Consider the following 230,686-nt stretch of genomic DNA (forward strand, 5'->3'; position numbering starts at 1 on the left):
ACGACGAGCATTTCGGCACGGTCACGGGCCCGGCTTGGCCCCCGTGGAGCGCTTCCCTCGAACGGATGACGGCGACCCGCCGGATGGACGGCGGCCTGCGCTACGGCCGGGGCCGCGCTCCCGCCCCGCCGGCCGGCTTGGGGCGGACGGTGCCGGGGAGGCAGGTCACGGCCGGGTTGTAGGTCTCGTAGCGGCCCTTGGGGTTCGCCTTCCAGAGCCACAGGTGCAGGGCGTAGTGGATCGGCTGGCCCGGGAAGTTGCCGGCGCGCGGACCCGTGAACCGGGTGCCGAAGAGGCTGGGGCGGTCGTCGTCGGTGGCCGCGTTCTGGTCCCGGTCGTAGACCAGCCACTGGACCCCGACGAGGCGCTTGCCGCCGCGGCCGTCGTCCTCGTAGAACAGCGCGGCGGGCTTGGCCGGGTCGACGGAGTTGTCGTAGGCGTGGTTGAAGTGCGGGTAGCCGAGCGAGCCCGAGCCCGCCCGGTCCGTGACGCAGTACTTGTCCGGGACGTAGCCGGCCTTCACCGCGTTGGCGTGGAGCTGGTAGGCGGCGGTCGCCCGGTAGACGACGGCGCGCTGGGTGGCGGCCGCCCGGTCCGAGGCGGTGGCCGCGGACGCGGCGGTGGGGACGGCGACGGCCGACAGCGCGAGCGCGGCGGCTGCCGTGAGGACCGGGGCGGTACGTCGGGCCATGTGCGGACTCCTCGGGAGGGCGGGCTGCGGCACCAGCCCTTCCCCGGCGGGGAGGCGTCCGACACCCGGCCCGGCCGTCCGGCGGACGCCCGGTCGCCCGGTCGGCCGGGGCGACTCACTCGAACGGGCAGGGGACCGTTTCGCGCCGCGCCCCCGCAGGGAACCGGTGGGTCCGAGAACCCGAGTGTCACGGAGGGCGTGGAAGATGACGCAGGAGAACGCGGCACCGCACGACGGCGGCACGCTGGACGAGATCGTGTCGGCCGTGTCCCGGGGCGCGCCGGAGTACCGCACGTGCCCGCACCCCGCCTACGCCGTCCTGCGCGAGCAGGACCCGGTGTGCCTGCTGAAGCCGGCGCACGGGATCGACACCTACCTCATCACCCGGTACGACGACGCCCGCGACGCCCTGTCGGACCCGCGCTTCAGCAAGGACATGCGGGGCGCGCTGGACACGTACCACGCGGTGTACGGCAGCTTCTTCGACGCCCTCGACGACAACGTGCTCAACTCGGACCCGCCCCGGCACACCCGGCTGCGCCGCACCCTGCGCGGCGCGTTCACCCCCCGGCGGGTGGAGGAGATGCGGGCCGGGATCACAGCGATCGCCGAGCGCCTGCTGCGCGAGTGCCGGGCGCGCAACGAGGTCGACCTGATGTCGTCCTTCGCGTTCCCGCTGCCCATCGCCGTCCTGTGCGAGCTGATGGGCATCGCGGAGGAGGAGCGTCCGGAGATCCTGGAGCACTTCTCCGTCGTCACGCGCGCCCGCTTCGACCCCCGGCTGAAGGCGGAGCTGCTGGCCGCCGAGGAGTGGCTGCGGGAGCGGCTGGGGCAGCTCGTCGCGCAGACCCGCGCGCACCCGTCGGACTCCTTCCTGGGCGACCTGATCCGGGCGGAGGACGCGCTGGACGACACGGAACTCGTCTCGTCCATGTGGGTCATCTTCTTCGCCGGGCACAAGACCACCGCGTTCCAGATCGGGAACACCGTCCTGCACCTGCTGCTGCGGCCCGACCAGTTGGACAAGCTCCGGCGCGACCCCGCGCTGGTGCCGCGGGCGGTCGAGGAGATCGTGCGGTTCGAGGGATCGGTGGAGACGTCGACCTTCCGGTACGCGGCCGAGGACGTGCGGCTGCGGGGCACCCTGATCCCGAAGGGCTCCCTGGTGCAGATCGCCCTCTCCTCGGCCAACCGCGATCCGGAGAAGTTCGACGCCCCCGACGTCCTGGACGTGACGCGCGAGGGCATCCAGGGCACGCACCTGGGCTTCGGCCACGGGACGCACTACTGCCTGGGGGCCCCGCTGGCCCGGCTGGAGCTGGAGATCGCGCTCTCCTGCCTGCTGCGGGAGTTCCCGGAGATGCGGCTCGCCGATCCCCGGACGAGCCGCGAGGCCTGGCTCAAGGGCCCGGTGGCCGCGTTCCGGGGGCTCCAGCAGCTCCCCCTCGTCCTGGATCCGTCCACCGGCCCGACCGGGGACGCCGGGGCCGCGGACGACACCCCGGAGCCGCCGGCCGCGACGGCGCTCTCCCCGGCCGCGCTGCGGCCCGCGCCGTCCCCGGCCCCCGCGGCCCCCCGCACGTAACCCACCACCGACGGACGGCGACCGGCATGCAGGACTCTGCGAGCACCTCCGAACTCCCCCACCCGGACGGCCCGGTGGGCGCTCCGCCGGCCGCCGTCGCGGACACCGGCGACCGCGCGCGCCTGGAGCCGGGCGCCCTCGCTCCGGGCCCGGGCGCGGTGCCCGGGTCCCCGGCGAAGATCGACATGCACCACCACTACTGCGCCCCGGAATGGCGCGAGTGGGCCGTGCGCCACGGCCTGGTCAAGGCGGAGCACCTGCCGCCCTGGTCCCGGCTCGACACGGCGGCGTCGCTGCGGTTCATGGACGCGGCCGGCATCACGACGGCCGTCCTCAAGCCCATGCTTCCGGCGCGCTACCAGTCGTCGGCGCAGCTGCGCGAGGCCATCGCCATCACGCTCCGCTCGATGATCGAGGTCGCCGGCGCGCACCCCGGCCGGTTCGCGTTCTACGTCCCGCTCTTCCTGGACGACCACGACGCCTCGTCCTGGGCCATCCGTCGCGGGATCGGACAGCTCGGTGCGGTCGGGGTGAACGTGACGGCCAATTACGGGGGCGTGTATCTCGGGGATCCGGCCTACGACCGGTTGTTCGCGGAGCTGAACGACTGTTCCGCCGTGGTGGACACCCATCCGCACAACCTGCCGGGCGGCCCTCCGGGAGCGGCGACGGTCCCGGGCGTGCCGAACTTCATGTGCGACTTCCTGCTGGACACCACCCGCGCGGCCGTCAACATGATCGCCAGGAGGACCCTGGACCGCTTCCCGGACCTCTCGGTGATCCTGCCGCACGCCGGCGGCTTCCTGCCGTACATCGCGACGCGGATGCGGGCCCTGGGACGGTTCTGCGACCCGCCGGTCGACCCCGGCGCGGTCGCCGACCACCTCCGGCGCTTCTACTACGACACGGCCGGCCCCATGGCGCCCGCGGCGACCCTGCTGGCCCACGTGCCCGCCGACCACGTCCTGTTCGGCACGGACTGGCCGGCGGCCCCCGCCGACACGGTCACGGAGCTGGCCCTCCCCGAGCTGGAGGCGGACCCGTCGTTCACTCCCGAGCAGGTGCGGGGCGTCTACCACGACAACGCGCTGCGCCTGATCCCGCAGTTGGCGACGGTCTGACGGCGGGGCTCCGAGCGGCGCTCAGGCTCCCGCGGCGGGGGCTTCGAGCGCCGCCTTGAGGTTGCGCAGGGTGATGCGGATGTTCCTGCGCTGGAAGTCGGCGAAGGTGTGGCCCCGCGTGGCGACCCGGTCGAAGGCGTTGGCCGCGGCGTCGGGCCACGCCCGCCGGTCGTCGGTCCACGTCTCCGTCACCCGGGTGCCGCCCTCGGCCGGCTCGAACCGGTACTCCCAGGTGGCGATGGGGCCGCGCAGCAGCGGCCGCTTGAGTCCGATCGCGTGGACCCGGAACCGGAAGAGCCGGCCCTCGTCGGCCGCGGTGACGGTGCAGCGGGTGGTCCAGCGGAAGGGGCCGCGCTTGTTGTGGCCGTCGAAGGCCATGCCGACGTGGGCCGCTCCCCCGTCACCGGCAACGGTGGCGCCCAGGTTCTCCGGGCTCCAGGCGCCCATGCGCGCCGGGTCGGAGACCTGCTGGTAGACGGTCTCCGGGGGGAGGGCGACGAGGACGCTGTCGGACACGCTGAACGTACGGGACATGACACTCCGATCTTCGGGGCCGACGCTATCGTCTGACCGTCGCACCGGCCATACCGGCCGGTTCCCCGTGTTCCGCTCCCCATGCTCCGGTTCCCGCGCCCCCGGGCCGGCGGGGTCCTCGCTTGACGGGTGCGCGCCGTGGCCGGTAGGAGATGCTGTCACCGCACGGATCCGGACAACGGGGGACCACATGAAGCCGCTCGAAACGGGCGATCCCACTTCGGTCGGCGGGGGCCGCTACCGGCTGGTGGGGCGGCTCGGCCAGGGGGGCATGGGCGTGGTCTACCTGGGGCGCTCCCCGTCCGGCCGCGCGGTGGCCGTCAAGGTCGTGCGCCCCGAACTGAGCACGGAGCCCGGTTTCCGGCGGCGGTTCGCCGACGAGGTCGCGGCCGCGCGGCGGGTCGGCGGCTTCCACACGGCGCCGGTCGTCGACGCCGACCCGGAGGGCGAACCGGCCTGGCTGGTCACCGCCTTCGTGCCGGGCCCCACCCTCCGGACGGTGCTGGCCCGGGTCGGTTCGCTGCCCGTGGACACGCTGACCGTGCTGGCGGCCGGTCTCGCCGAGGCGCTGGAGGCGATCCACCGGGCCGGGATCATGCACCGCGACCTGAAGCCGGCGAACATCATCGTCGCGGAGGACGGGCCCCGGGTCATCGACTTCGGCATCGCGCGCGCCCTGGACGGTACGGCCCTCACCCAGACCGGCCTGCAGATCGGCACCCCGGGGTTCCTGGCGCCGGAGCAGCTCACCGGCGGCGCGGTGACCCCCGCGGTGGACATGTTCGCGCTGGGCGTGGTGCTCGCCCAGGCGGCGGGCGGCGCGCCCTTCGGCGACGGCCCGTCGGCGGCCCGGCACTACCGGGCCGTGCACGAGGAACCGGACCTGGAGGGCGTGCCCGACGAGCTGTGCGGGGCCGTCGCCGCGTGCCTGGCCAAGGACCCGGGCGACCGGCCCACCCCGACCGCCTTCCTCGGCGGGCTCACCGTGCGCCACCCGGCCGGCGACCACTGGCTGCCGGAGGCGGCCACCCTGCTGCTCCCCGACCCGCAGACCCCGCGGGCCCCGCGGGCTGCGGCCGGGGTCGAGGAGGGGGCCGGTGGTGAGGGGGGTGGCGGCGGCCGGCAGGGCGCCGGCGGGACGGCCCCGGACCCGGCGGACCCGGCCGACCCGGCAGCGCCAGATCGCGGGACGGGGCCGGAGGGGGTCGCCGGATCGGGCAGGGGGCCCGGCGCTGGGCCCGGCCCCGGCGCGACCGCGGCCCCGGCGGCCGCGGCCCCCGCTGCCGTGGGCCCGTACCCCGTCGAGCCGCCGGGCCGGGGCGCGGTGTCGGCGCCGGGTGCCGGGCGGGCGCGGCGCGGGCGTACGGCGGTGGGCGCGGGGGTGCTCGTGGGACTGCTGGCGGCGGGCGGACTGGCGGCGTGGCAGCCCTGGCACGGCACCACGGACGACGGGGCCGCGCCCGGCGCGGACGGTCCGCCCGCCACCGCCACCGCCACGGGGCCGGCTCCCTTCCCGACCGCTCCCCTGCTGGTCCGGCTGGACACGGCCCCGGGCTGGCCGGGCACCTGCCACGGGGTGATCGCCGGGCGCGACGCCGCCACGGACGCGCCCCGGCAGCTCGTGGCGGGAGACGCCTGCGACGTCCTCCCGCAGTGGTCCCCCGACCACGCGTCCTTCGCCTTCACCCGCACCACCGCCACGGGCACGGCCGTCTGGACCGCGAAGGCCGACGGTTCGCAGCCCCGGCGCATCGCCGCCATCGCGGGCGGCCGGGTGTCCTGGTCGCCGGACGGCACGCGGCTCGCCGTGCTGCGCCTGAAGGACGGCGTACAGCAGCTGTTCGCGGTGGCCGTCGCCGACGGCGCCGCCCGGCAGCTCACGACCGGCACCGGCCCGGTCGAGGACCCGGCGTGGTCGCCGGACGGCCGCCACGTCGCCGTCTCCCTGCAGACCGCACCGGACGACTGGCAGATCCACCTGGTCGACCCGGACGCACCGGGCGGCGCACCGCGGCAGGTGACCCGGCTCCCCCACCCGGCGCTCGACGCCGTGTGGTCCCCCGACGGCACGACCTTCGCGTACACGGCGGGCACGTACGGGGCGGGCACCCAGGGCGACATCCGCCTCGTCGGCGCGGACGGCGCCGGCGACCGGGCCTTGGTGGCCACCGACGCCCACGAGATGGATCCGGCCTGGTCACCCGACGGGAAATGGGTGGCGTTCGTCCGCGGACCGTACGAGAAGCCGGCCGTCTGGGCCGTCCGCGCCGACGCGACCGGCGAGCGGCTGCTCACCACCGCGAGCACGTCCGAGGCCCATCCGGCCTGGCGCTGACGGTCCCGGCCCGCAGGGCGCGGGCCGGGCGGTTGCGGACCGATACGAAGATCGGCACTTACCAGGCCACTGCCGTGTTACAGATCGCATGTGCGAGGTCTGGTGCCGGATTCCGTTGGATGATTCACTGGAACCCGACAGGCCGATCCGGCCGGTTTCCGTGTCCGAAACCAGTCGTCCCCTCGGGTCGACCCCTGGTTCACTGGGTGCGGACACCCGCCCCTGGACCGCTTGGCGGCTCTCGCGGGTCGCAGCGGGCGCGGTGAAGGAAGCCCCTGTCCGTCGATCGCGGTGTTCGACGGACAGGGGCTCCGTCACGTCCGCCCCACGACGCGACCGGCCGCCCCCGGGCCCGCCCCCTGCCCGCGGCCTCGCCGCACTGGCCGACCCGACCCGACGCGCCGCCGCCTGCTGGACCTGCCCGCCGCCGACGGCGAGGCCAGCGCGACGGCCCGCCGGATGGCCGCGCCGGCCATCGACCGGGACCGGCGGCTGGCGCGCGTCACCCGCGTGGCCGAGGCGGCGGAACGCGACGACCGCCGGGGCACGATACCGGCGTAGCGGCGCGCCGTCCGGGGAGCGTCAGGCCGGTTGCGGGACGAAGGGCAGCAGCTCGTCGGCCCCGGGCTGGACGATGCCGTAGGTGCTCTCCGGGACCTCGTGCCAGGCACCCGGCAGGTCTCCGAGCGGCTCGGAGACGACGAGCCGCGTCTCCTCGGACACGTCCCGCAGGAAGGCCTTGTCGGGGTGGAGGCGGCGCAGCGAATCCACCCGGCTGCTGTAGAACAGCGACCGGGACGCACCGCTGCTGGAGTAGCGGAAGGCCCACACCCGTACGCCGTCGGTGACGGCGACGGTCATCTGCATCGGGAACTCCACGCCGTGCTCGCGGCCGACCCGTTCCACCACGCCCACCATCCGCGCCACGGCGGCCGGCGGGTCGTCGTCGAGTCCGTAGGTGAGCGCCAGGTAGAACATGACCTCGGAGTCCGTGGTCCCCCCGATGTCGGGGAACAGCACCGGGTCGACGAGCAGGCACAGTTCGCGGCGCATCTCGTGGAATCCGGCGATGGCGCCGTTGTGCATCCACATCCAGCGGCCGTGCCGGAAGGGGTGGCAGTTCGACTGCTGCACCGCGGTGCCCGTCGACGCCCGGATGTGGGCGAAGAACAGTCCGGAGCGGACGTGGTCGGCGATCTCGTGCAGGTTGCGGTTGTTCCAGGCCGGGCCGACGTCGCACATGATCGCGGGCGTCGGGGTCTCCCGGCCGTCCTCGGTGTACCAGCCGACGCCGAAACCGTCGCCGTTCGTGGTCTCCACGCCCATCCTGGAGTGCAGGCTCTGATCGATGAGCGAGTGCTGAGGCTTGTACAGCACGGTGTCGAGCAGCAACGGGGTTCCCGAGTACGCGAGCCACCTGCACATGGGCGATCACCTGTGTTCCGCACGTTCCACGTCCCCCGCGGCCCCCGGCCCTCACATTCTCGCGTCCCGGGCGGGTGATCGCCACGCGGGGCGGGCGATCACCCGCGGGCCCGCGGCCGTCAGTCCCCGGCCGCCTCCTCGGCGGCCCGGACCCGGGCGGCGAACTCCTCCTCGGGCACGCGCTCCAGGGTCCCGCCGTGCCGTCGTGCCACTTCGTCGCCCGGCCCCGGCCCGGCCTCCTCCAGGTCCACGACGAGCAGCGCGGCCCCCTCGTCGATGCGGCTGCTCAGCATGATCAGGCCGGCGCCGCCCTCCAGCAGTTCCCGGTTCTCCACGGCGCCGCCCAGGGCCGCTCCGGCCGCCGACCCGAAGAGCACGCCGAGGGGGCCGCCCAGCAGGCCGATCAGGCCGCCGACGAGCCCGCCGCCCGCCGCCCGCTTACCGGCGCCCCGGACGTGGCTCTCCGGTACGTCGAGCAGCCCCTCGGCGGAGCGTTCCAGGATCGCCGCCTGCCGCAGACCCGGCAGGTCCAGGGCCTCCCGGTAGGCGGCGCGGGCGGGCCCGGGCCCGGTGAAGGTGATCAGCAGCACCTGGTGGCTGTCCGCCATGTCGACCGTCCTCGTTCGCTCCGCTTCGGCCGCGCACGCCACACCCGCGCCCGCGCGCCCCACCCCCACAGTGGAACCGCAGCCGCCCGGGCGCGCAAACCCGGGCGCCCGTGAATTCCGGGACTGTTCACCCGGGCGTGGCCCGCACCTCCCCCGACCGGGCGGCCGGGCCGGTCGAATGGATCCGACCAAGAGGTCTGGACCACTCCAGTCGCGCCAATCCCCTGTCCGATTCCCTCCGTTGACCCGTCCGCGTGCAAGTGGTCTATACCTTTGGCATTAGGGTGGGTCATCTGAAACGGGCGCATACACAGCCCAGGGGGGCTTTATGACCTTTCATCACCTTCCCCAACCTCCGACCGACGAAGAGCTCTACTGGTACTTCGGCCCGCAGCGCCGCTGGGTCCTGGTCAGCAGTTCGCTCGCCTTCGTGTTCACCGCGGCGACCATGTTCACCTTCGCGCTGCGGACCCCGGCCCTGTGGGCCTTCCTCGCCGTCCTCGGCCTCAACGTCGCGGCCCTCGTCCTGTCCTCCCTCAACAGCCTGCGCCAGCGGCGCCTGACCCGGCAGTCGCACGAGGTCCTCGTGCGCGCCTGGCGGCCCGCGGCACTGCCGCACGTCGACCTCTACCTGCCGACGTGCGGCGAACCGCAGACCATCCTGGCCAACGCCTACCGGGCGGTCGCGGCCGTCGACTGGCCCGGCGCGCTGACCGTCTGGGTGCTGGACGACGCCGACTCGCCCGAGGTCGCGGCCCTGGCCGCCTCGTACGGGTACGAGTACGTCGTACGCCCCGACCGCGGGCACCTGAAGAAGGCCGGCAACCTCAACCACGCCCTCACCCTGAGCAGCGGCGAGTTCATCGCGATCCTGGACGCCGACTTCGCACCCCGCCCGGACTTCCTGCGCCACCTCGTCCCGTACCTCGCCGACCCCGCCGTCGGGATCGTGCAGAGCCCGCAGTGCTTCGACACCGACGAGACCATGGGATGGGTCCAGCGGGCCGCCGGCTCCGCCCAGGAGTGGTTCTTCCGCTGGATCCAGCCGTCCAGGGACGCGAGCGACGCCGCCATCTGCTGCGGCAGCAACGCCGTCTACCGGCGCCGCGCCATCGACCTGGCCGGCGGCTTCGCCCGGCTCGACCACAGCGAGGACCTCTACACCGGGCTGGCCCTGCACGAGAAGGGCTTCCGCACCCAGTACGTGCCGGTGCTGGTCGCCAAGGGCACCTCGCCCGACGAGCTCACCTCCTTCGTCAACCAGCAGTACCGCTGGGCGATGGGCAACCTGCACCTGCTCGGCACCCCCGTCCTGCGGCGGATGCGCGCACCGTGGCGGATGCGGCTGTGCTTCTACGAGGGCGTCGTCGGCTACCTGACGACGGCGGTGAACACCTTCGCGGCGCCGCTGCCGCCGCTGGTGATGATGTTCTGGTACCCGGACCACATCCGGCCCTGGCACGTGCTGCCGCTGCTCGCCCCGCTGTGGCTCTGGCACGTCCTGCTGCCGCGCATCAGCCGGACCCGCTGGCGGGTGGAGGTGATCCGGGCGAACGTCCTGACCAGCGTGGCCGCCGCGACCGCGTTCCTGCACACGCTGCGGGGCCGCAGCGCCGCCTGGGTGCCCACCGGCGCACACGGCCGCACGGCACGCGGCGGAATGGCCCGCCGGGTGGTGGCCGTCTCGCTGGTCTGGCTCGTCCTGTCCAACGGCGCCGCCGCCGCGGGCCTGGCCCTGGCCGTGGCCCGCAACGGCTGGGAGCCCAACTGGGGTCTGCTGCTCTACCTCCTGGTGCAGTGCCAGATCAACCTGCCGCTCATCCGCGACCTGGCGGCCGAGCTGCGCCCCCGCGCGTCCGCCCGGCCGGTACGCGCCCGCCTGCTCGCCTCCCTGCGCACCCGTACCAGCGTGCTCCCCCGGCGCTGGCCCGAAACCCTCGCCGCCTCCGCGGTCCTCCTGCTCACCGGCCTGCTGGCATCCGGGTGGGTCGACCCGATGCTCCCCTGGCTGAGTTGAAAGGCGTCACCACCATGCCCTTCCCCCTCTCCCCCGGCCTGCGCCGGCGCCGGGAACGCCCCACCGGGCCCCCCGGACCCCCGCCGCCCGGGGCCGCCCCGGGCGGCGGGTCCCCGGACGCCGAATCCGGACCCAGCCCGCACCGCTCCGCCTTCCGGCCCGACATCGAGGGCCTGCGCGCGGTCGCCGTCCTCGCGGTCCTCGCCTTCCACGCCGGGGTCCCCGGTACGGCGGGCGGTTTCGTCGGCGTGGACGTCTTCTTCGTCATCTCCGGCTACCTGATCACCGGCCTCCTGGTCCGGGAGGCGATCACCACCGGCCGGATCCGGCTCGGGAACTTCTTCTCCCGGCGGGCCCGGCGGCTGCTGCCCTCCGCCGCCGTGGTGCTCGGCGCGGTGGCCGTGGCGGGAGCCTGGCTGACCGTCCCGCTGCGCCGCACCGACCTGGAGCGCGACGTGGTGGCCTCGGCCCTGTCCGTCGCGAACTGGCGGTTCGTCTCGCAGCGGACCGACTACCTGGCCGCCGGGCACGACCAGAGCCCGCTGCTGCACTTCTGGTCCCTGGCCGTGGAGGAGCAGTTCTACCTGTTCTGGGCCCCGCTGCTGGCCGTGGTCGTGCTCCTCGCGGCCGGGGCGGCGCGCCGCGGGCGGGCCGTGCGCGCCGTCGTGGCGCTGCCGACCGCGGCCCTGGTGCTCGCGTCGTTCGCCCTGTCCCTGTACTGGACGGACCGCTCCGTCTCGCTCGCCTACCTCGGAACCCCCTCGCGCGTCTGGCAGTTCGGCGTCGGCGCGCTGCTCGCCCTGCTGCCCTGGCACCTGATGCGCGGCCCGCGCCCGCTGCGGCTGGTGTGCGGCTGGGCCGGGGCCGCGGCGATCGGCTGGTGCGTCGTCTCGTACGACGCCTCGACCCCCTACCCCGGCTACGCGGCCCTGGTGCCGACCGTGGCCACCGCGGCCGTCATCCTCGCCGCGATACCCGGCCGCGGGGAGCACGACGCACTCGGTGCCCACGCCGTCGGGCGGCTGCTGGCCGGGCGGGCGCCCCGGGCGGTCGGGCGGCTCTCGTACAACCTGTACCTGTGGCACTGGCCCGTGCTCGTCCTCGCCGAGGCCCGGTTCGGGACGCTGGGCTGGCCCGCGCGGGCCGGACTGACGCTGGCGGCCGCCGCACCCGCCCTGGCCACCCTGCGCTGGGTCGAGCAGCCGCTGCGCCGCAGCCGCACCGTCTCCGAACTCCCGCGGCGCGGGCTCTCGGTGGGGGTCACGGCCGTCGTGCTGCCGGTGGTCCTCGCCCTGGTGGTGGGGACCACCACCCTGCACCTGCTGGGCCCGGCGGCCCCGCCCGACCCGCGGGGGCTGCCCCCGGGCGCCGTGTCCGGGCCGACGCTGCTGGCCCGGACCGCCGGTGCGGCGCCGGCGGACGGCCCGGTGGTGCCGAGTCCCGCCCAGGCGCGCGCCGACTTCCCGCCGGACGCGGGCTGCCAGGTGGCCCCCGCCGAGACCCGCAGCCCGGACTGCCTGTTCGGGGCGGTGGACAGCCCGGACCGGATCGTGCTCCTCGGCGACTCGCACGCCGGGCAGTGGTTCTCCCCGATGCTGGCCCTGGCCGCGCAACGGGGCTGGGCGCTCCAGGAGTTGGTGAAGCAGGGCTGCCCGCTGCCCCAGCTGTCGGTGGACAGCCCGCAGCTCGGCCGCGCCTACCGCGAATGCGACACCTGGCGGGCCGACGCCCTGGAGCGGCTGCGGACGCAGCAGCCCAGACCCCGCCTGATCGTGCTCTCCTCGCTCAACCGCTACACCGCCGACCAGGCCCTCCTGGCCGAAGCCTGGGAGAAGACCCTGCGGCCGCTGCGGGAGCTGGGGGTACCGATCGTCTACATCGAGGACACTCCCGTGCCCGGGACGGACGTCCCCGCCTGCGTCTCCGGCCACCTCGACTCCCCCGCCGCCTGCGCGTTCGCCCGCGAGGGCGCCCGGCAGCCCGATCCGCTGGCCGCCCGGATCACGGCCGGCGCGCTGCCCGGCGTACGGAGCGTGGGCGTCAACGAGGTCCTGTGCCCGGGCACCGGACCCACCTGCCCGGCCGTGCTGGACCGGATCCTGCTCTACCGGGACGACGCCCACCTGACCAACGTGGCCGCCGTCGTGCTGACCGGGCGGCTGGAGCGGCTCCTCACGGAGTCCGGCGCGCTGCCCGCGACGGCCGCGTCCGCGCCGGCCGGTGCGGACGGGTGGACGCCCCTGCTGCGGGACGACTTCGACGGGCCGGCCGGCAGTCCGCCCTCGGCCGACCGGTGGATCCACGACGTCGGCACCTGCTACCCGGGATGCCCGGCGCCGCGGTGGGGCACGGGCGAGATCGAGACCATGACCGACTCGACCGACAACGTGCGGCTCGACGGGAAGGGCGCGCTGGAGATCGTCCCCACGGTGAAGGACGGTGCCTGGAGCTCGGGCCGCATCGAGACGCGGCGCTCCGACTTCGCGGCCCCACCCGGCGGGACCCTGCGCATCGAGGCCTCGATCGCGCTGCCGGACGTGACCGGGGCGAAGGCGGCCGGGTACTGGCCGGCGTTCTGGACGCTGGGCGCGCCGCTGCGCGACGGGTACACCGGCTGGCCGGGCGTCGGGGAGATCGACGTGATGGAGTCGGTCAACGGGCGCGACACCGTGTTCGGCTCCCTGCACTGCGGCGTCGCGGAGGGCGGCCCGTGCCGGGAGCCGGCGGGCCTGACCTCGGGGCCTCAGCCGTGCGCGGGCTGCCGTACCGGCTTCCACACCTACGCCGTCGAGGTCGACCGCTCGCCCGGCGCGGAGGAGGTGCGCTGGTACCTGGACGGCCGCGCGTACCACCGGGTGACGGCCGCCGGGATGGACGGCGGCACCTGGCAGCGCGCGATCGACCACGGGCTGTTCCTGATCCTCAACGTCGCCGTCGGGGGCAAGCTCCCGCTCGCCGACGGGGCGACCGCGGGCCCCGGCACCGAACCGGGGCACCCGATGCGGGTCGACCACGTCGCGGTATCGGTCCGCGGGCGCACCGGCGGCGGGGCGGCGGGGACGGGCTGACGCGGGTACGGAACGCAGGGGCGGGCGCGCAGGGGCGCGGCCGCCCCTGCGCGCGCCTGCCCGGCTTCCGACAGCCGTCGGTCGGTCGGTCGGGGCAGAGCGTAAGTCACATGACGGACGGCGCGGGCGGCAGGCGGTCGGAGACTGGGGGCGGGACCGGGCCGTCGGCCGCCCGTTCCGCTCCGTCGCGACGTTCCCGAGGCGGAGCGTCCTGCTGACCGCACCTGAGGAGTCACGGTGTCCGTCGTCCTTTCCACCGCGCCGCTGCCGGCGTCCGCCCGGGCGGACTACTGGCACAGCCTGGTCTCCGACACGTTCATACCGCTGGACGTCGCCCTGCACGGGGGCGCGCCTTCGGTGGGGACGATCGTGAGCGACCGGCTCGGTCCCCTCCAGGTCTCGGTGGTCGAGGCGGGCCCGCAGACGGTCGCCCGCGACCAGCGCCTGATCTCCCGGGGCGGCGCGGAGTACATCACGGTCACCCTCCAGCACCGGGGGACCGCGCGGCTCACCCAGGACGGCCGCCAGGCCCTGGTCCGGCCCGGGACCTTCACCTGCTCGGACGCCGGGCGGCCCTACCGCCGGGAGCAGCCGGACCCGTTCCGGTTCACCGCGTTCCGGGTGCCGAAGGCCGGGCTGGGGGTGTCGGACTCCGACCTGGGGGCGGTCACCGGGACCGTCTTCAGCAGCGAGGCGGGGACGGCGGGCCTGGTCGCCGGGTACCTGCTGCGGCTGTCGGAGCGGGCGGCGGACCTGGACCCGTACACGGGACGGCAGCTCGCCCTGACCGCGGGGGACCTGCTGGCCGTCCTGGTCCGCGAACGGCAGGGCCGGCTGGACCCGCACGCGTCGGAGGCGGCCCGCGGCATGCTGGCGCGCGTGAAGGAGTACGCACTGAGGCAGTTGGGCGATCCGGAGCTCTCGCCGCAGGGCATCGCGGCCGCGAACCACGTGTCGGTCCGCTACCTGCACAAGCTGTTCCAGTCCGAGGGGACCACGGTGGGCCGGTGGATCCGGCGCGAGCGCCTGGAGCGGTGCCGGCGCGACCTGGCCCGGCCCTCGCGGTCGGCTCCGGCCGTGGCGGCCGTCGCGCAGCGCTGGGGCTTCGTCAACCCCTCGCACTTCAGCCGGGCCTTCCGCGCCGCCTACGGCATGTCGCCCCGGGAGTGGCAGGCGGGCACGCACGGCGTGTGACGGGGCCGCCCGCGCCCCACGGGCCGGGTGGGGGCGGGCGGCGGGTGCGTCGTTCAGAGGCCGAACTGCGCGCGGCGCGCCTCGGGCACCAGGTCCGCGTACTCGGGGTGCTTGCCGATCCAGCCCCGGATGAACGGGCAGTACGGCAGCACGGCCAGCCCGCGCGCCCGGGCGTCGTCGAGCGCGCCGCGGGCGAGCAGCCCGCCGAGGCCCTGGCCGGCGAAGCGGGGTTCGGTCTCGGTGTGGATGAAGGCGATCTCGCCCTCCGAGAGGAAGTACTCGGCGAATCCCGCCGTCTCGGCGCCGTCCTGGCCGGCGAGGACCTCGTACCGGGACTTCTCCGGGCGGTCCGTCACGTGGGGTTCCATGGTTCCTCCTGTGGTGCGGTGGTCGTGCGGTGGTGTCAGTAGATGATCCACCGCGCGGTGCGGCGGCACCGTCGGCCACCCCCCTCGCCGGAGGACCCCCGACCGCACGGCCGGCCCGACCGTGCCGGCCGCGTCCGCGCGCCGTGTCACGGGATCGCGGTACCGGGGTTTTCCGGCGTCGGCGGGGGCGGCGTCAAGAGGCGTATTCGTGGGACTTTCGGGTGCTCAGGGCGGTCGCGGACAGTGGCGTGACGTCGTCGTCGATCGACGGATCCGACTGAGGAGACTGACCACCGCATGGCCATTCACGACCGCGGGCCGCTGCCCCTGACCCCGCCGCAGAACGGCGTCTGGTTCGCGCAGCAGCTCGACCCCACGCGCCTCGACTACACCATCGGCGAGTACCTGGAGATCCGCGGGACGGTGGAGCCCGGCCTCCTCGCGGAGGCGGTCCGCCGGACGGTCGCGGAGACCGGGTCGCTCTGCGTGCGCTTCGCCGAGGAGGACGGCGTGGTGCGCCAGGTGCCCGCCGGCCCGCCGCCGTCGCGGATGGACACGGTCGACGTCACCGGCTGCCCCGACCCGGACGGCGAGTCCGAGCGGCTGATGCGCGCCGAGCTCGCCCGGCCGATGGACCTGGCGACGGGCGACATCGCCCGGCACCTGCTGGTGCGGACCGGGCCGCGGACCTACCGGTGGATGCAGGCCTACCACCACGTGGTCGCCGACGGGGTCACCGGTTCGATGCTGGCGCGCCGGACGGCGGAGGTCTACTCCGCGCTGGCGGCCGGCGCCCCGGTCCCGACCGCGGACCTCGCGCCGTGGGAGCGGATCGTGGCCGAGGAGGAGGAGTACGCGCGCTCCGGACGGCTCGCGGAGGACCGGGAGTTCTGGCGGGCGAAGCTGGCCGGCGCCCCCGGGCCGGCCTCCTTCACCGGCAGCGAGCCGGCCAGGCCCTCGGGCACGGCGGTGCGGGTGAGCGGGGAGCTGGACCCCGCCGACGCCCGCACCCTGCGCGAGGCCGCCCGCCGGTACGGGACCCGCTGGTCGGCGCTGGTGATGGCCGCGGCCGCGGCCCACCTGCACCGGGCCGGCGGCGGCGACGACGTCGTCCTCGGGCTGCCCGTCACCGGCCGCACCACGGCGGACGCCCGCCGGACGCGCGGCATGTTCTCCAAGGTCCTGCCGCTGCGCCTGACCGTGACCGACGGCATGCCGGTCGGCGAGCTGGTGCGGCGGACCTCGGCCGGCATCAAGGAGGCGCTGCGCCACCAGCGCTACCGGATCGAGGAGCTGCGGGGCGGTGCGGGCGCCGAGGGCGGCGCGTCCGGGGCCGCGGGTGCGGCTTCCGGTCCCGGACTGTGGGCGGCCTCCGTCAACCTCATGTCCTTCGACTACGAGCTGTCCTTCGCCGGCGCCCCCGCCTCCGCGCACAACCTCTCGGTGGGCCCGGTGGAGCACGTCTCGCTCAACGTCTACGACCGGGGCGGGGACAGCCCGCTGACCGTCCAGGCCGAGGGCGACGCGGCCGACACCGGCCGCGACGAACTCGACGCCCTGCGGGTGCGCTTCACCCGCTTCCTGGTCGCGCTCGCCGCCGCCGACGCCGACGCGACGGTCGGGTCGCTGCCCTTCCTGACCGACGGGGACCGGGCCCGCCTCGCCGTCTTCGGCGACGGCGGCGCCGCTCCCGTCCCGGCCTCCGACCGCCTCCCGCTGCACGCGCTCTTCGAGCGGGCCGCGGCCCGCACCCCCGACGCCGTCGCCGTGGTGTGCGCGGGCGAGGAGGTCTCCTACCGCCAACTGGACTCCTGGGCGCAGGACATCGCGGACCGGCTGGGACCGGACGTGCCGCCCGGCACCCCGGTCGGCGTCTGCGTGGAGCGCTCCCCCGCGATGGTCGCGGCGCTGCTCGGCGTCCTGAAGGCCGGCGGCTGCTACGTGCCGCTCGACCCCGCGCTGCCGCGGGAGCGGATCGCGTACGTCGTGGCCGACGCGGGCCTGCGCACGGTCGTCGCCCAGCCGGGCACCCGCGAGCGGCTCCCCGGGGAACTGCCGTCCGTGGTGCACGCGGGCGCCCGGTCCGCCGGCGGGCCGGGCGGACGGGGCGTGCGCGTGCCGGCGGACAGCGCCGCGTACCTGCTGTACACCTCGGGCAGCACGGGCGCCCCCAAGGGCGTGGCCGTGCCGCACGCCGCCGCCGCGGACTTCGTGCGCGGGCACCTCGCGCTGGCCGGCGTGGCGCCCGCGCCGGCGCCCGGTGCGGACGGCGACGCGGACCGCTCTCCCGAACGGTTCCTCGGCTTCGCCTCGCTCTCCTTCGACGTGTCCGTCCTGGACGTGTTCGGCGCGCTGCTGAGCGGGTCCGCCCTGGTGCTGGCCACGGACGCGGAGCGGGTCGACGTCGACCGGCTCCAGGCACTGCTGGCCGGGCACGCGGTGAGCGTCGCCGACCTGCCGCCCGCCCTCCTGCCGCTGCTCGACCCGGCCGCCCTGCCCGCCCTGCGCTTCCTCTCCACGGGCGGCGAGGCCCCCTCCGGCGACGCCGTGGACCGCTGGGCGGTGGACGGCCGCGAGGTCTGGAACGCGTACGGGCCGACCGAGGCCGCCGTCTCCGTCACGATGCACCGCGTCGCTCCGCCGTCGCACGGCCGGATCCCGCCGATCGGGCGGCCGATGGCCAACCACCGGGCCTACGTGGTGGACCGCGGGCTGCGGCTGCTGCCGCCCGGCGCCACCGGCGAACTGTGCGTGGCGGGCGAGGGGCTGGCCCACGGGTACGCGGGGCGGGCCGCCCTGACGGCGGACGCCTTCGTGCCCGACCCTTTCTCCGGTGTTCCGGGGGCGCGGATGTACCGGACGGGCGACCTCGTGCGCTGGTCACAGGGCGGGGAACTGGAGTTCCTGGGCCGCGTCGACCGGCAGGTGAAGATCAACGGGCATCGGATCGAGCTGGGCGAGATCGAGGCGGCCCTGGGCCGGCAGCCCTCGGTGGGCCAGGCCGCGGTCGTGGTCCACGAGGCCCCGGGCGGCACCCGGCGGCTGGTCGCCTTCGTCGCGCCCCCGTCCGGCGGCCCGGCGCCCGAAGGCGGGCCGCTGAAGGACGCGTTGGCGCTCACGCTGCCCCGCTACATGGTCCCGCACACCTTCGTCGCGCTGGACCGGCTGCCGCTCACCGCGAGCGGCAAGGTGGACCGGGCCCGGCTGGACGTGCCGGAGCCCGCGGTCCGCGCGGACCGTCCGCGGCGCGCGTACACGGCCGTGGAGACGGAACTCGCCGCACTGTTCTCCGAGGCGCTCGGACTCACCGCCGCCCCGGACGACAACTTCTTCGAGCTCGGCGGCGACAGCATCACCGCGCTCGGCCTGACCAGCCGGGCCCGCGCCCACGGCTTCTCCTTCACCCTGCGCGACGTGTTCGCGCACAAGACCGCGGCCGCCCTCGCCGCGGCCGTGGGCGGACCGCGCCGCGGGGCGGACGCCGCGGACACCGGTCCGGCCGTCGAGGACCACGGCACCTTCCCGGCCACGCCCGTCATGCGCTGGCTGCTGGACGGGCCGGGGCCCGTGGGCCGGTTCAGCCAGTCCATGGTGCTGACGCTGCCCGAGGGCGCGGACGACGGCGCCCTGGTACGGGTCCTGCGGAGCGTCGTCGACCGGCACGCCGCGCTGCGGCTCACCGTGGCCGCCGGGCCCGAGGGCCCGCTGTGCACGTTCGGCGCGCCCGGATCGGTGGACGTGTCGCGCCTGTACGGGACGGCCGTGGTGGCCGCCGCGGGCGACCCGGGCCACGCGGCCGACGTGGACCGCGCGGTGCGCCGGGCGGAGGCCGCGCTCGACCCTTCGGCCGGGGTGGTGCTGCGGGCGGTGCGCCTGCGGACCGGCGACGGCCCGGGCCTGCTGCTGCTCTGCGTGCACCACCTGGCGGTCGACGGGGTGTCCTGGCGCGTCCTCACCGCCGACCTCGCCGCCGCGTGGGACGCCCTCGCGGCGGGCCGCCCGGCCCCGGCGGCCGGTGTGCCGGTCCCGTTCCGTGCCTGGGCGCAGCACCTGGAGGTCCAGGCCCGATCCCCCGAGGTGCTCGCCGAACTCCCCTTCTGGCAGGCGGTGCTGGACCCCGGCTCCGACTCCGACGACACGGGCGGCCCCGACGGCGCCGGGCGTCGCGGTCCTGCCCCGGCCGCCCCGGCCCCCGCCGCGTCCTGGGACCGGGTGCCCGATCCCGTCCGGGACACCGCGGGCACCACCCGCACCCTGACGCTCGATCTCCCGGCCGAGGTCGCGGGACCGCTGCTGGCCCGGGTGCCCGCCGCCCTGCGCACCGGGCCGACCGAGGTGCTCCTCGCCGGCCTGGCCCTGGCCGCGCACCGGGTGGGCGCGAGCGGCCCCGGCGCCGCGCCCGGGTCGCTGCTGGTCGACCTGGAGGGCCACGGCCGCGCCGACCGCACCGGCCGGTACGACCTCGCGGGCACCGTCGGCTGGTTCACGACCCAGTACCCGGTCCGCTTCGACCTGCGCGGGCTCGACCTCGCGGCGGCGGACGGCGGCGGTGACGCGCTGGCCGGGCTGGTCGGCCGGGTCCACGACGCGCTGGCCGCCGTGCCCGACCACGGCACCGGCTTCGGCCTGCTGAGCCGGCTCAACCCCGGGACCGCCGCCGTCCTGGCCACGCTGCCGCGGCCCCGTATCCTGTTCAACTACCTCGGCCGCTTCGCCGGGGCCGACGGATCGCCGTGGAGCCCGGCCCCCACAACGGGCGGGCTGCGCGCCGGCGCCGACCCTGCGATGCCCGTGGAGCACTGCCTCCAGATCGACGCGATGGCCGTGGACGGCTCCGACGGCCCCTCCCTCACCGCCGTCGTGGCCTGGCCGCAGGCGCTGCTGGACGACGCGGAGGCGGCCGCCCTGGTCGAGGCGTGGGGCGCGGCGCTGCGGCTGCTGGCCGGATGGACGGGGCCCGCGCGGGCGCTCCGGCTCACCCCCCGCGACCTGCCGCTGGTCCGGCTCGCGCAGCCGGACGTGGACGCCCTGGCGGTCCGCTACCCCGGTCTCGCCGACGTCCTGCCGCTCTCCCCGCTCCAGGAGGGGCTGTTCTTCCACGCCGCCTTCGACACCGGCGCGATGGACGCCTACACCGGCCAGATCGTGCTGACCCTGGACGGCGCCGTGGACGCCGACCGGATGCGCGCCGCGTGCGCCCTGCTGCTGCGGCGCCACACCGCCCTGCGCTCCGCCTTCACCGACCGCGGCCTCGACCGGCCGGTGCAGGTGGTCGTCGCGGACGCCGCCGCGCCGTGGGAGGCCGTGGACCTGGGCGGGCTGCGGACCGGGGAGCGGGAGGCCGCGTGGCGGCGGCTCCTCGCGGCCGACCGCGAGCGCCGCTTCGACCTGGAGCGGCCGCCGCTGGTCCGCTTCACCCTGGTCGGTCTCGGCGCCGGCCGGCACCGGCTGGTGATGACCAACCACCACATCCTGTGGGACGGCTGGTCCTCGGCCGTCCTGCTGCGGGAGCTGCTCACCGGCTACGCCGGCCTCGCCGGCCCCGAGCCCGCGGCTCCGGTCGCGGAAGGGGTCCCGTACCGCTCCCACCTGGACTGGCTGGCCCGCCGGGACCACGCCGCCGCCGAAGCGGCGTGGAGCGGCGCGCTCGCCGGGCTGGCGGAGCCGACCCTGTTGGGCGCGGCCGACCCGAACCGGATCGACGCGCTGCCCGAACGGCTCTCCGTGGAGCTGTCGGCGGAGCTGACCGCCCGGCTCGCGACCCGGGCCCGTACGGCCGGCATCACCCTCAACAGCGTGGTCCAGGGCGTCTGGGCGGTGCTGCTCGGCCGGGTGACCGGGCGCGCGGACGTGGTGTTCGGCGGGACCGTCTCCGGGCGGACCGCCGACGTCGCCGGCATCGAGGAGATGGTGGGGCTGCTCATCAACACGCTTCCGGTGCGCTTCCGCGTCCGCGAGGACGAAGCGCTGCTGGCCGCGCTCGCCCGCTTCCAGGACGAGCAGGCCGACCTGATGGACCACCAGCACACCGGGCTGGCCGCGATCCAGCGGGCGGCCGGTCTGGGCACGCTCTTCGACACCACGGTCGTCGTCGAGAACTATCCGCTGGACCTGGAGTCCATGCGGGAGCTGGCCGGCGGTCCGCGGCTGACCGGCGTGGAGGGCTCGGACGCCACCCACTACACCGCCAACCTCGTCGTGCTGCCCGGGGAGCGGCTGCGGCTCCACCTGGACCACCGCACCGATGCCCTCGACGCGCGGACGGCGCGCAGCCTCGGCGACGCGCTGGAGCGGCTGCTGACGGCCGTGGCCGACGCCCCGGACACGGCCGTCGGCGAGCTGGACCTGCTCTCCGCCGACCAGCACCGGCTGCTCGGCGCGTGGAACGACACGGCCGCGGCGGTGCCCGACACCACGCTGGTGGAGCTTTTCGAGCAGCAGGTCGCGCGGACGCCGGGCGCGCCCGCCACGGTCTTCCGCGGCGAGCGGCTCTCGTACGCCGAACTCGACGCCCGCGCCGAGCGGCTGGCCCGGGCGCTGCGGGTGCGCGGCGCCGGTCCGGAGCGGATCGTGGCGGTCGCACTGCACCGGTCTACCGAGATGGTGGTGGCGCTGCTGGCCGTGCTGAAGTCGGGCGCCGCCTACCTGCCGGTGGACCCCTCGCTGCCGGCGGAGCGGATCGCGTACCTGCTGTCCGACGCGGAGCCCGTGCTGCTGCTCGCCACCGGCGACGTCGCGGACGCGCTGCCGGCCGCGGCGGGGCTGCCCCGCCTCGACCCGGGCGCGCTCCACGAGGCGGACGGGGTGGACGACGGGCCCGTCCCCGCTCCGCGGCCGCTGCCCTCGCACCCCGCGTACGTGATCTACACCTCGGGGTCCACGGGGCGGCCCAAGGCCGTCGTGGTGGAGCACGCGGCCATCGTCAACCGGCTGCTGTGGATGCAGGACCGCTACCGGCTGGGCGCCGACGACCGGGTGCTGCAGAAGACGCCGTTCGGCTTCGACGTGTCGGTGTGGGAGTTCTTCTGGCCGCTGCTGGCCGGTGCGGTGCTGGTGGTCGCCGAGCCCGGCGGCCACAAGGACCCCGCCTACCTCACCCGGGTGATCCGGGAGGAGGAGGTGACCACCGTGCACTTCGTGCCGTCGATGCTCGCGGCGTTCGCGGAGGACCCGGACGCGGGCCGCTGCCGGTCGCTGCGCCGGGTCGTGTGCAGCGGCGAGGCGCTGCCGGAGGAGCTGAAGAACCGGTTCCTCGACGTGCTCGACGTCCCGCTGCACAACCTGTACGGGCCCACGGAGGCGGCCGTCGACGTCACCCACTGGGACTGCCGCCGCGAGGACGCCGGCCCGGTGCCGATCGGCCGTCCGATCTGGAACACCTCGCTGTACGTGCTCGACCCCCGGGGGCGCCGCGTCCCCGTGGGCGTGGCGGGCGAGCTGTTCCTGGCGGGCGCCGGCCTGGCCCGCGGCTACCTGCGCCGCCCCGCGCTGACCGCGGAGCGGTTCCCGCTGGACCCGTTCGGGCCGCCGGGCTCGCGCATGTACCGCACGGGCGACCTGGCCCGGTTCCGGGCCGACGGCTCGGTGGAGTACCTGGGCCGCACCGACGACCAGGTCAAGATCCACGGCTTCCGCATCGAGCTCGGCGAGATCGAGACGGCGCTCGGCCGGCTGCCGGGCGCCGGACGGGCCGCGGTCGTCGTCCGCGAGGACGTGCCGGGCGAGCGCAGGCTCGTCGGGTACGTCGTCCCGGAGCCCGGCGCCGTGCCGGACCCGGAGGCGATGCGGGCCGAACTGGCCCGCTCGCTCCCGGAGTACATGGTGCCGGTGCTCGTGGTCGTGGACGGGCTGCCCGTGACGGCCAACGGCAAGCTCGACCGCAGGGCCCTGCCGGCTCCCGCGGCGGCCCCCGGTGGCGCGAGCGGGTACGAACCGCCCGCCGGGGAGACCGAGGAGCTGGTGGCCATGGTCTGGGCGGCCGTCCTGGACGCGCCGCGGATCGGCCGGCACGACGACTTCTTCGCCCTGGGCGGCCACTCGCTGAGCGCCACCCGGGTCGCGGCCCGGCTCCGGCAGTCCCTCGGCCTGGACCTGCCCCTGCACACCCTCTTCGAACAGCGCACCGTCGCCGCGCTCGCGGCGGCCGTCGAGACGGCGCTCCTGGCCGAACTCGACGCGGTGTCGCAGGAGTTCGTCGAACTCCCCGAGCCCGCCGCACCCCCCTCGTCCTGCGCGTCCGCCGACGCCGTTCCTTCACTCGTACTTCAGGGAGAGACCTCGTGACCACCCAGGAGAGCCTGCCGGCCGGCGTCGACAGCCGGCTGGCCGCCGCCCGCGAGCTGCTGCGCCGCAAGGTGCGCGCCGCGCTCGACGCCTCGCCGGCCACCGGCCCCGAGGCCGGTCCCGACGCCGTTCCGGGCGCCCCCGGCCACGCCCCCGACGCCGCCCCCGTCGCCTCGTTCGCCCAGGAGCGGATGTGGCTGGTCGACCGGATGGCGGACGGCACCCCCGGCTACGCCATCCCCGAGCTCGTCCGCCTGCGCGGCCCCGTCCGGCCGGAGCCGCTGCGCCGGAGCCTGACCGCCGTCGTGGCGCGCCACGCGCCGCTGCGCACCGTCTTCGAGGAGCGGGACGGCGTCCCGCACCCGGTGGTGCTGCCCGCGCCGCAGGCCGTACCGCTGCCGCTGCTCGACCTGGGCGCCGGACCGCTGGCCGATCTGGAGGAGCGGGCCCTCGGGCTGGCCCGCGAGGAGGTCCGCCGGCCCTTCGACCTGTCGACCGGGCCGCTGCTGCGCGCCCTGCTGATCCGGCTCGGCGCCGAGGACCACCTGCTGGTGCTGGTCGTCCACCACATCGCCACCGACGGCTGGTCGATGGGCCTGCTGTGGCAGGAGCTGTCCGAGGGCTACGCGGCCCTGTCGCAGGGCCGCGCCCCGCTGTCCGTACCGCTGCCCGTCGACTACCAGACGTACGCCCGCACCCAGCGCGAGCGCTTCGACAGCGGTGCCATGGACGGGCAGCTGCGCTGGTGGGAGCAGCGCCTGAGCGGCCTGGAGCCGCTGGAGCTGCCCGCGGACCGGCCCCGGCCCACCCGCCGCAGCGGCGACGGCGCGAGCCTGGAGTTCACCCTCGACGCGCCGCTCACCGCCCGCCTGCGCGCCGTCGCCGAGCGGAGCGGCGCCACCCTCTTCATGACGCTCCTCGCCGGATTCCAGGCCACCCTGGCCCGCTACAGCGGCCGGACGGACATCGCGGTCGGCACACCGGTGGCCGGCCGTGACCGGGTGGAGCTGGAGTCCCTGGTCGGCTTCTTCGTCAACACGGTGGTGCTGCGCGCCGACCTGTCCGGCGACATCGGCTTCGAGGAACTGCTCGGCCGGGTCCGCCGCGGGGCCGTGGACGCGTACGACCACCAGGAGGTGCCCTTCGACCGGCTGGTCGAGCACCTGCGCCCGGAGCGGGTCGGCGACCGCAACCCGCTCGTGCAGGTGACGTTCGCGTCGGCGCAGGACGAGACGGCCGGACTGCGGCTGCCGGGGCTGAGCGCGCAGAGCGTCCGCACCGACTTCGGAGGCTCCCTCTTCGAGCTGAGCGTCTTCGTCGCCGAGGGCGCCGAGACCTGCTCCGGTTCCCTGGTCTTCGACACCGACCTCTTCGACCGCGCCACGGCCGAACTGCTCCTCGCCCACTACCTGGAGCTGCTGGCGTCCGCCGCCCGGGAGCCCGCCCGCCCGCTGGCCGAGCTGCTGCCCTCGGCCGCGACGGCCGCCCGGCTGGCCGGCGAGGGGCACGGGGCCGAGCGCCCCGACCTCGCCCCGGCCACCCTGGTGGAGCTGTTCGCCGAACAGGTCCGCCGCACGCCCGGCGCCGACGCCGTGGTGTGCGGTGCGCAGCGCCTCACCTTCGCCGAACTCGACGCCCGCTCGGGCCTGCTGGCGGCGCGGCTGACGGCCGCCGACGTGGGACCCGAGTCCGCGGTCGCCCTGCTGATGGAGCGCTCCGTCCACCTGCCGGTCGCGATCCTGGCCGTGCTGAAGGCCGGCGGCCTCTACGTGCCGCTCGGCGAGGGCTTCCCCGTCGCCCGCCTGCACTGGATGCTGGAGCACACCGGCGCGCGGCTGCTGCTCACCGATCCGGCGACGGCCGGCCACCCGGCGGTCACCGGCTCTCCGGTCGCGGTGCTCGACGCGACGGCCCCGCTGGCCGGGGTGCCCGCCGAGGCGGCGCCCTGCGACCCGGACCAGCTGGCGTACGTGATGTACACCTCCGGCTCGACCGGCGAGCCCAAGGGCATCGGCGTCACCCACGCCAACGTCGCCGCGCTCGCCCGGGACTCCTCCTTCGACGCGCACCGCCGGGTGCTGGCGCACTCGCCGCTGTCCTTCGACGCCTCGACGTACGAGCTGTGGGCGCCGCTGCTGTCCGGCGGCCTGGTGGTCATGGCGCCGCCCGGCCGGGTGGACACCGCGGCCCTCGGCCGGCTGGTGGAGGAGCACGGGGTGACCTCGCTGTTCCTCACCGCCGCCCTGTTCAACCTGGTGGTCGAGGAGAGCCCCGGGCTCCTGGCCCGGCTGCGGGAGGTGTGGACGGGCGGCGAGGCCGCCTCCCCGCACGCCTTCGGACGCGCGCTGGCGCAGGCCCCCGACACCGTCCTGGTCAACGCGTACGGTCCGACCGAGACCACCACCTTCGCCGTGCGGCACCGGCTGGACGCGCGGGCGGGCGCCGCCGTGGACGGCCGGGTGCCGATCGGGACCGGCCTGGACGACACCCGCCTGTACGTGCTGGACGAGCGCGGGCGCCCGGTGCCGGAAGGCGCCGTCGGAGAGCTGTGCATCGGCGGCACCGGCGTGGCCCGGGGCTACCTCGGCCGCCCCGGACTGACGGCGCGGCAGTTCACCGCGGACCCGTACGGCGCGCCGGGCGCGCGCATGTACCGGACCGGCGACCTGGCCCGCCGGCGGCCCGACGGCACCGTCGACTACCTCGGCCGCGCCGACCAGCAGGTCAAGATCCGCGGCCACCGGATCGAGCCGGGCGAGATCGAGGCGGAGCTGGCCCGCTGCCCGCAGGTGGGGCAGGCCGCCGTACTGGTCCGCGAGGACACCCCGGGCGAGCAGCGCCTGGTCGCCTACGTGGTCCCGGTGGCGGGCACCGCCGTCGAGGCCGGAGAGCTGCACCGCGCGCTCGCGGCCCGGCTCCCGGCGTACATGCTGCCCTCGGCGTTCGTGCCGCTGGCCGCGCTGCCGGTGACCCCGAACGGCAAGCTGGACCGGCGGGCCCTGCCCGCCCCGCCCGAGGAGGGCGTGGTCCGGGCCGAGTTCGCGGCCCCGGCGACCGCGACGGAGGAGCTGGCGGCGGCCGTCTGGGCCGAGGTGCTGGGCACCGGGCGGATCGGCCGCCACGACGACTTCTTCGCGCTGGGCGGGCACTCGCTGCGCGCCACCCGCGCCGTGTCGCGGCTCGGCGCCCGCCTGGGGACGGGGGTGCCGCTGCGGCTGCTGTTCGAACACCCGACGCTGGACGGGTTCGCGGCGGCGCTGGACGCGCTGGGCGGGGACGGCCCGGCCGCGACCGGTCCGGCCGCGGACGCGATCGGCGCCCGGCCGGCCGGGGAGCCGGCGCCGCTGTCCTTCGCGCAGCAGCGGCTGTGGTTCCTGGACCAGCTCCAGCCGGGCAGGCCCGACTACAACATCCCGGTGGCCGCCCGGATCCGGGGCCCGCTCGACGCCGACGCGCTGGCGGCGGCGCTGTCCGAGGTCGTGGCCCGGCACGAGGTGCTGCGCTCGCGGATCACGGAGGGCCCGCTCGGGCCCGTACAGACGGTGGAGCCGCCGGAGGTCTTCGCCGCGCTCCGCACCGACCTGGGCGACCTGCCCCGCGAGGAGGCCCGGTCGCGGGCGCTGGGCCTGGCCCACGCGGACGCCGCCGCCCCCTTCGACCTGGGCTCCGCGCCGCTGCTGCGGGCCCGGGTGGTGCGGGTCCGCGACGACGAGCACCTGCTCGTCCTGGTGCTGCACCACACGGTCGGCGACGGATGGTCGATGCCGGTGCTGTGGCGCGAGCTGTCCGGGGCCTACCGGGCGCTGCGCCGCGGTGAGCGCCCGGTGCTGCCCGCCCTGCCGGTGCAGTACGGCGACTTCGCGCACTGGCAGCAGAAGCGGCTGGCGGACGGCGGGGCCGACGCGGGCATCGCGCACTGGCGTCGGGCGCTGGCCGGGCTGCCCGCGCTGGAACTGCCCACCGACCGGCCCCGGCCGCAGGTGCGCGGCGGCGCCGGCGACGCGTTCGTCTTCGAGGTCCCGGGCGAGCTCGCGCAGAAGCTCGGCGGGCTGGCCCGTGAGCGCGGCGCGACGCTGTTCATGGTCCTGCTGGCCGGTTTCCAGGCCCTGCTGGCCCGCTACACGGGGCAGCACGACATCGCGGTCGGCTCGCCCATCGCGGGCCGCGACCGCACCGAACTGGAGCCGCTCGTCGGCTTCTTCGTCAACACCCTGGTGCTGCGCACGGACCTGTCCGGCGATCCCGCCTTCGAGGAGCTGCTGGGCCGGGTGCGCCGGACGGCGCTCGCCGCGTACGAGCACCAGGACGTGCCCTTCGACCGGCTGGTGGAGGAGCTGCGGCCGGAGCGCGACCTCGGCCGCAACCCGCTCTTCGACGTGCTCTTCCAGCTCCACCCCGAGCAGCTCGGGTCGCTGCCGCTGGAGGGCGTGGAGGTCGAGAGCCTCGACACCTCGAACGGCACGGCCAAGTTCGACCTCAGCCTGGCGATGACGGAGCACCCGGGCGGTCTGACGGGTACGGTGCAGTACGCCACCGACCTGTTCGACCGGGCCACGGTCGAACGGTTCGGCGCCCACTACCTGCGGCTGCTGGCCGGGGCCGCCGAGACCCCGGACGCGCCGCTGTCGCGGCTGGACGTGCTCTCCCCGCGGGAGCACGCCGCGCTGCTCGGCGAGGACACCGCGGCGCCGGCTCCGCCGCGCCCGGCCCGCACCCTGCACGCGCTGGTGGAGGAGCAGGCCCGGCTGCGGCCCGACGCCCCCGCGGTGACCTGCGGGGGCCGCACCACCAGCTACGCGGAGCTCGACGCGGCCGCGAACCGGCTGGCCCACCGGCTGCGGCAGCTGGGGACCGGCCCGGAGACGGCCGTGGCCGTACTGGCCGGGCGCGATCTGCGGATGGTCGTCTGCGTGCTGGCCGTGCTCAAGGCCGGGGGCGCGTACGTGCCCGTCGACCCCGGGCACCCGGCCGAGCGGGTCCGCACCCTCCTCGCGGACAGCGGCGCCCGGCTGGCGCTGACGGCGGGGCTGCCCGGCGGTCTGCCGGTCGGGCTGACGGGCTCCGTACCGGTCCTGGACCTGGACGCCGAGCGGGAGGCGGTCGCGGCCCTGCCCGCGACGGCCCCGCCCGCGCTCGCCGGACCGGCGCACCTCGCCTACCTGCTGTACACCTCCGGCTCCACCGGCCGGCCCAAGGGCGTGGCGGTCTCGCACGCGGCGGTCACCGGCTACCTGGCGGCGCTGGCCTCGTCCTTCGGACTGGGCCCGCAGGACGCCGTGCTCGCCCGCACCGCGCTGACCTTCGACCCGTCGGTGCGCGACCTGTTCGCCCCGCTGACCACGGGCGGCCGGATCGTGCTGGCCACGCAGGACGAGGCCGGGGACCCGGACGCGCTGGCCCGGCTGCTGCACGACGAGGGCGTGACGGCGCTGCTGTCGATCGTCCCGTCGATGCTGGAGCCGCTGGTCGCCGCGGCCGCCGAACCGGCACCGGCGCTGCGGCTGGTGATGACGACCGGCGAGGCGCTGACCGCCGGCCTCGCCCGCGACGCGCACGGCCTGGGCCTGCCCGGGCGGCTGCGGCTGGTCAACCAGTACGGTCCGACCGAGTGCACCAACACCACCACCTTCCACGTGGTGACCGGCGCCGACATCGAGGCGGGCCGCATCCCGATCGGACGGCCGCTGCCCGGCGCCCGGGTCCTGGTGCTCGGCGAGCACCTCGAACCCCTGCCCCGGGGCGCCGTCGGCGAACTGTTCATCGCCGGACGCGGCGTCGCCCGCGGCTACCTCGGCGATCCCGCGCGCACCGCCGAGGCCTACCCGCCGGACCCGTACGGGCCGCCCGGCGCCCGCATGTACCGCACGGGCGACCTGGCGCGGCTGCGCGCGGACGGGGTGCTGGAGTTCCACGGCCGCCGCGACAACCAGGTCAAGGTCCGGGGCCACCGGATCGAGCTGGGCGAGGTCGAGGCCGCCCTGCTGCGCCACCCCGACGTCGGCCGGGCCGTCGCGGCCGCGCACGGGGAGGGCGCCGACCGGGCGCTCGCCGCGTACGTGGTGTGGCGGGAGGGGGCCGGGGACGCGGCCGCCGTACTGGACTCCGTACGGGCCTGCCTCCCGGCCGCGATGGTGCCCTCGGCACTCGTGGTGCTGGACGCGCTGCCGCTGACCCCGAACGGGAAGACCGACCGCAGGGCGCTGCCCGCATCGGGCCCCGGCGCGACGGGCGGGCACCGTCCGCACGTCGCCCCGCGCACCGCCCTGGAGCGCACGGTAGCCGAGGTCTGGGAGGAGGTGCTCGGCGAGGGCCCGATCGGGAGCGGCGACCACTTCTTCGAACGCGGCGGGCACTCGCTGCGCGCCACCCGGGTGATCTCCCGGCTGCGCGCCCTGCTGGGCCTGGACATCCCGATGCAGCTGCTGTTCCGCCACCCGGTGGCGGGCGACCTGGCCCGGGCGCTGGCCTCGCTGGGAGCGGCGACGGGCTCGGACATCCCGGCGCTGCCCGCGGGCCCCGGCCCGCTGTCCTTCGGGCAGCAGCGGCTGTGGCTGCTGGACCGGCTCCAGCCGGGGCGGCCCGACTACAACATGCCCGGCGCCGTCCGGCTGAGCGGCGCGCTCGACACCGCGGCCGCGCTCGGGGCGCTGGAGGACGTCGTCGCCCGGCACGAGGTGCTGCGTTCGCGGATCGAGGAGGGCGCGGACGGGTCGCAGGCGGCGCGCGTGGTTCCGCTGCCGGCCGGCTCGTTCGCCCCCGTCTTCACCGATCTGTCGGAGCTGGGCGCGGCGGCCGGGGACCGGGCGCTGGAGCTGGCGGCGCGGGACGCCGCCCTGCCCTTCGACCTGGCCGCGGCGGGGCCGCTGCGGGCCCGCCTGGTGCGGGTCGCGGCGCGGGAGCACCTGCTCGTGATCGTCGCCCACCACATCGCCTTCGACGGCTGGTCGGTGGGCGTGTTCTGGCGGGAGTTCTTCGCGGCCTACCGCGCCCGTACCCTCGCCGATGCCCGACCCCTGCCCGAACCGACCGTCTCCTACCGGGAGTTCGCCGCCTGGCAGCGCGAACGGCTCGACGGGGACGCGCTGGCCGGCACGCTCGGCTACTGGCGCGAGCGGCTCGGCGGGCTCACCCCGCTGGACCTGCCCACCGACCGGCCGCGGCCTCCCGTGCCCTCCGGGCGCGGCGAGCAGCTGCCGTTCGTCCTGCCCGCCGAGCTGCTGACCGGGCTGCGCGAGCTGGGCCGGCGGCACGACGCGACGCTGTTCATGGTGCTGCTGGCGGGATTCCAGGCGCTGCTGGCCCGCTGGTCGGGCAGCGACGACGTGGCGGTGGGCTCGCCCATCGCGGGCCGCGACCGCGCCGAACTGGAGCCGCTCATCGGCTTCTTCGTCAACAGCCTGGTGCTGCGCACCGACCTGTCCGGGAACCCGGGCTTCGGCGAGCTGCTGGGCCGGGCCCGCGAGACGGCCCTGGGGGCGTACGCCCACCAGGAGGTGCCCTTCGAGCGGCTGGTGGAGGAGGTGCAGCCGGACCGCGACCTGAGCCGCAACCCGCTGTTCCAGGTGATGCTGGTCCTCGACGAGGAGGCCGCGCCGCCGCCCGCGCTGCCCGGACTGGACGCCGCACCGCTCTCACTGGCCAGCGGCGCCTCGAAGTTCGACCTCTCGCTGTACTTCGTCGAGGAGGACGGGGGCCTGCACGGCGAGGCCGTGTTCGCCACCGATCTGTTCGACCGGGAGACCGTCGGGAGGATGACCTCGGCGCTGGTGGAGCTGCTCGCGGCGGCGGTGGCCGACCCCTCGCTGCCCCTCGGCTCGCTGCCGCTGATGGACGCGGCCGAGGAGCGCCGGGTGCTGGGCGCGGGGACCGGGGTGGCCGAACCGGCCGCGGACCGGCCGCTGCACGAGCTCGTCGGCGAGCGGGCCGCCCGTGCGCCGCTGGCCGTCGCGGTCGACGACGGGGCGCGCGGCCTGACGTACGCGGGGCTGTGGGACGTCTCGGGCCGGCTGGCCCGCGAACTGGCGGCCCTGGGGGTCGGCTCGGACACGGCGGTGGCGGTCTGCGCGGAGCGCTCGGTGCTGCTGCCGGCGGCGCTGCTGGGCGTGCTGCGCTCGGGCGGCCTGTACGTGCCCGTCGACCCCGGCTACCCGGCCGACCGGATCGCGTACATGCTCGCGGACAGCGGGGCCCGGGTCCTGGTCGTGTCGGGCGGGGCCGCTGTACCGCGGGCGCCGGAGGGCGTCGCGGTGGTGGACCTCGACGCGCTGGAGCGGGACGGCGGTCCGGCCGGGACCGGGACCGGTGCCGGTTTCGGGGCGGTGCGGCCGGATCCGGAGCACCTGGCGTACGCGCTGTACACCTCGGGCTCGACGGGCCGCCCCAAGGGGGTCACCGTGCCGCACCGGGCCCTGGCCAACTTCACCCGGGACATGGTGCGCCGGCTGGAGCTGACGGCCGGCGACACCGTCGCGGCCGTCACCACGGCCTCGTTCGACATCGCCGTACTGGAGTTGCTGGTCCCGCTCACCTGCGGGTCGACGGTACGGGTCGTCGACCGGGACACCGCCCGGGACGGCACCCTGCTCGCGAAGGAGCTGGACGCGGCGGCCGTGACGGTCGTCCAGGCCACCCCGGCCACCTGGCACCAGCTGATGGAGAGTGGCTGGCAGGCCCCGCACGTGCGCGCCCTGTGCGGCGGCGAGGCGCTGCCGTCCGCCCTGGCGGAGCGGCTGCGGACGGCGCTGGGCACGGTCTGGAACGTGTACGGGCCGACCGAGACCACCGTGTGGTCGACCGCGCACCGGCTGTCCGGACCGGCCGGGGAGCGGCCGGTGCCCATCGGCTCGGCGCTCGCCAACACCCGGCTGCACGTCCTGGACCCGGCCCTGCGGCCGGTGCCGGTCGGCGTGTTCGGCGAGCTGTTCATCGGCGGGGACGGGGTGGCCCGCGGCTACCACGGCCGGCCGGGGCTGACCGCCGACCGGTTCGTGCCCGACCCGTACGCGGTCGGCGGGCGGCTGTACCGCACCGGCGACCTGGTGCGGCGGCTCGCGGACGGCACCCTGGAGTACCGGGGCCGCGCCGACGGCCAGGTGAAGGTGCGCGGCCACCGCATGGAGCTCGGTGAGATCGAGGCCGCGCTGGCCCGCCACCCGCGGGTGCGGGAGGCGGCGGTCACCGTGCACGGCGCGGGCGTCGACGCCGTCCTGGCCGGCTACGTGACCTGGCGCGACGAGGAGGGCGACCTGCGGGCGCTCGGCGACCACCTGCGCCAGGACCTGCCGGAGCACATGGTCCCGGCGGTGCTCACCGCGCTGGAGCGGCTGCCGCTCACCCCCAACGGCAAGCTGGACCGCAAGGCGCTGCCCGCCCCCTCGGCGGACGCGGCGCGCGGCGACGGCTCGGCCCGGGTGGCGCCGCGCGACACGACCGAGCTGCGGATGGCCCGGCTGTGGGAGCGGACGCTCGGGACGGCCCCGATCGGGGTGCGCGACGACTTCTTCGCGCTCGGCGGGCATTCGCTCAAGGCCTTCGCGCTGATGGCGGCCGTGCGGCGGGAGTTCGGGGTGGAGCTGCCGCTGAACATGGTGTTCCGCCGGCGCACCGTGGAGCTGCTGTGCGAGGCGCTGCCGGAGGCCGGGGCGGCGGCCGCCAGGCTGCTGGTCCCGCTCGCGGACGGCGACCCGCACCGGGCCCCGCTGGTCCTGGTGCACCCGCGCGGCGGCGACGTCGTCTGCTACCGGGACCTGGTGCGCGAGCTCGGCGCGGCGCCCGGCGGCGACCGGCCGGTCCTCGGTCTGGAATCCGTCGGCTACAACACCTCCGACACCCCTCTGGAAGAGGTGCCGGCGATGGCCGAGCGCTACCTGGCCGCCCTGCGCGAGGAGCAGCCGCACGGCCCCTACCTGCTGGCGGGCTGGTCGTTCGGCGGGACGGTCGCCTACGAGATGGCCGCCCGGCTGGAGGCCGCCGGCGAGGAGGTCGCGTTCCTCGGGCTGATCGACGCGGCGGCGCCGGGAGCGGCACCCCGCGCGGCGGCCGGGCCCGGCGATCCGGACCTGCTGCGGTACGGCATCGCCGCCGGGCTCGACGCGGACTCGGCGCGCGAACTCGACGAGGAGGAGCTGCTGGAGGTCCTGGTCCGGCGCGGCCGCGAGGACGGCACCCTCCCGCGCCGCTCCCCCACGGAGGCCCTGCGCCGGCTGCTGCGGGTCGCCGAGGCCAACGGCGCGGCGTCCGCCGCGTACCGGACCGACGCCGTGCTCGGCGTGGACCTGCACCTGTTCACGGTCGCCGAGCGGCACCCCGAACTCGCGACCCCGCTGGTGGACCCGGAGCCGTGGCGGCCGCGCACGACGGGCGCCGTCGTGCGGGCCGTGGTCCCGGGCAACCACCACGACCTGGTGGAACCGCCGCACTGCGGCGCCCTGGCGGCGCTGCTCGCGGCGGCCCTGCCCTCCTGAGGACCGGCCGCGGGGCCCTCCGCGGCCCTTCACCCCTTCCCTGCGCACCTTCCACCGTTCCACCCATCGAGGAGAAACCCGTGCACGAGACGTCCCCGCAGCAGTTCCTGGTCGTGGCCAACGAAGAGGAGCAGTACTCCCTCTGGGAGGCCGGCCGGCCGGTCCCGCTCGGCTGGCACGAGCAGGGCGTGCGCGGCACCAGGGAGGAGTGCCTGGAGCACATCGAGCGGGTGTGGACCGACATGCGCCCGCGCAGCCTGCGCGTGAGCACGGCCGGCTGACCCGACGATCCGCGCGCACCGCCGCCGCCCGGCGGCCCGCACCCCGCGGGCCGCCGGGCGGCGGGCCCGGTGCCGGAAGGAACAAGGAACCCCGCATGACGACCTCGTACCCCGCGGCCGCGGCCCCGACGGCCCCGGACGCAGCGCACCCGGCCGCGTCCACCACCGCGTCCACCACCGCGCGCGGCGCCGCCCCGGCGCCGGCGCGCCGCCTCACCCCGCTGGCCGCCCTGGTGGCGGTCTCCGGGATCTCCTCCCTCGGCATGGCGATGACCCTGGTCGCCGTGCCCTGGTTCGTCCTGCAGAGCACGGGCAGCGGCACCAGCACGGGGCTCGTCGCCGCAGCCGAGGTGGTGGGGCTGCTGTGCTCCGCCGTGCTCGCGGGCCCGGTGGTCGACCGGCTGCCCGTCCGCACCGCGAGCGTCGCGGCCGACCTGCTGACGGCGCTGGCCATCAGCCTGATCCCGCTGCTGCACGCCCGGGACGCCCTGCCGCTGCCCGTCCTGATCGCCCTGGTCTTCCTGGTGGGCGCCGCCCGCGGGCCGGCCGACACCTCGAAGCAGTTGCTGCTGACGGACGCCATGGCCCGCGCCGGGGTGAGCGCGGAACGGGCCACCGGCTGCGTCGAGGGCGCCCGCCGGATCGGTCTGATGGCCGGTGCGCCGCTGGCGGGCCTGCTCATCGCGACCGTGGGCCCGGTGCGCACGCTGTGCGCGGACATGGCGGCCATGCTGCTGTGCGCGGCGCTGGTGGCCGTCCTCGTGCCGGCGGCCGCTCGCCGTCCGCTCCCGGCCGCCGACGGCGGTGGGGCGGGCTCGTACGGGGCGCAACTGCGCGTCGGGCTGGGCCGGTTGCGGCGCGACCGGCTGCTGGGGGCGATGACGGCGGTACTGCTGCTGACCAATGCCCTGGACGGCGCCCTGAACGGGGTGCTCTACCCGGCGTACGGGACCCGGGTGCTCGGCAGCAGCGCCCTGTTCGGCGCGATGGTGACGGCCGTGGGGACCGGGGCGCTGCTCGGTGCGGCGCTGTACGGGTGGGCGGGCCACCGGATGCCGCGCCGCGCGGTGTTCGTCGGCGCCTTCGTGCTCGTCGGGGCGGTGCGGTGCGCGGCGCTGGCCGCCGAGCCCCGGCTGCCGGTGCTGCTGGCCGTGCTGGCCCTGTCCGGGATCGGGTCGGGGATCGTGGGGCCGCTGATGATGTCGGTGGCCTACGAGCGGGTGCCCGGGGACGTGCGGGGCCGGGTGTTCGGGCTGCTCCTCGCGTGCGCCCTGGCCGCGACCCCGCTGGGGATGCTGGGCGCGGGCGTGGTGCTGGACGCCTGGGGCCTGGTCGCGGCGCTGCTGGGCACCGGGGCGGTGTACCTCGCGGTGACGCTGGTCCCGCTGGTGTTCCCGGTCTGGCGGGAGCTGGACGTCCGGGCGGCGCCGGAGGCGGATGCGGAGCGGGAAGCGCCGGGGAAACGAGAGGAATGCGAGGTTCCGGGGCCTTCGACCGCCCGCGAAGGGGCTCCCGCCGGAGCGCCCTGAAGCCGAACAACGCTCGAACTAAACACGCTTGTCCCGATTTGCCGCCCCTCACCTTAGCGCCCGGCAGCTTGATGAACACCGCGACGTGGGCTCGGGGGTCCCGGCTCACGGCAAGGTTGCACCTGTACCGACCAACCGGCGCGAACCGCCCACGAAGCGGTGCGCGTCCGCACCAGACCACCTGCACCCGGGGGAACCCATGTTCAAGCGTTACGTCATCGCCCTGTCCGTCGCGGGCGCCGCCCTGCTGCTGCCGGCCGCCGGCGCCGCCCAGGCCGCCGACACCAGCACCACGGTCGCGGCCGAGGGCGACGGCGCGCCCGCCGACCCGGCGGCGCAGCCGGTCCGGACCCCCTCCGGCATCCACGTCGTCATCGGCGCCACCGGGGGCACCACCCGGCTGAGCGACCCGACCGACAGCTCCTGGGGCGGCTGACACCGCCGGTCCGCGACGGACCGGCGAGGGGGGAACACACGAAGGAGGGGGAGGGAGGCCCGCGACCACGGGCCTCCCTCCCCCTCCTTTCACGTACCGCGGGGACCGCGCACCGTACGGGCCCGCCGCGCGGCGCACGGCCGTACGCCGGTCAGACGGCCCGGCTGCGCAGGGTGATGACGGCGTACCGGGCCCGGGGCGTGCACTCGGCCCGGCGCGACCAGCGCGCCGGGACGTACAGCACCTCGCCCGGCAGCAGCCGGCACTGGAAGGACGCGGGCAGCCCGTCCTCGCCGGGCCCGGCGAGCCGCCAGGTGCCGGCGCCGGCGATCTGGTGGATCAGCAGGTGCTCGCGGCCCCCGGTCTCCCCCGTCCCGGCCGGCCCCGCCGGGTCGCTTTCGGCCGCGGCCGCGGCGGACCGCTCCAACCGCTCCAACCGCTCCAACCGCACGGACAGGCCGGTCAGCGCCGCCAGTCCGCCGGTGAACCGGGCCAGTTGGGCGGGACGCACCCCGCCCTCGCCACCCGCACCGCTGCCGCCGGCGCTGCCGTCACCGGCGCCGTCACGGCCGCCGTCGCCGTCCGCGCGGAAGGCCGGATTGTCGTACTCGGGCCACAGCACGCCGGGCGCCCGGTCCAGGTGGACCGACAGGAACAGGGCGAGCTCCCGCAGGTGGGGGGCCGCCCGGTCGCGTCCTTCGTCCGGCATGTCCATTCGGTGTCCTCATCGCTTGCGCCGACCGGCTGCGCGCCGCGCCGGGCGCGCCGGGCTGCGGCACGTTCGCGGCGGCGGCCCCACAGCTCTCATTCGGTGCAGCATGCGGCACGCCGGGGCGCCGCCGACAGACACGAGAACGCGTGACACGGCCCCCGGCCGCCGGTCCCCGCGGGCCCGGGACCGTACGGGCAGCGGCGGTGGACCGGCCGGGCAGCGGTCCGGTGCGGACGGGAGGGCGGCGGGTGCCCGGAAGGGCGCCCGGCCTACTCCGGCTCCACCGGGCCGGCCGCGGCGTCCAGGTCCAGCAGGCCGCGCGCGGCGGCGGCGACCCCCGCCTGGAAGCGGCTCCCGGCGCCCAGCTCCTGCATGATGTCCGCGATGTGGCGGCGGGCCGTGCGCAGCGACATGCCCAGCCGCCGGCCGATGGCCTCGTCCTTCAGTCCGGCCGCGAGCAGCCGGATGATCGTCTCGTGGATCTCCCGGGCCACCTCTTCGAGCCCCTGGCCCGCGGCGGCCGAGAAGGGCGACGCCAGGTCCCAGGTCTGGTCGAAGATGTCGCACAGGTAGGCCACGGTGGACGGTTCGCGGATGACCACGGCGCCCCAGCTGCCGTCGGTCACCGGTATGAACGCCAGCTCCCGGTCGAAGGCGATGAGCCGGCCGAAGAGCTCGTGCGCGGTGCGGTACTGCGCGCCCAGGGCCGAGGCCGCCGAGACGTAGGCCTGGCTCGGGCCGTTGAACCGGGCGGTGTGGTGGTACAGCGTGCGGATGGCGATGCCCCGTTTGAGCATCTCCTCGTCCCGCCGCAGCGCCTCCTCCATCGCCTCGGGCACCCGGCTGCCGCCCCCCGGCTGCGAGCTGAGCATCTCGGTCCGGCACGCGAGCGAGGCCCGGTTGAGCGCCCCGCGCACCTCCTCCAGGCTCTCCAGGACCTCCAGCGACTCCCCCGCCGAGCGGCGCCCCAGATAGTGCGGGAGGAAGCGCCCGAGGTCCTCGCGGATGCCGCTGATCGCCCGTTGCTGCTCGCGGATCTGCACCTCCAGCGGCGCGACGAGCTGCTCGGCGGCCGTGTCCGGGGCCACCGCGAAGGCCACCGACGGATCCCCCGGACTGACGTGCAGCAGGCGCGAGGCGCGCAGCCGTGCCACGCTGCGCCGGATCGCGTCCGGGTCGCGCCCCGTACCGGCGGCGACGGCGACCACGTCCACCGTCCGGTGTTCGAGCACCCAGCCGTAGACCTCGATGTCCACGTCGACATCGTCCGGATCAGACACCACATCAGAAGTTAGCATTGGCCCACTTTGCCCTTTTCGCCCCCGGTCGCTTTACTGCCAGGCACTTTGGTGAGGTGCCCGCCCCCTGGCGCCAGGATATGCAGGACGAAAGTCTGGACCGGACGAACGACGGCGGCTCACCGGCCTCTTCCGGACCCGGACGGCCGAAATGGCGCGATCCCGCTCCGCGGGACCGCGCCACCGGCCGGGCGGGGGCCGACCGCCCCGCCGCACCGTCTTCCCCTCCCACCCCACCCGGACCACGGAGTGCCTCATGCTCGACAGCACGCTCACCGCGCCCGCCGCCGACCTGCCCGCCCTGACCCCCCGCGAGCAGGAGGTCCTCGCCTACCTCGCGCAGGGGGACACGTACCGGATGATCGCCCGGCGGATGGGCCTGAGCCCGCACACCGTCGACACCTATCTGCGCCGACTGCGCAGCAAGACGGGCGCGGTCAACCGCACCCAGCTCACCCACCTCGCCTTCCGGCTCGGCTACTGAGCCGGCACCGGCCCGGTGTCCTCCTCGAACGTGCGCATCCGGCGCAGCGGGGAGCAGAGCAGGACCAGCGGCGCCGCCGAGAGCGCCGCCGCGCACAGCCACAGCGCGTTCCGTACGCCGAACAGTTCACCGAGGAGACCGGCCAGCAGACCGCTGAGCGGCAGGACGCCCCACACCAGGAAGCGCATGGTGGCGGTCATCCGGCCGAGCAGGTGCGGCGGGCAGACCGTCTGCCGGTAGGTGACCTGGCAGATGTTGTAGACGGTCACACCGGCCGACTGGACCAGGGATCCGAGGACGAACAGGCCGATGCGCCAGTCGTCGTCGGCCAGCGGCAGCAGCAGCCCGAACGGCATGGCCACCAGCAGCGACAGCCAGGTGAGCCGGGCGGAGCCGACGGCCCGCGTCAGCCGGTCCGCGGCCGTGGCGGCGAGCACCGAGCCGATGGTGGCCGTCGTGAGGACCCAGCCGACGGCCGCGGGCGGCAGTCCCACCGTGCGGGTGAGGAAGAGGACCTCCAGGGCCATCACGGCGCTCAGGAAGAGGTTGACGGCGGCCGTGTTCAGGGCGATGAGCCGCAGGATGCGGTGGCCCAGGACGTAGCCGAGCCCTTCGCGGATGTCGCGCAGCAGGTGCCGGGGCGCGGCGGGCGCCGGCTTCTCCTCGCGGGCCCGGATGCTGCCGAGCAGCACCACGGAGGCCAGCGAGGTGACGGCCTGGCCGGCCAGGGTGCCGGCGGCGCCGAGCAGTTGCACGAGGAAGCCTGCGATGCCCGGACCCGCGAACTCCGCTCCCGAACGGACCGTCTCCAGCTTGGAGTTGCCGGCGATCAGGGTGTCGCGGCCGACGAGGGTCGGCAGGTAGCTCTGGTCGGCCACGTCCCCGAAGAGCCGGGCGCAGCCGAGGAGCAGGGCGACCGCGTACAGCAGCGGCATGGAGTGCAGGTCCAGCAGGTAGGCGACGGGCAGGGCGGTCAGCAGGACGGTCCGCGCCAGGTCGGCGGCCATCATCACCCGGCGGCGGCGCATCCGGTCGACCCAGGCGCCCGCGGGCAGCCCCAGCAGCAGGAAGGCCGCGTGTTCCGCGGCGGCCAGCAGGCCGGTCTGGAGGGGCGAGGCCTGCAGGGTGAGGACGGCCATCAGCGGCAGGGCGACGTAGGTGATGCTGCTGCCGAGCTCGTTGCAGATGTGCGAGGACATGAAGAGGCGGAAGTCCCGGCGCTGCCGCCGCTCCCGTGCGTCCCCGCCCTCGCCGGACGGGGCACCGGCGGAGGCGGCATCGGTCGCGGTCGCCGTCGCCGTCGCGGGATCGGTCGCGGGCACCGGCTCCGTCGCGGCGGGTCCGGGCGCGGGCTGGGGGGCGGATGCGTCGGTGGGGACGGACACGGGGGCGTTCCTCGGCTGGGCGCGGACGGTGTCCGCGGGCTGCTGGTTCATCGGGGGGCGAGGGCGGTCAGGGCCCGGGGGTCGAGCTTGCCGCCGGGGGTCCGCGGCAGCCGGTCCACCAGCGTCACACGGGCCGGTACGAGGTAGCCGGGCACGGTGGCCAGAAGATGACGCCGCAGTCCGTCAGGTGTGAGGTCGCTGCCGGGCAGGACGGCCGCCCACGCGGCCACCTGCGGCCCGTCGGGCGCCGTGACGGCGCGGGCGGCCACGTCGAGCACGTCGGGGTGGGCCGCCACGGCCGCCTCGACCTCCTTCAGCTCGACCCGGTGGCCGCGGATCTTGACCTGGTCGTCGGCGCGGCCGAGGAAGACCAGCGGCCCGCCGGGGGCGCGCCTGACGCGGTCGCCCGTGCGGTACATCCGCTCCCCCGGCCCGGCGGCGAACGGGTCCGCGACGAACCGCTCCGAGGTCAGCGCGGGCCGGCCGTGGTAGCCCCGGGCCAGGCAGGCGCCGGCCAGGTACAGCTCGCCGGCCGCGCCGGGGGCCGCCTCGCGCAGCTCCTCGTCCAGGACGTACGCGCGTACGCCGGGCAGCGGTTCGCCCAGCGGGATCACCTCGTCCCCCGTGAAGCCGGCCAGCTCCGCGGGGCCGGGCTCGTAGGCGGTGGCGGTGATCGTGGACTCGGTGAGGCCGTAGCAGCTGATCACCGGTGGCCCGCCCGCCGCCGACCAGCGCACCAGGTCGGCGGTGCGGCCGGCGTCGCTGCCGATGACCACGAGGCGCAGGGCCGCCGGCAGCGGCCGGGGGGCGCGCTCCACGTCCTTGGCCCACTGCGACCAGTAGGGGGTGGGGAGGTTGACGACGCTGACGCCGTGCGCGTCGAGGAAGGGCTCCAGCTCGGCGGGCGAGACCACGTTGTCCGTGACGAAGACGGCGGCGCCGCCCGTGCACCAGGTGGGCAGTGCCTCTTCCAGCGACACGTCGAAGGCGGGGGCGGCGAACTGCAGGACCCGGTCCGCCGCGCTCAGCCCGTACCGCTCGGCGAGGGTGGCGGCCTGCGCGGCGAGGCCCGCGTGGCCGACGGCGACCGGCTTGGGCAGGCCGGTGGAGCCCGAGGTGAAGAGCACGTACGCGAGGGAGCCGGGGGCGGTGTCCGCCGGGCCGACCGGCTCCAGCGGCGCGCGGCCCGCGTCGGCGCTCCCGGTCGAGGCCCAGAACAGCTCGCGCCCGGTGCGGCGCTGCAGGGCCGCGGCCGTGTGCGCGTCGGGGGTGACGGCGTGCCGGGTGCCGGCCGTCCGCAGCAGGGTGCGCAGCCGTTCGTCGGGGGCGTCGAGGTCGGCCAGCAGCGGGGCCGCGCCGGCGTACCAGATGCCCAGCAGGCCCACCGCCCAGTGCACTCCGCGCCGTACCCCGAGCAGGACGGTGTCCTCGGGTCCGGCTCCGGCGGCGCGCAGCTCGGCGGCGACGGCCCGGGCCCGGCGGTCGAACTGGCGGTACGTCAGCTCGCCCTCGGGACCGCGGACCGCGGTGGCCTCGGGGGTGAGGCCGGCCTGGCGCGCGATGCGCCGGGGCACGGGGGTCTCGGTGCGGGTCATGGCGATGTCTCCTGGGAGGTGCGGGCGGGCTCGGCGCGGGCGGCGGGCGGGGACGCCGTGCCCGCGGGTGCGGTGCGCGGGCGGACCGGCGCCGCGTCAGACCTGGTCACGGGCGCGGGGACGCAGGGCCGGGCGGGCGGGAGCGGCAACGGTGGCGGCCGCGGTGGCCAGGCGGGCGGCGATGCCGGCCGGGGTGGGCGTCTCGAACAGGTCGCGGATGGTGAGGCGTGCGCCGAGTTCGGTGCCGATGCGGCCGGTGAGCCGGGTGGCCAGCAGGGAGTGGCCGCCGTGCGCGAAGAAGTCGTCGTCCATGCCCGCCTCCGCGATGCCGAGGACGGCGGCGAAGATCGCGCAGACGGCATTCTCGGCGGGGGTGTCGGGGAGCCGGCCGGCGGGCCGGTGGACGGCGGCCGGGTCGGGCAGCGCCTTGCGGTCCAGCTTGCCGTTGACGGTGAGCGGGAAGGCGGGCAGGTGCAGGAAGAGCGACGGGACCATGTAGTTGGGCAGGTTCCGGCCGAGCTCCGCGCGCACCGCGTCGGCGGTGGGCGTGCCGGTGTAGTAGCAGACGAGCCGCTGCTGGCCGGCGTGGTCGCGGTCGACGGCGACGACGGCCTCGCCGACGCCGGGCACGGCGCGCAGCGCGGTCTCCACCTCGCCCAGTTCGATGCGGTTGCCGCGGATCTTGACCTGGTGGTCCTGGCGGCCGAGGAAGTCGAGCTGGCCGTCGGCCCGCATCCGGGCGAGGTCGCCGGTGCGGTACATGCGGCTGCCCGGTTCGGCGGCGAACGGGTCGGGGACGTAGCGCTCGCTGGTGCGGCGGGGGTCGCGCAGGTAGCCGGGACCCACGCCCGTGCCGCCGATGAAGAGTTCGCCGGGGACGCCGGGCGGGACGGGCGCGAGGGCCGCGTCGAGGAGGTAGAGGCTGTTGTTGCGCAGCGGGCGGCCCACGGGCAGCCGACCGTGCTCCAGCTGGGCGTGCACGTCGGGGCCGATGAAGGCGTGGGTGTTGTCGTCGGAGCATTCGGTGAGGCCGTAGGCGTTGACCAGGGCGGCCCCGGGGTGGCGCGCGTACCAGCGGGTGCACAGTTCGGGGGGCAGCACCTCGCCGTTGACGATGAACCAGCGCAGGGCGGGCAGTTCCGGCGGGCGGACCCCGGTGTCCCACAGGTCCACGGCGGCGCGTACGAACGACGGCACGGTCTCCAGGACGGTGATGCCCCGGCGGGCGGCGTCGGCGAAGAGGGCGGAGGGGTCGCGGGCGGTGTCGCGGGACACGAGGTGGACCCGGCCGCCGGTGATGAGCGGGGCGAGCATCTGCCAGACGGAGATGTCGAAGGTGAGCGGGGCGTTCATGACGACGCGGTCGTCCTCGGTGAGGCCGAGGTCCTCGACCTTGCCGAGCAGGTGGTTGTTCATGCCGCGTCGGTGGACCATGGCGCCCTTGGGCTTGCCGGTGGAGCCGGAGGTGAAGCAGACGTAGGCGAGCGCGTCGCGCCCGCCGGCCGGTGCCGGCCGCCGACCGGGCGCGGCGGCCGTGTCGTCGAGGACGAGGACGGGCAGCCCACCGGGGACGGCGGCGGCGATCTCCTCGGCGCGGGCGCGCTGTTCGGGGGCGGCCAGCAGCCGGGCCGCGCCTCCGGTGGCGAGGAGATCGGCGGTGCGGGTGACGGGGCCCTCGGGGTCGAGCGGGACGTAGGCCGCGCCGGCGGCGAGGATGCCGAGGAAGGCGACGGGGACGCGGGCGGTGGGCTCGCTGAGCACGGCGACCAGGTCGCCCGGGCGCACCCCGTCGGCCAGCAGCGTCAGGGCGAGGGCGTCGGCGCGGGCGGTCAGCTCCGCGTAGCTCAGCTCCCGGCCGGTGTCGTCGGTGGCGGCGACGGCGCCGGGCCGGCGCTCCGCCTGCCGCCGTACCCGTTCGACGGCCTCCGCGTACTCCTCGTCGCGTGCGGTGTCGTTCCACTCGACCAGGACCCGGTGGCGTTCGGCGGCCGAGAGCAGGTCCACGGAGCCGGCCGGACGGGTCGGGTCGTCCGCGACGGCCGCCAGGAGCCGGGCCAGCCGGTCCAGCAGGGCCCGGGTGGACTCCCGGTCGAAGACGTCGGGCCGGTAGTCGATCTGGAGGCGCAGCCGGGTGCCCGGGATGGCGGTGAGCGAGAGGGGGTAGTGGGCGGCGTCGTGCGGGTCGACGCCGGTGACCTCCAGGCCGCCGGCGCCGAGGGCGGCCAGCCCGGCGGCGTCGACGGGGTAGTTCTGGAAGGCGACGCAGGAGTCGAAGAGCTCGCCGGCGCCCGCCAGCCGCTGGATCTCGACGAGGCCGAGGTGGTGGTGGTCGATCAGCCGCGCCTGCTCCTCCTGGAGCCGCTCGAAGAGCGCGACGAGCGGCTCGGCCGGGTCGATGCGGACCCGGACCGGCACGGTGTTGATGCACAGGCCCACGATGTCGGCGACGCCCGCCAGTTCGGGATCGCGGCCGCTGACGATGGTGCCGAAGACGACGTCCTCCGAGCGGATCTGCTGGCCGAGCAGGAGCGCCCACGCGCCCTGGAGCAGGGTGCCGGGGGTGATCCGGTGGCTGCGCGCGAGGGCGGTGAGGCGGTCGGTGAGGTCCTCGGGGAGGTACGTCTCGACGCGGTCGGGCAGCACCGAGCCGGGCGGCGGGGAGACGGGCGCGGTGCGGGTGCCGCCGGCCAGGCCCTCCAGCGCGCCGGTCCAGGCGTCGCGGGCGGCGGCCGTGTCGCGGGTGTGCAGCCGGTCCAGGAAGGAGGCGTAGGGCGTGACCGGGCCGAGGCCGGCGGCGGAGCCGTCGGCGTGGTGCAGGGCGAGCAGTTCGCGGACCAGGACCGGCCAGGACCAGCCGTCCATCAGGATGTGGTGGTACGTCAGCAGCAGGCGGTGGTCGAGCGGGCCGGTGCGGATCAGGGTGAAGCGCAGCAGCGGGGGCCGGGCGAGGTCGAAGCGGGTGGCCCGGTCCTCGGCGAGCAGGGCGTCGACGGCGGGGCCGCGGTCGGCCTCGGGCAGCCCGGACAGGTCCCGTTCCCGCCAGGGGGCGCGCACGCCGCGCTGGACGACCTGGGCGGGTTCGCCGGTGGCGCGGCGCAGGAAGCCGGCGCGGAGGTTGGCGTGCCGCTCCAGGACGGTGTCGGCGGCGGCGCGCAGCCGGGCCGGGTCGAGGGGGCCGGCCAGGTCCAGGAGCAGTTGGGCCACGTAGACGTCGCGCTCGTCCTCGTCGAACAGGGCGTGGAAGAGGATGCCGTCCTGGAGGGGGGAGAGCGGCAGGACGTCCTCGACGCGGGAACGGGCGGCGGGTGCGGGTGCGGCTGCGGCTGCGGGTGCGGGCGCGGGCGCGGCTGCGGGTGCGGGTGCGGCTGCGGGTGCGGGTGCCGGCTCGGTCTCGGCTGCGGGCGCGGGCGTGGGGTGGTTCACGGTGGTGTGTTCCTTCTGTGGTCAGGCGGACTGGGTGCGCCGGGCCCGGCGGACGATCGGCGGTTCCTCGGCGGCGGCGCAGCCGGGGAGGGCGGCGGCGAGGGCGGCGACGGTCGGGCCGGTGAAGAACTGGCGGATGCCCACGGCGGCGCCGAACCGCGACCGGACCTCCGCGAGGAGCTGGGTGGCGAGCAGGGAGTGCCCGCCGAGGTCGAAGAAGCTGTCGTGGACGCCGATGCCCTCCTGGCCGAGGACCCGCTCCCAGATCGCGCACAGGGCGCGCTCGTCGTCGGTCCGCGGCCCCTGGCGGTCCGGACCGGCGCCGGCGGCCGGGCCCGGTGCGGGCAGCGCGGCCAGGTCGGCCTTGCCGTTGGCGGTCACGGGCAGGGCGTCGAGCACGGTGATCGTCGCGGGCACCAGGTAGGCGGGCAGTTCGGCGCTCAGGTGGGCGCGCAGCGCGTGCGGGTCGGGTGCGGGGGCGCCCTCGGCGGGCACGGCGTAGCCGGCCAGGGCCGGTCCGGCCGCGGTGTCCACGACGGTGACGGCGGCCTGGCCCACCGCGGGGTGCGCGGTCAGGGCGTGTTCGATCTCGCCCGGTTCGATGCGCATGCCGCGGATCTTGACCTGCCGGTCGGCGCGGCCGAGGTACTCGACCTGGCCGGCTCCGTTCCAGCGGGCCAGGTCGCCGGTGCGGTACATCCGCGCGCCCGGGGGCCCGTACGGGCAGGCGACGAAGCGTTCGGCGGTCAGCGCGGCCCGGTCGAGGTAGCCCCGGGCGAGGCCGGCCCCGGCGATGTAGAGCTCGCCGGTGACACCGGGCGGGACGAGGCCGAGGCGGGCGTCGAGGACGTGCAGCCGGGTTCCGTCGAGCGGGCGGCCGATCGGCACCTGTCCCTCCGGCGCCTCCTGCCCCGGGCCGACGGCGAAGGTGGCCGCGAAGGTGGTGGTCTCGGTGGGTCCGTAGGCGTTGGTGACGGTGGTGTCCGGGCAGGCCTCGCGGACTCGGCGGACCATCGCGGGCGAGGCGGCCTCGCCGCCGGTCATCACCTCGCGCAGGGAGCCCAGTTCGGGCAGGCACCGGTCGGCGAGGACGTTGAACAGGGTCGCGGTGAGGAAGGTGCCGGTGACCCGCTGCGCGGCCATCAGGCGGCCCAGTTCGTCCACGTCGAGGTCGCCGGGGGGTGCGACGACGACGAGGCCGCCGTTCAGCAGCGGCACCCACAGCTCGTAGGTGGAGGCGTCGAAGGCGTGCGGGGAGCGGAACAGCACGCGCTCGTGCGCGCCGCCCCGCCAGCGCCGGTCCGTGGCGAGGGCGACGACCTCGCGGTGCGAGACGGCCACGCCCTTGGGGGTGCCGGTCGAGCCCGAGGTGTACATCAGGTACGCGAGGGCGTCGGGGTGGCCGGCCGCCGGATCGCCGGCCGCGGCAGCGTCGTCGGGACCGGCACCGGCACCGGCACCGGGGTCGGCACCGGCGCCGTCGTCGGGCCGCAGTACGTGCCGGGGCCCGGCCGGGACCGGTGCGTGCTCCGGGGCGTCGGTGATCAGGACGGCCGCACCCGCTCCGGCGAGCACGGACTCGGTGCGGGCCCGCGGGGCGCGGGCGTCGAGCGGGAGGTAGGCCGCACCGGCCTTCAGCACGCCCAGGCAGGCGGCGATCAGACCGGCGGAGCGGTCCATCAGCACGGCGACGGCCTCGCCGGGCCGGACCCCCAGCGCACGCAGCCGGTCGGCGATCCGGTCGGCCCGATGGTCGAGGGCGGCGTACGTGGTCTCCTCGGTGCCGCGGCGGACCGCGGGCCGGTCCGGGTGGGCGGCGGCCCGCTCCTCGAAGGCCCGGTGGACGGTGCGGGCGTCGGGGGCGGCGGGGGCGCCCTGCCAGTGCTCCAGCAGGTCGGCCCGCTCCCCCGGCAGCAGCACGTCCAGGGTGGCGATGGGCGCGTGCGGGTCGCCGACGACCGCGTCGATCAGGTGGACGAGCCGGTCCAGGAGGCGCCGGGCGGTCGGACCGTCGAACAGGTCGCTCGCGTACTCCAGCCCCAGGGCCAGCCCCCGCGGCTCCCCGGTCGCCGGGTCGTGCAGCTCCTCGACCTCCAGGGTGAGGTCGAACTTGGCGGTGTCGGTGCGCACCGCCTCCACCTCGGTCTCCAGGCCCGCGAAGGACGGCGGGCGCTCCTCGGTGCGCTGCGCGGAGACGGCGACCTGGAAGAGCGGGTGGCGGGCGGGCGAGCGGGCCGGATTGAGTCGTTCGACGAGGGATTCGAAGGGCAGTTCCTGATGGGCGTAGGTCTCCAGGGCGGCGGACCGCACCCGGTCGAGCACCTCGGCGAAGGAGGGGTCGGCGGAGGTGTCGGCGCGCACGACCAGGGTGTTGACGAAGAGGCCCACGAGGTCGGCCAGCGCGTCGTCGTCGCGGCCGTCGACGGGACAGCCCAGCGGCAGGTCCGTGCCGGCGCCGAGCCGGGTCAGGAGGGCGGCGAAGGCGGCCTGGACCGCCATGAACGGCGTGGCCCGCCGGGACCGGGCGAGCGCCGCCAGGCCGGCGTGCGCCTCGGCGCCCGTACGGGTCTCCACCAGGGCGCCGCGGTGTCCGGCCACCGCGGGGCGCGGGCGGTCGGTGGGCAGCGCCAGTTCCTCGGGCAGGCCGTCGAGGACGTCCGCCCAGTGGGTGAGCAGCCGGGCGTGCAGGGAGGCGGCGTCGTCCGCCGCGCCCAGGACCTCCCGCTGCCACAGCGCGTAGTCCGGGTACTGGACGGGCAGTTCGGGCCAGTCGGGGTCCTGCCCGCCGCATCGGGCGGTGTAGGCGGCGGCCAGGTCGCGGACGAGGATGTTCAGGGAGAGGCCGTCGCCGGCGATGTGGTGCAGGACCAGCAGCAGGTAGTGGTCCTCCTCCCCGTGGGTGAACAGCTCGGCGCGCAGCGGCGGTTCGGTGGAGATGTCGAGGGGCCGGGCGGCGCTGCGCGCGGCCAGGGCGGCGCGCTCGTCGGCCGGGCAGGCGGTGCGGGTCAGCCGCGGGGCGCCGGCGGCCGGGTCCAGGACGTGCTGGCGGGGGCGGCCGGCGTCGTCGGGGAAGACGGTGCGCAGGGCCTCGTGGCGGGTGGTGACGTCCGCGAGGGCGGCGTCCAGCGCGGCGGCGTCGAGCGGGCCGCGCAGCCGCAGTCCGGCGGGGATGTGGTAGAGCGCGCCGTCGGCGCCGTCGCGGGCGTGGAACCACAGCCGCTGCTGGGCGTGGGACAGAGGGATCACAGCAGGGCTCCGAGCTGGGATTCGAAGGAGTCGAGGTCGGCCTGGCTGACCTGGGCGAGGGGGACGTCGGAGGGGGTCAGGCCGCCGGCGTCCGGTCGTTCGGCGTACGCGGCGACGGCGCGCAGCATCGTGAACCACGCCCGCGCGAGCTCCCGTACGCGCTCGGCCGGGTAGGCGTTGCCCGCCCAGGTCCAGGTGGCGCTGAGGGTGAGCCCGTCCGGGCCCTCGTGGGCGGCCGCGTTGACCTCGACGGCGTGCGCCATGGGCAGGCCGTCGTCGGCGTCGTCGAGGGCGAAGGCGTGTCCGGGGGCGGCGTCCCAGTCGGCGCGGCCGCCCATGGGGAAGCGGCCGAGGTAGTTGAAGCCGATCTCGGGGATCCCGCGTCCGGCGAGGTCCGGTCCGGTACGGGAGTTGAGGTGGCGCAGCTGGCCGAAGCCGATGCCCTTGTCCGGTACGGCCCGCAGCTCCTCCTTGACCAGCCGCAGGGCTGCGCCCAGGGCCGGTCCGCCGGCGCGGGCGTCGTCGAGGTCGGGGCGGCCGAGGGCGAGGCGGACGGGGAAGACGGTGGTGAACCAGCCGACGGTGCGGGAGAGGTCGAGGCCGTCGGCGACGTCCTCCCGCCCGTGGCCCTCGACGTCGACGAGGACGGCGCCGTCCTCGTCAGGGCCGGCCGCCGCGTCGGCGTCCGCGCGCCGCCAGTCGAGCACCGCCAGTGCCAGGGCGGTCAGCAGGACGTCGTTGACGGAGCCGTTGACCAGGCCGGGCGCGGTGGTGAGCAGCGGCCCGGAGACCTCCGGCCCGAGGGTGAGGGTGTGGGTGTGCTCCGCGCTCTCCGGGTCCAGGCCGCCCGGCGCCCGGACCCCCGCCAGGGGGTGCGGGTCCGGGCGCAGCGCGGCGGCCCACCGCCCCGCCTCGGCCGTCCTGCGGCCGGAGGTGGCGTCGGCGCGCAGCAGGTCCGCCCAGTGCGCGAAGGGGGTGCGCACCGGGGCGGGTGCGGGATCGCGGCCCTCGGCGAGGGCCGCGTGGACGGACCGGAGGTCGTCCTGGAGGATGCGCCACGAGACGCCGTCCACGACGAGGTGGTGGACGACGAGGGCCAGGCGGCCCTGGCGTGCGGGGCCGCGGTCCAGGAGGACGGCGCGCAGCATGTGGCCGTCCCGGGGCGAGAGCAGCCGGCGGGCCGCCCGCATCCGCTCCCGGGTCAGGGCGGGCAGCGCCTCCTGCGCGGTGTCGCGGGCGTCGACGTGTTCCAGCAGGTCGGCCGCGGCCACCGAGCCGGCGGGCGGGACGACGGGCTCGGCCCCGGCCGCGCCGGTCCCGTCCGTCGCGCCGATCCCGGCGGGCAGGCGCAGGCGCAGCATGTCGTGGGTGTCGAGCAGGGCCTGGACGGCGCGTTCGGCGGCCGCGGCGCCGAAGCCGGGCGGGGTGAGCAGGACCAGGGACTGGTTGTAGGTGTCGACGGGGCCGCCCAGCTCGCCGAGCCACCGCATGATCGGGGTGGGGGCCAGCGGGCCGAGGGCGCGCGGGGGCGCCGTGGGGCGGGCGTCGTCCCGGGCCCGGTCGTGGGCGCGGGCGGCGGCGGCCAGGGCGGTGACGCTCTCGGAGCGCAGCACGTCCCGGGTGCTGACGGCCAGGCCGGCCGCGCGGGCGCGGCTGACGACCTGGATGGCCTGGATGCTGTCGCCGCCCAGCCCGGTGAAGCTGTGCCCGGGCTCGACGCCGACGCCGAGGACCTCGGCGAAGAGGGTGCGCAGGGTCTGGACGTGGTCAGTCACGGGGCGTCGTCCCGGCCAGGGCGGCCACCAGGGAGGCGGGGCGCATGTCGGTCCAGACGCGCTCGACGTGGTCCAGGCAGGCCTGGCGGCCGTCGGGGCCGTGCACCACGGTCCAGCCGGCGGGGACGGCGTTGGCTGCGGGCCACAGGGAGTGCTGGAGTTCGTCGTTGCGGACCACGACGTAGGCGGCGTTGTCGTTCTCGAAGGGGTTGCTCATGGCAGGTCACCTCACGGGTCGGGGTGCGGCCGTACGGGTCGTACGGCGCGGTGGTGGTTCCGGCGGAGCCGGACGGGTCGGTGTGGTGCTCGGTGGGGCGGCGGGCCCGGTTCAGGGGCGCGGGCCGGCCGTGATGTCGAGGTGGAGCAGGGCCCGGGCCTCGTCGAGCGCGGCGTGCACGCCCTCGGGCAGCGGGTGCCGGGCGATGACGTGCCCGAGCCGGTCGGAGGCGCTGCGCGGCCGCCGTACGGCGGTGCCCGGCGCGGCGGTGACCAGGACCGACTGGACGCCGTCGACGGCGGCGGCGGCCTCGGCGCCGCGGGCTGCGGCGAGGGTGCCGTCGGTGTCGGCGAGGAGGAACTGGATGCCCGCGTGCCCGGCGGCCTCGGCCTTGAGCCTCGGTGCGCGGCCGAGGGAGGCGCGCAGTTGCTCCTGGAGCAGGTCGAGTCCGGTGGCCAGCCTGATCAGTTCGGGGATCATGCCGCCGGCCGGACGGGGGTTGATCTCGATGAGCGCGGGGCCGTCCGCGGTCAGCTTGACCTCGGTGTGGGTGGCGCCGAGCCGGACGCCTGCCGCGTCCAGGGCCGCGGTCACCGTCTCGGTGATCCGCTGGGCGGTGGCCGGCGGCAGTGGGGCCGGGAACAGGTGGCGGTGCTCGACGAAGTGGGGGGTCGCGGTGACGGACTTGGCGGTGATGCCGACGCACTCGGCGCGCCCGTCCCAGCTGAACATCTCCACGCTGTACTCGGGTGCGTCGAGGTACTCCTCGACCAGGACCGTCCGGGCGGTCGGCATGCCCCGCACGTTGGTGCCGATCGCCAGGACGCGCTGCGCGTGGGCGCGGACCTGGGCCTCGTCGGTGCAGAGCAGCACGTTGGTGGAGCCGGAGTCGTCGGCCGGCTTGACCACGCAGGGCAGCCCGGTGCGGGCGACGGCCGCGGCGACGTCGCCCGGTGCGCGGACCAGGGCGTAGCGGGGCTGGCGGACGCCGGCCGCGTGCAGGGCCTCCCGCAGGGCGGACTTGTCGCGGCAGACGGCCATCGCCCCGGGCGGGTTGCCGGGCAGGCCCAGCCACTGGGCGAGCAGCGCGGCGGACGGTACGTAGAAGTCGCTGGTGGTGGTCACCCCGGCGATCTCCTCGCGGCGGAAGCGCTCCTGGACGGCGGCGCGCAGGGCGGCGGCGGAGTTGGTGTCGCAGCGGACCACCTCGGCTCCGGTGGCCTCCAGCCCGCGGTAGCGCCCGGGGTCGCCGGTGAGCAGCACCGGTACGGTGCCCAGTTCGCGGGCCCGCTCCAGTGCGAGCATGCCGGTGCCGGTGGTGTTGGACTCGACGAACAGGAGGTGGCGGCGGAGGTCGGCGGGGGCGCTGTAGGCGAGCCGGGACCAGGTGCGGGCGGTCTCGCCGGGGTCGAGGGCGGCCGGCGCGGTCGCGGTGGGGACCTCGCGCAGAGCGTGGGCCTCCCAGTGCGCGTCGTTGTAGACGGTGTCGGCGTACCGGTCGCCGCGGTCGGGCAGGATGCCGACGATGCGGGTGCCGGGCTCGGCGCGCTCGGCGAGGCCGGTGAGGACGCGGTAGACGGAGCCGGAGGTGTTCCCACCGAAGATCTGCTGCTCGCGGGCGAGGTCCCAGGTCGCGGCGAAGGCCTCGTGGTCGTTGAGCCAGTGCACCTCGTCGACGAGGGTCCGGTCGAGGTTCTTGGGCAGCAGGCTGTTGCCGAGGCCGCTCTGCAGCCGCTGCGGCACGTCGGGCTGGCCGAAGAGGGCGCTGCCCACGCAGTCCACGCCGACGACGTGCAGCCCGGGCAGGGTCTCGCGCAGTGCGCGGGCGGTGCCGCACAGCGAGCCTCCGCTGCCCACGGCGCCGACGAGGGTGTCGAACCGGGCGAGGTCGGCCAGGAGTTCACCGGCGAGCGTGCGGTAGGCGCCGGGGTTGTCCGGGTTGGTGTACTGCTGCGGCCAGAAGGCTCCGGGCAGTTCCTCCAGCAGTTCCGCGAGGCGTTCCAGGCGAGCGCTCTGCCAGCCGTGGCTGGTCATCGCCTCGACCACGTGCACCCGGCAGCCCAGGGCGCGGAGCTTGGCGAGGGTGACGGGGTCGATCCGCGGGTCGGTGACGATGTGGACCTCGTGGCCGAGGGAGCGGCCGACGAGGGCGACGCCCAGCGCCATGGTCCCGGAGGAGCTCTCGATGACGGGGGCGCCGGGGCGCAGGGTGCCCAGCCGCCGGGCTTCCAGCAGGATGTTGCGGGCGACCCGGTCCTTCATCGCGAAGAGGTTCTGCAGCTCCAGCTTGGCGTAGACCTCCACGCCGCGGGCCTCGCCCAGGCGGAGCCGGACCAGCGGGGTGGCCCCGATCGCGTCCGTCACGGTGTCGAACAGCATGGTCAGATCTCCAGCTCGATGGGGTGGACGGGCGCGGTCTGCGGGCTCCAGCTGTCGCCCGCGCCCAGGGAGCGGTGTACGGACACCTCGCCGCCGAGGGCGGCGCAGCCGGCCCGGACGTGCTCGGTCTTGCCGGCCAGCGCCGGGTCGTGGGCCTCCAGGAGGACGCCGAGCATGGTGCCGCTGTGGGCGAGGACCAGGCCGAGGCCGTCGACCTCGCGGCACAGGGCGCGCAGTTCGGCGAATCCGGCGCGCCTGCGGCGGAGGGCGTTCATCTCGGCGCTGCGGGTGGCGACCGCGCCGACCTCCTGGAGGTCTCCGCGGGCCACGGCGGCGGTCAGCCGGTCCAGGAGGAGGGCGTACTCGGCGCGGGCGGCCGCGTCGATGCTGCGGGCCCCGCGGTTGTGCGCGACGGTGTCGACCTGGCCGCCCTCGTCGTGGGCGACGACGGCGAGCGGGGGCAGGACGCCGAGGCGGCGGCCGAGGCGCACCTCGCGGTGGTGGAAGGCGACGATCTCGTCGTACATCACCCCGTCGGCCGGTTCGATGCCGCGCAGGAAGGTCTCCGTCTCGGCCGGGGTGAACTCGCGCCCGTAGGCCGCTCCCACCGCCCGTACGGTGGCCACGAGGTCGGCGGAGGAGCTGGCGAGGCCCTTGCCCTCGGGGAGGTCGCCGGCCACGTCCAGCAGGCCGCCGTCCGTCGCTCCGAGCGCGGCCAGGACGGCTTCGGCGACGCGGCGGGACTTGCCCTTGTGCGCGGGCCGCACCTGGACGCCCGGGCGGCCCGGGCGGGGGTGGTAGACGACGGTCGCCCAGCGGGCGAGGGGGAAGGTGACGAGGAAGTCGCCCTGCGGGTGCGGCAGGGCGCCCTGGAGCAGCTCGCCGAAGGTCCCGAAGGCGCTGCCCGCGGCCGGCCCCGGCACGGGGACGGGCGCGGTCGCGGGTCCGGGGACCGGGACGGGGCCCGTCGCGGCCGCCGGGTCAGTGCGTCCGCTGTACGTGGGTGCGGGCACCATCGCCGTCCTCCTCGCCGTGGGTCGTGGGGTCCGCGGGGTACAGGGCCCGGTCGTTGTCCTCGGCGCCGGCACGGATCGCCGCGGCGCGCCCTTCCCAGTCGGCGCCGATCCGCGCGAGGGCCTCCCGCTGGTCGTGCAGGGCCGTACGGACGGCGGCGGGGCGGGCGGAGCCGGCGGAGACCATGCGCTCCAGGCCGCGGTCGACGTCGAAGGCCTCGGCGAGCAGCCGGGCGGGCTCGGCGAGGGTGATGCCGTGTCCGGCGGCGGCCTCGGCGAGCAGGGCGGGTTCGCCCGGTGCGGGGGCGGCGCCGGCGGCCGCGGCGAGCACCACGTACTTCCCGGCGACGACCTGGGCGGTGCGCCACGGCACGCCCTCGGTGAGGGTGAGGGCGTTGGCGAGGCTGAAGCCGCCGAGGAACTCACGGGCGCAGACGGCGCGCATGCGGTCGGCGCGGAAGGTCAGCCGGCGCAGCACCTCGGTGAGGAGGCGGACGGTCCCGTGGGCGGAGTCGAAGGCGTTCAGCAGGTGGGTGCCGGCCTCCTTGGACACCTCGACGAGGTTGCAGAAGGGGGTGTTGCGCTGCCCGAGCAGGACGTCGAAGTGGAAGGCGGTCAGGTGGGCGGTGCGGCCGCGGATGCGTTCCAGTACGGGGTAGTTCTTCTTCTGCGGCATGGCGGAGGAGATGCCGGACAGCTCGTCGGGGAGTTCGATGAAGCCGTACTCGCTGCCGCCCCAGGTGAGCAGGTCGGTGGTGAAGCGGCTCAGGGCGGTGCCCAGCAGGCTCAGTTCCGCGGTGAGTTCGGCGCTCCAGCGGCGGGAGGCCACGGCGGTCAGGGCGTTGGGCTGGGGCCGGGCGAAGCCGAGCAGCCGGGCCATCCGGTCACGGTCCCAGGGCAGTTCCTGTCCGGCCATGGCGCCGGCGCCGAGCGGGCAGGCGTCGATGCCGTCGTAGGTGCGCAGCAGGCGGTCGTGGGTGTGGAGCAGGTGCTCGGAGAGGGCGCTGAGGTAGAAGCCGGGGGTGATGACCTGGGCGGCCTGGAAGTGGGTGTAGCCCGGCATGGGCAGGTCGCAGGTCTCCTCGGCCAGCCGGTGGACGACGGTGCCGAGTTCGAGGAGGGCGGTGGCGAAGCGGGCGAGCTGGTCGCGGCCGTACATGACCTGCGCACAGGCCTGGAGGTCGTTGCGGCTGCGGTCGGCGTGCCAGCGCACGACGGGCCGGTCCAGGCCGGCCTCGACGTGCCGTTCGAGGGCGAAGGCGATGTCCGACATGTTGGCGTCGGGCCGGGCGCTGAGGGTGTCGGGGCCGACGGAGTCCAGTCGGGCGGCGATCCGGTGGGCCTCCTCGGGGGTGATCAGGTCCATGCGGACGTACTCGGCCGCGAGGGTCTTCTCGATGGCGACGTAGTGGCGCAGCAGGTACCGGGATTCGAACCGGAACTGCGGGGCGAGCACTTCGTCGTGCAGGAGTCGGCCGGGGCCGCCGCTGATGCGGCCGCTCAGCTCGGGGGCCGGCTCCGGGATGTCGCTCGTCACGTGGTGTTTCCGTTCCTGTTCGGGTGCGGGGCGCGGGGGGCGCGTCGGGCCCAGGGCTCGGCGACGCGGGGGCGCGCGCAGGAGTGGTGCGTACGGTGGGCGGGGCCCGGGGGCGGGGTGCCCCCGGGCGTCACGGGCCGGACGGCGCCGCGGTCAGCGGTGGTCCGCCCCGGCCCCGGAGAGGGACGCGCGCAGGACGGCGGCGACCTCGGCGACGTGCGGCGGGCGCATCAGCCCGTAGTGGTCGGTCGGGGCGTCGTGGCGGGTGAGTCCGGCCGGGGAGCGCTCGGCCCACCGGTCGGCGGCGCGCTCCTCGGCGCCGGTGACGCTCTGGACGAACACGGCCGGGCAGGGTGCGGCGGCGGGCCGGTGGCGGGCGGCGGCCAGGATGCCGGTGCGGAAGACCGCGTAGTGGCGGGCCAGGTCCCGCGGGTCCAGCCCGGGGGCGAACCCGTCGCGTTCCACCCGCTCGGCGAGCACGGCGAGCCGGGCCCCGGTGTCCCCGGCCGCCCGCAGCGCGTCGCGCAGGGCGGCCGCGGCCTCCTGCGGCGGGTCGAAGCCGGCGGAGCGGGCCAGGTCCTCGTGGAACCACTCCAGCAGCTCGGCCTCGTCCGCCGGGACGCGGTCGGGCGCGGGGTGGGCGGTGTCCAGGAGCGTGAGGGAGGCCACCTCCTCGCCGGCGGCGTGCAGTTGGACGGCCATCTCGTGGGCGAGGAGCCCGCCGAAGGACCAGCCGGCGAGGTGGTAGGGGCCGTGCGGGCGGTGGCGGCGCAGGGTCGCCAGGTGGGCGGCGGCCAGCTCGGCGACGGTGCCGGGCCCGGCGGCGGCGGCGTCCACCTGTCCGGGTGCGTCGGGTGCGTCGGGTGCGTCGGACCCGTCGGGGGCGCTCAGTCCGGGCGCCGTCAGGCCGTACACGGGCCGGTCGGTGCCCAGTTCGGCGGCGAGCGCACGGTAGCAGAAGACGTTCCCGCCGATCGGGTGGACGAGGAACAGCGGGTCGAGGGCGCCCTCGGGCTGGATGCGGACCAGCGGGTCAGGTGCGGCCGCGCCGTGGCGGGCGCGCAGCACGGCGGCCTGCCGGGCGACGGTCGGGTGCTCCATGACGGCCGAGACCGCGAGGCGCTCGCCGAAGGCCTGGTTGACGCGGCCGATCAGGCGCAGCGCGTCGATGGAGTGGCCGCCGGAGTCGAAGAAGTCGTCGTGGACGCCGACCGGTCCCGCGCCCAGCAGCTGCTCCCAGATGCCGGCGAGACGGGCTTCGAGCGCGTCGCGGGGCGGTGCCGGTTCGGCCGCGCCGCGGCGTTCGGCGGGGTCCGGATCGGGCAGGGCGGCCCGGTCCAGCTTGCCGTTGGCGGTCAGCGGGAGGTCGGCCAGCCGCACCCAGGCGGAGGGCACCATGTACTCGGGCAGCCGTTCCCGGGCGTGGCGGGCCAGTTCGGCCGGTTCCGGGGCGGCGCCGGCGGCCGTGTCGGGGACCACGTAGCCGACGAGCCGTGCGCCGCGGGGCAGGACCGCGCAGTCGCGCACGGCGGGGTGTTCGGCGAGGACCGCCTCGATCTCGCCCGGTTCGACGCGGAAGCCGCGGATCTTGAGCTGGTGGTCGGTGCGGCCCGCGTACTCCAGGGCCCCGTCGGGGCGGTGCCGGGCGAGGTCGCCCGTGCGGTAGAGGCGGCGGGTGGCGCCGTCGGGGCCGGTGTGCCCGACGAACCGTTCGGCCGTGAGGTCGGGGCGCCCGTGGTAGCCGTCGGCGAGTCCGACGCCTTCGAGGTACAGCTCGCCGGTGACGCCGAGGGGCACCTCGGCCAGCCGGCGGTCCAGCACGTGGGTGCGCATGTTGGCGATGGGGCGGCCGATGGGCACGGTGTCGCCGGCGTCCGGCAGGCACTGCCAGTACGTGACGTCGACGGCGGCCTCGGTGGGCCCGTACAGGTTGTGCAGTTCGACGCCGGGCAGCCGCTCGAAGAACCGGCGCTGCACCTCGTACGGCAGGGCCTCGCCGCTGCACACCACCCGGGTCAGGCCGCTCGCGGCGGCGGTCGCGGCGGGGTCGTCGAGGAACACGCTGAGCATCGACGGGACGAAGTGGACGGTGGTGGCGCCCTCCTCGCGGATCAGGTCGCCGAGGTAGCCGGGGTCGCGCTGGCCGCCGGGCCGGGCCAGGACCAGGGTGGCGCCGGTCAGCAGCGGCCAGAACAGCTCCCACACCGAGACGTCGAAGGTGTACGGCGTCTTGTGCAGCACCCGCTCCCCCGGCGTCAGCCCGTACTCCTCCTGCATCCACAGCAGCCGGTTGGCGATGGCGCGGTGGGACACCACGACACCCTTGGGCTTGCCGGTGGACCCGGAGGTGAAGATCATGTACGCCGGGTCGGCGGGGCCTGGGCCTGGGCCTGGGCCTGGGCCCGGGCCCGTGGCCGGGGCGGGGGCGGCGGGCGTCTCGTCCGGCCGGACGACGGTGACGTCCGAGCCGGCCAGCCGGCGCGCCCAGGCCCCGTCGGCGACGACCAGGCCGATGCCGGCCTCGGCGAGCAGGGACCGCACGCGCGGCGCGGGGTGCTCCGGGTCCAGCGGCACGTAGGCGGCGCCGGACTTCAGTACGGCCAGCAGGACGGCGGGCAGGGTGAGGGAGCGTTCCAGCAGCAGGCCGACGAAGGTGCCCGGCCCTGCCCCCCGCTCCCGCAGGGCGGCGCCGATCCGCTCCGCGGCGGCGTCGAGCTCGCGGTAGGTGAGCTCCGCGCCCTCGAAGCGGACGGCGGGCGCGTCCGGGGTCCGGTCGCGCTGCTCGTCGACGAGGGCGGTCAGGACGTGCGGCCGGGGGTAGGCAGCGGCGGTGTCGTTCCAGTCCGCGTACCGGCGGTGTTCGGCCTCGGAAAGGAGGTCGGCGGCGCCGCAGTCGCGGTCCGGGGCCTCGGCGAGGTCCCGCAGGGCGGCCGTGTAGGAGGCGTGTGCGGCGCCGATCTGGTCCGCGGTGAACTGCGCGGCGTCGTAGCGCAGGCCGAGTTCGAGGAGGGAGCCGTCGGGGGTGCGGGAGAACTCGGCGCCGAAGGCGAAGTCGGTACCGGCCTCGCCGGTCTCCTCCAGGACGGTGAAGGCCCCCTCGGCGGCGCCGTCGTGCTCGACGTGGAAGTGGGTGTAGTTGAAGAACGTCTCGAAGAGCGGGCTGCCGCCGGAGAGCCGCTGGATCTCGGCGAGCGGGAAGCGGCGGTGGGCGTGGACCTCCGCCTCCAGGGCGGCGGCGCGGGCCACGAGCGCGCGCCAGCTCAGCCCGGCGGTGTCGACGCGGAAGGGCAGGGTGTTGAGGAAGGCGCCGACGACCCGGTCCCCGTCGGTCTCCTCGGTGCGTCCGTTGTGGACCACACCGGTGGTGACCTCGTCGGCGCCGGCGAGCAGGGCGGTGACCCGCAGGTGGGCGGCGAGCAGGACCGTGCGCAGGGAGGTGCCGCAGGCGGCGGCCAGCGCGGTCAGCCGTGCGTGCAGGTCCTCCGGGAGCGGGGCGAGGTGCCAGGACATCAGGGCCGGGCCGCCGGCCGGCGCGGGCCGGGGCAGCCGGGTGGCGGGGGCGCCGGCGGTCTGACCGGCCCAGAAGGCCCGCTGGTCGGGGTCGGCCAGGGCGGCGCGTTCGAGGGCGACGAAGGAGGCGAACCGGGAGCGGGGGCCCGCCTCCGGTGACGGCCCGTCGGCGGGGGTGGGGGCGGCGAGCGCCTCGGTGTAGCAGGCGGCGAGTTCGGTGAGCAGGGAGCGTTCGCTCCAGCCGTCCAGGACGGCGTGGTGCTCGGCGACGAACAGCTGGAGGCGGGTGCCGGAGAGCCGCTGGACGTGGAAGCGGAGCAGCGGGGCGCGGTCCCAGGCGAACGGGCGGTCGCGCTCGGCGGCGTAGCGGGCGGCGACGGCGGTGCGCTGCGCGTCGGGGTCGAGTCCGCCGAGGTCCTCGAAGGTGATCTCCGGGCGGGCGTCGCGGTGGACGAGCTGGAGGGGTTCGCCGAACCCGTGGGGGTCGAAGGAGGTGCGGAGCATCTCGTGCCGGGCGGCGAGGACGGCGACGGTGGTGCGCCAGGCGTCCTCGGACCAGGGCGCCTCGACCAGGTAGGAGGCCACGTTGTGGTAGACGCGGCCGCCGGCCGACGGGAGGTCGCTGTGGTAGAGCATGCCGGCCTGGAGCCGGGTCATCGGGTAGGCGTCGTCCAGGCCGCCGGGCAGGGCGGCCCGGTCCTCGGCGGTGAGCAGGGCGAACGGCTCGTACGGGGCCGGCGGTGCGGCCCGGTCGAGGGGGGTGGCGGCGGGGGCCAGCGCGCGGGCCGTCTGGAGCCGCATGAGGTCGGCGACGGAGAGGGCGAGGCCGCGTTCCCGGGCCCGGGCCAGTACCTGGAGGGAGCGGATGGAGTCGCCGCCGAGTGCGAAGTAGTTGTCGAGGGCGCCGACCCGGTCGTGCCCGAGCACCTGGGCGAAGACCTCGGTGAGGGCGGTCTCGACGGGACCGCGGGGTGCCTCGTAGCCGGCCGTGGGGGTGCGGGCGGCGGAGCCGGGGGCGGGCAGCCGGCGGCGGTCGGTCTTGCCGTTGGCGGTGAGCGGGAAGGCGGGGAGGGTGACGAACGCGCCGGGGATCATGTAGCCGGGCAGTCGGCGCGCGAGGTGGGTGCGCATCTCCTCCACGGTGGGCCCGGCGCCGTCCGCCGCGCCCGGCACGGCCAGGTAGCCGACGAGGACGTCGGCGCCGGACGGGTCGGGGGCGACGAGCGCGACCGCCGCGTCGACGAGGGGATGCGCGGCGAGGGCGGCCTCGACCTCGCCCAGTTCGATGCGGAACCCGCGGAGCTTGACCTGGTGGTCGATGCGGCCGAGGTACTCCAGGTCGCCGTCGGGCAGGGCCCGGGCCAGGTCCCCGGTGCGGTAGAGCCGCTCGCCTGCCGGGAGGCCGGCGGGGGCGTCGGCGGGCGCTCCGGGGGCGTCGGCGCCGATGCCGGACGGGAAGCGCTCGGCGGTGAGTTCGGGGCGGCGCAGGTAGCCGCGGGCCAGACCGGCGCCGGCGACGTACAGCTCGCCCACGGCGCCGCGCGGGACGGTGCGGCCGCGCGCGTCGAGCAGGTGCAGCCGCAGGTCGGGAATGGGGGCGCCGATGACGCTGCCCCGGCCCTCGGCGGCGTCGCGGGCGGTGAGCGGCCGGTAGGTGACGTGCACGGTGGTCTCGGTGATGCCGTACATGTTGACCAGGCGGGGCGCGGTGTCACCGTGCCGGGCGAACCAGCCGGCGAGGGCTGCCACGTCCAGGGCCTCGCCGCCGAAGACGACGTGCCGCAGGCTCGGTCCGGCTCCGGCGGGGCCGGCCGTGCGGTGGTGTTCCTCGTCGGCCCGGGAGAGCTGGTAGAAGGCGGACGGCGTCTGGTTGAGGACGGTGACCCGCTCGGTGCGCAGCAGCCGGTGGAACTCCTCGGGCGAGCGGCTGGTGGCGTACGGGACGACGACGAGCCGGCCGCCGTGGGCGAGCGCGCCCCACAGCTCCCAGACGGAGAAGTCGAAGGCGATGGAGTGGAAGAGGGTCCACACGTCGCCGGGCCCGAAGCCGAACCAGTGGTCGGTGGCGGAGAAGAGCCGGGTGATGTTGGCGTGGGGCACGAGGGTGCCCTTGGGCAGGCCGGTGGAGCCGGAGGTGTAGATGACGTACGCCAGGTGGTCCGGGGTCACGCCGGAGTCGGGGGCGGTGTCGGGCTCGGCGGCGAGGAGCGCGGCGTCGGCCGACAGGTCGACGGAGCGCAGGCCGGGGGCGTCCCACAGGGCGCGGGTGTCCGTGGTGCCGACGACGTGGTGCAGCCGGGCGTCGCCGATGATGTGGCGCAGCCGTTCGGCGGGGTTGTCGGGGTCGAGCGGCAGGTAGGCGCCGCCGGCCTTGAGGATGCCGAGGAGGCCGACGACGAGGTCGGCGGAGCGGGGCAGGCAGAGGCCGACGAGCGTGTCGCGACCGACGCCCAGGGCGCGCAGCCGGTGGGCGAGCCGGTTGGCCCGGGCGTCGAGTTCGCGGTAGGTGAGGGTGGTGCCCTCGTGGACCAGGGCGACGGCGTCGGGGGTGCGGGCGGCGTGTGCGGCGAAGGCCTCGTGGACGCAGCCGGCCGCCGGCCCGGGGCCCTGCTGCCGGGAGGCGCGGTCGGGGAGCGGTGAGCCGGTGCCGCGCCGCTCGTCGGGGGCGAGCATGGGCAGTCGGCTGAGCGGCAGTTCGGGGTCGGCGGTGGCGGCGGCCAGCAGCCGGGTGTAGTGGCGGCCGAACCGCTCGATGGTGGCGGCCTCGAACAGGTCGGCGCGGTATTCCAGTCGGCAGCTCAGGCCGCCGCCGGCGCGCACCACGTCGAAGGTGAGGTCGAACTTGGCGGTGCCTGCGGGCCCGTCGAGCAGCCGGGCGCGCGGGCCGGGCAGGCCGGCGGTCATGCCGTCCTCGTCGTGCATCCCGAACATGGCGTGGAAGAGGGTCGCGTCGGCGCCGGTGCGCCCGGGGGTGAGGTGCTCGACGACCTGTTCGTAGGGGAGGTCCTGGTGGTCCTGGGCGTCCAGGACGGTGTCGCGCACCCGCTCCAGGTGGGTCCGGAAGTCCGGGTCGTCGGAGAGGTCGGCGCGGATGACCAGGGTGTTGACGAACAGGCCGACGGTGTCCTGGAACTCCTTGCGGTTGCGGTTGGCCACCGGGGTGCCGACGAGGACGTCGTCGGTGCCCGTGTACCGGCCCAGGACGCTCTGGAAGGCCGCCAGCAGCACCGTGTAGGGGGTGCTGCGGGTGGCGCGGCCGAGCCGTTCGACGCGGTCGGCCACGTCGGCGGGCAGGTCGAAGGCGTGCAGCCCCGCGGCGGCGCGGGCCGGCCCGTCGGCCGGCCTGCGGTCGCGGGGCAGCGGGGCGTCGGGCAGTTCCCCGCCGAGCCGGCGCGCCCAGTGGTCGAGCTGGCGGCGGGCGGCGGGGCCTTCGAGCCATTCCTCCTGCCAGTCGGAGAAGTCCGCGTACTGGTACTCCGGGGCCTCCTGGGACACCGGGCGCGCGGAGCCCTCCCGGGGCGCGGCGCCGGTGCGCTGGGCGTACTCGGCGAGCAGTTCGCGCACGAGGACGCCCACCGACCAGCCGTCGGCGACGATGTGGTGCATGGCCAGGGCGAGGACGGCGCCGCCGGGGGTGTGCAGCAGGGCGGCCCGGAAGAGGGGGCCGTGCTCCAGGTCGAAGGGGCGGTGGTGCTCGGCGGCGGTCCACTCCTCGACGTCCGCGTCCCCGTGGGCCGTCGCGACGGACCAGGTGAGCGCGGCCGCCGTGTCGACGTGCTGCCACAGCTCGCCGCCGCGCAGGACGAAGCGGGTGCGCAGCGCCTCGTGCCGGTCCAGCAGGCCCTGGGCACAGGTGCGGAGCGCGTCGGCGTCCACCGGGCCTTCGAGGGCGTAGAAGACGGGCATGTGGTAGGTGGGCCGGCCCTCCTCCATCTGCTGGAGGAAGTACATCCGCTGCTGGGCTCGCGATGCGCGGAACGCGCTGAACGACGACTCGGCAGGGCGGTCGATCGGATCGTGACTGGCCAAGACAACTCCCTCGGCGCCGCACCGGTACCCGGCGCGCGGCGCATGCTCCCGCTTGCTTGCACGTCCAGCGTATGAACGGCGCGGATCGGGTTGAAGTCACCTGTTCCAGGTCCCGGATTCACGTGACACGGGGGCGCGAGGGGGGCGGTGCAGCGCCGTCGGCCCGCGCCGGTGGCGCCCCGGGCCCGGGTGCCGGGGCCCGGGCCGGGGCACGCGGGTCGGGGTCAGGCGGGTCAGGGGGACGCGGGGAGGGCGGGCAGTGTGGCGAGCCAGTCGGTCAGCAGGCGGTTGGTCTCGTCGGGCCGTTCCTGCTGGATCCAGTGGCCGCAGCCGTCGAGGAGGTGCGCGGCGGACAGGCCGGGCAGGGTGGTCGGGTACGCCTCGATCGCGTCGGCCAGCCAGGTCGTGGAGGCGTCGCGGGCCCCGCCCGCGAACAGCGAGGGCTGGCGGAGCGGGGCGCCGGCGTGGCCCGCGAGGTCCACCCAGTCGCGGTCCATGTTCCGGTAGCGGTTGAGGGCGCCGGTCAGGCCGGTGCGTTCGAACTCACCGGCGTAGAAGTCGAGGTCGTCCTCGCCGAGCCAGGCGGGCAGCCGGCCGGCCGGGAACCGGTCGCGCATGGTCCCGCCGGGGGCGACGAAGTGCGGGTCGGGGGAGCCCGGTTCGGCCATGGTGTCGCCGGACAGGGCCGCGTAGAGGCCGGCCAGCCAGCCGCGGACGTCGGGCTCGATCTCCGCCTCGGCCCGTCCGGGCCGCTGGAAGTAGGAGACGTACAGCTCCTCCGGGCCGCCCATCCCCGCGAAGACCTCGCTGGGCCGCGGGCCGCCCGGCGGGGTGTAGGGCACGCTCAGCAGGCCCACCGCGCGGAACACCTCGGGCCGCAGCAGGGCGGAGGCGGCGGCGATGTTGGCGCCCCAGTCGTGTCCGACGACCACGGCGGTCCGCTCGCCGAGGGCCTCCACGACGGCGGCGTTGTCGGCGACGTGGTCGAGCATCCGGTAGGCGTCCGGCTCGGCGGGCCGGGACGAACGCCCGTAGCCCCGGACGTCGATGGCCGCCGCCCGGAACCCGGCGGCGGCCAGCGCGGGCAGTTGGTGGCGCCAGGAGTACCAGGACTCGGGGAACCCGTGCACGAGCAGCACGAGGGGCCCTTCGCCCTGCTCCACCAGGTGGATGCGGCCCGCGGGCGAGGGGACCGTGCGGTGGAGGGCGGCGGGGGGGTGCTGCGGCATGGGTACTCCCGGTGGCGGTCGTGGGCGGGCCGACGGTCGTGGCGGCCCGGGCCCGTGGGGCCGCCCCGGCCGGGGCGGCCCGCCCAGCCTGCCGCGCCCGCGCCCCCTCCCGCGAGCCGTGTTGCCACTCCGGCAAACCGGTGCGGGGGACGGGACGGGCCGGGGGTGCCCGGCCGGGCCGGGCCAAGTCGATCCGGTGCGGGCCCCGTTGGGCCGCCGTCCGGTACGACCGAGGTCGCAGCCGTCGTGCGACTTCGGGGGGACGCCACGGGACGGGCGCCGACCCGACGATGGCCGGGTGAATCCGATGGACGTCGTACCTCCGTTGTCTCCCGTGGAAGTCCTCCTGGTGGCGAGCACCGTCACCCTGGCCCTGGCGCGGTGGTCGCCGCCCCGGTTGCGGCGGCCGGCGGCGCCGGCGGCGGCCGGCGCCGTCGTGGTGTCGGCGGTGGCGCTCTGGGTGACCGGGGCGCGCTGGCAGATGCTGCCGGTGCTGGTGGCGGCCGCCGCCGTGCTCCCCTGGGTCGTGGTGCCGCTGGTACGGGGGCGCGGCGGCCGGCCGACGCGCCGGGTCCGCCGACGGTACGCCCTCCCGGGGACCGTGGCCTGCCTCGCCCTGATCGCGGCGGGCCCGCTGGCGGTCTGGGCCCTGCCGACACCGGTGTTCCCCGCGCCTACGGGCGACTTCGCGGTGGGTACCGAGGTGGTGCAGCTGACCGACCCGGAGCGGCAGGAGCCCGCCACGGCCGACCCCGGGGACCGGCGGACCGTCGTGGCCCAGTTCTGGTACCCCGCGCGGCGGGACCCGGCCGGGCCCGCTCCCGCCCGCTACCTCGGGCGCACCGAGCGGGAGGCCCGTACGGTCGCCGACGGCCTCGCGGACTACGCGGGCGTGCCCGGCCTGCTGCTCGACGGGCTGCCCCGGGCCCGCTCGCACGCGGTGCCCGGCCTGCCGGTGGCCGGCGGGCGGGAGCGGTTCCCGGTGGTGCTGTTCTCCCCCGGGCTGGGCGGCGTGCGCACCCAGAACACGGCCTGGGCGGAGGAACTGGCCAGCCGGGGCTACGTCGTCGTGGGGCTCGACCACCCCTACGACTCGGCGGCGGTGGTGCTCGACGACGGCCGTACGGTCCGCACCCGGGTCTCCGCCTCGGGCGACGCGGTCGAGGACGAGCGGCGGGCGGCCGAGTGGACGGCGACCCGGGCGGCGGACCTCCGCTCCGTGCTCACCGCGCTGGGCCGCATCGACACCGGCGGCTTCCCCGGACCGCTCGCGCAACGGCTCGCCGGACGGCTCGACACCGGCCGGGTCGCGGCCACCGGGCACTCGCTGGGCGGGGCCGCGGCCCTGCTGGCGGCACGCCTGGACACCCGCTTCTCGGCCGTGATCGACCTGGACGGCTACCCGCACGGGCCGGAGCCGGCCCCCTACCCGCAGCCGCTGCTCGCGCTCACCCAGGCCATCGGCCCGGACACCGACCCGGACTACATCCCCCGGCTGACCCGGGTCCTCGAACTCGGCGCGTCGCGGAACTACCGGCTGACCGTCCCCGGCGCGGCGCACCTGACCTTCACCGACGCGCCGCTCTACCTGCCCCCGCTGGCCTCGCTCACCGGGACCGGGGGCCGCACGGAGGGGCCGCGGCTGACCGCCGCCGCCAGCGTCGCCTTCCTCGACCACGTCCTGCGCGGCGCACCGCGGGACCCGGCCGCCGCCCTGGCCTCGTACGGCGAGCTCACCGTGTACGGGGGTGCGGGCCGCTGACGGACGGGAACGCGCCGGAGGCCGGCGCCCGCGAACGGTGCCGGCACTCCGGCGGGTCCGCCCGCGCCCCCGGGCCGGGGGCGCGGGCGGACCCGTCAGGCGGCCTCCCCGACGAGCTCTTCCAGGACGTCCTCCATGGTGACGAAGCCGACGACGGCGCCGTGCGGCCCGGTGACGGCGGCGAGGTGCGTGCCGGCGGTCCGCATGGCGGTCATGGTGTCGTCCAGCGGGGCGTCGCGGTCGACCTCGGTGACGGTGTGCAGCGCGGCGCGCGGGAAGGGGGCGTCGCGGTCGGCCGCCCCGAGGGCGTCCTTGATGTGCAGGAAGCCCAGGATCTCGCCCGCGTCCCCCGTCACGACCAGGCGGGAGAAGCCGTGCTCGGCCGCGGTGCGCTCCAGGCCCCGCGGGGTGACGTGGTGGCCGACGCCGACGAACGCGGCGCGCGGGATCATGATCTCGCCGACCGCCCGGGTGCCGAGCTCCAGGGCGTCCTGGAGGCGCTCGCTGTCCTCGGGGTCGAGCAGCCCCGCGTCGCGGGAGTCCTTGACCAGGCGGGCGAGTTCGTCGTCGGTGAAGACCGCCGCGACCTCGTCCTTCGGCTCGACCTTCAGCAGCCGCAGCAGCGTGTTGGCGAAGGCGTTGATGCCGAACACGAACGGGCGGAGCGCGCGGGTGACGGCGACCAGCGGCGGGCCGAGGAGCAGCGCGGTCGGCGCGGGTGCGGCGAGCGCGATGTTCTTGGGGACCATCTCGCCGATCAGCATGTGCAGGTAGGTCGCCGCGGCCAGCGCGATGACGAACGCGATCGGGTGGATCAGCGCCTCGGGGACGCCGATGGCCGCGAAGGGGGGTTCCAGGAGGTGGGCGATGGCCGGTTCGGCCACGGCGCCCAGGACCAGCGAGGAGACGGTGATGCCGAGCTGGGCCGTGGCCATCATGGCGGAGAGGTGCTGGAGGCCCCACAGGGTGGCCTTGGCCCGCCGGTTGCCCTTGAGGGCGGCCGGTTCGATCTGGCTGCGGCGGACCGAGATCAGCGCGAACTCGGCGCCGACGAAGAAGGCGTTCGTGATCAGGGTGAGGGCACCGATCAGCAACTGGACGGCGGTCATCGGTTCTGCTCCGTGTCGGCGTCCTCGCCGGGGGCGGGCGCGGTGATCGAGATCCGGTCGGCGCGGTGGTGCTCTATGTCGAGCACGGCCAGCTCCCAGCCGTCCACGACCACGTGGTCGCCCTCGACGGGGATGCGCTCCAGGGCGGCGGCGATGAGGCCGGCGAGGGTCTCGTAGGGACCCTCGGGGGCGTCGAAGCCGATCTCCGCCAGCTCGTCGACGCGGACGCCGCCGTACGCCTCCCAGACGCGGCGGCCGTCCTCTTCCGGGCCTTCGATGAGGTCGGGGACCTCGGCCGGGTCGTGCTCGTCGCGTACCTCGCCGACGACCTCCTCGACGATGTCCTCGACCGTGGCGACGCCGGCGGTGCCGCCGTACTCGTCGATGATCACGGCCATGGTGCGGGCCTTGCGCAGGCGCCCGAGCAGGGTGTCGACGGGCAGCGAGTGCGGGACCAGCAGCGGGGCGGTCATGAGGTCGGTGACCGCGGTCAGGGGCCGCTTGTCCTCGTCGAGGGCCAGGACGTCGCGGATGTGGACGGTGCCGACGACCTCGTCGAGGGTGTCGCGGTAGACGGGGAACCGGGACAGCCCGGTGGCCAGCGTCAGGTTCGCCGCGTCCGCGGCGGTGGCGTGCGCCTCCAGCGCCCTGACGTCGACGCGCGGGGTCATGACGTTCTCCGCGGTCAGCTCTGCCAGGTGCAGGGTCTTGACGAACAGCTCGGCGGAGTCGGCCTCGATCGCGCCCTCGCGGGCGGAGTGCCGGGCCAGCGCGACGAGCTCCTCGGGGGTGCGGGCGGAGGCCAGCTCCTCGGCGGGCTCCAGTCCGAACCGGCGGACGAGGCGGTTGGCGGTGTTGTTGAGGTGGCGGATCAGCGGGGCGAAGGCGGCGGTGAAGCCGCGCTGCGGGCCGGCGACGACCTTGGCCACGGCCAGCGGCCGGGAGATCGCCCAGTTCTTCGGGACGAGCTCGCCGACGACCATGAGCACCACGGTGGACAGTGCCACGCCCAGCAGGGTCGCGGTGGTGGGCACGGCCCCGGCGGGCAGGCCGAGGGCCTCCAGCGGGCCGCGCAGCAGCGCGGACACGGACGGCTCGGCGAGCATGCCGATGACCAGCGAGGTCACCGTGATGCCCAACTGGGCCCCGGAGAGCTGGAAGGTGAGGCGCTTGGCGGCCTTCAGGGCGCTTTCGGCGCCCCGCTCACCGGCGGCGGCGGCCCGTTCGAGGGTGCTCCGCTCCACCGTGGTGAGGGAGAACTCGGCGGCGACGAACACCGCGCACGCCAGGGTGAGGGCGAGGGCGAGGAGGAGCAGCAGGATCTCGGTCACCGTGCCACCCCCGCTCCCGGCTCAAGGATCTTCGGGTAGGGCGTGGCACGGCGTGGACTGGGAGGTTCACCCATTGCGGGTCTGCTGCTCCGTTCGTGTCGGGTGGACCGCGGTGGGGGGTCCGGAGGGCTGGTGGTTACGGACAGTATCCGCGATCCGATGGTCAAGGGCAAGTAAATCCCGCCCGGGGGGCCGTCGGGCGGTGTCGCCCGGATGCCCGGAAACGGCCCCCGCACACGCTCCGGGGCGGGGCCGCGCGGCCCCGCCCGTGCCGTCGCCCCGATCACGGGGCGGGGCGCTCGCCCGGACGGAGGGTCCGGCGGACGGCGTCGCGGAGCCAGCGGTGGGCCCGGTCGGCCGCGTGCCGGGGGTGCCAGGCCATGCCGACGGTCACGGACGGCAGCGTCAGGGGGATGTCGAGGAGGTGCAGTCCGAGGGCGAGGGCGTCGCCGGTGAGGGGTGAGGGCGCGTCGCCGGGCAGTGCGGCGGGTACGAGGCAGACGGTGTCGCTGCGGGCGGCGAGGGTCATGGCGGCCAGGTGGCCGGGTAGGACGATGCCGACCCGGCGCCGCAGGCCGTGCCCGGCCAGGGCGGTGTCGAGGGGGCCGGTGAACCGGCCGCGGCGGCTGACCGCGACGTGGGGGGCGGCGGCGAGCCGGGCCGGGGTCAGGGGGCCTTCGGTCAGCGGGTGACCGGGCCGCACGGCCGCCATCATGCGCAGGCGGACCAGTTCCTCGACCCGGGTCTCGGGGTCCACGTGGTCGATGGCCCCGACCTCCAGGTCGATCCGGCCGTCGCGCAGCGCGGGGCCGGCCTCCAGCTCCTCGGCCCGCAGCCGGAAGGAGACCCCCGGTGCCTCGCGCTCGGCCAGGCGCAGCAGCCCGGGGGCCAGGGCCGCGCCGACCAGGTCGGCGGCCTGGAGGGTGAAGGTGCCGCGCAGGGCGGCCGGGTCGACACCGGCATCGGGGCCGAGCAGGGCTCCGAGGCGCTGCACCACCGCCGCGGCCTCCTCCCGCAGGGCCAGTGCGCGGGGGGTGGGGACCATGGCCTGCCCGGCCCGGACCAGCAGCGGATCCTGCAGGGTGCGGCGCAACCGGGCGAGCGTGCGGCTCATCGCGGCGGGCGAGGTGTGGAGGCGGGCGGCGGCGCGGGTGACGCTGTTCTCGGCCAGCAGGGCGTCCAGTGCGATGGCGAGGTTGGCGTCGAGGGCCGCATCCGGGCTGTTCACCGGCATCATTCCGTTCCAGTCAAGTATTGCGTGCCGAAGTTCCCATTGTGGCAACACCGCGGCGCTCCACAGGATGGGGGACGTACCGACCGGCACGACCAGCGAGGTTTTCATGATCGTCATTACCGCCCCCACCGGGAACATCGGCCGTCCCCTGCTCGACCGGCTCCTGGAGTCCGCCCCCGAGACGGGCGAGGAACTGCGCGTGATCGTGCGCGACCCGGCCCGGCTGGCCGACGCGGTGCGCGAACGCGTCGAGGTGATCACCGGCTCGCACGGGGACCCCGAGGTCGTCGACCGGGCCTTCACGGGTGCGGACGCCGTGTTCTGGCTCGTCCCCCCGGACTCCGCCCGCACCCCGCAGGACGCCTACAGCGGCTTCAGCGGGCCCGCCCTGCGGGCGTTCGCCGCCCACGGCGTCGGCCATGTGGTCGGCGTCTCCGCGCTCGGCCGCGGCACCCCCCTCGCCGACCGGGCGGGCCTCGTCACCGCCACCCTCGTCCTGGACGACCTGATCGCCGAGACCGGCGTCGCCTACCGTGCGCTGGCCAATCCGTCCTTCTTCGAGAACCTCCTGGAGGAGGCCGGCTCGATCCGCGACCGGGGCGTCTTCACCGACACCGTCGCGGCCGACCGCAGGGCCCCGCTCGTCGCCACCGCCGACATCGCGGCCGTGGCCGCCGGCCTGCTGCTGGACCGCTCGTGGACCGGCGCCGGCAGCGTCCCGGTCCTCGGACCGCAGGACCTCTCCCCCGACGACCTGGCCCGCATCATGACCGAACAGTTCGGCCGCCCCGTCCGCTACGAACGCCGGCCGCTCGACGAGATGCGCACCGCGCTCGTCGGCCACGGTCTCGACGAGGCGTTCGTCCAGGGCGTCGTCGACATGAAGCGGGCCAAGGACCAGGGCCTGGACGCCGGCGTCGTCCGCACCCCGGACACCGCCTCCCCCACCGGCTTCGCCCAGTGGTGCGCCCGGACCCTCAAGCCCGCCGTCCTCTCCTGAATCCCACCACCCGCCACCTTGGAGGCACCCCGATGCCCGCTGCGGAAACCGCACCCCCGGTCACGGCGTTCATGCTCGTCAAGACCACGCCCGAATGGCTCGCCCTGACCGTCCGGGAGCGCGTCGACGCCTTCACCACCCGGGTCCTGCCCGCGATCGAGGCCAGGACCACCGGCGTCCGGTCGCGCTTCTACGACACCGAGTTCTACTCCGCACGCGTCACCGACGTCTGGGTGTGGGAGGCCGACGACCACCACGCCTACCAGCTCCTCGTCGACGCGCTGCGCGAAACCCCCTTCTGGGACCGCTACTTCGAGGTCGTCGAGCTGCTCGTCGGCACCGAGAACGGCTACGCCCGCACCTACGGCCTCGAACCCGTCGCCACCATCACCACCTGACACCTGGTAACTTCTACAATGCTGTAGAAGTAACTGACGGTCCGGTCCGGGCGCACTCCCGTACCGGACCGGCTCCGACCGAACGGATGGCTCATGGCCCTGTGGGACCGCATCAAGGAGTCCGCGTCCACGATGCAGACGCAGCTCAACGCCAAGAAGAACGACCTCAAGAGCGGCGCCTTCCGGGACGCGAGCATGGCCATGTGCGCACTGGTCGCCGCCGCCGACGGCACCGTCGACCCCAGTGAGCGGCAGCGGGTGGCGCAGCTGATCGCCACCAACGAGGTGCTGCGGAACTTCGACGCCGACGACCTGCGGCGGCGCTTCGACGAGAACCTGGACAAGCTCGTCGCCGACTTCGCCTTCGGCAAGGTCAGTGTGATGCAGGAGGTGGCCAAGGCGAAGAAGAAGCCGGCGGAGGCCCGTGCGGTCGTCCAGATCGGCATCGTCATCGGCGGGGCGGACGGCGACTTCGACAAGACCGAGCAGGCCGTGGTCCGAGAGGCCTGCTACACCCTCGGCCTCCCCCCGCACGAGTTCGACCTCTGACCCCTCCCGCACGGACGGCCCGGCCCGCCCCCGGCGCGGTGTCCGTTCACGCGGGGAGGGTTGCCGCGTGGAGGATGGCGATGAGCGTGACCGCGGCGTTCGCCGAGGACAGGGCGGAGGCCGCGGCCCCGCACGCCGCCGCCCACAGGGCCAGCCACACCGCGGTGAACGCGGGCGGCCAGGCCCGGGCGGCGGGTGCGGGGGCCAGCAGGGCGGCGACCCGCCGCGGGACCGGGCCCGCGGCGAAGTGCGCGAGCGTCGCCACCGGCGCGCCCCGGGACCGCAGGGCGGACTTGCCCACCGCGACGGCCACCGTGCGCCGGCTGCCCGTCCGCGCCGCGGCCTCCTCGTCGGCCCACCGCTCCACCGTGAACGTGACCGCGGTCCGCAGCGGGCGCAGGAACGGGTTGGCGCGCGCCGCGAGCTGCACGGCCAGCAGGAAGCGGTGGTGACGGCCGGCCAGATGGGCGCGCTCGTGGGCGAACAGGGCCCGCCGCTCCCCCGCCGTCAGGCCCGCCAGCATCCCGGAGCTGACCACGATCCGGCCCGGCCGGCCCGGCAGCGCGTACGCGTACGGTTCGGCGTCCGGCAGCACCGCGACCGGCCCGGTCCGCAGACCCGCGAGCGCCCGCCCGGCCCGTCGCCGCACCCGCAGGTGGCGCCACAGGGCTCCGGCGCAGGACGTCAGCACGGTCAGCAGCGCCGGGATCGCGGCCACGCCGGCCACCTCGTCGTACGGCACCGCGGCCCGCACCTCGGGGTCGGACCAGCCGTCGGGCAGCGGGTTTCCGGGCAGTTGGGCGGTGCCCACCACCATCAGCAGGGCCAGGCACAGCGTGCTGCACACGGCCAGCACGGCGGCGACCGCGGCCAGCAGCCGGGTGGCGGTGCGCGGGTGGAGGCGGTGTTCGGCGAGCCGGGCGACCGGCCACGCGGTGAGCGGCAGGAACAGCGGCAGGAAGACGAAGACACCCATGGCGTCAGTCCTCGCCCTCTCCCGGCGCGCCCCGTCCCCCCGGCTCGCCCGACGCCTTCGCCAGGAGTTCCCGCAGCAGGAGTTCGTCGCTCGGGGACAGGGCGGTCACGAAGCTGGTCAGCACCGCCTGCCGGTCCGCGCCGCCGTCGAGGACCTTGCGCATCCGCAGCGCCGCCAGCCCCGCCTCGTCGGCGACCGCCGTCCACCGGAACGACCGGCCGGAGCGCTCGCGGACGACGGCGCCCTTGACCTGGAGCCGGGTCAGGATGGTCATGACCGTCGTGTAGGCGATGCCGCCGCCGATCCGCTCCTGGACCCGGCCCGCCGTGACCGGCCCGGTCTCCTCGCCCAGCGCGGCCAGGACCCGGGCCTCCAGCTCGCCCTGCCCGCGCCGGCGCGGCGGCTGCCGCGTGCCGTCGCCGTCCTGGTGCTCCACGGCCGTCCACCTCCTGTCCGAAACCCGTCCATCCTAACGACCGCCCGCGGCTTACCGGCCGGTGCCCCGCCGCGCCGTCAGCCCTGGCCGGCCCCCAGCCGACGGACGACCTCCTCCGACAGGCGGCGCTGGAGTTCGGCGAGCTGCTCGGGGGTGTAGGCCTTGAGGTCGCCCACCTGGCCCGGCGAACCGGGTGCCTCCTCCTTCGGTTTCTGCTTCTCCTGCTCCCTGCGCTGCAGTTCCTGTTCCTCGACCGAGCCCGGGGCCGCGTACGCGCACCGGATGAGCGAGCCGTCGGCGGCCTTCAGGCAGGTGGCCTCGCGGCCGCCGATCTGGCCGCGGCCCTCCACCCGGTAGCGGATGTTCTGCTCGCTGCCGACCGTGGCCGTCCAGGTGCTGCCGCCCGTGGGGACGACCTCGAAGACCCGGTCGTCGTTGTAGCAGCAGACGTCCCGGTACTCGGCCTTGATCAGGGCGACGAGGGCCTTCGGCGAGGACCACGTCGGGCTGAGCCGGTGCACGGTCATCGGGGCGAGGTCGCCGCCCTGGTGGCGGGTCGGCAGGGTGGACACGGCCACCACCGAGCTCGCCTCGCCCTGCGGGGTGAGCGGGGTGACGTACGCGCTGCCGCCGGCCGCGTCGCGGTAGCGGAGGGTGAACTCCGACTCGTTGCCCGCGTTGGCGCCGTCCTCGGACTCGTCCCAGCCGCTGCGCTCGAACCACCAGTCGGCGAAGCTGCCGACCGCGGCCGTCGCCTCCCGCTGCCGGGACGCGAGGCTCAGCGGATAGGACGGCCCGGGCACCGCGGTGGTGTCGGTGGTGAGCGTGAGCCTGCCGGTCCGCCCGTCGTAGAGCGCCAGCCCGGCCGGCCGCTCGGTGACCACCAGCCACCCCGTCTGGCGTTTGAGCGGGACCACCACGGTCGGGGTGCCGCCCGAGCAGGTCACGTAGACGTCGTCCGCGTCGAAGCGGACCCAGCGCCGTCGGTCGGCGATCTTGCGGCCGAGGTTGTGCGTGAACCAGCCGCCGACGCGCGCGTCCGCGACGTCCACGTCGAAGGCGCAGCTCTCCTGGCTGCGGCTGCTGCCGCCGAGCGGCACGTCCTGTACGAGCCCGACCTCGTATCCGGACAGCCAGCCGCGCCGTTCGACGAGGGTCGCGAACCGGTCCGAGTCCGGCAGGTAGGTGATGTCGGATATCTCGCCGGTGACGTCACCGAGGTGCGGGGCGGCCTGCGCCTTGCCGACCACGTAGGGCGCGCGGGCCGTCAGCTCCGGGACCGGGGTGGAGACGATCTGCACGTTCTCCATGTAGGCCCGGTCCTGGAGGTAGGCGCCGTACACCAGCCACCAGACCGTGATCCCCACGCCGAGGGCGGCGCCCAGGCAGCCGAGCACCACGGCCGCGTTCTCGCCGCTCCCGCCGCCCGACCTCCTGCGCACCAGCCACACCACCAGCCACACGAGGCCGACGAACGCCGCGACCAGCAGCGGCGCCGCCAGCCAGGAGAGCAGCTTGCGCAGCTCCCAGACCGCGATCGTGGTCACGTACGAGGCGTACCAGACGGCCAGCCCCGCCAGGATGATCGGTATGCCCCACCGCAGTGCCCGTCCCATCAGCGTCCCCCCGACGTCGTTTCCCCCGATTCTGCCCGCCGCACCGGGGTGTGTCAGCGGCTCGGCCGCTCCCGTCGCCGGGACACGCGTCCGGCCGTCCACCGGAGGGGCGGACGGCCGGGACGGGTGCGCGGCGGTCGGTGCCGGGCGCGCGCGGTTCGGGGGTGTGCCGGGTGCTCAGACGATGCCCTCGGCGATCTCCGCCTGCTCCCGGGCGTTGCCGTACGCGGACGGCGTGCCGTACGAGCGCCGGGCGACGTACCACCACACGCTGGCCAGCAGCAGCACCACGGCCAGGGCGATGACCGCGTAGTTCATCGAGTCGATGGTGACCGGGGACTTCTGCGGCAGGCAGAACAGCACGGTGACGGCGGCCACCCAGACGACCGCGATCCAGCCGATCGGCTTGCTCCAGCGGCCCAGGCTCCACGGCCCGGGCTCGAACCGGTTGCCGGCGCGCAGCCGCAGGTAGATCGGGATGGCGTAGGCGGGCGTGATGCCGATGACGTTGATGGCCGTGACGGCGCCGTAGGCGGTGGCGGAGTAGAGCGAGGGCAGGGCGAGCACGCCCGCGACGACGACCGAGAGCCACACGGCGGGAACCGGGGTCTGGGTGCGGCTGCTGACCTTGCGCCACACGGCGGATCCGGGGAGCGCGTTGTCGCGGCTGAACGCGAAGACCATGCGGCTCGCGGCGGCGACCTCGGCGTTGCCGCAGAACAGCTGCGCGACGATCACGACGAGGAGCAGGGCGGTGGCGCCGCCGGAACCCAGGGCGTCGAGGAAGATCTGGGCGGGCGGAACGCCGGTGGCGCTGCCCTGGACGGCCGCGTAGTCCTGGATGGCGAAGGTGAGGCCGGCGAGGAGGGCGAATCCGGCGATCCAGGAGACCCAGATGGCCCGGACGATGCCCTTGGCGGCGGAGACGGAGGCGTTCGACGTCTCCTCCGAGAGGTGCGCGGAGGCGTCGTACCCGGAGAAGGTGTACTGGGCGAGCAGCAGGCCGACGGCGGCCACGTAGAACGGGTTGGCCCAGCCGGTGTCGTTGACGAACTCGGTGAAGACGAACGAGGCCGACTGGTGGTGGTCCGGGATGAAGGCCAGGGCGCCGACGATGACCGCGACGCCGGCGAGGTGCCACCACACGCTGATGGAGTTGAGCACGCTGACGAGGCGGACGCCGAAGAGGTTGAGCGTGGCGTGCAGCAGCAGGATCGCGAGGAAGATCAGGAAGGTGGAGCCGGGGGTGGGGACGAAGCCGAACTGGAGGTTCAGGAAGGCCCCGGTGAACAGCGCGGCGCCGTAGTCGATCCCGGCGATGGCGCCGAGCAGGCCGAGCAGGTTGAGCCAGCCGGTGTACCAGCCCCAGCGGCGTCCGCCGAGCCGGTCGGCCATGTAGTAGAGCGCGCCCGAGGTGGGGTAGGCGCTGGTCACCTCGGCGAGGGCGAGGCCCACGCACAGGACGAAGAGGCCGACGCCGACCCAGCCCCACAGCATCACGGCGGGGCCGCCGGTGCCCAGCCCGAAGCCGTACAGGGTCATGCAGCCGGAGAGCACGGAGATGACGGAGAAGCTGATGGCGAAGTTGCCGAACCCGCCCATCCGGCGGGCGAGGACGGGCTGGTAGCCGAGTTCTCTGAGCCGCTCCTCCTCGTCCTGCGGGGGTGGGGCCTTGCGGTCCTGGCGAGCGGCCCAGGCGGTTCGGGACATGGTGGTACCTCCGGGGGTGGTGGAGCACGGGGACGGTGGGGCGGTCGGCCGCGCGGCGGGGGCGGGCCGGTCCGGGCGGCGGTCGGGCCGGCGGGCCGGTGCCGGCCGCGGGGGTCCGGCGGGGTCAGTCCCGGCCGGCCAGGCTGCGGGACCTGGCCTGCAGGAACACTTCCTCGGCGAGCGCCTGGTCGGCCGGATCGCGGGTCCGGTAGGCCCAGGGCAGGGTGGTCCAGTACCGGCCGATCGCGTCGAAGACCCGGGCCGCCTCGCCGAACTGGAGGGCTCCCCAGAGGGAATGGGCGAGGTGGTTCACGTCGAGCGGTGAGGCGTAGCGCGGTTCGGTGTGCCGGAACCAGGAGTCGAGGGCGCGGGCGGCGTCCCGGACCGCGTCCTCGGCGACCCAGTGCAGGTCCAGGGCGCGGTCCTGGCCGCGTTCGCGGCGGTAGCGCTCGACGCGCACGTAGAGCGGCAGGACGTGGACGGGCGAGCCGGGCGGCGCGCCGCCGGCCGCCCAGTGGACGAAGTTGGCGGCCTCGGAGAGCGGCCCGGACGGTCCCGCGTACACGAACTGGAGCATCCGGTGGTACGCCTCGCGGTTGTACGGGTCCCGCTTGTCGGCCTCGGCGAGGATGCCCCAGGGGCCGAAGGGCAGCATCGGGCCCGGCGGCGGGAGCCGGTGCTCGTCCATCTGGCGGCCCTCGTCGAGGAGGGCCAGGGCGAGCAGGCAGACCCAGGGGACCGGGTCGGCGGGGCTGAGGGCGGCGGTGTCCCGGCAGGCCTCCCAGGCCTGCTGCCACAGCTCGCGCGTGCGCGCGTGCCCGGCGCGGTGCGCGCGGACGGCCCGTTCGACGGTGACCCGGGTGTGCATGACGGTGGCGGCGACGCTGCGCGGCTCCTCGCTGCGCCAGGCCTGGACCACGTCGGAGCCGGCCGCGACCGCGGCGAGCACCTGGGTGCGCTGGGTCCACAGCCCCCAGCCGTCGGTGCGCCCGAGCAGCTGCGCCATCGACACCCAGCGGCCGGTGCGCAGGTCCTGCACGGCGGTGCGCAGCTCGTTGTCGTGACCGGCGGGGTGGTAGACGGGCCGGAAGTCGCCGCCCGCCATCACCTCGTCCCGGTCGGCGGGCAGCCCGGGCGGGCGCGTCGTGCGGTGGTCGTGGTCATGATTCCTCGGTATCGCGTGGAGAGTGGATCCGTCCGGCGTTCGGCTGCCGCGCCGCCTTTGCCGTACCGGCACCGGGATACGCGAACCGTGTGGGAACTGTTCGATGGATACCGGCCGTTGACCTACGGTCGATACCCCTTGCCGATCACTTCCCGTTGATCGGCGATCACTATAGAGCGAGTGGAAGCATCTGCATCCAGTTTCTTGTTCGAGCGCAAACATCAAGCCATGGCCACGATATGACATGGCATCAGTAAAGTGACCCCGACGCCTGAAGGATCTTGACGTGCGAGGTCCCCCTGGTGAAGGCTTCCGGGCGACGATCGACGATGCCGACACCAGGGACGGAGCGGTGATGACGGGCCCGGTGCTCGCTGTCGACCAGGGGACGTCGGGGACCAAGGCGCTCGTGGTGTGCCCCGTGCGCGGGGTCATCGGCTCCGGATACGCGCCCGTCCGCCCCCGCCACCTGCCGGGCGGCCGGGTGGAGGTCGACCCCGGCGAGCTGCTGGATTCGGTCGTCGGCGCCGGACGCGCCGCCCTCGCGGCGGCCGGCGAGCCGGTGGTGGCGGTGGGGCTCGCCAACCAGGGCGAGACCGTGCTCGCCTGGGACCCGGTGAGCGGGGAGCCGCTGACCGACGCGATCGTGTGGCAGGACCGGCGCGCCGCCGACCTCTGCGACGAACTCGCCCCGCTCGCGGAGGCGTTGCTGCGCACCACCGGGCTGCCCCTCGACCCGTATTTCGCCGCGCCCAAGATGGCCTGGATACGCCGCCACCTGACCCGGCGCGGTGTGGTGACGACCAGCGACGCCTGGCTGGTGCACCGCCTCACCGGTGCGTTCGTCACCGACGCGGCGACCGCGGGCCGCACCCAGCTGCTCGATCTCGACACCGTGGCCTGGTCGGCGGCGGCGCTCGACGCCTTCGGCCTCGCGGGAGAGCGGCTGCCGGAGATCGTCGACGCGGACACCCGCGTGGGCACGACCGGCGCCTTCGGGCCCGAACTGCCGCTGACGGGCCTCCTCGTCGACCAGCAGGCCGCGCTGCTCGCCCAGCGCGTCACCGAGCCCGGCACCGCCAAGTGCACCTACGGAACCGGTGCGTTCCTCCTCGCCCAGAGCGGACCGCTGCCCCGGCGCAGCGCGTCCGGGCTGGTCGGCTGCGTGGCCTGGCGGCTCGCCGGCCGGACCAGCTACTGCCTGGACGGACAGGTGTACGCGGCCGCGGCCGCCGTGCGCTGGCTCACCGACCTCGGCGTGATCTCGGGCCCCGGCGACCTCGACACCGTGGGCGGCGGCGCGGCCGACGCCGGCGGCGTCACCTTCGTGCCCGCCCTCGCCGGCCTCGCCGCCCCCTGGTGGCGCGGCGACCTGCGGGGCTCGGTCACCGGCCTGGGCCTCGACACCACGGCCGGCCACCTGGTGCGCGCCCTGTGCGACGGGATCGCCGCGCAGGTGGCGGAGCTCGCGGACGCGGTCGCCGCCGACCTCGGCACGCCCCTGGCCGCCCTGCGCGTGGACGGCGGACTGACCCGCTCGGCGGTGCTCATGCAGACCCAGGCCGACCTGCTGGGCATCCCGGTCGAGGTGTCGGCGCTGCCGGACGCCACCGCGCTGGGCGTCGGCGCGGTGGCCCGGCTCGGCCTCGATCCCTCGCTCACCGTCGACGAGGCCGTCCCGCGATGGCGGCCGTCCGCCGTCTACGAGCCCCGGATCGACGCGGGGCGGGCCGCGGAGCGCCGGGCGCGGTTCCGTACGGCGGTCGCGGCCCTGCTCGGCGACGGCCCGGCGTGAGCCTCACCACCGCCGGCGCGCTGCCGGGCGGCACCTATGACGTGACGGTCGTCGGCGCCGGGGTGGTCGGCTCGGCCGTCGCCCGCGAACTGGCCCGGCTCCCCCTGCGGATCGCCCTGGTCGACGCCGCCGACGACGTGGGCGACGGCACCTCCAAGGCCAACACCGCCATCCTGCACACCGGTTTCGACGCGGTGCCCGGCTCCCTGGAGGCCCGGCTGGTGCGCGACGGGCAGCGGATGCTCGCCGCGTACGCCGCCGAGAGCGGCATCCCCGTGGAGCCCCTCGGGGCGCTCCTGGTCGCCTGGGACGAGGAGCAGCGCGCCGCGCTGCCGGGTCTCGCCGACAAGGCCGTGCGCAACGGCTACCGCGCGGCGCGCCTCGCGCCGGCCGAGGAGGTGCGGGCCCGCGAGCCGGAGCTCGGGCCCGGGGTGCTGGGAGCGCTCGACGTACCGGGCGAGTCCGTCATCTGCCCCTGGACGACCACCCTCGCGTACGCGACCCAGGCCGTCCGGGCCGGCGTCGACCTCCACCTGAACTGCCCCGTCACCGGCGTCGCCCCGGGCGATCCGCACACCGTCGCCACCGGCCGGGGCGTGCTGCGCACCCGGTACCTGGTCAACGCGGCCGGCCTGTACGCCGACCGGATCGACCGGCTCCTGGGCCACGCGGAATTCACGGTGACGCCCCGGCGCGGCCAGCTGATCGTCTTCGACGAACTCGCCCGCGGCCTGGTGCGCCACATCCTGCTGCCGGTGCCGGGGGCCCTCGGCAAGGGCGTGCTGGTGTCGCCGACGGTGTACGGGAAGGTGGTGCTCGGTCCGACCGCCGAGGACCTCGACGACAAGACCGCCACCGGCTCGACCGCCGAAGGGATCGCGCTGCTCCGCGAGAAGGGCCGGCGCATCCTGCCGGCGCTGCTGGACGAGGAGGTCACCGCCGTGTACGCCGGGCTGCGGGCCGCCACCGAGCACGAGGACTACGCGATCCGGTCGCATCCCGCCCGGCGGTACGTCGCCGTGGGCGGCATCCGCTCGACGGGCCTGACCGCCTCGATGGCCATCGCCGCCCACGTGGTGGAGCTGCTCGCGGAGGGCGGGCTGCCGACGGCCGGCGCGCGCGACCTGGAGCCGGTGCGGATGCCGAACCTGGGCGAGGCCTTCCCCCGGCCGTACCGCGACGCCGCGATGATCGCCTCCGACCCCGAGTACGGCCGGATCGTCTGCCACTGCGAGCGGGTCACCCGCGGCGAGATCCGCGACGCCCTGGCCGGGACGGTCCCGCCCGGTTCGCCCGACGGCCTGCGGCGGCGCACCCGCGCGCGGGCCGGCCGCTGCCAGGGCTTCCACTGCGGGGCCGCCGTCCGCGCCCTGTTCGAGGAGGCCCGCCGGTGAACCGCGCGGTCGACGTGCTCGTCGTCGGGGCGGGCCCGGCCGGACTGGCCCTGGCCGCCGGTCTCGCGGCGGCGGGCGCGGGCCGGGTGGAGGTGCTGGAACGCGACGAGCACGCGGGCGGGATCCCCCGCCAGTGCCACCACGGCGGCTTCGGCCGGGCCGGGGCGCTCGGCGACCCGGGCGCCCTCGCGGACCTCCTCGGGCTCGGGGCGTACGGCGCGACCGCCCGCCTGCGGCGGCAGGCGGAGCGGGGCCGCCCGGATTCGGCCCTCGGGCTCCGAGGGCCCGCGTACGCGCGGCGGGCCGTCGCGGCCGCGGTGGCCGCCGGGGCCGTCGTGCGCACCGGGGTCTGCGCCACCGGCTGGGCCGGACCGCTGTCCCTGGAGACCACCGGCCCGGCGGGCCCGGAGCGGATCACGGCCCGGGTCGTCGTCCTGGCCACCGGCGCCCGGGAGCGCCCCCGCAGCGCCCGGCTGGTCCCCGGCTCCCGGCCGGCCGGAGTGCTGACCACCGGCGAGCTCCAGCAGTCGGTGCACCTGTACGGGCAGTCCGTCGGCCGCCGGGCCGTGGTGGTGGGCGCCGAGCCGGTGGCCCGGCACGCGGTGCGCACCCTGCGCCGGTCGGGGGCGGAGGTGGTGGCGATGCTCACCGGGCACCGGCGCGCGACCGCCCTGCCGGGCGTACCGCTGCTCACGGCGACGACGGTGGCCGAACTGCGCGGCCGGGGCCGCCTGTCGGGCGTGGCCGTCCGCCACGAGGACGGCCGCTCGGGTCTCCTCGCCTGTGACACCGTGGTGTTCACGGGCGACTGGATCCCCGACCACGAGCTGGCCCGGCGCGGCGGCATCGCCCTGGACGCCGGCACCCGCGGCCCCTCCGTGGACGGTGCGTTCCGTACGGCGACCCCGGGCGTGTTCGCCGTGGGGAACGCGCTGCGCGGCGTCGAACGCGCCGCCACCGCGGCGGCGGAGGGCGCGGCCGCCACGGGCCCGGTACTGGCCCGCCTGGCCGGTGCGCCCTGGCCGGAGCCCGGTGCGCGGCTGGACGTCCGGGCGCCGTTGGCGTGGGTGACGCCGAACCGGATCGTGGAGCCGGCCGTCCGGCCGCTGCTGCTGCGCTCCGGAGAACCGCTCGACCACCCGGTGGTGACGGCCTCCCAGGACGGCCGGCCGCTGTGGCGCCGGCGGTTCCCCGGACCGGTGTCGCCGTCACGGTCGCTGCGGCTGTCCCCCGGCTGGACCGCCCGGGTCGACCCGTCCGGCGGTCCGGTCGTGCTGTCCCTCGGCTGAGCACGGGACGGACGGTCCGTCGGCCGGCTCCGTCGGCCGGCCGACCGTGCGCATCCGGCCGTAGGCGTAGACGCATCCCGCGAGGGCCAGGTCGGACAGCAGCATGAAGCCGATCGCGTACGAGCCCTCGGCGCTGTAGACGGCGCCCATCACCAGCGGGGGTACGAACCCGCCCAGGCCGCCGACCGCGCCCACGATGCCGGTCACCGTGCCGACCTGACGTTGCGGGGTCACCTGGGCCACCAGGGCGAAGACGCTGCCGCCCGCCGCCCCGAGGCCCGCCGCCATGGTCAGGAAGCAGACGGTGCCCAGCGGCGCCAACGGCGGGTCGAAGGCCTGGACGACCGCGAACACGGCCACCGCCCCCAGCGCCCAGGCCGTCACCCGCGCGGGGTGGACCCGGTCGGAGAGCCAGCCGCCGACGGGCCGGAAGACCACGGTGACCAGGGCGAAGCCGGCCGCCCGGGTGCCGGCGTCGGTGGGGGTGAGCTCGTACCAGGTCTTCAGGTACGTCGGCAGGTACACGCCGAAGGCCACCACCCCGCCGAAGCCCACCGCGTACAGGGCCGACAGCTCCCAGGTGGTGCGCAGCCGCCCGGCTCCGGCCAGGCGGGTGGCGAGCGGGGCCGCGGGGGCCGTCCGGCCGGGCGGGTCGGTGATCAGGAGCGCGGCCAGGACGGCGTAGCAGGCGAGGGCCGCGGCGACGACGAGGAACGGGAGGTTCTCGCCGTGCGCGGCGATCCGGGGGGTGAAGTAGCCGGAGAGCGCGACGCCTCCGGTGCCCATGCCGAACACCCCGATGGCCGCGCCCCGGCGGTCGGGCGGGAACCACCCGTTGACGAGCGGCACGCCGATCGCGAAGGTGGTGCCGCCCAGCCCGAGGAGGAAGCCGGCGCCGAGGAGGGCGGGGTAGGAGTCGCGGGCCGGGATCAGCAGCAGCACGGGCAGGATGGTGAGCGCGGCGACGAGCGGGAACATCCGCCGGGCCCCGTACCGGTCCGTCAGGGCGCCCACGGGCACCCGCCCCAGGGAGCCGACGATCACCGGCACGGCCACCAGCAGGGACTGCTGGACGGCGGTCAGGCCGAGCCGGTCCTGGTAGTCCGCTCCGAGCGGGGCGATGAGGTCCCAGGCCCAGAAGGTCAGCGTGAAGCCGATCGTGGCCATGACCAGGTTCCGGTACACGCGCTCTCCTCCGTGCGGCGCGCGCCGGGCGGCACGGATGCCGCCCGGGACATCCACGACATCCGCGGCATCCAGTGAGGAACCGTATCCAGTCCGGTCCGCGGACCGGTTCATCCGCCGCGCGTCAGGAGGAATTCGCCCCTCCCGGCGCCTCGCCCCGCCCCACGGGTCAGCCGTCGGTGGTCAGGCCGCCCTCCACCGGGTCGAAGTAGTCGCGCGCCGACATCTCGGCCCCGTCCTCGGTCCGCACCCGGGTCAGCGCCAGACCGCGTCCGGGCGCCCCGCTCGCGTCCGGGCCGGCCACGATGACCAGCCCGTCCGGCACGGACCGCACCACGCGGCCGGGCGCCCCGCCGTACGGGTGCTCGGTGGCGGAGGCGGACAGGACCTCCAGCCGGCGCCCGCCGTGGTGCGTGTAGGCGCGGCCCTCGGCGCCGGAGCGGGTCCGGACGAACCGCTCGATCGCCTCGGCCGGCCGGTTCCAGTCGATGCGCAGCGCCTCGACGTTGCGGACGGCGCCCGTACGGCTGCCCGCCGCGGCGGCGGCCGGGGCCGGCAGGCCGGGGTCCTCGTGCACGGTGTGGGAGGGGCTCGCGTCGAAGTGCCGGTGCACGCGGCGCAGCAGGGAGCCGAGTTGGGCGCGTTCGGGAACGGTCAGCGGGGCGAGGAACTCCTCGTCCGCGGAGGCGATGTCCGCGTTGAGCGCGCCCAGCGCGGAGCGGCCCTCCCCGGTGAGTCCCACGACGACCCGGCGGCGGTCCACGGTGTCGCGCGCGCAGTCCACGTACCCGGCCCGGGACAGGTCGTTCACGATCTTGACGAGATCGCTGGCGTTCATGTCGAGCCGTGTCGCCAGGGTGCCCTTGGCCTGCGGCCCGAGGTCGGAGAGGAGCGCGAGCACGGTCAGGTGCCACAGGCGCAGTCCGTGGTCGGTCAGCTTGGCCGTGAGCCTGCGCCGGGCCGCCTTGCCGATCATGTAGACGAGGTAGGCGTTCAGGTCGAGCACGCTGGGCGGGGTCGCGCTCACCGGCTCTCCCTGCGCCCCCGGCCCCGGACCGGTGTCCGCGGCGGCGCCGGTCCCGGCGCGGCCGGCGCCCGGTCCGCCGGTCCGTACCGGTGCGCCCGCGGTGGCGTCCGGGCCGGCGCTCCCGGGTACCCGTGGTGCGCCGAGCGTCACGTCGGCGTTGGCCAGGGCGCTCAGCACGAGCGCCCAGTCGGCCTGTGTGTTCCCCACGCCGATGATGACGAACGGGGACCGCGCGGGGTCCCCGTTCGTCCCCGCGGCGGCCGATTGCTCCATCAGCTCTCCCTCATTCCCCGTCATTCCCCCTCCGTTCCGACACGGAGCGCGACCGGCGGAAAGACACCGCCGCCGCACGGATCGGATGATCCGCGCGGCGGCGATGGCCCGGCCGGCGCCCCGGGGCCTCGGCGGGGCGCCGGCCGACCGGTCGGCCCGTGGCGACTGGTCGTGCAGCCCGTCAGGGACGGCCGGTCAGGTATCCGCCCATCGAGGTGAAGTACTCCGTGGCGGGCAGCTCGCGCCCGTCCTCGGTGCGGACCCGCGTGACGGCGAGTCCGTGGTTGCGCCCGGTGCGGGCGTCGGCTCCGGCGACGATGACCACGCCGTCGCCCTCGCGGTAGAAGATGCGGCCGGGCGTGCCGCCGTACGTGGCGTCGGACACGACCGCGGCCACGATCTCCAGGCGCTTGCCCCGGTGGTGGGTGAAGGCGCTCGGGTAGGGGGCGGACTGGGCCCGGACCAGACGCGCGAGGTCCTCGGCGGGCCAGGTCCAGTCGATCCGGATGTCCTCTTCGGCGCGCTTGTGGAAGAAGCTCGCCTGCGAGCGGTCCTGCGGGGTGAAGTCGGTGCGGCCGGAGGCGATGAGGTCGAGCGCGCCGACGGTCACCGGGGCGATCAGGTCGACCGTCTTGTGGAAGAGGTCGGTCGCGGTGTCGGCCGGGCCGACCGGTACCGCCCGCTGGACCACGATGTCACCGGCGTCGAGCTCGTCGTCCATCAGGTGCGCGGTGACGCCCACTTCGGGCTCGTTGTTGATGAGCGCCCAGATGAGGGGGGAGAACCCGGCGTACTTCGGCAGCAGGGAGTCGTGCACGTTGAGCGTGCCGTGCCGGGGGAGGTTGAAGATGTGCGGCGGGATCCAGGTGCGCCAGTTGTTGGCGACGATGATGTCCGGGTCCGCTTCCTTGAGGCGCGCGAGCAGTTCCTCGTCGTCCGGGCGGTTGCGGATCACCACGGGCACGTCGTGCTCGGCGGCGAGGTCGGCGACCGAGTCGCTCCAGATCTTCTCGTAGGCGTGTTCGCTCTTGGGGTGCGTGACGACCAGCACCACGTCGTGCTCGGAGTCCAGAAGCGCCTGCAGGGTGCGATGTCCCCAGGTCTGATATCCGAACATGACGACCCGCATACGGTTCCTCCTGAGAACAATGATGGACTTGCATCAGTAAAGCAAGGCTTGCCTAACTACGCAACGTACCCTCACGAGCAGCGGGTTGAACAGGAAATTTCCCGGAAGGTACCCGCCACCCCATCGACAGATCCATATAGATCAGGTTAGCCTCACCTAAGTTCAACCTGGCAGTCGCACGTCGGCATGCCTTGCTTCCGCTTCCCCCTGACATCGGGCAAGCGGCCGCCCCCCGATGGGAGTGACATGTCACAGGCTCTTTCTGACGATGCGCCATTGATCCACGATCTGATTGGAATCGGCTTCGGGCCGTCCAACGTGGCCATGGCCATCGCACTGAGCGAGCACAACGCAGGCGTCGGCAGGGAAGGGGCGGTCACCGCCCACTTCTTCGAGCAGCAGCCCCGCTTCGGCTGGCACCGCGGCATGCTGATCGACGACGCCACGATGCAGGTGTCCTTCCTCAAGGACCTCGTCACCCTGCGCAACCCGACGAGCGAGTTCAGCTTCCTCTGCTACCTGCAGAGCCGGGGCCGTCTCATCGACTTCGTCAACCACAAGAACCTCTTCCCGCTCCGCGTGGAGTTCCACGACTACTTCGAGTGGGCGGCCGCCAAGGTCGACGACATGGTCTCGTACGGCCACGAGGTCGTCGCCGTACGGCCCGTCGAGGTCGACGGCGTCATCCAGTACGTGGACGTGGTCTCGCGCTCCGGCACGGAGCAGGTGGTCCACCGGGCCCGCAACCTGGTCATCGGCACCGGCCTGCGGCCCCAGATGCCCGAGGGCGTCGAGCGCACGGACCGGATCTGGCACACCTCCGACCTGCTGACGCGGGTGGACTCCCTGAAGGACTCCGCCCCGACCCGGTTCGTCGTGGTCGGCGCCGGGCAGAGCGCCGCGGAGAACGTGGCCTTCCTGCACCGCACCTTCCCCGAGGCCGAGGTCTGCGCGGTCTTCTCCCGGTACGGCTACAGCCCGGCCGACGACAGCGCGTTCGCCAACCGGATCTTCGACCCGGAGGCCGTGGACGAGTACTTCACCGCCCCGGAGGACGTCAAGCGCAAGCTGATCGACTACCACGGCAACACCAACTACTCCGTGGTGGACATCGACCTCATCGACGACCTCTACCGCCAGCAGTACCAGGAGAAGGTGCTGGGCACGGAGCGGCTGCGCTTCCTGAAGGTCTCCCGGCTCACCGACGTGGTCGAGACCCCCAACAAGGTGCTCACCACCGTCGAGTCCCTGGTGACGGGCGAGCGGACCCCCCTCGACGCCGACGTGCTGATCTACGCCACCGGGTACCGGACGGCCGACGGCCTGGGCCTCCTCGGCGACGTGGCGGGCCACTGCCTGCTCGACGAGCACGGCCGCGTCCGGGTCGAGCGGGACTACCGCCTCACCACCGACCCCGCCCTCCGGTGCGGGATATACCTCCAGGGCGGCACCGAGCACACCCACGGCATCACCTCGTCCCTGCTGTCGAACACGGCGGTCCGGGTCGGGGACATCCTGCAGTCGGTCCTCGACCGCGGCCCGCAGCCGGCCGCCGCCGCTGCCGCCGCGTCGAGCAGCCGCGCCACCGACGGGATCGGCTCCACCCGCTGACCCCCACAGCGTCCCCACGGCCCGGCGCGCGCACCGCGCGCCGGGCCGTGGGGACGAGCACCGCCACGTCAACAGCAGTACCCGTGAAAGGAACCACCGTGCCCTTCGGTACCCGTCCCGCCCCGTCGAGATTCGGCCGCCTCCTCCCCCGCGTGGCCGTCGCCGCGGCGGCCGCTCTCGCCCTGACCGCCTGTGGCGGCGGCGACAGCGACACCGGCAAGGCCGCCCCCGCCGAGGGCGGCGAGAGCGGAGCCGCGGCCGGCGCCTTCCCCGTGACCGTCGAGCACAAGTACGGCAGCACCACCATCGACGCGGCGCCCAAGAAGGTCGTCACCCTCGGCCTGTCCGACCAGGACGCCGTGCTGGCCCTCGGCATCAAGCCGGTCGGCTCGGTGGACTGGTTCAAGGAGCAGCCCTACGGCAAGTGGTCCTGGTCCAAGGACCTGTGGGGCTCCACTCCCCCGCAGGTCGTCGGCGAGCGCGACGAGTACAACATGGAGAAGATCGCGGCGCTCAAGCCCGACCTGATCATCGCCCAGTACTCGGGCATGAAGAAGGAGCAGTACGACACCCTGTCCAAGATCGCCAAGGTGGTGGCGCAGCCCAAGGGCTCCGAGGACTACCAGGCGACCTGGCAGGTGATGACGAAGCAGATCGGCAAGGCGCTCGGCAAGGACGCCGAGACCGACAAGCTGATCGCCGGCATCGACGCCCGCTTCAAGGCCGTCCGGGACAAGCACCCGGAGTGGAAGGACAAGACGGTCACCGTCGGCGAGCCCTACGAGCCCGGCAAGTTCTCCGCCTTCTCCCCGAAGGACCCCAAGGTCATCTTCCTGAGCGAGATGGGCTTCACCACCTCCGAGGCCTACCGCACGGCCCTCGGCAAGGAGAACGTCGCCGACCTGAGCTCCGAGCGCCTCGACGTGATGGAGGCCGACCGCACGGTCTGGCTGGGCACCGCCGACACGGAGGCCGCCATGAAGGCCGACCCGCTCTACCAGAAGACCAAGGTCCACCAGGAGAAGCGGGACCTCTTCCTGCCCTACGAGACCCCGGACATCGGCGCCGCGCTCTCCTTCAACACGGTCCTGAGCATCCCGTACGCCATCGACCAGGTGGTCCCGAAGCTCGAGGCCATCAAGTAACCCCAGTCGGTACCGCACGTGAACCAGGGAAAGGCTGATCGAACGATGTCTGACGCCGCCGAGCCGGACGACAACCCGGCACACACCCCCACCCTCCCCGTCACCGGGGGGCAACTGGGGATCTGGCTGGCCCAGCGGATCGAACCCGACAGCTCGGCCTACAACGTCACCTTCACCCTGGAGCTGCGCGGGGACGTCGACCTCGACCGCCTGGCCGCCTCCGTGCGGCAGGTGGCCGAGGAGGCCGACTGCCTGCACGTGCGGTTCACCGCCGGGCCCGACGGACAGCCCCGGCAGCACGCCCACCGGTTCCCGGTGGACGTCCCCACCGTCGACCTGCGGGCCGCGGACGACGCCGAGTTCGCGGCCTGGGACTGGATGGAGGCCGACCGCGGGCGGACCCCCGACCTCGCGGCCGGCCCGCTCTTCCACCACGCCCTGATCCGCCTCGCCGACGACCGCGTCCTGTGGTACCAGCGCTACCACCACCTCGTCGTCGACGGGGTCAGCGTCGGCCTGCTCTCGCGGCGCGCCGGCGAGATCTACGGCGCCGGCCGGCCCTCCGGCGAGATCGACTGGACGCTCGGAGGTCTCGCCGGCGCCGAGGCCCGCTACCGCGGCTCCGCCGCGTACGAGGCGGACCGCGCGTACTGGCTGGAGCGGCTCGCCGACCGGCCCGAGCCGGTCCGCCTCTTCGAGCGCCGCCCCTCCGTGATAGCCCGGCGGGTGCGCTGCACCGACGAGTTCTCCGCGCAGGACACCGCCCTGCTGCACGCCGCCGCCGAGCGGGCCGGCGTACGGACCTCCCGGCTGGTCGTCGCGGCCGTCGCCGCCTACCTCCACCGCACCACCGGAGCCCGGGACCTGGTCCTCGGGCTGCCCGTCACCACCCGGCTGGACCCGCAGGCCGCCGAGGTCCCGGGCATGGTGTCCAACATCCTCCCGCTGCGCCTGTCGGTCCGCCCCGGCATGACCGGTGGCGAACTGCTGGATGAGGTGCGCGTCCGCATCTCCGAGGCGGTGCGCCACAGCCGCTACCGGGCCGAGGACCTGGCCAAGGACCTCGGGCTCGTCGAGGGCGTGGCCGAACTCGTCGGCCCGACCGTCAACGTGCTCCCGGGCACCGGCTGGCTGCGCTTCGGCGACCACCCGGGCGACCTGCGCCCGCAGTGGATGGGTCCCGTCAGCGACCTGGCCGTCACCGTAGGCGAGTCGCAGCGCGGCGCCGTCCGCTTCCACTTCGACGCCGACGCGGACGTGACCGGCGACGAGGAGCTCGGCGCGCACGCCCGGCGCTTCCGGCTGGTCCTGGACGCCCTCGCGACGGCGCCGGAGCTGCCCCTCGGCCGGATCGAGGTCGTCACGGCCGCCGAGCGCGAGCTGCTGCTCGACACGCTGGGCGTCTCCCCCTCCGACACCCGCGAGGTGTCCTGGCCGGCCGCCTTCGAGGAGCGGGCCGCGCTCTTCCCGGACCGCACCGCCCTCGTCTGCGAGGACCGCACCCTGACCTACGGGGAGCTGAACGCGGCCGCCAACCGGCTGGCCCGCCAGCTCCTCGCCCGCGGGACCGGCGCCGAAGACGTGGTCGCCGTGGCCGTCCCGCGCTCTCCCGAACTCGTCGTGTCCCTGCTCGCGGTGATGAAGGCCGGAGCGGCCTACCTGCCGCTGGACGCCGACCACCCGCAGGAGCGCCTCGCCTACATGCTCGCCGACTCCGGCGCGCGGACCGTCGTCACCACCCGCGACGCGGCGGCCGGCCTGCCCGACGGCGCCGCCGACCCGCTGCTCCTCGACGACCCTGAATCCGCCGCCGAGCGCGCCGCGCTGGACCCCGCCGACCCCGGGGTGCCGGTCCGTCTGGACCAGGCCGCCTACGTCATCTACACCTCGGGATCGACCGGCCGCCCCAAGGGCGTGGTCGTCTCCCACGACGGCATCGGCAGCCTGATCGCCACCGCCACCGAGCGGATCGGCATCGACGCGGACAGCCGGGTCGTGCAGTTCGCCTCGGTCGGCTTCGACGTCACCGTGTGGGACCTGGTCATGTCGCTGTGCGTCGGCGGCCGCGTCGTCCTGGTGCCCTCCGAGCGCCGCGTCGCCGGCCCCGCCCTGACCGACTACGTCCGCGAGCACGGCGCGACGCACATGATCCTGCCGCCGTCCCTGGTCTCCGCCCTGCCCGCGGAGTGCGAACTGCCCGAGGGCTCCGTGCTCGTGGTCGGCACCGAGGCCGTGCCCGGCGAGCTGATCGCCCGCTGGGCCGGCCGGGTGCGCATCGTCGTCGCCTACGGGCTGACCGAGGCCACCGTCAACTCGACGCTGTGGAGCGCCGACCCCTCCCGCCCGGGCCCCGCGCCGATCGGCCGGCCCGACCCCAACACCCGCGCCTACGTGCTCGATGCGGCGCTGCGCCCGGTACCGGTCGGCGTCGAGGGCGAGCTGTACGTCGCCGGCCGCGGCCTGGCCCGCGGCTACCTCGGCCGGGCCGTGCTGACCTCGGAGCGGTTCGTCGCCGATCCGTACGGGGGGCCGGGTACCCGGATGTACCGCACGGGCGACCGGGTCCGCTGGGGCGCGGACGGCAACCTGGAGTTCCTCGGCCGGGCCGACGGGCAGCTGAAGATACGCGGCCACCGCATCGAACCGGGCGAGATCGAGAGCGCGTTCATGGCCTGCCCGGGCATCGCCCAGGCCGCCGTGCTCGCCGTCAAGGACCAGCGGGGCGCCGCACGGCTGGTGGCCTACCTCGTCACCGGCGCGGACGGCGCGGGAGGGCCGGACGGCCCGCGGACGGCGCCCGGCGCCGGGGCCGACGCCGACGCCGACGCGACGGTGCGCGCCGCGCGCGCCCGGGTCGCGGACCTGCTGCCCGACCACATGGTGCCCTCGGCCGTACTGCGCCTGGACGGACCGCTGCCGCTGACGCCCAACGGCAAGCTCGACGTCCGTGCCCTGCCGGAGCCCCGCTGGACGTCCCTGACCGGGGACGCGGAGCCGACGACCCCTGCCGAGGCCCTGTTCGCCGGGCTGTTCGCGCAGGTGCTGGGACTGCCCTCGGTGGGCGTCCACGACAGCTTCTTCGAGCTCGGCGGCGACAGCATCGTCGTGATCCAGCTCGTCACCCGGGCCCGTGAGGCCGGCGTCGTGCTCAGCCCCCGCGAGGTCTTCCGGCTGCGCACCCCGGCCGCCCTCGCGCGGGCCACCGGCGGCGCGCCCGCCGGCCCGGTGGCCGCCGAGCCGCTGCCCGAGCCGTTCTCCCTGGTGCCGCTGACCGCCGACGAGCGGGCCGGATTCGCCGCGCTCGTGCCGGACCTCGTCGACGTGGTCCCGGCCACGCCGCTCCAGGAGGGCTTCTACTTCCATGCCCAGATGGACGGCGCCGAGGCCGACGGGTACGCCGTACAGGACACCGTCGAGCTGGCGGGCGACGTGGACGCCGAGGCCCTGCGGGTCTCCGTCCAGCACCTGCTGGACCGCCACCCCCTGCTGCGGGCGGGCTTCGCCCAGCACCCCGACGGGCGCATCGTGCAGCTCGTCGGCGCACGGGCCGAGCTGCCGTGGACCCGTACGGACCTCGCGCACCTCGACCCGGCCGGGCAGGCCGCCGCGGTGGAGGAGGCCGCGGCCGCCGAGCGCGCCGCGGGCTTCGACCTCGGCCGGCCCCCGCTGCTGCGGGCGGCGCTGCTGCGGCTCGGCGCGGACCGCTCCCTGCTGGTCCTGACCCTGCACCACATCGTGGCCGACGGCTGGTCGGTCTCCCTGATCCTGCGCCAGCTGCTGGACGGCTACCTGCCGGGCGGGGCCCCGGCGCGGCCGGAGGCCGACCAGGGCTACCGGGCCTACGCGGGCTGGCTGGCCGGCCGCGACCGGGACGGGGCCCGCGCCGCCTGGCGCGAGGCACTGGCCGGGCTCGACGGGCCGGCCGGACTGCCCGTCCGGCCCGCGGCGCCGGGCGGCGGCGGGACCGGGCGGATCACCCTGGACCTGTCGGAGGCGGAGACGGCCGCGCTGGGCGCGCGGGCCCGGGAGCTCGGGCTGACCCTGGGCAGCGTCGTCCAGGGCGGGTTCGGGCTGCTGCTCGGCGACGTCCTCGGCTCGCACGACCTGCTGCTCGGAGTCACCGTGTCGGGCCGGCAGGCTCCGGTGCGCGGGGTGGACACCCTGGTCGGCCTGCTCATCAACACCGTTCCGGCGCGCCTGTCCTGGCGCCCGGAGCAGCCGCTGGCCGAGGTACTGGCCGGCTTCCAGGAACGCCAGGCCGAGCTGCTGGACCACCAGCACCTGGGGCTCGCGGACATCCAGCGGGCGGCCGGCCGCAGCGAGCTGTTCGACGCCCTGGTGGTGGTCGAGAACCTGCCCGGCGGCGGCGACCCGACCGACCCGGCCGGGCTGATCCGGATCGCCGGGTCCGAGGTCCGGGACGCCGTGCACTACCCGCTGGCGCTGACCGTGCTGCCGGGCGACCGCCTGCGGCTCCAGCTCGACCACGACCGGACCCGGCTGGACGACGGCGCGGCCGAGCGGTTCACCGGCCGGCTGCGCGAGCTGCTCGGGCAGCTCGCGTCCGGTCCCGGGCTGCCGGTCGGCCGGATCGGCCGGAGCGCCGCCGACGGCCTGCTGGCCGGGGCGGAGCGGCCGGTCGCCGACACCACCGTGCACGGGGCGTTCGCCGCGCAGGTCCGCCGCACCCCGGACGCCACCGCGCTGCGCCACGAGGGCGGCCGGACCGGCTACGCCGAACTGGACGCGCGGGCCGAGGCGCTGGCCCACCGGCTGGTCGCCGAGGGCGCCGGCCCCGAGGCCGTGGTCGCGGTGGCGGTGCCCCGCTCGGCCGCCGAGGCGGTCGCGCTGCTCGGGGTGCTGAAGGCGGGCGCCGTCTGCCTGCCCGTCGATCCGGCCCTGCCGGGCGACCGGGTGCGGCACATGCTCGCCGACTCGGGGGCCCGGCTGCTGGTCACCACCGGCCCGGCGCGGGAGTCCCTGCCCGCCGCGGACGGGGTGCGCACGGTCCTGCTGGAGGACGACGGCACCGTCCTGGGGGCGTCCGTACGCGGCCTGCACGCCCTGCCGGAGGCCGACCCGGACGCCGCGGCCTACCTGATGTACACCTCCGGGTCCACCGGGCTGCCCAAGGGCGTCGTGGTGACGCACCGCGCCCTGGCGGGCCAACTGGCCTGGACGGCGCACCGGTTCGGCTTCGGCCCGGACGACCGGGTGCTGCACCAGTACGCGGCTGGCTTCGACCCTTCCCTCCAGGAGCTGTTCGTCCCGCTGCTGACCGGCGCGTCCGTCGTGATCGCACGGCCGGACGGGCACCGCGACCCGGCGTACCTGACCGGGCTGATCCGCGCCGAGCGGGTGACCACCCTCGACCTGGTGCCCTCGCTGTACACCGCGCTGCTGGCCGAGGACGAGGTGCCGGAGGGCGCCGACGGGCCGTGGTGGGCGCGGCTGCGCCGGGCGTTCAGCGGCGGCGAGGCGCTGACGGTCCCGCTGGCGCGGCGCTGGCGGGAGCGCACCGGGGTGCCGCTGTTCAACGTCTACGGGCCGACCGAGGCCGTCATCCAGGTCACCGGCTGGGAGGCGGTCCCGGAGCCGCCGGCCGGCGCCGGGGCGGCCGGCACGGTGCCCATCGGGCGCCCGGTGTGGAACACCCGCCTGCACGTCCTCGACCGGTACCTGCGGCCGGTGGCCGCGGGCGAGCCGGGCGAGCTGTACGTCGCCGGCGCCCAGTTGGCCCGCGGCTACCACGCGCGCCGCGCGCTCACGGCGGAGCGATTCGTCGCCGATCCGTTCGGCGGTCCCGGGGAGCGGATGTACCGCACCGGGGACCTCGTCCAGTTCAACGCGGACGGTGTGCTCACCTATCTGGGGCGCACCGACCACCAGGTCAAGATCAGGGGTAACCGGGTGGAACTCGGGGAAGTCGAAGCACGTCTGCGCAGCGAGAGCGCCGTCGGGGAGGCGGTGGTCGTCGCCCGCGCCGACGAGCGCGGGGTGACCCGGCTGGTGGCCTACCTGGTCCCGGCCGACGCGGCCGCCGGGCTGGACGCGGAGGCCGTACGGGCCTCGCTCACCGCGTCGCTGCCGGCTCCGCTGGTGCCGAGCCACTTCGTGTCCCTGGACGCGCTGCCGCTGACCGCGGCCGGCAAGACCGACCTCGCCGCCCTCCCGGCGCCCGAGGCCCGGCGCGCCGCCCGGCCGGCCGGAGCGGGCTCGCCGGAGGACCGCGCGCAGCGGCTGCGGGTGATCTTCGCCGACGTGCTCGGCCTCGACGAGGTCGGGGCGGACGAGGACTTCTTCGTCCTGGGCGGCGACAGCATCCTGTCCATGTCCGTCTCCGCGCGGGCCCGCAAGGCCGGCCTGACGGTCACGCCCCGGGCGGTCTTCGAGCACCGCACCCCGGCCGCCCTGGCGGCCGCGGCGGGCACGGCCGGTGCGGCCGCGGCCGCGCCGGCCCCCGCTTCCGACGGGGTCGGCGACCTGCCGTTGCTGCCCATCGTCCACCAGCTGCGCGAGGACGGCGGTCCGATCGGCCGCTTCAACCTGTCGATGCTGCTGCGCACGCCCGCCGGGGCCGGTGCGGCCGCGCTGACCGAGGTGCTCCAAGCGGTGCTGGACCACCACGACGGGCTGCGCATGGTGCTGTCCCGGATGGACCTGGGGCCGGCCATCCCGGCGCTGTGGTCGGCCGCGGTCCGGCCCGTCGGCGCGGTGGACGCGGCGGCGGCGCTGCGGCGGGCCGACGCCCGGGGGCTGGACGCGGACGCGCTGCGGGAGCTGGTCGCGGCGGAGTCCGACGCGGCCGCCTCCCGGCTGGACCCGGACGCCGGGAACGTCGTCCAGGCCGTCTGGTTCGACGCGGGCGACGGGGCGCAGGGCCGACTGCTGCTGGTCGTGCACCACCTGGCGGTCGACGGGGTGTCCTGGCGGGTGCTGCTGGGCGACCTGGCCGCCGCCTGGGAGGCGGTGGCCCGCGGCGCGCGGCCGGTGCTGGAGCCGGTGGCGACCTCGCTGCGGCGGTTCGCCCGGGAGGTCGCCGAGCAGGCCGTCTCCCCGCGCCGTCAGGCCGAACTCCCCTACTGGGCGCAGGTGCTGGCCCCCGGCGCGGAGCTGCTGCCCGGTACGGGCCGCGGCGGCACGGCCGGGTCGGCGCGCGAGCACGAGGTCCGGCTCACCACCGAGGAGACCCGGGCGCTGCTGACGACCGTCCCGGCGGCGGCCGGCGCCGACGTCACCGAGGTGCTGCTGGCCGCGCTGCGGCTGGCGGCGGCCCGGCGCGGCGGCCGGCCCGAGGGCGAGCTCCTCGTCGACCTGGAGCGGCACGGCCGCGAGGGGTTCGGGGACGCGCTGGACCTGTCCCGCACCGTGGGCTGGTTCACCGGCCTGCACCCGGTGCGCCTGCCCGCGGCGGGAGACCCGCTGGAGGTCCTCGGCCGGGTCACGGAGGCCGTGCGGTCGGCTCCGGACTCCGGCGCCGGGTACGGCATGCTGCGCTACCTCAACCCGCAGCTGGCCCCGGTCTTCGCCCAGCTGTCCGGCGCGCAGCTGCTGTTCAACTACTTCGGCCGGCTGCCCGCCGAGCAGACCGGCGACTGGGCGCCCGCCGCCGAGGCCGACGCGCTGCGCGTCGAGCCGGACGCGGGACTCGCGATGCCGTACCCGCTCCAGGTCAACGCGGTCTGCGCGGACACCCCGGACGGGCCCGAGCTGCGCGCCACCTGGACGTGGCCGCAGGACGGGGACGCGGCCCTGGCCGAGGCGGACGTGGTGGAACTGGCCGACGCCTGGACGGGGGCCCTGCGCGAACTGATCGCGCGCACCGGGGACGGTGCCGCGGTCCGCCGGGGGCTGCGGCCCGGGGACCTGGACCTGGTCGAGCTCGGCCAGGGGGAGATCGAGCGGGTGGAGCGGGTCAGCCCGGCGCCCGTCGCCGACATCTGGCCGCTGTCGCCGCTCCAGGAGGGCATCCACTTCCACGCCAGCTACGACGCCTCCGGGCTGGACGTCTACACCGCGCAGGACTGCTTCGACTTCGACCGCCGGCTCGACGCGGGCCGGCTGCGCGCGGCCTGCGCGGCGCTGCTGGCCCGGCACCCGGGGCTGCGCACCGGCATCACCGGCGAGGGGCTGCCCGGCCCGGTGCAGTTCCTCTGCCCGCCGGACACGATCGAGGTGCCGCTGACCGAGACCGACCTGACGGAGCTGTCCCCGGAGGAGCGCGACGAGGCGCTGGCGGAGATCTCCTCGGCGGACCGGCTGCGCCGCTTCGACCTGGCGGCTCCCCCGCTGTTCCGGCTCCGGCTGATCCGGCTGACCCCGGACGCCGACCGGCTGATGCTCAGCCACCACCTGGTGGCCTGGGACGGCTGGTCGCAGTCCCTGTTCCTGGAGGAGCTGCTCGCGCTGTACGCCTCCGCGGGCGACGACACCGGGATGGAAACCCCCGGCAGCTACCGCGACTACCTGGCCTGGCTCGCCGGGCAGGACTTCGACGCGGCCCGCGCCACCTGGCGCGCGGCCCTGTCCGGGCTCGCGGAGCCCACGCTCGTGGCCCGGGAGCGCGGCGGCGAGCCGACGATCCCGCGCCGGGGCTCGCTGGACCTCGGCCCGGAGCTGAGCGCGCGGTTGCGCCGCTCGGCCCGGGAGCACGGGCTGACGGTCAACGCGGTGCTGTCCACGGCCTGGGCGCTGGTGCTGTCGGCCGCGGTGGGCCGCGACGACGTGGTGTTCGGCGCCACGGTCGCGGGGCGCCCGGCGGAGGTGCCGGGCGCCGAGAGCGCCATCGGCATGTTCCTCAACACCGTGCCGCTGCGGATACGGCTGCGGCCCGAGGAGACGGTCCTGGAGCTGCTGCGCCGGGTGCAGTCCGAGCGGGTCGCGGTGATGGACCACGAGTACCTGGGCCTGGCGGAACTCCAGCAGGCCGGCGGGCTCGGGGTGCTCTTCGACACCTTGTACGTGCTGCAGAACTTCGCGGACGAGGACGGCTTCCGCCGGCTCTCCGAGCGACACGGCATCACCGGCGTGGGCAGCGTGGACGCCACCCACTACCCGATGACGCTCATCGTCAACCCGGCCGAGGTCGTCGGCGTCAAGCTGGAGTACCGGCCCGACCTGATCGGCGACGAGCAGGCCACGGCCACCCTGGAGCGGTTCCGGGCGCTGGTCGGGCGACTGCTGGACGGCCTGCCGGAGCGGGTCGCGGCCCTGGACCTGCTGCTGCCCGCCGAACGCACGGCCCTGGACGGCGCGCTGGCCGCGGCCGACCGGTCCGTGCCGAACGACACCGTCGCGGACCTGCTGGCCGACCAGGTGGCGCGCACCCCCGACGCGGTGGCGCTGGTCTTCGGCGCGCAGGAGCTGACGTACGCCGAACTGGACGGGCGGATCAACCGGCTGGCCCGGCTGCTGCTCGCCCGGGGCGCCGGGCCCGAGCGGGTCGTCGCCCTGGCGCTGCCGCGCTCGATCGAGATGGTCGTGGCCCTCTTCGCGGTGCTGCGCACCGGCGCGGCGTACCTGCCGCTGGACCTGGACCACCCGGCCGACCGGCTGCGGATGATGGTCGAGGACACCGGGCCGCTGTGCCTGGTGTCCACGGCGGCGGTCGCGCCGACGCTGCGCGGCCCGGCGGGTCCGCTCGCGCTCGAACTGGCCCTGGACGACCCGGCGGTGGCGGCCGAACTGGCCGCGCTGCCCGACGGGACGGTCACCGACGCCGAGCGGCCCGCGTTCGCCCGTACGGTCGGGGACCGGCTGGAGCACCCGGCGTACGTGATCTACACCTCGGGCTCCACCGGCCGCCCCAAGGGCGTGGTCACCCCCTACCGGGGTCTGACGAACATGCAGCTCAACCACCAGGTCGAGGTATTCGACCCGGCCATCGCCTCGGCCGGCGGGCGGCGGCTGCGGATCGCGCACACCGTCTCCTTCGCCTTCGACATGTCGTGGGAGGAGCTGCTCTGGCTCGTCGAGGGCCACGAGGTCCACGTGTGCGACGAGGAGCTGCGGCGCGACGCCGCCGCTCTGGTCGCCTACTGCGACCTGCACCGCGTCGACGTGGTGAACGTGACCCCGACCTACGCCCAGCTCCTCATCGAGGAGGGCCTGCTGGAGCACGACGAGGCCGCGGGCCGGCACCGGCCCGCGCTGGTCCTGCTCGGCGGCGAGGCCGTCTCCGACGCCGTGTGGACCCGGCTGGCCCGTACCGAGGACACGTACGGCTACAACCTGTACGGCCCCACCGAGTACACGATCAACACCCTCGGCGGGTCCACCGCCGACAGCGCGACCCCGACCGTCGGCCGGCCGATCCGCGGCACCCGCGGGCACGTCCTGGACGCGATGCTGCGGCCGGTGCCCCCGGGCTGCCCGGGCGAGCTGTACGTATCCGGCACCGGGCTGGCCCGCGGCTACCACGACCGGGCGGCCCTGACCGCGGACCGGTTCGTCGCGGACCCCTTCGGGGCCCCGGGCGAGCGCATGTACCGTACGGGCGACCTCGTGCGGCAGCGGCCGGACGGGCTGATCGACTTCCTCGGCCGGACCGACGACCAGGTCAAGATCCGCGGCTACCGCGTGGAGCTCGGCGAGATCGGCGCGGCCCTGTCCGACCATCCGCGGATCGCGCACGCGGCCGTCGTCGTGGCGGAACACGCGGGCAACAAGCGGCTGGTGGGGTACGTGGTGCCCGAGCCGGACGGCGGGGACCGCGACGCGCTGCTGCCGGCGGTGCGCGAGCACCTCAAGTCGGTGCTGCCCGGCTACATGGTCCCGGCGGCCCTGGTCGCCGTGGACACGCTGCCGCTGACCGTGAACGGCAAGCTCGACGTGAAGGCGCTGCCCGCGCCGGACCTCGGCGGCTCCGGCCCCCGGCGGGCACCCCGCTCGCCGCGGGAGGAGGCCCTCTGCGCCCTGTTCGCCGAGGTGCTCGGGCTGCCCGAGGGGGCGGTCGGGATCGACGACTCGTTCTTCGACCTCGGCGGGCACTCGCTGCTCGCCACCCGGCTGGTCAGCCGGGCCCGGACCGCGCTCGCGGCCGAGCTGGCGATCCGCGACCTGTTCGAGGCCCCCACCGTCGCCGAACTCGCCGAGCGCGCCGGGCGCCGGCAGGACGCGGGCCGGCCCGCCCTGACCGCCGGCGAGCGGCCCGCCGAGCTGCCGCTTTCCCACGCCCAGCAGCGGCTGTGGGTCATCCAGCAGATCGAGGCGGCCTCGGCCGCCTACAACTTCCCGCTCGTGATGCGGCTGCGCGGCGCCCTGGACGTGGAGGCGTGGACGGCGGCCCTGGCCGACGTCACGGGCCGCCACGAGGCGCTGCGCACGGTCTTCACGGTGCGCGAGGGCCAGGCCTTCCAGCGGGTGCTGCCCGCCGGCGAGGCCCGGCCGGTGGTCGAGGTGGCGGCGGCCGCCGAGGCGGACCTGCCCGCGCTGATCGACGCGGCGGTGGACCGGCCGTTCGACCTGGCGTCCGAACTCCCGCTGCGGGCCACGGTCTTCACGGTGGCGCCGCAGGACCACGTGGTCGTCCTGCTGCTGCACCACATCACCACGGACGAGTGGTCGGACCGGCCGTTCCTGCGCGACCTGGCCACGGCCTACGCCGCCCGCCTGGACGGCACGGAGCCCCGCTTCGAGCCGCTGCCGGTGCAGTACGCGGACTACGCCCTGTGGCAGCGGGATCTGCTGGGCGACGCCGCCGACCCGGCGAGCCTCGCCGCGCGGCAGCTGGAGTTCTGGCGGACCGCCCTGGAGGGCGCGCCGGAGGAGACCGAGCTGCCCGCCGACCGGCCCCGGCCGGCCCGGCCCGCCTTCACGGGCGGGGAGCTGGAGGTCGCGTTCGACGCCGAGACCCACCAGGGGCTGCGGCGCCTGGCCCGGGAGCACAACGCCAGCATGTTCATGGTGGTGCACGCGGCCGTCGCCGCGCTGCTGCACCGGATGGGCGCGGGCGACGACATCCTGGTCGGCTCCCCCATCGCGGGGCGCGGGGACGAGGCCCTGGACGACCTGGTGGGCTTCTTCGTCAACACCCTGGTGCTCCGCACCGACCTGGGCGGCGATCCCGGCTTCGGGGAGCTGCTGACGCGGGTGCGCGACACCGCGCTGGCCGCCTTCTCCCACGCGGACGTGCCCTTCGAGGCGGTCGTGGAGAAGCTGAACCCGGCCCGCTCGCTGGCCCGCAACCCACTCTTCCAGGTGATGGTCGGCTACCACCACCGCACCGGCGGGGAGCTGTCCCTGCCGGGGCTGGCGGTGGAGTTCGTACCGTTCCGCATCAGCGCGGCCAAGTTCGACCTGGTGTTCAGCTTCACCGAGCGGACCGGGGCCGGCGCGGAGCCGGACGGGCTGGACTGCCGGCTGGAGTTCGCCACCGAGCTGTTCGACCGGGAGACCGCGGAGCTGTTGGGCGAGCGGCTGCGGCGGCTCGTCGCGCTGGCGGCCGCCGATCCGCTGCTGCCGGTGTCCCGGCTGGAGGTCCTCGACCCCGAGGAGCGCCGGCTGGTCCTGGAGGGGTTCAACGCCACCGGCCGGGAGGTCGACGAGGCCTCCCTGCCCGAACTGTTCGCGCGGCGCCTCGCCGAGCGGCCGGACGCCCCCGCGGTGGTGGAGCGGTCCGGGACGCTGAGCTACGCGCAGCTCGACGCCCGCTCCCGGCGCATCGCACGGCTGCTGGCCGGGCGCGGGGTGGGCGCGGAGAGCGTGGTCGGCGTGGCGGTGCCGCGGTCGGCCGACATGGTCGCGACGGTGCTGGCCGTCCTCAGGCTCGGCGCGGCCTTCCTGCCGCTCGACCTGGTCCACCCCGCGGACCGGCTCGCGTACATGGTCGGGGACTCGGGCGCCGCCCTGGTCGTCGGCACCGAGCCGGTCGCCGGGAAGATCCCCGCGGCCGAGGGCGTCGAGGTGCTGCTGCTCGACGCGCCGGACACCGCGGCCGCGCTCGACGCCCCGTCGGACGGCGACGCGGCGCTGCCGTCCGTACCGCTGGACGCGGCGGCGTACGTGATCTACACCTCGGGCTCGACGGGCCGCCCCAAGGGCGTGGCCGTGCCGCACGAGGGCATCTCCAGCCTGGTCGCCACGGCGGTGGACCGGATGGGGCTGGAACGCGACAGCCGGGTCCTGCAGTTCGCCTCCATCGGCTTCGACGTGGCCGTGTTCGAGCTGGCCATGGCCCTGTGCCACGGCGGCAGCCTGGTGCTCGTCCCCGACGAGGCCCGGGTGGCCGGCACCGCCCTCACCGATTTCCTGGCGGAGCAGGCGATCACCCACATGATCCTGCCGCCCTCGCTGGTGTCGGCCCTGCCGGCCGGCTGCGAGCTGCCCGAGGGCTCGACGATCCTGGTCGGCACCGAGACCGTGCCGCCGGACCTCTTCGAGCGGTGGGGCGCCTCGGTGAACCTCATCGCGGCCTACGGGCTGACCGAGGCCACCGTGAACTCCACGCTGTGGCCGGCGCGGCAGTCCGGCGGGCGCCCCGGCGGACGCGTGCCGATCGGCCGCCCCGACCCCAACACCCGCTGCTACGTGCTGGACGCGACCCTCTCCCCGGTCCCGCCGGGCGTGACGGGCGAGCTGTACGTGGCCGGCCGCGGCCTGGCCCGCGGCTACCTCGGCAAGTCCGGGCTGACCTCGGAGCGGTTCGTCGCCGACCCGTACGGGCCGCCCGGCAGCCGGATGTACCGCACCGGGGACCGGGCCCGCTGGCGGCGCGACGGGAACCTGGACTTCCTGGGCCGGGTCGACACGCAGGTGAAGATCCGCGGCTTCCGCATCGAACTGGGCGAGATCGAGGCCGCCCTGGCCGCCCACCCGGACGTGGCCCAGGCCACGGTGGTGGCCGACCGGGACGGGGACATCGTGCGCCTGGTGGGGTACGCCGTCGCGGAGCGCGGGGAGCTCGATCCGCGCGCCCTGCGCGCCCACGCGGCCGGGCTGCTGCCGGAGTACATGGTGCCCGCCCTCGTGGTGCCGCTGGACGGCCCGCTTCCGTTGACCCCGAACGGGAAGCTGGACCACAAGGCGCTGCCGGCGCCGGACTGGTCGGGGATGACGGGCGACGCCCGTCCCGCCGACGCCACCCAGGCGCGGCTGGCACGGCTGTTCGGGGAGATCCTCAAGCTGGACGAGGTCGGTGTCCACGACAGCTTCTTCGCGCTGGGCGGCCACTCGATGGCGTCCATGCGGCTGCTCGGCCGGATCAGGTCCGAGTTCGGGGTGGAGCTGGGCATCCGCGACGTCTTCGACGCCCTGACGGTCAGCGGCCTGGCGGAGCGGCTCGACGGCGCACGGGCCGCCCGGCCCGCACTGCGGGCGGGCGCCGGTGCGGCGTCCGGCTCCGGTGAGGGGCCGGACGGGGCGCCGGCCGCTCCGGTGCAGCGCGCGCAGTGGGAGGCGTACCGGCTGCTGCCCGGCTTCGACAGCGCGCTCGCGCTGCGCGGCCCGGGCGGTCTGGACCCGGCGGCCCTGACGGCGGCCCTGGCCGACCTGGTGGAGCGGCACGCACCGCTGCGCACCTCCTTCGCGCCGGACGGCGGGACGCTGCGGCTGCGGCCGGCCGCCGAGCCGCCGGTGCTGCGCGTGGAGGACTGCGCCGACCTCGACGCCGCGCTGGCCGAGCGCGCGGCCCGGGCCTTCGACCCGGCCGTGGAGGCCCCGCTGCGGGCCCACTTGCTGACGGCTCCGGACGGCGCCCAGGCGCTGCTGCTGGCCTCGCACTACCTGGCCGTGGACGAGTGGTCGGTGGTGCCGCTGTTCCGGGACCTGACCACCGCCTACGCGGCCCGGGCCGACGGCCGGGCGCCCGCGTGGGAGCCGCTGCCCGTCTCGTACGCGGACTACGCGGCCTGGGCCCACGAGGTGCTCGGCGACCTCGCCGACCCGGCGGGCGCCGGCGGGCAGCAGCTCGCGTACTGGCGCCGGACCCTGCGGGGCGTCCCGCACGCCCTGGCACTGCCGACGGACCGGCCGCGCCCGGCGGAGCCCGGCCCGGCCGGGTACACGGCGGGCCAGGTGCCCTTCGTCCTGGACGCGGGGCTGCACGCCCGGGTGGACGCGCTGGCCCGGACGACCGGCACCAGCATGTTCATGGTGCTGCAGGCGGCGCTGTCGGCGCTGCTCACGGCCCACGGCGCCGGCACGGACCTGCCGATCGCCACGATGGTCGCGGGACGGTCCGACGAGCGGCTCGCGCCGCTGGTGGGCTGCTTCCTGAACACGGTGGTGCTGCGCACGGACACCGGGGGCGACCCGACGTTCGAGGAGCTGCTGACCCGGGTGCGCGAGACGACGCTGAACGCCCTGGACCGGCAGGAGGTGCCGTTCGACGAGGTGCTGCGGGCGGCCGGACTGCCGCCCCGGGGCCCGCAGGTGCGGGTGGTCCACCACGAGCAGGCCGACCTGGGCGAACTGGAGGGCGGCATGGGCGCCTTCCACGCCGTTCCCCCGTCGCGCACGGCGGCCGAGCTGACGCTCAGCTTCTACGAGCCGCTCGGGGACGGGCCGGTCCACGGCGAGCTGATCCATGCCACCGAGCTGCTGGGGACCGCAAAGGCCCGGCAGCTCGCCGAAGAACTCCACGTGCTCGTCGAGCACGTGGCCGCAGACCCGCGGCAGCCGCTCTCGGAGCTGTTCGCGATCATGTCCGCAAGGACGACGAGGAGTGAGAACGCATGACGACCAACCCGTTCGAGGACCCGCAGGGAAGCTTCCTGGTGCTGGTCAACGAAGAGGGCCAGCACTCGCTGTGGCCGTCCTTCGCCGAGGTGCCGGCGGGGTGGGCGACCGTGTTCGGCGCGGACACCCGTGAGGCCTGCCTCGCCCACGTGGAGGCCAACTGGACGGACCTGCGGCCCAAGAGCCTGATCGGCCGCCAGGCCTGACACCCCGGAAGGCCGGGCCCGCTCGCCGGGCCCGGCCTTCCGCGTACCCGGGGTCCGGCGGCGCGGGGAGCCGTGCGTACGGGGCCGCGGGTACACGGGGCCGCGGGTGCACGCGACTGCGGGTGCACGGAGCCCGAGCGGCCCGCGCCGCGGGTCCACCCCGTACGCACGCACGAGAGCCCCGGACACCGCACCAGCGGTGTCCGGGGCTCTCGTTGCGGGGGCGGCGCGGGCGGGGGCGCTGCGCGGCGTCCCCGCCCGTCCGGTCAGGCCTCGCGCGGGCGGGGCACGGCGGCCTCCTCGGCTCCGGTGCGGCGGCTGTCCGACCAGGCCGACCAGAGGGCGGCGTAACTGCCGCCCGCGGCCACCAGTGCCGCATGGGTGCCGCTCTCCACGACGCGGCCCCGGTCGAGGACGACGATGCGGTCCGCGGTGGCCGCCTGCGGCAGCCGGTGGGCGACCATCAGGCCGGTCCGCCCCTCCAACGCCCGCAGCGCGGCGCCCTCCAGGGTGCGGGCGCCGGCGCTGCCGGCGTCCGCGGTGGCCTCGTCGAGGATGGCGACCGGCGGGTCGGCGAGCACCAGCCGGGCCAGGGCGAGCTGCTGGGCCTGGGTCACCGTGAGCCGGTGCCCGCCCTCGCCGACGACGGTGGCCGCGCCCTCGGGCAGGGCCTCGACCCAGGTGAGGGCGTCGACGCGGGCGAGTGCGGCGGTGATCTCGGCGTCGGTCGCCCCGGGCCGGGCCAGCCGCAGGTCCTCGGCCAGGGGGCCTGCGAAGACGTGCACTTCCTGGCTGATCAGCGTGACGGCCCGGCGCACTCCGGCGGGGCCGAGTGCGCGGGTGTCGGCTCCGCCGAGTTCGACGGAGCCGCCGGTCGGCCGGTGGACGCCGGCGATCAGCTTCGCCAGGGTGGTCTTGCCGGCGCCGCTCGCGCCGACGAGCGCGACCCGTTCGCCGTCGCGGACCTCCAGGTCGACCGCGTCGAGCACCGGGTGCCCGGACGCGTAGGCGTGGCTGAGTTCGCGTACCCGTACGGAGCCGTCGGCCGGCCGGGCCGCGTCGGCCGGGTCCTCCTCGGCGGGCAGGTCGGAGACGCCGACGAGGCGGGCGAGGCTCGCTCCGGCGGACTGGGCGTCGTCGATGAGGAACAGCGCGGCGTTGACCGGGTTGAAGAGGCTGTGGAAGTAGAGCGCGGCCGCGGTGGCCGTGCCGATGCTGACGGAGCCGTTGCCGACCAGCAGGAAGCCGGTGACCAGGACGGCGGCCAGCCCGATGAACTCGGCCAGGTTGAGCCGGGAGAAGAAGCCGGAGACGAGCCGGATGCCGCGCAGGGCCAGGTCGACGGCCTCGCGCGAGCGGGATTCGAGCAGCTTGGCGTGCTGGTCGGTGAGCCGGAAGGCCCGGACGGTGCGGACGCCGCCGACGCTGTCGAGCAGTTGGTGTTGGAGGGCGCCGTTGGCCACGCGGTGGGCCGCGTACACGGGGACCGCGCGCGGGATGTACCAGCGGACGGTGAGGACGTGGACGGGGACGGCCAGCAGGACGGCGGCCAGGAACCGCCAGTCGAGCACGGCCAGTCCGGCCAGGGTGAGCACGATGGTGAGCAGGGCGGTGGTGAACTCGGGCAGGGCCTGGCGGACGACCCGGGTGATGAGGGTGACGTCGCCGGTCACCCGGGAGGTGAGGTCGCCCGAGCCGGCCTGTTCGACCCGCTCCAGCGGAAGGTTCAGCGCGCGGTCGATGAAGCGTTCGCGCAGGCCCGCCAGGACGGTCTCGCCGAGCCGTGCGACGAGTGCGCTGCCGAGCCCGGTGGCGGCGCCGCGGCCGACGGCCACGACGAGCAGCAGCACCATCGGCACGGTGAGGGAGGCGGCGCCCCGCTGCCCCGCGACCAGGTCGACCATCCGGCCCAGGATCGGGGCGGTGAGCAGGCCGATGCCGGTGCCCAGGGTGAGGACGCCGACGGCGGTGAAGGTCTGCAGGCGCCGGCCGCGGAGCAGTGCGCCGACGGCGGCGAGGGTCTGGGCGCCGCTCGCCACGGGCAGGATGACCCGCCCGGGCGCGGCGCCGGCCCCCGGCTCCCCGGCGGCGGCCGTGGGCTGCGGCGGGGCGGCCGGTTCGTTCGCGGGGGTCATACGAGCACCACCGATCGGTAGGAGGCGTCCGCGGTGACGAGGTCCGGGTGGCGCCCGTCGGCGGTGACGGCGCCGTCGCTGATGACGACCACGCGGTCGGTCACGGCGAGCAGCGCGGGACTGGTGGTGACGAGCAGGGTGGTGCGGCCCTTGCGCAGGTCGCGCAGCCGGGTGGCGATCAGCGATTCGGTGACGGTGTCGACGGCGGTGGTCGGGTCGTGGAGGACCAGGACCTGCGGGTCCGCGGCCAGTGCCCGGGCCAGTGCGACCCGTTGGCGCTGGCCGCCGGACAGGGACCTGCCGCGTTCGCTGAGCGGGGTGTGCACGCCCTGGGGCAGGGCGCGGGCCACGTCGTCGGTGGTGGAGGCGCTGAGCACGGGCCCGAGCTCCTCGGCGGGGGTCTCCGTGCCGGCCCGTACGTTGTCGAGCAGGCTGGCCTCGAAGAGGTCGGCGTCGTGGTGGGCGACGAGGACGGCCCGGCGGACGGCGTCGGGGTCGAGGGAGGCCATGTCGGCGCCGGCGAGTTCGATCGTGCCCTGTCCCGGGTCGAACTCGCGGCCGAGGCACAGCAGGAGGTCGGTGGCGGCGGCCGGGTCGGGGCAGACGACGCCGACGAGGCTCCCGTCGGCGATGTCCAGGTCGATCCCGCGCAGCGCGCCGTACGAGACGCCGCGCAGCCGCAGTCCGCCGGTGAACGGGACGGGCAGCGGGGCGGTGCCCGAGGGGACGGCGTGCGGGGAGGCGAGCACCTCGTCGAGGCGGGCCGCGGAGGCGCGTCCCTGGGCGAACTCGGCGCTGACGTAGGTCAGGAGCTGGAAGGGGCCGAGGAGGAACTGGGCGAGGCCGACCGCGGCGACGAGTTGGCCGATGCTGAGCGAGCCGTCCATGGCCAGGCGCGCGCCGACCAGGCCGATGACGGCGATGAAGGCGCCGGTCAGGGCGAGGATGGCGCCGTCGTGCCAGGACCTGCTGCTCGCGGCGCGCAGGGCGGCCGCGAGGGAGTCCTGGCTGGTGCGGCGGTAGCGGGCGACGGCGGCCGGCCCGGCCCCGATGCCCTTGAGCACGCGCAGGCCGGCCACCAGGTCGGCGGCGACGCCCGAGGCGTGGGCGGCCCGGTCCTGTTCGGCCTCGCTGCGCCGTTCGAGGGGGCGGCTGATGCGGTGGCCGATCCACAGCAGGGGCGGTACGCCGAGGAGGATGAGCAGGCCGAGGGGGACGGACACCCGCAGCAGGGCGACGGCGCTGACGGCGAGTCCGGCGACGGCGGCTATGCCGTAGGGCAGGGCGGCGACGACGGCGCCGACCCGGGCCGCGTCGCCGGTGGCCATGGCGGTGAGGGCGCCGGGGAGCCGGCCGGAGTCGGCGCCGCCGCGCGGGTCCAGGACCCGGGTGCCGAGTTCGGTGCGGATGCGGTGGGCCGCCCGTTCGCCGGAGCCGTCGGTGATGCGGGCGGCGGTGCGGTAGCAGGTGGACAGGACGAGGAAGAGCGCGGCGAGGACCAGCAGCCAGCGCAGCAGCGCTCCCGCCGATCCGGTGGCGACGGCCCGGTCGATGATGACGCCGATGACCACGGGCACCATGGCCTCGCAGGCCTGATGGGTGGTGCCGAGGAGCGAGGCGGCGGCGACCCGGCGCCGCTGCGCGCTGATCGCGCGCCGGAGAACAGAGCCTCCGGGTGGACTGCCGTCGAGCATGCGGGACCTCCGGAGGACCACTGGTTAGGTAAGGCTACTCTAATGTTCTCAAGCCGGAATCAGGTACGAGCGCCGCCCACCAGGTGGACTTCCTTACCCGATAAGGGAGTTGACCCTATGGAGTTTATTCGGTTAGCCTCACCTAAGTTAACGCTGCGCGGTTGGTCGCTGGGGGGAGCCTTGTTGTCCGTCGACACCCGGACGGAAGTCGGGAACGACACCAAGGGGGCGGCGTCCGCGCCGCCGTCGCGAAGAGCGGCGCTCGCCGTGCTGCGCGGCGCCGGCCTGCTGGTCGCCCTGGCCTCACTCGTCGTCATCGCCCTGCTGAGCGTGTGGCTGGGCACCCGCGACATCCCCTTCACCTCCACCTGGAGCGTCCTGTGGAACCCCGACGGGTCGCAGGCCTCGGTCATCATCCACAGCTACCGCATCCCCCGGACCGTACTCGGCGTGCTCGTGGGGATCGCCCTCGGGCTCTCCGGCGCCCTCATGCAGGCCCTGACCCGCAACCCGCTCGCCGATCCCGGCCTGCTCGGCGTCAGCCTCGGGGCCTCGACGGGCGTGGTGGTGGCCATCTCCTTCCTGGGCATCGGAACGGCCCTGGGCTACGTCTGGTTCGCCTTCGCGGGCGCCGCCGTCGCCTCGGTCGTGGTCTACCTGCTCGGCTCGGCGGGCCGGAAACTGGCCACGCCGGACCGGCTGGTGGTCGCCGGGTCCGCCGTGACCGCCGTGCTCTTCGCGTTCAACTCCGCGATCCTGCTGCTCGACCCGCGCGCCTTCAACCAGTTCCGCTTCTGGACGGTGGGCGCGCTCTCCGGCCGGCGCATGGACGTCGTGTGGGTGATCCTCCCGTTCGTCGTCGCGGGGCTGCTCCTCGCCCTGCTGCTGGCCCCCTCCCTCAACGCCCTCGCCATGGGAGACCAGCTCGGCCGGGCCCTGGGGGTGAACGTCGGCCGCACCCGGGTGCTCGGCGTCGTCGCCGTGATGCTGCTGTGCGGCGCCGCGACCGCCGCCGCCGGACCCATCGGCTTCGTCGGCCTGGTCGTGCCGCACGTGTCCCGCTTCGTCGTGGGCCCCGACCAACGCTGGGTGCTGGCCTACTCGACCGTCCTCGCCCCGGTCCTGCTGGTCGGCTCCGACGTCCTGGGCCGGGTGATCGGCGCGCCCGGCGAGATCCAGGTGGGCATCGTCACCGCGTTCGTCGGTGCGCCGCTGTTCCTCGCCCTCTGCCGCCGCCGAAAGCTGGTCATGCTGTGAGCCCCGCCCCGGAGACCGAGACCTCCGCGCCGGCCGGCGCCCCCGCCGCCCGGGACCGCGCCGCCCGACCCCACGTCGTCTCGGGGCGGGTCGTACGGGGCGGCCGCAGCGGGCTCTCCCTGCGCTTCCACGGCCGTACGCTCCTGGTCACCGTCGCCCTGGCCGCCATCCTCCTCGCGGTCATGCTGGTCTCCCTGACCACCGGCGACTTCACGCTGTCCGTACCGGAGGTGCTCGGGGCCCTGACCGGCAACGGCTCCGGCGGGGCCGACTTCATCGTCAACACCCTGCGCATGCCCCGCCTGGTGACCGCCCTGTGCGTGGGCGCGGCGCTGTCCGTGAGCGGCGCGGTCCTGCAGAGCCTGACCCGCAACCCGCTGGGCAGTCCCGACATCATCGGCTTCACCAACGGCTCGGCCACCGGCGCCCTCATCGTCATCGTCACCCTGCACGGCAGCATGACGCAGATCGTGCTGGGCGCGCTGATCGGCGGCCTCGGCACGGCCCTCGCCGTCTACCTGCTGGTGTTCCGCGGGGGCGTCCAGGGCTTCCGGCTCGTCGTCATGGGCATCGGCGTGAGCGCGCTGCTGCTCGCCGTCAACTCCTACCTCATCACCCGCGCCAGCTGGCAGGAGGCCCTGGAGGCCCAGTCCTGGCTGATCGGCAGCCTCGGCAACCGGACCTGGGACCACGCGGCGGCGGTCGGCGCCGCCGTCGCGGTGCTGCTGCCGTTCGCGTTCCTCCTCGGCCGCCGGCTGACCATGGTGGAGATGGGCGACGACACCGCGACGGCCCTCGGCGTGAACGTGGCCCGCACCCGGACCGCGCTGCTGATCGTCAGCGTGGCCCTGGCCGCCTTCGCCACCGCCGTGACCGGCCCGATCTTCTTCATCGCGCTGGCCGCCCCGCAGCTGTCCCGCAAGCTGATCCGCTCCTCTGGCTCCGGGCTGGTCCCGGCCGCCCTGATGGGCGCGGTCCTGCTGGCCGTGAGCGACCTCGCGGTCCAGCGGCTGTTCTCCCCCGCCCTGCTGCCGGTCGGCACGGCCACCGGCACCATCGGCGGGCTCTACCTGATCTGGCTGCTGGTCTCCGAGTCGCGAAAGAGCCGCGCATGACACGTACGAGCCAGCCGGGCGCCGTCCCGCCGCAGCAGGGGGGCGCCGTCTCCGTACGCCGGGACGCCGGCGCCCCGGAGCAGGGGGCCGCCGCGCCGACGGCCCGGCTGCGGGCGCAGGGCCTGACCCTCTGCTACGAGCAGCGGACCGTGGCCACCGACCTCGGTGTGGTCATCCCCGACCACTCCTTCACCGTCATCATCGGCCCCAACGCCTGCGGGAAGTCCACCCTCCTCAAGGCCCTCGCGCGGATGCTCAAGCCGAAGGCGGGCGAGGTCTACCTGGACGGCGCCCCGATCGGCTCCTACCGTTCCCGCGAGGTCGCCCGCCGCCTCGGCCTGCTGCCGCAGTCCTCGACCGCGCCGGGCGGCATCACCGTCGGCGACCTGGTCGCCCGGGGCCGCTACCCGCACCAGCGGATGCTGAGGCAGTGGTCCGCGCGGGACGAGGACGCCGTGGCCGAGGCGATGCGCCAGACCGGCGTGCTCGAACTCGCCGACCGGCCCGTGGACGACCTCTCCGGCGGACAGCGCCAGCGGGTCTGGCTGTCCATGGTGCTCGCCCAGGAGACCTCCGTCCTGCTGCTCGACGAGCCCACCACCTACCTGGACATCGCCCACCAGGTGGAGGTGCTGAACCTCTGCGCCGACCTGCACGAGCGCAAGGGCCACACCATCGTCGCCGTGCTCCACGACCTCAACCAGGCCTGCCGGTACGCCAGCCACCTCGTCGTGATGAAGCCCGGCGGAGTCATCGCCGCCGAGGGCCACCCCTCCTCGGTGATGACCGCCGAGCTCGTCGAGGACGTCTTCGGCCTGCCCTGCCGGATCATCGAGGACCCCGAGACCGGCACCCCGCTGATGGTCCCCACCGCCCGCACCCGCCACCACCCGGCCCCCGGGACCGTGGCGCACACCCCCTGAGGACCCGACCGCCCGTGCTCACCGCCCGCTTGACCAACGCGAACGTCGTCACCATGGACCCGGCGCACCCGGTCGCGCACGACATCGGCATCTGGAACGGCCGCGTCGTCGGGCTCGACGATGCCGTGACGGGCCTGCCGGCCCGCGAGGTCGTCGACCTCCAGGGGGCCACCGTGCTCCCCGGGTTCATCGACAGCCACGTCCACCTGGCCTGGGCCGGGCTCAAGGCGGCCACCCCCAGCGTGGCCCCCTGCACCCGGGCCGCGGACGTCCTGGCCGTGGTGGCCCGGGCCGCCGCCGAGCGGCCGCCCGGCGCCTGGGTCGACATCGCCGGGTACGACCAGCGGGCGCTGGGCCGGCACCTGACCGCCGCCGAGCTGGACGGGGTCGGCGGCGGCCGCAAGATCTTCATGCTGCACGACTCGGGCCACGGCTGCGTGGTCAACAGCGCCGTGCTCGACCTGCTCCCCGCCTCGGCGGCAGAGGGCGGGGGCTTCCTCGCCGAGAGCGCCATGACGGCCGCCCGCAGACTGCGGCTGCCGTACTCCCAGGAGGAGCTGGCCGACGCGATCGAACGCGCCGGCCGGCAGTGCCTCGCCGAGGGCATCACCGCCTGCGCCGAGGCGGGGATCGGCGGCGGGCTGCTCGGCCACAGCCCGGTCGAAGCGGGGGCGTACCAACTCCTGCGCGAGCAGGGCCGGTTGCCGCTGCGCGTGCAGCTGATGGCGGCCGGGGACACCCTGCGCCCCGTCGCGGCCCACGCGGGCGACGGGATACCGCGGGCGCTCGACCTGGGACTGCGGACCGGTTTCGGGGACGACTGGCTGTCGGTCGGCGCCCTCAAGGTCTACACCGACGGCGGCATGATGGCCCGTACGGCCGCGCTGACCGGTCCGTACGTCGGCACGGACACCAGCGGTGAACTCCAGGACACCCCCGAGCGGATCACGGACCTGATCGTCGACGGCCACCTGGCCGGATGGCAGCTGGCGGTGCACGCCATCGGGGACCGGGCCGCCGATCTCGCCCTGGACGCTCTGGAGCGGGCCCAGCGGCTGCGGCCCCGGCCGGAGGCCCGGCACCGGATCGAGCACGCCGGCCTGATCCGCCCCGACCAGCTCCCCCGGTTCGCGGCGCTCGGCGTCGCCGCGGTGGTCCAGCCGAACTTCCTGCGGTACTTCGGCGACGACTACGCGACGGTCATGGGCCCCGAGCGGGCGCCGTGGATGTACCGGGGCCGGGGCTTCCTCGACCACGGCGTCTCCCTGGTCGGCAGCTCCGACCGGCCGGTGACGGACGGTTCGCCGCTGCGGGCCGTCCAGTTCATGGTGGAGCGGGCCTCGCTCTCGGGCCGGGCGATCGGCCCGGCCGAGGCGGTCACGGTCGACGAGGCCCTGTACGCCTACACCGCGGCCGGTGCCCGTGCCTGCCACTGGGAGCACGCCGCGGGCACCGTGAGCCCGGGCAAGCGCGCCGACCTGGTCGTGCTCGGCGACGATCCGAGGCGCGTGGAGACCTCCCGCATCGGCGGCATCGAGGTCGTCGCGACGTACGTGGACGGCGTGCGCACGACCCACCCGGGCGCGCCCTGAGGCCGGTTCGGGCTGCGGGAACCGGCCACGGCGGCGGGCCGGCCACCCGGCCGCTCCGGGAGCGGTCGGCCCCTGGGAGCGGACGGCGGGGGCCGCGTCGCCGTCCGGTCAGGTCGCCACGCGCCCGGGCTCCCGGTCCGGGACCACGGTCGTCCCGCGGCCGTCCCCGTGCCCGTCGGGGCCGCCGAGCACGGCCCGCAGCAGGGCGTGCGGCTCGCGGCCGTCGAGCACGTGCGCCGAGCCGACGCCCTCCCGGACCGCCCGCAGGCAGCCCTGCATCTTCGGGAGCATCCCGCTGACCAGCCCGGGCAGCAGCACCTCCAGCTCGGCGGCGGTCAGCCGGTCGATGACCTCGGTGCTGTCCGGCCAGTTGGCGTAGAGGCCCGCGACATCGGTGAGCACGACCAGCTTCTCGGCACCCAGGGCCTGCGCCAACGCGGCCGCCGCCAGGTCGGCGTTGACGTTGTACACCTGTCCGTCGCCGCCCCGGGCCACCGGGGAGACGACCGGGATGCGGCCGCGGTCCAGCAGCGCGAGCACGGTCTCGGGGTTCACGTCGACGACGTCGCCGACCAGCCCGATGTCCACCGGCTCGCCGTTCACCCAGGCGGGCCGCCGCTCCGCGGTCATCGTGTGCGCGTCCTCCCCCGTCAGCCCGACGGCGAGCGGGCCGTGCCGGTTGATCAGGCCCACCAGCTCCCGCTGGACCTGCCCGGCCAGCACCATCCGGACCACGTCCATGATCTCCGGCGTGGTGACCCGCAGCCCGGCCTCGAAGCGCACCTCCAGGTCGAGCCGGTCCAGCAGCGCACTGATCTGCGGTCCGCCGCCGTGCACGACGACCGGGTGCAGCCCGGCCCGCCGCATCTCCACCACGTCCTCGGCGAAGGCCCGTTTGAGCCGCTCGTCCACCATGGCGTTGCCGCCGAACTTGACCACGACCGTACGGGGCCGCGGCGGCGCGGCGACCCGTACGGCCGGCGTGCCGCCGGGGGCGGGGACGCGCGCCCGGGGCACTGTGATCACGGCGGACTCTTGCGCGGGGGTCAAGGTCACGGAGCCACTCCATTCGTGCGCGGGTCCGGGCGCGACACCGATGCCCGCACCGGCTCTGCGCCCGCCCGCTCGACAGCCCGTACAGAACGGCACTTAGGTTAGCCTAACTTCACCGGAACCGCGGGCCCGGCCCGGATCGCGACCGGCGGGCGACACCCACGGCCCCTCCCTCCCCCTCCTCCCCGACTCCCGCCCGAACGGCAGGACGAACGAACCCGACAGCCGGAGGGCGGTCCGACGACGCGCGACCGCGGCCGGGCCGCGCACCTCCCCTCCCGCCGAACGCGGCTGATCTGCCGGAACGGGGGCAGGAGAGCGGGGATACGGAGGGAGGTTCCGGATGCCCGGAATCCACAAGTGGCTCGACCGCGTGAAGGACGGCGCGGTCGCGCTCGGGGAGCGTCGCGCCCAGATGCAGGCGCGCCGAGACGCGGAGTACGAGGCCGAGGCCGCGCGGGAGAGGGCGGCGGAAGCCCGCCGGGCCCGACCCCGTACGCCGGATCCGGCCCGGGCGGTGCCCTGGGGCGTGCGGGTCGCGGCGGAGGCCGGCTGGCGGTTCCTGGTGCTGGCCGCGACGCTGTGGGTGCTGATGCGGGTGATCGGCGCCGTGCGGCTGGTCGTCCTGGCCTTCGTCATCGCCCTCCTGGTCACCGCGCTGCTCCAGCCGACGGTGGCCCGGCTGCACCGCCGGGGCCTGTCGCAGGGGCTCGCCACCGCGTTCACCGCGATCTTCGGTTTCGTGGTGCTCGGCCTGGTCGGATGGTTCGTCGTCTGGCAGGTGCTCGACAACCTGGGCGACCTCTCCGGGCGGGTGCAGGAGGGCATCGAGGAGCTGAAGCGCTGGCTGCTGAACAGCCCGTTCCACGTGACCGAGCAGCAGATCAACGACATCGCCAAGAACCTGAGCGACGCGATCGGCACCAGCACCAGCGAGATCACCTCCACGGGCCTCCAAGGGGTGACCGTGCTGGTGGAGATCCTCACCGGCATGCTGCTGGCGATGTTCTCCACGCTCTTCCTGCTGTACGACGGCAAGCGCATCTGGGAGTGGACGCTCAACCTGGTGCCGGCCGACGCCCGGCCGGGCGTGGCCGGTGCGGGTCCGCGCGCCTGGCGCACGCTCACGGCGTACGTGCGCGGCACGATGATCGTCGCGTTCATCGACGCCCTGTTCATCGGGGTGGGCATCTACTTCCTCGGGGTGCCGCTCGCCGTGCCGATCGGCGTGGTCATCTTCCTGGCCTCCTTCGTGCCGCTGGTCGGCGCCGTGGCCTCCGGTGCGCTCGCGGTGGTCGTCGCGCTCGTCACGCAGGGCGTGTTCACGGCGCTCATGGCCCTGCTGGTGGTGCTGCTGGTCCAGCAGATCGAGGGCCACGTGCTCCAGCCCTTCATCCTGGGACGGGCCGTGCGGGTCCACCCGCTGGCCGTGGTCCTGGCCGTCGCCACCGGCGGCCTGGTGGCCGGGATCGGCGGGGCCGTCGTCGCGGTGCCGCTGGTCGCCGTCGCGAACACGGTGACAGGCCACCTCCGTGCCTACGCGCGCGACGAGCACGAGGAGGACGGCTCCGAGGACGCGGACGACCCGGCGCCCGCGCCGGTCGCCGTCGCCGAGCAGGCGCCGGGCCAGACCCCGTAGCCCCGCCCCGGACGGTCCCGGGGAGCGTGCCCGGTCGACGTGACGTCGACCGGGCACGCTCCCCGGGACCTTTGCGTTCCACGGTCAGCGCGCGGGAGGGCGCGGGGCGCCGCCCTCCTCCGGGGCCGCCTCCAGTGAGCGCTTCAGGCGTCGGAGCGTCGTGTCCATGCCGGAGCGGTTGGTGCGCACCCGAGCCGCCGGCGACGTCCCGGCGACGGCGGCGCCCAGCAGGTCAGCGACCCTCCCTCGCGCGCCCCGCCGCAGGTCCTGCCAGTACTGGGTGACGCACGTGGACCCCGGGCCCTCGGTACCGAGGCCGTCCGGACCGGCCGGGGCCAGGCGGAACCCCCAGGTGGCGAGGGGCAGCCCGGCGATCGACACCCGGAAGGCGAACTCCGTGGGAGCCACCGCCGTGGTGACTCGGCAGAAGGTGAACCAGAGGCGCGGTCCGTTGCGGTTGAACCCGACGAAGGAGGGCCGGGTGCCGCCCCTCCCCCGGAAGACCAGGACCCCGACGCACTCCGGACTCCACCGCGCCATCCGCCGGACGTCGCGGAGCGCCGCGTAGACCCGCTCGGGGGGTGCGTGGATCACGACGGACGCGTGCAGCTCCCGCGTCCGCGGGGACGGGCCGCCCGGTCCGCCGGTCGTCGTCACGCGCGCCCCCTCAGCGGCCGGTGTCCGCGGTCGCCGGCGCGCAGGCGCACGCGGCGCCCGCGTCCGGGCCGGGGCAGCAGCGGGCGGCGGGCACGGCCCTCGCGAGGGGCGGCCCCTGGGGCAGCGGGGCGGGCGGGGCGTCCGCCGTACGGTCGGGCTGCCATCCGGGCCGGCCCACGAGGTGCCGCACCCGGTCCTGCCACCGCGTGGCCCGCGCCAGGTCGCGGCCGATGGCGGCGTACTCGTGGGAGACGACGCGCAGGGGGTTGTAGGTGTCGATGTTCTTGGTGAGCCCGTACACGGGGCGTTCGGTCTCCTCGGCCCACGTGCCGAACAGCTGGTCCCAGATCATCAGGATGCCGCCGAAGTTGCGGTCCAGATAGCCGCCTTGGGAGGCGTGGTGCACGCGATGGCTGGAGGGGGTGTTGACGACCCTTTCGACGAGGCGCGGCAGCCGTCCGATGCGGTCGGTGTGCAGCCAGAACTGGGTCAGCATGTTGATGCCGCCGCACAGCAGGATCGCCCAGGGCGGTACGCCGAGCAGGACCAGGGGGATGTAGAAGAGCTGCGAGGTGAGGCCCGTCCAGGGCAGCCGGACCGCCGTGGAGAGGTTGTAGTTGAGGCTGGAGTGGTGCACCACGTGGCTGGCCCACAGCACGCGCACGAGGTGGTGTTCGCGGTGCATCCAGTAGTAGCAGAAGTCCTGGGCCAGCAGGATCAACGGGAAGGTCACCCAGGTGACCTCGATCCGCAGGGGGGTGAGGGCGTACAGGCCGACGAAGACGGCCAGCGCGATCGTCTTGTAGAGGACGTCCACGGCGGCGGCGCCCAGACCCACGGTGAGGCTCGTCGCGGTGTCGCGGACGCCGTAGCCGCTGGCGTTCTCATCGGGGTGGAGCCGGTAGTAGACCATCTCGATGACGATCAGCAACACGAAGAGGGGGGCGGACAGGGCCAGTAGGGACGTGTTTTCCATCAGGATCTCCTATCGGAGCGATGCGCTCCGACAGGAGTATCGGAGTGCAACGCTCCGACAGGCAATAGGTTGGACGCATGAAGAAATCAGACGCGGGGGGAATCCGGGCCGGCGGCCGCTTCGGGCGGCAGGCCGAGGCCGAGCGCAACGACGTCCTGGTCCTGGACGCCGCCCGGGCCGTCTTCGCGGAACAGGGCCCGGACGCACCCGTGTCCGCGATCGCCGAACGGGCGGGCGTGGGGATCGGCACCCTCTACCGGCGGTACGGCAGCAAGGAGCAGCTCCTCCAACGGCTGTGCGCCACCGGCATCGCGCAGACGATCGCCGAGCTCCGGCGCGCCCTGGCGGCGGAGGGCTCGGGCTGGGACGCCCTGGCGCTCTACGTGTCCGCGGCGATCGACGCCCGGGCGGGAGCGTTCGCCGGCCTGGCCGGGACGTTCAGCCTGCCGCAGGAGGTGTCCGCCGCCAACGAGGAGGCCCGGGCGCTGGCGGAGCGGCTGCTGGGCCGGGGGCTCGACGACGGCACCGTCCGCGCCGACGTCACCACGCTCGACGTCGTCCACGTCATCGAGCTGTTCAGCCGCTACCCGCGCCGCAGCGAGGACGACGAGCACGCGCGCCGCCGGATGGTGTCCCTGACCCTCGACGGCCTGCGCGGCGCCCATTGCGGCCTGCCCGGCCCCCGCCCCGACTGGGCGGCCTACCAGCGCACCTGGGACGCCCCGGCCGCCCCCGCGTGACCTGCGGACCCCGGCGCCCGCCGCGCACGCACGGCCGAGGCCCGGCACCCCGCGCGGTGCGGGGTGCCGGGCCTCGGCCGTGCGTGCGCGTGCGCGGCGGGTCAGGTCCGGCTGCGGCCCGCGATCAGGCGGTAGAGCAGGAGGACGATGACCGAGCCGACCACGGCGGCGATCCACGTCGAGAGGTGGAAGAAGCCGTTGATGGAGTCGACTCCGAAGATCACCTTGCCGAGCCAGCCTCCGAGGAGGCCGCCGACGATGCCGATCACCATGGTGAGCAGGCAGCCGCCGGGGTCGCGTCCCGGGGTGATGGCCTTGGCGATGGCTCCGGCCAGCAGGCCGATCAGGATCCAGGCGATGATGCCCATGTCATGCCTCCGGTCAGCGGCCGAACTCGGCCAGGAACGTGGTGCAGAAGGCTTCGAGGTCGTCGGGCTTGCGGCTCGTGACCAGGGTGTTGGGACCGCCGGTGCACACCTTGACCTCCTCGTCGACCCAGGTGGCGCCGGCATTCGTGAGGTCGGTGCGCAGGCTGGGCCAGGAGGTGAGGGTGCGACCGCGGACCACGTCGGCCTCGATCAGCGTCCAGGGCGCGTGGCAGATCGCCGCGACCGGCTTGCCCGCGTCGAAGAAGCCGCGGACGAACGCCACGGCGCGCTCGTCGAGCCGCAGGGCGTCGGGGTTGGCGACGCCGCCCGGCAGCACGAGGGCGTCGAAGTCGCCGGCCGAGGCCTCGTCGAGGGTCACGTCGACCGGGAAGGTGTCGCCCTTGTCGAGGTGGTTGAAGGCCTGGACGCGACCGGGCTCGGGCGCCACGAGCCGAGGGGTGCCGCCGCTGCCGGCCACGGCCTTCCACGGCTCCGTCAGCTCGACCTGTTCGATTCCCTCGGACGCCACAAGAAACGCCACACGCATGTGAAGGCCCTCTCTGATCTGTTCGCTTCGTACGGTTATGTCCTCCGTATGACCCGCAATCCATGGTTGCAAACCCTTGCAAACCCACCAGAGAGACACATCAGGTCCGCAGCCCCGCGGGCGCCGGCGCCGAGGGCGGCGCAGCACGGGGCGGGGGCGGTGACCCGTGTGGTCACCGCCCCCGCCCCGTGCACGTGCGTCCGGTCAGACGCGGTGCGGCCCGTCGTAGTAGCCGCCCACCTGTCGGTGGTAGTCCGCGTTGCCGAGGTGCTTCTCCTTGTCGAACTCCGGAGCGTCCTTGATCTGCTCCTTGGTCCGGTCCACGTAGATCTTCCGGTCCTCGGCGTCGATGCGGCTGACCGTACCGGCCGGCAGCAGGACCTCCTTGCCGAAGATCCACGGACCGGTGTCGACCACCAGGTAGGCGGAGCCGACCTCGTCGGAGTGCTTGTCCACCTTGCCGATGGAGCCGTCCGTCGCCTCGACCTTGTAGCCCGTCAGATCGGCACCGGCCAGACGGCCGGACGTCTCCCGGTAACCCCACACATTGTCAGTCATGCGAACAACTCCTTTGCTCACTCGTCGTACCAGCGGCCGCTTTCCCGTGGAATTCGAGAATTCCCCGGGGCGCGGTGCCCGCTGAAAACCGTGTGCCCTGGACCGGAGATGTCACACACCGGCAGGGGTGAAACTTTGCGAATGCCGCCCGGAACGGCCTCTACCAGCGGTACCAGCGGCCGCTGCCGCCCTTCGGACGGGCGACGAAACCGATCAGCCACAGCACCAGCACGGCGATGGCGACCCACCAGAGGATCTTCACCGCGAAACCGGCACCGAAGAGGATCAGGGCGAGCAGAAGAACAAGAAGCAGGGGAACCATAGTTATCAACCTCCGAACGATCGAATGCCCCCTCGCCCCCCTGTCATGCGCACGGAACTTACTTGTTTCTTATTGCCGTGACGGGGAATTGGCGATCGTTTCGCATGCCGGTCCCGCGCGCGCCGGCGCCCTCCGCTCGCTGCGCCTCTCGGCCCACCCGGCTCACTCGGCGTCGCCGGTCCGGTCCGCTGCGCCCCGTGCGCCCCGCAGGAACAGGGCCACGAGGTCCCGCGTGGCCAGCGGTTCGGGTGAGCCGGGGAGTGTTGCCGGTGTCAGCAGCGACTGGAACGCGTCCGCCAGGCGCTGCGGGGGCAGGCACAGGCCGTCGCGCTCGGCCGTGAACAGCGCCACGAGCGCGGTGCGCACCCGGCCGAACTCCGCGTCGAGCACGGGGTGGCCGGCGAGGGGGCCGTGGATCTCGTACGGCATGGCCGCGCAGACCAGCCGCATCCGGGCCGCCTGTGCGCGCAAGGCCTCGGCCGCGGCGGCGAGGCGGGCCGCGAGGGGTTCCTCCGGATCGCCGGAGGCGATCGACTCGGCGGTCCGGCCCGGCTGTACGGCCGCGATCACGCACTGCGCCAACAGGGCCTGCTTGTCGGCGAACGCGGCGTGGACGGCTCCCTGACCGAGGCCGGCGGCGCGGGCGATCATCGAGGTGGTGAGCGCGGTCGCGCCGTGCCGGACGAGCAGCGGAACGGCGGCCGCCACGATCAGCGCGCGGACCTCGGCGCTCCCCCCGGCGGTCCCGCCCGGACCCGCACGCCGGCTCCCGCTCCGGCCGCCCTCCGCGCCCGCTCCCCCGTCCGCGGCCCCTTCGCGGTGCGCGGGACCGGGGACCCGCGGCGGCTCGCCGGCCGCGTGCGCGGCCCGTACGCCCCCGGCGGGCTCCGCCGCGCGCTCCCCTTTGCGGCCGCGGCCCGCGGTCACCCGGCTCCGTACGGGCCGTACCGGCCGTACGCGCCGCCGCGCCTCCCGGCCAGCACCGCGGCCCCGGCCGCGAGCCAGGTCGACGCGTAGAGCCAGCCCCCGAGGACGTCGGTGGGCCAGTGCACCCCGAGGTAGACGCGGCTGAGGCCCACCGCCACGGCCCAGCAGGCCGCCAGGGCGAGGACGGCCGGCAGCACCCACGGGGCCCGCCGGGCCCGCGCGCGCGCCGCGCCCCGTGCGGCGGGGCCGGTCCGGGCCGTCGCGGGGCCCGCCGCGCAGCGGGCGCCCCAGGTCAGCAGTCCGGCCGCGAGCGCGGAGGTGGTGGCGTGTCCGGACGGGTAGGCGTACCCGGAGGCGTACACCGCCCAGTCGGGGAGGGGCGGACGGGGCCGCGCGACGGCGTACATGATCCCGTAGCGCACGCCCTGGGCGACCAGCAGGAAGCCCAGGGCCCCCGCGGCCGCGGCCGGTCGGCCCCGGGTGCCCCGGCCGGCCGCGAGTCCGGCGGCGAGGGCGCACAGGTAGGGGACGGGGCCGCTGCCGGTCGCCGTGAGCCCGCGGGCCAGGGCCGCGGGGACCGCGGGCCGGTGCCGTACGGACCACGCGTGCAGCGCCTCGTCGAGCGGGTAGGGCGCGCCGGACCGGGCCACGACGAGCGCGGTGAGGACGGCGAAGGCCGCCGCGCAGCCGGCCGCGACCAGGGCCGGGCGCCGGGCCGGTGCGGGGACGCCGGTCCTCACCGGGCCGCGACCAGGGGCCGCAGCGGGGTGCGGGCGAGCCGCCCGACGGCGGGGGTCGCGCGGCGGGCGGCCCGGATCAGCGGCCAGGACACGGCCGCGCCCACGGCGAGGCCGAGGAGCACGTCGTGCGGATAGTGGGCGCCGACCCAGACGCGGGAGGCGGCCATCAGCAGCGCGGCCGGCACGGCGAGGGCGGCGATCCGGCGGTCGACGGCCCACAGGGCGGTCGCCGCGGCGGCCGCGACGGCGGCGTGGTTGCTGGGCAGGGACCAGTCGCCGAGCGGCGGGCACGCTTCCAGCGTCAGGGTGTGGAGGGTCTGGCAGGGCCGCTGCTCCCGGAAGACGGACTTGATGCCGGTGTCCACCAGGAAGGCGGCGCTCACCACGAGCGGCGCGGCCAGCGCCATCGCGGTCCGCGCCGGATCGGCGGCCGCCCGGGCCCGCCACCAGGCGGCGAGCATCAGCACCGCGAAGAGCGCGAGCCCGTACGTGGACCAGCCGGAGACCAGGCCGTCCAGCGGAGCGGGGGCGCGCCGGGCGAGGTCGGTGGTCCAGACGTACAGGTCCCCGTCGACGGAGGAGCCGTCCAGGGCGAGCGGGGTGAGGGGGGTGAGCGGGGCGGCAGTGGTCATCGCGGGCCTCCGTTCGCGGTGCGGCTCCCCCGTCGGCGGACCGCCTCGACCACCAGCGGGGTGAGGGAGACGAGGACGACGAGGACGACGATCGGCAGGAGGTAGCGGTCGACGTCGGGCACCGAGGAGCCGAGGGCGTATCCGGCCAGCACCAGGCCGACCGTCCAGACGAGTCCGCCGACGACCTGCCAGAGCGCGAAGACGCGGGCCGGCACGCCGAGGGCGCCGGCCATCGGGTTCAGGACCGTGCGCACGATCGGCACGAACCGGGCCAGCACGATGGCCTTGGCGTGTCCGTAGCGGCCCAGGAGCTCCTCGGCCCGCTCGGCTCCCTCGTGGAGTTTGCGGCTGCGGCTGCGGGCCAGCAGGGCGCGGCCACCGCGCCGTCCGATGAGGTAGCCGGCCTGGGCACCGAGCAGGGCGCCGGCCACCGCCGCGCCCAGCACCTGGGGCAGCGAGAGGTGGACGGGGCCGTGATGAGCCGGTACGCAGAGCAGGCCCGCGGTGAAGAGGAGCGAGTCGCCGGGCAGGAAGAAGCCGATCAGGAGGCCTGTTTCGGCGAACAGCACGGCCGCGACACCGAGCGCGCCGAAGGCCGAGAGCAGGGAGCCCGCGTCGAGCAGGTCGACCGCCTGCGGACCCGGCGCCCGTGGACCGAAGGCCTGCGGACCGAACACCGGTGACGCCGCGGCGAGGAGGGACAGGACCATGTCGAACAGCTCCATGGGATGAGGGCCGGGGCCGGCACGACAGCCGCCGACCGACGACTACAATCATGTAGACGGTCTACGCTACTGTAGACGACCGCTGCCGGGACCGAGCACCGCCCGGCGGGCCGCACGACCGCGACGACCGCGACGACCGCGACGACCGCGACGACCGCGACGACCGCGACGACCGCGACGACCGCGACGACGATCCTGTCCCGCCGCCACGCAATGGCGGCGGTGACACGCGCGCACCCCGGCCGCGGCTTCGCCCACCCGCCGGCCGAGGACCCGTACGGCCTCACCGCGCCCGGCGCACGCCGCATCACCGCGCGCCGCCCTGCCGACGGGCGCCGCGGCCCGGTCCCGTACGGAGCGGCACCGGAGGAGCCGGCCGGCACCACGACGGCAGGCCCCGTGCGCGCAGGCGCGAAGCCTGCCCGCACGGGGCCTGTTCGTGCCGGGACCGCCGGCGAGGTCACGGCTGGACGAGGGAGTCCTTGTAGTAGACGGACGCCTTGCGCTGACCGCCCGTCTCGCCGGAGGCGAAGCCCATGCAGAGGCGGTACACCTCGGGGTTGCCGGGCTGCGGGATCTGGACCGCCAGGCCCTCGGGCTCGCGGAAGGGGAGGGTGTAGCCGGCCTTGGAGTGGAAGGTCCTGACGATCTGCCCGGTGTTCAGATCCACGGACGTGAGGTGGGTGTTGCCCTCCCCCGGGGCGGAGATGAGGATCTCGGGGGTCGCCTCGTTCTTGTCGTGGTCCTGCATCGTGCCGTACGAGTTGCCGTGCAGCAGGTACAGGTAGCTCCCGGCCGCCGCGTAGCCCTGGAAGGACGGGTAGCCGAAGCGCGCGCGGTCGATGGCGATCGCGGGCTCGGCGATCTCGGCCAGCGGCGCGGTGAAGTCGCCGGCCCGGGCGGCGGCCAGGTCGTAGAGGCGGTAGCGCATCCCGCCCAGGGAGTAGCGGACCACGAGGCGGTTGGTGATCGGGTCGATGCTCGCGGTGTTGTTCACGCTGCCGGGTACGGGGGTGAACTTCTGGAGCGAGGCGTTCGTCGCGTCCAGCGGCGTGGCCGAGCTGGCGAACCTGAAGCGGCACAGCCGGCTGCCGCGGCTGGTGCCGTTCTTCACGTCCTGGACGGCGTCGACCTCGGTCCACAGGTAGGTGCTGCTGCCGGAGGGCTCGACGCCGATGCTCACGCCGTGGCCGAACCCGCGCAGGTACATGGAGCCGGTGATCCTCCCGGTGCCGCTGCCGTCCGCAGCGTCGGCGCCCAGGGTCCACTCGGTGATCGACAGGTCGCCGTGGAGGTCGCGCGTGGCCCCGGACACGGCCGCGGACTCGCCCGGGAGCTTGCGTCCGCCCTGGATGAGCTGGGCCACGTAGAGGCGGCGGTTGACGTTGTCGAAGCCTATGGACTGCAGCACGGTGCCCTCGTGCAGGGTCTCCTCGCGGAAGTAGGCGGGGCCGGTGTTGCCCTCGACCCGGATCAGCTTCGAGGCGGGCAGACCGGCAGCGGCGGCGCGCGCCGTCCCGGTCGCGGAGCCGAGGCCGGCGGCGGCCAGGGCGGCCGCACCGGTCAGGGTGAGGAGGTGGCGCCGGCTGATCTGCAATTCGTTCATGTGGTGTTCGATTCCCTGGTGTTGACGAAAACTGCCTCATCCTTTCAGACCGCGCGGCGGCCGGGCCGGGGCCGGCGCGGGCCCTCGGTCGGGGCGGACCGGCAGGTCGGAGATAGCCTGGCCGGATACGACACCCCGGGAACGCAGTCCGGCCCGGGCCGGAGAGGGAGTCCCCGTGAGCACGCCCACCCCGTTGGAAGCGGCCCGCGCCGCCGCGGCCGCAGTGCCCGATCCGCAGCCGGGCGGCTGGGCCGCGCACCTGCACGCGGCCCTCGCCGAAGTGGACCGGCTGACCGGCCTCCTCGCCCGCGGCACGGAGGCCGGAGCGGGTCCGGCGCCGCGGGAGGCCCGTTCGCCGGTGGAGCGGCGGCGCGCCGAGCTGGAGACCGGGTTCGCCGACGTGGCATGGGCGGTCGGCATGGTGCTCTGCCCCGCCCGCGAGCACTGCACCAGCGGGCGGCTCGACCAGCTCTTCAAACCCCTGGACGACGGGCGCCTGCCGATGCACTGGGACGAGCTCTCGGGCGCCACCTGCCCCGGCGCCGGCCGGCAGCCGACGACCCCGCCGCTCGCGTCCCGCCCGGACCCCGCCTGAGCACGCAGACAGCGCGGATGCGGCGCGGAGCGGCGGCGCGGCGGGAGCACGAGGGCACTCGGGAACACGATGAAGAGGTAACAAAGACTGCCCCCGCCCCCCTATGCCCCCTTCGCCGCTTTCGCCCGGCACCCGCCTCCCGATAATCGGGACATGCCGCATGTGCTGCTCATCGAGGACGACGCCTCCGTACGCGACGGAATGGAGCTCGTGCTGCGCCGTCACGCGTACGGGGTCGACACCGCCGGCACCGGCGAGGAGGCCCTCGCCCTGCTGGCCGGAGGGGCCGGGCGGCGCGTGGAGCTGGCCGTCCTGGACCTGATGCTGCCGGGCATCGACGGGTTCGAGGTGTGCCGGCGGCTGCGCGCCTCCGGCTCGACGATCCCCGTCATCATGCTGACGGCCCGCGGCGACGACCTCGACGTCGTGCGGGGCCTGGAGGCCGGCGCCGACGACTACGTCGTCAAGCCCGTCACCGCCCCCGTGCTGGAGGCCCGCATCCGGGCCGCCCTGCGCCGGTGCACGGCCCCCGCACCGGCGCCCGGCCCGTACGAGGACCACGCGGGCCTGGGCATCGACCGCGCCGGCCTGACCGTCACCCGGACCGGCACCCGGGTGGCCCTCCCGCCGACCGAGCTGCGGCTGCTGCTGGAGCTGTCGGCCTCCCCCGGCCGGGTGTTCACCCGCGAGCAACTGCTGGAGTCGGTCTGGGACCACAGCTACCTCGGCGACTCCCGGCTGGTCGACGCCGCCGTCGGCCGGCTGCGGGCCAAGATCGAGGACGTGCCGGCCCGGCCCCGGTACGTGCAGACCGTACGGGGCTTCGGCTACCGCTTCGGGCCCCTGTGAACCGCCCCGCCCCCGGCGCCGTCCGGCGGGCGTCCGCCCGCGGGCTTCCCTTCGGCGGTCTCCGTACCCGCCTGATCGCCGCGTTCGTGCTCGTCGCCGTGGGCAGCGCGGGCACCGCGACCGCCCTGGCCTACCGCGACGCCCGCACCGCCGTCCTCACGCGGGCGCAGAACACGGCCGCGAACGACTTCCGGGCCCGGCTCGGCGAGGTGGCCGGGCAGTTCGACCTGCCCGCCGACCGGGCCGCCCTGGACCGCTTCGCGGCGGAGGTCGCCCGGCGCCTGCCCGGGGCTCCGGCCGTCGAGGCGGTCTACGGCGACCTGACCGCCGCCTCGGACGCGGACGCCGACCGGACCCGGATCACGCAGGACCTGCGGCAGGCCGTGCGCTCCGGCGGCCGGCTGCGGTTCCAGCGGGTGGAGCACGCGGGCGAGCCGTACCTCGTGGTCGGCACGCCCGTCACCTACACCGAGGACGGCAGGCCCTCCGGGCTGGACGCTTACATGATCACCTCGCTGCGCGCCGAACAGGAGGACACCGGGGCGCTGCTCGTCAGCGTGCGGGACGGACTGCTGCCCGTCGTCGCGGTGGCCGCCCTGCTCGCGCTGGTCGCCGCCCGTACGGTGCTGCGTCCCGTGCGCGAGCTCTCCCGCGCCACCCGCGGCCTCGCCGACGGAACGCTGTCCTCGCGCGCCCCGGTCCGCGGCCGTGACGAACTGGCCTCCCTGGCCCGCACGTTCAACGAGACCGCCGACGCGCTCCAGGCCACCGACGCGGAACTGCGCGAACAGGAGTCCCGGGCCAGGCAGTTCGCCGCGGACGTATCGCACGAGCTGCGCACCCCGCTGGCCGCGATGACCATGGTGGTGACCGTGCTGGACGAGGAGGCCGACGCCGGGACCCTGCCGGCCGACGCCGAGCAGGCGGCCCGCACGGTGAGCGCGGAGACCGCCAAGCTGACCCGGCTGGTGGACGACCTGATGGAGATCTCCCGCTTCGACGCGGGGGCGGCCGTCCTGCACACCGCCGACACCGACCTGACCGGGGCGGTCCGGGCCGCCCTGGCCCTGCGCGGCTGGGCGGATCGGGTCACGCTGCTGACCCCGGAGCGGCCGGTGGGCGTGGTGTGCGACCGGCGCCGGGTCGACGTGATCGTGGCCAACCTCGTGGGCAACGCCCTGCGGCACGGCGCCCGGCCGGTCGAGGTGGCGGTCGCGGAGCACGGGCCGTGGGCCGTGGTCCGGGTACGGGACCGGGGGCCCGGCCTGCCCCCGGAGGCGCTGGCGCACGTCTTCGACCGGTTCTGGAAGGCCGATACGGCCCGCGTACGGTCGAAGGGCCTGGACGGCAGCGGTCTCGGCCTGGCCATCGCCCGGGAGAACGCCCACCTGCACGGCGGCACCCTGGAAGCGGCCGGTGCGGCCGGAGGTGGCGCCGAGTTCACCCTGCGCCTGCCCCTCCGGCCGGAGCCCGGCGCGCGGGGTGGCGCGGGGGGTGGCCGGTGAGGCGCGCGGCCCTGCCGGCCGCGCTGCTGGCACTGCTGGTCGCGGCCGCCTGCGGGCCGACCGGGGCGCACGGGGTGAAGCGGCTGACCGGGTTGGCCGGTGTGACGGCGACGGGGGTGCTCGACGGCGGCGAGCCCGCCTCCGGCATCACCCGCGGCCTGCGCGTCTACTTCGTCGCGGACGACGGCCTGCGCCCGGTGCCCCGGCCGGGGCCGCCGCTCAAGGACCTGGCCACGGTGGTCAAGCACCTGATGGCGGGGCCCACCGAAGTGGAGCAGCGGGCCGGTTTGACGACCCTGGTGCGCGGGGGCTCGTACGAGGTCACCGGGAAGGGGGCCGAGATCGACGTGCAGATCACCCGGGTCGTCTTCGACGGCGGCGGTTCCGACGAACTCGTGAGCGGCCAGCTGGTCTGCACCCTGGCGCGGGCCCAGTCGCAGCTGGTGCCCGGGATCCGGCCGGACGAAGTGCGGGTGACCCTGGGGAACCAAGGCCCCTTCACCTGCGCCGACTTCCGCAAGAACTGACCGTGCCCGGCCTGCGGCCGGGCCTCAGGCCGGCGCCGCCCCCGCCGCGGTCCGGTAGGGGCGGAAGAACGCGCGCAGTTCCTCGGCGTAGAGCTCGGGCTCCTCGAACGCCGCGAAGTGGCCGCCCCGCGCGGGCTCGGTCACCCGCACGGTGTTCGCGGTGCGCTCCAGCCAGGCCCGGGGCGGGCGGACGACGTCGCCTGCGAAGATCGAGAAGCCGGACGGCACGTCGACCCGGCGGGCGTGCTGCGCGGGCGGAATCGCGGCGTTGGCGCGGTACATGCGCATGGACGAGCCGATCGTCCCCGTCAGCCAGTAGAGCGTGACGTTGGTGAGGATCTCGTCCTTCGTGAAGCTCCGCTCGACGTCTTGGCCGCAGTCGCTCCACGCCCGGAGCTTCTCGACGATCCACGCGGCGAGCCCGGCCGGTGAGTCGTTCAGTCCGACCGCCGCGGTCTGGGGCTTCGTGCGGTGCACGGCGGCGTAGGCGCCCTCGGTCGCGCCCCAGGCGGCGGCGCCCGCCAGCCAGGCCCGCTCCTCGGGCGCGAGGTCCGCCGGGTCGCCGGCGAAGACGGGCAGTCCCGCGTCGGTGCGGTGCACGGCCACGACCCGGTCGGGGTGGTCCAGCGCGAGGTAGCGGCTGACGTGGCTGCCGACGTCCCCGCCCGCCGCGCCGAAGCGGTCGTACCCGAGGACGCCCATGAGTTCGGCCCAGAGCCCGGCGACGGCGACCGCGTCGAGGGGCGCACCGGTGGGCCGGTCGGAGTAGCCGAACCCCGGCATGTCGGGGACGACCACGTCGAACGCGTCGGCGGGGTCGGCCCCGTGGGCGCCGGGGTCGGTGAGCAGCGGGACGACCTTCGTGTAGCGCCAGAACGAGTCCGGCCAGCCGTGACTGAGGACGAGCGGCAGGACGGGCCCGGCCGGTGCGACGGCCCGGGCGTGCACGAAGTGGATGCCGAGGCCGCCGAGCGGCAGCCGGAACCGCGGCAGCCGGGCGAGCGCGGCCTCCTGGGCCGGCCAGTCGAAGCCGTCCGCCCAGTAGGCGACGAGTTCGCGCAGGTAGCCGAGGTCCGCTCCGAGGGACCACCCGGCGTCCTCGGGCACATCGGGCCAGCGGGTGGCGCGCAACCGCGCGCGCAGGTCGTCGAGCGCGGCGGGGGTGGCCGACGCGCTGAACGGCTCGGGGCGGGGAGAGGCGTCCGGCATGGGCCGCATCCTACGGTCCGCGCCGGGCCCGGCGAAGGCCCGACACCGGCCCGGCCGCCCCTCGGGGGCCCCGCCTAGTCGGTGGGTTCCTGCGGTGGCGGGCTCGCGGACGGGCCCGATCCGGACGGGCCCGCGCCGTCGGATCCGGCGGGCGTCGCGGTGTCCTCGGCATCCGGTGCGGGGGCCGGGTCCGGGGTGCGGTCGGGGTCCGGCGCGGAGGGCTCGTCCGCGGCTCCGGCGCCGTCCGGTGCGGCCGATTCCTCCCCGTCGGCGGTCGGCTCCTCGCCGGGCCCGGTCTTCCGGGGCGCGGTGGGCTCGGAGGTGCGCGTCCCGGCTCCGGGCAGGTCGGGGGCCTGCTGCTCGCGGGTGGGCGGGAGGTCGGGAGTGACCGGGTGGCGGCTCTCGGGAACGGGCGGCGGCAGTTCGGGGCCCTGGTTCGGTTTCATGTTCTCTCCTCACGGCGTGCTGACCGCCTACCCCCGAACCGGCGCTTCACCGCACCGCGGAAGTCGCCGCCCGGCAGGCCGCCCTCGACGCGCTCGTGGCGACGTACGCCCCGGAAGCGGACAAGGACGGCACCCGGCTGGTGGCGATCCGTCTCGATTGAGCCGACCGGGCCGGGGGGACGGCGCGTGGAGCGGCCCGCCTCTGGCTACAAACATGATCACCGGGCATGCTTCCCCCATGGAAGATGCGAACATTCCGGCCCCCGCGGCCGGCCCGCTGGGGCGTCAGTACGCCAGCGGGCCGTCCTGGGTCGTCGAAGCCCACGGCGACGTGGACATGGAAACCCTCGAACCGCTGGAGGCCGCCCTCACCGCGGCCGCGGCCGTCCACGGCCTGCTGGTCCTGGACGCCACCCGCGTCACCTTCGCCGACTCCTCCTGCCTGAACATGCTCATGCGGGTGCGGCGTCTCGTCGAACTGCGGATCGTGGCCCCGTCCGGACGGCTCATGCGCATGCTGGAGCTGACCGGCGCGGACCAGATCCTCGCCGTCCACCCGGACGTCACGGCCGCGACGGCGACCGCCCAGACCTGACCCGCTCCGGCCCGGCCCTGCGTCACGCGGTGCGCCCGCCCCGCGGCGCGCCCGTGACCGGCCGGCCTCCGCGCCGGGGCCCGTTCGGCGCCCGCCTCAGGCGGAGGAGTGCCACCGGTCGAGCCGGCGGGTCACCGGTGTGGCGCAGACGCCGTGCACGACGACGGACAGCAGGACGGTGAAGGTCACGACCGCCCACAGTTCCCGGGCCGGTACCCCGAAGTCGCCCTCCCCCAGCGCGTACGCGAGGTAGAAGAACGATCCGATGCCGCGGATGCCGAACAGGGCGATCACCGCGCGCTCCTGCCGGTCCGCGGCGCCCGCCGCCTGGACGGCCCAGCCGGTCAGCGGCCGGATCACCAGGAAGAGCGTCAGCGCGAGCAGGGCGCCGCGCCAGGTCAGCGCCGCGAGGCCGCCGCCGGCGATGTAGCCGCCCACCAGGAAGAGCACGACGGCGGTGAGCAGCCGCTCGACCTGGTCCATGAAGGCGTGCATGACGCGTTGGTACCCGTGGGCGCGTTCGGCGGCGCGGATCGTGCAGGCGGTGGCGAAGACGGCGAGGAACCCGTAGCCGTGCAGGAGTTCGGTCAGTCCGTACGCGGTGAAGGTGGCGGCGAGGGCGGCGAAGCCCTCGCGGTGTTCTGCCAGCCGCAGGGCCCGCCAGCCGGCGCGGAAGAACATCCGCCCGAGGAGCCGGCCGACCGCGATCCCCGTGCCGAGGCCGACGGCCGCGCGCAGGAGGACGTCGCTCCAGGCCCAGTGCCACACCCAGGCCGTGGACCAGCCGGAGCCGGAGGCCGCGGCGATGGCCAGCGCGGCGAGGACGAACGGGAAGGCGAGGCCGTCGTTGAGCCCGGCTTCGCTGGTGAGGGCGAACCGGGCCTCGTCCTCGTCGTCCTCGTCGTCGGTCGGCTCGCCGACGCGGACCTCCCCGGCGAGGACCGGGTCGGTGGGGGCGAGCGCCGCGGCCACGAGCAGGGCCACGGCGGGCGGCCAGTCGAGGAGCCACCAGGCGGCCGCGGCGGTCAGCAGGATGGTCAGCGGCATGGCCAGGCCCAGCAGCCGCCAGGTGGTGGACCAGGTCCGCAGCCCCACCGGCCGGTTGATGGCCAGCCCGGCTCCCATCAGGGCCACCACGACGCAGACCTCCGTCAGGTGCTCCACCGTCTGGCGGTCGCGCACCGGGTCGAGGTCGGGCAGCACGTCGAAGGGCAGCAGGTAGACGAGGAACCCGGCGGCGAGGAACACCATCGGGGTGGACAGCGGCCGCTTGGCCAGCGCCGCGGGGAGGACCGCGGCGCACAGGGCGCCGGCTCCCGCGCAGGCGTAGAGCAGGTCGGTCGTCGTCAGTTCCACCGTGCGACGCCCTTCCCGATCGAACCGCTGTCCGACCGCGCCTGCCCTGCGCGGTCCGCTTCACACTCCCGATCCCGCCCCGGCCCCGGCCAGTCGCCACAGCGGCGGTGCGTGCCGCCGCGGGCGCCCCGCGCGCAGCGTGCCGAGCAGGGAACGGGCCTCGGCGTCGTCCAGGTCGAGCTCCTCGGTGATCCGGCGGGTGGTGACGTACGCGAGACCGGCGGCCAGCAGTCCGCGCTCCCAGTCGGCGAAGCGGGCCAGGACGGTCGCGGGGTCCCGGGCCGGGCGGCCCGGGCCCGGGGTCCCGAGTGGCGCGGTCCCGGGCGGGGCGGCCCCGTTCGGCGTCGTGGCCTGCCGGGGCGCACCGGACCGTGCCGCGCGGTGTCGTTCGCGTTCGATCTCCGAGAAGCCGCACACCGCGCGGGAGGCCTCCTCGGCGTCGTCCAGGCCGGTGCAGCCGGCCAGTGCGCGGGCGAGCGGGTTGAGGGCGAGGGCGCGTTCCAGGGTGAGGCGGTGGACTTGGCGGGCCGCGTCGTCGAGGAGGACCGGGCGCGGGGCGTCCCGGGTTCCGCACACGCCGCGTATCCCGCGGGCCGCCGCGACGAGCAGGGCGCTCGCCTCCGAGGGGTGCCAGTCGAAGACGCCGCGCACGCCCTCGGTGTGGGCGGCGGTCAGCGCGAAGGACGGCTCGCCGAGCCGGGGCAGCAGGTCGGGCAGGGGCACTTCGTTGTCGAGGCCGGGTCCGGCCACGAGGACGGCGGTGGCGATGCCCGTCGCCGCGCATGCGGCGAGGGCCAGGGCGTCGCCCAGCGGGCTGCGCAGCGTGGGTTCGTCGCCGTTGGCCACGATGTCGCCGCCCACGTCCACCAGGTCGATCCGGTCGGCCCCGCACCAGTGGGCGGCGGCGGTGATCTGCCGGGCCAGTCCGAGCGTGCCCCCGTACGGGTCGAGCAGGCCGATCCGGGGCCCCAACTCGGCTGCCAGGCGCGGGATCAGGGAGCCGGCCGGGGCCACGGGCGCGGTCGCCGCGGTGACCAGGGCGAGGTCCCGAGCGGCGGTTTCGGTGCCGGTGAAGTCGGCGGTCCGGCGCGGACCGGGGACGGGGTCGACGACCAGTCGCTCCCATGCGTAGGTCAGGACGAGGGCGGGTGCGTCCGCTCCGTGCAGTGCCCTGTGGACCATGGCCGCGGTGATGGCGTCACCGCCACCGCCGGCGGCGATGAGAAGTCGCTTCATGCGGTCACGGAACCCCAACCGGCGGGCGCGCGCCACCACGCCTCGGCCTGCGGGACGGACCCGGCAGCCGTACATTCCGGGGCAAGGGGGGAGATCACCGACCGGCTCGCGAAAAGTGCATATGAACCTCCATGGTGTCATTCCGGTTTTATGCGGATCGCACTAAAGAGATCGGCCCGAGCACGACCCTAGGGTGACGCCGTGTCACGTAAAGCGATCGCAATCTTCCGGAAAGCGAGTCAGATTCCCTGATGACCCACACCGTTGCGCTCCCCACTCCGTCGTTCCCGGTGCCGGCCCCCGCGAACGAGCCGGAGACCCCGTACGAGCAGTACGTCTACGCCTACCCGCACCAGAAGGCCTACCGCCTGCTGGACGACGGCCCGCTGCTGAGCGACTTATGGTCCACCGAGCGGCTCGACGCCCTGTCCCTCTACGCGCACATCCCGTTCTGCGAGATGCGGTGCGGCTTCTGCAACCTCTTCACCCGCACCGGCGCCCCCGAGGACGTCACCCGCGAGTTCCTGCGCACCCTGGAGCGCCAGGCCCGGGTGACCAGGAGGGCGCTGGAGGCGAAGGGGGAGCCGATACGGTTCCCGCTCGCCGCGTTCGGCGGGGGCACGCCCACCTACCTGACGGCGGCCGAACTGACGCGGTTGTGCGACATCTGCGAGGACGTGATGGGGGCCGACCTCCACGCCGCGTCCTGGTCGGTGGAGACCTCCCCGGCCACGGCGACCGCCGACCGCATCGCCGTACTGGCCGAGCGCGGCGCGACGCGGCTGAGCATCGGGGTGCAGAGCTTCATCGACGAGGAGGCCCGCGCGGCCGTCCGCCCGCAGAAGCGCCAGGAGGTGGAGGACTCGCTCGCCCGTCTCAAGGAGGCGAAGTTCCCCATCCTCAACATCGACCTCATCTACGGCATCGACGGCCAGACCGAGCGCACCTTCAAGGTCTCGCTGGACGCCGCGCTGGCCTGGGAGCCGGAGGAGATCTACCTCTACCCGCTGTACGTGCGCCCGCTGACCGGACTGAGCACCCGCCACGCGGCCACCCTCCAGGACTGGAACGAGCAGCGGCTGCGGCTCTACCGCTACGGGCGCGACCACCTCCTCTCGGCCGGGTACGAGCAGACCTCGATGCGGGTCTTCCGCCGCACGGGCACGGCGGCCGTGGAGGACGCCGACGGCAGCAGCATCAGCGAGTACAACCAGCAGGCCGGCATGGTCGGACTCGGCGTCGGTGCGCGCTCGTTCACCACGGAGCTGCACTACACGACCGACTACGCGGTCGCCGTCCCCGAGGTCAGGCGGATCATCGACGACTACATCGCCACGCCGACCGAGCGGTTCGAGCGGGCGCAGTGGGCCTTCCGCATGGACGGCGGGGAGCGGCGCCGGATGTACGTGCTGCAGCACCTGCTGGAGTCGACGGGCCTGCGCACGGCCGACTACGAGCAGCGGTTCGCCACCCGCTTCGAGGACGACTTCGGGCCCCAGGCGCAGGCCCTGCTGGACCGCAACTGGCTGCGGGAGGCGGACGGGAAGCTGGGGCTGACCCTGGAGGGCATGGCCTGGGCCGACGCGATCGGCCCGATGTTCTTCTCCTCCCGGGTGCGCGACAACATGACGGCGTACCAGGACCGCTGAGCCGCGGCCCCGTTCGGCCCGCCCGTCCGGCGCGACGGCGCGCCGGACGGGCGGGCCGGTCCGGTGGACGGCGGCGGGAGGTGTGCGCACCGGCCGGGTCAGTTCCGTACGCGCTCCGGCGGTGCGCCGGCCGCCGCCGGCCGGCGCCGCGGCAGCGACACCAGCACCAGCCCGCCCAGCAGCAGCAGTCCGCCGGCCACCGCGGGCGCGCCCGGCCGCTCGCCCAGCAGCGCCACGCCGAGCACGGTGGCGACCAGCGGTTCGGTCAGGCTCAGCGTCCCGGTCGTGGCGGCGCTGAGCCGGCCGACGCCGCGGGTGAACAGCAGGTAGCCGAGGGCGGTGGTGCCCAGTCCGAGCCAGGCGACCAGCGCGACCGCGCGCGGCGCGGCCAGCCCCTCGGGGGCGACGAACAGGTACGGCGATACCAGTAGCCCCGCGCACAGCACGCTGACCGGCGCCGCCGCGGAGAGGTCGGCGCCGCGCGAGCCCAACTCCTTCGTCGCGGCGATGTACACGCCGAAGCTGGCCCCGGCCACCACGCCGAACAGCACGCCCGGCCCGTCCGCGCGCGCCCCGCTGCCGGGCAGCAGCAGCAACCCGATCCCGGCCACCGCGCAGACCGTTCCCACCAGCCCGCGCGGGGTGGTCCGCTCCCCCGACAGGGCCCGGGCGCACAGCCCGCTGACGACGGGTACGGTCCCGAAGGTCACCGCGGTCGCGAGCGCGGCCCCGCTGCGCTCGACCGCTTGCAGGAAGCAGACCTGGAAGGCGGCGGTGACCAGCACGGACAGCCCGACCCAGCGCCGCACCCCGGGCCGTAAGAGGCTGCGCAGTCCCGGTGGGCGGACCATCAGCGCGCTCAGCACGAGACCGCCGAGGAGCATGCGGGCGGCGCCCAGCGACACCGGGTGCGCTCCGGTGTCGGCCAGGATCTGCGCGGGCCCCACCGTCCCCCACAGGACCGCCGCCACCAGTACGGATGCCACAGCGCCCACGATCTCCCCCTCCACGGTTACCGGAACCCGGCGAACCTACCGGGAGGGCGCCGTGCAGACCCACTGGGTGAAACCATGAGGTTTCCGCCCCCCGCGACGGCGGCTCCGTGTGTTCGCACCAAGTCGCCGTCAGCCCGTTCCCGTCGCGGCGCGCACGGTCAGTCCGCATCCGACGGCGATGACCAGGAGGGAGGTCAGGACCGGGCCGGTACGGACGAGGCGCCGCAGCAGGGGGCTGGTGCGCAGGGCGCGGGCACGGTGGTGGGTTTCGAGGCGTTCGCGCACCCGGACGAGGAGGAGTCCGGCGAGGGTGAGCGTGACGGCCATGCCGAGGCCGTAGCCGATGACGAGCAGGACGCCGAACGCGGTCCGGCCCAGGGCGACCGCGCCGAGGAGCACGACGAGGGCGGAGGGGCTGGGGACGAGTCCGCCCGCGATGCCCATCCCGATGAGCCCGGCCCGGCCGTTCGCCCTGCGGGGGCCGGAGCCGGGTGCCGGTGCGGTGGCCGGACGGTGGCCGTGGTCATGACCGTGGCCCTGGTGGTGCTCGTGGCCGTGGTGGTGCTCGTGGCCCTGGCCCCGCGACGCTGGGGCGAGCGTCGCCACGGCTCGGGACTCCGCACCGGCCCCGGCCGGGCCGCCCGGGGCACCGCGCCGGGCCGGGATCAGGGCCCCCGAGCCCGAGGCGGCGGGATCGGGGACCGTGCCGGGCGCGTGGCCGTGGGCGGGACCGTGATCGCCGTGGCCGTGGCCGTGGCCACGGCTGTGCGCGTGGCCGTGGTCGTGCGCGTGGTCATGGTCATGCGCGTGGCCGTGGCCGTGGCCGTGATCGTGATCGTGATCGTGGTCGTGCGGTGCGCCGTGGTCGTGGGCGTGGTGGTCGGGGGCGTCGTGGTGGTGATGGTGGTGGTGGAGGGACTTGCCGCGCAGGGCTCCGGTGAGGAGCCACAGGCCGATGCCCGTGACCAGGAGGCCGCTGGCGGCGCCGAGCCAGACCAGGACGGATTCTCCGGCGAGGTGGGTGGCCGCGGGCAGGGCGAGGCCGAGGACGAGGACCCCGGTGGTGTGCGTGAGGGTGACGGTGGCGCCCACGGTGACGGCGTCGCGCCGGGTCCCGCGCCGGCCCGCGAGGTAGGCGGCCATGATGGTCTTCCCGTGGCCGGGCATGGCGGCGTGCGAGGCACCGAGGACGAGGGCCAGGAGCAGCGCCAGCAGCCCGACCGGGAGGGTGATCTCCCGGGCCCCGACCAGCGCGTCGAAGACCCCGGTGACCTTCCCGAGCAGGCCCGTGAGGAGACCCGCCCCGGGGAGGTCGGCGACGGCCGGCGCCGCGCCCGCCCCCGGGCCGGGCTCCGTGCGCAGCGTCGCCGCGCGCTGGTCGAGCGGGGAGGCGAGGGGGTCCTGCGGGTAGGCGCGCAGCTCGCGGGTGACCGACGCCGCCGGTACGTCCGAGCGCGTGATCCGTACGCCCCGGCCCGTGGCGGTGAGTTCGCGCCAGCCGATGCGCCCGGTGTCGTACCCGGTCCGCACGCTCAGGCCGGCCGGTTCGGTGAGACCGGCGGGGGCGGTCAGTTCGCAGGTGAGCCGGCTGGTCTTGAGGCCGGCCTCGCCGGGTTCGTGGACGAGTGCGGCCGCCGACGCCGCCTTCCACCCGACGTCCTCGGTGCGCGCGGCGCCCCTGGCGCCCACGACGCGCACGTGCAGTCGGCGGCCGAGGTCGGCGCAGGCCTCGGCGGCGTACGAGCGGGCCTCTGCGGGACCGATGTCGCCGTCGTGGTCGCGGTCGACGACGGCGCGTTCCTGGAGGGCCGAGATCTCCGCCCGGTCGACGACGATGCGGGCGTCGATCCGGTCCGGGTACAGGGTCAGGCCGGTGTGGTAGTTGACCGTGAAGTTGCCCAGCGGGTGGGCCGTCGCGCCGGGCGCGCCGGCGGCTGCGGCCAGCGCCGTGACGGCGAGCACGGTCAGGGCGCGCCGCACGGTGCGGGGCACGGGGCGGCTCGGGCGGCGGCGCCCGGTGGGGCGCGGGGCGCGGGCGTGGTTCATCCGGTGGTGTCGATTCGCTGGAGCAGCGCGCGGGCGGCGGGCGCGTGCAAGGGGTGGAAGCCGGGCTGGCGCAGGGCTGCGGCGAGGTCGTCGCGGGCCTGGCGGGGGTGGCCGAGGGCGTCGTGGATGGCCGCCCGGTGGTAGTGGTAGAGCGCGTTGCGGGTACCGAGGGACAGGGCGCGGTCGGCCTGCTCCAGGGCTTCGGTGTCGCGGCCGGCCCGGTGCAGGGCCCAGGCGAAGGCGTCCTGGACGGCGATGAACGGCCGGGTGCGCAGGGCCTCTTCGGCCATGGTGACGGCGCGTTCGGGGCTGCCGTGGTCGGCTTCGAAGAGGATCGCGTCGGTGTCGGCGGGGGTGGTGCCCGTCGCACGGATCCGGTCCTGTGCCCGCAGGAGGGTGTACTGGGCTTCGGCCTCCTGCGGGTGGCCGAGGGCCTGGTGGAGTTCGCCGAGGCCCAACAGGAGGTGCGGCAGCGGGGCGACGGCCGCGGCGGCCCGGTAGTCGGCGAGGGCCGGGCCCGGTTCGCCCAGGGCCTCGCGGGCGCGGGCCCGGGCTTCGAGGAGCGCCGGGTCGCGGGGCGCGGCCCGCAGGCCGCTCTGCGCCTCGGCCAGGGCGCCCCGGCCGTCGCCGTCCTGGAGCGCCAGCGAGGCCAGGACCGTACGGGCGAAGGCCGATTCGCCGGGTGTCGCGGCCGCGGTGAGGGAGCGGCGCATCAGGTCGCGGGCCCCGGCGGTGTCGCCCCTGAGCTCGTAGGCGTAGGAGGCGCGGGCCAGGGAGGCGGCGTCGGGGCGCAGGTCCGTCATCGTCTGGACGGCCGCTTCCGCTTCGTCGTAGCGGCCCGACTGGGTGTAGGCGTCGGCGAGGACGCCGTGGGCGGTGGCGCTGTACGGGTCGCCCGCGGTGGCCTTGAGTGCCCAGTCCAGCGCGGTCGGGAAGTCGTGGCGGGCCGCCGCGAGCGCTCCCATGCCGATCTCGGCGTCCGTGTTGTCCGCGCGCTGGACGGCGAGCGAGGTCCGCAGCGCCTGCTCGGCGCGGGCGTAGGTGGCCGGGTCGGCGGTCGTCCGTCCCTGCTGGACGTACGCCATGCCCAGCGCGGCCCAGCCCGCGGCGTCCTTGGGCAGGCGGGTCACCCGGGCCTGGAGGGCGCCGAGGGAGCCGGGGGCCGCGGCGGGCGCCTGGGGGCCGGCCGTCGTCGCCCCGTCCGGGGTGAGGGCGACGGCGCCGACGGCGAACAGGGCCGCGCCCAGGGCCAGGGCCACCGCGGCGCCGGCCGGCCGTACGCGCCCGCGCCGGGGCGGCGGTTGCGCGGGGGGCGCGGGGGTGGCCGCGGCCGTTGGTGCGGGTGGAGCGGCGGTGGTGTTCTGCTGCACGGAAGGTCCTCCCCGGTTCCTGGTGGTACCGGTGGCCGGGCCGGGGCGCGCGCCCCGGCCCGGCCACCGCGGAGCAGCCCGGCTTCGGGCTGCGACCGGATCAGCCGTTCTTGGCGCGGCGGCGCAGCCGGACGGCGCCGGCGCCGAGGAGCAGCGCGCCCGCGCCGCCGAGCGCGGCGGCCGAGGTGCCGACGGGGCCTGCCGGGGAGGTGTCCGCCGAGGACTGCTCCGCGCTCCGCTCGGGGGCGTTGGGACCGCGGTTGACGTTCTTGGTGTGGGGCAGCGCCACGTACGGGAAGGTGGCGCCGAACGGCACCTCGTTCGTGTCGACCCGGTCGCCGTCCGCGAGCGCGGGGACGAGGACGCCGGTCTGGGCGGCGCCTTCGACGGCCTGGAGGGAGATGTCGATGACGTCGTCCGCGAGGCGGCGCCCGTTCGGGAAGCCGGCCAGGTCGCCCGCGAGGACGCCGAGGCGCTTGGGCTGCGCGGTGGGCGGCACCGCCATGTTGAGGCGCAGTTCCTCTGCGGGGACGATCCTCTTGGGGTTCGCGTCCTTGTTGAGGCGGTGCGCGTTCAGGTCGGCCTTGATCGGGCCGCAGGCCTTGCAGATGCCGGTGAGGTAGATCTCGGCGAGGTCGTTGCGGGGCGTGGCGGGGGCCGGCACGCCGTAGACCTGCTGGATGAGCTTGGGGAGGATCGGGTCGTAGACCTTGTCGACGACGGGCTGGACCGTGCGGTCCTGCGAGGGGTTGAGGGTGTTGAAGGCGTCCTTGTACTTGAGCGGTACGACGACCTCGTTGACCAGCGGGTTGCCCAGGCGGGACACCTGCTTCCACTCCCGCTGGTGGCCCTTGTCTCGGGAGTCGCTGACGGTGACGCCCTCGCGTTCGGTGGTCGACCACACGCCGACGACCGGGTTGCGCGACGTGTTGCCGCCCAGGGCGAGCTGCTTCTTGGGGACCTGGATGGCGATGGTGTTGACGTTGTAGCCGGCCAGGGTGTCCTGTCCGCGCTCGCTCAGGTTGCCGCCGTACAGGAGGTCGAAGACGCGCAGGTCGGCGAAGAACGGGTCCTCGGCCTGGCCGGCGTAGGTCTTGCCGCCGCCGGGCAGGCCCAGGGTCGCCTGGTTGCGCAGCGCCGTGTAGTTGGGCATCGACGCCTTGCCCGTGCGGGAGGGGGCGGCCGGGACTCCGGACAGGATGGTCCTGCTCTTGCCGCCGGTGGTGACGACGAGGTCGTAGACCTGGCGGAAGTTGAGGTCCGGGTCGTTGAGCGAGGTGACCGGGCCGGTGTTGTAGAGGAACTGGTTGGCGGAGTCGCGGTAGCTGCTGCGGAAGCGCCAGGTGTAGGTGACGTCGGAGACGCCGTCACCGGTGTTGTCGACCTTGATGTTGTAGCGCAGGTCGTCGCCGAACGCGTAGAAGTTGGGGCCGCCGTTGGGCTCCTCCATGGGGATCCAGTTGGCCACCATCGTCACGGTGTCGGACTTGTCGGGGCTGGTGAACGCGTACACGTCGGTGTTGTCCGCCCGCGGGTCCCCGGCGATGAGGGGCGCCTCGCGGTGGCTGGAGGCGGCGCTGGTGCCGGGCGCCAGGGTCATCGCGCCGAGGCCGGCGGCCAGGGTGGTGGCGCCGAGCACGAGCAGGGACTGGTCGAGGACGCGGCGCGAGCGCGGACCGGCCTGGGAAACCTTCACGGAATTCCTTCTGTCTGCGGACTCCCCCGGCACGCGCGGCGGCGTGACGCGGAGGGGGCTGGTGGGATGGCGGTCGGCACCGCTACGAGGGGTCTCGCAGTGCCCAAGCCGGCTGGGGGAACGGTCAACGGGAAGCCGGACGGCTGGGCACGCCACCACGCAGGAACTGCGCAGCGGTAGACAAGCACGACGGCAACCCGGTGCGCAGCCACCCCGGGGCGGCGGCGCGCCGCGGCCGGGGCGCCGTCGAGGGGGAAACCGCCGGTGGGACCGCCGACGCGGCCACGGCGCGGGCCGTGAAAATCGCCGGCGACACCGCTCGCGCCGACTACGCCGAACGGGTCCGGGGCCCCTTGTTGCAACAGATGCGCAATAAGGGCGGTCGGGTGGATTCACCCCTTCGGCCCCGTCAGGCCGGTGCGCGCGGCCACCCGAACGCCCCGGGACACGCCCGCCGGCGCCGTGTCCGCTCGCCCGGATGCCCGTCCCGGCGGGCGGAACGCGACCGGGCCGTCTAGCGTCGTCCGGACCCGCCACCGGTACCGCCCGGAGGCCCGGCCGGCCGGCACCGCCCGCACGGCACGGTCCGCCGGCGGCAGCCCACCGGCCGGCCGGCCACGAAACGCAGGAGTGTGTGTGAGCACCGCCGGGACCCCGCGGGTCACCGCCCCCGAACCTTGGAACCGGGGCCCCTACGCCGCCGCGATCGGCTCGTCGGCGGGCAACCTCACGCTGCGGGACGCCGAGGGCTGGTGCCTGCCTTTGGACGTCCGGCGGTGGAGCGCGCCGGCGGACGCCGCCGACCGGGCGGTGGTGGAGCGGTGCTCGGGCCGCGTGCTGGACATCGGCTGCGGGGCCGGACGGTTCGTCGAGGCGCTCACCCGGTGCGGGCACCGGGCCCTGGGCATCGACGTGTGCCCCACCGCCGTCATCTCCACGGTGTGCCGGGGCGGGGCCGCCGTCAGCCGCTCGGTCTTCGAGCCGCTGCCCGAGGAGGGCCGCTGGGACACGGCGCTCCTCATCGACGGGAACATCGGCATCGGCGGGAACCCGCGGACCCTGCTGGGCCGCATCCGGGAACTCGTGCACGACCGGGGGCTGCTGATCGTGGAGACCGCCCCCGCGGACGTGGACGAACGCCGGCGGGTACGCCTCCACGCCGGCCCGCAGGCCGCCGGTCCGGTCTTCGCCTGGGCCACGGTCGGGGCCCGCGCGCTGGAGCGGCACGCGCGCACGTGCGGCTGGACGGTCGTCGAGGAGTGGGGCGGTCCTTCGGGGGAGCGTCACTTCGCGGCCCTGCGCCCCGCGGCCTGAGCCTTCGCCCGGGCCCGGGCCTCCCTGCGCTCGGGTCGCAGCCGCAGCCGGGTCCGTACGATCAGCACGAGCGCCGAGGCCGCGAACAGGCCGGCGGTGATCAGGAGCCAGCGGGCCAGGAATCCGTCGGCCGACAGGGCGGTGTACGCGGTGTAGTGGCCGCCCTGTCGCAGGATCAGCGGCCACCAGACGAGGAACAGGACCCCCGCGATGAAGGCCGGCACACGGAGGTGGTTGACGCTCGGGCGCGGCACGGTCCCGGGCGCGGAGGTCCGGCCCCGGAAGAGGAGTTGGGCGGCCCGGTCGGTGAGGGTGTAGCAGGGGAGCAGGACCAGGTCGTGCAGCAGGGCCGCTCCGACGAACCAGAGCGCCACCCCGACGGTGTCGCCCTTCAGCAGCCGGATCCCGGCGTAGAGGGCGAGGGCGAAGGAGGCGAGGGTGAGCAGGAGGTGGAGCGGGGAGGCACCGTACCGGCGGGCGAAGGCGGCGGCCGGGCCGCTCGTGGTGCGCGTCATGCGGGCTCTCCGAAGGTGAGGCGGGTGACCCACTTCGTGTTGTGGACCCCGGGGGCCGCGGGGACGATGACGCGGGCCGGGTAGCCGTGGTCCGGTGACAGGTCCGCCCCGTTCACCCGCATCGCGAGGAGCGAGCGGTCGTCGCGCGCCTGGTTGGCGGCCAGGACCACCGAGGAGAACGATCCGCCGCGCTGGACGGACTCGACGAGCACCGGCGGGGTGTCGGTGCCGAGCCCGACGAGCGCGGCGAGGTCGGTGAGCCGGACGCCCGCCCACTGCTGGTCGGGCGTGGACCAGCCCTCCACGCAGGCGATCGGCAGCGCCGCCTCCCGTTGCGGCATCGCGAGCAGCATCGCGCGGGTCAGCACCTCCTGCCGGCCGCCGCCGCGCACCGTCAGCCGCCAGGCGGGGCCGATGTCGCTGGGCCGGATGCCGCTGGAGGCCGCGGTCTTGTTGATCTGGAAGCCGTTGGGGCCCGAACCGGGTTCCCGGCCGTGCGGGGCCAGCAGGGCCGTCCTGCGCCACCAGCCGCCGATGCTCTGACCGGCCGTGACGGCCAGCAGCGCGAGCGACCCGGCGCCGACCATCGCGACCGCGCCCCGCCGGGAGATCGTCGGGGGCGCCGGGCGGGGCGAGACGAGCCCGGCCGCTTCCGCCGAGTCGGGCGCCGGCTGGAAGCCGCGGCCGGCCCGCACCGCACGGACGGCGCGCGGGAGGCGGAAGGCGACGTGGACGGCGAAGGCGGCCATGAACACCCAGGCGCCGTAGAAGTGCAGGGTGTAGAAGGAGCCGGGGAAGACGTAGTCCAGCTGGATGTTGAGGATCCCGGTGACGAACGTGAAGCCGGCGCCGCCGACGAGCAGGAGCAGCGAGAGCCGGTCCAGGGCGTGCGCGGCGGAGCGCACGGGCGGCCACTCGAAGAGCTTCGGGATCACCGACCACAGCTTGGCGAGCAGGACCGGGACCAGGGTCACGCCGAGGACGGTGTGGACGCCCTGGGTGAGCCGGTAGAGCCACGCGGGTGAGGTGGGCCAGGTGAACAGGTAGAAGCCGAGCAGGCCCTTGTCCGGGGTCTGGTCGTTGCCCGGCGCGAGGTCCGGGTTGTACGCGGCGTACGACAGCAGCCCCGTCACGAACAGCACCGCCACCCCGGCCAGCAGCACCAGCCCGAACAACCCGGTCAGCCAGGGTCCCCGCAGGGGGCTGCGCCAGAACCCGGGACGGGCCGGACCGGGCGGCGGACCCGCGGCCCGCGCCCGCTCCCCCGCGTCCCGCGCCCGCGCCGCCGCCGCGCGCACCCGCGCGGCGAGGGGCCCCCGGTGCGCGGCGGCGGGCCGGGCCGGGGGCCGCGGCCGTCCGGGGGCGCCGTCGGGCCGGTCGTGCCCTCCGCCACTCGCGTCCATTCGGGACACCTCCGCACACGTCCGGCCCTCAGGGCATGGGTACCGGGGAGAACATCCCCTACCCGCGCCCCGGGCCCGGCCCGTGACACGCGGCGCAATCCTTACGGTGCGCGGACGGCGGACGGCGCGTCAGTGGCGGGGCGGGTGGGCGGCCGTGCTCAGGAAGAAGTCGTCGATGCTGCGCACCGCCTCGACGAACTCGTCGAGGTTGACGGGCTTGGTGACGTAGGCGTTGGCCCGCTGCTGGTAGGCGCCGTGGATGTCGTCGGGCGCGTTGGATGTGGTGAGCACCACCACGGGGATGAGCGCGAGGTCCTCGTCCGCCTTGAGCACGGCCAGCAGCTCGCGCCCGTTCATGCGCGGCATGTTGAGGTCGAGGACGATCAGGTCGGGGCGGGGGGCCGCCGGGTCCTGGAGGTGGGCGAGCGCGGCGAGGCCGTCGTCGACCTGGGTGATGGTGCGGGGCAGGCCGTGCTCGTGGAGGGCTTCCTCGATGAGCAGGACGTCGGCTGCGTCGTCTTCGACCAAGAGCACGTCGTACGTGCGGGGGGAGACGTTCATCTCATCGCTTCCTGGGGTCGTTGTCCGGGCGGTGGGAACCGGGCCGGCGGCGGGTGCGCCGTTCACGTGCGGAGCGGACCCGTCCACAGAGTAGGCCCCTCCACCCGGTCCGACAACAACTGTTGTCGGACCACGGGTATGCTCTCACCGCTTCCGCCTTCCCCGTGTGCCACCCGGGGGGCAACGCGATCGAGACGAGGCGTACCAGTGGTGACAGCAGAACAGGTCGGGCCGGCGTCGTTCGGGACGTCTCCGACGCGCTGGAGCACGCGCGGCTGGCTCGGCGCCGGCACGGCGGGCTTCCTCACCCTCCTCGCCGTGCTCATAGCACTGGGCGGCTGGGCGCTCGGTCACTCCCAGGCGGTCAACACCGAGTTGATCGACCGGCGCTCCCCCGCCCTGATCGCCTCCATCCGGCTGGAGGGCGCGTTCCTGAACCAGGAGACCGGCATCCGCGGGTACGGCCTGACCGGCAATCCGGTGTTCCTGGAGCCCTACACCGAGGGGACCGCCCAGGAGCGCACCGCGCTCGACCAGTTGCGCCCCCTCCTCGACGGCGACCAGCGGGCCGCCGACCAGCTCGACGAGGTCCTGGACCGCGCGAACGCCTGGCGCGAGCAGTACGTCAGGCCCGTGCTCGACGCCCCGCCCGGGACGACGGTCGCCCTCGCCGAGGAGCGGGCCGGGACCGGGAAGGCGGCGTTCGACGGGCTGCGCGCGTCGATGCGGGCCGGTCAGGAGCACCTGTCCGTCGCCCGCGCCGACGGCCGAGCCGACCTCGACGTGGCCCGCACCGTGCGGACCTGGACCTTCGCCGCGATCATCACCACCGTCCTCGCGATGACCGCCCTCGTCTTCGTGGGCCTGCGCCGGGGCGTCACCCGCCCCCTGGGCAGCCTCTCGGGCCAGGTCCGCGCCGTCGCCGGCGGCGACTTCGGCCGTCCCATCACCGCGCACGGCCCCGCCGACCTGCGCCGTCTCGCCCTCGACGTCGAATCCATGCGGGAGCGGCTCGCCCGCGAGCTGGCCTCCTCCGACCGGGCCCGGAGCGACCTCCACGAACAGGCGCAGGAGTTGCGGCGCTCCAACGAGGAGCTGGAGCAGTTCGCGTACGTCGCCTCGCACGACCTGCAGGAGCCGCTGCGCAAGGTGGCGAGCTTCTGCCAGCTCCTGCAGCGGCGCTACGCACCCGAGCTGGACGCCCGCGCCAACCAGTACATCGACTTCGCCGTCGACGGCGCGACCCGCATGCAGACCCTGATCGAGGACCTGCTCTCCTTCTCCCGGGTCGGACGCCTGCACAACCAGTGGCAGGACATCGCCCTGGAGGCGGTCTGGCGCCAGGTGACGGCCGGGCACAGCGTGGCGATCGAGGAGACCTCGGCCGAGATCTCCACCGGCCCGCTGCCCACCGTCGCCGGGGACGGCACGCAGCTCACCATGCTGTTCCAGAACCTGCTCTCCAACGCGCTCAAGTTCCGCGCTCCGGGCCGAACCCCAGCCATCGGCCTGACGGCCGAACGCGACGGCGACCGCTGGAGGTTCACGTTCACCGACAACGGGATCGGCATCGAGGCGTCGTTCGCCGAGCGCGTCTTCGTCATCTTCCAGCGCCTGCACACGCGCGACGCCTATCCGGGCAACGGCATCGGACTGGCCATGTGCAAGAAGATCGTCGACTTCCACGGCGGCGCCATCGCCCTCGACCCGTCCCACACCGGCGGGGCCCGCTTCACCTTCACCCTCCCGGCCGCGGCGGCCGCCGACGGCGCGGACTCCGGCCCGGCCGTTGCGGGCCCGGGCGGGGCCCGGGAGCCGGGCGCCGCGGCGGCCGGCTCGTAGGGCGGGGGATCCGCGCCCCCGGCCGCCGAGCGGGCGGCCCGCCCGACAAGCCGACTATGAGGCCGTCGGAGTGGTCTTGCCGGTCCGGGCCCGTCCGCGCTCCCGGGCGCCGCGAACCCCGGGTGTATCCCGGTCGCGAACGCGTCGGGACAGCACACCACCCGGGGAGCATCATGCGCACACGCAAGACGACCGTCGCCGTGTCCATCGCCGTGGCCGCGGCCCTGTCCGCGCCCGTCCTGGCCGCCGCGGACGGCGGTTTCGGCGCCGGCCCCGCCATGGACGGCGACCGCACGGCGCGCACCGCGCTGACCGCGATCGGCCTCACCTCGAACCAGCGCCTCGTGGAGTTCACGGTGGACCGGCCGGGCCGGACCGTGCCCATCGGCAGGGTCTCGGGGCTCAGCGGGGACACCAGGCTCGTCGGCATCGACTTCCGGGTGCAGAACGAGAAGCTGTACGGCGTCGGCGACAAGGGCGGTGTCTACACCCTCGGCACCACCGACGCCAAGGCCGTGAAGGTCTCCCAGCTCACCGTCGCCCTGTCCGGCGCGCGGTTCGGCGTGGACTTCAACCCGGCCGCGAACCGGCTGCGCGTCATCAGCGACACCGGCCAGAACCTGCGCCACAACCTCGACGACGCCGCGGCCCCCCTCGGCACCACCGCCGACGGCGCCCTGACCAACCCCACCGCTCCCCCGTCGACCGCCAAGGGCGTGAGCGCGGCCGCGTACACCGACAACGACCTGAACCCGGCGACCGCGACCTCGCTGTTCGACATCGACACCGGCGCCGACCGGGTGTCGCTGCAGTCCCCGGCCAACGCCGGGACGCTCGCCCCCACCGGCAACCTCGGCGTGGACGCGGGCCCGGACGCCGGCTTCGACATCTACTTCTCGCCGAAGCAGGGCACGAACCAGGGCTTCGCCGTGCTCCGCACCGGCGGCGCCTTCCGGCTCTACGGGATCAACCTGCTCACCGGAGCCGCCCGCGACCTCGGCGCCTTCCCGAAGGACCGGCAGGTCACCGACCTCGCGCTGCCGCTGAACCAGAACTGACCGCGGCCCGGCGTGCGGTGGGCCGTTCGGCGGACCGGCCCACCGCACGCCGGGCCGCCGTGCTCCGCGGCCGCCGCCAGCCCCGCGACCGGGCTGCCGGGGCCTCCACGCCCGTCCACGGGGAGAACGCGTGCTTCGTCCGCTCCGACCGCTCCGCACCCCGGCCCTGCTCGGCCCGCTGCTCGTGGTGGCCGGCTGGCTGCTCACCGCCTGCCTCGCGGCTCCGGCCGTCTCGGGGCTCGGCGGCCTCGCGGGCACCCAGCCGTCCGCCCTGCTGCCCCGGGGCGCCGAGTCCACCGAGGTCGCCCGCGCGGTGGAGGCGGTGTCCCCGCCGGACGGCCCCCTGCCGCTCGTGGTGGTGTGGACCGCGGCCGGGCCCGGTCCAGGCAGCGCGGACGGGGACCGCATCGCGGCCGGGGCCACCGCGGCGCTGGCCTCCCTGCGGGGCCGCGACCGCCTCGTCGGTGACCGGACCCCGGTCCTGCCCGCGCGCGGCGCACCCGCCGCGGCGGCCGTGCTCCAGGTCAGGCCCGGCCCGGGCCCCGCGCTCGCGCGCACCCTGGACGACGTGCGCGCGGCGGCCGCCCGGGTGCCGGGGACGCGGGTCGAACTCGCCGGACCCGCCGCCGTGCGGGCCGATCTGGACGGGGTGTTCGAGGGGGTCGACGGCCGGCTGCTCCTGGTGGCCCTGGTGGCGGTGCTGCTGATCCTGGTGCTCGTCTACCGCAGCCCGGTGCTGCCGCTGCTGGTGATCACCACGTCCGTCCTCGCGCTCGCCGTGGCCTGCGCCTGCCTCTACGCGCTCGCCCGGTGGCGGGCGCTGCCCGTCGACGGCCAGGTCCAGGGCATCCTCTTCGTGCTGGTCATCGGAGCCACCACGGACTACGGACTGCTGCTGACGGCCCGCTACCGGGAGGAGCTCGACCGCGGCGCGGCCGTCCGCGAGGCGATGCGCGTGGCCCGGCGCCGATCGGTGGGGCCCGTCGCGGCCAGCGCGGCCACGGTCGCCCTCGGACTGCTGACGCTGCTGCTCAGCGACCTGCCGGCGCACCGCGCCCTCGGCCCGGCCGGGGCCGTCGCCATGGCCGCCGCGCTGCTGAGCTCGCTGACCTTCCTGCCCGCGGCCCTCGTGCTGCTCGGCCCCGCGGCGTTCTGGCCCCGCCGCGTCGGCGTCGGCATCGGCGACGGGGTCGGCGTCGGCGTCGGCGTCGAGGGATCGCGGTCGTGGCAGCGGATCGCGGCCCTGATCGCCCGGCGCCCGCGCCGCACCTGGGCGCTCGCGCTGGCCGCGCTCGTCGCGGGCGCCGCGTTCTCCCCGCTGCTGAGTGCGGGCGGCGTCCCCCTCGACCGGGCGCTCCCGCCGACCGCTCCGTCCGTGGCCGGGCAGGCCGCGCTGGCCCGGCACTTCCCCGCCGGCCTGGGCAACCCCGCCCTCGTCCTCGCCGACCCGGCCCGCCTCGACGCGGTCCGTACGGCCGCCGCCCGTACGCCCGGGGTGGCGGCGGCCGACGTGCTCGCCGGGCCGGACGGCCGGATCGCGGTGACCCTGACGGACGTGGCGGACGGCGCCGCCGCGCAGCGGACCGTCGCCGGACTGCGCGCGGCGGTGCGCGCGGTGCCCGGGGCGCACGCGCGGGTCGGGGGCCAGGCCGCACAGGCCCACGACGCGCAGGCCACCTCGGCGCGCGACCGGCTCGTGATCATGCCGGCGGTGCTCCTCGCCGTGCTGCTGGTCCTCGCCCTGCTGCTGCGCTGCCTGCTCCTGCCCGTGCTGCTGGTGCTCGGTGTGGCGGTCACGTTCCTGGCGGCCCTGGGCGTCTGCGCCGTCCTCCTGCGCTGGGTCACCGGCTCCGCGGACACCGAGCCGGTGATCGTGCTCTACGCGTTCGTCTTCCTCGTCGCCCTCGGCGTGGACTACAACATCTTCCTCATGCACCGGGTCCGCGAGGAGGCCCTGCTGCACGGCACCCCGGCCGGTGTCCGGCGGGGGCTGGTGTCCACCGGCGGCGTCATCAGCTCGGCGGGCGTGGTGCTCGCGGCGACCTTCGCCGCGCTGACGGTCATGCCGCTGGTGTACCTCGTCCACATCGGGGCGGTCGTCGCCGTCGGGGTGCTGCTGGACACCCTCCTCGTCCGGCTGTTCCTCGTCCCCGCGCTCGTCACCGACCTCGGCCCCCGCGCCTGGTGGCCCCGCCCGCTGGCCGCGGACACGGGTGCGGCCACCGCCGCGCGGGGCCTGGTGGGCCCGCGGGTCCCGCACGCACCCGCCAAGGCCCCGTAGGCGCTACGTGGCGGTGACGAAGACGCTGTGCCAGCCGCTGGCCCCGTCGGGGATGGTGCGGGCGCGCTGCTCCGTCTGCACCTGGCCGGTGGCGTCGGTGGCGCGGACGGTGAGGTTGTGGCCGCCGGGGGTGGTCTTCCAGGGGTAGGACCACTGGCGCCAGGTGTCCGTGGTGGCCTGCTCCGCGAGCTGGGCCTCCTGCCAGGGCCCGTCGTCGATGCGTACCTCGACCCGCTCGATGCCGCGGTGCTGGGCCCACGCGACGCCGGCGACCATGACGGTGCCCGCGGCGGCCTGGGCGAAGGGCTTGGGGGTGTCGATGCGGGCCTGGGTCTTGATCGGCGCCTTCTGCGCCCACGTGCGCTTGACCCAGTACGGGTCGTAGTCGGCGAAGGTGGTGAGCTCGATGTCCTCGATCCACTTGCAGGCGGAGACGTAGCCGTACAGGCCGGGGACGAGCATGCGCACCGGGAAGCCGTGGTCGAAGGGGAGGGGTTCGCCGTTCATGCCGACCGCGAGCATGGCGTCGCGGCCGTCCAGCAGGTCTTCGACGGGGCTGCCGAGGGTCATGCCGTCCACGGACCGCGCGACCAGCTGGTCGGCGGGGCCGCCGCGGGACGGCGGCTCGACCCCGCATTCGCGCAGCAGGTCGGCCAGGCGCACCCCGAGCCAGCGGGCGGTGCCCACGTACGGGCCGCCGACCTCGTTGGACACGCAGGTCATCGTGATGTCCCGCTCGATCAGGGGCCGTTGGAGCAGGTCCTGGAAGGTGTAGGTCCGGGGCCGGGAGACGCCCTTGCCGTGGATGCGCAGCCGCCAGGTGTCGGCGTCGACCTTGGGGACCACCAGGGCGGTGTCCACGCGGTAGAAGTCCTTGTTCGGGGTGGTGAACGGGCTGATCCCGGGGACGCGCAGGGCGGCGCGGGCGGGGATCGCGGCCGCGGCCGACGCCGGGGCCGGGAGCGTGACGGCCGCGCGGGAGGCGACCGCGCCCTGGCCGCTGCGGCCGGTCAGGGTCCGGCCGAGGGCTCCGGCGCCGGTGGCGGCCAGGGCGGTGACCCCGGCGGTGACCAGGAATCCGCGCCGGTCCCAGCCGGTGGGCCCCTCGTGGGACGGCCGGTCCGGGCCCGGCTCGCCGGGGACCCGCCGAGCGGTCAGCCGGCCGGCCAGGAGGTACAGGACGAAGGCCCCCGCGACGGCGCCCAGCATCGACGGCAGGACGTCCGGCGCGCCGGCGGCGTCCGGCCTGCCCAGCGCGGCGACCGCGCCCACCACGCCGAAGACCAGCACACCGGCGGCGCCGGCCCGGCGGTGGCGCAGGGCGAACAGGCCGAGCGCCGCGGCCAGCAGGCCGATCGTGGCGAGGATGCCGAGCTGGAGCACCAGCTTGTCGTTCTCGCCGAACGTGCGGATCGCGTAGTCCTTCAACCACGCCGGAGTGAGGTCGATGGCCGCGCCGCCGACCACGGTCACCGGCCCGGCCTGCGGCCTGATCAGGGATGCCGCCAGCTCGCCGACGGCCAGGGCCGCGTATCCGGCGAGCAGGCCGCTCGCCGCGGCGAGCGCGCCGCGCGTGACGGTCCTTCGGTTGATTCTCACGGCCTGCATTCGGCGTGCCCCGGCCGCCGGATGGGTCCACCGCGCGATCACCCCGCGGAGGCGACGCCGGGGCGCGGGGGTTATTTACCGTTCCATCACTTTTCGTACGTTCCTCTACCCATCGTCTCGTCGTACCGCGCCGAATGAAGGGTCGAGGGGAGGAATCCCCGGCCGTGCTCACCGCACCGGACCGGCGGGTGCCCCTCCTCCCGCACCGCCATCTCGGGGACGAGCGGGCCCCCACCACGGGTCAGCCCCGTCGGGCCCGCCCTCCAGGAGGAGGAGACACATGACCACGCACCGCATCCGCCGCTCCGCCGCGTTCGCGGCCGTCGCGTTCGCACTTCCCGTCGCCCTGGGCGTGGCAGCCCCGGCGTTCGCCGACAGCCACACCGCGGACCCCTACGGCCCGGCCTGCGCGTCGGTCCCCAAGGACGGTTCCGGCAGCCTCGCCGGCATGGCCAAGGACCCGGTGGCGACGGCCGCCTCCCACAACCCGGCCCTGTCCACGCTGGTCACGGCCGTCAAGAAGGCCGGCCTGGTCGACACCCTGAACAACGCCAAGGGCATCACCGTGTTCGCCCCGACCAACCAGGCGTTCGCGAAGATCCCGAAGGCCGACCTGGCCAAGCTCCTGGGCGACAAGGCCGAACTGACCAAGGTCCTCACCTACCACGTGGTCGGCGAGAAGATCACACCGAAGCAGCTCGCCAAGGGGTCCTTCAAGACCCTGGAAGGCGCCACCCTGAGCACGGCGGGATCGGGCGGTTCCTACACCGTCAACGGCAAGGCGAAGATCGTCTGCGGTGACGTCCAGACCGCCAACGCGACGGTCAACGTCATCGACACGGTGCTCAGCCCGCCCATGTGACCCGGCCGGCCGTCCACCGTTCCCGTCCACCGTTCCCGTCCACCGTGCCGCGCGCCCCGTGCGCGCGGCACCGCGGCGTGCGCGCGCAGCGCTTCGCCGTCAGGGGCCGGGCGGTACCCGCAGGGCCAGCAGCGCGGTGTCGTCGCTGGCCCAGCCGCCGTGGTGGGCGGCCAGGGTGTCGGTGATCCGGGCGATGGTGGCGGCGCTGTCCAGGCCGTCGGTGCCGGCCAGGGTGCGGATCAGGTCGGCCTCGCCGAACATATCGCGCGGCGCTCCCGGAGCGGTGGGATCGGGGCGGGCTTCGCAGGCCCCGTCGGTGTAGAGGAGCAGGAGGTCGCCGGGGCCGAGCCGGAAGCGGACGTCGGCCAGGCGGACCGCGTCGAAGACCCCGAGCAGCATGCCGGCCCGGCCGAGCTGCTGGACCCGGCCGCCCGCCCGGCGGATCAGGGCGGGCGGGTGCCCGGCCAGGCAGAGCCGGCCCGCCATCCCGCTCGCGGTCCGGCGGAAGGTGGCGTGGACCGCGGTGAGGAACCGCGGGGCGCGCTGGGCGCGCATCGCCGTGTTCAGCCGGTCCAGGACCACGGCGGGCGACAGGTGCTCGCCGGCGTCGGCGCGCAGGGTGTAGCGGGCCAGTGCGGTGACCTTGGCGGCCTCGGTCCCCTTGCCGCAGACGTCGCCCATCACGGCGGTCCACCACGGGCCGCGGGCCTGGAAGAGGTCGTAGAAGTCGCCCACCACTCCGGCGTCGCCGCTGGCGGGGAGGTAGCTGGCCGCGGCGTCGAGGCCGGGCACCGGCCGAAGGGAGGGCGGCAGCAGGCTGTCCTGGAGGCTGCGCGCCAGGTCGCGGGAGGCGGTCAGGGCGCTCTCGGCCCGTTGCAGTGCGGCCCTGAGGTTGATCTCGTTGCCCACCGCACGGGCCATCGTGGACAGGGAGGAGAGCTCGGCGGGGGTCCAGCGGCGCGGGCCGTCGTCGATGACGCACATGCTGCCCAGGACCTCGCCGTCCGGGGACATGATCGGGTAGCCCGCCCACGCACCGATCCTCATCGGCGCCACCGACGGGTGCGCGCGGGTCCGCGGGTCGGCGGCGGCGTCCTCGACGACGAGGGGCTCCCCCGCCAGGCCGACCAGGAAGGCGCAGAAGCTCTCCTCGACGGGGTTCTGCCGCTCGCCGGCCGCGTCGCCCTCCAGCCCGACGCTCGCCTTCCAGAAGGACCGGCGGCCGTCGACGAGGGTGATGAACGCGCGTCCGCTGCGGGTCGTGGCCGCTGCCATCTGCGCCAGGTCGTCGAAGGCCTCCTCGCGCCCGGTGTCGAGGAGCCCGGTCGCCCTGACCGCCGCCAGCCGCACGGGGTCGGACAGGGCCGCCGGAAGTCCGTCCGCCCGCACACCGCCGGGGAACGCGACGCGCTCACTGCTGTTCACTGCACTCCTGCCGTCCCCTGCCGTCGGCCGTCGCCCGCCGCGCGGCCCCGCCGGACCCGCGTGCGACGACCGCCCGGCACCAGTATGCGGTCCGCCCGCGCGGCGGCCCCGGCCCGGACGCGGCGGGCTCAGAGAGGTGGGGCCCGCCCCGGAACGGGACGGACCCCACGACGATCCACCGCGGACGGAAATCCCGTCTACCAGCGGTACCAGCGGCCGCTGCCGCCCTTGGGACGGGCGACGAAACCGATCAGCCACAGCACCAGCACGGCGATGGCGACCCACCAGAGGATCTTCACCGCGAAACCGGCACCGAAGAGGATCAGGGCGAGCAGAAGAACGAGAAGCAGGGGAACCATGATTATCAACCTCCGAGCAACCTGGTGCCCCCTCGCCCATCGACCATGCGTACGAGCCGTCGGCATTTCCCCGGAGGGCGCCGGGCCCGTCGGGGCGCGGCCCTGCCGCGCCCCGACGGTGGAGGTGGGGGCCGGTTCCAAGAGCCCCTCGCGTCTTCATTCGGAGTCCGCCCGCGGACGGATTGGTGCGCGTACGGGTCTCTTCCGCCGGCTCGGGTGCGGCGGCGGCCCGGAAAGGAGGAGCATCGTCCTGAGCGCCCCGTCCCACGGGCGGTGCGCCGACGGTTCGAGGCGATCGGGACGGGACCGGCCTCGCGCACGACCGACAGCCTGGAGATGGCGATGACGCCGAGCAACGCCCGCACCCCCCGCCGTCGAAACGGCGTACCCCGGCATGTCCGGGGCGACCGGGGGCAGGCGGTGAAGGTATGAACCCGTCTCCCACAGCCGATGACACCCGCGGCTCCGCCCTCGGAGAGGACCGCGGCCACCCGACGACGGACCCGTCGACCACCCGCGCCGGCGCCGCGCCCCCCGCGTCGCCCTCGGCGCCCGCGCCGGGAGCCGGCACCGGCCCGCCGGTCACGGCCGCCGCGGCCCGCGCCGCCGTCTGCGAGCTGCTGGACGCCGCCGGCGTCGGCCTCGACACCGTCACCGCCGCCGACGCGCTCCTGATCACCTCGGAGCTCGTCACCAACGCCCTGCGGCACGGCGACGGCCTGACCCACTTCCGCCCCGAGATCAGGGACGGCGCGCTGCACCTGGCCGTCGGCGACAACAACCCCCACGGGCCCGTCCTGCGCGACCAGGACACGGTGGGCCACGTGGGCGGCTACGGCTGGGCCCTGGTCCGGCGGCTCGCCGCGCACGTCGACGTCAGCGGCCACGGCAGCGGAAAGACGATCACCACCGTGCTTCCGCTGGTCTGAGCGCCGCACCCCGCACGCGTCAGCCGGTGAAGGCCTCGACGAGGGTCCAGACGGCCAGTACGGCCATGCAGGCCGCGCCGATGCGCTGCACGTTCTTGAGCGGAACGCGCTGGGCGATGAAACGGCCGACGAGCAGGGCGAGGGCGGAGACCGACATCAGCGCGAGGGCGGAGCCGATGGCCGTGGGCAGCCAGCCGTTGGTGGCCGCGAGGTTGGCCGTGGTGATCTGGGTCAGGTCGCCCCACTCGCTGATGAAGACGGCCATGAAAGCAGTGGTGTAGACGGGCCAGAAACCGGTGACGGTCTTGGCGGCGCCCTCCTCGTCGTCGTCGCCGCCGCTGCGCAGCAGGACGAACGCGCCGAAGGCGAACAGGGCCGCCGAGACGAGCTTGACGGCGATGTCCGGGAGCATGCCGAGCAGGCTTCCGGCGCCGACGGCGATGGCGACGTGCACGATGAACGCGGTCGAGGTGCCGAACCACACGTACAGCGGACGCATCCGGGTGCCCATGGCCAGCGAGGCGAACATGGTCTTGTCGGGGAGTTCCGCGAGGAAGATCAGCCCGAAGGCGGTGATGAGCGCCAGGGGGTCGAAGGTCATTCCCTTGCTTTCTGCTGGGGCCGGGCCGTCAGCTCGCACGACACCCAGAAGGCGACGGGAAGAACCACTCGGCCCGGCACGACGGAGCGGACCGCACCGGAGGTGCGGACCTGGTCATGCCTTGGCCGAAGGTCTCGTCCGCCCCGCACAGTGTGCGGCGGCCCGGTGGCCGGGGCGTCCAAGGACGCCCAGTATGTCGACCAGCGGTTTTCGGGACTACTCCCCTTCGCTGTTCCCAGCCTACCAGCCGCCTTCCGGGCCCCTCCGGGGGCCCGGAAGGCGGCTGGCCGCTACGGGTAGACGTACAGCGCCCACCTGGCGCCCTTGCGGACGCAGGCGTGCTCGCCGACGATCTCCTGGCCGGCCGCGAAGCAGGCGTCGAGGGTGTCGTAGTACCCGATGAGGACGGGCCCGGCCGGAGCCGTCGCGGCGGGCGCGACCCCGGCCGGGCCCGCCGCGACGGCGGTCGTGGCGCCGCCGGCCAGTACGACGGCGCCGAGTGCGAGTCCGACGGCCCAGATCCTGGTGCGCATGTGGTCCCCTCCCTGTGGTCCGGTCCTGCCTACGCCGGCAACCTCGCACGGGGCTCCGGGGGCGGCAAGGCCGGTCGGGGGTGATTGGCCGGATGCGACGGCGTGTCCCGGTGCGCGGGCGGTCTTCGGCCGGATCGCGCGCGCGTGCGGGCCGCGACGGGCGGCGGTGTGCGCCTCGCGGGCGGTGGTCACGGGCCGCGGTTCACGGTACGACCACGATCTTGCGGCCGCGGCCGGCCCGGAACCGGTCGAGGGCGTGCGGGTACTCGGTGAGGGGGAGGCGGTCGCTGATGAAGAAGTCGGGGTCGAGCACGCCCGCGGCGAAGAGGTCGGCGGCGCGTTCGTAGCTGTGCAGGACGGCCATGGATCCCGTGATGGTGATCTCCTGGTTGTAGATGCGGTACGGCTCGATGGTGGCGCGGGCCGCGTAGTCGGCCACGCCGAACTGGAGGTAGGTGCCGCCGCGGGCGACGCGGCCGATGCCGTCCTGGATCGCGGACTGGCTGCCGGTGGCGTCGATGACCACGTCCCAGCCGCACGGGCGCTCGAACTCGGCGGCGGCAGCGGCGGCCCCGGTGCACTCCAGTGCGCGGGCGGCCCGGAGCCGGTCGGGGTTGAGGTCCACGACGTCCACCGTGGCCGCTCCGGTCCGCTTGGCCAGTTCGAGCATCATCAGTCCCATGGTGCCCGCGCCGTAGATGAGCACATGACTGGCCAGCGGGGCGCGCAGCACGTCGTAGCCCCGGACGGCGCAGGACAGCGGCTCGACGAGGACGGCGTCCTCGGTGCGGACGTGGTCGGGGAGCCGGACGCAGTTGGCCGCCGGGGCGACGGCGAACTCGGCCGCCGCGCCGGAGGTGGTCACGCCGATCGCCGCGTAGCGCTCGCACAGGTTGTTGCGGCCGGCCCGGCAGTAGCGGCACTCGTTGCAGTAGAGCGAGGGGTCGACGGCGACCCGGTCGCCGGGGTGCAGTGCGGTGACCTCGCGGCCCGTGGCGACGACCTCCCCGGCGAACTCGTGGCCCGGGACCAGGGGCAGGCTGGGGGCGAACTCGCCCCGGAGGATGTGCAGGTCGGTGCCGCACAGTCCGCAGGCCGCGACGCGGACGACGACGTCCCGGGGGCCGGGGGCGGGGTCGGGGACCGTCTCGACCGACACGGCTCCGGGTGCGTGGATCACGGCTGCTTTCACTTGACGGCTCCCAGGGACAGGCCCTGGACCAGCTTGTCCTGGGCGGCGAATCCGGCGACGAGCACGGGCAGGGACACGCAGGCGGCTGCGGCGCACACCTTCGCCAGGAAGAGGCCCTGGCTGGTGACGAATCCGGTGAGGAAGACGGGGGCGGTGCCGGCGACGACCCCGGTGAGCACGCGGGCGAAGAGGAGTTCGTTCCAGCTGAAGATGAAGGAGATCAGCGCGGTGGCCGCGATGCCGGGCGCCGCGACCGGGGCGACGATGCGCAGCAGAACGGTGGGGAGCGCCGCGCCGTCGATGGAGGCGGCTTCGATGATCTCGACCGGGACTTCGGCGAGGAAGGAGCGCATCATCCACACCGCGACCGGCAGGTTCATCGAGGTGTAGAGGACGACGAGCAGCCAGACGGTGTCGAGGGTGCCGGTGTTGCGCGCGATGAGGTAGACGGGCAGGAGGCCGGCGACGGCGGGCAGCATCTTCGTGGAGAGGAAGAAGAAGAGGACGTCGGTCCACTTGCGGACGGGCCGGATGGACAGGGCGTACGCGGCCGGGACGGCGAGGAGCAGGACGAGGGCGGTGGAGAGCGTGCTGGCGGTGAGCGAGTTGAGCAGGGGCGGCCACGGGGCGGCGCCGTCGGCCGCTCCGAAGAACGCGCGGTAGCCGTCGAGGGTGAGCGGGGCGCCCCAGGCGGGCGGGTTGGTGGCGGCGTCCGGCTCGGCGTGCAGGGAGGTCAGCACCATCCAGGCGAAGGGCAGGAAGAAGATGAGGCCGCAGCACCAGGCGGTCAGGCCCCGCAGGTACCGGCGCGGCGCGAGGGGGTGTCGTCGGGCCCGTCCGGCCGGGCCGCGTGGGGGCTTCACGCGTTCGCCTCCTTGAACAGCGACGACACCGTACGCAGCGCGAAGGTGGCGATGACCATCGTGCAGACGACGGCGATCACGCCCTCCGCGGAGGCCCGGCCGTAGTCGTGCGCCTGGTAGAAGGTCGCGTAGACGGTGTAGGGCAGGTTGGCGGTGCCGAGGCCGCCCGAGGTGAGGGTGAAGACGGCGTCGAAGTTCTGGACGACGTGGATGCTGCCGAGCAGGGCGGACAGTTCCAGGTAGCGGCGCAGGTGCGGGAAGGTGAGGTGGCGGAAGACCTGCCGGCTCCCGGCTCCGTCCACCCGGGCCGCCTCGACGGTGTCCGGGGAGCGGCTCTGGAGTCCGGCGAGCAGGATGAGCGTCATGAACGGGGTCCACTGCCAGATCAGGGACACCTCGACGGCGACCAGGGGCACCGAGGACATCCAGTCGGGCTGCGGGGCCGCGTCGCTGCCGAAGAGCGCCCACAGCCAGGTCAGCGAGCCGTTCAGCAGGCCGTACGAGGCGTTGTAGAGGGCGTGCTTCCACAGCAGGGCGGCCGCGGCGGGGACGACCAGGAACGGGGTGATGATCATGGTGCGGACCAGCCCGCGGCCCCGGAAGGGGCCGTCGAGGAGCAGCGCGAGTCCGAGCCCGAGGGCCAGGCTCACCAGGACCACGACGGCCGTGAGGACGACGGTGGTGAGCAGCGCGGCGCGCAGGTCGGGGTCGGTGAAGGCGGCCCGGTAGTTGTCGAGGCCGCCGAAGCCGCGGTCGTCGGGTGCGAGGGCGTTCCAGCGCATGAAGGAGATCACCAGCGTGCCGACGAAGGGCAGTTGGGTGACGGCGATCAGAAAGACCAGGGCGGGCAGCAGCGGGGCGCGCCGGGACCGGGCGGCGGCGCGGCCCTGGACCGGTCGGGCGGTGCGCGCGGTACGGGCGCCGTGCGCGGTGCGGGCCGGGTGGCCGGGCGGCGGGCCCGGCGTCCCTCGTTCGGCGGCGGCGCCGGCCGGGCGGGCGTCGGAGGGTGCGGCCATGTCAGCGCCCCCGGCGGGCGGCGCCGACCGCGGCGGCGCGCTCCTGCCCGGTGCGCAGGGCGTCGGCGACGCTGGTGCGGCCCGCGATGGCGGCGCTGATCTGCTGGGACACCTGGGTGCCGAGGGCGGTGAACTCGGGTATGCCGACGAACTGGATGCCCGGTGCCGGGCGGGGCTGGACGCCCGGGTCCAGCGGCCGGGCGGAGGAGATGGCGTCCTTGGTCGCGGCGGCGAAGGCGGACGCCGCCTTGAGGTAGCGGGGGTCGGCGTAGGTGGAGGCGCGTTTGCCCGCCGGGATCCGGGACCAGCCGAGCTGTTCGCCGACGAGGGTCTCGTAGCGCGCGCCGGAGGCCCAGGAGATGAACTTCCAGGTGTCGTCCTGGTGCTTGCCGGCCTTCTGCATGCCCCAGGCCCAGGTGTAGAGCCAGCCCGAGGCGTTGGTCTTCTCGACGGGGGCGGGGGCGTAGCCGATCTTCCCGGCCACCGGTGAGCCCTCGGCCTCCAGTGCGCCGGCGGCCGAGGTGGCGTCGTACCACAGGGCCACCCTGCCCTGGCTCATGTCGTTCAGGCACTCCGTGAAGCCGGCCTGGGGCGCGCCCGCCTCGCCGTGCGCCCGTACCAGGTCGACGTAGAAGCCGACCGCGCGCGCGAACTCGGGGCTGTCGAGCCGTGCGTTCCAGTCCTTGTCGAACCAGGTGCCGCCCATGGTGTTCACGACGGTGGTCAGGGGGGCGGTCAGCTCGCCCCAACCGGGCTGTCCGCGCAGGCAGATGCCCTTCATGCCGGGCCGTGCGCCGTCGGTGGCCGCCGCCAGGTCGGCGACCTGCTGCCAGGTGGGGTGTTCGGGCATGGCGAGGTGGCGATCGGCGAGCACGTCCTTGCGGTACATCAGGAAGGACGACTCCCCGTAGAAGGGCTCCGCGTAGATCCGGCCGTCCACCGTCAGGGAGTCCCGGATGGGCGGCAGGATGTCGTCCTGGGCGAACTCCGTGTCGGCGCGGGCCCGTTCGGTGAGGGGGGCGAGCCAGCCGTTCGCGGCGTAGATCGGCGTCTCGTAGTTGCTGATGGTCGCCGCGTCGTACTGTCCGGCCTGGCCGGAGAAGTCCTGGCTGATCTTGTCGCGCACGTCGTTCTCCGGCAGGAGGGTGAAGTTGACCTTGATGCCGGTCTGGCGGGTGAAGTGCTCGGCGGTCAGCCTCCGAAGGTCGGCCATCTGCGGGTTGTTGACCATGAGGACGTTGATCGCGTGCTGTTGCGGGTCGGTGGCCGATCCGCCGCCGGCGCCCGCGCACGCCACCGGCAGGGAGCCGCAGAGCAGGAGGGCGCAGGCGCGGGCGGCGCCCCTCGGGTACGTCCGGTTCGTCACGGCGGTGGTCCTTCCGATACGTCGGCTGCTGTGCCGGTTGCGTCATGCGCATGCCAGTTCGATCCATGACGGGGCGCACGGACCGGGGGTGCGGGCGGCTCAGACCCGGATGATCCGGGGCCCCAGGAGGGAGTAGCGGTGGGCCTCGGCCGCGGCCAGTCCGGTATCGGTGACGATCGCCTCGAAGTCGGCGACCTCGGCGAAGCGGCAGAAACCGCCGGCCCCGAACTTGCCGTGGTGGCCGAGGAACACGCGGCGCCGCGACACCTCCAGCGCCTTGGCCTTCACGTCGGCCACCACCGGGTCGGGGGTGGTGAGGCCGGACTCCCGCGAAATGCCGTCGGACCCGATGTACGCCAGGTCGATCACGAATCCGGAGAGCATGGCCGCGGCCCACGAGCCGGCGGTGGCCGGGGTCGGCGTCCGCACCCGGCCGCCCAGCAGCAGCACCGTGGTGTTCGGCGACCCGGCGAGGGCGGCGGCCGTCGGGAGCGAGGCCGTGACCACCGTCAGCGGCCGGTCGGCGGGCAGCAGCGACGCGAGCAGCCGCGGCGTGTGGCCCTCGTCGACGAAGACCGTCTCCGCCCCGCCGAGCAGCCGCACCCCTTCCGCCGCGATCCGCCGCTTGTCCTCCACGTGCAGGGTGCCCCGGCGCGCGAGGTCGGTCTCGAAGCCGGCGCTCTCGACCGGGTAGGCCCCGCCGTGGGTGCGCCGCACCAGTCCGCGGCGCTCCAGCCCGCTCAGGTCGCGCCGCACGGTCTCGACCGCCACCCCCAACTCCCGCGCGATCGAGGCCACTTCGACGCGACCCTCACTCCTCGCCCAGGCCAGCAGCCTCTGGTGCCGTTCCTCCGCCCGCATGCCGATGCCCCGCCCTCCCGCGCCCGTTCGGGCGTCCGCCGCCCGCATGGGCCTGCCAGGTTCTATACCCGCGACGCCTCGCGCGCAGCCTGCCCGAGTCCCACGGGTACCCGCCCGCCTCGGCCCGTTTCCCGCACCCCGCGACCACCGCCGACCAGGGCCTTTCACCGCCGGCCCGGGAACCGGATGCCCGTCCGGGGGGTCGAGGGGCTCCGTGTCGTGCGAACGGCGCGGCGGTCCGCGGTGCGGGCAGGCGGGTTCAGCCGCCCTGGTAGCGGGTGGCGAGCCGGGGGCTCTGCCCCCCGAAGGCCGCGAGGTCGGCGCGGAAGACGGCGTCGAGCAGGGCGGCGTCCTCCACGCCCGGGGCGGTGACGACCTCGCCGAGTTCCAGACCGCGCAGGCCCGCGGTGACCACGTCGTCTGCGGACATGCGGGGGACGGCGCTCAGGTCGAGGCCCTGGCGCTCGTGGAACTCGGTGGCGACGACGCCGGGGCACACCACCTGCACCGCGACGCCGGTGCCTTCGAGTTCCGCGGCGAGCGCCTGGGTCATGGCGACGAGGTGGGCGAGCGTGCCCGCGTAGACGGCGCGGCGGGGCATCACCGAGCTCGGGGCCGGGCCGCTGAAGGCGATCATGCCGGCGACGTTGACGAGGGCGCCCGCACCGCGGTCCCGCATGCCCGCCACGGCGGCCCGGGCGAGCAGGGTGGGGGCGACGACCTTCACGTGGACCAGTTCGCGCGCCTTGTCGGCCGGGAGTTCGGCCAGGGGCATGTAGTGCGCGACGCCCGCGTTGTTGACCAGCATGTTCAGCGGCTCCGCCGCGCAGACCGCGGCGACGGCGTCGACACCGTCGTCGGTGGACAGGTCGGCGGCCAGGACGCGGACCCCGACCTCGGGGTGGTCCGCGGCGAACGCCTCCAGCCGGTCCTCGCGGCGGCCGACGACGATCAGGTCGTGGCCGGTGCCGGCCAGCCGCTCGGCGTAGGCCCTGCCGATGCCGGAGGTGGCTCCGGTGACGAGTGCGAGCTTGCTCATGGCCCTTCTTCCTCTCGGAGGCCGGCCGGTGCCCCGGCAGCGGGCCACCGGCGGACCGGCCGTCAGACACCCACTGTGCGGAGCGAAGACGCGTGCGGCCGGGAGACCCGCCCGCCGGCACCCGCTCGGGTTCAGAAGATGGACCAGCCGGTGAGGGTGGTGAAGGCGTCCAGGGCCGTGACGGCGGCGAGGGAGTTGCCGTGCCCGTCCAGCGCCGGGCCCCAGGCGCACAGGGTGCAGCGCCCCGGGATGATGGCGACGATGCCGCCACCGACACCGCTCTTGGCGGGGAGGCCGACGCGGTGGGCGAATTCGCCGGCGGCGTCGTAGGTGCCGCCGATGAGCATGACCGCGTTGACGCGCTTGGCCTCGCTGCGGGTGAGCAGGCGGCTGTGGTCGGCGCGCAGGCCGTGCCGGGCCAGGAAGCCCGCGGCGCGCGCCAGGTCCCGGCAGTTCATCGTCAGGGAGCACTGCCAGAAGTAGTGTTCGAGGACGGCTTCGACGGGATTGTCCAGTCTTCCCAGGTCGGCCAGGAGATGGGCGAGGGCCGAGTTGCGGTGGCCGTGCCGCTGTTCGGATTCGGCCACCCGGGCGTCGAAGTCGACGTCCGGGTTCCCGCTTTCGGCGCGCAGGAACTCGCGCAGGGCGGTCCGGGCGTCGCCGGTCAGGGTCAGCAGCCGGTCGGTGACGATGAGGGCACCCGCGTTGACGAAGGGGTTGCGGGGGATGCCGCGCTCCCGCTCCAGTTGGGCGAAGGAGTTGAAGGGAGCCCCCGAGGGCTCCTTGCCCACGCGGTTCCACAGCGCGTCGCCGTCCACCGCCAGAACCAGTGCCAGGGTAAAGATTTTGGAAATGGATTGGATGGAGAACGGGACCTTCCAGTCCCCTGTGCCACACGTGCACGTGGCCAGGTCCGCCACGGCGAAACCGAACCGCGCGGGGTCCACACGGGCCAGCGCGGGGATGTAATCGGCCACCTGCCCACCCCCCAGAACCGGCCCCACCGCACGGGTGACCTGCTCGAACAGCACCTCGTAATCCGGCACCATGCACATGTGCGCCGCCCCCGCCCCGCCACGTCCCACCCTCGGATCGGCCACCGTTCAGGATGCGCCCGAGAAGACGCGGCCCGGAAGGGAACCGGTTCGCGGGAGCCACACAAGGGGGCGGTACCAGCCATTCCGGTGTGGCTACAATACGTTGCGATGTACCTACTTTGAGTAGTGGAGGCGGCATGCTGGGACTTACGCCCGGCACGGACGAAGTCACCGGGTCCGGCACGGCGGGCACCCGGACACTCGAACTGTCGGAGATCCTCACCAGGCCCGAGGTCTTCAAGTGCATGGGCCGCAGTTACAGCGTCCTGCGCCGCGAGGAGGCGGTGGTCATCCAGGACATCACCGACATCACCCGCCCGCTCCTGCTCGGCACGGCCGAGCCCGGCGACACGGGCCTGTGGGACCTGCGTACTCCGCAGGGGCTGGCGGCCGGCCGGACGTGCGGCACGCTCCAGGCCATCGCCGCGCTCCGCGCGGCCGCCTGGCCGCCCCGCGACCCGTTCGCCGCCCGGCGGTGGACCGGCTGACCCCCGGTCGTATACGGACGCCGAACTCGGCCGCCGTCGGACCTCCTTCGACACCCCGACCGGACGCGGCGGCACGGCCGGGAACGGGGCCGGCGCGGGGCCGGCGGAGCACGCCGGGACCCGGGGACCGGCAACGCCCCCGAAACAAAGACCGGAACCCGCCCGGCGCCGCACCCGGCACGTTTCGACGGCCGTACGCGGCGTCACGCACCGCGACGGCGGGAGCCGTGCGCTCGGCCCGCCCGCCCGGCGCGGGGCGGCGGCCGACGGCTGCGGACGGCGCCGCAACCGCGCCCCGCGCACGGCCCGTTCGGCGCCGACGCCTACCGCGGCGGCCGGGCGCCGGCCCGGCGGTGGGCGCGGTGGACCCGCTCGAAGCCGAGGACGAGCAGCGGCAGGGCGAGGACGACCAGCCAGGCGCCCTCGGTGAACCTGGTCGCGGTGACGACGACGGCCGCGGTCCCGGTGAGCAGCGCCCCGGAGCCGTTCAGTACGGCCTTCGCGCGCCAGCGGCCGGTCCGCTCGGCCCGCCAGTGCCGGACCATGCCGGTCTGGCAGAGGGTGAACCCGACGAACACGCCGATCGCGAAGAGCGGCACGAGGGTGTTGGTGTCGCCGCCGGAGGCGGCCAGCAGGACCGCGGAGACCGCGGCGAGGGCGAGCACTCCGTAACGGTGCACCTCTCGGCCGGTCTTGAGGGCGAAGAGGTGCGGCAGGTAGCGGTCGCGGGCCAGCAGGCCCAGCAGGACCGGCAGTCCGCCGAAGGAGGTGTTCGCGGCGAGCGCCAACAGCAGCATGGTGGCGAACTGGACGACGTAGAAGGCCGTCCCGTGCCCGAAGGAGGCGTCCGCGATCTGGGCGAGGACGGTCACGCCTTCGACCGGCTGGAGGTGGAAGCGCCCGATGAGGACCGACAGGCCGATCAGCATCACCCCGAGCAGTGCGCCGAGCGCCACCTCGGTGCGCTGCGCGCGGCGGGCGGCCGGGGCGCGGAAGGACGGCACGGCGTTGGCCACGGCTTCGACGCCCGTCAGTGCGGAGCAGCCGGCCGCGAACGCCTTCAGCAGCAGCAGCGCGCCGACGGCTCCCGCCCCGTCGCCGAGGGCGTCCCCGGCCGGGACGGCGGCGGACGCGGCGCCCACCGGGCCGTCCCGGAGCAGCCCGACCGCGATCATGGCGAGGATCGAGCCGACGAACACGGCGGTGGGCAGCAGGAAGGCCCTGGCGGAGTCGACGATGCCGCGCAGGTTGAGGGCGGTGACCAGGGTCAGGACGCCGAGGCAGAGCCCGATCCGATCGTCGTACAGCCCGGGGAAGGCCGAGGTCAGGGCGGCCACGCCGGCGGTGACGGAGACGGCGACGTTCAGGACGTAGTCGAGGACCAGGGAGGCGGCCGCCACCAGGCCGGTCCGTCGTCCGAGGTGCTTCGCGGCCACGGCGTACGACCCGCCGCCGTCGGGGAAGGCGGCGATGACCTGCCGGTAGGAGGCCACCAGGACGGTCAGCAGCGCGGCGACGGCGAGCGTGACGGGCAGGGCGTACCCCATCCCGTGGGCGCCGGCCGCGGCCAGCACCAGGACCACGGCCTCCGGCCCGTAGGCGACGGAGGCCATCGCGTCCAGAGCGAGCGCGGCCAGCCCCTGGAGCGCGGTGAGCCTGTGCCGGTCCCCCGCCCCGGTGCCGGTGGGCTCCGGGGCGCGGGCGGCGGCCGGGCACGTGCCGGTGCCGGCTGCTGTGCCTGCAACGCTGCCTGCGCCGCTGCCCGCGCCGTCGCCGGTGCCCGCGCGTCCTCCCGGTGCCGTCGTCGTGGGCTCGCCCGTCTGCATGGCCATGGTGCCGGTTCCTCCCCTGTGTCCGAGTCGAGGGACAGCATCGGGGCCGCGGGGCTGCGGGTCCGGCGGTCTTGGCGCCCTCCATACGCCCGCCCTCCCGCCCTTCACGCGTTCCGTACGGCGCGACCGCGGCGGCCGTAGGGAGCGCGTCAAAAGACCGCGGTCTCCCTCCCCCCGGCGGCCGGGCGGGGCAGGCTGGAGGTGTGCGGTGCGGGGTCCGGCCCGGGCCACGCGCGAGGTCCGCCGCAGGAGGCATCGGATGTCCGGTCGCCGGTTCCACCGTCCCACCGCCCTGGTCGCGGCCCTCGTGGTCCCGTTCCTCGCGGCGCTCGCGCTCGTACCGGTGCGCACCGGCCTCGCGCCCTCGAACGCCGCCCTGGTCCTCGTGGTGGCCGTGGTGGCCGTCGCCGCCCTCGGCACCCGGGAGTCCGCGGCGCTGGCCGCGCTCTCGGCGGCCGCCTGGTTCGACTTCTTCCTCACCCGGCCCTACGGGCACTTCGCCGTCGCCGACCGGGGAGACGTCCTGACGGCCGTCCTGCTGCTGGTCGTCGGCCTGGCCGTCTCCCGGCTCGCCGTGCGCACCCGGCGCCTGCGCGGCACCGTGCTCACGGACACGGCCGACCTGTCGCTGCTGGAGGGCACGGCCCGGCTCGCCGAGGACGGTGGTTCCCCCGACGCCGTGGTCGAGCACGTGCGCCGCGAGCTCGTGGGCCTGCTGGGGCTGCGCGACTGCCGCTTCGCGTACGGCTCCCTCGTCGGTCGGCTGCCGCGGCTGGAGCACGATGGCAACCTGTGGCTCGGGCTGGAGCGGGGCGCGGCCGGGGCCGCCTTCTGGCCCGACCGGTGGCCGGACGGCGAGGTGGAGCTGCGGGCGATCGGCGGCGGCCACTACTACGGCCGCTTCCTCCTCGTGCCGGAGCCCGGCCCGCTCCCCTCGCGGCAGGCCCGTCTGGTGGCCGTCGCCCTCGCCGCGCAGGCCGGGGCCGCCCTGGACACGGCGGGGCTGACGCACCGCGGCTGAGCCGCCCGGGCGGGGTCGCGTATGGACCCCGTCAAGAGATCCGCCGTGCCCGTATGGAGCCCGTCAAAAGGGCTTAGCACCCGGCTGAGCTCGGGGTTTGCTCTACATCGGCCACACCGGCCGATTCCATCTCTTCACTTCATCCAGGAGCTCACGATGGCCGATCTGGCCTTCGTCGTCACCACGGTCGCGGTCTTCGCGCTGGTGGCCCTCATCGCCAAGGGGGTGACCAAGCTGTGAGCGTCGAGAACATCGTCGGCCTGCTCGTGGCCGTCTCCCTGCTGGGTTACCTGATCCTCGCCCTCGTGTACCCGGAGAGGTTCTGAGCGCCGACATGAGCCCCGTAACCGCTGGTGTGCTCCAGTTGCTCGCGCTGATAGCCGCGCTCGCCCTGGCGTACCGTCCGCTCGGTGACCACATGGCCCGGGTCTACTCCTCCGAGAAGCACTACAGACCGGAGAAGTGGATCTACAAGGCCATCGGCGCCAACCCGGCGGCCGAGATGCGCTGGCCCGCCTACCTGCGCTCCGTCCTCGCCTTCTCGGCCGTGAGCGTCCTCTTCCTCTACGCCCTCCAGCGCCTCCAGGGCAGCCTGCCCGGCTCGCTCGGCTTCGTGTCGATCGACCCCGACCAGGCCTTCAACACCGCCGCGTCGTTCGTGGCGAACACCAACTGGCAGTCGTACTACGGCGAGCAGGCCATGGGCCACGTCGTGCAGACCGGCGGCCTGGCGGTGCAGAACTTCGTCTCCGCGGCCGTCGGCATGGCCGTCGCGGTGGCCCTCGTACGGGGCTTCGCGCGCTCCCGCACCGGCGAGCTCGGCAACTTCTGGTCCGACCTGGTCCGCGGCACGGTCCGCATCCTGCTGCCGATCTCCGTGGTCGGCGCACTGGTGCTGGTGGCCTGCGGCGTGATCCAGAACTTCGCCGGGATCCACGAGGTCGGCCAGTTCCTGGGCGGTACGCAGCAGTGGAACGGTGGTGCGGTCGCCTCGCAGGAGGTCATCAAGGAGCTGGGCACGAACGGCGGCGGCTACTTCAACGCCAACTCTTCGCACCCGTTCGAGAACCCCACCCCGTTCACGAACCTCTTCGAGATCTTCCTGATCCTGCTGATCCCCTTCGCGCTGACCCGCACCTTCGGCCGCATGGTCGGCAACCTGCGGCAGGGCTACGCGATCCTCGCGACGATGGCGACCATCTGGCTCGCCTTCACCGCGCTGATGATGTGGACCGAGTTCGCCCACCAGGGGCCCGCGCTCCAGGCGGCCGGCGGGGCGATGGAGGGCAAGGAGACCCGGTTCGGCGTCGCCGGGTCCTCCCTCTTCGCCGTGGCGACCACGCTGACCTCGACCGGCGCGGTCAACTCCTTCCACTCCTCCTACACCGGCTTCGGCGGCGGCATCACCCTGCTGGGCATGCAGCTCGGCGAGATCGCTCCCGGCGGCGTCGGCTCCGGCCTCTACGGCATGCTGATCATGGCGGTCATCGCGGTGTTCCTCGCGGGCCTGATGGTGGGCCGCACCCCCGAGTACCTCGGCAAGAAGCTCGGCACCCGCCAGATCAAGTTCGCCGCCTGCTACATCCTCGTCACCCCGGCGCTCGTGCTGTGCTTCACCGCCGCCGCGATGGCCCTGCCCACCCCGGGCAACTCGATGGCCAACCCCGGCGCGCACGGCTTCTCCGAGATCCTCTACGCCTATACCTCGGGCGCGAACAACAACGGCTCCGCCTTCGCCGGCCTGAACGCCGACACCCAGTGGTTCAACACCACCATCGGCATCGCCATGCTCCTGGGCCGCTTCCTGCCCATGGTCTTCGTCCTGGCTCTGGCCGGCTCGCTCGCCGAACAGCAGCCGGTCCCGGCCACGGCGGGCACGCTGCGCACCGACAAGCCGCTCTACGCGGGGCTGCTCGTCGGCACGATCCTCATCGTCACCGGCCTCACCTACTTCCCGGCCCTCGCGCTGGGTCCGCTTGCCGAAGGGCTCGCCTCATGAGCACCATCACCCCGACCCGAGCCCCGCACGACGACCTGCCCACGGGGCACCAGCCCGCCGCCGGCCGGGTCGGCGGGGGCCTGTTCGACCCGAAGCAGCTGATCAGGTCCTTCCCGGACGCGGTGCGCAAGCTCGACCCGCGCACCATGATCAAGTCGCCGGTCATGTTCGTCGTGCTCATCGGCTCGGTCGTCACCACGGTGCTGGCGGCCGCGGACCCGACGGACTGGTTCGGCTGGGCGATCACGGCCTGGCTGTGGCTGACCACGATCTTCGCGAACCTGGCCGAGGCCGTCGCCGAGGGCCGCGGCAAGGCCCAGGCCGACACGCTGCGCAAGGCCAAGACCGACACCGTCGCCCGCCGGCTCAGCGGCCGGACGGAGGAGCGGGTGCCCGGCACCGCGCTGCGCATCGGCGACCTGGTCGTCTGCGAGGCCGGTGACGTCATCCCCGGCGACGGCGACGTCGTCGAGGGCGTCGCCTCCGTCGACGAGTCCGCCATCACCGGCGAATCGGCCCCCGTCATCCGCGAATCGGGCGGCGACCGCTCCGCCGTCACCGGCGGCACCAAGGTCCTCTCCGACCGGATCGTCGTCAAGATCACGACGAAGCCCGGCGAGACCTTCATCGACCGCATGATCGCCCTCGTCGAGGGCGCGGCCCGGCAGAAGACGCCGAACGAGATCGCGCTGAACATCCTCCTCGCGTCCCTCACGATCGTCTTCCTGCTGGCCGTCGTCACCCTCCAGCCCTTCGCGGTCTACGCGGGCGCCGAGCAGTCGCTGATCGTGCTGGCCGCACTGCTCGTCTGTCTGATCCCCACCACCATCGGCGCCCTGCTCTCCGCGATCGGCATCGCCGGCATGGACCGCCTGGTCCAGCGCAACGTCCTGGCCATGTCCGGGCGGGCGGTCGAAGCCGCCGGTGACGTCTCCACGCTGCTCCTCGACAAGACCGGCACCATCACCCTCGGCAACCGCCAGGCCGCGGAGTTCGTCCCGGTCACGGGCGTGACCGAGGCCGAACTGGCCGACGCCGCCCAGCTGTCGTCGCTCGCGGACGAGACCCCCGAGGGGCGCTCCATCGTCGTCCTGGCGAAGGAGAAGTACGGACTGCGGGAGCGCCACCAGGGCGACCTGGCGCACGCCGAGTGGATCGCCTTCACCGCGCAGACCCGGATGTCGGGCGTGGACGTCGAGGGCCGCAAGACCCGCAAGGGCGCGGCCGGTTCGGTCATCGCGTGGGTACGGGAACGCGGCGGGCGGGTGTCCGAGGACGCCGGCGTGCTCGCCGACCGGATCTCCGGAGCCGGCGGCACCCCGCTGCTGGTGGCCGTCGAGGACGCGAAGGGCGCCCGGGTTCTGGGCGTCGTCCACCTCAAGGACGTGGTCAAGGAGGGCATGCGCGAGCGGTTCGAGGAACTGCGCCGCATGGGCATCAAGACCGTCATGATCACGGGCGACAACCCGTTGACCGCGAAGGCCATCGCGGAGGAGGCCGGCGTCGACGACTACCTCGCCGAGGCCACCCCCGAGGACAAGATGGCCCTGATCAAGCGGGAGCAGGCCGGCGGCAAGCTCGTCGCGATGACCGGTGACGGCACCAACGACGCCCCCGCCCTCGCCCAGGCCGACGTCGGCGTCGCCATGAACACCGGGACCTCGGCCGCCAAGGAGGCCGGGAACATGGTGGACCTCGACTCCAACCCCACCAAGCTCATCGAGATCGTCGAGATCGGCAAGCAGCTCCTGATCACCCGGGGAGCCCTGACCACGTTCTCCATCGCCAACGACGTGGCCAAGTACTTCGCGATCATCCCCGCCATGTTCGCCGTGGTCTACCCGGGCCTCGACAAGCTCAACGTCATGGGCCTGCACTCGCCGCAGTCCGCCATCCTCTCCGCCGTCGTCTTCAACGCCCTCGTCATCGTCGCGCTCGTCCCGCTCGCCCTCAGGGGCGTCCGCTACAAGCCGGCCAGCGCCGACCGGATGCTCCGCCGCAACCTGGCCGTCTACGGACTCGGCGGCCTCGTCGCCCCGTTCATCGGCATCAAGCTCATCGACCTCCTCATCACCCTCATCCCCGGAATCGGCTGATCGGCTATGAACACCTCTGTCGGCAACACCGCCCGCCTGCTCGGGGCCGGTCTGCGCGCGCTCCTCGTCCTGACCGTCCTGTGCGGCGTCCTCTACCCGCTGGCCGTCACCGGCATCGCCCAGGCCGCCTTCCCCGGCCGGGCCAACGGCTCCGAGATCGAGGACGCGAGCGGCCGGGTCGTCGGCTCCTCCCTCATCGGCCAGAGCTACCACCTGCCCAAGCAGAACCCCGACGACCCGGACGAGGCCCCCCGCCCCGACCTGAAGTGGTTCCAGCCGCGCCCCTCGGCCGGCCTCGGCTCCAACACCGTCAACCAGCAGTACGCGCTGATCCTCTCCGGCGCCACCAACAAGGCCGCGGACAACCCCGACCTCGTCACCATGGTCACCGAGGCGAAGGCCGCCGTCGTCGCCGACAACACCACGGCCTCCTACCGGGTCGACCCGTCCGAGGTACCGGCCGACGCCGTCACCTCCTCCGCGTCCGGCCTGGACCCGGACATCTCCCCCGCCTACGCCCGGCTCCAGGCGCACCGCGTCGCCGAGCGCAACGGCCTCGACGTCGCGCAGGTCGAGAAGCTCGTCGCCGAGCACACCAGCGGCCGCGTCCTCGGCTTCATGGGCGAACCGCGTGTCAACGTCCTGGAGCTCAACACCGCGCTCGGCGCGCTGACCAAGGGCTGAGCGCCCCCGTCGCACGGCCGGAGGACCCCGGTGGGGCGCGCGGACCGGACGCCCCGACGGGCGCCCGGTCCGCGCGCCCGGCGGACGGCCGTACCCCCCGACGCACCCGATGACCGAACCGAGCGGAACGAGAAGCCGGCACCCATGAGACGCGGAAAGCTCCGGATCCACCTCGGCTCGGCGCCGGGCGTCGGGAAGACGTACGCGATGCTCGCCGAGGCCCACCGCAGGGTCGAGCGCGGCACCGACTGCGTCGTCGGCTTCGTCGAGCACCACCACCGGCCGCGCACCGAAGTGATGCTGCACGGCCTGGACGTCGTCGCACGGCGCGAACTCGCGCACCGCGAGAGCGTGTTCACGGAGATGGACGTGGACGCGGTGCTCGCGCGCCGGCCGGCCGTCGCCCTCGTCGACGAGCTCGCGCACACCAACGTCCCCGGCTCGCGCAACACCAAGCGCTGGCAGGACGTGGAGGAGCTGCTGCGGGCCGGCATCGACGTGGTCACCACCCTGAACATCCAGCACCTGGAGTCGCTCGGCGACGTGGTCGAGTCGATCACCGGCGTCCGCCAGCGCGAGACGGTGCCGGACGAGGTGGTGCGCCGGGCCGACCAGATCGAGCTGGTCGACATGGACCCGCAGGCCCTGCGCCGCCGGATGGCCCACGGCAACATCTACCGGCCGGACAAGGTCGACGCCGCCCTCTCCAACCACTTCCGCCCCGGCAACCTCACCGCGCTGCGCGAACTCGCCCTGCTCTGGGTGGCCGACCACGTCGACGAGTACCTCCGGCAGTACCGCGGCGAGCACGACATCCGCTCGACCTGGCAGGCCCGCGAGCGCATCGTCGTCGGGCTGACCGGCGGCCCGGAGGGTCACACCCTCATCCGGCGGGCCGCGCGCCTCGCCGAGAAGGGGGCCGGCGGCGAGGTCCTCGCCGTCTACGTCTCGGCCGGCGACGGCCTGTCCGCCGCCTCCCCCAAGGAGCTCGCCGTCCAGCGGACCCTGGTCGAGGGCCTCGGCGGCACGTTCCACCACGTCATCGGCGAGGACGTCCCGCACGCGCTGCTGGAGTTCGCCCGCGGCGTCAACGCGACCCAGATCGTCCTCGGCGTCAGCCGGCGCAGGCCCTGGCAGTACGTCCTCGGCCGCGGGGTCAGCGCCACCGTGGCCGTCGAGTCGGGCCCGGACATCGACGTGCACCTGGTCACCCACGACGCCGTCGCCAAGGGCCGCGGCCTGCCGGTGGCCCGCGGTGCCCGGCTCGGCCGGTCCCGCGTCACCTGGGGATGGCTGACCGGGACCGCCGGACCGGCCGCGCTCGCGCTCCTGCTCCACGAGGCCGGCCCCGAGCTCGGCCTGGCCAACGACATGCTGCTCTTCCTCACCTTCACCGTCGCCGCCGCGCTGCTGGGCGGCCTGCTGCCCGCGCTCGCGTCGGCCGCGTTCGGGTCCCTGCTGCTGAACTACTTCTTCACTCCGCCGCTGTACCGGCTCACCGTGTCCGACCCCCGCAACATCGTCGCCATCTCGATCTTCGTCGGCGTGGCCGTCTCGGTGGCCTCCGTCGTCGACCTGGCCGCCCGCCGCACCCACCAGGCGGCCCGGCTGCGCGCCGAGTCCGAGATACTCTCCTTCCTCGCCGGCAGCGTCCTGCGCGGCGAAAGCTCCCTGGACGCCCTGCTGGAGCGGCTGCGGGAGACTTTCGCCATGCGGTCCGTGGCCCTGTTGGAGCGGGCCGGCGAGACCGAGCCCTGGACCACGGCCGCCGCCGTGGGCGCCCACCCGGCCGGCCGGCCCGAGGACGCGGACGTCGACCTGCCGGTCGGCGAACACCTGGCCCTCGCGCTGACCGGCCGGGTGCTGCCCGCCGAGGACCGCCGGGTGCTCGGTGCCTTCGGCGCCCAGGCCGCCGTCGTCCTGGACCGGCAGCGCCTGGTCGACGAGGCAGGCAGGGCCCGCGAACTCGCCGAGGGCAACCGCATCCGCACCGCCCTGCTGGCCGCCGTCAGCCACGACCTGCGCACCCCGCTCGCCGGCATCAAGGCCTCCGTCACCTCCCTGCGCTCCGCGGACGTGGAGTGGTCCGAGGACGACCGCGCCGCACTGCTGGCGGGCGTCGAGGAGGGCGCCGACCGCCTCGCCGCGCTGATCGGCAACCTCCTCGACATGTCCCGACTGAACACCGGGGCCGTCGTCCCGCTGATCCGCGAGACCGACCTCGACGAGGTGGTCCCGATGGCGCTGCGCGGCGTACCGGAGGACAGCGTCGAGCTCGACATCCCCGAGACCCTGCCGATGGTCGCGGTGGACCGCGGACTGCTGGAGCGGGTGGTGGCCAACGTGGTCGAGAACGCCGTCAAGCACAGCCCCGGCGGGGAGCCGGTGCTGGTGTCCGCCAGCTCCCTGCTCGGCCGGGTCGAGCTGCGGGTCGTCGACCGCGGGCCCGGTGTGCCCGAGGAGGCCAAGGAGCGCATCTTCGAACCCTTCCAGCGGCACGGCGACGCCCCGCGCGGAGCCGGGGTCGGCCTCGGGCTCGCCGTGGCCCGCGGCTTCACCGAGGCCATCGGGGGCACCCTGACCACCGAGGACACCCCGGGCGGCGGCCTGACCATGGTCCTCAGCCTGCCCACCGCGCGGCCCGCGTCCCCGGTCCGCCCGGGACCGTCGCGTTGAGCCGCCTCGGGCGGAGCCGGGCCCCCCGCCCTCCCGCACCCGCCCGGCGCGGCGCACCGGGCCGGTCCACCCCGTAGATTCGGAGCCATGGTGCACGTACTCGGCAGCAGGGTCCTGCTGCATCCCACGGATCCGGAACGCTCCCGCGCCTTCTACGGCGGCGCCCTGGGCCTCGCCGTCTACCGCGAGTTCGGGACCGGCCCGGAACGGGGAACGGTCTACTTCCTCGGCGGCGGTTTCCTGGAGGTCTCCGGCCGCTCCGACACCCCGCCCGTGCCCGGCCTCCAGCTCTGGCTCCAGGTCGACGACGTGCGGGCGGCGCACGCCGAGCTGCTCGGGGCGGGGGTGCGGGTGCTGCGGCCGCCCGTGAAGGAGCCCTGGGGGCTGATCGAGATGTGGCTCGCGGATCCGGACGGCGTGCGGATCGCCGTGGTCGAGGTGCCGTCGGACCACCCGCTGCGCTACCGCCCCTGACGGTCCGCGCGACGGGCCGGCCACCCGGCCGGCCCGTCGGCGCTACGGCAGGTGGAAGGGGACCGTGGTGATGACGATCTTGGGCAGGGGGCGCAGGGAGCGGCGCAGGCGCGACGCGGTCCGGCTGTGCAGCAGTTGGTGTCTGCGGCGGCGGGTGACGATCTCCGGCAGGATCACGGTGAGGGTGAGCTCCGGGTGCCGGTGGTGCAGCGCCTCCAGGTAGTGGACCAGGGGCGCGACGACCGCCCGGTACGGGGAGACGATGACCTCCATCGGGAGGTGGTCGCCCCACAGGGTCCAGTAGTCGCGGAAGCGCCGGCCCTCGTGGTCGGACAGGCTGATGTGGAGCACGAGCACGGGCTGCTGGAGCGAGGCGGCGTAGGCGAGGGTGCGCATGCTCGCGAGGTCGAGGGTGGCCAGTGCGACGACGGACAGGTTCCGGACCTCTGCGGGCAGTTCCTCGTCCTCCCCGGTGCCGGGCGCCCCGCCCCCCTGCGCGGCCCGCCGTCCGACGGCCCCTCCTGCGACGGCCTGTCCGAGGGCCGGGGCCGGGGCCGGGGCCGGGCCCGCGTGGGGCGGCGGCGCCGCGGCGGCGCGGGCGGGCAGTTCCAGGGCCTGCGCGTGCAGGCGCAGGGCCGCGCGGGCCGACGCGTAGTGGCGTCGGATGCGGGTGGTGACGTAGAGGAAGACGCCCACGGCGACGATCGCCACCCAGGCCCCTTCGGTGAACTTGGTGATGCCCGCCGTGAGGAAGACGAGCGCGGACAGCAGGGCGCCGACGGCGTTGAACAGCATGCTCTTGCGCCAGTGCCGGTCGCGCCGCCGCCACCAGTGGACGACCATGCCGGTCTGCGACAGGGTGAAGGCGAGGAAGACGCCGACCGCGTACAGCGGGATCAGCGCGCCGGTCCGGCCGTCGAAGGCGACGAAGACCAGGGCGGCCGCGACGGAGAGCAGCAGGACGCCGTTGCTGTACGCGAGCCGGTCGCCCAGCCGCATGAAGACGCGGGGCGCGTAGTCGTCGCGTGCCAGGAGGGACAGGACGCGGGGGAAGTCGTTGTACGCCGTGTTCGCCGCCAGCAGCAGTACGGCGGCCGTGGCCGCCTGGACGAAGACGTACATCGCTCCCGAGCCGAAGCCGAGGTGCGCGAGCTGGGAGAGCACGGTCTCGCGCGCGTCCGGCACCACTCCGGTGAGCTGGATGAGGGCCACGATGCCGGCGAACATGGCGATGAGCAGGCCCACCATCCAGGTCAGGGTGGTGCGCGCGTTGCGCCATTCGACCGGCTTGAAGGCGGGCACGGCGTTGGAGATCGCCTCGATGCCGGTCATCGCGGTGGCACCGGAGGAGAAGGCCCGCATGACCAGCAGCAGGCCGGCCGTCTCCGTCACGGGCAGCGGCGGGGTGGGGCGGGGCTCGAAGTCGTGGCCGGCGGCGGTCACCAGTCCGGCGACGACCAGCGCGAACACGGCGCCGATGAAGAGGTAGGTGGGGGCGGCGAAGAGGGCGCCCGCCTGCCGGATGCCGCGCAGGTTGCCGGCGAGGAGCAGGACGATCACGCCCACGCCGAGGGGGACGGTCGCGGCGGTCAGGGAGGGGACGGCCGAGGTGATGGCGGCCACCCCGGAGGCGATCGACACCGCGACGGTCAGGACGTAGTCCGTCATCAGTCCGGCCGCCGCGATCAGACCGGCCGACGGGCCGAGGTTGGCACCGGCGACGATGTACGAGCCGCCGCCGTGCGGGTAGGCGCGGATGGTCTGACGGTACGACAGGCCGACGGCCAGCATCAGGAACGCGATCGCCCCGGCGACGGGCAGCGCGTGGGCGAGCCCGGCCGTCCCGGCCAGCACCAGGACCGCGAGCATCGCCTCGGGGCCGTACGCGACCGACGAGAGCGCGTCGGCGGACAGCACCGGCAGCGCCACCAGCTTGCGCATGCGCTCGCTCGCCACCGCGGAGCTCTTGAGCGCTTCCCCCAGCAGCAGCCGGCGCGTCCGCGCCCCGGCCCGCCGCACCGGCCCCGACGGCCGCTCGCCGGTCGCGAACCGGCCCTCCCGTACCTCCCCGGCCTCCGCCGCCGTGTCCGACGCCGTGTCCGGCGGCGGTCCGACCACGGAGACCGTCACCAGCCGGCCGAAGCGGCCCGGCCGCACCTCGGCCGGGAGCGGGAACCGGCCCAGATCGGGATCGACCGGCAGGGCCCGCCGCCACGCCTCGGGCGGGGCCGACGACCGGCCCCACTCCCGGCCCACCCGCCTCAGCACACGCTGCTGTTCCTCGTCCAGACCCGGCAGCGAGGCAGCGGGACCCGGTGGACCCGCCGAATCCGGTTCACGGGTTCCCTGCGCATCCGTCACGCCGCACAGTGTTGCCGACGGCGCGTCACCGGATCGGCACCGACATGGGCGGGCGGTGCGGACGCACCCGCGCAGCGCACGGTTCGCCCCCGCGCACCCTCGCCCCCGCGCGTCCAGGGGAAGTCTTTGCCGTGGTGCCTCTGATGCAGAGCTAAAATGGGTTCGTGGCTTCCGTCGAGTTCCCCGACTCGCTCGCCGACGTGCTGGCAGGAGTGCAGCGCATGGTCCGGCGGCGGCTGCGGCACGGTACGCCGGCCCCGGCCCTGCGGGGCGCGCAGGTCGAACTGCTGCGGCTGGTCGTCTCCCGGCCCGGGATCAGGGTGTCGGAAGCGGCACGGGAGCTGTACCTCGCCGGGAACTCCGTCTCCACGCTGGTCCACCAACTGAGCCGCGCCGGGTTCCTGCGGCGCGAGACCGATGCCGCCGACCGCCGCTCCGTGCGGCTGCTGCCCACCACGGCGGCGGCCTCGCGCCTGGCGGACTGGGAGCAGCGCCGGTCCGCCCTGGTGCGCGAGCAGGTGGCGCGCCTGCCGGCCGACGAGCGGGCGGCCCTCGCCGCGGCCCTGCCGGCGCTGCGCAGACTGGCCCGGAACCTGCACGAGGACGTGGAGGGCGCATGAACCACAGGACCGCACCCGCGACCGGAGCGGCGCCCGCCGACAGGGCGGCCACCGAGGCCGTGCGCTGCCGCGGGCTGGACTACGCGTTCGGCGAGACCCGGGCCGTGGCCGGCCTCGACCTGTCCGTACGGGCCGGCGAGGTCTTCGGCCTCCTCGGCCCCAACGGCGCCGGGAAGACCACCGCGATCCGCTGTGTCACCACCCTTCTGCCCGTTTCCCCGGGCACGGTGTCGGTGTTCGGCCACGACGCGGCGAAGGAGAAGATGGCGGTGCGCCGCCTGCTGGGCTACGTACCGCAGCAGTTGTCCGCGGACGCCGGGATGACGGGCCGGGAGAACGTGGCGCTCTTCGCCCGCGTCTTCGACGTCGCGCGCCGCGAGCGCGCCGCGCGGGTCGCCCAGGCACTGGCCGCCGTCGACCTCACCGGCGCGGCCGACCGGATGGCCAAGACCTATTCGGGCGGCATGATCCGTCGGCTGGAGCTCGCGCAGGCGCTGGTCAGCGCGCCCCGGCTGCTGATGCTCGACGAGCCGACGATCGGTCTCGACCCCATCGCCCGCACCACCGTCTGGGACCGCATCACCACCGTGCGGCGGGCCACGGGCATGACGGTGCTGGTGACCACGCACTCCATGGAGGAGGCCGAGCAGTACTGCGACCGGGTGGGGCTGATGCACCGGGGCCGCATCCACGCGCTCGGCACCCCGGCCGCGTTGCGCGCGGAGCTGCGCGCCCGGCGGCGCACGGCCGCGGACGCGTCGGCGCGGGCGGACGTGCTGCCCACGCTGGAGGACGTCTTCCGCGAGGTCGCGGGCCGGGGGCTCGACGAGGAGGGAGGCGACTTCCACGATGTCAGGAACGCACGCCATACGGCGGCCCGGCTCGGCTGAGCCCGCGGGCGGCGGGCCCTTCGACCTGCTGCTCGTCCCGCCGAACCCGCGTATGGGCTGGCGGGTGCTGCCCGCCCGGGTCGTGGCCATGTGCGTGGTCGAACTGCAGAAGCTGCGCCACGACCGGACCGAGCTCTACACCCGCGCCGTCCAGCCGGCACTCTGGCTGCTGATCTTCGGCGAGACCTTCACCCGCATCAAGGCCATCCCGACCGGCGGCATCCCGTACATCGACTTCCTCGCGCCGGGCATCATCGCCCAGTCCGCGATGTTCATCGCGATCTTCTACGGCATCATGATCATCTGGGAGCGGGACGCCGGCATCCTGACCAAGCTCCTCGTGACCCCGACCCCCCGGTCCGCCCTGATCAGCGGCAAGGCGTTCGCCTCCGGGGTGAAGGCTCTGATCCAGGCCGCCGTGGTGATCGTCATCGCCACCGTCCTGGGCGTGGCCATGACCTGGAACCCGCTGAAGCTGCTCGGGGTCGCGGTCGCCGTCGTGCTCGGCTCGGCCTTCTTCTCCTGCCTGTCGATCACGATCGCGGGCATCGTGCTCACCCGGGACCGGCTCATGGGCATCGGCCAGGCCATCACGATGCCGCTCTTCTTCGCGTCGAACGCGCTGTACCCGGTGGCGATCATGCCCGGCTGGCTCCGGGCGATCAGCCTGGTCAACCCGCTCACCTACCAGGTGGACGCACTGCGCGGGCTGCTCCTCGGCACCCCTTCCCACCTGCTGCTCGACTACGGCGTCCTGGCCTTCGCCGCCGTCCTGGGCATCACGGCCGCCTCGTCCCTCCTGGGCCGGCTGGCCCGCTGACGGTCCCGGCCCGGGCGGGGCGCCGGGCCGGGCCGGGCCGGCCGGTCCGACCCGCGAGCCGGGTCAGAAGGCGTACCTGATCCGCAGCCACGGCGCGTGCGCGGCGACGAGCTCGCGCATCGTCTCGACCGCCCCGGCCTTCACGCCGCCGCGGTAGCGCACGTTCCAGCTGCCGTTCTCCGAGCGCTTGGGCTGTTGCAGGTCGGGGCGCCACAGGACGTCCTCCGCGCGCGGGTGCCAGCCGAGGTTCAGCTCGTGCAGGCCCTCGTTGTGCGTCAGCATGATGACCTCCGCGGCGGCCTGGGCCTTGACCGGGGCGGGCAGCACCTCGTCCATGTGCCGCAGCAGCAGCGACCAGTCCCGGGCCCAGCCCGGTCGCAGCACCACGGGCGAGAGGTTGAAGTGGACCTCGTACCCCGCCTCCAGGAAGTCCCCGGCGGCGGCGATCCGGCTCTCGACGGGGCTGGTGCGGATGTCCAGGAGCCGGGAGTCCTCCTGCGGCATGAGGGAGAACCGCACGCGGGTGCGGCCCCGGGGGTCGAGCAGCAGGAGGTCCGGGTTGACGAACTTCGTCGCGAAGGAGGCCTTGGCAGCGGGCCACCGGGCGAAGGCGCGCACCAGGTCGGCGACGTTGTCGCTGATCAGAGCGTCGACGGAGCAGTCGCTGTTCTCCCCGATGTCGTAGACCCACGCGGCCGGATCGCACTGGTTCGGCTCGGTCTTCGGGCCGAGGCGCGCGAGGTGCCGGGAGAGGTGGGCGATGGTGCGGTCGATGTTGGTGAAGACGGTGACGGGGTTGGCGTAGCCCTTGCGGCGCGGGACGTAGCAGTAGGCGCACGCCATGGCGCAGCCGTTGGCGGACCCGGGGGCGATCCAGTCCGCGGAGCGGCCGTTGGGCCGGGTGGTGAGCGTCTTCTTCTCCCCCAGGACCAGGACCTCGCTCTTGATCCTGACCCAGCGGTCCACGTTGCCCTCGTCGCCGTGGAGGTCCGCGATCCGCCAGTGCGAGTCCACGGGCACGACCTCGGCGTCGGGGAAGCGGGCCAGGACCTGCCGGCCGCGGGGGGAGGCCGCGGCCGCGGGCTCGGCGCGGATCTGCCGTACGGAGAGCATCCTGCGGGCGGCCGGGGAGTCGCGGAAGAGCGGTCGGGCGCCGGCCGGCGCGCGGGATTCCCGCCCGAGGTCGAGGTCGTCGAGGGCGAAGAGGGCGTCCACGTCCGCGTCGTCGGGGCGGGCACGGTCCGGGCGGGGGTCTTCGGGGCGGCGGTCTTCGGGGCGGCCCCTGCGCGGCTCGGCGCCCATCGTCTTCTCCTGCGGGATCTTCGCGGCCGCCCCCGTGGGGGTCGTGCGCGGCGGAACGGTCCGGGCCCCGTGCTCCCCGGGCCCTCCACTGTAGGCCGCCCGGTGCGCGGCCGCGGGCCGTCTCAGGGCGGTGCGTCGCCGGCCTCCCGGTGCGCCCGGACGACCTGCGCCGCGTCGGCGAGCCGGTCCAGCCCGCGCACGGCCTGCGCCGTGCGCGGGTTGCCCTCCCACCGGGCGCGGTGGCGGTGCAGGAAGGACCAGTAGCCGACGGTGTACGGGCAGGCCCGCTCGCCGGTGCGGTCCGCGGGCCGGTACCGGCAGCCCGCGCACAGGTCGCTCATCCGGTGGATGTAGGCCCCGCCGGAGGTGTAGGGCTTGGTGGTGATCAGTCCGCCGTCCGCGTACTGCGACATGCCGACCACGTTGGGCAGCATCACCCAGTCGTAGCCGTCCACGAAGCAGCGGTGGAACCAGTCCGTCACCGCCGCCGGGTCCCAGCCCCGCTGGAGGGCGTGGCTGCCGAGGACCATCAGCCGGGGGATGTGGTGCGTCCATCCCGTGTCGCGGACCTGCGCCAGGACGGTCGCCAGGCAGCGGGCCCGCGGGGCGTCCGCGTCCAGCTCCGCGAACCACTCGGGCACCGGGGCGGTGTGCCGCAGTGCGTTGCGGTGCCGGTACTCCTCGCCGAGGTGCCAGTACAGGTTCCACACGTACTCGCGCCAGCCGCAGACCTGCCGGACGAACCCCTCGGCGCTGTTGAGCGGGACGTCCCCGGCCCGCCAGGCGTCCTCCGCCCGTCTCACGCACTCCAGCGGATCGAGCAGTCCGAGGTTGAGGGAGGACGAGAGCAGGCTGTGGCTCATCACGGGGTCGGCGGCCAGCACGGCGTCCTCGTGTGCGCCGAAGCCCGCCAGGCGGTGGGTGACGAAGTGGTCGAGCGCGGCCAGGGCCTCGCGGCGGCTCGCGGGGAAGAGGCGCGGGCCGTCGCGGCCCACGAAGTCGATGCCCTCCTCGCGCTCCCAGCGGTCCAGGTCGCGCCGCACCTCCGCGTCGATCTCGTCCTCCCGGGGCCGGTAGGGCGGCGGGGCGCCCAGGGTGGTCCGGCCGCGGGGCGGGGGCTCGCGGTTGTCGCGGTCCAGGTTCCAGCGGCCGCCGGCGGGCCGGTCGCCCTCCATGAGGATGCCGTGGGTGCGCCGGGTGTGCTCGTACAGGTTCTCCTGGAGCAGCCGGCGTCCGGTCTGCCGGGCGGCCCATTCGGCGAACTCCCGGTGGCCGACGAGGAACCCGCGGGCCGGGTGGACCGTCACCTGCGGCAGCGAGGCCACCAGGGCGGCGGCGGCCCGGGAGGTGGGGTGGTGCACGGAGACGGGTGCGTCGCCCATGGCCCGCGCCAGTCCCTCCCGGTAGGTCTCCGCCGTGACGTACCGGGCGCGCTCCCCCAGTTCGGCCGCCCGGTGGCGCATGGCGCTGAGGACCAGATGGGCCTTGGCCCGGTGGAAGCGGCGGCGGCGGAAGACGGCCCGCGACTCGATCAGCAGCCACCGGGTGTTCCTCGGCGTTCCGCCGGCGGCGGTGGCGGTGAAGTGCGGGCCGAGCTGGTCACCGAACAGCCAGTGCACTGGACTCATGCCCGCATCCAACCAACCCGGTCCGCCGTCGTGCCGGCAGACGCGGCCGCGCCGCGGGTTCGAACGCCCGTCCCGTCGGCCCGGGCCGTCCCGTCGGCCGGTGCGGCGTACGGGGCCGGTCGCGCCGGGGGGGCGCTGCGACACCACTCGCCGCGCCCCCCGGCGCTCGCGCGCACCTCCGGCGCACCCCCTCGGGCCCGGAGGTCTGCCGGGACGCTCAGTCCCGGCCGTACGGGGGGAACCCGGTGCGGCCCCGCGCGCGGGGGCCGCACCGGGAGGCGGGTCAGACGCCCCAGCGCAGGGCGATGGTGTCGCCCACGTTGACGACCTTCTCGCGCAGCGCGCCCGCGAAGGAGGAGCCGTCGACGCTCACCTTCCAGGTGGTGGAACCGCTGTTGGCCTTGCCGTTGACGTTGGTGAGGGCGCCGCTGCCCGAGGCGGGGGTCACGCTCGTGACACAGCCCGAGGGAGTGGCGGCGCTCGTGGCGGCGGCCAGGACGTCGCCGAGGGTGGTGGTGGCGGCGGTCGGGGTGAAGGCCACCGAGCACACCTTCAGGTTGCCCGCGCCGTCGTCGACGCTCAGCGCCAGCTTGGTGGCGGTGCCGGCGGTGAAGGCGGACTGGGCGACCCACTGCGGGGCTCCGGGGGTGACCGGGACGGGCGGGGCCGTGGTGAAGCCGCCGCCCGCGACGGCGCGCAGCGCGTCGATGGAGGAGTAGGCGGAGGGGCTGGTGTCGGACGGCTGGTACTTGAAGCCGCCCGCCGGGTTGTACTGGTTGGCGATCAGGAAGTCGATCGGGGTCTTGCCGCCGGCGGTGAGGAAGTCGCCGGTCTGCGGGTTGAATCCGCAGGCGTTGAGTCCGGCCACGCCCCAGCCGTTGGAGCTGGTGTTGATCCCGTAGAGGGAGTTGAAGGCGCCGCTGCCGGAGACGAGCGTGCTCTTGAGGAAGTTCTTGGCCTGGACGACGTCGGTGTCGGTGTTGGGCACTCCGGAGACGCACAGGGCCGCCATCGCGGCGCCGGTCATGTCGACGTCGCTCGCGGAGTTCAGGACGGTGGGGTTGCCCTCGCCCTTCTGGTAGGTCCAGCCGCCGTCCACGTGCTGGTTGGCGCGGATGCGGGTGACCATCGCGTCGGTGAGCGCCTGGGGGATGCGCTGGTTGCCGCCCTGGGTCTTGGCCCCTCTCAGCGAAAGGGCCGCGAAGACCGTGCCGTTGAAGTTCGCGGACGGCCCGAAGTAGCCCGCCTCGGCCGTCTGCCAGAAGGAGTAGACGTGCGCGACGAGGTTCCGCGACGCCGAGACGCGGGCCGGGTCGATGCCCGCCGCGTACGCGTTCAGCGTGCCGCGCTCGTAGTCGGTGACGACGGGGGCGCCGGAGGGCCAGCCCGCCGTCGACAGCAGGTTGCGGTAGACGGCGCGGGCGTTCTTCGTGGTGTCGCCGCCGGGGTAGACGTCCACCACGGCGGTGCCGGCGGCGGCGAAGGTGCTGAACGCCCATTCGCCGGACAGGCCGGAGCCCGCGTACGAACCGTCGGCGGCCTGCAGCGACTTGAGGTAGGCGACGCCGTTCGTCTTGGACGTGGCGATCTGCGCGGGGCTGGAGGTCGCGGCGGCGGGCAGCACGGTGAGGGCGAGGGCGCCGAGCGCCGCCGGTACGGCGAGCGCGAGGCGGCGGGAGGTGCGGGGACGGGACATGGCCTGCTCCTGGAATCGGCGGACGCCGGCCGCCCTGCGCACGCCGCACGGGACCGTGCACGGCACGGTCGGGGCATGTCGGAGCGCCGCCGTCCGGAACGCGTGGTACGGCTTCCTGTGGTGCGTCGCCGTATGGGCATTCGGGCTCGGAACGGCCCCCGCCGTCCCACACCGCTGCGCGTCAGCTCCGGCTTCCCACCGGATTCCCCCATCTGGCAGCCCAGGACGCTACCCGAGTGATCACGGGACCGCCAGCCACCCGGACGGCCGATCCGCACGGGGTCCGGACGCCGGGCCCCGGCCAGGGCCCGGTGAGAGGCGGGCACCTTGACGCGTCACCGACATCCGTGTTGCACTCCGGCTGATAACTGCTCAGCACCAGGGGAAGCCGGTCGAATTCCGGCGCTGACCCGCAACCGTAGGCCCGGGACCGCCCGGGTGAGCCGGACTGCCTGGTGCCGGGCCACAGTACGAAGAGCGCCGTCGCGGATTGCGGTGTGGTCGTCGCAGCCTCCCCACGGCACGTGCCGTGCGGGGGCGCATTGCCACGCACCCGGGGTCCCCTGCGGCAGAGACGAGGACCGCGGTGGGGACCGAACAGCAGGCGAAACGGACGTCGGGGACGAGACGGCGGTTCCTCTCGTTCGTCACCGCCTCCCTCCTGACGCTCGGTGCGGGCGCGGCCTTCCTCACGGTGCCCTCCGCGAGCGCCGATCCGATCGGACAGTGCACCGCCACGAACGGCGCCGTCGTCGCCGTGGACTTCGGCCCCTTCGGCGGGGCGGTCGAGCGGGGCTGCGACACCACCCCCACCACCGGTTACGAGTTGCTGCACGCCGCCGGTTTCACCACCGAGGGCACGGTCCACGACGGTGACGCGTTCGTCTGCCGCATCGGCAAGGGCTCCGGTGCGCGCCACCCCGCTCCGGACAAGGAGGACTGCGTCCTCACCCCGCAGGCCACCGCGTACTGGTCGTACTGGATCGCCTCGCCCGGCCAGCGCAAGTGGACCTACAGCCCGCTGGGCGCCATGGAGCGGACCCTGAAGCCCGGTGACGTGGACGCCTGGGTCTTCGGCGGCACCGACATCGGCGGCACCAAGGGCAGGCCCGGCTTCACCCCCGACGACGTCCGGGGCCTGTCCACGCCCGATCCGACCGTCCCGACCGCGCCGCCCGGGGTGCCCGCGGGCTCGGTCGACGTCCCCGCCGCCACCCGCTGGATCGCCGGGAGCCTCACCGACGGCGAGCGCGTCGTCGACGAGGGCGCCACCACCGCGAACCACTTCCTCACCACGGAGGCCGTGTTCGCCCTGGCCGCGACCGACCGCACGAGCCCGGTCGCGAGGAAGGCCGCCGCGTTCCTCGCCGCGCCCGCGCAGACCGACGCGTACGCGTACCCCTCCGGCAAGGACGGCATACCCGACGCCACCGCCGCCGCCCGCCTGGCGCTCGTCGCCGAGGCCACCGGCCTCGACCCGCGCGCGTTCGGCGGCCACGACCTCCTCGGCGACCTCGTGACGTACGTCTGCCCGCGCGACATCGGCGACGGCGAGACCGTCGACGGCTGCTACACCAAGGGCGACTTCCGCACCGCCGGTTACGCCGACGGCCAGGCCATGGCCGTCATCGCCCTGGTCAACGGCGGAGTGGCGCCGCCCGCCCACGCCGTGAGCCGGCTGACCGCCCTCCAGTGCGAGGACGGCGGCTTCACCAGCATCCTGATCCGGTCCGGCGGAGCCTGCCAGAGCGAGGCCTCCGCCACCGCCCTGACCACCCTGGCCCTGGCCCGGGCAGGCGGCCACGAGGACGCCGTCCAGCGGGCCCGCGCCCACCTCAAGAGGTCCCAGCTGCCCACCGGGGCCTGGCCCGCCGCCGCCTACGAGACGACGGGCAACCCGGCCGCCACCGCCTGGGCCGCCCAGGCACTGCGCGCCCTCGGCGACGAGACGTTCGCCGACGCCGGCGCCTCCTGGCTCTCCAGGCACCAGCTCCCCGCGGGCGGTTTCGGCTTCGCCGAGGACGACACCGACACGCGCCTGTTCCCCACCGCCACGGCCGCCATCGCCGGCGCCGGCAGCGATCTGGTCGCGCTCGCCACCAAGCGGACCGACCCGCCCACCACACCGCCGACCACCCCGCCCGTCACCCCTCCGGCCGGTGACGGCCCGGACCTGAAGAAGGGCGTGGCCTACCTCACCCACCCCGGCCGGCTGGTCCAGGGCCGCTACTACGAGGCCGGTGCGGGCACCGGCCACGCCGACTACGGCATGACCATCGACGGCGCCTACTCCCTCGCCGCCACCGGCATGGACAACGCCACCCTGCGCAACATCGTCGACTTCCTCGACAAGGGCGGCAAGGACGGCAAGGGCCGGGGCATCCAGGACTGGACGCTCGTCGGCACCGCGTACGCCGGCGGCGGCTCCATCGGCAAGGCGGCCCTCCTCGCGGAGGCCGTCGGCCGCGACCCCCGCGACTTCGGGGGCCGGGACCTGATCGCCGCTCTCGCCAAGAGCACCTGCGCCGCCAAGACCTCGACCCGCCAGGAGTGCGCGGGCAAGGGCAACTACACGTACGCGACCTCCGTGTTCTCCCAGTCCCTCGGCGTCATCGCGCAGATCCGGGCGGGCGAGACGGCTGCCGCGGCCGAACCGGTCGGCTACCTCAAGAGCCTCCAGACGCCCTCGGGCGCATGGGTCAGCCTGATCGGCGAACCGAGCGCCGCCGAGGTCGACTCCACCGCCATGGCCGCCATGGCCGTCGACCTGCTGCCCGATGCCGCCTCCCAGGCAGCCGTGGACAAGGCCCTCGCCTGGCTGGCGGCCCAGCAGAAGGAGGACGGCGGCTTCCCCGGCGCCTCCGGGAACTCCGTCAACTCCGCCGCCCTCGCGATCCAGGGGCTCTCCCTGGACGCCCCCAGGTACGGAGCCCGGATCGCCAGGGCCCGCGCGTTCCTGGCGAGCCAGCAGAACGCCGACGGCGGCTTCACCATCGCCAAGGGCGGCCAGCCCGGATCCGACGTCCGCGCCTCCGCGCAGGCCGTGGGCGGTGCCACCGGCGTCTCCTTCGGCACCCTCGCCCGCAGCCTGGACGGCACCACCCCGCAGCCCCTCCCCGGCAGCCGGGTCACCGCGTCCGCGCCCGTCATCGTGACCCCCGGCGAAGCGGCGGGCAGCGCGGGCGGCGGCACGGGCGGCGGGGACCTCGCGTCCACCGGCGTCCAGGTCACCGGACTCGCCGCGATGGCCGCGGCGTTGGTGCTCACCGGCTGGGCCGTGACGCGGGCGGCCCGGCGCCGCCGCGGGACCACCGGGGGCCGGGCATGAGCCGCCACCGCCTCCTGCGGGCCGTCGCCCGTACGGCCGCCGCACTCGGGCTGGCGGTGGCGGCGTTCGCCGCCACCGCGGCCCCCGCCGGCGCCGAGCCGCTGCCCATGGGCCAGTGCACCACCTCCTCCGGCGTGGTCCTCGCCGTGGACTTCAGCCGCTGGGGCGGCCCCGTCTACCGCTCCTGCGGGACGACGCCCACCACCGGCCACGAGCTCCTCAACCAGGGCGGCTGGGCCACCACCGGCACCGGGCACGACGGCCCCGCCTTCATCTGCCGCATCGGCTACAGCGGTCACCAGGGCGGCAGGCAGTTCCCGACCCCGCAACAGGACGACTGCGTACGCACCCCGCCCGCCTCGGCCTACTGGTCGTACTGGCACGCGGGCCCCGGCCAGAGCACCTGGGAGTACAGCCAGCTCGGCGCCATGCTCTACCAGCCGAAGCCCGGCAGCGTCGACCTGTGGATCTTCGGCGGCACCGACATCGAGGGCACCGAGGGCAAGCCCACCGTCACCCCCGACCAGCTGCGCGCCAAGAACACCAGGCCGACCGGCGGACCCGCACCCCAGGACACCCGTACGGCGGCGCCCCTGCCGCCGAACGTGAACACCGGCCCCAGGCCCCAGGATCCGCCGCCGTCCGCCGCGCCCCCTCCCGCGACGACCCCGGCGCCCGTCCCCGCGGCCTCGGCGAGCCCCTCCGCCAGCGCCTCCCCGACCCCGTCCGCGACGCCCCCGTCGAACGCCCCGGCCGCGGCCGCGCCCCCGCCCGGCCCCCAGGTCGTCGAAGCGGCCCCCGCCGCCGACGCGGAGCACGACACGGGCTCGTACCTGCCCGCCGTCGCCACCGGAGCGCTGGTGCTGCTGATCGGCGCCGGCGCCGTGTTCGCGGCCAGGCGCCGCCGTCGTACGGAGTAGCGCGTGCCACCCACCACGACGAGGGCAGCGGCCGCGCCGCCCGCGTCCGGCCCCGCGCCGGACGCGGGCGGCCGCCGTCTGCCCCGCACCCTGCACCCGGTCGCCTGGTGGATCTGGGCCCTGGCCCTCGCCACCGCCGTCAGCCGCACCAACAACCCGCTGCTGCTCTCCCTCGTCCTGGCCGTCCTCGGCTACGTGATCACCGTGCGGCGCACCGAGGCCCCCTGGGCGCGCGGCTTCAAGTACTACCTGTACCTGGCGCTGACCGTCGTCGCGATCCGGGTGCTGTTCCGCGCGGTCTTCGCCACCGGGATCACCCCCCGCGACCACTTCCTCTTCGCCCTCCCCCACATCCCCACCCCCGACTGGTACGCCGGCATCCGGCTCGGCGGCCCGGTCTCGCTGGAGGCGCTGCTCTCCGCCGCCACCGACGGGCTGCGCCTGGCCTGCATGCTCTGCTGCATCGGCGCGGCCAACACCCTCGCCAACCCCAAGCGCGCCCTGCGGATCCTGCCCGGCGCCCTGTACGAACTCGGCGTGGCCGTCACCGTCTCCCTCAGCGTCGCCCCGCAGCTCGTCCAGAGCGTCCAGCGCGTGCACCGGGCCAAGCGGCTGCGGGCCGGCCCCGCCAAGGGGCTGCGCGCCCTGCGCGGCATCATCGTCCCCGTCCTCGAAGACGCCCTGGAACGCTCGCTGCGGCTGGCCGCCGCCATGGACTCGCGCGGCTACGGCCGGGCCGGCACCGCCACCCGGCGCTCGCGGCGGGCCACCGGCGCCCTCATGCTGCTCGGCATGTGCGGCCTGTGCGCCGGCGCCTACGGCCTGCTCGACGCCACCGCCCCGAAGCTGCTGGGTCTGCCCGCCATGGGCGCGGGCGCCCTGCTGTGCTTCGCCGGGCTGCGCCTCGGCGGACACCGCATCACCCGGACCACCTACCGGCCCGACCCCTGGCGCTTCGCCGAATGGGCCGTCGCCGGCTGCGGTGTCCTCTCGGCCGTCCTCCTCTTCGCGAACGTCGGATTCAACGCCGCCGAACTCAACCCCTCGATCCATCCGCTCAGTTGGCCCACCCTGCCGCTCGTCCCCGCCGCCGCGATCCTGCTCGCCGGAGCCGCCGGCTTCCTGGCGCCGCCCCCGGCCGCCCCCGCCCGTCCGGCCATCCCCGCCCAGCGCACCGAGGAACCCACGTGATCACCTTCGACCAGGTCACCGTCCGCTACGAGGACACGGCCGAGCCCGTGCTGCGCGGGGTGGACCTGACCGTGGAGGAGGGCGAGCTCTGCCTCGTCGTCGGCCACACGGGCGTCGGCAAGTCCACCCTGCTGGGCGCCGTGAACGGGCTCGTCCCGCACTTCACCGGCGGCACCCTGTACGGCCGGGTCGTCGTCGACGGCCGCGACACCGCCGACCATCCGCCGCGCGAACTCGCCGACGTGGTGGGAGTCGTGGGGCAGGACCCGCTCGACGGGTTCGTCACCGATACCGTCGAGGAGGAACTCGCCTACTCCATGGAGCAGTTGGCGGTGCCCCCGGCCACCATGCGCAAGCGCGTCGAGGAGACCCTCGACCTGCTCGGCCTCGCCGACCTGCGCCACCGGGCCCTGCACGAGCTCTCCGGCGGCCAGCAGCAGCGCGTGGCCATCGGCTCGGTCCTCACCGCCCATCCGAGGGTGCTGGTGCTGGACGAGCCCACCTCCGCCCTGGACCCCACGGCGGCCGAAGAGGTCCTGGCGGCCGTCACCCGCCTCGTCCACGACCTCGGGGTCACGGTGCTGCTGGCCGAACACCGCCTGGAGCGGGTCGTCCAGTACGCCGACCGCGTCATCCACCTCCCCGGCGACGGCCGCGTCGTGTCCGGGACCCCCGCCGAGGTCTTCCGCAGCTCGTCCATCGCACCGCCGATCGTGGAACTGGGCCGCGCCGTCGGCTGGTCACCGCTCCCGCTCTCGATCCGCGACGCCCGGCGCGCGGCCGCGCCGCTGCGCGCCGCACTGTCCGCCGCCGTCCCCCCGCCGGTACGGCCCGTCCCCGGCGGGGACCGGCCGGAGCTGCTCACGGCGCGCGGCGTCACCGTGGCCTACCAGGGCGTACCGGCCGTGCGCGAGGTCGACCTCACCCTGCACGGCGGCGAGGTGACCGCGCTCATGGGGCGCAACGGCTCCGGCAAGTCGTCCCTGCTCTGGGCCCTCCAGGGCTCCGGCCCCCGCAAGGCCGGCACCGTGGCCGTCAGCTCCGACGGCCCGAAGTCGAAGGACCCCCGGAAGCTGTCCGCGGCGCAGGCCCGGCAGCTGGTCGGCCTGGTCCCGCAGACCCCCACCGACCTGCTCTACCTGGAATCCGTCGCGCAGGAACTCGACCAGGCGGACACCGAATCCGGCGTCGCGGCCGACGGCGTCCGGGCCCGCACCATCCTCGACCGCCTGGCACCCGGCATCCCGGACACCACCCACCCCCGCGACCTGTCCGAGGGCCAGAAGCTCGCCCTGGTCCTGGCCGTGCAGCTGACGGCCGCACCCCGGGTGCTGCTGCTGGACGAGCCCACCCGAGGTCTGGACTACCGCGCCAAGAGCGAACTGGTCCGCATCGTCGACGGCCTCGCCGCGGAGGGCCGCGCCGTGGTGATCTCCACCCACGACGTCGAGTTCGTGGCCCGGGCCGCCGACCGCGTGGTGGTGATGGCCGAGGGCGACGTGGTCGCGGACGGCCCCACCACCGAGGTCATCGTCGCCTCCCCCGTCTTCGCCCCCCAGACGGCCAAGATCCTCTCGCCCCTCCCCTACCTCACGGTCGCCCAGGTGGCCGCGACCCTTCCCGCCGACGAGACGGACCCGGACTCATGACCGCACGCGCCGCCGCCATCCGGATCAACGCACGGGCCGGCGTCGTCATCTCCATGGCCGCCTTCCTCGGCGTCGTCGCGTTCTTCTGGCCGTTCCTGGTCGCCCCCGGGAAGTTCGGCTCGAACTACGCCCCGCCGCTGATCTTCGGCGTGCTGCTCGTCGTCGTGCTCTGCGTGGTGGTCTCCGAGATCGCCGAGGGCGGCATCGACTCCAAGGCCCTGGCCATGCTCGGCGTCCTGTCGGCCGTCAACGCGGCCGTCCGCCCGCTGGGCGCGGGCACCGCGGGCATCGAGACGGTCTTCTTCATCCTGGTCCTCGCCGGGCGGGTCTACGGGCCCGGTTTCGGCTTCACCCTCGGCTGCACCTCGCTCTTCGCCTCCGCCCTCATCACGGGCGGGGTCGGGCCCTGGATGCCGTACCAGATGTTCGGGTGCGCCTTCGTCGGCATGCTGGCCGGATTCCTGCCGAAGGCCGCCGGCCGCCGCGAGGTGGCCCTGCTCGCCGTCTACGGGTCGCTCTCCGGCTACCTCTTCGGCTTTCTCCTCAACCTGTCCTTCTGGCCCTTCTCGCTGGACCCGAACAGTTCCATCGCCTATCTGCCGGGGCTGCCGTTCACCGAGCAGTTCCACCGCTATCTCGCCTTCGACCTGACCACCTCCCTCGGCTGGGACACCGGCCGCGCCGTCACCAACTTCGTCTGCATCTGCCTGGCCGGACCGGCCGTCCTCACGGTGTTCCGGCGCGCCGCCCGCAAGGCCCGCTTCCAGGCCCCGATCCGTTTCGCACCCCGCCCGTGAACGTACCGGCCCGGCCCCGTTCCGCGCCTTTCCACAGAGCCGTACGGTGACGCTCCCGCGGCTTTCGGCGTTCCCTCACGACGATTACCGGTGCGCGTCCGTGGAATTCCCGCCGACGGGAAAAGGGGGGCGCGGTGGGGCTGCGCCCGCGCGCACGGCGGCCCCGCACCGGCAGGTGCGGGGCCGTCGGTGGTGGACCCGGCGCCCGGGGTACGGGAGCCGGACGCGGCGGATCAGGCGGAGGCGAGGGAGATCTCGGTCGACTTGATCAGGGCGACGACGGAGGTGCCGGCGGTGAGGCCGAGGGCCTCGACGGCGTCCTTGGTGATGGCCGCGGTCAGCTCGCCGCCCTCGACGGAGACCTTGACGGAGCCCATGGCGCCGCCGGTGGCGACGTCGGTGACGGTGCCGGCGAGCTGGTTGCGGATCGAGATGCCCTCGACCGGGCCGGTGGCGAGGGAGACCTCGGTGGACTTCACGAGCGCCTTGACGGAGGCGCCCTCGGCGAAGCCGAGGTCCTTGACGGCGTCGGTGGTGATCGCGGCCGTGATGTCCTGACCGCCCACCAGGCGGACCTTCACCGTGGACATGGCCTCGCCGGCCGTCACGGAGGTGATGGTGCCGGGAATCTGGTTGCGGATGCTCAGGCTCATGAAAGTAACGCCTCACTGAAAATCGGCGGGGAAGGCGGCCGACGGGCCGCCACGTCCCTCACGCTATCCACAAACATCACGGCCCGCCCGCGGCCCCTCGCAGGCGCCAGGCACATTCCCTTGACCGCGTGGCATTTTCGCGTCCGCCGAACGTCACGACAATACGGGACGTCATTCCTCCCCCGTTCGAGGGCGGAATTCTCCAAGGGTGCCGCAGGTGCGGCGGATCTCCAGGATCCGGTGGGCCGGCCAGCCCCCCTCCCCGGTGCGGCGCAGCGGCCGGTCGTCGCCCGGGCCGATGAAGGCGTGGGCGCCCGCTCCGGGACCGCCCGCGCCGGGACCTTGGTCCCCCGGGCCGCGCCGCCGCCGGCCCGGTCGCCCCTACCGCGCGCCGGGTCGCGGTCGTGGAGGCCCGGGCGGCCGCCCTCGGGACCAAGGTCCTGACGTGCGCGGCCGTGCACCGGGTAGGCGCTGCGGAGCTGCCGGTACCGGAAGCGGGCCGGGGCCCGCGTCCGGCCGGTCGCCCCGTATCCGACGGCGGGCCGCGCCTCGCGGCCCCCACTCTTCTTCCCCGAGGGCATTGATCGTGCAACGGTTCGAAGTACCGACGGCCCGCGCGGCGACGACGCACGTCCACCGGGTGCTGCCCTGGGGCCTGTGGGGCCTGAGCATCGCGGCAGAGCTCTGGACCGGCCAGGACGTACGGCTGGGGCCGCTCCTCGCGGCCGTGCCGGCCCTCGCCGCGGCCAGCCACACCTGGCGTTCGGTGCTCGCCTTCGGCGCCCTCTCGCTGGTCACCCTGGGCGCGTTCCGCTGGTACGAGCCCGCGGGGCGCCCGTCGGCCCTCGTCGTGGTCCTGGCCATCGCGGCGGGTACGGCCGCGGGCGCCCTGTCCGCCGCGGGCCGCGCGCGTGAGCAGCGCCGCCTGGACGAGCTGCGGGCCACGGTGGGCAAGGTCCAGCAGGCGGTGTTGCGGCCGCTGCCCGAGTCCGTGGCCGGCTACCAGGTGGCGGGCTTCTACCGGGCGGCCGGGGCCGAGAACAAGGTCGGGGGCGACTTCTACGAAGCCCTGAACACCCCGAACGGCCTGCGCCTGGTCATCGGCGACGTGTGCGGCAAGGGGCTGCCGGCCGTCGACGCGACGGTCACCCTCCTGGGCGCCTTCCGCGAGGCCGCCTTCCTGGAGGTCGACCTCGCCCGGGTCGCCCACCGGATGGACCAGGCACTGGTACGACGCCAGGAGTCCACCGGGGACAGCAGGTTCGCGAGCGTGCTGCTGATCCAGGCGGATGCCGACGGCCGGCTGACCCTGGTGAACTGCGGCCACGTGCCGCCCCTGCACATCGACCACGACGCACGGGTACGGGAACTGCGGCTGCGGCCCGGCCGCCTCCTCGGCCTCCCGGCCGGGGGCCCACAGCTCCCGGCGACCGCGACGCACGAGCTGCCTCCGGGTGCGTGCCTGCTGGCCACCACCGACGGCATCACCGAGGCCCGCGACGACCGGCGCGCCTTCTTCGACGTCGCCGCCGCCGTCGCGCACCACCGGCACACCAGCGCCGGCCACCGCATGCAGACCCTGCTCGACGAGCTCCACCGCCACACCGGAGGCCGTCTCGACGACGACGCCGCCGCGATCGCGATCGCCACACCCGCCACCGCGGACGCCCCGCACGGCCCGGACGCTCCGCACCACGAGCTCGGCGACGCAGCTCCGGCCTAGGCCGTCTCTTTCGGATCTTGCCGGGCCCGCGGCGCCTGGCACCGTGCCTGGCCGCACTGCCGAGGCGACCACGTACGTCCAGTACGCGAGCGCCCCGGCAGCACGCCCAGGCACGGCACCAGACGCCGCGGGCTCGGCCGACAAGATCCGAAAGAGACGGCCTAGCGGGAACGGTCACGGGGGTGCCGGCCGGTGTGCGTCGGCACCCCCACGCTCTCAAAGCCCTTCGCCCCCGCGCTTCATACGATCCACCGAAAAAGGCCCGCCGATCCGCCTCCCTTTTGGTGCTCCGCACCGATGCCGAGCAGCTGAAACAGGGGCCGGGATCCGGCGAACCGACCGGAGCTGTCCTGTCCTTGACAGAATCATGAAACCGTGAGGAACTGACTCGGCCCGGTGACACCGGAGCCGCTTGCCGCCACGTGGACACCACGGCGGAGCGGCCCCTCCGGTCGATCGGCACCACCCCGGGACACCATCCCCGTCCCGGGCGCCGATCCCCATCACCGACGCTCACACCGGACTCCCGCCGCACCGCGCCCCGTGGGAACCACCGGCCCGGGAGGTCCTGCCGGCGCCTCCGCGCATCAGCGCGCCACCGGCCCCTCCCCTCGCCCGGCCTCCACCGGCACGCCCGGCCGCTTCGCCGCGTCCGCGCCCGTGCCGCACCCCCTCGCATCCGACCGCACGCCGCGCGGCCGGCCCCTCCCGCACGCCCAGGTCCGTGTGCGCGACGCCGGTCGTGCCACCGACCGTGCCCAGCCCAGCCCAGGAGTGACCCGACCATGAACGAACCCCGCGGCGTCGAGCCCGAGGCGGCCACGCACCCCGTCGACCAGACGCTGCCGCCGGCCAGGCTCATCGGCGCCGGTCTGCAGCACGTGGCCGCGATGTACGCGGGCGTCGTCGCCCCGCCCCTCGTCGTGGGCATCGGCGTCGGCCTGTCCACCGCCGACATCGCCTTCCTGATGAGCGCGAGCCTGTTCGCCTCGGGCATCGCCACGCTGCTGCAGACCCTCGGCTTCTGGAAGATCGGCGCCCGGCTCCCCTTCGTCAACGGGGTCTCCTTCGCGGGCGTCGCCCCGATGCTGGCCATCGCCAAGGCGCAGAGCCCCGAGGACGCGCTGCCGGTGATCTACGGCGCCGTCATGGTCGCGGGTGTGTTCGGCTTCCTGCTGGCGCCCTGGTTCTGCAAGCTGGTCCGCTTCTTCCCGCCGATCGTCACCGGTACGGTCATCACCCTCATCGGGGTCTCGCTCCTGCCGGTCGCCTTCAACTGGGCGCAGGGCGGCAACCGCAAGGCCGCCGACTACGGCAGCCTCACCAACATCGGGCTGGCCGTCGCGAGCCTGCTGATCACCGTGGTGCTCCGCCGCTTCCTGCGCGGCTTCCTCAAGCAGCTCTCGATCCTGCTGGGGCTGGTCGCCGGCACCCTGATATCCCTGCCGCTCGGCGTGGCCGACTTCAGCGGGGTCACCGACGCCGACCTCATCGGCTTCCCCACCCCGTTCCACTTCGGCGCCCCGCAGTTCGCGGCCGCCGCGATCGTGTCCATGTGCATCGTGATGCTGGTGGTCATGACCGAGTCGACCGCGGACGTCCTCGCGCTCGGCGAGATCGTCGAGCGCCCGGCCGACGAGAAGACCCTGGCCGCCGCCCTGCGCGCCGACGGCCTCGGCACCGCGATCAGCCCCTTCTTCAACGGGTTCGCCGCCAGCGCCTTCGCCCAGAACGTCGGCCTGGTCGCCATCACCAGGATCCGCAGCCGCTTCGTCGTCGCGGCGGCGGGCGGCATCCTGATCCTGCTCGGGCTCTGCCCCATGCTGGCGTCGCTCGTCGCCCTGATCCCGCAGCCCGTGCTGGGCGGCGTCGGCATCACCCTGTTCGGCACCATCGCCGCCAGCGGCGTACAGACCCTCACCAAGGCCTCGCTGGAACGGGGCGACAACGTCCTCATCGTGGCCATCTCGCTGGGCGCCGGCATCATCCCCATGGCGGCCCCGGAGTTCTACCACGCCTTCCCCGAGAGCATGCGCATCATCCTGGACTCGGGCATCAGCGCCGGCTGCGTCGTCGCGGTCCTGCTGAACCTCGCGTTCAACCACCTCGGCCGGACCCCGGAGCCGGTCCCGTCCGAGGCCGCACCGCAACCGGTGCACTGACCCGTCGCCAGGACGGCCCGAGCCGGAGCGCGAGCCGCCGACCGGGTGAAATCTTCGCTCCCGCCGTCGCGGCGGCAGGAGCGATTCTCCGGTGTCTAAGGGCACCGGGGCGGGCGACCGGGCCCGTATCGGCGCCCTGGCCGGCGCACGGGGAGGAACGCTTCCGCACACCGGGGCCGGCCCACCACGCACCGCACACCGGGGCCGGCCCCGGGCGTCGTCGCCCGGCGTTTCCCGGATCCGGGACGGTCGTTGGCAGACCTGTTGGGTCCCGCGCGCGCCGATCGGCGCGGCCGCCGGGAACGGACCGGGAAGGGCGTGTGGTGAGCATGGTGTCGGGTACGGGTCTGCAGCAGGCGGGGCGTCGGGCCGTGGTGACGGGTACGGCCGTGGGAGCGGTACTGGTGCCCGTGGGCGCGGCGCACGCGAGTGTCGTCGGGATCGGGAACGCGGTCTTCGGCAACACCTGCGCGAGCCACGGGGACGCGCGCGCCGAAGGGGGTACGGCCGCCGCCAGCGGGTCCGCGAGCGGCAACTTCGCCGCGTTGCCGCTCAGTCTGCCGCGCAACCACTGCGGCAACAGCGGCATCGTCTGCACCGCCGTCTTCGGCTCCTCCGTGTGAGAGTGGGGGCGGTGACGGAAGGGGGCGCCGGGACGGCCGGGGAGTCCGCGGTGCGGGAGCTGGCCTCGCTGAGCGGGCGCGCGGTGCCCCTGCTCCGGGAGTGGGCGGCCGGCTCGCCGCGGTGCGGGGAGGCCAGGGCGCTGCTGGTGCTCGCGACGAGCGACGGCCTCGGCGACGCCGAGCTGCGGACGGAGCTGGTGCGGGCCCACCACGACGCCCGGGCCGCGGGGCCGCGGGCGGTGAGCCTGGTGCACGGGGTGTTCCTCTTCGCGCACCGGCAGTACCCGATGGCCGCGGACCACGTGGAGGCGCACCTGGGCACGTGGCCCGGCGACGAGCAGGCCGCGCCGATGCTGGACGCCTTCGCCGCCGCCGGCGACGCCGGACACGCCGGATACCGGGAGCGCGGCGACGCGTTGGCGCAGCGGCAGTACGCGCTGGCCGGTCCGGAGAGCTGGGTGTGGGCCGGCAGGCTGGCCTGGGTGCGGGCGGAGCAGGGGCGCCCGTACGAGGCGTACGAGCTGGCGGCCTCCGCCCTGGCGCGCAATCCGCGGGCGGGGCTGGCCGTCCACGCGAAGGCCCATGCCGAGCAGGACACCGGTGCGGGGCCCGCCTCCACCGCCTTCATCGACCGGTGGCTGGCCGGTGACCCGCGGGCCGTGCAGTTCAGGCACCTGAACTGGCACGCCGCCCTCCAGTCGCTGGCCGCCGGCGACTTCGCCGACGCCCGACGGCGGGCCGACCGCGTGCTGGACCGAGCGGACGTCGGCATGCGCGCCTCGACGAACTGGCGCCTGCTGCTGGCCGGGCAGGCCCCGGCGCGGCGCTGCGAGCTCGGGCACGTACGGGAGCTGCTGGCCGCCCCGGAGGGTACGGCGGAGGTGTTCCACACCTTCAACCTGGCCCTCGCGCTGGCCGTCGAGGCCGCCACCGACGACCTGACCGCCCTGGCCCGCCGGGCCGCGGCCGACGGGCGGAGCGAGTTCAGCCAGGTGCTCGCGCCCGTGGTGCGGGCCCTGGCGCACCTCACCGCCGGCCGGCCCGACGCCGCGGTGGACCTGCTGGCCGGGCTGGGCCGCGCGGTGGAGCGGCTGGGCGGCGTACGGGTGGAGCGGGAGATCGTCCAGGACACCCTGGCCCGCGCCCTCGTCGACGCCGGCGACCCCGGCCGTGCGGCCGGACTCCTGCACCGGCGCAGGGCCGCCCGCCGCCACCACGTATACGAGGACCTCCTCGTCACCGCCGGTGCGGCCCGGACCCCGGCGCCCGCCCCCACCCCGAACCCAGTCCCCCGGGAGACGCTCCGTGGCTGAACCGCAGTTGATCGCCGTCTCCCTGCGCGGCAGCGGCACGCACCTGCTCGCCGAGGCCGTCGGCGCCCTCGGCTACACCCCGTACGGCACGATGAGCGGCACCCAGCCCGACACCGGCGAGCCCGTCGGAGCGGGCGAGGTGTACCCGCTCCTGGAGACCGCGTACGGCGCCGAGCGGGCCGGCCGCCTGCTGCGCGAGGAGCACGCGTCCCTGGCCCGGGCCTTCGAGACGGCGGTCAACGCCCTGTGGCGGGTGTGGTGGCGGCGACTGGGCCAGCCGGTCACCCACGCCTCGCCCGTCGACGCGGAGCTGGAGACGCGTCTGCTGCGGGTGCCCGATCCCGACCTGGCGCGGCTGCTGCCGGGCCGGGGCTGCTGGTACGTCAACGGCCTCGACCTGGAGCGCGCGGACGCCGGCTTCCTCCGCTCCTGGCGGCTCGGCGGCGGGCCGCCGGTCCTCTTCCACCACCGCGACGTCCGCGACCGGATCGTCGCCCGCATCCGCTTCCTGTCCCGGCCCGCCGACCTGATCGGCACCCAGCCCGAGGACCTCGTCTACCACGACATCCTCGGCGCCCTGCCCGACATGGACGCACGGATCACCCTCGCCCTGACCGATCCCGACTTCCCCGGCATGCGCGAGGCCCGCCGCTCCCGGTGGCTGCTCCACCACCCCGCGGTCCACGTCGTCACCCACGAGGAACTCGCCGGCCCCCGTCTCGGCGGCAGCGCCGAGGCCCGCGACCGGGCCCTGGACCGGCTGCTGCGCGCCACCGGACACCCGCGCTCCGCGAACCGGGTCCCCGCGCGGGACACCGGCGCCGACGGGGGCGCCGGCACCGGCGCGCCCTGCGACGCCTTCGTGGTCGGGGCCTGGCGCGCCCACTTCACCCCCGAGCACGAGCGGCTGCTGCGCCTGCACGGCGCGGACTTGCTGACGCGCCACGGGGCCGAGCCGCACTGACCGCACCGCGCGGGCGTTCCGCCGGTCGGTCCGTGCGGTCGGTCCGTGCGGTCCGGTCAGGGCGCGAGTTCCGGCGCCGCGAGCAGGGCGACGGCGTGCCGGGAGCGCACCAGCCGGAGCATCGGGCAGCGCTCGTCGGCGGCGGCGAGCAGGGCGGTGCGCCGTTCGGCGGAGACCGGGCCCGTCAGCAGGACCGACGCCGTGAGGTCGTACGGCACCGGCGGAGCCTCGGTGGGCACGTCGAAGAAGCGGGCGTCGTTGTTGCGGGCCCGGACCCGTACCTCGACCCGGTCCAGCGGGGTCCCTTCCAGGGCGGCTATGCACATCACGGTGTGGGTCAGGCAGGTGCTGATCACCGCGCAGAGCAGCTCCGGCGAGGAGGGGCCGAGGCCGAAGCCGCCGATGTCCGGACCCCCGTCGCCGATGAACGACCAGTCGCCGACGCGGACCTTGCGCACGCCGGTCGCGTCGTCGGCGACGCACACGGCGCCGATCTCCTCGTCCCAGTCGGTGTCACGGGGGCGGCGGGCCGCGGCGGCCCGCATGGCGGCGCCCTTGTCCTGGAGGTGTTCCGCGAGGCCGGGGGTACGGGCGGGAGTGATCGTCATGCCGGGAAGCCTACGGGCTCACCGGAACCCGCCGAGGGCCCGGGCCTCCCGTCGCGATCACCCAACTACCGCTTGAGGACAGGGGGTTTAGGTGCGGGAGGCCATCGAGCGGGTGTGCCGGTCCCGATCGGCCAGGCCGGAAGACCGGACCGCCCGGGCGGCGAGCGGCCGCGCGCCGTCCCGCCCGCCGGGTCAGCGGACCCGCGGGCTACCGGGGCTCGGGTACGTACGTGTAGCCCACGCGCCGCACCGTGGCGATGCGGCCCCGGTGGGCGGGGCCGAGCTTGCGGCGCAGCCGCGCCACGTGGACGTCGACGGTGCGGCCGTCGCCGATGTGCCCGTAGCCCCAGACGCCGGAGATGAGCGCGTCGCGCGTGTGCACCGTGTGCGGATGGCTGGCGAGGTGGTCCAGGAGGCTGAACTCCATGTAGGTCAGGTCCAGTTCGCGTCCGTCGACCGAGACCAGCCGGCGCGCCCGGTCGATCCGGATGCCGCCCCCGGAACGGACGGCTTCGAAGCGCGGGGCGGATGGGGAGGCGGAGGCCGCCGACCGGCCGGGCTCCAGGGTGCGCAGTTCCGGGCGCACGCCGTGGGCCCGCATCAGCGCCACCGGGTCGACGTCGGCCGGCAGGAACACGAGGTACGCGACGCGGGCTGCGGCCGCCCCCTCGGCGGGGGCGCCGGCCGGGCGCTCGCCGACCAGGTGGAGACGGGGGTTGGGAGAACGGCGGGCGGAGGATGCGGGAAGCGCGGTGGTCACGGTGAGCCCCTTCGGCTGCTCGGAGTGGCGTGCGGATGCCGGGTGTTCGGGGTGTCGGGTGGGCCGGGTGTCGGGTGGGCCGGATGTCGCGGCGTGCGGCCACGACGGGACGCGACGGGGCGCGGGGCCCGGACGCCGCGGAGGCGACCGGGACGGAGGGGGCGCCGCACGCGGACGGACCGTACGGCCGGAAGGAGGGGCCGCGGGAGGAGCGCGGCGCACGGGCACGCGCGGCGGCCCGTGGCCCCGCGCGCTGCGGAGGATGCCCCGGGAATCAGTCCTGGACGGGTCGGCAGACGGCGCTGGCGATGCGACGGAGGTCGACGTGCCTGCGGCGTACGAGCAACGGCTGCGACGGGGACATGGCCTCAGAGTGGGGTGCGCGACAGGCACCCGTCAAGGCTTCCCTACCGATCCGATAGGAAATTATCGCCCGGCGAACGGGGTCCGCACCGACAGCGGCTGACCGTGCGTCATCTCCCATGCCAAGACGCGACTGTCCACCATGCGGTCGCACTCTTGCCGGGAGGGTCCCGTCGGGCGAGTATCCCTATCAATCCGATGGGAAACATGGGGAAGTGCCCAGGTGTCCCGCACCGGCGCCGACCTCGGCCGGCTCCCGCCCCGTCCGCCCACCGCGCACCCCCCGCTCCCCCGCCACCGGCCCACGCCGCCCGACTACGTTCCGGAGTACCCGACATGGCCACCGCCATCCCCCGTGGCACCGCTGCCCGCCCAGATCCCGCACCCCTCCGCGGCGCCCGGGCCTGTCGGTGACACCCGTGCCGACCACACCGGGCTCCACCGGCGTCCGCTCCGCCGACGAGCGGCGCCGCACGCTCCTGCGTACCGCCCGCGACGTCGCGGACGACCTCGCCGCGGACGCCATCGCCCGCGACCAGGCGGGCGAGCCGCCGGTCGACGAGGCGGACCGGCTGCGCGAAGCCGGGCTGCCGGCGGCCCTCACCCCGCCGGGTCCGGAGCGCGGGACGGACTGGCGCACCGGCTGCGCCGTCGTACGGAAGGTCGCCGCGGCGGACAGCGCCGTCGGCGACCTCCTCGCCCGCCACTACGTGCACACGTGGAGCGGGCGCTTCTACGGGGGGCACCACGAGGCGGCCGCCCTCGAAGAGGAATCGGTGCGCGAACAGTGGCTGTGGACCGGCGCGGTCGCCGCTCCCGCGGACGACACCGACGCACCGGACCTCGCACTGCGGCCCCGCGACACCGGCTACGTGCTGAGCGGGCGCCGGTTCGTGGAGACCGCGGTGGCCGTCGCCGACCAGATCGTGGTCGACGCCGTCTGCGCCGTGACCGGCGACGTCCTGCTCGTACGGATCCCCGCCGGCGCCCGGGGCATGACCGTCGAACCGGCCCGCGACCGGCTCGGACAGCGCGTCGGCGGCGCGGGCGAGATCGTCCTCGACCGGGTCACCGTCCCGCCCGGGCAGGTGCTGGGCCGCCGGCCGGACGACGAGGAGGCCGGCGCGCCCTTCACCGCGCTCGCCGAACCCGCGCTCCGCCTCGCCCTGTGCCACGTCGGCCTCGGCATCGTCGAGGGCGCCCTCACCGAGGCGCGCGACCTCAGCAGGGGCGGTCACGCGTACCGGCTGCCGGGCGCGGACCCCGACCTCTTCCTCACCTACGGCGAACTCGCCTCCGCCGCCCAGACGGCCACCGCCGTGGTCGACCGGGCGACGGAGGTGATGGCGCAGGCCCTCGACGCGGCTGCGCAGCTCCACGCCGAGGAACCCGCGGGCATCGCCGCCCTGGTCGCCACGGCCGAGACGGTGACGTCGAGGGCGGCCCTGCACGTCACCACCCGCGTGCTGGAGCTCGCCGACACCCCCGGCCTGGACCGCTTCTGGCGCAACGCCCGCGTCCTGACCGCCCACCATCCCGCCGCGCACCGGCTGCGCTCCATCGGCGAGCACTACCTCAACGGTTCCCACCGCGCGGTGGCCGCCGCCTTCCACTGACGCCGGACGCCCCGGGGCACCGCGTCGGCCCCGGCCCGCGTCGGCCCCGGCCCGCGGGCCGACGCGGGCCGGGGCCGTACGGGATAATGCCCCCATGCGGATCTCAGCCAGGGCGGACTACGCGGTACGTGCCGCACTGCAGCTCGCCGCGTCCCAGGACGACGGGCCGTTGAAGGCCGAGGCCATCGCCGAGGCCCAGGACATCCCGCACAAGTTCCTCGAAGGCATCCTGAACGACATGCGCCGGGGCGGGCTCGTGCTCAGCCAGCGCGGCGGCAACGGCGGCTACCGGCTGGCCAAGCCGGCCCGCTCCATCAGCATCGCGGACGTCATCCGCGTCGTGGACGGACCGCTCGTCGCCGTACGCGGGGTCCGGCCCCCCGACCTGTCCTACACCGGCCCCGCCCAGGCCCTGCTCCCCCTGTGGATCGCGCTGCGGGCCAATGTGCGCGAGATCCTCGACGGGGTGAGCCTCGCCGACGTCGCGGCGTCCGACCTGCCGGCCGACGTCGCCGCGCTGACCGACGCCCCGGACGCCTGGACCAACCCCTGATTCCCCGCTCCACCTGCGTCTTCTCACATGGCAAGACCAACCCGTCCACCATGTGGTCAGCCCCTTGGGGCGGATGTCCGCGTCTGCCAATATTCCTACCGACCAGGTGGGGAACCCAGGAATCGAGGGAGGCGGCCGTGCGCACACCGCATCACGCGGGCCGGACGCTGCCCTTGACGTCCCGCCGGCACATCGACCTGGTCCGCACCTCCAGCGCCATCTGTCAGTCTGCCTGACACCTTCCACCAGGGCCCGGCCCCACCCGCGGACACACCGCCGGCCGCCGTGCCGCCGCGTCCTCCGCGACCGGGCGGGCCCCTCGGCCGATCCCCGCAGCCCCGCGCGCCTGAGGGCGCGGGTGCGCCGTGCACGGACCCGGCACCCCTCCCCGTACCGCTGCGACGCGGCCGGGCGCGGGTGACGGGTGCGCCGATGGCTCGCGTCGCTCCTTCTTCCGTACCCTCCCGAGCCCCATTCCGTGAAAGGACACCTCCGTGTCTCCCGCCAGACCGCTCACCGCCCTGCGCGCCATCGCCGTCACCGCGACGCTCCCCCTGCTGCTCACCGCCTGCGGGTACGGCTCCGAGGCGAAGAAGGACGAGCCGAAGGCCGATGCGGCCGCCTCCGCCGACACCGGGAAGAAGCTCTCCGCCCCCGAAGTCCGCATCGGCTACTTCCCCAACCTCACCCACGCCACCGCACTCGTCGGCCTCCAGGAAGGCCTCATCGAGAAGGAACTCAACGGCACCAAGATCAAGCCGCAGTCCTTCAACGCCGGCCCCTCCGAAATCGAAGCCCTCAACGGCGGCTCCCTCGACATCGGCTTCATCGGCCCCTCCCCCTCCATCAACGGCTACGTCAAATCCAAGGGCACCAACCTCCGCATCATCTCCGGCTCCGCCTCCGGCGGCGTCAAGCTCGTCGTCAACCCCGACAAGATCAAAACCCTCGACGACCTCAAGGGCAAGAAAATAGCCACGCCCCAAAAGGGCAACACCCAAGACGTCGCCTTCCTCAACTGGATCTCCGAAAAGGGCTGGAAGGTCGACCCCGAATCCGGCAAGGGCGACGTCTCCGTCGTCCGCACCGACAACAAGGTCACCCCCGACGCCTTCAAGCAGGGCTCCATCGACGGCGCCTGGGTCCCCGAACCCACCGCCTCCAAACTCGTCTCCGACGGCGGCACCGTCCTCCTCGACGAAACCGACCTCTGGCCCGACAAGAAGTTCGTCATCACGAACATCATCGTCTCCCAGAAATTCCTCAAGGAGCACCCCGACGTCGTCGAGGCCGTCCTCAAGGGCACCGTCAAAACCAACGAGTGGATCAACGCCAACCCCGACAAGGCCAAGGAATCCGCCAACGCCCGCCTCGCGGCCGAAGGCGGCAAGCCCCTCGAAGCCAAGGTCATCGACCCCGCCTGGAAGAGCATCCTCGTCACCGACGACCCCCTCGCCTCCACCCTCAAGACCGAATCCGAATGGGCCGTCAAGGCCAAGCTCATCGAACAACCCGAACTCACCGGCATCTACGACCTCACCCTCCTCAACAAGGTCCTCAAGGCCGCCGGCAAGCCCGAAGTCTCCGACGCCGGCCTCGGCGCCAAGTAGCTCCCCACGGGACGCTCCCGACGGGGCCGGGTACGCCGCCGCGCGGGCGTCCCGGCCCCTCGCCGGCCCCGCGCCGGAGCCGGGCGGGGCCACGTAAGGCCCAAGCCCGCCGGGGTGCGCCGCCACCTCCGGGTCCGTCCGTCGTTTGACCTCCGACCACCTGGAGGGAGATCCCGTGACGCGTACGAGGTCGGCCGTGCTGTCCGTGACGCTCCTGGCGGGCCTGCTGGGCGGTGCGGGCGCCCCGGCCGCGGCCGGAAGGGCCGCCGTCGGCGTCGACGGGCGGCCCGTACACGGCGCCGCCCCGGGCGGGATCGGACGGTGCGCGCGGACGGAGGCCTGCCACGTGACCACCGATCCGCCGGAGCGCAGTTCGGGCCTGTTCTCCAACGGGACGGCCACCGAGGCGGTCACGCCGGCGCTGGCGGCCGGCGCCTCGTACGTGCAGGGCGGCAACGTGCTGCGCCTGCCGTCGGGCCGGTGGCAGTACCTGCCCGCGGGAGCGACCCGCTCCGTGGTCGTCGACGCCGGTGACGCCGGCGCCCTGGCGCAGATCGCCGCCTCGCGCGCGTGGCTCGCGTCCGGCCGGGTCCCGGGCGCGCCCGGCGTCCGGCGCGAGGGCGCGGAGCGCGCCCTGCTGTCGATGCGCGCGCTGCTCCGGCCGAACGGCGCGTTCGCGGCGGCCTGGTATCCGTTCTGGGACTTCTCCTGGCCCCGCGACTCCAGTTTCGCGGCCGCCGCGTTCGCGCACACCGGCCACGACGAGGAGGCATACCGGATCCTCGGCCACAACGCCCGGACCCAGCGCGCGGACGGCACCTGGGAGGCCCGCACCCGGCTCGACGCGTCCGGTCCTCCCGATGCCCGGCCGTGGCAGCTGGACGCCAACGGCTGGGTGCCCTGGGCCGCGTGGCAGTGGTACCGGACGGCGCCCGAGGCGGGACGCACCGCCCGGCTGGAGGCGCTGTACCCGATGCTGCGCAAGGCCGCCGACTACGCGGCCGGCTCGCTCGACGCCGAGGGGCTGCCGCCCGCCTCGCCCGACTACTGGGAACTGCCCACCACCACGCCCAACATCGGCACCGCCGCCCCGCTGCTGGCCGGCCTCGACGCCGCCGCCGACCTCGCCCGCGACCTCGGGCGCTCCGCCGACGCCGCGCGGTGGTCGGACGCCGCGCGGCGGCTCTCCGCGGGCATCGCGGCCCGGTTCGCACCGCTCGGCTACCAGCGCACCCTCGACGGCCTGCACGGCCGCGACAGCGCGGCCGCCTTCATGGCGCCCCCCTTCAACACCGCTCCCGCCGACCTGCCCGCGGCCCTCGACGACACCTACGGGGCGCTGCTGCGGCCCAACGGGGGGCTGGTCCCCGGCGACGATCCCGAGACCCGGTGGGGGGACATCACCTGGACGGCCTGCACGTCCTTCTTCGCCCTCGCCTGGTCCGGGCTGGGCGAGGAGCAGAAGGCGGGCGAGGTCGTCGACTGGGTCCTGTCCCGGCGCAACGTCCTCGGCGAACTGCCCGAAACGGTCACGGCCGACGGCCGTCCCAAAGCCGTCGTACCGCTGGGCTGGACCGACGCGATCGTCCTGATGGCCCTGCTGGGCACCGACGGCGCACCCCTCCCCGTACCGCCGCCGCCCCGGCCCTGACGCGCCCGGGCGGCCGGCCGACGGTTCCTTCCACGGAATCGTGGAAGGGCCTGCCGCGGGGCGCCGGCGCCGCAACAATGTGTTGAAGATCGGTTCTGCTGCGTGACCGCGGCCCGCGGCCGCGCGCAGGACCGCCCGGCATGAAGGAGAAGCGTGCACCCACCGCGCCCCCGCACCACCGCAGTCCGCGCCCTGGCCGTGGCCGGCTGCCTGGCCCTGACGGCCGCCCTGCCCGCCGCCTCGGCGCGGGCCGCCGCGGACGACGCCCCGCCCGCGGCCGTGGACTGGCGGGTCGGCCTCGCGGTGACCGCCGCCCACAACAAGGGTCAGTGCGACGAACTCGCCAGCCAGGCCTACGCCACCGCCGCGGCGTTGGAAGGGGCCTGGGTGATCCAGGACGACCACCTCCTGAAGTCCTTCAAGCCCCTGATCACGAACGCGGCGGGCGAGGACGTCTACACCAGCGTGTGCGGCGAGCCCCGGCCCCCGCTCGGCGCGGCCTTCCCGGCGGGCGCCTTCAAGGAATGGCGCCCCGTCGCCTCCGGGGACGAGGACGCCCTGCGCGCGGCCGTCGCCCGCGGCCCGGTCCGCACGAAGATCGACGCCTCGCACGCGAGCTTCGCGCTCTACGGCGCGGGCGTCTACGACGAGCCGCTGTGCTCGTCGACCGAGACGGACCACTGGGTCACCATCGTCGGCTACGGCACCACCCTCGGCGGCGAGAAGTACTGGACCGTCAAGAACGACTACGGCACGCTCTGGGGCGAGCTCGGCTTCATCCGGATGTCCCGCGACCAGGACAACCAGTGCGGCATCGCCACCGCCGCCGAGGAACCGGTCCTCAACCCGGCTCCCTACACCGCGCCTTCGCAGAACCCCTGGCCGGTCTTCCCGTAGCGGCGGACCGACCGCCGGCCGGACGACGTACTCGAACAGGGAGGGGATACCCGTGTCCAAAGAGAAGTTCGAACGCACCAAGCCCCATGTGAACGTGGGCACCATCGGCCACGTCGACCACGGCAAGACCACGCTGACGGCCGCCGTCACCTCGGTGCTCGCCAAAGCGTACGGCGGCCAGGCCCGCGCCTTCGACCAGATCGACAGCGCGCCGGAGGAGAAGGCGCGCGGCGTCACGATCAACACCAGCCACGTCGAGTACGACACCCCGGCCCGGCACTACGCCCACGTGGACTGTCCCGGGCACGCCGACTACGTGAAGAACATGATCACCGGCGCGGCCCAGATGGACGCGGCGATCCTCGTGGTCGCGGCGACCGACGGCCCGATGCCGCAGACCCGGGAGCACATCCTGCTGGCCCGGCAGGTCGGCGTCCCGTACATCGTCGTGTTCCTCAACAAGTGCGACATGGTCGACGACGAGGAACTCCTCGAACTCGTCGAGATGGAGATCCGCGAACTCCTCGGCCAGTACGACTTCCCCGGCGACGACACGCCGATCGTGCGCGGATCGGCCCTGAAGGCGCTGGAGGGCGACCCGGACTGGGAGGCCAGGGTGATCGAGCTCGCCGGCGTCCTCGACTCCTACGTGCCCGAGCCCCAACGCTCCGTGGACAAGCCGTTCCTGCTGCCCATCGAGGACGTGTACACGATCAGCGGACGCGGCACCGTCGTCACCGGCCGGGTGGAGCGGGGCGTGGTCAGGGTCGGCGAGGAGGTCGAGGTCGTCGGCATCAAGGACACCACCCGGTCCACGTGCACGGGCGTGGAGATGTTCCGCAAACTGCTCGACGAGGGCCGGGCGGGCGAGAACGTCGGTGTGCTGCTGCGCGGCGTGAAGCGCGAGGACATCGAGCGCGGCCAGATCCTCGCGAAGCCGGGGTCCATCACCCCGCACACCACCTTCGAGTCCGAGGTGTACATCCTCGGCAAGGACGAGGGCGGCCGTCACACGCCCTTCTTCAAGGGGTACCGGCCGCAGTTCTACTTCCGTACCACCGACATCACCGGCACCATCGAGCTCCCCGAGGGCGTGGAGGTCGTCATGCCCGGTGACAACGTCCGCATGGAGGTGACCCTCATCCACCCCATCGCCATGGAGGAAGGCCTCCGCTTCGCCATCCGCGAGGGCGGCCGCACGGTCGGCGCGGGCGTCGTCTCCCGGGTCATCGCCTGACACCCCGGAGTCCGGGGCCCCGCGGCGGGGTCCCGGACGCCGGGAGGGGCGCTACCCGAGGGCTTCGAAGGAGGCGACGAGGCCGGCGGGGGAAGGCAGCGCGTCGATGTCGGCCCGGGTGGCGGCGGCGGCCTTGCGCAGGGCGTCGTCGCCGAGCAGCCGGCCGAGCAGCGCGGCGTCCACGGCGTCGCCCTGCGCGCGGAGGGCGAAGCCCAGCTCGGTCGCGGCGGCGACGTTGATGAAGTGGTCGGCGCCCTGCGGGAGGATCAGCTGCGGGACGCCGCGGGCCGCGGCGGTGAGCATGGTGCCGGCGCCGCCGTGGTGCACGATCGCGTCGGCCGTGTCGAGCAGTTGGGCCAGCGGCACCCAGGGCAGCGGGCGTACGTTGGCGGGAAGGGTACCGAGCGGGCCCAGGTCGGTGTCGGCGACGGCGAGCAGGAACTCGGCGTCGACGGAGGCGGCCTCGGCGATCAGCCGGGCGACCGGGCCGACGCCCGTGTACGCGGTCACCACCGTCCCGAGCGTGACCGCGATCCGGGGCCGGGCGCCACGGGCCAGCAGGTCGCCGGGCACGGTGCCGCCGCCGTTGTAGGGCACGTAGCGGACCCGCCAGCCGGTGCCGTCCCCGCCGAGGGGGGCCGGTACGACGTCGAGGACCGTGTGGGCGGCCGGGCCTTCGACCCCGCGGGCCCGGTACTCGCCGGCCAGCAGCGCGGCGAGCCGGTCGACCATGCCGGAGCCCGGCATCGGGCCGAAGTTGTGCACCACGGCGGGTATCCCGAGGGCTGCCGAGACCAGGGGTGCGGCGGCCTGGAAGGCGGCGTGGACGAGGACGTCCGGGCGCCAGGCGGTGGCGACGGCGAGGAGGTCGTCGATGGTGACCCGGCCGTGTTCGGCGAAGCCGGCCGCGGCCCGCTCCTCGGTGTCCTCCGGGCTGCTGCCGTCGGAGACGAACTGCGGTTCGGCGCCGTCCGAGGCGCGCCGGAAGGCCTCCGAGAGCGTCGACCCGTCGCCGATCCCGACGACGGGCAGGCCGGTCTGCCGCAACTGGTCGAGCGGGGCCGAACCGGCGAACAGCACCTGGTGTCCGGCGGCTTGGAGTGCCTGGGCGGTCGGCACCATCGGGAACAGGTGGCCCGCCGAAGCGGGGCCGGTGAAGAGGATGCGCACGGCGTTACTCCTCGGGTGGAGCTCCTTGATTCCTCTGACAAAGCGTCGAACATACCGGCCGCCGCATCCATTTCTATCGAGATGGACGAGTTTCAGCCGATCCCGAGAGCCGGACCCCGCGGCCCGTCGGATGCGCCCCGGCGCCCGTCAGAGAGCGCTCGGGGCCGGATGCGGAGCCGGCTCGGCGGGGTGCGCCGCCGCGCGGCGGGGCAGCAGCAGCGGGGTGGCCAGCAGGAGCACGCCGGCCAGGCCGATGGCCGTACGCGGACCGAGCAGGCCGCCCAGTACGCCCCAGACGGCCGTCAGGAGCGCGGTCGAGGCCTTGGACGTGACGGCCCAGGCGGACAGGGTGCGGGCGACCCGGTCCGTCGCGGTGCGCTCCAGGCGGTAGGTGGCGCAGACGGGGTTGAAGACGCCGCAGCAGAAGATCAGCCCGAGCTCGACGCCGATCACCAGCAGCAGTCCGCCGGTGCCCGGCCCGAGGAAGGCCAGGCCGACGGGCCAGAGCGCGCGCAGCGTCCCCGACGCGACCAGCACCCGGTGCTGTCCGAACCGGGCGGCGAGCGGTCGGGCCAGCCGCGAACCGAGCAGGCCGCCGACCGCGGGCGCGGCGAAGGCGAGGCCGTACTGCCAGGGCGCGAACCCGAGGCGGCCGAGCATCAGGACGGCCAGCAGCGGCTGGGTGGCCATGACCAGCCCGTTGAACAGGGCCGTGTTGAAGAACAGCGGCCGCAGCACGGCGTCGGCGAGCAGGTACCGCCAGCCGTCGAGCAGGTCCCCGGCCCGCATGCGGGCGGCGTCCCGGCGCTCGGGCGGCGGCTCGTGCCCGGCGCCCATCGCGCGCAGGCCCGCCGCCGAGAGGAGGTAGCTGACCGCGTCGGCCACCACGGTCGCCACCGGGCCGAGGAGCCCGACGAGCGCACCGCCCAGCGGCGGGCCGATGATCGTGGTCGTCCAGGCCGTGGACTCGAAACGGGCGTTGGCGAGGAGCAGCTCCTCCGGCGCCAGCAGCGTCTTCAGGTACGCGCCGGAGGCGGCGCGGAAGCCGATGTCGGCCGCCGCGACGACGATCGACACCAGCAGGAGCTGGGTGAAGGTGAGCGCGTCGCACGCGAACGCGGCGGGGACCGTCAGCAGCGCCCCGCACCGCACCAGGTCCATCGTGATCAGCACCGGCCGTTTGCGGCGGAACTCCACCCACGGGCCGAGCGGCAGCGCGACGACCGCGCCCACCGCGGCCCCGGCGGAGGAGAGGGCGGCGACCTCGGCCGGCCCGGCGTGCAGCACCTGGACGGCGATCAGGGGGAACGCGCCGAAGGCGAGCCAGGTGCCGAGCGCGCTCGTCGCGTACGCACCCCAGAGCCACCCGAACGGCCGTCCCGACCGGTGCCCGAGCCGCCGTCCCTTCCGGTGCCCGCTCCGCATGCCCACGCCCTCCGGCCCTCCCGTGCCCGTACAACCGATCCGCGATCGGGAGCATCAAAGCGAGCGGCTCGCACCGGGGTCAAACAACCTCCGGACCGCTCAGCCACAACCACTGGTTGTACGTCTAGCATGGCGGCATGGACCTCGACACCGTCCGGACGTTCGTCGCCGCCGCCGACGCGGGGCGCTTCCAGGAGGCCGCCGCCGAGCTGGCGGTGACCCAGCAGGCCGTCTCCAAGCGCATCGCCGCGCTGGAGCGGAGCCTCGGCGTACGGCTGTTCACCCGCACCGCGCGCGGCGCCGAGCTCACCATCGACGGGCAGGCCTTCCTGCCCCACGCACGGGAGCTGCTGCGCGTCGCCGAGCGCGCGGCCGCGTCCGTGCGCAGCGGCCGCCGTCCGCTGCGCGTCGACGTGATCGCCTCGCGCGGCGCGGCGTCGGGCCTGATGCGCGGCTTCCACCGCGCGCACCCCGAGGTCGACCTCGACGTGGTGATGCTGTTCGAGATCGAGGCGGCCGTCGCCGCCGTCCGGTCCGGGGCGATCGACGCGTCCTTCCGCGCCGTCGCCGTCCCCGGCCGTCCCCTTCCCCCGGACATCGAGTCGGTCCGGGTGCTCGACGAACCCCTCCAGCTCCTCACCGGCCCCGCCCACGCGCTGGCTGCCGCCCGGTCGGTGCCCCTGGCCCGGCTCGCCGGGCACCGGATCTGGATGCCCGGCATCGTTCCCGGCACCGAGTGGGCCGCCTACTACGCGGACCTCGTCGCCGAGTTCGGCCTCACCATCGAGGCGACCGGCCCCAACTTCGGTTCCGACGCGCTGCTCGACACCATCGCCGACACCCCGGCCCTGGCCACCTTCACGGGCGGCCACACCCGCCTGGTCTGGCCCGACGGCCACGGACTGCGCCGCATCCCGGTGACCGACCCGACGCCCGTGTACCCGCACTCGCTCCTCTGGCACCGCGACAACCCGCACCCGGCGCTGACCACCCTGCGCGCCCACCTCGCGGCGACGGCGACGGGCCACGACGCCGCCGGTACCTGGAGCCCGGCCTGGGTGACCGGCGACGCCGCCTGACGCGCGCCCCCGCCGGGCCCGCGAGGGCGAGGGGACCGAATGGCGCAGTGCGAGCCGGTGTCGGCCGCGGTGGGGGCGAATCACCGGGGAGATCCTTGAGACCGGTCCTTTCCGCATGATCACCTCGCCTCGTGAACACACGCATCAAGATCGCGCTCACGACCGCCGTCACCGCGGCCGCCGCCCTCACCGGCCCCCTCGCCGCCGGCCCGGCCGACGCCTCCGCCACGCCGAAAACAGAACCCGCGCCGCTGATCCGCGCGGCCAAACCGGTTCCCGGCAAGTACATCGTCACCCTCGACGAGCTCGTCGACCCGGCCGCGGCCGCGGCCGCCCTCGGGCTGAAGCCCGCCTTCCTCTACAGCAGGGCCCTCAACGGCTTCGCCGTCCCCCTCACCCCGCTCCAGCTGACGGCCGTCCGCAACGCTCCCGGCGTGAAGACGGTGGAGGAGGACGCGAAGATCTCCGCTCCGGCGACGGCGACGGCGACGGCGGCCGGCTCGGCCCCGTCCGCCGCCCGCGGCCCGGCCCCCACCTGGGGCCTGGACCGCATCGACCAGCGCGACCTACCGCTCGACGGCACCTTCACCACCGCGGGCGACGGCGCAGGGGTCACCGCCTACATCCTCGACACCGGCATCGACTACGGGCACGCCGAGTTCGGCGGCCCCGACAGCAGCCGCGCCTCGTTCGGCTTCGACGCCGTCGGCGACGGACGCCAGGGCACGGACTGCAACGGCCACGGCACCCATGTCGCCGGTACGGTCGCGGGCCGGACCTACGGCGTCGCCCGGAAGGCCGGCCTCGTCAGCGTCCGCGTCCTGAACTGCGAGGGCCAGGGCGAGTACTCCGGGATGATCGCTGGCCTGGACTGGGTGGCGAAGAACGCCGTGCAGCCCGCCGTCCTCAACGGTTCCCTCGGCGGCGACAAGTCCACGGCCCTCGACAACGCCGTGACCGCCCTGTCCGACGCGGGCGTCCTGCCGGTCCTCGCCGCCGGCAACGACGCCAAGGACGCCTGCGGCGTGTCCCCCGCATCCGCCGACCGGGTCCTGACCGTCGCCGCCGCCGACCGGTACGACGAGGAGACCGACTTCTCCAACTGGGGCCCCTGCGTGAGCCTCTACGCCCCCGGCGAGGACGTCCTCTCCGCGAAGCTCGGCGGCGGGTCCGTCTCCCTGAGCGGCACCTCGATGGCCGCCCCCCACGCCACCGGGGTCGCCGTCCTCTACAAGCAGGCCCACCCCGCGGCCGACTCCGCCGAGGTCGCCGCGTGGATCGACGAGCAGTCCACCAAGGACGTCCTGAAGAGCGTCGGCAAGGGCACCGCCAACCACCTCCTCTTCACCGACGGCCTTTAGGCGTTCACGGTCCGTCCGGCCCGCTGCCCCATGCGGCGGCCGTGGCGGCGTCCGTCGCGTGGTCGGCGCGCTCGGTGCGGGTCTGGCCGGTGGCCGCGGCGAGGGTGCGGCAGGCGCGGGCGAAGTGCGCGGCCGCCTCCGGCCCGGCACCCGGTTCGAGGGAGGCCCGCTGAACGGTGAGGGCGCCGTCGCGGCGCGCGAAGTCGGCGCGGCCGATCAGCCGGCCGTCGGCGAGGAGCGGGCAGACGTAGTAGCCGTGCCGGCGGAGGGCCGGCGGCTTGTACGCCTCGAAGACCTGGGTGAAGCCGAACAGGCGCTGCACGCGCGGCCGGTACCACACCAGGTTGTCGAACGGCCCGAGGAACACCGGCGCGCGGCGGGGCCCGGCGGGCTCGGCGAGCGCCCTCGGGTCGGCCCAGGCCGGCCCCCAGCCCTCGACCCGTACGGCGGTGAGCCGGGTGTCGGGCAGGATGCGCGCGGCGACCGGGACGGGGACGCGGAGGTAGTCGGCGAGGTCGTCCGTCGTGGCGACGCCGAGCGCGGCCCCGGCGTGGCCCAGGAGCCGGGTCAGGCACGCGTCGTCGGAGTGCGCGTCGCTCAGGGAGGCGGCCGGGACGCAGCGTTCGGCGAGGTCGAAGAGGCGCTGGCCGCCGGTACGGCGGGTGCAGGCGAGTTCGCCGGACCAGACGAGGAACTCCACGGCGGTCTTGGTCGGGCTCCAGTCCCAGCCGGCGCCCGGCTCGGCCCCTTCGCGCAGCCGGCGCAGGGGCAGCGGTCCGTCGCGTTCGATGCGGGCGAAGAGTGCGGCGCGGACCTCCTGGCCGGGGTACCGGGGGCGGCGGCGGGTGGCACGGCGGCGGAAGGCCCACAGGGGCCAGTCGGCGAGCGGGACGAGGGCCAGCGCGTGGGCGGGGTAGTCGAACGCGAGCGGCTCGGGGCCGTGGTGGAGGGCGCCGTCGACGTCCACGGTGGTCGCGCCCGGTACGCGTGCGCTCAGGGTGAGCTGGTGGGCGCGGGCCAGGGTGCTGATGCCGTCGAGCTGGACGGCGCGCAGACGGGCGAGGGCCGCGGCCACGTCGGGGAAGCCGTCGGCGGGGAGGGCGGCGGCGACGGCGATGTCCCGGGCCTCGGCCAGGGACAGTTCGGTCGCGGGGGGCGGCGTCGGGGCGGTCACGGGCGCGGCTCCGCCGCGGGGGTCTTGGCCGGGCCCGGTGCCGCGGCACGGCCGGGCCGCGCCGCGGGCAGGGAGGTGGGCGGCGCGGCCGGGCGGCGGCCGGGGGCCAGGAGCGCGCCGAGGGCGCCGACCGTCGCACAACAGGTGAGGGTGAGCAGGGCGGTGTCCCATCTCTGGTGTTGGACGAGGGCGCCGATGACGACGGCCGTGACGCCGCCGGTGATGTCGGTGGAGGCGCCGACCCAGGTGTTCGCCTCGACGCGGGTGTCGTCGGTGGCGGTGGCGTCGATGAGGAGGAAGGCGTTGATGAACAGCGGGGTGACGAACAGCCCGGCCAGGAGCAGCAGGGCGGCGAGGAGCCAGAGGGGGCGGGCGAGGAAGAGGAGCATGGCGGGGAGGGTGAAGCCGAGGGTCAGGAGGCGGTACGTGCGCCACAGCCCGGCCTTCCAGTCGATCATGGCGTAGAGGATGCCGCCGATGACCCCGCCGGTGCTGACGGCGGCGAGGAGCGGGCCGAGCCAGACGGTGGCGTGCTGGCTCTGGGTGTAGGCGGGGACGAGGACGCCGGTACCGCCGAAGACGCACCCCATGACGGACAGGGGCAGGAGGATCGCGGTCGTGCCCGGGGTGGCGAGCGGCCCGAGCCACCGGCGCGACCGCGGGCCGACGCGTGCGGGGCCCGGTTCGGCCGGTGCGGGGCGGGTGGTGCCGAGGTGGTGGCGGCGGGCGGCGGCCAGGTAGAGGGCGGTGACCGCGACGAAGGCGGCGGCGGCCGTCTCGTAGGCGTGGCGGGGGCCGAGCAGGGTGATCGCGGCGCCGGCGGTGAGCGGTGCCAGGACGAAGCCCGCCTCCTCCAGCACGGAGTCGGCGCTGTGCACCGCCTTGAGCTGGGCCTCGTCGGCGGCCAGCCGTCGCCAGGACGAGCGCAGGGCGGCGTTCAGCGGCGGACTGGCCAGGCCGGCGGTCACGACGAGCGGCAGCGTCGTCCACCACGGCCACCGGAACTCGACGCTGCAGGCGACCAGTCCCAGGAGCAGCGCGGTCGCGGCGCCCAGCCGGGTGAGCGCGCGGTGGGCGCCGTACCGGTCGAGGAGGCGTCCGCGCAGCGGGGCGCAGAGGGCGATCACGAAGGTGTAGCCGCCGCCGACGAGCGCGGCGCGGGCGTAGCCGTGGGACTCGGCGAGCGCCAGGAGCAGGGTGACGGGCAGGACGGCGGCGGTGGTGCGGGCGAGGAACGCGAGCGTGAGGAGGCCCCGTACGGGCGGGCGGGCCAGGTGCCGCAGCACGTCGGCGGGGCGCCGGCGGTGGCCCTGCCCGGCGCGGGCGGTCACCGGCCGGCCTCCGGGTCGCCCGGGACCGCACCGCCGGGTTCGGCCGGATCGGGTTCGGGACCCGCTTCGGGGGGATCGGTGCGGGCGGTGGTGCGCAGGGAGTCGGGGTGCAGCAGCACGATGCGGGCGATCTCCTGTCCGCGGTGGACGGTGACGGGCTGTTCGGGCCGGACGGCGATGCTCATCCCGCCGCGCTCCGCCATGGCGTTGACGGCCTTGGCGGGGATCACGCCGACCGGCACCCGCAGGGCGTCCGGTGCGTGGTCGGGCAGCGGCATGACCATCAGGAAGGTGCCGGCGGGGAGCGTGGCGGCCCAGCCCAGGCGCCATTCGAGGGTGCCCTGTCCGTTGGGGACGAACATGCCCTCCCAGCCTCCGGTGGCGCCGCGGTGGTCGCCGAGGTGGAGCCAGTCCGCGTCGCGGGCGGCGATCCACTCCTGACCGCGCTGCCACATGCCCGCCCCGCCCAGGCGCCGGCCGGCCCGGTGCGGGTCCTCGCCCTCGGGGACGGCGAAGCCGATGTCGGCCAGCGGCTTCATCGTGAGGGTCAGCGGTGACCGCACGCTCCAGCCGAGCTCCTGGCCCAGGACCCACGGCGGGCAGTCCGCGGGCAGGCGCGGGACGCGCAGGTAGCGGAACGACTCCCGGTAGGCGTCGCGTTCGGCGCGGGCGGCCGCCCGGTCGATGCGCGGCTTGTCGGGCGGCAGTGCCCAGGGCCGGAGCGGGCGGAAGGTGACCTCGGCCATGCTCGCTGCTCTCTCTCGAAGGGCCGGCTGTCCGGGAGGGCCGCGGCCCCCGGCCCCGTCCGTGTGGAGGAGGAGGGACCGGGGGTCGCGGGGCGCCGCCGGGCCCGGCCGGGGCTGGTCCGGCGCGGGCGGTGGGGCGGCGGGGCCGGGGCCCGGGCGGTGGCACCTGCGCCGCGGGCCCCGGTGGCAGGGGGGTGGGGCCTGCGGGCCGGGCACCCGCTGGTGCCCGGCCCGGAGGCTGCCGGGGGGGAGGGCCGGGTCCGGGCGCTGCCGCCCGGACCCGGCGCCGGGATCAGGCGGGGGTGCCGGCGCGGCCGAGGCGGCGCAGGCGCTCGGGCTCGGAGAGGGTGTCGAGGTCGAACAGGACCACGGAGCAGGGTCCGTAGCCCACGGTGATCTCCTCGTAGGTGAAGACGCCCTCGTCCCGGTCGAGGGGGGCGGAGGTCAGGTCGACCATGGTGAGGGAGTTGGGGGCGAAGTGGGGGTGGGCGGCGCTCATCATGCCGGCGCGGGCGAAGTTGGTGACGTAGACGGTCTGGTCGCCCTGGTCGACGACGAGGCCGCGGGGGCCGGAGCCGGTGGGGATCTGGCGGGTGACCCGCAGGGTGGCGACGTCGATGACGGCGATCGTGGACGAGTTCTCGACGGTCACCAGGGCGTACCGGCCGTCGGTGGTGAACGCGACGCCGCGGCCGCCGGTCGAGCCGACGTCGACGCGGTGCGTCTCGTCGGTGGCGACGTCGATGACGGTCACGTAGGAGGCCTGGGTGTTCGCGACGAACACCCGGGCGCCGGACGGGTCGATGCCGAGGCTGTAGGGGTGGGCTTCGCGGTCGACGGGGATCTGCGCGAGTTCGGTGACGCCCTGCGGGTCGCCTGCGGCGAGGGGGCTGATGTCGAGCTTGCTGATGTAGCCGCCGCCCCAGACGCAGACGTAGGCGATGGTGCCGGCCTGGTTGATGCCCATGTGGCGGGGGTCGCGGCCGGTGGGGATCCGGTGGACCTCCAGGTTCAGCTCCAGGTCGACGACGGAGACGGTGTCGGAACCGGAGTTGGAGACGAGGAGGTACTTGTCGCCGGGCAGCAGGCCCTGGCCGCGGGGGCCGTGGCCGACCTCGATGCGGCGTACCTCGGTGAGGGCGACGGCGTCGATTTCGGAGATCGTGTTCTGCGAGGTGTTGCAGACGAATCCGCGGCCGTCCTTGGTGAACTTCACTCCTCCGCGGGGCGCGTTGCCGATGGGAATCTGTGCGATGGCGCGGTGCTCGCCCGCACCGGTCTTGGCGACGACGGAGACGACTCCGTCGTCGGTGTCGGTGGAGAAGAACTGGATATTGCGCATGGCGGGACTTCCTTTTCTCCTGCGGGATGGAAACCGGAATGTGGGACCTTTCCGGCCGGATTCGGCTGACCGTGGAATTCTTCGTCAGCCGAGGGTGTAGTTCAGGTTCCAGGCGACGGACACACGGGGTGCCTCGTCCCGGAACGGCGGTACGGCGTGCCGGAGCCAGCCGGGGAAGACCAGCAGCTCGCCGGGCGTGCAGGCGAGGCGGACGCGGTGGCTCTCGCCGGCCAGGGTGATGCCCGGGTCGTAGTAGTCGACGGCCGGGCGGGGGTCGATCAGGTCGATCTCGCACACGCCGGGCGCGGCCACGTAGTAGACCGCGGAGAGGGCGGTGTTGGGGTGGAAGTGCGGCTCGTGCCGGTCGCCGGCCCGGTAGTGGGAGGCCCAGCTGCGGGTCACGCCCACCGCCACCGCCCGCACCTCGCCCGCCTCCCGCTCGGCCTCGCGGTCCAGCGAGCGACCGAAGGCCTCCGCGAGCGGCATCCCGGTCAGGGACTCGGTGAACCTGCCGGCCACCGCGCACACCCACCGGCTGAGCCGGACGGCGTCCTGGCCTCCCCACCGGGTGAACTCCCCCGCGGTCTCCCGCTTGTAGCCGAACTCCTTCACCCCCGCACCGGTCCGCTCGGCCAGCAGGCCGGCCAGGCGGCCGTTGACCTCGTCGGCGAACGGGCACCGGGTGCGGGCGACGGCGGTGGCGAACAGCTGCATGACGGTCGCCCGGGTGGCATCGGCCGCCCGGGGCCCCGGACTCTGGGCTTTCTCGGAAACGGGCATGAGACAGCAACCCCCCTCGACAATCAGCGGAGACAGAGAATGCGGGAAGTGCAGACAACGCAGGGAATGCAGGGAATGCAGAGAATGCGAGATGACCGGAAACGCGACGGGCAATCATCAGTCTGCGCCCGGTTCCATGAAGGCTGCAAGCTTTTCGATCCTGCTCTAAAAGGGCGCACGGCGCATTCCGCACGCCACCCCGGACCGTTCATCACACCGGAAATGCAAGCGCGCGGCGCCCTTTCCCCCCGAACCGGCAAAATGCCGTCCCACCCGCCCCTCGCGCACCAGCCGGCCGCCCCCGCCGCGCCTGCCGCCGGTGGCAGGGGGCGTGCGCTCACCGGGAGCCGTCCGGCGGACGGCGGCGGCCGGGCAGGCCGTGCGCCCCCAGCAGGCTCTGGCCGAGCGGGGTCAGCGCGTGGTGGACGCTCACCCCGTCCCGCTCCGTCGTGATCAGGGCGGAGTGCCGCAGGACGCCGGTGTGGTGGGAGACCGTCGCGGCGGACACGGCCAGTTCCTGCACCAGGTCGTTGGTCGTCGCCGCTTCCAGCGCGGCGATCCGCAGCAGGATGTGCGCGCGGGTCGCGCCCAACAGGGCGGCCAGCGCGCGGACTCTGGCGGGCTCCGGACGCCCGGACCCGCGGGAGGAGGGGGGAGGCAAGGGCATGTGCGTACTGCTTTCCGAGTCATGCGGGAGCCGTCGCCGCACCCGGTGGAGCCCGGGGGCCGCCGGGGTGCGGAGTCAGACGGCGGGGTCGTCGACGCGGGCCAGCGCGACGGAACTCGGGCCCGCGCCCACGGATATCTCCTCGAACTGCGGACGGCCGTCGGTGGTGGACAGGTCCACCCCGTCCAGATGCACCACGGCCAGCGCCCGCTGCCCGGCCAACGCGCAGTACACGGTGGTGTCGGCCGGATCGATGACGAGGCCCCGCGGGCGGGCCCCGAGCGGGACCAGGCGGGTCACGGTCCACTCCAGCAGGTCCACCACCGCGAGGGCCCCGATCCGCTCCAGCGTCACCAGGGCGTAGTCGCCCTCCCCCGTCACCGCCACCCCGGCCGGCGCCGCCCCCGCCACCGGAAGCCGCACCCGCTCCTCGACCCGTCCGCCCTCGATGTGCACGACGGGCAGGACGTCCAGCCGGGCGCACGCCACCAGCGCCCGGGCGCCGGACAGCGCCACGGCCCGCGGCTGGACGTGGGCGGAGCCGAGCGCGATCCGGGCCGCGAGCCCGACGCGACCGTCCCGTGCGAGCCCGGACAGGTCCAGTACGGCGACGGCGCCCGCGCCGCGCTCGCACACCACCGCGCCGCACCCGTCCGGCGACACCGCGATCGCCCCGGGCTCCCGCCCCACCGCCACCCGCGCGACCTCGCGCGCCCCGGAGGTGTCGACGACGGAGACGCTGTCGGAGCCCGCGTTCGACACCAGCAGGAACGGCGTACCGGGCACCGGGGCGAGGCAGCGCGGCGCCCAGCCCACGCGCACCCGGCCCCGGGGCGTTCCGTCCGGGTCCAGGACGAGGACCTCGTCGGAGACCGACACGGCCAGGTAGAGCCGGCCGTCGGCGCCCTGCGCGGCCGCGAGGGGGCCGCGGCCCACGGGGACGGCCCGGGCCGTTCCGTAGGCCGACGGGCCGGACTTGGGGATCAGGGACGCCTGCCCGGCAGCGGTGTCCGCCGAGCACAGCAGCACGGCCACGAGCCGGCCTCCTTCCCCGTGCGGGGACGCCCGGCCACCGGACCCGGCCGGTCCGCAGCGCCGCCGACGGCGACGACGCCGTACGGCTGTCGTACGCGTCCGGCCGTCGCACCCACAGGGGTGTCCTACCCACAACGGTGTCGTACCCACACCGGGAGGGGAGACGGGCGCAACAGCCCGTCAACTGTCCTTAATCGCTACGGCATATGACCGAAGAGGCCTTCTGGACGCAAACCGGCCCATCCGGTATAGGCTGCCGCACCCACACACCCCGAGGAGAGAACACACCGTGACCGACGAGACCGCACCGGTACCCGGCACCCTCCACCACGTCGAGATCTGGGTGCCCGACCTCGACCGTGCCGTCGGCGACTGGCAGTGGCTGCTCGAAGACCTCGGCTACGCCCTCCACCAGAGCTGGGAGAACGGCCGCAGCTGGAAACTCGGTGCCACCTACCTCGTCTTCGAGCAGTCCCCCGCCCTGACCGCCGACCGCCACGACCGCTGCGCGCCCGGCCTCAACCACCTCGCGTTCCACATCGACACCGCCGCCCGCACCGACCTCCTCACCGCCAAGGCCCGCGAGAACGGCTGGACCCTGCTGTTCCCCGACCGCCATCCCCACGCCGGCGGCGCCCACCAGCACACCGCCTACCTCGCGTCCCGCGACGGTTTCGAGATCGAACTCGTCGCCCCGCTCGCGGAGCGCTGACGGCTCCGGGCGGGTCCTGCGCGGCGGGCCGGGGGTTGTCCCCCGGCTCCGGGGGCCCGCTGGCCGCATGGCCGAGTGGATCTTGCAGGGGCAGGCTGGACACGTCCGGATTTCTTGTGGAAGGGACCTTTTCGTGTTCAGTACGAGTTCTGCCGTGCGCCGCCGTGCGGCCCGCCTCGCCACCGTCGCCCTGGCCGCCGCCCTGTGCGCCGCCACGACGGCCGGCACCGCCGGTGCGATCGTGGGCGGGGAGGACGCGACCCAGCGCTACCCGTTCATGGCCTCGCTCCCCGTCACGGGGGTGGCGGCCCCGGTCGAGGGGGTCTGCGGGGCCACGCTGATCGACCCGCAGTGGCTGCTGACCGCGGCCCACTGCGTGGACCCGGAGCTGGTCCGGCCCACCGGCACCGTGCGCGTCGGCAGCGGGTGGCGGGAGTCCGGGGGGACGGTGCGCGGCATCTCCCGGACGGTGACCCACCCGGGCTACGCACTGGGCGGCCCCAACCGGAACGACGTCGCGCTGATCCGGCTGGACCGCCCGGTCGCCGAGCGGCCCGTCCGCCTCGCCGAGCAGCCCGCACGCCCCGGTACGCCCACCCGGCTCCTGGGCTTCGGTACGACCGCCGACACCACCGACCACAGCCGGTGGGTCCTTCCCCAGCGGCTCCAGCAGCTCGACGCCCGCAGGGCGTCCGCGGCCGAGTGCGCGCCCGGCTACGCGGGGGCGACCCGGCTGTGCACGGTCAGCCGGGTACCGCACGCCATGGCGTGCTTCGGCGACTCCGGCGGCCCGCAGCTCCAGCGCGGCAGGGACGGCCGGTGGGAACTGGTCGGAACCACGTCCGGCCCCGGCGCCCCCGCCCCCGACTGCGCCTCCGGCCCGGGCCTGTACAGCAGCGTCCCCGCCTACGCGGACTGGATCCGCCGCACCGTCGCCGCCGGCTGACCCGCCCCGCCCGGGCCGTCCCTTCCGGGTCGTTCGGGGCCCGGGGCGCCGGCCGGGCTACTCGGACGCGGACGCCTCGGTGCGGTCGGCGCCGGCGGTCGCGCTGCGGGTGGCCTGCCGGGTGCCGTACCAGTCCAGGCACATGACCGTGGCGTCGTCCTGGAGACGGCCGCGGTGCGCGCGCAGGACCTCCGCGACCAGGGCGCGGGAGGCTTCTCGCGGGTGGAGGTCCGCGGTGCGCACGACGAGGGACGGCAGGTCCACGCTGGCGGCGCGGCGTTCGAGCATGCCGTCCGTGAGCATCACCAGCCGGTCCCCCGGCCGCAGGTCGATGCGCTGCGTCCGGTAGGCGGTACGGGGCCGGACTCCGAAGGGCAGGTCCACCAGGGGGACGATCTCCTCGACCTCGCCGTCCCTGAGCCGCAGCGGGCGGGGGTGGCCCGCGTTGACGAACCGGGTGCTGCCGTCGATCAGGCTGACGCGCAGCAGCTGGCCGGTGACGAAGCCCTGCCGGCCGTTCTCCACGAGGGCCTGGTTGGCCTCCCGTGCCTGGCGTGCGAGATCGGCTCCCGCGCGTCTGGCCCGGCGCAGCGCGCCGACGGCCAGGGTCGCGAGGAGCGCGGCTTCCACGTCGTGGCCCATGGCGTCGGTGACGGAGAGCTGCATGGTGTCGCGGTCGACGACGTAGTCGAAGGTGTCACCACCGACGTGGGTCGCCGGCTCCAGCGCACCGGCGACCGTGAACTGGGCCGCTTCGCACGCGAGCGAGGCGGGGAGCAGCCGGTGCTGGATTTCGGCGGCCAGGTTCAGCGGACGGGTGCGCCGGCCCCATTGGTAGACGTCGGTGAAGGCCCGGTTGGCGATGACGATGTAGGCCAGGGCGTGCGCCGTCGCGCCGATCTGCCGCATCGCGTCCGCGCCGGGGCGGGCGGGCAGGAACAGTTCGAGGAGGCCGATCGCGTCGCCGCGGTTGGTGACGGGCGCCACGATCCGCACGCGGCCGTCCCCCTGACCCTGCGCCGCGGGCCGCTGCGTGCGCAGGACGTCTCCGTAGAGGGTGCCCGGCAGGTCGATGCGCTCGGGGGGGTCGTCGGACTCGACGCTCTCGGCCGCGCCGAGCCGTACCACCGACGATCCGGTGAAGTCCACGATCAGGAAGGACACCGCGTCCGCGTTCAGCCGGTCCCTGAGCATCCGCGCGACCACGTCCAGGGACTCGACCGGCGATGCGGCCTCCGCCGCCGCGAGTGCGCCGGCGAGGTCCACTTCCGCCGCCTGCCCTGACTCCGTGCGTCCGCCGAGCGCGTCCGCGTCGTGCCGGTTCCCGGGCGGTGGCATGGACACGCTCCTTTCGGCAGCGGGGCCGCTCCCGCCACGAGGTGCTTCGGCCGGCCGGGTCACGACGGAGCGGTCCGGGGGCGTCGGCGCGGACGTCCCGCGCCCGTCCCTTCCCGTCCTCCTCGACGCGATACGTACATTCTCCACACATACCGACATTTTGACGTCGCAGCGCTCGCCGGCCGGGGCGGATCCCCCGAGCACCGCAAGCGCCCGGCCCGGCGGGCGCGGCCGGTGCGGCCCGCCCCCGTGCCGTCCTCAGCCGTCGAGGTGGCGGGTGTCTCCGAGGCGGGCGAGCTGGCGGTTGTGGAAGAAGTCGTCCTCGCGGAGATGGGTGATGCTGCCCGAGGCGACCCGGAAGTTGACGTGGCCGAGGGAGTCCATCGGCATGCCGATCCAGGCCGCCACGACGAAGGTCAGGGCGAAGCCGTGGGTCACGACGACCTGGTGCTCGTACGGGCGGCGCAGGATGCCGTCCATCGCCTCGTAGATCCGCTCCGCGAACGCGGCCCGGGTCTCGGCCCCCTCGATCCCCTCGACGTGCGCCATCCGGTCGCCGGTCGCGGGCGGGGGGACGAACCGCTTGTCCAGCCACTCCTGGGGCCTGCCCTCCGCCTCTCCGTACGACTTCTCGCGCAGCCGGCGGTCCAGGGTGGCCTCCACGTCGAACACCCGGGCGATCTCGTCCGCCGTGCGCCGGGTCCGCAGGAGGTCGGAGGAGATCAGGTCGACCTCGGCGCCCTCGGGGATCTCGGTCCGCAGGGCGCGGGCGATCGCGGCCGCCTCCCGCACCCCCGCGGGGGTCAGGGTCGAATCGTGCCATCCGCCGACCAGGCCCTCGACGTGGTGACTGGCCTCCGGATGGGTGACGACGTGGATGCTGCGCACCGGCGCGCCTCTCTTTCGACGGGGTTCTGCCCTGCTCGGGGACGGTACCGCGTGCGCCCGGCCCGGGGGGCGGGGTCTCACGGAAGAGACAGTTCCAGGATCATCAGGCCCCACACCAGACGCGCCTGGTCGCGGCGGACGGCGTGCGCGTCCAGGACCTCGCGCACGGCGGCGGCGCTCAGGAATCCGGCGGTGCTCAGCCGGGGCCCGGCCAGTACGTCGGTCGCGAACTCCCACAGTTTGGTGCCCGGGGCCAGGAACGCGTCGACGGGGAAGGTGAAGGGCTGCTTCTGCCGCGTCCGCACCGATTGCGGCACGAGAGGGCCGCCGGCGTCCCAGAGGATCCCCTTGCGCCGGGTCTCGGTGGCCTTCAGGGCGTCCGGGGTGCGCCGCGCGAAGTCGGTGACGGCCGGCTGGCAGTAGGGCACCCGGCCCTCGATCGAGTGGGCCATGGAGAGGTGGTCGAGCTTGCGCAGGTTGAGCCCGGGGAGCTTGTGCAGCCGGTCGAAGGCGAGCAGCTGCTCCAGGCGTGCGGGGGCCGGCGGGCCGAGCAGCTCCCGCGCGCGCTCGCGGCTGCCCCCGGCGTCGTCGAGCAGTGCCCGGTACTCGGGCGTGTAGAGCCGGCGGTAGCGCGCGCGGGGGACCAGCGAGAGCCGGTCCAGGTAGCGCTCCTGCCACGTGTCGTCGGTGGCGGCGAGCGCGGTGCTGTAGCGGCGGTAGCCGCCGAACTGCTCGTCCGCGCCGTCGCCCACGAAGCACACCCGGAAGGAGCGCTTGGCGATCTCCCGGAAGAGGACGTACGCGCTGAGCGCGTGGGGCGTCGCGTTGGGCGAGCCCAGCGCCGCCACCATGGGCCCGATCAGCTCGGGCAGTTCCGCCTCCCGGATCTCGACCACTTCGAGCGGGATCCCGGCGTGCGCGGCGGCATCGCGCGCGTAGGTCTCCTCGTCGGAGGGGTGGGTGCCCTCGTGGGTGACGTGGAAGGCGGTGACGTCGGTGCGCCGGCGGCCCAGCAGCGTGGCCAGGACGGCCGAGTCGAGGCCGCCGGAGAGCTGTACGGCCACGGGCGCGGACTGGAGCGACATCCGCTCCACTTCCCCGGCCAGCAGGGACCCGAGGCGATCGGGCGTGCAGCCGGCGTCCGGCGGCGGCGCCGTGGTGCGCGGTACCCGGGTGGCGGCCGTCCGCCCGTCGTGGACCAGGTGCTCGCCCGCCCGGAGCGAGGACACTCCGGTGTGGAGGGACCTACCGGGAGGCAGGCACTGCCAGTTCAGGTAGTGGTCCACGGCGTACGGGTCCACCTCGGGGCGGCCCGTCCGCAGGGCGGCGAGGCCGCCGGGTTCGGACGCGAAGGCGATGCCGTCCGCGGTGACCTCGTAGTACAGGCTCTTGACCGCCAGCGGGTCGCTCCACAGCTTCAGCCGGCGCCCGGAGCGCAGGTCCACCAGGGCGATGGCGTACATGCCTTCGAGCCGCTCGACGAACCGGTCGCCGTGCAGTTCGTAGTAGGGCAGCAGGACGGAGCCGTCGGAGTCGCCCTCGACGTGCACCCCGTGCCCGGCGAGCTCCCGCCGGATGGCGCGGAAGTTGTAGATCTCGCCGTTGAACACGGCGTGCACCGATCCGTCGGCGTTGGCGAACGGCTGGCGGCCGTGGGACGGGTCCTGGATCGCGAGGCGGTTGCAGCCCAGGCCCCAGTCCTCCCCCCGGACGTGGGCCTGCCGGTCGGGACCGCCCGACAGCTGGGCGTCGCGCGCGGCCTCCATCGCGCGCACGGCGCGATCGGAACCGAAATAGCCGTAGATCCGGCACAAGGGCTCTTCCCCCAGGTGTTCGGTGGGTCGACGCGGACCGCCGGCCGCTCAGGCGGACTTGTTGTTCTCCCCGACGGGGGCCGTGCGGTCCTTCGCCCATTCCCGCAGCGGCAGGTGGTGCGGGGCCGCGGTGCGGGCGGTCAGGGCGGCGAGCAGCTCGCGCAGCGGGGGGAGGCCGGGCTCGACCTCGCGGGCGCGGAAGCAGTACTCGTTCGAGATCTCGGCGTTCCAGGTCATGCTCTCGTGCAGTTCCTCCTTCAGCAGACCGAGGAAGTCCGCGCGGCCGACGAACGCCTCGGCCTTCTCCCGGCCCGCCCGGATCTCGGCGAAGGCGAGGTCGACGAGGTCGAGCCATTCCAGGACCACGTCGGCGGCATCGACCCGCGGACCCGCGCCGAGCGCGTTCAACTCGGCGAAGCGAAGGGTCAGTTCGGAGGGCAGCGGGAGGCGGTCGAGGAAGCGGGAGAGGTACTTCGGGTTGCGGTTGGTGTTGCCGTGGACGTGCGTCAGCCCCCGGAAGGTGTCGACGCCCAGCTTGCGCGCCGCGATCAGCGCCGACGCGTGGTCTCCTTGCGCCCACATGCCGGCCAGGTCGCGGAAGTCGGGGTAGCTGCCGACCGCCGCGCGGAAGGCCGTGTAGGCGACCTCTCCGGGGCGCACCCCGGCGGTGAGCTCGCCGAACGCGGCGGCGTTCGTCAGCGGGACCCCGTACGTGAGCCGCGACAGGACCCGGAAGTCGACGGCGGACGCCGCGAATCCGGAGGACTTGCGGGCGCGGGTGCGCATCTGGGCGTAGAGCCGTGCGTGCGCGTCGAGCAGGGCGGAGACCTCCTGGACCGTCCAGTACTCGACGTCCACTCCGAGCAGGCTGCCGGGCAGGTAGTCGAAGCTGGCCTTCACCCGGTCGCCGCTGGTGTAGTACCGCATGTGCTGCTCGCGGGGGAAGGTGGCGCGGTGGAACCGCTCGTCCTGCGACCGGGCGATGACGCAGAAGTCGAAGTCCGAGGACGGGGTGCCCGAGCCGTCCACGAGCGAGCCGGACAGCATCAGGATGTCGTCGTCCACGAGGTGGATCTTCGCGAGGACGGCCTCCTCGTCGAAGTCGTCCATGCCGCGGACCGCGGCGAGGTGGGTGCGGAAGGAGAGCACGGCTGCCCTGCCCCTCTCGGTCGAAGTGCGGTGTCCCGGCCGGGTGTCCGGCCGGCTGGAAGCGCTGGGATCCGGGTGCGCCGGGCGCGGTGTCCCGGCGGCGCGTACGGTGTCCCGGTGACTTCGCTGAAGCTTCGGCACTCCGTGCGCGCGATCGTGTTGGACGCGGAGGACCGCGTGCTGCTCTGCCGGTTCCTGCTGCGCGAGCCGTCCGGAGCGGTGGTCCTGTGGGCGGCGCCCGGCGGGGGCGTCGCCCCCGGCGAGGGGCCGCTCGACGCGCTGCGCCGGGAGCTGCGCGAGGAGGTGGGGCTCGCCCCGGTCGGCGGCGATCCGCCCCACGTGTGGCACCAGGAGGTCGTACGGCCCGGCATGAGCCGGGGGTACGACGGCGTCGTGAACGACTACTACCTCGTGCGCACCGCGGCCTTCGTCCCGCGCGGGGAGCTGACCGACGAGGAGCTCGCCGCCGAGAACATCACCGGCACGCGGTGGTGGCGGGCGCCGGAGATCGTCGGCTACCGCGGCCCCGACCTCTTCGCCCCGCGCGATCTCGGCACTCCGCTCACCGCCCTGCTCACCGGTGGTGTCCCGGAGCGGCCGGTGCGGCTCGGTCTGTGAGACGCTGCTCCGGGGAGCGCCGCGGCGACGGCACCCGGGCGCGCAGGTGGCCGGCGAGCCGGGCGACCTCCCGGCCCGCGTCGGCGAACGCGTACCGGAAGCGGAAGGTGGGCAGCGCCGTGAGGGCGTCGCGGGTCCGGCCGGGACCGGAGCCGTCCGGTGCGTGGCCGAAGATGTTGAGGTGTTTGTTGGGCAGGCCCAGGACGTGCCGCTCCAGGAGTGCGGCGCGCTCGGCCTGCGGGACCTCGGCCACGCCGGTCTCCGACGGGTCGTCGGCGAGGCTCAGGTGGACGATCGCGTCGACCCCGGCCGACCGGCCGATGCGGGTGTCCAGCAGGTCCGCGTACTCCCAGGGGTAGATCAGGGCCGTCCCGTGCTCCTCCACCCCCGACGCGCGCAGGCTCCCCAGCGTCCGGTTGGCGGGATGGGTCAGGGAGGACAGCACCGTCCGCGCCTTCTCCGGTCCGAACAGCAGGTCGAGGGTGTCCAGCCGGACCGAGACGGACCGCGGCCAGCCGGCGCCGAGGACCCCGCTCCCGTCCGGCTGCGCCGTGAGGCTCACGTCGTCGTTGCACACCATGACGCCCGCGCCGTGCAGCACGCTCGCCATGACGAAGGTGGTCTTGCCCGCCCGGCTGCCGCCCACGAGGGCGACGCCCAGCCCGTCGAGCTGCACCAGCCCGGCGTGCAGGAAGAGCATGCCCTGCCGGGCGGCCGTCGAGCGGTGGATCGCCCGGGTAGCCCGCAGCAGGGACTGCACCACCCACGGCTCGCCCCCCGGGGCGAGGTGGTGGACGGTCCTGCGGGGGTGGTCGACCGCGTAGCGGACGCTGTCCTCGCCCTGCGCGGTGACCGTCTCCCGCGCGGCGTCCTCCGGGGGTTCGGCGCCGGCCACGACCTGCCAGGCGCCCGGTCCGCAAGGGCCCGGTTCGACGGTCAGGTAGGGGCGTGCGAGGCGGTCGATGTGCTGCGCCACGGACGGTGAGCACGTCAGGCCGGTGCTCTCGACGTGCGAACGGACGGTGTACCGGTGCGTGGGTGCGCTCGATGTCATGCCGTCTATCACCCCCGTGGTGTCTGGGTGAGGGCCCGCGCCGTGCCGGGTCCCGGTCTTGTCGGGTCGATCATGACAAGGACGGCGGGGCCTGTCCCGGGCGATTCCGCAGAGCGGAACGGACATGGGATTCGGTCGGCGCGGGACGCGGGTCGGCGCGGATTCAGTCGGCGTCCGCCACCATCGGCCCGCGGGTGTCCCAGCCCAGCTCGTCGAGCCCCCGGAAGAACCTGCCGTTGGACCGCCCGGCGGGTACGCCCAGCAGGCGCACGAGGTCGCCGGCGGCCGGGGCCGGCTCGTTCGGGGCGTCCGGCGTCCCCATGTCGGTACGGATCCATCCCGGGCAGTACGCGAAGGCGGCCAGGTCGCCGGAGGCCTCGGCGAAGTGCCGGGCCACCGACAGGACCAGGGAGTTGGCCGCCAGCTTGGACGACCGGTAGGCGAAGGAGGCCCCGTCGGCGTCCTGGAGTCGTCCCATGCCCGAGGAGACGCAGACGATCCGGCCCGAGCCCCGCGCGAGCATCCGCGGCGCGTACCGCTGGACCAGCCGGGCCGTGCCGAACAGGTTGACCTCGAAGGTGTCCCGCAGGTCGTCCGGGGTGAGGGAGAAGAGGTCGCCGTACCCGCCCCGGGGGTCGTCCAGGTAGACGCCCGCGTTGTTGACCAGCACGTCGACGTCCTCGGCGGCGAAGAGGTCGTCGGCGAGCGGCTCGCGCAGGTCCAGGGCCCGGTAGTCGTCGACGTGGTCGCCGCCCGGCGAGGGCGACAGGCCCACGCCCAGGACGCGGTGGCCTGCGGCCCGCAGCGCACGGCACAGATGGGCTCCGAGGCCGCGGGAGACACCGGACACGAGTGCAGTCGGCATGGCGGCGAGCGTAGCCCCCGCGCGGGCGCCTGTCCGTACCGCGCGGCGCCGGTGCGGGCCGCTGCGCGACGGCCCGCCGTCCCGTGCGCCGTGTCGTGCGGCGGGCGGGCCGGTTAGTCTGGTGCGCCCGGTCAAGGGATGCCCGAGGAATGAGGAGGCGGCGGATGCACACGCACCGACTGCTCGTCACGGGGCCGAGCGGGGCCGGCAGCACCACGCTCGGCCGCGCGCTCGCGACCCTGTGGGCAGCGGCCCACGCGGACGTGGACGACTACCTGTGGGTGCCGACCATCCCGCCCTACACCCGCAAACGCCCCGTCGAGGAGCGACTGGCGCTGATGGAGTCCATCTTCGTGCCGCGCGCCGCCTGGGTGCTGTCCGGGACGCTGCGGGGCTGGGGCGACAGCGTCATCGCGCAGGCCGACGGCGTGGTGTTCCTGACCATCGACCCGCAGGTCCGGATGGACCGGCTGATGCGCCGCGAGGTCGTCCGGTACGGGGACCGCATCGAGTCCGGCGGCGCCCTGGAGACGGCCCACCACGACTTCATGACCTGGGCGAGGGGCTACGAGGACACCGAGGTGCCGGCCCGCCAGTCCAAGGACGAGCGCTGGCTGGCCACGCTCACCTGTCCGGTGCTGCGCCTGGACAGCGCCCTGCCGCCGGACAAGCTGGTCGCCGAGGTGACCGACTGGTTCGAGGGCGGGGCGCCGGACCGGTCCCCGTGACGGGAGCCGTTCGGCCCACCGTCCCCGGGGCCATGCGGCTGGTCGCCGCGGGCCGGGCCGAACTCCTCGACGGCCGGGGCCTCAACAGCTCCTACCGGGTGGCCTGGGGCTCCCGGGCGCTCTCGGTGAAGGTGCACTGCGCGGAGCGTTCCTCGGCCGCCGAGTTCCAGCGGATAGGCCGTGTCGACGCCGCCCTGCGCGGCGCGCCCTGGTACCCGCCGGTGCTCGCCCTGGGCTTCCACGGGACGCCGCGGCCCCGGCTGGTGGTCGTCCGTCCGTACGCCCCCGGTACGCCGGCGCAGGACGCGCGGCGGCACATCACCGGCGTCGTCGGCGTCCTGGCGGACCTGGCGGCGCGCGCGGAGGGGGTCCGGGCCGGGGAGGCGCTGGTCGGGGACTACGCCTCGGTGTGGCTGTCGGGGGCGAGGTCGGAGCGGTCCCTCGTGGACCCGCTGCTGACCGGCGAGTG

At 75.1% G+C, this 230,686-nt stretch carries 167 protein-coding genes and 1 riboswitch (1 of these 168 cut by a window edge); of the genes, 77 read left to right on the top strand and 90 right to left on the bottom strand.

What is annotated here, in order from left to right; genetic code table 11:
• Positions 1-100: 100 nt before the first annotated feature.
• Positions 101-691, bottom strand: a complete 591-nt coding sequence (locus tag CP968_RS04250) for a hypothetical protein (protein WP_150516701.1) — start codon at positions 689-691, stop codon at positions 101-103.
• A 205-nt stretch (positions 692-896) separates the two neighbouring features.
• Here CP968_RS04250 and CP968_RS04255 point away from each other — a divergent pair, with 205 nt between their 5' ends.
• Both CP968_RS04255 and CP968_RS04260 read left to right on the top strand, forming a co-directional pair.
• On the top strand, positions 897-2,276 hold the full coding sequence (locus CP968_RS04255) for a cytochrome P450 family protein (RefSeq protein WP_150516702.1): 1,380 nt from the start codon (positions 897-899) through the stop codon (positions 2,274-2,276).
• 26 nt (positions 2,277-2,302) lie between these two features.
• The gene (locus CP968_RS04260; RefSeq protein WP_150516703.1) at positions 2,303-3,397 is read left to right on the top strand and encodes an amidohydrolase family protein; all 1,095 of its coding nucleotides are present in this window, start codon (positions 2,303-2,305) and stop codon (positions 3,395-3,397) included.
• A gap of 21 nt (positions 3,398-3,418) precedes the next feature.
• Here CP968_RS04260 and CP968_RS04265 read toward each other — a convergent pair whose 3' ends face one another.
• Positions 3,419-3,931, bottom strand: coding sequence for an SRPBCC family protein (locus CP968_RS04265; RefSeq protein WP_150516704.1), 513 nt, complete (start codon positions 3,929-3,931; stop codon positions 3,419-3,421).
• Between the two features lie 190 nt (positions 3,932-4,121).
• Here CP968_RS04265 and CP968_RS04270 point away from each other — a divergent pair, with 190 nt between their 5' ends.
• Positions 4,122-6,266, top strand: a complete 2,145-nt coding sequence (locus CP968_RS04270) for a protein kinase domain-containing protein (RefSeq protein WP_167536756.1) — start codon at positions 4,122-4,124, stop codon at positions 6,264-6,266.
• Between the two features lie 582 nt (positions 6,267-6,848).
• Here CP968_RS04270 and CP968_RS04280 read toward each other — a convergent pair.
• Both CP968_RS04280 and CP968_RS04285 read right to left on the bottom strand, forming a co-directional pair.
• Entirely contained in the window at positions 6,849-7,691 is an 843-nt protein-coding gene (locus CP968_RS04280; RefSeq protein ID WP_150516707.1) for a class II glutamine amidotransferase, read from the bottom strand.
• A 119-nt stretch (positions 7,692-7,810) separates the two neighbouring features.
• Positions 7,811-8,299 carry a histidine kinase gene (locus tag CP968_RS04285; RefSeq protein ID WP_150516708.1) on the bottom strand — a complete coding sequence of 163 codons (489 nt, stop codon included), beginning with the start codon at positions 8,297-8,299 and terminating at the stop codon, positions 7,811-7,813.
• A 328-nt stretch (positions 8,300-8,627) separates the two neighbouring features.
• Between CP968_RS04285 and CP968_RS04290 the strand changes: the two genes are divergently transcribed.
• From CP968_RS04290 to CP968_RS04300, 3 genes are all read left to right on the top strand, one after another.
• A complete protein-coding gene (locus tag CP968_RS04290) occupies positions 8,628-10,316 on the top strand; it encodes a glycosyltransferase family 2 protein (RefSeq protein WP_150516709.1) in 1,689 nt (562 codons plus the stop codon).
• 14 nt (positions 10,317-10,330) lie between these two features.
• Entirely contained in the window at positions 10,331-13,384 is a 3,054-nt protein-coding gene (locus tag CP968_RS04295) for an acyltransferase family protein (protein ID WP_150516710.1), read from the top strand.
• A gap of 237 nt (positions 13,385-13,621) precedes the next feature.
• Positions 13,622-14,578 (top strand): helix-turn-helix domain-containing protein, encoded by a 957-nt coding sequence (locus CP968_RS04300; protein ID WP_150516711.1) that lies wholly within the window; start codon positions 13,622-13,624, stop codon positions 14,576-14,578.
• A gap of 53 nt (positions 14,579-14,631) precedes the next feature.
• Here CP968_RS04300 and CP968_RS04305 read toward each other — a convergent pair whose 3' ends face one another.
• Complete coding sequence (locus CP968_RS04305; protein ID WP_150516712.1) at positions 14,632-14,946, bottom strand: GNAT family N-acetyltransferase; 315 nt, start codon at positions 14,944-14,946, stop codon at positions 14,632-14,634.
• 297 nt (positions 14,947-15,243) lie between these two features.
• On the opposite strand from CP968_RS04305, the gene CP968_RS04310 reads away from it, so the two are divergent.
• From CP968_RS04310 to CP968_RS04330, 5 genes are all read left to right on the top strand, one after another.
• Positions 15,244-23,229 (top strand): non-ribosomal peptide synthetase, encoded by a 7,986-nt coding sequence (locus CP968_RS04310; protein WP_150516713.1) that lies wholly within the window; start codon positions 15,244-15,246, stop codon positions 23,227-23,229.
• Complete coding sequence (locus CP968_RS04315; RefSeq protein WP_150516714.1) at positions 23,226-33,692, top strand: amino acid adenylation domain-containing protein; 10,467 nt, start codon at positions 23,226-23,228, stop codon at positions 33,690-33,692. The genes CP968_RS04310 and CP968_RS04315 overlap by 4 nt, the downstream gene beginning before the upstream one ends.
• 80 nt (positions 33,693-33,772) lie before the next feature.
• On the top strand, positions 33,773-33,973 hold the full coding sequence (locus CP968_RS04320; RefSeq protein WP_150516715.1) for an MbtH family protein: 201 nt from the start codon (positions 33,773-33,775) through the stop codon (positions 33,971-33,973).
• 95 nt (positions 33,974-34,068) lie between these two features.
• The gene (locus tag CP968_RS04325) at positions 34,069-35,502 is read left to right on the top strand and encodes an MFS transporter (protein ID WP_150516716.1); all 1,434 of its coding nucleotides are present in this window, start codon (positions 34,069-34,071) and stop codon (positions 35,500-35,502) included.
• A 199-nt stretch (positions 35,503-35,701) separates the two neighbouring features.
• Entirely contained in the window at positions 35,702-35,938 is a 237-nt protein-coding gene (locus CP968_RS04330; protein WP_150516717.1) for a hypothetical protein, read from the top strand.
• Between the two features lie 151 nt (positions 35,939-36,089).
• Here the strand turns inward: CP968_RS04330 and CP968_RS04335 are convergent, their stop codons facing one another.
• Both CP968_RS04335 and CP968_RS04340 read right to left on the bottom strand, forming a co-directional pair.
• On the bottom strand, positions 36,090-36,647 hold the full coding sequence (locus tag CP968_RS04335; RefSeq protein ID WP_150516718.1) for a hypothetical protein: 558 nt from the start codon (positions 36,645-36,647) through the stop codon (positions 36,090-36,092).
• 272 nt (positions 36,648-36,919) lie between these two features.
• A complete protein-coding gene (locus CP968_RS04340; RefSeq protein ID WP_229886297.1) occupies positions 36,920-37,930 on the bottom strand; it encodes a helix-turn-helix transcriptional regulator in 1,011 nt (336 codons plus the stop codon).
• Between the two features lie 274 nt (positions 37,931-38,204).
• Here CP968_RS04340 and CP968_RS04345 point away from each other — a divergent pair, with 274 nt between their 5' ends.
• The gene (locus tag CP968_RS04345) at positions 38,205-38,432 is read left to right on the top strand and encodes a response regulator transcription factor (RefSeq protein ID WP_150521710.1); all 228 of its coding nucleotides are present in this window, start codon (positions 38,205-38,207) and stop codon (positions 38,430-38,432) included.
• On the opposite strand, the gene CP968_RS04350 is transcribed toward CP968_RS04345, so the two are convergent.
• From CP968_RS04350 to CP968_RS04400, 11 genes are all read right to left on the bottom strand, one after another.
• A complete protein-coding gene (locus CP968_RS04350; RefSeq protein WP_208835975.1) occupies positions 38,426-39,817 on the bottom strand; it encodes an MFS transporter in 1,392 nt (463 codons plus the stop codon). The genes CP968_RS04345 and CP968_RS04350 overlap by 7 nt on opposite strands.
• A gap of 47 nt (positions 39,818-39,864) precedes the next feature.
• Positions 39,865-41,412 carry an amino acid adenylation domain-containing protein gene (locus CP968_RS04355; protein WP_150516720.1) on the bottom strand — a complete coding sequence of 516 codons (1,548 nt, stop codon included), beginning with the start codon at positions 41,410-41,412 and terminating at the stop codon, positions 39,865-39,867.
• A gap of 96 nt (positions 41,413-41,508) precedes the next feature.
• Complete coding sequence (locus CP968_RS04360; protein ID WP_150516721.1) at positions 41,509-44,835, bottom strand: non-ribosomal peptide synthetase; 3,327 nt, start codon at positions 44,833-44,835, stop codon at positions 41,509-41,511.
• A gap of 21 nt (positions 44,836-44,856) precedes the next feature.
• Complete coding sequence (locus tag CP968_RS04365; protein WP_167536757.1) at positions 44,857-48,081, bottom strand: non-ribosomal peptide synthetase; 3,225 nt, start codon at positions 48,079-48,081, stop codon at positions 44,857-44,859.
• Positions 48,078-49,856, bottom strand: coding sequence for a condensation domain-containing protein (locus tag CP968_RS04370; RefSeq protein WP_150516723.1), 1,779 nt, complete (start codon positions 49,854-49,856; stop codon positions 48,078-48,080). Before CP968_RS04370 ends, CP968_RS04365 begins: the two co-directional genes overlap by 4 nt.
• A complete protein-coding gene (locus tag CP968_RS04375; RefSeq protein ID WP_150516724.1) occupies positions 49,849-50,073 on the bottom strand; it encodes an MbtH family protein in 225 nt (74 codons plus the stop codon). The genes CP968_RS04370 and CP968_RS04375 overlap by 8 nt, the downstream gene beginning before the upstream one ends.
• Positions 50,074-50,184: 111 nt before the next feature.
• A complete protein-coding gene (locus tag CP968_RS04380; RefSeq protein WP_150516725.1) occupies positions 50,185-52,452 on the bottom strand; it encodes a pyridoxal-phosphate dependent enzyme in 2,268 nt (755 codons plus the stop codon).
• Between the two features lie 2 nt (positions 52,453-52,454).
• Complete coding sequence (locus tag CP968_RS04385; protein ID WP_150516726.1) at positions 52,455-53,468, bottom strand: GHMP family kinase ATP-binding protein; 1,014 nt, start codon at positions 53,466-53,468, stop codon at positions 52,455-52,457.
• The gene (locus CP968_RS04390; RefSeq protein ID WP_229886301.1) at positions 53,434-55,002 is read right to left on the bottom strand and encodes an argininosuccinate lyase; all 1,569 of its coding nucleotides are present in this window, start codon (positions 55,000-55,002) and stop codon (positions 53,434-53,436) included. Before CP968_RS04390 ends, CP968_RS04385 begins: the two co-directional genes overlap by 35 nt.
• Positions 55,003-55,155: 153 nt before the next feature.
• A complete protein-coding gene (locus CP968_RS04395) occupies positions 55,156-62,541 on the bottom strand; it encodes an amino acid adenylation domain-containing protein (RefSeq protein WP_150516727.1) in 7,386 nt (2,461 codons plus the stop codon).
• 233 nt (positions 62,542-62,774) lie between these two features.
• On the bottom strand, positions 62,775-63,770 hold the full coding sequence (locus tag CP968_RS04400; protein WP_150516728.1) for an alpha/beta fold hydrolase: 996 nt from the start codon (positions 63,768-63,770) through the stop codon (positions 62,775-62,777).
• 307 nt (positions 63,771-64,077) lie between these two features.
• Between CP968_RS04400 and CP968_RS04405 the strand changes: the two genes are divergently transcribed.
• The gene (locus tag CP968_RS04405; protein ID WP_150516729.1) at positions 64,078-65,532 is read left to right on the top strand and encodes an alpha/beta hydrolase family protein; all 1,455 of its coding nucleotides are present in this window, start codon (positions 64,078-64,080) and stop codon (positions 65,530-65,532) included.
• A gap of 95 nt (positions 65,533-65,627) precedes the next feature.
• Here CP968_RS04405 and CP968_RS04410 read toward each other — a convergent pair whose 3' ends face one another.
• The 3 genes from CP968_RS04410 to CP968_RS04420 all read right to left on the bottom strand — a co-directional run bounded on the left by CP968_RS04410 (position 65,628) and on the right by CP968_RS04420 (position 69,209).
• A complete protein-coding gene (locus tag CP968_RS04410; protein ID WP_150516730.1) occupies positions 65,628-66,641 on the bottom strand; it encodes a hemolysin family protein in 1,014 nt (337 codons plus the stop codon).
• Entirely contained in the window at positions 66,638-67,972 is a 1,335-nt protein-coding gene (locus CP968_RS04415) for a hemolysin family protein (RefSeq protein WP_150516731.1), read from the bottom strand. The genes CP968_RS04410 and CP968_RS04415 overlap by 4 nt, the downstream gene beginning before the upstream one ends.
• A gap of 283 nt (positions 67,973-68,255) precedes the next feature.
• On the bottom strand, positions 68,256-69,209 hold the full coding sequence (locus CP968_RS04420) for a LysR family transcriptional regulator (protein WP_150516732.1): 954 nt from the start codon (positions 69,207-69,209) through the stop codon (positions 68,256-68,258).
• A gap of 103 nt (positions 69,210-69,312) precedes the next feature.
• Between CP968_RS04420 and CP968_RS04425 the strand changes: the two genes are divergently transcribed.
• From CP968_RS04425 to CP968_RS04435, 3 genes are all read left to right on the top strand, one after another.
• Positions 69,313-70,206, top strand: a complete 894-nt coding sequence (locus CP968_RS04425) for an NAD(P)H-binding protein (protein ID WP_150516733.1) — start codon at positions 69,313-69,315, stop codon at positions 70,204-70,206.
• Positions 70,207-70,238: 32 nt separating this feature from the next.
• A complete protein-coding gene (locus CP968_RS04430; protein WP_150516734.1) occupies positions 70,239-70,604 on the top strand; it encodes a darcynin family protein in 366 nt (121 codons plus the stop codon).
• Positions 70,605-70,697: 93 nt separating this feature from the next.
• Positions 70,698-71,153 carry a tellurite resistance TerB family protein gene (locus CP968_RS04435; protein WP_150516735.1) on the top strand — a complete coding sequence of 152 codons (456 nt, stop codon included), beginning with the start codon at positions 70,698-70,700 and terminating at the stop codon, positions 71,151-71,153.
• A gap of 46 nt (positions 71,154-71,199) precedes the next feature.
• Here CP968_RS04435 and CP968_RS04440 read toward each other — a convergent pair whose 3' ends face one another.
• From CP968_RS04440 to CP968_RS04460, 5 genes are all read right to left on the bottom strand, one after another.
• Positions 71,200-72,129, bottom strand: a complete 930-nt coding sequence (locus CP968_RS04440) for a M56 family metallopeptidase (protein ID WP_150516736.1) — start codon at positions 72,127-72,129, stop codon at positions 71,200-71,202.
• A gap of 4 nt (positions 72,130-72,133) precedes the next feature.
• The gene (locus CP968_RS04445) at positions 72,134-72,565 is read right to left on the bottom strand and encodes a BlaI/MecI/CopY family transcriptional regulator (RefSeq protein ID WP_150516737.1); all 432 of its coding nucleotides are present in this window, start codon (positions 72,563-72,565) and stop codon (positions 72,134-72,136) included.
• Positions 72,566-72,642: 77 nt separating this feature from the next.
• On the bottom strand, positions 72,643-74,181 hold the full coding sequence (locus tag CP968_RS04450; protein WP_150516738.1) for a hypothetical protein: 1,539 nt from the start codon (positions 74,179-74,181) through the stop codon (positions 72,643-72,645).
• A 177-nt stretch (positions 74,182-74,358) separates the two neighbouring features.
• Positions 74,359-75,891, bottom strand: a complete 1,533-nt coding sequence (locus CP968_RS04455) for an amino acid permease (RefSeq protein WP_150516739.1) — start codon at positions 75,889-75,891, stop codon at positions 74,359-74,361.
• Positions 75,892-76,015: 124 nt separating this feature from the next.
• Positions 76,016-76,996: a hypothetical protein gene (locus CP968_RS04460; protein WP_150516740.1), complete on the bottom strand. Its 981-nt coding sequence runs from the start codon at positions 76,994-76,996 to the stop codon at positions 76,016-76,018.
• 415 nt (positions 76,997-77,411) lie between these two features.
• Between CP968_RS04460 and CP968_RS04465 the strand changes: the two genes are divergently transcribed.
• The 3 genes from CP968_RS04465 to CP968_RS04475 are packed head-to-tail and all read left to right on the top strand — an operon-like array spanning position 77,412 to position 81,534.
• Positions 77,412-78,851: an FGGY family carbohydrate kinase gene (locus CP968_RS04465; RefSeq protein WP_150521712.1), complete on the top strand. Its 1,440-nt coding sequence runs from the start codon at positions 77,412-77,414 to the stop codon at positions 78,849-78,851.
• Complete coding sequence (locus tag CP968_RS04470) at positions 78,848-80,245, top strand: FAD-dependent oxidoreductase (protein ID WP_189828889.1); 1,398 nt, start codon at positions 78,848-78,850, stop codon at positions 80,243-80,245. Before CP968_RS04465 ends, CP968_RS04470 begins: the two co-directional genes overlap by 4 nt.
• On the top strand, positions 80,242-81,534 hold the full coding sequence (locus tag CP968_RS04475) for an NAD(P)/FAD-dependent oxidoreductase (protein WP_150516742.1): 1,293 nt from the start codon (positions 80,242-80,244) through the stop codon (positions 81,532-81,534). Before CP968_RS04470 ends, CP968_RS04475 begins: the two co-directional genes overlap by 4 nt.
• On the opposite strand, the gene CP968_RS04480 is transcribed toward CP968_RS04475, so the two are convergent.
• From CP968_RS04480 to CP968_RS04490, 3 genes are all read right to left on the bottom strand, one after another.
• Complete coding sequence (locus CP968_RS04480; RefSeq protein WP_229886331.1) at positions 81,454-82,701, bottom strand: MFS transporter; 1,248 nt, start codon at positions 82,699-82,701, stop codon at positions 81,454-81,456. The two genes, CP968_RS04475 and CP968_RS04480, sit on opposite strands and share 81 nt — an antisense overlap.
• A 187-nt stretch (positions 82,702-82,888) precedes the next feature.
• The gene (locus tag CP968_RS04485) at positions 82,889-84,019 is read right to left on the bottom strand and encodes a winged helix DNA-binding protein (RefSeq protein WP_150516744.1); all 1,131 of its coding nucleotides are present in this window, start codon (positions 84,017-84,019) and stop codon (positions 82,889-82,891) included.
• A 181-nt stretch (positions 84,020-84,200) separates the two neighbouring features.
• Complete coding sequence (locus CP968_RS04490) at positions 84,201-85,148, bottom strand: methionyl-tRNA formyltransferase (RefSeq protein ID WP_150516745.1); 948 nt, start codon at positions 85,146-85,148, stop codon at positions 84,201-84,203.
• 246 nt (positions 85,149-85,394) lie between these two features.
• Between CP968_RS04490 and CP968_RS04495 the strand changes: the two genes are divergently transcribed.
• The 4 genes from CP968_RS04495 (at position 85,395) to CP968_RS04510 (ending at position 103,785) form a co-directional block, all read left to right on the top strand.
• Entirely contained in the window at positions 85,395-86,759 is a 1,365-nt protein-coding gene (locus CP968_RS04495) for a lysine N(6)-hydroxylase/L-ornithine N(5)-oxygenase family protein (RefSeq protein WP_150516746.1), read from the top strand.
• Between the two features lie 98 nt (positions 86,760-86,857).
• Entirely contained in the window at positions 86,858-87,904 is a 1,047-nt protein-coding gene (locus CP968_RS04500; RefSeq protein WP_208835976.1) for an iron-siderophore ABC transporter substrate-binding protein, read from the top strand.
• 45 nt (positions 87,905-87,949) lie between these two features.
• Positions 87,950-103,579, top strand: a complete 15,630-nt coding sequence (locus CP968_RS04505) for a non-ribosomal peptide synthetase (RefSeq protein WP_150516747.1) — start codon at positions 87,950-87,952, stop codon at positions 103,577-103,579.
• Entirely contained in the window at positions 103,576-103,785 is a 210-nt protein-coding gene (locus CP968_RS04510) for an MbtH family protein (protein WP_150516748.1), read from the top strand. The genes CP968_RS04505 and CP968_RS04510 overlap by 4 nt, the downstream gene beginning before the upstream one ends.
• 266 nt (positions 103,786-104,051) lie before the next feature.
• Here the strand turns inward: CP968_RS04510 and CP968_RS04515 are convergent, their stop codons facing one another.
• Positions 104,052-105,920 carry an ABC transporter ATP-binding protein gene (locus CP968_RS04515; protein ID WP_150516749.1) on the bottom strand — a complete coding sequence of 623 codons (1,869 nt, stop codon included), beginning with the start codon at positions 105,918-105,920 and terminating at the stop codon, positions 104,052-104,054.
• Positions 105,917-107,614: an ABC transporter ATP-binding protein gene (locus tag CP968_RS04520; RefSeq protein WP_150516750.1), complete on the bottom strand. Its 1,698-nt coding sequence runs from the start codon at positions 107,612-107,614 to the stop codon at positions 105,917-105,919. The genes CP968_RS04515 and CP968_RS04520 overlap by 4 nt, the downstream gene beginning before the upstream one ends.
• A gap of 183 nt (positions 107,615-107,797) precedes the next feature.
• Between CP968_RS04520 and CP968_RS04525 the strand changes: the two genes are divergently transcribed.
• Genes CP968_RS04525 through CP968_RS04540 form a run of 4 tightly spaced genes read left to right on the top strand, consistent with a single transcriptional unit; the run spans position 107,798 to position 112,501 of the window.
• Positions 107,798-108,871: a FecCD family ABC transporter permease gene (locus CP968_RS04525; protein WP_229886306.1), complete on the top strand. Its 1,074-nt coding sequence runs from the start codon at positions 107,798-107,800 to the stop codon at positions 108,869-108,871.
• Positions 108,868-109,986 carry a FecCD family ABC transporter permease gene (locus CP968_RS04530; RefSeq protein WP_167536758.1) on the top strand — a complete coding sequence of 373 codons (1,119 nt, stop codon included), beginning with the start codon at positions 108,868-108,870 and terminating at the stop codon, positions 109,984-109,986. Before CP968_RS04525 ends, CP968_RS04530 begins: the two co-directional genes overlap by 4 nt.
• A complete protein-coding gene (locus CP968_RS04535; RefSeq protein WP_229886308.1) occupies positions 109,983-110,909 on the top strand; it encodes an ABC transporter ATP-binding protein in 927 nt (308 codons plus the stop codon). Before CP968_RS04530 ends, CP968_RS04535 begins: the two co-directional genes overlap by 4 nt.
• Before the next feature lie 14 nt (positions 110,910-110,923).
• Positions 110,924-112,501, top strand: coding sequence for an amidohydrolase (locus tag CP968_RS04540; RefSeq protein ID WP_150516752.1), 1,578 nt, complete (start codon positions 110,924-110,926; stop codon positions 112,499-112,501).
• Between the two features lie 108 nt (positions 112,502-112,609).
• Here CP968_RS04540 and argB read toward each other — a convergent pair whose 3' ends face one another.
• Entirely contained in the window at positions 112,610-113,524 is a 915-nt protein-coding gene (gene argB, locus CP968_RS04545; RefSeq protein WP_373304052.1) for an acetylglutamate kinase, read from the bottom strand.
• Between the two features lie 373 nt (positions 113,525-113,897).
• Between argB and CP968_RS04550 the strand changes: the two genes are divergently transcribed.
• The gene (locus tag CP968_RS04550; RefSeq protein WP_150516753.1) at positions 113,898-115,193 is read left to right on the top strand and encodes an AI-2E family transporter; all 1,296 of its coding nucleotides are present in this window, start codon (positions 113,898-113,900) and stop codon (positions 115,191-115,193) included.
• 84 nt (positions 115,194-115,277) lie between these two features.
• Here the strand turns inward: CP968_RS04550 and CP968_RS04555 are convergent, their stop codons facing one another.
• Positions 115,278-115,850 carry an SRPBCC family protein gene (locus CP968_RS04555; protein WP_150516754.1) on the bottom strand — a complete coding sequence of 191 codons (573 nt, stop codon included), beginning with the start codon at positions 115,848-115,850 and terminating at the stop codon, positions 115,278-115,280.
• 10 nt (positions 115,851-115,860) lie between these two features.
• Positions 115,861-116,826, bottom strand: coding sequence for a sterol desaturase family protein (locus CP968_RS04560; protein ID WP_150516755.1), 966 nt, complete (start codon positions 116,824-116,826; stop codon positions 115,861-115,863).
• A 77-nt stretch (positions 116,827-116,903) separates the two neighbouring features.
• Here CP968_RS04560 and CP968_RS04565 point away from each other — a divergent pair, with 77 nt between their 5' ends.
• Positions 116,904-117,566 carry a TetR/AcrR family transcriptional regulator gene (locus CP968_RS04565; protein WP_150516756.1) on the top strand — a complete coding sequence of 221 codons (663 nt, stop codon included), beginning with the start codon at positions 116,904-116,906 and terminating at the stop codon, positions 117,564-117,566.
• 101 nt (positions 117,567-117,667) lie between these two features.
• On the opposite strand, the gene CP968_RS04570 is transcribed toward CP968_RS04565, so the two are convergent.
• The 9 genes from CP968_RS04570 to CP968_RS04610 form a co-directional block, all read right to left on the bottom strand.
• Positions 117,668-117,934 carry a GlsB/YeaQ/YmgE family stress response membrane protein gene (locus CP968_RS04570; protein ID WP_150516757.1) on the bottom strand — a complete coding sequence of 89 codons (267 nt, stop codon included), beginning with the start codon at positions 117,932-117,934 and terminating at the stop codon, positions 117,668-117,670.
• Positions 117,935-117,947: 13 nt separating this feature from the next.
• The gene (locus CP968_RS04575) at positions 117,948-118,481 is read right to left on the bottom strand and encodes a type 1 glutamine amidotransferase domain-containing protein (RefSeq protein ID WP_150516758.1); all 534 of its coding nucleotides are present in this window, start codon (positions 118,479-118,481) and stop codon (positions 117,948-117,950) included.
• Positions 118,482-118,685: 204 nt separating this feature from the next.
• Complete coding sequence (locus CP968_RS04580; protein ID WP_150516759.1) at positions 118,686-119,039, bottom strand: PRC-barrel domain-containing protein; 354 nt, start codon at positions 119,037-119,039, stop codon at positions 118,686-118,688.
• A gap of 160 nt (positions 119,040-119,199) precedes the next feature.
• Positions 119,200-119,361, bottom strand: a complete 162-nt coding sequence (locus tag CP968_RS04585) for a hypothetical protein (protein ID WP_037792689.1) — start codon at positions 119,359-119,361, stop codon at positions 119,200-119,202.
• 162 nt (positions 119,362-119,523) lie between these two features.
• The gene (locus CP968_RS04590; RefSeq protein ID WP_167536759.1) at positions 119,524-120,288 is read right to left on the bottom strand and encodes a TetR/AcrR family transcriptional regulator; all 765 of its coding nucleotides are present in this window, start codon (positions 120,286-120,288) and stop codon (positions 119,524-119,526) included.
• Complete coding sequence (locus CP968_RS04595) at positions 120,285-121,028, bottom strand: phosphatase PAP2 family protein (protein ID WP_229886312.1); 744 nt, start codon at positions 121,026-121,028, stop codon at positions 120,285-120,287. Before CP968_RS04595 ends, CP968_RS04590 begins: the two co-directional genes overlap by 4 nt.
• Positions 121,025-121,660 (bottom strand): phosphatase PAP2 family protein, encoded by a 636-nt coding sequence (locus CP968_RS04600; RefSeq protein WP_150516761.1) that lies wholly within the window; start codon positions 121,658-121,660, stop codon positions 121,025-121,027. The genes CP968_RS04595 and CP968_RS04600 overlap by 4 nt, the downstream gene beginning before the upstream one ends.
• Positions 121,657-122,370, bottom strand: a complete 714-nt coding sequence (locus tag CP968_RS04605; RefSeq protein ID WP_150521718.1) for a DedA family protein — start codon at positions 122,368-122,370, stop codon at positions 121,657-121,659. Before CP968_RS04605 ends, CP968_RS04600 begins: the two co-directional genes overlap by 4 nt.
• Positions 122,371-122,845: 475 nt before the next feature.
• On the bottom strand, positions 122,846-123,991 hold the full coding sequence (locus tag CP968_RS04610; protein ID WP_229886316.1) for a phage baseplate protein: 1,146 nt from the start codon (positions 123,989-123,991) through the stop codon (positions 122,846-122,848).
• A gap of 175 nt (positions 123,992-124,166) precedes the next feature.
• Here CP968_RS04610 and CP968_RS04615 point away from each other — a divergent pair, with 175 nt between their 5' ends.
• The 4 genes from CP968_RS04615 (at position 124,167) to CP968_RS04630 (ending at position 127,467) form a co-directional block, all read left to right on the top strand.
• Entirely contained in the window at positions 124,167-124,586 is a 420-nt protein-coding gene (locus CP968_RS04615) for a hypothetical protein (protein WP_150516762.1), read from the top strand.
• A gap of 153 nt (positions 124,587-124,739) precedes the next feature.
• Positions 124,740-125,435, top strand: a complete 696-nt coding sequence (locus CP968_RS04620) for a response regulator transcription factor (RefSeq protein WP_150516763.1) — start codon at positions 124,740-124,742, stop codon at positions 125,433-125,435.
• Complete coding sequence (locus CP968_RS04625; protein ID WP_150516764.1) at positions 125,432-126,940, top strand: sensor histidine kinase; 1,509 nt, start codon at positions 125,432-125,434, stop codon at positions 126,938-126,940. The genes CP968_RS04620 and CP968_RS04625 overlap by 4 nt, the downstream gene beginning before the upstream one ends.
• A complete protein-coding gene (locus CP968_RS04630; protein WP_229886318.1) occupies positions 126,937-127,467 on the top strand; it encodes a GerMN domain-containing protein in 531 nt (176 codons plus the stop codon). The genes CP968_RS04625 and CP968_RS04630 overlap by 4 nt, the downstream gene beginning before the upstream one ends.
• 24 nt (positions 127,468-127,491) lie before the next feature.
• Here CP968_RS04630 and CP968_RS04635 read toward each other — a convergent pair whose 3' ends face one another.
• The gene (locus CP968_RS04635) at positions 127,492-128,676 is read right to left on the bottom strand and encodes an epoxide hydrolase family protein (protein ID WP_150516765.1); all 1,185 of its coding nucleotides are present in this window, start codon (positions 128,674-128,676) and stop codon (positions 127,492-127,494) included.
• Positions 128,677-128,750: 74 nt separating this feature from the next.
• On the bottom strand, positions 128,751-129,122 hold the full coding sequence (locus CP968_RS04640; protein ID WP_150516766.1) for a hypothetical protein: 372 nt from the start codon (positions 129,120-129,122) through the stop codon (positions 128,751-128,753).
• A gap of 238 nt (positions 129,123-129,360) precedes the next feature.
• On the opposite strand from CP968_RS04640, the gene CP968_RS04645 reads away from it, so the two are divergent.
• Complete coding sequence (locus tag CP968_RS04645) at positions 129,361-129,717, top strand: STAS domain-containing protein (protein ID WP_150516767.1); 357 nt, start codon at positions 129,361-129,363, stop codon at positions 129,715-129,717.
• A 96-nt stretch (positions 129,718-129,813) separates the two neighbouring features.
• Here CP968_RS04645 and CP968_RS04650 read toward each other — a convergent pair whose 3' ends face one another.
• Positions 129,814-131,073 carry a cation:proton antiporter gene (locus CP968_RS04650; protein WP_373304047.1) on the bottom strand — a complete coding sequence of 420 codons (1,260 nt, stop codon included), beginning with the start codon at positions 131,071-131,073 and terminating at the stop codon, positions 129,814-129,816.
• Positions 131,074-131,133: 60 nt separating this feature from the next.
• On the bottom strand, positions 131,134-132,309 hold the full coding sequence (locus CP968_RS04655; protein ID WP_150516768.1) for a DUF1152 domain-containing protein: 1,176 nt from the start codon (positions 132,307-132,309) through the stop codon (positions 131,134-131,136).
• A 251-nt stretch (positions 132,310-132,560) separates the two neighbouring features.
• Between CP968_RS04655 and CP968_RS04660 the strand changes: the two genes are divergently transcribed.
• Complete coding sequence (locus CP968_RS04660) at positions 132,561-133,958, top strand: STM4012 family radical SAM protein (protein ID WP_150516769.1); 1,398 nt, start codon at positions 132,561-132,563, stop codon at positions 133,956-133,958.
• Positions 133,959-134,056: 98 nt separating this feature from the next.
• On the opposite strand, the gene CP968_RS04665 is transcribed toward CP968_RS04660, so the two are convergent.
• The 4 genes from CP968_RS04665 to CP968_RS04680 form a co-directional block, all read right to left on the bottom strand.
• Positions 134,057-134,944: a DMT family transporter gene (locus CP968_RS04665; protein WP_229886320.1), complete on the bottom strand. Its 888-nt coding sequence runs from the start codon at positions 134,942-134,944 to the stop codon at positions 134,057-134,059.
• Between the two features lie 138 nt (positions 134,945-135,082).
• Positions 135,083-136,999 carry a HoxN/HupN/NixA family nickel/cobalt transporter gene (locus CP968_RS04670; RefSeq protein WP_150516771.1) on the bottom strand — a complete coding sequence of 639 codons (1,917 nt, stop codon included), beginning with the start codon at positions 136,997-136,999 and terminating at the stop codon, positions 135,083-135,085.
• Complete coding sequence (locus CP968_RS04675; protein ID WP_150516772.1) at positions 136,996-138,369, bottom strand: tetratricopeptide repeat protein; 1,374 nt, start codon at positions 138,367-138,369, stop codon at positions 136,996-136,998. Before CP968_RS04675 ends, CP968_RS04670 begins: the two co-directional genes overlap by 4 nt.
• A gap of 100 nt (positions 138,370-138,469) precedes the next feature.
• Positions 138,470-140,065 carry a DUF4331 domain-containing protein gene (locus tag CP968_RS04680; RefSeq protein ID WP_150516773.1) on the bottom strand — a complete coding sequence of 532 codons (1,596 nt, stop codon included), beginning with the start codon at positions 140,063-140,065 and terminating at the stop codon, positions 138,470-138,472.
• A gap of 636 nt (positions 140,066-140,701) precedes the next feature.
• Between CP968_RS04680 and CP968_RS04685 the strand changes: the two genes are divergently transcribed.
• Complete coding sequence (locus tag CP968_RS04685) at positions 140,702-141,379, top strand: methyltransferase domain-containing protein (RefSeq protein WP_150516774.1); 678 nt, start codon at positions 140,702-140,704, stop codon at positions 141,377-141,379.
• Here the strand turns inward: CP968_RS04685 and CP968_RS04690 are convergent.
• From CP968_RS04690 to CP968_RS04700, 3 genes are all read right to left on the bottom strand, one after another.
• Entirely contained in the window at positions 141,349-141,894 is a 546-nt protein-coding gene (locus CP968_RS04690; protein WP_150516775.1) for a hypothetical protein, read from the bottom strand. The genes CP968_RS04685 and CP968_RS04690 overlap by 31 nt on opposite strands.
• Positions 141,891-143,297: a molybdopterin-dependent oxidoreductase gene (locus CP968_RS04695; RefSeq protein ID WP_150516776.1), complete on the bottom strand. Its 1,407-nt coding sequence runs from the start codon at positions 143,295-143,297 to the stop codon at positions 141,891-141,893. Before CP968_RS04695 ends, CP968_RS04690 begins: the two co-directional genes overlap by 4 nt.
• A 129-nt stretch (positions 143,298-143,426) precedes the next feature.
• On the bottom strand, positions 143,427-143,858 hold the full coding sequence (locus CP968_RS04700) for a response regulator (RefSeq protein WP_150516777.1): 432 nt from the start codon (positions 143,856-143,858) through the stop codon (positions 143,427-143,429).
• A gap of 210 nt (positions 143,859-144,068) precedes the next feature.
• On the opposite strand from CP968_RS04700, the gene CP968_RS04705 reads away from it, so the two are divergent.
• The 3 genes from CP968_RS04705 to CP968_RS04715 all read left to right on the top strand — a co-directional run bounded on the left by CP968_RS04705 (position 144,069) and on the right by CP968_RS04715 (position 149,039).
• Positions 144,069-145,700, top strand: coding sequence for a sensor histidine kinase (locus CP968_RS04705; protein ID WP_229886322.1), 1,632 nt, complete (start codon positions 144,069-144,071; stop codon positions 145,698-145,700).
• Between the two features lie 173 nt (positions 145,701-145,873).
• Positions 145,874-146,758, top strand: coding sequence for a DUF4394 domain-containing protein (locus CP968_RS04710; RefSeq protein WP_150516779.1), 885 nt, complete (start codon positions 145,874-145,876; stop codon positions 146,756-146,758).
• Between the two features lie 130 nt (positions 146,759-146,888).
• Complete coding sequence (locus CP968_RS04715) at positions 146,889-149,039, top strand: MMPL family transporter (RefSeq protein ID WP_150516780.1); 2,151 nt, start codon at positions 146,889-146,891, stop codon at positions 149,037-149,039.
• Between the two features lie 3 nt (positions 149,040-149,042).
• Here CP968_RS04715 and CP968_RS04720 read toward each other — a convergent pair whose 3' ends face one another.
• On the bottom strand, positions 149,043-150,647 hold the full coding sequence (locus tag CP968_RS04720) for a molybdopterin-dependent oxidoreductase (protein ID WP_150516781.1): 1,605 nt from the start codon (positions 150,645-150,647) through the stop codon (positions 149,043-149,045).
• 280 nt (positions 150,648-150,927) lie between these two features.
• On the opposite strand from CP968_RS04720, the gene CP968_RS04725 reads away from it, so the two are divergent.
• Positions 150,928-151,509 (top strand): fasciclin domain-containing protein, encoded by a 582-nt coding sequence (locus CP968_RS04725; RefSeq protein WP_150516782.1) that lies wholly within the window; start codon positions 150,928-150,930, stop codon positions 151,507-151,509.
• 99 nt (positions 151,510-151,608) lie between these two features.
• Here CP968_RS04725 and CP968_RS04730 read toward each other — a convergent pair whose 3' ends face one another.
• Together CP968_RS04730 and CP968_RS04735 are read right to left on the bottom strand one after the other, a co-directional pair.
• Positions 151,609-152,934, bottom strand: a complete 1,326-nt coding sequence (locus CP968_RS04730; protein ID WP_150516783.1) for a PP2C family protein-serine/threonine phosphatase — start codon at positions 152,932-152,934, stop codon at positions 151,609-151,611.
• 197 nt (positions 152,935-153,131) lie between these two features.
• On the bottom strand, positions 153,132-153,293 hold the full coding sequence (locus tag CP968_RS04735; RefSeq protein ID WP_037792689.1) for a hypothetical protein: 162 nt from the start codon (positions 153,291-153,293) through the stop codon (positions 153,132-153,134).
• 428 nt (positions 153,294-153,721) lie between these two features.
• Here CP968_RS04735 and CP968_RS04740 point away from each other — a divergent pair, with 428 nt between their 5' ends.
• On the top strand, positions 153,722-154,222 hold the full coding sequence (locus CP968_RS04740) for an ATP-binding protein (RefSeq protein WP_150516784.1): 501 nt from the start codon (positions 153,722-153,724) through the stop codon (positions 154,220-154,222).
• Positions 154,223-154,241: 19 nt separating this feature from the next.
• Here CP968_RS04740 and CP968_RS04745 read toward each other — a convergent pair whose 3' ends face one another.
• The 9 genes from CP968_RS04745 to CP968_RS04785 form a co-directional block, all read right to left on the bottom strand.
• Positions 154,242-154,823 (bottom strand): TMEM165/GDT1 family protein, encoded by a 582-nt coding sequence (locus CP968_RS04745; RefSeq protein ID WP_150516785.1) that lies wholly within the window; start codon positions 154,821-154,823, stop codon positions 154,242-154,244.
• 290 nt (positions 154,824-155,113) lie between these two features.
• Positions 155,114-155,356, bottom strand: a complete 243-nt coding sequence (locus CP968_RS04750; protein ID WP_150516786.1) for a hypothetical protein — start codon at positions 155,354-155,356, stop codon at positions 155,114-155,116.
• Between the two features lie 202 nt (positions 155,357-155,558).
• Positions 155,559-156,548, bottom strand: a complete 990-nt coding sequence (locus CP968_RS04755) for a zinc-dependent alcohol dehydrogenase family protein (protein WP_150516787.1) — start codon at positions 156,546-156,548, stop codon at positions 155,559-155,561.
• Positions 156,545-157,348: a carbohydrate ABC transporter permease gene (locus CP968_RS04760; protein WP_229886334.1), complete on the bottom strand. Its 804-nt coding sequence runs from the start codon at positions 157,346-157,348 to the stop codon at positions 156,545-156,547. Before CP968_RS04760 ends, CP968_RS04755 begins: the two co-directional genes overlap by 4 nt.
• Before the next feature lie 59 nt (positions 157,349-157,407).
• Complete coding sequence (locus CP968_RS04765) at positions 157,408-158,427, bottom strand: carbohydrate ABC transporter permease (protein ID WP_150516788.1); 1,020 nt, start codon at positions 158,425-158,427, stop codon at positions 157,408-157,410.
• Position 158,428: 1 nt separating this feature from the next.
• Positions 158,429-159,793 carry an ABC transporter substrate-binding protein gene (locus CP968_RS04770; RefSeq protein ID WP_373304048.1) on the bottom strand — a complete coding sequence of 455 codons (1,365 nt, stop codon included), beginning with the start codon at positions 159,791-159,793 and terminating at the stop codon, positions 158,429-158,431.
• 99 nt (positions 159,794-159,892) lie between these two features.
• Positions 159,893-160,654 (bottom strand): DeoR/GlpR family DNA-binding transcription regulator, encoded by a 762-nt coding sequence (locus CP968_RS04775; RefSeq protein ID WP_150516789.1) that lies wholly within the window; start codon positions 160,652-160,654, stop codon positions 159,893-159,895.
• 259 nt (positions 160,655-160,913) lie between these two features.
• Entirely contained in the window at positions 160,914-161,693 is a 780-nt protein-coding gene (locus CP968_RS04780) for an SDR family NAD(P)-dependent oxidoreductase (RefSeq protein ID WP_150516790.1), read from the bottom strand.
• Positions 161,694-161,824: 131 nt separating this feature from the next.
• A complete protein-coding gene (locus tag CP968_RS04785) occupies positions 161,825-162,742 on the bottom strand; it encodes a glutaminase (protein ID WP_150516791.1) in 918 nt (305 codons plus the stop codon).
• Positions 162,743-162,927: 185 nt separating this feature from the next.
• Between CP968_RS04785 and CP968_RS04790 the strand changes: the two genes are divergently transcribed.
• The gene (locus tag CP968_RS04790) at positions 162,928-163,278 is read left to right on the top strand and encodes a hypothetical protein (RefSeq protein ID WP_150516792.1); all 351 of its coding nucleotides are present in this window, start codon (positions 162,928-162,930) and stop codon (positions 163,276-163,278) included.
• Positions 163,279-163,601: 323 nt separating this feature from the next.
• On the opposite strand, the gene CP968_RS04795 is transcribed toward CP968_RS04790, so the two are convergent.
• Entirely contained in the window at positions 163,602-165,104 is a 1,503-nt protein-coding gene (locus CP968_RS04795) for an APC family permease (protein WP_373304054.1), read from the bottom strand.
• Positions 165,105-165,369: 265 nt separating this feature from the next.
• Here CP968_RS04795 and CP968_RS04800 point away from each other — a divergent pair, with 265 nt between their 5' ends.
• The 8 genes from CP968_RS04800 (at position 165,370) to CP968_RS04835 (ending at position 174,060) form a co-directional block, all read left to right on the top strand.
• On the top strand, positions 165,370-166,131 hold the full coding sequence (locus tag CP968_RS04800) for a DUF4118 domain-containing protein (RefSeq protein ID WP_150516793.1): 762 nt from the start codon (positions 165,370-165,372) through the stop codon (positions 166,129-166,131).
• A gap of 21 nt (positions 166,132-166,152) precedes the next feature.
• The gene (locus CP968_RS04805) at positions 166,153-166,371 is read left to right on the top strand and encodes a hypothetical protein (protein WP_150516794.1); all 219 of its coding nucleotides are present in this window, start codon (positions 166,153-166,155) and stop codon (positions 166,369-166,371) included.
• Complete coding sequence (kdpF, locus tag CP968_RS04810) at positions 166,368-166,457, top strand: K(+)-transporting ATPase subunit F (RefSeq protein WP_150516795.1); 90 nt, start codon at positions 166,368-166,370, stop codon at positions 166,455-166,457. Before CP968_RS04805 ends, kdpF begins: the two co-directional genes overlap by 4 nt.
• An 8-nt stretch (positions 166,458-166,465) precedes the next feature.
• Entirely contained in the window at positions 166,466-168,130 is a 1,665-nt protein-coding gene (gene kdpA / locus CP968_RS04815; protein WP_150516796.1) for a potassium-transporting ATPase subunit KdpA, read from the top strand.
• Complete coding sequence (gene kdpB, locus CP968_RS04820; protein WP_150516797.1) at positions 168,127-170,226, top strand: potassium-transporting ATPase subunit KdpB; 2,100 nt, start codon at positions 168,127-168,129, stop codon at positions 170,224-170,226. The genes kdpA and kdpB overlap by 4 nt, the downstream gene beginning before the upstream one ends.
• A gap of 6 nt (positions 170,227-170,232) precedes the next feature.
• Positions 170,233-170,910: a potassium-transporting ATPase subunit C gene (locus CP968_RS04825; protein WP_150516798.1), complete on the top strand. Its 678-nt coding sequence runs from the start codon at positions 170,233-170,235 to the stop codon at positions 170,908-170,910.
• A gap of 144 nt (positions 170,911-171,054) precedes the next feature.
• Positions 171,055-173,586 (top strand): sensor histidine kinase, encoded by a 2,532-nt coding sequence (locus CP968_RS04830; RefSeq protein ID WP_150516799.1) that lies wholly within the window; start codon positions 171,055-171,057, stop codon positions 173,584-173,586.
• Positions 173,587-173,673: 87 nt separating this feature from the next.
• Positions 173,674-174,060: a VOC family protein gene (locus CP968_RS04835; protein ID WP_150516800.1), complete on the top strand. Its 387-nt coding sequence runs from the start codon at positions 173,674-173,676 to the stop codon at positions 174,058-174,060.
• A gap of 42 nt (positions 174,061-174,102) precedes the next feature.
• On the opposite strand, the gene CP968_RS04840 is transcribed toward CP968_RS04835, so the two are convergent.
• Positions 174,103-176,001: an APC family permease gene (locus tag CP968_RS04840; RefSeq protein ID WP_229886338.1), complete on the bottom strand. Its 1,899-nt coding sequence runs from the start codon at positions 175,999-176,001 to the stop codon at positions 174,103-174,105.
• A 584-nt stretch (positions 176,002-176,585) separates the two neighbouring features.
• Here CP968_RS04840 and CP968_RS04845 point away from each other — a divergent pair.
• From CP968_RS04845 to CP968_RS04855, 3 genes are read left to right on the top strand one after another with little or no spacing between them, the layout of a single operon-like run.
• Positions 176,586-177,041, top strand: coding sequence for a MarR family winged helix-turn-helix transcriptional regulator (locus CP968_RS04845; protein WP_150516802.1), 456 nt, complete (start codon positions 176,586-176,588; stop codon positions 177,039-177,041).
• The gene (locus CP968_RS04850; protein WP_150516803.1) at positions 177,038-177,931 is read left to right on the top strand and encodes an ABC transporter ATP-binding protein; all 894 of its coding nucleotides are present in this window, start codon (positions 177,038-177,040) and stop codon (positions 177,929-177,931) included. Before CP968_RS04845 ends, CP968_RS04850 begins: the two co-directional genes overlap by 4 nt.
• Positions 177,891-178,751, top strand: coding sequence for an ABC transporter permease (locus CP968_RS04855; RefSeq protein ID WP_150516804.1), 861 nt, complete (start codon positions 177,891-177,893; stop codon positions 178,749-178,751). The genes CP968_RS04850 and CP968_RS04855 overlap by 41 nt, the downstream gene beginning before the upstream one ends.
• A gap of 63 nt (positions 178,752-178,814) precedes the next feature.
• Here CP968_RS04855 and CP968_RS04860 read toward each other — a convergent pair whose 3' ends face one another.
• From CP968_RS04860 to CP968_RS04870, 3 genes are all read right to left on the bottom strand, one after another.
• Positions 178,815-180,053, bottom strand: a complete 1,239-nt coding sequence (locus tag CP968_RS04860) for a spore photoproduct lyase family protein (RefSeq protein WP_150516805.1) — start codon at positions 180,051-180,053, stop codon at positions 178,815-178,817.
• Positions 180,054-180,175: 122 nt separating this feature from the next.
• Complete coding sequence (locus CP968_RS04865; RefSeq protein ID WP_150516806.1) at positions 180,176-181,681, bottom strand: cryptochrome/photolyase family protein; 1,506 nt, start codon at positions 181,679-181,681, stop codon at positions 180,176-180,178.
• Positions 181,682-181,964: 283 nt separating this feature from the next.
• A complete protein-coding gene (locus tag CP968_RS04870; RefSeq protein ID WP_150516807.1) occupies positions 181,965-183,377 on the bottom strand; it encodes a prenyltransferase/squalene oxidase repeat-containing protein in 1,413 nt (470 codons plus the stop codon).
• A 134-nt stretch (positions 183,378-183,511) separates the two neighbouring features.
• Positions 183,512-183,586, bottom strand: a riboswitch (cobalamin riboswitch).
• 377 nt (positions 183,587-183,963) lie between these two features.
• On the opposite strand from CP968_RS04870, the gene CP968_RS04875 reads away from it, so the two are divergent.
• From CP968_RS04875 to CP968_RS04895, 5 genes are read left to right on the top strand one after another with little or no spacing between them, the layout of a single operon-like run.
• Positions 183,964-186,705: a prenyltransferase/squalene oxidase repeat-containing protein gene (locus CP968_RS04875; protein WP_150516808.1), complete on the top strand. Its 2,742-nt coding sequence runs from the start codon at positions 183,964-183,966 to the stop codon at positions 186,703-186,705.
• A complete protein-coding gene (locus tag CP968_RS04880) occupies positions 186,702-187,625 on the top strand; it encodes a hypothetical protein (protein WP_150516809.1) in 924 nt (307 codons plus the stop codon). The genes CP968_RS04875 and CP968_RS04880 overlap by 4 nt, the downstream gene beginning before the upstream one ends.
• A 3-nt stretch (positions 187,626-187,628) precedes the next feature.
• Positions 187,629-188,816: an energy-coupling factor transporter transmembrane component T gene (locus tag CP968_RS04885; protein ID WP_150516810.1), complete on the top strand. Its 1,188-nt coding sequence runs from the start codon at positions 187,629-187,631 to the stop codon at positions 188,814-188,816.
• A complete protein-coding gene (locus CP968_RS04890) occupies positions 188,813-190,465 on the top strand; it encodes an ABC transporter ATP-binding protein (RefSeq protein WP_150516811.1) in 1,653 nt (550 codons plus the stop codon). Before CP968_RS04885 ends, CP968_RS04890 begins: the two co-directional genes overlap by 4 nt.
• Positions 190,462-191,262 carry an ECF transporter S component gene (locus CP968_RS04895; RefSeq protein WP_150516812.1) on the top strand — a complete coding sequence of 267 codons (801 nt, stop codon included), beginning with the start codon at positions 190,462-190,464 and terminating at the stop codon, positions 191,260-191,262. The genes CP968_RS04890 and CP968_RS04895 overlap by 4 nt, the downstream gene beginning before the upstream one ends.
• A 233-nt stretch (positions 191,263-191,495) precedes the next feature.
• Here the strand turns inward: CP968_RS04895 and CP968_RS04900 are convergent, their stop codons facing one another.
• Positions 191,496-191,915 carry a TOBE domain-containing protein gene (locus CP968_RS04900; RefSeq protein ID WP_150516813.1) on the bottom strand — a complete coding sequence of 140 codons (420 nt, stop codon included), beginning with the start codon at positions 191,913-191,915 and terminating at the stop codon, positions 191,496-191,498.
• A gap of 586 nt (positions 191,916-192,501) precedes the next feature.
• On the opposite strand from CP968_RS04900, the gene CP968_RS04905 reads away from it, so the two are divergent.
• From CP968_RS04905 to CP968_RS04925, 5 genes are all read left to right on the top strand, one after another.
• Positions 192,502-193,638 carry a PP2C family protein-serine/threonine phosphatase gene (locus CP968_RS04905; protein ID WP_167536760.1) on the top strand — a complete coding sequence of 379 codons (1,137 nt, stop codon included), beginning with the start codon at positions 192,502-192,504 and terminating at the stop codon, positions 193,636-193,638.
• 785 nt (positions 193,639-194,423) lie between these two features.
• Positions 194,424-195,800, top strand: a complete 1,377-nt coding sequence (locus tag CP968_RS04910; protein WP_150516815.1) for a nucleobase:cation symporter-2 family protein — start codon at positions 194,424-194,426, stop codon at positions 195,798-195,800.
• Between the two features lie 329 nt (positions 195,801-196,129).
• On the top strand, positions 196,130-196,423 hold the full coding sequence (locus CP968_RS04915) for a chaplin family protein (RefSeq protein WP_150521724.1): 294 nt from the start codon (positions 196,130-196,132) through the stop codon (positions 196,421-196,423).
• 11 nt (positions 196,424-196,434) lie between these two features.
• On the top strand, positions 196,435-197,736 hold the full coding sequence (locus tag CP968_RS04920) for a tetratricopeptide repeat protein (protein WP_189828890.1): 1,302 nt from the start codon (positions 196,435-196,437) through the stop codon (positions 197,734-197,736).
• Positions 197,729-198,700 (top strand): hypothetical protein, encoded by a 972-nt coding sequence (locus CP968_RS04925; RefSeq protein ID WP_150516816.1) that lies wholly within the window; start codon positions 197,729-197,731, stop codon positions 198,698-198,700. The genes CP968_RS04920 and CP968_RS04925 overlap by 8 nt, the downstream gene beginning before the upstream one ends.
• A gap of 56 nt (positions 198,701-198,756) precedes the next feature.
• Here the strand turns inward: CP968_RS04925 and CP968_RS04930 are convergent, their stop codons facing one another.
• The 3 genes from CP968_RS04930 to CP968_RS35670 form a co-directional block, all read right to left on the bottom strand.
• The gene (locus tag CP968_RS04930) at positions 198,757-199,308 is read right to left on the bottom strand and encodes an OsmC family protein (protein ID WP_150516817.1); all 552 of its coding nucleotides are present in this window, start codon (positions 199,306-199,308) and stop codon (positions 198,757-198,759) included.
• A gap of 208 nt (positions 199,309-199,516) precedes the next feature.
• Positions 199,517-200,068 (bottom strand): winged helix-turn-helix domain-containing protein, encoded by a 552-nt coding sequence (locus CP968_RS04935; protein ID WP_229886326.1) that lies wholly within the window; start codon positions 200,066-200,068, stop codon positions 199,517-199,519.
• A 274-nt stretch (positions 200,069-200,342) separates the two neighbouring features.
• The gene (locus CP968_RS35670) at positions 200,343-200,552 is read right to left on the bottom strand and encodes a putative leader peptide (protein WP_373304050.1); all 210 of its coding nucleotides are present in this window, start codon (positions 200,550-200,552) and stop codon (positions 200,343-200,345) included.
• Between the two features lie 298 nt (positions 200,553-200,850).
• On the opposite strand from CP968_RS35670, the gene CP968_RS04940 reads away from it, so the two are divergent.
• The 7 genes from CP968_RS04940 (at position 200,851) to tuf (ending at position 207,995) form a co-directional block, all read left to right on the top strand.
• Entirely contained in the window at positions 200,851-202,047 is a 1,197-nt protein-coding gene (locus CP968_RS04940; protein WP_150516818.1) for an acyl-CoA dehydrogenase family protein, read from the top strand.
• 94 nt (positions 202,048-202,141) lie between these two features.
• Positions 202,142-202,600, top strand: coding sequence for an RrF2 family transcriptional regulator (locus tag CP968_RS04945; protein WP_150516819.1), 459 nt, complete (start codon positions 202,142-202,144; stop codon positions 202,598-202,600).
• Between the two features lie 50 nt (positions 202,601-202,650).
• On the top strand, positions 202,651-202,836 hold the full coding sequence (locus CP968_RS35675; RefSeq protein WP_365598078.1) for a putative leader peptide: 186 nt from the start codon (positions 202,651-202,653) through the stop codon (positions 202,834-202,836).
• A gap of 258 nt (positions 202,837-203,094) precedes the next feature.
• Positions 203,095-204,210 (top strand): ABC transporter substrate-binding protein, encoded by a 1,116-nt coding sequence (locus CP968_RS04950; RefSeq protein WP_150516820.1) that lies wholly within the window; start codon positions 203,095-203,097, stop codon positions 204,208-204,210.
• Between the two features lie 175 nt (positions 204,211-204,385).
• A complete protein-coding gene (locus CP968_RS04955) occupies positions 204,386-205,861 on the top strand; it encodes a glycoside hydrolase family 15 protein (RefSeq protein WP_150516821.1) in 1,476 nt (491 codons plus the stop codon).
• A 153-nt stretch (positions 205,862-206,014) separates the two neighbouring features.
• Positions 206,015-206,758, top strand: a complete 744-nt coding sequence (locus CP968_RS04960; protein WP_150516822.1) for a C1 family peptidase — start codon at positions 206,015-206,017, stop codon at positions 206,756-206,758.
• 52 nt (positions 206,759-206,810) lie between these two features.
• The gene (gene tuf / locus CP968_RS04965; protein WP_150516823.1) at positions 206,811-207,995 is read left to right on the top strand and encodes an elongation factor Tu; all 1,185 of its coding nucleotides are present in this window, start codon (positions 206,811-206,813) and stop codon (positions 207,993-207,995) included.
• A 51-nt stretch (positions 207,996-208,046) separates the two neighbouring features.
• On the opposite strand, the gene CP968_RS35290 is transcribed toward tuf, so the two are convergent.
• Together CP968_RS35290 and CP968_RS04975 are read right to left on the bottom strand one after the other, a co-directional pair.
• Positions 208,047-209,165, bottom strand: a complete 1,119-nt coding sequence (locus CP968_RS35290) for a glycosyltransferase (protein ID WP_150516824.1) — start codon at positions 209,163-209,165, stop codon at positions 208,047-208,049.
• A 147-nt stretch (positions 209,166-209,312) separates the two neighbouring features.
• Positions 209,313-210,590: an MFS transporter gene (locus tag CP968_RS04975; RefSeq protein WP_150516825.1), complete on the bottom strand. Its 1,278-nt coding sequence runs from the start codon at positions 210,588-210,590 to the stop codon at positions 209,313-209,315.
• Positions 210,591-210,727: 137 nt separating this feature from the next.
• Between CP968_RS04975 and CP968_RS04980 the strand changes: the two genes are divergently transcribed.
• Together CP968_RS04980 and CP968_RS04985 are read left to right on the top strand one after the other, a co-directional pair.
• Positions 210,728-211,669, top strand: a complete 942-nt coding sequence (locus CP968_RS04980; protein WP_150516826.1) for a LysR family transcriptional regulator — start codon at positions 210,728-210,730, stop codon at positions 211,667-211,669.
• Between the two features lie 131 nt (positions 211,670-211,800).
• Complete coding sequence (locus tag CP968_RS04985) at positions 211,801-213,030, top strand: S8 family peptidase (RefSeq protein ID WP_150516827.1); 1,230 nt, start codon at positions 211,801-211,803, stop codon at positions 213,028-213,030.
• A 4-nt stretch (positions 213,031-213,034) separates the two neighbouring features.
• Here the strand turns inward: CP968_RS04985 and CP968_RS04990 are convergent, their stop codons facing one another.
• The 7 genes from CP968_RS04990 to CP968_RS05020 all read right to left on the bottom strand — a co-directional run bounded on the left by CP968_RS04990 (position 213,035) and on the right by CP968_RS05020 (position 220,105).
• Positions 213,035-214,204 carry a DNA glycosylase AlkZ-like family protein gene (locus CP968_RS04990; RefSeq protein ID WP_167536761.1) on the bottom strand — a complete coding sequence of 390 codons (1,170 nt, stop codon included), beginning with the start codon at positions 214,202-214,204 and terminating at the stop codon, positions 213,035-213,037.
• Complete coding sequence (locus CP968_RS04995) at positions 214,201-215,535, bottom strand: MFS transporter (RefSeq protein WP_229886204.1); 1,335 nt, start codon at positions 215,533-215,535, stop codon at positions 214,201-214,203. The genes CP968_RS04990 and CP968_RS04995 overlap by 4 nt, the downstream gene beginning before the upstream one ends.
• On the bottom strand, positions 215,532-216,281 hold the full coding sequence (locus tag CP968_RS34660; RefSeq protein ID WP_189828879.1) for a hypothetical protein: 750 nt from the start codon (positions 216,279-216,281) through the stop codon (positions 215,532-215,534). Before CP968_RS34660 ends, CP968_RS04995 begins: the two co-directional genes overlap by 4 nt.
• 292 nt (positions 216,282-216,573) lie before the next feature.
• The gene (locus tag CP968_RS05005; RefSeq protein WP_150516829.1) at positions 216,574-217,623 is read right to left on the bottom strand and encodes a YncE family protein; all 1,050 of its coding nucleotides are present in this window, start codon (positions 217,621-217,623) and stop codon (positions 216,574-216,576) included.
• Between the two features lie 84 nt (positions 217,624-217,707).
• Positions 217,708-218,337: a TIGR02466 family protein gene (locus CP968_RS05010; RefSeq protein WP_150516830.1), complete on the bottom strand. Its 630-nt coding sequence runs from the start codon at positions 218,335-218,337 to the stop codon at positions 217,708-217,710.
• A 403-nt stretch (positions 218,338-218,740) separates the two neighbouring features.
• Positions 218,741-219,070, bottom strand: a complete 330-nt coding sequence (locus tag CP968_RS05015) for an ArsR/SmtB family transcription factor (protein ID WP_150516831.1) — start codon at positions 219,068-219,070, stop codon at positions 218,741-218,743.
• A gap of 75 nt (positions 219,071-219,145) precedes the next feature.
• Positions 219,146-220,105 (bottom strand): YncE family protein, encoded by a 960-nt coding sequence (locus CP968_RS05020; RefSeq protein ID WP_167536762.1) that lies wholly within the window; start codon positions 220,103-220,105, stop codon positions 219,146-219,148.
• Positions 220,106-220,394: 289 nt separating this feature from the next.
• Here CP968_RS05020 and CP968_RS05025 point away from each other — a divergent pair, with 289 nt between their 5' ends.
• Positions 220,395-220,817 (top strand): VOC family protein, encoded by a 423-nt coding sequence (locus CP968_RS05025; protein ID WP_150516833.1) that lies wholly within the window; start codon positions 220,395-220,397, stop codon positions 220,815-220,817.
• 133 nt (positions 220,818-220,950) lie between these two features.
• The gene (locus CP968_RS05030) at positions 220,951-221,763 is read left to right on the top strand and encodes a S1 family peptidase (protein ID WP_362122817.1); all 813 of its coding nucleotides are present in this window, start codon (positions 220,951-220,953) and stop codon (positions 221,761-221,763) included.
• A gap of 57 nt (positions 221,764-221,820) precedes the next feature.
• Here CP968_RS05030 and CP968_RS05035 read toward each other — a convergent pair whose 3' ends face one another.
• The 4 genes from CP968_RS05035 to CP968_RS05050 all read right to left on the bottom strand — a co-directional run bounded on the left by CP968_RS05035 (position 221,821) and on the right by CP968_RS05050 (position 226,952).
• Positions 221,821-223,029 (bottom strand): PP2C family protein-serine/threonine phosphatase, encoded by a 1,209-nt coding sequence (locus tag CP968_RS05035; protein ID WP_150521727.1) that lies wholly within the window; start codon positions 223,027-223,029, stop codon positions 221,821-221,823.
• Positions 223,030-223,359: 330 nt separating this feature from the next.
• Positions 223,360-223,989: a histidine phosphatase family protein gene (locus CP968_RS05040; RefSeq protein ID WP_150516835.1), complete on the bottom strand. Its 630-nt coding sequence runs from the start codon at positions 223,987-223,989 to the stop codon at positions 223,360-223,362.
• A 77-nt stretch (positions 223,990-224,066) separates the two neighbouring features.
• A complete protein-coding gene (gene asnB / locus CP968_RS05045; protein WP_268253262.1) occupies positions 224,067-225,803 on the bottom strand; it encodes an asparagine synthase (glutamine-hydrolyzing) in 1,737 nt (578 codons plus the stop codon).
• Between the two features lie 48 nt (positions 225,804-225,851).
• Complete coding sequence (locus tag CP968_RS05050) at positions 225,852-226,952, bottom strand: hypothetical protein (protein ID WP_150516837.1); 1,101 nt, start codon at positions 226,950-226,952, stop codon at positions 225,852-225,854.
• A 117-nt stretch (positions 226,953-227,069) separates the two neighbouring features.
• On the opposite strand from CP968_RS05050, the gene CP968_RS05055 reads away from it, so the two are divergent.
• Positions 227,070-227,570, top strand: a complete 501-nt coding sequence (locus tag CP968_RS05055) for an NUDIX domain-containing protein (protein ID WP_150516838.1) — start codon at positions 227,070-227,072, stop codon at positions 227,568-227,570.
• Here the strand turns inward: CP968_RS05055 and CP968_RS05060 are convergent.
• Together CP968_RS05060 and CP968_RS05065 are read right to left on the bottom strand one after the other, a co-directional pair.
• Positions 227,527-228,624 carry a phosphoenolpyruvate carboxykinase (ATP) gene (locus tag CP968_RS05060; protein WP_150516839.1) on the bottom strand — a complete coding sequence of 366 codons (1,098 nt, stop codon included), beginning with the start codon at positions 228,622-228,624 and terminating at the stop codon, positions 227,527-227,529. The two genes, CP968_RS05055 and CP968_RS05060, sit on opposite strands and share 44 nt — an antisense overlap.
• A gap of 163 nt (positions 228,625-228,787) precedes the next feature.
• Positions 228,788-229,489 (bottom strand): SDR family NAD(P)-dependent oxidoreductase, encoded by a 702-nt coding sequence (locus CP968_RS05065; RefSeq protein WP_150516840.1) that lies wholly within the window; start codon positions 229,487-229,489, stop codon positions 228,788-228,790.
• Between the two features lie 164 nt (positions 229,490-229,653).
• Here CP968_RS05065 and CP968_RS05070 point away from each other — a divergent pair, with 164 nt between their 5' ends.
• Together CP968_RS05070 and CP968_RS05075 are read left to right on the top strand one after the other, a co-directional pair.
• A complete protein-coding gene (locus CP968_RS05070; protein ID WP_150516841.1) occupies positions 229,654-230,217 on the top strand; it encodes a P-loop NTPase family protein in 564 nt (187 codons plus the stop codon).
• Positions 230,214-230,686, top strand: the 5' end (the start) of a protein-coding gene (locus CP968_RS05075; RefSeq protein WP_150516842.1) for a phosphotransferase. 502 nt of this gene lie beyond the right edge of the window; the window shows 473 of its 975 coding nt (coding positions 1-473); the start codon lies at positions 230,214-230,216; its stop codon lies off the right edge, out of view. Before CP968_RS05070 ends, CP968_RS05075 begins: the two co-directional genes overlap by 4 nt.

Source organism: Streptomyces subrutilus (assembly GCF_008704535.1).
In the GTDB taxonomy this organism is placed as follows: domain Bacteria; phylum Actinomycetota; class Actinomycetes; order Streptomycetales; family Streptomycetaceae; genus Streptomyces; species Streptomyces subrutilus.

What these genes read in the sequence shown, in the direction of transcription:
- CP968_RS04345 (WP_150521710.1), top strand. Translation starts at nt 38,205, where the DNA reads ATGCTCGACAGCACGCTCACCGCGCCCGCCGCCGACCTGCCCGCCCTG.
- CP968_RS04805 (WP_150516794.1), top strand. Translation starts at nt 166,153, where the DNA reads ATGGACCCCGTCAAGAGATCCGCCGTGCCCGTATGGAGCCCGTCAAAA.
- CP968_RS04400 (WP_150516728.1), bottom strand. Translation starts at nt 63,770, where the DNA reads ATGCCGCAGCACCCCCCCGCCGCCCTCCACCGCACGGTCCCCTCGCCC.
- CP968_RS04585 (WP_037792689.1), bottom strand. Translation starts at nt 119,361, where the DNA reads ATGGTTCCCCTGCTTCTTGTTCTTCTGCTCGCCCTGATCCTCTTCGGT.
- CP968_RS04420 (WP_150516732.1), bottom strand. Translation starts at nt 69,209, where the DNA reads ATGATGCCGGTGAACAGCCCGGATGCGGCCCTCGACGCCAACCTCGCC.
- CP968_RS04725 (WP_150516782.1), top strand. Translation starts at nt 150,928, where the DNA reads ATGACCACGCACCGCATCCGCCGCTCCGCCGCGTTCGCGGCCGTCGCG.
- CP968_RS04720 (WP_150516781.1), bottom strand. Translation starts at nt 150,647, where the DNA reads ATGCAGGCCGTGAGAATCAACCGAAGGACCGTCACGCGCGGCGCGCTC.
- CP968_RS04510 (WP_150516748.1), top strand. Translation starts at nt 103,576, where the DNA reads ATGACGACCAACCCGTTCGAGGACCCGCAGGGAAGCTTCCTGGTGCTG.
- CP968_RS04425 (WP_150516733.1), top strand. Translation starts at nt 69,313, where the DNA reads ATGATCGTCATTACCGCCCCCACCGGGAACATCGGCCGTCCCCTGCTC.
- CP968_RS04435 (WP_150516735.1), top strand. Translation starts at nt 70,698, where the DNA reads ATGGCCCTGTGGGACCGCATCAAGGAGTCCGCGTCCACGATGCAGACG.
- CP968_RS04495 (WP_150516746.1), top strand. Translation starts at nt 85,395, where the DNA reads ATGTCACAGGCTCTTTCTGACGATGCGCCATTGATCCACGATCTGATT.
- CP968_RS04735 (WP_037792689.1), bottom strand. Translation starts at nt 153,293, where the DNA reads ATGGTTCCCCTGCTTCTCGTTCTTCTGCTCGCCCTGATCCTCTTCGGT.
- CP968_RS04605 (WP_150521718.1), bottom strand. Translation starts at nt 122,370, where the DNA reads ATGGTCCTGTCCCTCCTCGCCGCGGCGTCACCGGTGTTCGGTCCGCAG.
- CP968_RS04515 (WP_150516749.1), bottom strand. Translation starts at nt 105,920, where the DNA reads ATGACCCCCGCGAACGAACCGGCCGCCCCGCCGCAGCCCACGGCCGCC.
- CP968_RS04600 (WP_150516761.1), bottom strand. Translation starts at nt 121,660, where the DNA reads ATGACCACTGCCGCCCCGCTCACCCCCCTCACCCCGCTCGCCCTGGAC.
- CP968_RS04660 (WP_150516769.1), top strand. Translation starts at nt 132,561, where the DNA reads ATGACCCACACCGTTGCGCTCCCCACTCCGTCGTTCCCGGTGCCGGCC.
- kdpA (WP_150516796.1), top strand. Translation starts at nt 166,466, where the DNA reads ATGAGCCCCGTAACCGCTGGTGTGCTCCAGTTGCTCGCGCTGATAGCC.
- CP968_RS04780 (WP_150516790.1), bottom strand. Translation starts at nt 161,693, where the DNA reads ATGAGCAAGCTCGCACTCGTCACCGGAGCCACCTCCGGCATCGGCAGG.
- CP968_RS04750 (WP_150516786.1), bottom strand. Translation starts at nt 155,356, where the DNA reads ATGCGCACCAGGATCTGGGCCGTCGGACTCGCACTCGGCGCCGTCGTA.
- CP968_RS04670 (WP_150516771.1), bottom strand. Translation starts at nt 136,999, where the DNA reads ATGAACCACGCCCGCGCCCCGCGCCCCACCGGGCGCCGCCGCCCGAGC.
- CP968_RS04865 (WP_150516806.1), bottom strand. Translation starts at nt 181,681, where the DNA reads ATGAGTCCAGTGCACTGGCTGTTCGGTGACCAGCTCGGCCCGCACTTC.
- CP968_RS04855 (WP_150516804.1), top strand. Translation starts at nt 177,891, where the DNA reads ATGTCAGGAACGCACGCCATACGGCGGCCCGGCTCGGCTGAGCCCGCG.
- CP968_RS04375 (WP_150516724.1), bottom strand. Translation starts at nt 50,073, where the DNA reads ATGAGCAACCCCTTCGAGAACGACAACGCCGCCTACGTCGTGGTCCGC.
- CP968_RS04840 (WP_229886338.1), bottom strand. Translation starts at nt 176,001, where the DNA reads ATGCGCAAGCTGGTGGCGCTGCCGGTGCTGTCCGCCGACGCGCTCTCG.
- CP968_RS04330 (WP_150516717.1), top strand. Translation starts at nt 35,702, where the DNA reads ATGTTCAAGCGTTACGTCATCGCCCTGTCCGTCGCGGGCGCCGCCCTG.
- CP968_RS04870 (WP_150516807.1), bottom strand. Translation starts at nt 183,377, where the DNA reads ATGTCCCGTCCCCGCACCTCCCGCCGCCTCGCGCTCGCCGTACCGGCG.
- CP968_RS04710 (WP_150516779.1), top strand. Translation starts at nt 145,874, where the DNA reads ATGCGCACACGCAAGACGACCGTCGCCGTGTCCATCGCCGTGGCCGCG.
- CP968_RS04430 (WP_150516734.1), top strand. Translation starts at nt 70,239, where the DNA reads ATGCCCGCTGCGGAAACCGCACCCCCGGTCACGGCGTTCATGCTCGTC.
- CP968_RS04830 (WP_150516799.1), top strand. Translation starts at nt 171,055, where the DNA reads ATGAGACGCGGAAAGCTCCGGATCCACCTCGGCTCGGCGCCGGGCGTC.
- CP968_RS04980 (WP_150516826.1), top strand. Translation starts at nt 210,728, where the DNA reads ATGGACCTCGACACCGTCCGGACGTTCGTCGCCGCCGCCGACGCGGGG.
- CP968_RS35670 (WP_373304050.1), bottom strand. Translation starts at nt 200,552, where the DNA reads ATGGGAGATGACGCACGGTCAGCCGCTGTCGGTGCGGACCCCGTTCGC.
- CP968_RS04695 (WP_150516776.1), bottom strand. Translation starts at nt 143,297, where the DNA reads ATGGACGCGAGTGGCGGAGGGCACGACCGGCCCGACGGCGCCCCCGGA.
- CP968_RS04335 (WP_150516718.1), bottom strand. Translation starts at nt 36,647, where the DNA reads ATGCCGGACGAAGGACGCGACCGGGCGGCCCCCCACCTGCGGGAGCTC.
- CP968_RS04915 (WP_150521724.1), top strand. Translation starts at nt 196,130, where the DNA reads ATGGTGTCGGGTACGGGTCTGCAGCAGGCGGGGCGTCGGGCCGTGGTG.
- CP968_RS04900 (WP_150516813.1), bottom strand. Translation starts at nt 191,915, where the DNA reads ATGAGCCTGAGCATCCGCAACCAGATTCCCGGCACCATCACCTCCGTG.
- CP968_RS05015 (WP_150516831.1), bottom strand. Translation starts at nt 219,070, where the DNA reads ATGCCCTTGCCTCCCCCCTCCTCCCGCGGGTCCGGGCGTCCGGAGCCC.
- CP968_RS04645 (WP_150516767.1), top strand. Translation starts at nt 129,361, where the DNA reads ATGGAAGATGCGAACATTCCGGCCCCCGCGGCCGGCCCGCTGGGGCGT.
- CP968_RS04455 (WP_150516739.1), bottom strand. Translation starts at nt 75,891, where the DNA reads ATGTCCCGAACCGCCTGGGCCGCTCGCCAGGACCGCAAGGCCCCACCC.
- CP968_RS04785 (WP_150516791.1), bottom strand. Translation starts at nt 162,742, where the DNA reads ATGGTGCCGGATTACGAGGTGCTGTTCGAGCAGGTCACCCGTGCGGTG.
- CP968_RS04895 (WP_150516812.1), top strand. Translation starts at nt 190,462, where the DNA reads ATGACCGCACGCGCCGCCGCCATCCGGATCAACGCACGGGCCGGCGTC.
- CP968_RS04305 (WP_150516712.1), bottom strand. Translation starts at nt 14,946, where the DNA reads ATGGAACCCCACGTGACGGACCGCCCGGAGAAGTCCCGGTACGAGGTC.
- CP968_RS05060 (WP_150516839.1), bottom strand. Translation starts at nt 228,624, where the DNA reads ATGACATCGAGCGCACCCACGCACCGGTACACCGTCCGTTCGCACGTC.
- CP968_RS04535 (WP_229886308.1), top strand. Translation starts at nt 109,983, where the DNA reads ATGACACGTACGAGCCAGCCGGGCGCCGTCCCGCCGCAGCAGGGGGGC.
- CP968_RS04655 (WP_150516768.1), bottom strand. Translation starts at nt 132,309, where the DNA reads ATGAAGCGACTTCTCATCGCCGCCGGCGGTGGCGGTGACGCCATCACC.
- CP968_RS04520 (WP_150516750.1), bottom strand. Translation starts at nt 107,614, where the DNA reads ATGCTCGACGGCAGTCCACCCGGAGGCTCTGTTCTCCGGCGCGCGATC.
- CP968_RS04570 (WP_150516757.1), bottom strand. Translation starts at nt 117,934, where the DNA reads ATGGGCATCATCGCCTGGATCCTGATCGGCCTGCTGGCCGGAGCCATC.
- CP968_RS04575 (WP_150516758.1), bottom strand. Translation starts at nt 118,481, where the DNA reads ATGCGTGTGGCGTTTCTTGTGGCGTCCGAGGGAATCGAACAGGTCGAG.
- CP968_RS04775 (WP_150516789.1), bottom strand. Translation starts at nt 160,654, where the DNA reads ATGCGGGCGGAGGAACGGCACCAGAGGCTGCTGGCCTGGGCGAGGAGT.
- CP968_RS04265 (WP_150516704.1), bottom strand. Translation starts at nt 3,931, where the DNA reads ATGTCCCGTACGTTCAGCGTGTCCGACAGCGTCCTCGTCGCCCTCCCC.
- CP968_RS04620 (WP_150516763.1), top strand. Translation starts at nt 124,740, where the DNA reads ATGCCGCATGTGCTGCTCATCGAGGACGACGCCTCCGTACGCGACGGA.
- CP968_RS04800 (WP_150516793.1), top strand. Translation starts at nt 165,370, where the DNA reads ATGTCCGGTCGCCGGTTCCACCGTCCCACCGCCCTGGTCGCGGCCCTC.
- CP968_RS04505 (WP_150516747.1), top strand. Translation starts at nt 87,950, where the DNA reads ATGTCTGACGCCGCCGAGCCGGACGACAACCCGGCACACACCCCCACC.
- CP968_RS04490 (WP_150516745.1), bottom strand. Translation starts at nt 85,148, where the DNA reads ATGCGGGTCGTCATGTTCGGATATCAGACCTGGGGACATCGCACCCTG.
- CP968_RS04835 (WP_150516800.1), top strand. Translation starts at nt 173,674, where the DNA reads ATGGTGCACGTACTCGGCAGCAGGGTCCTGCTGCATCCCACGGATCCG.
- CP968_RS05070 (WP_150516841.1), top strand. Translation starts at nt 229,654, where the DNA reads ATGCACACGCACCGACTGCTCGTCACGGGGCCGAGCGGGGCCGGCAGC.
- CP968_RS04610 (WP_229886316.1), bottom strand. Translation starts at nt 123,991, where the DNA reads ATGAACGAATTGCAGATCAGCCGGCGCCACCTCCTCACCCTGACCGGT.
- CP968_RS04410 (WP_150516730.1), bottom strand. Translation starts at nt 66,641, where the DNA reads ATGACCGCCGTCCAGTTGCTGATCGGTGCCCTCACCCTGATCACGAAC.
- CP968_RS04260 (WP_150516703.1), top strand. Translation starts at nt 2,303, where the DNA reads ATGCAGGACTCTGCGAGCACCTCCGAACTCCCCCACCCGGACGGCCCG.
- CP968_RS04405 (WP_150516729.1), top strand. Translation starts at nt 64,078, where the DNA reads ATGGACGTCGTACCTCCGTTGTCTCCCGTGGAAGTCCTCCTGGTGGCG.
- CP968_RS04700 (WP_150516777.1), bottom strand. Translation starts at nt 143,858, where the DNA reads ATGAACGTCTCCCCCCGCACGTACGACGTGCTCTTGGTCGAAGACGAC.
- CP968_RS04795 (WP_373304054.1), bottom strand. Translation starts at nt 165,104, where the DNA reads ATGCAGACGGGCGAGCCCACGACGACGGCACCGGGAGGACGCGCGGGC.
- CP968_RS04295 (WP_150516710.1), top strand. Translation starts at nt 10,331, where the DNA reads ATGCCCTTCCCCCTCTCCCCCGGCCTGCGCCGGCGCCGGGAACGCCCC.
- CP968_RS04910 (WP_150516815.1), top strand. Translation starts at nt 194,424, where the DNA reads ATGAACGAACCCCGCGGCGTCGAGCCCGAGGCGGCCACGCACCCCGTC.
- CP968_RS04860 (WP_150516805.1), bottom strand. Translation starts at nt 180,053, where the DNA reads ATGGGCGCCGAGCCGCGCAGGGGCCGCCCCGAAGACCGCCGCCCCGAA.
- CP968_RS35675 (WP_365598078.1), top strand. Translation starts at nt 202,651, where the DNA reads ATGTGGTCAGCCCCTTGGGGCGGATGTCCGCGTCTGCCAATATTCCTA.
- CP968_RS05065 (WP_150516840.1), bottom strand. Translation starts at nt 229,489, where the DNA reads ATGCCGACTGCACTCGTGTCCGGTGTCTCCCGCGGCCTCGGAGCCCAT.
- CP968_RS05005 (WP_150516829.1), bottom strand. Translation starts at nt 217,623, where the DNA reads ATGCGCAATATCCAGTTCTTCTCCACCGACACCGACGACGGAGTCGTC.
- CP968_RS04635 (WP_150516765.1), bottom strand. Translation starts at nt 128,676, where the DNA reads ATGCCGGACGCCTCTCCCCGCCCCGAGCCGTTCAGCGCGTCGGCCACC.
- CP968_RS04550 (WP_150516753.1), top strand. Translation starts at nt 113,898, where the DNA reads ATGCCCGGAATCCACAAGTGGCTCGACCGCGTGAAGGACGGCGCGGTC.
- CP968_RS04270 (WP_167536756.1), top strand. Translation starts at nt 4,122, where the DNA reads ATGAAGCCGCTCGAAACGGGCGATCCCACTTCGGTCGGCGGGGGCCGC.
- CP968_RS05010 (WP_150516830.1), bottom strand. Translation starts at nt 218,337, where the DNA reads ATGCAGCTGTTCGCCACCGCCGTCGCCCGCACCCGGTGCCCGTTCGCC.
- CP968_RS04850 (WP_150516803.1), top strand. Translation starts at nt 177,038, where the DNA reads ATGAACCACAGGACCGCACCCGCGACCGGAGCGGCGCCCGCCGACAGG.
- CP968_RS04280 (WP_150516707.1), bottom strand. Translation starts at nt 7,691, where the DNA reads ATGTGCAGGTGGCTCGCGTACTCGGGAACCCCGTTGCTGCTCGACACC.
- CP968_RS04790 (WP_150516792.1), top strand. Translation starts at nt 162,928, where the DNA reads ATGCTGGGACTTACGCCCGGCACGGACGAAGTCACCGGGTCCGGCACG.
- CP968_RS04385 (WP_150516726.1), bottom strand. Translation starts at nt 53,468, where the DNA reads ATGGTGCCCGCACCCACGTACAGCGGACGCACTGACCCGGCGGCCGCG.
- CP968_RS04945 (WP_150516819.1), top strand. Translation starts at nt 202,142, where the DNA reads ATGCGGATCTCAGCCAGGGCGGACTACGCGGTACGTGCCGCACTGCAG.
- CP968_RS04310 (WP_150516713.1), top strand. Translation starts at nt 15,244, where the DNA reads ATGGCCATTCACGACCGCGGGCCGCTGCCCCTGACCCCGCCGCAGAAC.
- CP968_RS04745 (WP_150516785.1), bottom strand. Translation starts at nt 154,823, where the DNA reads ATGACCTTCGACCCCCTGGCGCTCATCACCGCCTTCGGGCTGATCTTC.
- kdpB (WP_150516797.1), top strand. Translation starts at nt 168,127, where the DNA reads ATGAGCACCATCACCCCGACCCGAGCCCCGCACGACGACCTGCCCACG.
- CP968_RS04880 (WP_150516809.1), top strand. Translation starts at nt 186,702, where the DNA reads ATGAGCCGCCACCGCCTCCTGCGGGCCGTCGCCCGTACGGCCGCCGCA.
- CP968_RS04290 (WP_150516709.1), top strand. Translation starts at nt 8,628, where the DNA reads ATGACCTTTCATCACCTTCCCCAACCTCCGACCGACGAAGAGCTCTAC.
- CP968_RS04765 (WP_150516788.1), bottom strand. Translation starts at nt 158,427, where the DNA reads ATGGCCGCACCCTCCGACGCCCGCCCGGCCGGCGCCGCCGCCGAACGA.
- CP968_RS04930 (WP_150516817.1), bottom strand. Translation starts at nt 199,308, where the DNA reads ATGACGATCACTCCCGCCCGTACCCCCGGCCTCGCGGAACACCTCCAG.
- CP968_RS04640 (WP_150516766.1), bottom strand. Translation starts at nt 129,122, where the DNA reads ATGAAACCGAACCAGGGCCCCGAACTGCCGCCGCCCGTTCCCGAGAGC.
- CP968_RS04250 (WP_150516701.1), bottom strand. Translation starts at nt 691, where the DNA reads ATGGCCCGACGTACCGCCCCGGTCCTCACGGCAGCCGCCGCGCTCGCG.
- CP968_RS04580 (WP_150516759.1), bottom strand. Translation starts at nt 119,039, where the DNA reads ATGACTGACAATGTGTGGGGTTACCGGGAGACGTCCGGCCGTCTGGCC.
- CP968_RS04465 (WP_150521712.1), top strand. Translation starts at nt 77,412, where the DNA reads ATGACGGGCCCGGTGCTCGCTGTCGACCAGGGGACGTCGGGGACCAAG.
- CP968_RS04440 (WP_150516736.1), bottom strand. Translation starts at nt 72,129, where the DNA reads ATGGGTGTCTTCGTCTTCCTGCCGCTGTTCCTGCCGCTCACCGCGTGG.
- CP968_RS34660 (WP_189828879.1), bottom strand. Translation starts at nt 216,281, where the DNA reads ATGGCCGAGGTCACCTTCCGCCCGCTCCGGCCCTGGGCACTGCCGCCC.
- CP968_RS04255 (WP_150516702.1), top strand. Translation starts at nt 897, where the DNA reads ATGACGCAGGAGAACGCGGCACCGCACGACGGCGGCACGCTGGACGAG.
- CP968_RS04460 (WP_150516740.1), bottom strand. Translation starts at nt 76,996, where the DNA reads ATGGCGGGCGGCGACTTCCGGCCCGTCTACCACCCCGCCGGTCACGAC.
- CP968_RS04325 (WP_150516716.1), top strand. Translation starts at nt 34,069, where the DNA reads ATGACGACCTCGTACCCCGCGGCCGCGGCCCCGACGGCCCCGGACGCA.
- CP968_RS04285 (WP_150516708.1), bottom strand. Translation starts at nt 8,299, where the DNA reads ATGGCGGACAGCCACCAGGTGCTGCTGATCACCTTCACCGGGCCCGGG.
- CP968_RS04380 (WP_150516725.1), bottom strand. Translation starts at nt 52,452, where the DNA reads ATGCTGTTCGACACCGTGACGGACGCGATCGGGGCCACCCCGCTGGTC.
- CP968_RS04740 (WP_150516784.1), top strand. Translation starts at nt 153,722, where the DNA reads ATGAACCCGTCTCCCACAGCCGATGACACCCGCGGCTCCGCCCTCGGA.
- CP968_RS04355 (WP_150516720.1), bottom strand. Translation starts at nt 41,412, where the DNA reads ATGACCCGCACCGAGACCCCCGTGCCCCGGCGCATCGCGCGCCAGGCC.
- CP968_RS04690 (WP_150516775.1), bottom strand. Translation starts at nt 141,894, where the DNA reads ATGACGCGCACCACGAGCGGCCCGGCCGCCGCCTTCGCCCGCCGGTAC.
- CP968_RS04485 (WP_150516744.1), bottom strand. Translation starts at nt 84,019, where the DNA reads ATGGAGCAATCGGCCGCCGCGGGGACGAACGGGGACCCCGCGCGGTCC.
- CP968_RS04480 (WP_229886331.1), bottom strand. Translation starts at nt 82,701, where the DNA reads ATGGCCACGATCGGCTTCACGCTGACCTTCTGGGCCTGGGACCTCATC.
- CP968_RS04565 (WP_150516756.1), top strand. Translation starts at nt 116,904, where the DNA reads ATGAAGAAATCAGACGCGGGGGGAATCCGGGCCGGCGGCCGCTTCGGG.
- CP968_RS04560 (WP_150516755.1), bottom strand. Translation starts at nt 116,826, where the DNA reads ATGGAAAACACGTCCCTACTGGCCCTGTCCGCCCCCCTCTTCGTGTTG.
- CP968_RS04975 (WP_150516825.1), bottom strand. Translation starts at nt 210,590, where the DNA reads ATGCGGAGCGGGCACCGGAAGGGACGGCGGCTCGGGCACCGGTCGGGA.
- CP968_RS04825 (WP_150516798.1), top strand. Translation starts at nt 170,233, where the DNA reads ATGAACACCTCTGTCGGCAACACCGCCCGCCTGCTCGGGGCCGGTCTG.
- CP968_RS04450 (WP_150516738.1), bottom strand. Translation starts at nt 74,181, where the DNA reads ATGGGACGGGCACTGCGGTGGGGCATACCGATCATCCTGGCGGGGCTG.